Below are 230,686 nucleotides of genomic sequence, written 5' to 3' on the forward strand. Positions count from 1 at the left end.
ATCCGGCCGTGGGTGATGAAGAGTTTGAAGACGTCAACCGATTTATTGTATGCGGTGTTGGCGGCGGATTTCTCGTTCGCACCATCGCTCACCTACTTTTTGCAGGTGACGGTAAAAAATGAAAATGGAAAACTGATGGCCTATCCCGACGCGGGTGGTGGCTCGGGTGATTTTGCCAACTTGAAAAACGTTACCGGTTTCCTGGAATTGCCGGCCACAGCATCCGTTTTTAAGGCGGGCGAAACTTTTCCGTATATTCCCTTCCGGCAATAAACACCAACCCTCTCTTTACCCGCGCCGGCTATGATGACGATTCTTTTCGCGCCCGATAAATTCAAAGGCTCACTCCATGCCGCGCAGGTTTGCCAGGCCATGGAAGAGGGCATGCGCGAAGGCGGTTTCAATTTCCACGCGCTCCATTTGCCCATGGCCGATGGCGGCGAGGGAACCTGCGACATGCTCACCCATTTCAGCCACGGGCAAAAAATAAGCGTACCCGTCTCCGGCCCGCGCCTCCAACCCATGCCCGCAACGTATGGCATATCCGGCGACGGCACCACAGCCTTCATCGAGATGGCCGCCGCTTCGGGTTTGCAATGGCTCAAGCCGGGAGAACGAAATCCGCTGGAGACCTCGACACGTGGTACAGGGCAATTGATCCATCATGCGATCGGCGAGGGCATCACAAAGGTGATCCTCGGCATTGGCGGCAGTGCCACCAACGATGCGGGCATGGGCATGCTGGATGCCCTGGGGATTATCTTTCTCAATGCACAGGGTGAGCGGTTGTTGCCCGTGGGAAAAAATCTGATTCATGTACACCGCATCGATGCTTCACACATCGACCCGACCCTAAAGAAAATTACCTTCACCGCCCTCTGTGACGTGAACAATCCCTTGTATGGCCCGGAAGGAGCCGCACAGATCTTTGGTCCCCAAAAAGGTGCCGACGCAACGGCGGTCGCTTGCCTGGACGACGGCCTGCGCAATTTTGCGGCCGTGGTAGAGCGCCAGCTTGGGGTGGACATTAACTTTCCCGGCGCCGGGGCGGGCGGCGGGATTGGGGCGGGAGCGAGGGCTTTTTTGAATATCAACTTTCAGCCGGGCATCGATTTTTTGAAATCCTTTGTGAAACTGGAAGAGAAGGTGGCCCAAAGCCACATCATTTTTACGGGCGAAGGAAAAGTGGACCACCAGACGCTGTATGGCAAGGTGGTGAAAGGCGTCTCGGAACTGGCCGTAAAACACAGCAAGCCCTTGTTCATCCTGGCCGGAACGTCCGACCTGACCCCGGCCGAACTGCTGGAACTGGGCGCCGTGAAAGTGGTGGACCTGGTCAATCAAACTACTTCCGAAAAGGAGGCCATGCACCATGCCTTTTCGCTGATCCGGCAGCGGATCAAAGAAGAAATTATTCCGCTTTTTCTTTAGCCCTCAGCGCCTTAACTTTGGCCCCTTATCCCACTGGGAGGGAACGGAAAACCCCGTTTTTAAGCATCCTGAATTCATTTTTAAAAAATAATACGACGATCCATGTTCGATAATTTAAGTCTTAAGCTGGATAAAGCCTTTCAGAGCCTGAAAGGACAGGGAAGGATCAGTGAAATTAACGTGGCCACCACGATCAAGGAAATCCGCAAGGCGCTCATCGACGCCGACGTGAACTATAAGGTCGCCAAGGAAGTCACCGACGAGATCCGCGACAAGGCCATGGGCCAGGACGTGCTCACGGCCATTTCGCCCGGCCAGTTGCTGGTGAAGATCACCAACGACGAGCTGACGGCCCTCATGGGCGGTCAAAGCGAGGACATTAAAATTGAAGGAAGCCCGGCCGTCATTCTCATTGCCGGTTTGCAAGGTTCGGGTAAAACCACATTCTCCGGAAAGCTGGCCAACTATCTCAAAAAGCAAGGCCGCTCCGTCATGCTCACCGCCTGCGATATCTATCGTCCCGCCGCCATCGACCAGTTGAAAGTATTGGGCGAACAAGTGGGCGTGGAAGTTTATGCCGAGCCTGAAAACAAAGACGCCGTAAAGATCGCCAAGGCGGCCATTGAGCACGCCAAGAAAAATAACCATCGCATCGTGATCGTCGATACCGCCGGCCGTTTGGCGGTGGATGAAGAAATGATGGATGAGATCGCCCGTTTGAAGGCCGCCCTCAATCCTTCCGAAACTTTGTTTGTGGTCGACTCCATGACCGGTCAGGATGCTGTGAACACGGCCAAGGCCTTTAACGACCGCCTCAATTTCGATGGCGTGGTGCTCACCAAATTGGATGGTGATACCCGCGGGGGTGCTGCGCTTTCCATCCGCCGCGTGGTGGACAAGCCCATCAAGTTTATGAGCCTCGGCGAAAAGATGGAAGCCATCGACCGCTTCTATCCCGAACGTATGGCCAGCCGGATCCTGGGCATGGGCGACGTGGTGTCGCTGGTGGAAAAAGCACAGGAAGTATTCGACCAGGAAGAAGCGGCCCGCCTCAACAAAAAGATCCGTAAAAATCAGTTCGACTTCAACGACTTCCTGTCGCAATTGGAACAGGTGAAGAAGATGGGAAATATGAAAGACCTGTTGGGCATGATCCCCGGCATGGGCAAAGCCATCAAAGACGTCGACATCGATGACAACTCTTTCAAACCCATCGAGGCCATCATCCGCTCCATGACGTTGCAGGAGCGCGAGAATCCGGACATCCTCAACAGCAGTCGCAAGAACCGTATTGCCGCGGGCAGTGGCACGACGGTGCAGCAGGTCAATCAACTGTTAAAACAGTTTGGCGACATGCGCAAACTGATGAAGACCATGAATAAAATGGGCGGCGGCAAGCGCGCACTTTCAGCGTTGAATCCGTTCGGTCGATAACCGCAAATTTTCCAAAACGATCATCCCAAACCAAAGGCTTTGGTTCAGCTTTTTGTTGTGCAACGCCATAGGCTTTCCAGACGAATAGCGGTGAAATTACTGCCGTTCAATACGTTAGAAAGAATCCGGATAACGGCCGGGTTGCGGTGTTAATTTTTCTGAAAAATTTACCCGAAGGATACAAACCAAACCGGCAATATCACCGTTCTTACAGTAGTTTACAGGTTGTTATATAAATTAGAGAAAATGCCCCGACTACTCGGGGCATTTTTACGTATACACAACATCGTAAAACACTTTAAACCAAACTTAAACAACGTATGAAAAGAATTACATTTCTGATGGTGGCCCTGGCAACCGTTTTCACCACTGCATTTGCCCAGGATAAACCCGCCAGCCCCCAGGCCACTGTGGAAGGCAAAGTCGGAGCCGCCAATGTAAAGATCGTTTATTGTCAACCCTCAGCCCGCGGCCGCAAGATCATGGGCGGCCTTGTTCCCTTCGGTGAAGTGTGGAGAACCGGTGCTAACGACGCGACGACCATTGAATTCGACAAGCCTGTAAAACTCGAAGGCAAAGACCTGCCTGCCGGCAAATATGCCCTCTTCACCATCCCTGGTGAAAATGAGTGGACCATCATCATCAACAAAGACGCAAAACAATGGGGCGCTTACAGCTACAAGGATAAAGACGATGTGCTGCGCGTGACGGTGAAACCCACCAAAACTTCGGCTGCCGTTGAAACGTTCAACATCGCCCTCGGCAAAGACGAAGTGCAATTGAAATGGGAGAATACCGCTGTTGCCTTCAAAGTGAAAGGTTAACATCTTCTTATAAATATTAAAAAAGCCCTGCACTGGCAGGGCTTTTTTATTTTCCGCATATTGGCATCCCTTACCATGCCGCCATGTATATTCTAGGACGTTACGACCGGGTTGACTTACCCTTGCTGGGGCTGAAAAATATTCACGCGAAGGTGGATACCGGGGCCTTCACTTCCAGCCTCCATTGTCACCGGGCCGAAGTGATCGACGGCGTACTTGAATTTATTCTATTGGATGAAGAGCATCCGGAATTTACGGGAATGAAGTTTACCTTCCGCGAATTCGAGGAGCGCATGATCAAAAATTCCTTTGGTGAAGTCGAGCGCCGGTTTGTGATCCACACCACGCTCAAAATTTTTAACGAAGAGATAACGACCGAGTTCTCGCTCAGCAACCGGGGTTCTCTTAAATTTCCGATCCTGATCGGGCGGAAGATCCTGCGAAACCGCTTTCTCATCGACGTGACCAAAAAGAACCTTTCCTACCAGGAAAAACGCCGGCAGCGCCGGGCGCAAAAGAGTAAAAATCGATAACGCGTAAAGCAAACCAGTCTCTCATGAACATCGCCATATTGTCGAGAAACGCCAAGCTGTATTCTACCCGCCGTCTCAAGGCGGCCGGGGAGGCGCGTGGCCATAAGGTTGAGATCATCGACCACATGAAGTGCGTTCTTTTTATCGAAAAGAGAAACCCCGTAGTGCTTTACCAGGGACGACGCCTCGACTACTTCGACGCCATCATCCCACGCATCGGCGCGTCGGTCACTTTCTACGGTGCCGCGGTGGTGCGGCAGTTTGAAATGATGAAGGTGTTCACGGCCGTAGAGTCGCAGGCCCTCATCCGCTCGCGCGACAAGCTGCGCAGCCTGCAGATCCTTTCGCGCGCAGGGTTGGGGTTGCCCAAGACGATCTTCATGGACTACTCCCGTGAAACGGAAGGCATTATCGAAGCCGTGGGCGGTGCACCGGTGGTGATCAAACTGCTGGAAGGCACACAAGGTTTGGGTGTAGTGCTGGCCGAAAACAAAAAGGCCGCCAAGTCGGTGATCGAGGCTTTTCACGGGCTGCATGCCCGCATCATCGTACAGGAATTTATCAAAGAGGCCAAAGGTGCCGACATCCGCGCGTTCGTCGTGAACGGCGAAGTGGTGGGTGCCATGCGCCGGCAGGCCAAGGAAGGGGAGTTCCGTTCCAACCTGCACCGCGGCGGCACCGCCAAGGTGGTGAAGCTGGGCCGCGCCGAAAAAGTGGCGGCCATCACTGCCGCTAAAAAAATGGGTCTTGACGTGGCCGGTGTGGATATGCTACCTTCGGCTCGCGGGCCACTCATCCTGGAGGTGAACTCATCCCCCGGACTGGAGGGCATCGAAGGCGCCACCAAGGTGGACATCGCTGGGAAGATTTTTCAGTATATTGAGAAAAATGCGGGGAAGAAGAAGATACAGAAGGATAAAATTAACGCATGATTTCACATACCCTTATCACCATTGCGTAAGATCGTCATAGCCGGGCAAGAGATCCTGCCCGGGGAATTCAAGGAAATAGACATCAACATTGCAAGGCTTCCTTCGCATACCGTGATCGACACGCCCATCTACGTGTCGCGGGGCGTGGAAGAAGGCCCGGTGCTGGCCCTCACGGCCGGTATGCACGGCGACGAGATCAACGGCATGGAGATCGTGCGCCGCATGCTCGACAGCGGCCTGCACAAACCCAAGCGTGGCGTCACCATCTGCATGCCCATCGTGAACATGTACGGCTTCCTCAACTACTCGCGCGACGTGCCCGATGGCAAGGACATCAACCGGTCGTTCCCCGGAAACAAATCGGGGTCGCTGGCCAGCCGTGTGGCCTATCACCTCATGCACGACGTTATCCCCCTTATCGACATCGGCATCGACTTTCATACCGGAGGCGCCATGCGCGCCAACTACCCCCAGGTGCGGGCCGTGTTGCGACACGAAACCAACCTGAAACTCGCCGAAGCTTTTCATGCCCCGTTCACCATCGATGCCCCGTACCGCCCCAACTCCCTGCGCAAAGAAGCCGCGCGCCGAGGCAAATACATCATCGTGTACGAAGGTGGCGAGTCGCTGCGCTTTGATCAGCAGGCGATCGAAATCGGTATTGCCGGCACACTGCGCGTCATGAAACACCTGAACATGATCGACGTGGCGCCCGAGGCAACGGACGAGAACCGGATCGTCTGGAACACGAGTTGGATCCGCGCGCACCACGCGGGCCTGTTTCAACCCAACGTGAAGTGCGGGCAACTGGTGCACAAAGGCGAGTGGGTGGGAACCATTACCGACCCTTTCGGGGAATTCAAAGAAGAAGTGATGGCACCGGAGACAGCGTTTGTCATCGGCCTCAACAACATACCCGTCATCAATGCGGGAGATGCCCTCATGCACCTGGGCATGGACAATTTTTGTAAACTCGACCAGCCCGCCGACGACTAGGTAACTTTCGTTACACGGCGGTGTTAGGGAAGTGAAGTAAATGAAACAGCGTGGAAAACTTTCTGGATCAATACGGGTACATTGCTTTAATCATCGGAACCTTCTTTGAGGGCGAGACCGCTATCCTCGTGGCTTCGTCGCTCATTCACCAAGGCTTGTTCGAAGCGCCTTACACGATCCTCTTCGGGTTTGCCGGTTCGTTTGTGAGCGACTGGCTCTATTACACCATCGGCCGGTTGAATGGGAAATACTTTGTTGAGAAACGCCCGGCGTTAAAAGAAAAGCTGACACCTGTTCGACAATTCTTCGATACTCACAAAATACAAATATTGTTTTCGTACCGGTTCCTCTATGGCTTCCGGGTCATCATTCCCATCGTGATCGGTATGAGCAACATCCGTCCCGCGCAATATTTGTTCTACAGTTTGTTGAGTGGGCTCATCTGGTCGTCGACCGTGAATGCCGTGGGCTATTCCATCGGCCGGTTCCTGGATATCAAGACGTCTGTGTTTGAAGACAACCTGCTCTTCATCGTGCTGGGCTTTGCATGCTTTGGATTGATGATCGGGTTTGCTGTAAAGCATTTCGCCGAGCGCAAAATGCACGTTAGCGGAAAGTAAAAACGATCCAAGGGTTCACACCGGAAGCGTGACGATTACCGGTCGAAGAAGGACGATTAAGGATTTGCTACGGCAGGCTTCTGGATGCGGATGAGGAATGCCTTCGGCCAATTCTTTCCCGTCACCAGGAATGCTTTGGAATTAACATCGTAGGCGATGCCATTCAAATAATCAATGTTGGGATACATCCGCCGCACTTCTTCGGTGAGCGGCGAAAGGTCCACTCTCCCCACAACTTTTCCGGAAGCGGCGTCGATCTTCACGATCCAGGAGGTTTCATAGACGTTGGCATAGATATACCCGTCCACATACTCCAGCTCGTTCACGTTCTTCAGCTTCTGGCCTTCGTTGGTGACGGTCAACGTGCGCACTACACTCAGGTTGGCGGTGTCGAGGTAGGTCAGTTTTTCTGTGCCGTCGCTCATGATCAGGTTTTTGTTGTCATGCGTCATGCCCCAGCCTTCGGCGTTGCTGAACTTGAACTCACCGATTTGTTTATAGGTCGTGGCGTTGTAGATGAACCCGACCCCAGTGCGATAAGTAAGCTGATACAATTTATTGTTGATGACCGAAATGCCTTCGCCAAAGTACTGCCCGTCGAGCACGATCTTTTTGGTGTGGACGCCCGTTCCCGGGTCCACCTCGGCCACCCACGATTTTCCGTTCAGGCCGGTGCTTTCCAGCACTTTTCCCTTATCGATCAGCAACCCCTCCGTATAGGCTTCCTGGTCGTGGGGCAGCGTTTTCAGGACGCTGTAGGACAAAGCCAGGGTGTCCACGGGTGCTTCGGAGTCGGCGTTCGAGTTTTTTGTGCAGGAAGCAGCGAGCAGGAAAAGGAGGGCGGCGGACAGAAAAAGGGAATATTTCATGAAAACACAGCTAATTAAGGTTCGAAAAAACTAAAATTATCACACATCCCCAAAACGCCTTTTCCGGCCTTTTCGTTGGCCGGGCTTATCCTGCGGACCATACGCCGGAAATTCCTTCCAGATCGTTCTTTCGCGGTTTCCACAGTTTGAAAAGCTGGCTATATTTGATTTTACTGCAGGAAGAACAAGAAGGCCGGGAGAGTGTTGTCAGCAAGGTGGGATGGCCGATAAATGCTCCCCGAAGGTGCAAAAGCGTTAAGTAAAATTTTAAAAAGACCCCCTAAATCCCTCACCATGCGAAAATCAAAGTTGGTTGTGCTGATCGTTTCGATCGTGACATCCTTTCTTCTCTTTGGCCCTGCCCATGGGCAGACCCAACCGGTCGTCTATTTCTACCTCACACCCTCGGTCTCAGTCGAGTCCATGGAGAAGAGCGGCAACTTCATCAAAGACTTCCTGGAAAAGGAAACCGGCATGACCATCAAGCTGGGCGTGCCACCCACCTACGACGAGTTGGTTGATAAGTTCGGGCAAAAAGAGCCCTGCTTCTCCATCATGAGCAGCCAAAGCTATGTGCTGGCCCACGAAAAATTCGGCGCCCAGGTAAAACTCCGGTCGTTGCGCTATGGCCAGTCGGTATACTATGGCCAGATCATTTGCCGTGCCGGCTCAGGCATCAAAAGCATTAAAGACCTTCAAGGCAAAAGCATCGCCTACACCGACGAGCTCTCCACGTCGGGCTATCTCTATCCGAAACAGATCCTGGACAAAAACAACATCAAGCCCGCCAAGGTAGTGTTTGCCAAAAAACACGATGAAGTCGTGCGCATGGTATACGAAGGCAAAGTAGACGCCGGCGCCGCCTTCTACTCCCCACCCGGCCCCGACGGCGAAATGCACGACGCCCGCGCCCGCGTCAAAGACAAATACCCCGATGTGGAAAAGAAAGTGATCACCCTTGTGAAGACCGAAGCCATTCCCAACGACCCCATCGTCTTCTCCAAAGCCTTTGACCCCGAAGCCGCGCGAAAGCTCTATGTCGCTTTGGTGAAACTCACTACGGAACAAAAGGGAAAAGAAATCCTCCGCGAACTCTATGGTTCCGAGGGATTCGTAAAGGCATCGGATGCGGATTATAATTCGTTGCGGCAAGTGATGGCGGGGGTGAAATAAGGAGCCAGAAGCCAGGAGCCAGGAGCCAGAATTGGGGAGCGGAATTCAGTAGCCAGTAGCCCTGGCTTGTGGTCGGCCATCAGCCATTAGTTACGTATCACTCATCACTAGTCAGTGGTTCCCAGCCAATACCCAATCAGACGCCGGTAAAACAAAATAGCCAGTGCTCATTGCTCTTAAAGCGATAAACACTGGCTACTGACTACTGAAGATCGACTCCTGGCTCCTGGCTCCTGATTCTAGATCTCCGAATACCCCACCGGCCGCAGGAAATAAATATTGATCTTCGACACGTTGTGCTGATACTCGCTCATGCCCGACAGCGTTTTCCACTCGGGGTCCGAGGTGAATGCTTTCCAATGCTCGTCGCGGGAAGCTTGGTTGGTGAAGGTTGTCATGTACATGAGGTTGGGCATGCGGCTGCCGGAGATCACCTCGGCGTAGAACACGGCGTTAAAACCCAGTCGCTTGAAGAGGGCCACTTCGTTGCCGTCGTTGAACATCTTTACCTTGTTGCGATAGATTTTTTCGGTATACCCTTCGTAGCTGCGCAACTCATAGACACGCTCCGTAACGGGTGTGGAGAGTTTGGGAACTTCCAGTTGGGTCATGCCGGTGAAGGCCTGGAGCAGGATGGTCTCGATGCGGGCATAGGGTGGATTGTCGTATGGGGCATTCAGATAATCCGTGCCCGACGACTCGTATTGTTTGTCCTTTAACAAGGTCTCCGGAAGTTTAACAAACTGGTCCATCGAGGCAAAAGGGGTAAGCACATAGATACGTTTACCAAACGTGGTGTCGGTTTCAACTGGTTTGAAAACACCCACCTTGGCAATCCCCGCCCGGTGCAACGCGGGCAGATAGGCCTCTTTCAAAAACTTCTCCACTCGTTGTTCCTGGGTGCTGTTGGCGACGTGGTAGATCTTGATCTCGTAGAATTCACGCTTGGGTGCAGCGCTTAGGGCGGTTGACAAGCATAGCGTGAAAAGGATAAAATAGAATGGTCGTTTCATAGTGGGAAGAGTCATGGTAATAAGGAATACGAAAGGTAAAGGAAGAATTCCGATTTAAACAATGACAATCCAGGGCTGCTGTCGCCGTTGATGTAAAAACCAGATAGACGGCGAGGGGAGGCTACCGCAGCCTGTGGCAAATCCAGGGATAAATCCGGTTAATTTTCAGGACGAGTCTGTCGCTATCTACCTTGCTTTCTTGCAGGCATGAGCGCCTGGATGTCCTCGTCGCCGTCAAGGAAATTCATCTGCTGGATAACCCAGGGGTAGCGTTTGGCGATGTATTTTGACACGGGCTTTACCGTATATTTCTTCGGATTAGGAAGCGAGGCCGCAATCATGGCCGCCTCTGTGCGGGTGAGCTTTTTGGCCGGCTTATTGAAGAATTTCCGGGATGCAGCTTCTATGCCGAATACGCCCTTGCCCATCTCCGCCACGTTGAGATACATCTCCAAAATGCGTTTCTTTCCCCACACCGCCTCGATCATGAAGGTGAAGTAAACCTCGAGGCCTTTGCGCAGCCAACTGCGGCCTTGCCACAGAAAAACGTTCTTTGCCACCTGCTGGCTAATGGTGGAGGCGCCGCGCAGGCGGTTTGGTTTTTTCTTGTTGATCTCCATGGCCTTCTTGATGCTTTTCACATCGAAGCCGTTGTGGTCGGGGAAGAGCTGGTCTTCGGAGGCCATGACGGCCAGGCAGGCGTTGGGCGACATGTCGTTCAGGTGGATGTAGTCGCGCTTCAGGCCGTCGCCCTTTACCCAACTGATGAGTTGGGTGGCGGTGACGGGCGGGTCCACCCATTTCAGGATGATGATGTAGATGAGTTGGGCGGCAAACAGGAATAGGAAAACATTTTTGATTTTATTTCCTACGGAGAGAAGCCATGCCTTCATGTCGTGCGCGTTTTTCGTTTGCCTCTTTAAAGGACGGGCGAAAATACGAAAATGCTTTTTTTGTCAAGCGCTATGGCGGAGGGGAAATAAGATAAATTGTTTGTCTTGCAGGAATCCTACTATATTTAAGGACCTACATACGATTGTAAATAAAGTACGTGGGATAGGAGAGCAATTTTCCTAACCCCGTCAAAGCCACCAATAAAAATGGAAAGCGTACTATGAAACGTTTTTGCTTCGCCCTGGACTTGCAAGATGACCCTGCGCTGATCTCTGAATACGAATTCTGGCACCGCAATGTGTGGCCCGAGATCCGGAAAAGCATTTTGGATGCCGGGATCACCAACATGGAGATCTACCGCATCCTGAACCGGCTCTTCATGATCATGGAAACCACCGACAGCTTCGATCCGCAGGCGAAAGCCCAGCAAGATGCCGCCAACCCGAAGGTGCAGCAATGGGAAGAGCTGATGTGGAACTATCAGAAACCGCTTCCCCACGCCAAGCCCGGCGAGAAGTGGATGCCCATGGAAAAGATCTTTCAACTCTAACACCCCGGCATGCGCATCGACGCCCACCAACATTTCTGGAAGTTCGATCCCGTTCGCGACAGTTGGATCGACGCCACCATGTCCACCATTCAACGTGACTTTTTTCCGGCCGACCTGAAACCCTTGTTGGATGCACAGGGTATCGAGGGGTGTGTGATCGTGCAGTCCGACCAGTCGGAGGCGGAGAATGTTTTTCAGTTGAAAAATTCCGAAGGTCACGATTTTGTAAAAGGCGTGGTCGGCTGGGTGGATCTGCAAGCGGACGATGTGGAGGATCAATTGGTGCACTACAAGGCGTTCCCCAAAATGAAAGGCTTCCGCCATGTGCTCCAAGGCGAACCGCAGCGCGACTACATGTTGAACGCAGCGTTTATGCGGGGCGTTGGGGAATTGAAAAAATTCGGGTACACCTACGACATACTCATCTACCAGGATCAACTGGCTTACGCCGAGAAATTTGTAAAGGCGTTTCCCGATCAACCCTTTGTGCTGGATCATATGGCCAAGCCCTCCATTCGCACAGGCGACCTATCGCAATGGAAGAAAGGCATACAAGCCTTAGCGGCACACGACAACGTGTGGTGTAAAGTCTCGGGCATGGTGACCGAAGCCGATTGGAAACGCTGGAAGCCCGGCGACTTTGTTCCCTACCTCGACACCGTAACCGAAGCCTTTGGAACACACCGGCTCATGTTTGGCAGCGACTGGCCGGTTTGCCTGGTGGCTGCCGCTTACGCTGAAGTGTATGACCTGGTACGAAACTATTTTTCATCCTTCAGTGCAAAAGAGCAAGACGCTATCTTTGGAATCAACGCAACGAAATTCTATAACCTATAAAAATATTTACATATGGACTTACTCCTGAAAGATAAAGTGATCATCGTCACAGGCGGTGCCAAAGGGATCGGCGAAGGCATCGTGAAAGTGCTGGCCGGCGAAGGCGCTATTCCTGTGATCGTTGGCCGCAGCGAAGAAGACAACGTAAAGATCGTCAACGAAGTGATTGCATCCGGTGGCAAAGCTTTCCAGATTGTGGCAGAGTTGACAGACCCCGAAGCGTCGGAACGTGCCGTGAAGGCGACCTTGCAAAAATATGGCAAGATCCACGGCCTTGTGAACAACGCCGGTGTGAACGATGGTGTGGGTTTGGAGAAGGGCTCTTACGAAAAATTTGTAGCGTCGCTCCATAAGAACCTCATCCACTACTATCTCATGGCGCACTACGCACTCCCCGCATTGAAAGAAACCCGCGGTGCCATCGTAAACATCGGTTCAAAGACTGCCGAGACCGGTCAGGGTGGAACCTCTGCCTACGCAGCCTCCAACGGTGGCCGCAATGCGCTCACGCGCGAGTGGGCTGTCGAGTTGTTGAAATACAACATCCGGGTGAATGCCCTCATCGTCGCGGAATGCTATACGCCGCTCTATGAAAAATGGATCCAAACGTTGCCCAACCCCAAAGAAAAATTAGCCGAGATCGAATCCAAGATCCCCCTGGGCCAACGCATGACCACGGCCGAGGAAATCGCCAACGCCGTTGCCTTCCTGCTCTCGGAACGCTCCAGCCACACCACGGGACAGCTGGTCTATGTGGACGGCGGATATGTTCACCTCGACAGGGGATTGGCCAATGCATAAGGGATCGCACCACGACGATCCCTCACGCCATCGGCCCTTAAACAATGTTTATGCTCAGAACTTCGGATCGAAATTGAAAAAGATCGGGTTCGACAGCGCGATCATGTTCTCACTCAGTGCCATCGATTCAGGCACCTGCGGGTAGGGTGTGGGCGTGCCCTCGATCATCACGCGGTAGTATGTTCTGCCCAGGTTTGCAGGGGTGTCCGTAAACTCGACATAAGGCGTCTTGGCGTTCACTTGCAACGTGTCGAACGGATTGCCATTCTTTATCACGCGTACCGTGTATTCCCCGGCGACGCTATTGCCGCTGAGTTGGACGCGGAACTTGACGGGTTTTCCGGTAGGCTTCATGTTGTCACCCATCATCATGTCCATCTTGCCGTCCTGGTCGAGATCGGCGAAGAATTCAACGCGGGGTGCATAAGGATTTGCGCTAACGGAAACGCGCCCGTTGGTAAGGGCGTCCACCACCGCTTGCGAAGTCCGCGCCGTGGCAAATACCCAGGTGGTGGGCGTTCCGATGTTGTTGGCTTTTACTTGCACGGTATTCTTCGTGGCCTTGTCGGGCGTGTCAGGTGCACCATGATGTACGTCGCTTCCTCCGCGGCCTGTCAGCTTGCGACCCGATGAAAGCATGTCGTCCCAGATCATGATCGCATTGGCGTTCTTGGGCCAAACGGCCGAGTTCCAGACTTCGATGGATTCGAGCATATCATAAGAGTATCCAAAATGATCTTTCCCGCTCGGGTGGTTGGCCGAAAGGTGAATGCCGAGCTCCTTCTTCACCGCCCCAACGTTCACATCCCGCTGATCGCGCACGTCATATAATCGCTGATGCTCATAAGGTTTGGCCGAGAAGACATTGCCATGTCCACGCGTCGTTGTCCATTCGGCGCCGTATAGAAGCAACACCGACTCTGACTTAAACTCCGGATCGGCCCAGGTGTGATGTGCCACATCGCCGTCGACATGGTTGTCGTGATCGGTGATGCAGACATAATCGATGCCAGCGGCTTTCGAAAAGTCTATAATTTTTGAGATGGGATGGTTCGACGACTCTTTGCTGTGACGCGAGTGCACATGCAAATCACCCTTCAGCCACACGCCGCCCGTAAGGCTGGCCACTGGCGGCAACGTGCCCACATCCTTGAGCGCCCAAGGATTGGTGTAGGTCGACTGTGCCAGCGAAACGCTGCTGATGCAGATCGCCATAATCAATCCCATGTAAATAACATTCATCTGCTTTTTTGTCCTTCTGTTTTTCACTTGCATATCGCACTCGTTAAATATTTAGTAGTTAGTATTAAGCGTAAATTATTTTTGAGTTAAGGGTATTCGCGTTTGCGCGGAGCATCTTTGTTCATCGCCGCTAAAGGTTAGGCGCGCTGAACGGCCGATCATATTAACTTTTATCAACGGGCGGTGTAGATGATTCCTGGTTTTACAACTACGCGATGTCACGATGTCCATCATCGGTTAAAAATTGTGGCGAGCAGGAAAGTTTACCACGGTATTTCAAATGCTGTGGATAGATTAAGAAATCTTTATGTAACACAAGAAGTGCAGGGATTCTCCCGCGCGTAGGTCCTCCTTTATCGCATTTAAAGGTTATTTATCTGATAATCAATAGAGTCCGCATTGGCCCGGTTAGTGCATTGGGATTAAGAGGTTTATGATCATTATCAGGTATATTATTATTTACTTTATTGTTGGAGGTTAGGTAAACTTTTATTTACTTTGTTGCAGAACGTTGGCAGCTATGGAAACCTATGAAATCAAGTGAATTGCTGCGCGCGCTTCAGCGTGCCGGGTGGTATGTGGACAGGCAAAACGGATCGCATGTGATCATGAAGCATCCGGAAAAAGAGAAGGCCTTCATCTCCGTGCCCAACCATGGTAGTGCAGAAGTTGGTAAAGGGCTTCTTAGAAACATTCAGAAAAAAGCGGGCCTTTAACAGGAAGAATTTTTAGTGACTCTCAAACAAACATCATGAAGAAACTGGTTGTAAAAATTGAAAAAACAAGCACAGGCTTTTCCGCCTATTGTGAAAAGTATCCTGCCTTCACCACCGGAAAGACCTTGACGGAGCTCTCCTCGAACATGGTCGAATCGCTGAACCTCTATTTTGACGAAGAAGGAAAAGGAAGGAAGGTCACCGCGCGTGATCTCAACTTCCAACTCGATCTGGGCAATCTTTTTGAGATCTTTCCCATCAACGTAAAGGCTTTCTCGAACCGGTTGGGAATGAACTACACGCTTTTGATCCAATATGTCAAAGGCGTGAAAAAGCCTTCGGCAAAACAGACGGAGAAGATCTTAGAGGGCATGCAGGAAATAGGGAAGGAGTTGTGTGAGATACGGCTGGTGTAACCTCACGGGAGCTACAAGGCCTCACCAGCCTCGGCATCGACCATCACCACGCCGTGTTCCAGCTGTTGAAAAATGCTGGCCGGGAGCGCTTCGGAAGCGGGAAGCTTAAGGGCCTTTTTCAAAATGGCGTTCTTCGTATAGCCGTTGGCAATGAGGATAGGCAGTCTCGCTTCGCGGACATGTCTTAGCCCCAGGGTAAGGCCCTTGTCAAGACGGGTGGATTGGGAAAAGTATTTTTGTCCGACGGTCTTTGTTTCTTCAGCCAGCGTGCTCACATGGGCTGCGGCATCGAAGGGTGTTCCCGGCTCGTTCATGGCGATGTGCCCGTTTGTGCCGACACCCACCAGCATAACATCCAAACCATGATGCCTATTGATCAATGCATTGATGCGGTCCGCTTCGTGTTGCAGATTGGTCGCCAGTCCGTCGAAGAAATGAATTTGCTCGGGCAGGATGCTGGCGGGAATAAAAAAAGAATCGTTCATCATGGTGCGACACGAGCCATCGTCTTGCGGGCCCAAGCCCACCCATTCGTCGAGACCCACAAAGGTGCACTGGCTCACATCCAATCTTTTGTCCAAAATATCGGTCACCATGCATTCGAACACGCCCATCGGCGTATGGCCCGAGGCGAGGCAGACCAGCGACTTGGGTTTTTTGGAAATATACAAACCGACGACATCCGCCACGGCGCGACTGAGGCTTTTATAGTCGGGGTAAATATGGAGCTTCATAATTCCTGAAATGTAGTTCAAAAATTTCACTTCCGGGTTATTTCAGGAGGACGTGTTGTTGCGTAACTTTCATGAGCATGCGGAACGCCATTTGCCCGACAGCCCAGGATAGCCATCCCTGTGATACCCGATATTTTTGAAAAGCATCTTCTCCCTAAACCAGCACGATCTTGAAAACGCTCATTTCTTTTTTGCTTGCCTTTCTCCTCGTCTCCGCTTCTTTTGCACAGCGCACGTCGCTCCTCCAACCGGCTCACCTCACCTGCGAATACCAAAATAATCCGCTGGGCATCGATACGGGCACGCCACGGTTGGGGTGGAATTTTCAAACGGCGGCGAGAGATCAGTACCAAACGGCCTATGAGATCATGGTTCGCCAGGAAGGCGGACAATCCACAGTTTGGTCTACCGGAAAGGTGATGCAAAATGGAAACACCCAGATCGACTATGAAGGCGAACCCTTGCTCCCCTTCACCCGCTATTACTGGAAAGTGCGCACCTATGATGCGCACGATCAACCCTCCGGCTGGAGTGATGAAGCCTGGTTTGAAACCGCCATGTTGAAAACATCCGACTGGCAGGCCAGGTGGATCGACAACGGCAGCACCCTACCCGCGCGCGATGAGGATTTCTACAAGGACGATCCCATGCCGCTGTTTAGAAAAACACTGAATGTCCAAAAGAAACTCGCCTCCGCCCGCCTCTACATTTCCGGGTTGGGCTATTACGAAGCCTATCTAAACGAAAAGAAGATCAGCGACCACGTGCTGGACCCGGGGTGGACGACCTATAAAAAAGAAGCGCTTTATGTCACGCACGACATCACCGTCATGCTAAAGCCCGGCCAGAACGCCATCGGTGTCATGTTGGGCAATGGTTGGTGGGACCCGCTGCCCCTGAGACTTTTTGGCCGCTTCAACCTGCGCACGGTTCAGCAGACGGGCCGGCCTTGCGTGAAGGCAGAGATCCATTTGAACTATGCCGATGGCACCCGCGAAGTGATCGGCACCGATGCTTCGTGGCAAACGACCAACGGCCCCATCGTGCGCAACAATGTTTACCTGGGCGAGCACTACGACGCGCGCCTGGAAGTGAAGGGTTGGAGTGGGCTGAAGGCACCGGGCAACACATGGAAAAATGCAACCTTAGCCGAAGGCCCGGCCGGCACGCTGCACGCTCAATTGCAGCCCCCGATCCGCATCACCCGCACGCTAAAGCCCACCCGGATCCTTGAAATAAAACCCGGTGTCTACATTGCCGACATGGGTCAGAATTTTGCCGGTGTGGCCCGCGTCACCGTGAAAGGAAAGAAGGGAACCAAGATCAGCCTGCGCTACGGCGAGGCCTTGCTCCCCGATGGCACATTGAATTATCTCACCACCGTAGCCGGCCAGTTGAAAGCCCTCTGGAACATGAACGGCGGCCCGGGCGCACCGGCCACGGCCTGGCAGGAAGACAGCTACACGCTGAAGGGCGAAGGCACCGAGACCTGGTCGCCCCGCTTCACCTTCCATGGCTTTCGTTATGTGGAGATCACCGGGTGGCCCGGCAAACCAACGCCCGACAACATCGAGGGCCTGCGTATGAATGCCGACCTGACCCGCAACGGCGAGTTCACCTGTTCCAACGACATGTTCAACAAAATACACGAAGCCATCCAATGGACTTTTCTGAGCAACGTGTTTAGCGTGCAATCCGATTGTCCCGGCCGTGAAAAGATGGGCTATGGTGCCGACATGGTGGTGACAGCAAACGCCTTTATGTACAACTTCGACATGAGTAACTTCTACACCAAGGCCGTGCACGATTTCGCCAACGAGCAGCGACCCGAAGGCGGCATCACCGAAACGGCCCCCTACACCGGCATCGCCGACAAAGGCCTGGGCGATGAGTCGGGCCCGCTGGGATGGCAGCTCGGTTTTCCTTACCTGCAGGAACAACTCTATGAATTTTATGGCGACGAGCGCATCATCGCCACGCAATACGACAACGTGGTCCGGCAAATGACCTTCCTCCAAGCCAAAGCCATCGACGGCCTCTTTCATTGGGACATCAGCGATCATGTGGCCATCGATCCGAAACCGGAAGCCTTCAGTGCCTCGGCGTTCTATTATCATCACGCATTGCTGGCGGCGAAGTTTGCGGGCATCTTGAAAAAAGCTGATGATTCTGTGAAGTATGCCAAGCTGGCCGGACAGATCAAGCAACGCATCGTGGAGAAATACCTGGTGCCACATACGGGCCGGTTCGACAACAGCACACAGTCGGCACAGCTGTTTGCCTTGTGGTATGACTTGTCGCCGGAGAAGGAGAAAACATGGGAAGTGTTGATGAGCGAGTTTGCGCGTCATCAGGATCACGTGGCGTCGGGCATCTTTGGTGTCAAAATGATGTTTGATGTGCTGCGGCAAAGCGGGCAGAATGAAGTGGCGTATCGCATTGCCAATCAAAAAGATTATCCCGGGTGGGGATTTATGTTGAAGGAAGGTGCTACTACCTTGTGGGAGTCGTGGGAATATCCCGACAACGCGCCCTCGCAAAACCATCCCATGTTCGGCTCCATCGACGAGTGGTTCTATCGCTCGCTGCTGGGCATCAACCCGCTGGCACCCGGGTTCCGCAAAATACAGATCAAGCCGCAGCCGGCGGGCGACCTCACGTGGGCAAAGGGAAGTTACACCTCCGTCCAGGGAAAGATTGTGAGTGAATGGAAAAAAGAGGAAAACCGTTTTCAGCTCACGGTGTCTATACCCGCCAACACCCGTGGCGAAGTGTGGATCCCGTTCGCGCCCGGCAGTGACCTGAAAGAGAACGGCACCATCATCGGTAAGGAAGGCATGTCGAAGCACGTGCGTTATGTGAACGGCTATGGTGTGGTAGAGATCACCAGCGGCGACTACGTCTTTGAAGCGACAACCCATAATTAAGATCCATCCCAAAACAAAGAACGCATGAAATACATACTCCCCATCCTGCTGCTGGCCACTTCGATACTTCAGGCTCAAACGCCCCCGCGACTCATCGTGCGCGGGGATGACATGGGCTTTTCGCACGCGGGCAACGAGGCTTTGATAAAGAGTTATAAGGAAGGCATCGAAACCTCCATTGAAGTGATCGTGCCTTCGCCCTGGTTCCCGGAAGCGGTGAAACTGCTGCGCGACAACCCGGCCGTTGACGTGGGCATTCACATTGCCCTGACCAGCGAATGGGAAAACATAAAATACCGCCCCGTGTCGGCGTGCCCTAGCCTGACGGATGCCGACGGCTATTTCTATCCCATGATCTGGCCCAACAAGAATTACCCGGGACAATCGCTCACAGAAAACAAATGGACGCTGGCCGACATCGAAAAAGAGTTGCGTGCACAGATCGGGTTGGCCTTGAAAAAGATCCCGCGCATAAGCCACATCAGCGCCCACATGGGGTGCTATGACATGGACCCCGAAGTGAAGAAGCTGGCCAAACGGTTAGCCGTGGAATATAAGATAGATATCGACCCTGCAGAACGAGGGGTGAAGGGGATAGGCTACAAGGGCCCGCATCAAACCTTCGAAGAGAAGGTGAGCAGTTTCCTGGCGATGCTGGAAACGCTAAAGCCCGGGGAAACCTACTTGTTCGTGGACCATCCAGGTCTGAACACCCCCGAGCTACAGGCCATCTTCCATATTGGCTATGAGAATGTGGCAACGGACCGGCAGGGGGTAACGGATTTGTTTATGGACAAACGTATACGGGAGGCTATACGCCGTAGCGGCGTCCAGTTGATCAGTTATGCCGACCTGAGGAAATAACCACCCTAACCCTACTGGACTCCCTGTTTTAAGGGTCAAGTCAGCCCGAATTCTTGAAAAAGGGACGGAATTATTACGTGGCAACGCGAATGCAGCATAATATCTTAATATTTGTCCGTGAAGAAATATGGGTAAGTCCCCGTATCTTTCGAACGTTTACCTAAAACCTTATCTATGAGAAAAATCATTTTATCTGCATCCCTCATTCTTAGTTTGATTTTGACCGGCTTTAGCCAGGACAAAAAAGTAGCCCTCGTTACATTTTTCGGCGACAAAAAAATCGGTGGTACCGGCATGAGCACCATCGGCGAATCGTTGATGAAGGACCCCAACTTCAATCTTGCGCCGCTCGTCGACAAAGCCTACGAACGTTTTGTGAACGATTTTGCAAAAGACTTTCCTTTCAAGTTGATCGACCAAAACGAGATCAGCAGCAATCCCGATTATCAGAACTTCAAGTCGTCTATGTTGGCCGACACGGCCAGCGGCTTCAACAAGTCCATGGGCATCCAGTATGCCGTGGTGAAGGGCTTTGTCTGGGCCTATGGCGATATCCAGGGCTTACTGAAAGAAGAAAAACGTGACCCTTGTAACCTGGCCAAGATCTTCCCCCAGGCCGATGGCATTTTGTTTGTAACGATGGACTACGAATTTCAACCCCGTGCCATGGGCTTTGCCGCCGGTGCTGTGGCCTATTTGAACATGTTCATGTATGACAAGAAGTGCGACAAGGTCTTCCGCATCCGCGAGCAAGGCGTTTCGAAAGGAAAAGTACCTGCGGTAGGCGGTATTCCGATCATGGACGTAAACAAGATCCAACCCCTTTGCCAGGATGCAACCGAAGTGTTGTTTGAAGAGCTGAAAGGCAAGCTGGGCAAGATCGTGAAGAAATCGGCTAAATTCTAAGCTGTCAACATAGAAGCTTGCGGCTTCGTGATACTTTGAAATAAAAAAAACGTCCTGGATAACAGGACGTTTTTTTTTATTTTCAGTCGATTGTCAACTAAGGTTGTTCTTGTTCTTTGTCGGCTTTGGCCAGGTCGCGGGTGTTCTTTTGTACGGCGATGGCGGCAAACATGCTCAGCAAAAAGGACATGGCATAAAACCCTTTTTCACTCAGCGTCAGGGTTGCATTCCAGAGGCCGACCACGAGCAGCAAGATGGCGAGAATGGTGGAGAACCAGCTGAGGCCATAATAGATGTTGGTGACAGGAATACCTTCCAGTTGGTCGCGCACACTTTTCTGAAGCGACACGGCCGAGAACAATCCGTACATGAGCACGGTGAAGTAATACCCTTTTTCGTTCAGCATCATTTCGGCATTCCAGAGGCCGATGTTGAAGGAGACCATGCCCGCCAGGAGCGCGATCCACGACGCGGCGATGAAGGCATTGGAGGGTTTCTGTGTTTGTGTCATAGCGATATGGTTTAATGAAGGTTGGAGATTCGTCAGGCAAGACGAGGGTGACCTTGCTTATGTTTTTTGATTTAGAGTCCTATATGAAATTAATCCTTAAAAGATTTTGTATCCCAAAATGAACGAGAACTTTTGAAAGTTAAGAAAGCTGTCCTGGTCAGAGGTCAACAGTCTCCGCGTGCTGTATGGGCGCGCTTCAATGCTAAATTTTCTATACTGGAAGCCTGCGCCACCCGCGAAACTCAGCGTAAATCCTTTGGACGCCGTGAAGTCGCGAGCCTCATAGGTGAGCGCAAGATCGGCGATCATGCCGGCATTGATAAAAATGGACGTTTTTTTGCCGAGGAAAAAATAGTACCGTGCGGCGAGCATTGGCTCGATCGACTGATAGGTGGCCGCATACCGCCCGCTAGTTTTGAACGAATGAAATGCAGGCTCAAACAGAAGAGACCATTTGTTTCGATTGAAGGGCAGAACAAATTCCAGTTCGGCGCCCAACCGGTAGTCGGTTGCTTTCCCGTAGTCACGATACGTATAGTCGCCTCCATCGGTCCGGGTCAGAGAACCCGTGCCAATGCCGGGCGCGATCTTGAGGTGGACTTTTTGTTGAGAATGCTTTTCGCGATCCACAGCCACGATACCATGACAGGCGTTGTATTCGGTGAAATATTTTGCGAGGGGTTTCCGCTCGTATTTAACCTGCTTTACTTTTTCGGTAGAAAACGAGGCACAATACACAAACGTCTGAAGCTGATTGATGTATTCGCGGTTCTGTCCAAAGTTGGTACTGGAGTGGTAGTACACATTGTTTCTGACCTCGTCTGCCGTGAACAAGTACAGTTTGTACACCAATTGTTTTATGTCGCCACCGTCGACGGAAAAGAAGAAGTAGTCAAAACCTTGTAAGCGGTGATGGTACAGGTTGGCTTTGCCCTCGACCAGGACGCGTAGGAAAAGGGTTTGTTCCTTCCACTCCGGTGTTTTGGTGATCGTGAGCTTCCGGATATCCCGCGTGGCGAGTTCCGCCGGTAAAGTTTTTCGGATAAACCTGGCATCGCCGATGCCCAGTTCTTTGATCTCGGATACGTTCATGGAAACGGCTTCGGAACTTTCCGAATTCTTATACCGGATCTTGTCGGGACTGCCAAACCAATCGCTGTTCTTAATAAAGCAGTCGCTTCGAACGCCATCGTTGTTGATAAAATAACCTTTCTCGTATTCAATTTGGCCAAAAACGTGCAAAAAGGAACAAGACAAAACAAGTACAAGCAAAATTCTCATAGCAAAAACACCCTGGGGGTTGAGGGTTAACAAAACAAACCTGGGGGCAAGGTAATGATGTTTATGTGAAATAAAAACGATTGCGGAAGCGTGACAAACTTGCGGCACCGTGATCGAAAGTCCGGTGAACCAAGAACAGACGATGAAAGGGTGTTTGAAAAGACGTTTAAAAAGAGGCGAGCCTGCCAGAAATAAAAAAGTATGCCCGATACACACTATCGCACGCGTTACTGGTGTTGTTTTTTGTTTTGCGTAGATATCTCCATAGGCGAATCAAGGCAGCGCAGCATGGGGAAGGCCATGTGACCATGCAGACTTTGGCTGAGCACAGGAATCACCGGGTGGTAAAATGGTCGTGTTCGCGTCTGCCAAGAACATGAACGGCCATCCGTAAAAGATAAGGCAGAAGACTGCCGGCCGACGATAAATTTATAGCGATAAAACCCGTAATTTGACGTACGTAAAAACCCTACTGCATGAAACGTAAACTGGAAGGACAAACCGCCATTGTCACGGGCGCCAGCTCCGGCATTGGCGCGGGAGTGGCCAAGGCCCTGGCTGCGGAAGGCGCCGCCGTAGTGATCAATCATTCTTCCAGTGCCGACAAGGCTGCAGCCGTGCTGGACGAGATCAAAAAGGCCGGTGGCAAAGGCATCGTGGTCAAGGCCGATGTGAGCAACGAAGCCGACGTGCAAGCCATGTTCAAAGAGACCTACAAACAATTTGGCACGGTCGACATCCTGGTGAACAACGCCGGGTTGCAGAAGGATGCTAAATTTCACGACATGACGCTGGACGAATGGAACCGCGTCATCGCCATCAACCTCACGGGCCAGTTCCTTTGTGCGCGTGAAGCCATCAAAGAATTCCTGCGCCGCGGTGTGGTGCCCGAACGGTCAAAGGCCGCGGGCAAGATCATCTGCATGAGCTCGGTGCACGAGGTCATTCCCTGGGCAGGACACGCCAACTATGCAGCCTCGAAGGGCGGCATCATGATGCTGATGAAAACGATCGCCCAGGAATATGCACCGCAGAAGATCCGCGTCAACAGCATCGGCCCCGGCGCCATCCGCACCCCCATCAATCACGCGGCCTGGCAAACGCCGGAGTCGTACAACCAGTTGTTAAAACTCATCCCCCAAAAACGCATCGGCGAAGCAGAAGACATCGGCGGCGCGGCCGTGTGGCTGGCTTCCGACGACTCGGACTATGTGAACGGCATCACGCTGTTTGTCGATGGTGGCATGTTGCTCTATCCCGGTTTTGAAGATAATGGCTAAGGGAGATTTCTGACGGCAGAAGCTTCCTCTGTAAAAATTGTTCCCCCCAAAGAAATACCCAGTGTAAACTATACAAGCACGACAACAACCATGACGCCAACTGCCGAAGAACAACGCCTGCTGGACGACCGCGACAAGAAAGCAAACTGGCGCTTTCTGGGACCCTATCTCACCGAGCGTCAATGGGGCACTGTCCGAGAAGACTATAGTCCCGGGGGAACCGCCTGGGAATATGTGTCGCACGATGCGGCGCGCAGCAAGGCCTACCGCTGGGGCGAAGAAGGTATTGGCGGAATAAGTGACGATAAGCAACGCATGTGTTTTTCCGTTGCCCTGTGGAACACCCAAGACCCTATTCTGAAAGAGCGACTCTTCGGCCTCACCGGGCACGAAGGAAACCACGGCGAAGACGTTAAAGAGATCTACTACTATCTCGACAGCACGCCGACGCACTCGTACATGAAGATGCTGTACAAATATCCGCAGCAAGCATACCCCTACAGCCAGCTGGTAGATGAAAACCGCCGTCGCGGCAAGCTCGACCCCGAATACGAGTTGATCGACACGGGCATCTTCAACGAAGATCGCTACTTCGATGTGTTCATGGAATACGCCAAAGCCGATACGGATGATTTGCTGATTCGCATCACCGTGCACAACCGCGGACCAAAAAAAGCATCACTCCGCGTGTTGCCGCAGATCTGGTTTAGAAATACCTGGGCGTGGGGCTACGACAACTATAAGCCCGAAATGTTTCGCGACGAAGAGGGGGTGATCGAGATCAATCACCGCGACCTGGGCAACTACTACCTGGTGGGCGCCGGCAAACCTGAAGCCGTGTTCTGCGAAAACGAAACCAATCTCAAGCGCCTTTACAACGTCGAGGGTACTGGTCCTTTTAAAGATGGCATAAACGATTATGTAGTGAACGGCAACCGCGAGGCCATCAGCAGCCATCACCGGGGAACAAAGGGTGCCTTCGACTACAACCTGTCGATCGCTGCCGGAAAGTCGAGCACCATTACCTTGCGTCTGACGCCAAAATATTTAGTCAACCCCTTCCAGGATTTCGATGCCCTGTTTGAGCAACGCCTGCAGGAAGCCAATGCTTTCTACGATAATATGCAGGCCGGCATTGACGACGCCGACAAGGAGAACATCCAACGCCAGGCCATCGCCGGTATGTTGTGGAGCAAACAATTCTATTTCTACGACGTATCGGAATGGCTCAAGGGCGACCCGGCTCAGCCCCCGCCACCCGAACAACGCGAGCATGGCCGCAACCACGACTGGCCGCACTTGAAAAATTGCGACATCATCTCGATGCCCGACAAATGGGAGTACCCCTGGTATGCCGCCTGGGACCTGGCCTTTCACTGCCTGCCCATCGCCATGGTGGACCCGGAGTTTGCCAAACATCAATTGGTGCTGCTCACCAAAGAATGGTATATGCACCCCAACGGACAGCTGCCGGCCTACGAGTGGGCGCTGGGCGACGTGAACCCGCCCGTACACGCCTGGGCTACGTGGCGCATCTATAAAATTGACGAGAAGCTGCAGGGCGGCAAAGGCGACCGGAAATTCCTCGAAGAAGTGTTTCACAAGCTGCTGCTCAATTTTACGTGGTGGGTGAACCGCAAGGATTATAATGGCAACAATATCTTTCAGGGAGGCTTCCTGGGGATGGACAACATTGGCGTGTTCGACCGCAGCGCGCAGCTTCCTACGGGCGGATACATCGAGCAATCGGACGGCACCAGTTGGATGGCGATGTTCACGTTGAACATGTTGCGCATGTCGCTGGAGTTGGCAAAAGAAAACCCCACCTATCAAAGCCTGGCCACCAAATTCTTTGAGCACTTCCTCTACATTGCCGGGGCCATGGCCAACGAAAAGATCGATTTGTGGGACGAGGAGGATGAATTTTTTTATGACGTGTTGCGCACCCCCGATAACCAGCGCACCATTATGAAGATCCATTCCATGGTGGGCCTGATCCCGATGTTTGCCGTGGAGGTGCTGGACCAGGAGCTCTACGATGCCATGCCTGCCTTCTACGAGCGCGCCGAATGGTTTCTGCGCCACCGGCCAGACCTCGCCAACCTCATTTCGCGATGGACCGTGAAAGGCAAGGGTGCGCGGCACCTCTTGTCGCTGTTGCGCGGCCACCGCATGAAACGGCTGTTGAAGCGCATGCTGGACGAAAGCGAATTCCTGTCGGGCTATGGCATCCGCGCCTTGTCGCGTTATCACCTCGATCATCCCTATGTGTTGCACGCCAACGGCGTCGAGTTTAAAGTGAAGTACACCCCCGCCGAGGGCGACACCTCGCTGTTTGGTGGAAACTCCAATTGGCGTGGTCCCATTTGGTTCCCCGTAAATTTTTTGTTGATCGAGTCACTGCAACGCTTCCACCACTACTATGGCGACGACTTCAAAGTAGAGCACCCCACCGGCTCCGGCAACATGCGAACGCTGAAACAGATCGCCGACGATTTGTCGGAGCGTATGATCAGCATTTTTCGCAGGGATTCCAACGGCAAGCGCGCGGTGTTCGGACCGTACGAGAAATTTCAGAACGACCCCCACTTCAGGGATTACATTCCCTTCTACGAATATTTTCACGGCGACACAGGACGGGGTGCAGGTGCGATGCATCAAACGGGCTGGACTGGCCTCGTTGCCAAATTGATACAGCCGCGGAGAAAGAAATAGGAACTATTTCACGCCGTTTCTTTTTTAGTGAGGAAGCTAACGTTACAAAAGGATGAGGCCATGAAGTTTGACAAGAAAACACTTTCAGATTTTGATCAGTCCCTGCGTTTGGAGTGGCTGGAGACAAACGGTATAGGAGGGTACGCCAGTGGAACGGTTTCCGGCGCAAATTCGCGTAAGTATCATGGCTTGCTGGTGTCGGCACAACATCCGCCGGTGGGGCGTATGGTGGCGTTGTCGAAGTTGGAGGAAACACTGGTGGTGAGAGGGCCGGGCAACACAGAAGAACGTTTTGAGCTGGGCGCCAACCAATATCCCGGTGCCGTACACCCCAAAGGATTCCAATATCTGAAAAGTTTCGAACGGCAACTTTTTCCCGTGTTTACCTATGAGGCCGGCGGCGTCGAGATCCGAAAGACCATTGCCGCCGTGCACGGCGAAAACACAACGCTGGTGATATACGACGTGGTCCGCGCCCGGCGACCGTTCACGTTAGAGTTGCTGCCGTTGAGTTCATGCCGCGACTTTCACAGCCTCACCTTTGCCAACGATGCGATTGGCACCCAGTATATTTTTGACGATGGTGTTTTTCGTACACTGAATTATCAGACCTGCCCGGAGATCTTTATCGCCGTGCCCGGTTCGCGCTTCACTGAAAATCAAACCTGGTATCGGAATTTTGAATATGCCGTGGAGCAGGAGCGAGGGCTGGACTATCGCGAGGATCTTTATACACTGGGCAATTTTTCTATCACCTTGAAGAAGGGCGATACCTTGGGCGTAATCATTTCCACGGACGACCCCACCGGAAAAGACGCGGCCAAACTGTTTGCCCGGGAGACAAAAAGAAGGGAAGGTCTGATCAGTAAATTTTCCGGCAACGAAAACCTGAAGCGTCTCGCGCTCGCTGCCGATCAGTTCATTGTGAAGCGAGGAGAGCTCAGCACCGTCCTCGCGGGCTATCCTTGGTTTGCCGATTGGGGCCGCGACACCATGATCGCGTTGCCCGGGCTGTGCCTGGTCACCGGCCGATTTGATGAGGCCAAGAAAATCCTGCTTCAGTTTGCGAGCGTCGTCAGCGAAGGCATGCTCCCCAACCGTTTCTCCGACCGCGAAGAACCACCCGAATATAACACGATCGACGCCACCCTTTGGTTTTTCCAGGCCATCTATCACTACTACAACGGCACGAAAGACAAGTCCTTCTTAAAAAAGATCCTTCCCGTCCTGGAAGAGATCATGACCTGGCACGAGAAGGGCACACGCTACAACATCAAGGTCGACGAGGCCGATGGCTTGCTGTCGGGAGGCCAGGAGGGCGTGCAACTCACCTGGATGGATGCCAAGGTGCAAGACTGGGTGGTGACGCCCCGTCGCGGCAAGGCCGTTGAGATCAACGTGCTTTGGTACAACGCCCTCTGCATCATGAATTTTCTCCTGACCGAAAATGGCAAAGCCGACATGGGGAAACCCTATGCCGTCAAAGCGGAAAAGGTAAAAGAACAATTCAACATTCAGTTCTGGAACGAAGCGCAGCAAGCGCTGTTTGATTACATCACGGCTACGGAAAAAAACAGTGCCCTGCGCCCCAACCAGGTCTTCGCCATAAGTCTGCCGTTTCCCTTGCTTACCAAAGAGCGCGCGAAAAAAGTCCTGGCGACGGTCACCGATCATTTGCTGACACCAAAGGGACTGCGCAGCTTGTCGCCAGACGACGCTGAATATAAGCCCGTTTACTTAGGCAATCTCTGGTATCGCGACGGCGCCTATCACCAAGGCACGGTGTGGAGCTTCCTGCTGGGGCCGTATATCGATGCCGTGATGTATGTGAAAGAAGACAAGGGTAAAGCGGAAGCTGCGCGTCTTCTCCTAAAATTCTTCAACCACCTCGACGAAGCCTGCATCGGATCGGTTTCTGAAGTTTTCGACGGCGAGACGCCACATGCCCCGAGAGGCTGTGTGGCACAGGCCTGGGGAGTGGCAGAAGCATTGCGTGTAGCGGTCAGATATGACTTGACTTGATGCTCTAAAACAGACCCAACTGGAGTTTGTTATAAATGCATATCTTTGGCATTAGCCTAATTCGTTGTCACCTATGAAATTGTTTTTCGCGCTCGTGCTGAGCTTCATTTCCCTGGGGCTGTATGCCCAGGATTTTAAAAAAGGATTTATTGTAACGCTGGAAAATGATACTGTCCCTGGACTGTTAAGCTACCGGGAGGGTTCTAAAGCCCATCGGGTTTGCAGTTTCAAGGCATCGCCCGAGCAGGAGGTTGTGAAATACGAACCCACGCAACTCGTTGGATATGGCTTTGTGAACGACACCTATTTTTCGTCAAAGTTCGCGGAAACAAAAGACAGCACGTCGCAGCAGGTCTTTCTGGAGTTGCTGGTCAAGGGTCGGGTGTCGCTCTATAAATATGACTATTTCTTTTTCATGGAGAAAGAAGGCGATGACCACCTTCACAAAATCATCCGCCGCGACATGGCCTTCGAACGTAATGGCCTCGTGTATAAACAGAAGTCGACAACGTATATCGGTGTGGTGAAGACATTATTGAACGATTGCCAGGAACTCAAGGGGGAAATGGAAAATATAGGATTCAATGAACAATCGCTTGCCCGCCTGGTGGAAAAATATAATCGCTGCATGGGCGCATCGCTGGCGGTGCCCAAAGCGCAAAAACGTTGGTTTAAGGGAGGCATCGGTCTAGTGGCGGGTGTTGTTCAGTCACGGCTGCACATGACGTCGGAGTTTGGATGGAACGAATATTTGGCGGGCACGTATCCGGTCTCAACGGCACCGGTGGTAGGAGCTACATTCTCGATGTCGTCACCGCGTATAAACGAACGGCTCGCGGTGTTGGTGGAGGCGCGATTTTTGAAATCTTCCTACGTCTTGCATAAGGAGACTGTATCGGTCGTGACCACGCAACGCGGCAACTCCTCGATCGATATTTCTCAGCTTCACATCCCCGTGGGGATTCGTTACACATTTACCAGTCAAAAGGTCGCTCCGTTTTTCGATGTCGGTTTTTCAACCGGTTTTTTTCTGAACAAGAAGGCGACAACACAGCGTGAGCTGCAGTATCCAAACACGAGCCCACAGGTATTTCCGGAAGAAGACTTGCCCCTCAAAAGCCGTCAGTCGGGTCTGTGGGGCGGCATTGGGATGGTTTTTTCTATCCATCCACACTGGAACAGTTTTGTAGAACTCCGCTACGAGAAGGCCGGCGCCATCGTAGATCCAGATGTCAGAGATAAGGACAGGATAGGATCACACGTGAACAGCTTGCAGTTGACGATTGGTTTGAGAACAAAATAAAAGAATCGACACTTCTTATCGATAGAATCAGGTTGATGCTAATCCCGCACAGCCAACGAATCACGTCTTTGCTCAAAAAGCCAATTCCACAAACCGGACGTGTTGTTGACCCGGTCCCAGATGTCGTGGCCGGCATCCGGAAATTCCGTGTAGCGCGGATGACCACCGGCTTGTTTTATTGCGGCGACCATGTCCCGCGATTGTTGCACGAGCACGTTCCGGTCTTTCTCGCCGTGAAAAGCCCACACCGATACGTCAACGGCGTTGGCGGCAAGGTTCGGGTCTTCGCCACCACAAACGGGTATGGCAGCCGCAAAGAGGTCGGGACGGGTGCAGATAAAATGCCACGATCCATAGCCACCTCGTGATACGCCGGTCACATAGCGCCGGTTTTCATCGATCGTTTTAAACTCATCTTCCAGCGCGTGGAGAGCATCAAAAACCAAAGTGTCCACCGTGGGATAGCGGGGCACGCCACCCCATCCTGATCCGGGCCGGCAGTAGGGGACAAACAAGAAGGCTGGATATTTTTTTCTGTAGGGATCCGTCAGTAGCACCTGCGCCGGTGGACAACCTTCCACACCGCCGCCATAAGGAAGACAGACGACGAGGGGATATTTCTTTTGCGGATCAACGTCCAAGGGCTTCAACAATTGGTAATGCAATGTGTCACCGCGCTGATCAACAAAGGTGCGCGATTCAAACAGGATGGCCCATTCTTTTGCTTTTAGGGCAAGTTGTTTTTCCCATGCCAGTTTCCCCTGCGTTTCATTGGCCAGCACAAATCCAAACACACAGGTGAATATAAAGGCAAATGTGCCCGCGATGGCCCATACGCCATCCGATGTTTTTTCCGGTTGCCAGTCGGAATTTTCGGGAGGCAGCGTCCGAAGTTCACTCCGGAAATTCAGGATGTAGAGTAGCGGGATCAAATCATAAGCAAAGGATATCCACAGGCCAACCTTCTGCAACGTCGCCCTCAACGGAACGTCCTGTGAAGAATTGTACCAAAGAATGGTTGCTCCGATCATAACCACGAGGATGAGCATGAGCCATCCGGCGGACAGGAGCCATGGATTTTTGCGGGTAGCCGAAAACACCAGGCTCGCAGCAGAAACGATCGATGTCAGAAAGACAAGAAAGAACGCGGGTGCACCATATGACACGAACTGGGCAGGCGACACGATAATAGCATAGTTCACGATCAGATAACCCAGCGCTGCGATCGCAGCAAGTGTTGCCGTGACGAACGCAACCGTGTAGTGCTTGGCATGATAATACTTTAAAATAAAAAACGAACCGATGGCGGCGTTCACACCGAAGATCAGAAGCCATGGAATGAATGACTCCAGCCGCGTAATTTGATCCCCCAACTGAAACCGAAGAACATCCTGCAAGAGGATCGCAGCGATCAACAAGGCGGTAAAAAAGATGCCCCGGTAATAAAAATTTCGTTTCATGGATAACAGGTGAGCCTGATAAAGATAACGAAAACACTCAAGAAACGAATGCGAAGGTCCCCCTCGTGAAAACGAGATTCGATGACCCGCAACAAGCATTACGCGAATGCGGGCCAGGATTTTGAGCTATTCTTTAAAAAAATGCAGGCGTGCACCCAGGCAAAGAAATTCGTTGAGGGCGGCGCCCGTGTGCCAGTCGTATTGGTGACGGAAATAAGAATAGAATGTCCATCGATGGCTGATCTCATGATCGAACGCCAACTGAACAAAAGGGCTGTCGAGCGCATAAGGATTGAACACATCATAAGACCCCGTGGTGGCCTCCAGGAACCCCTTATCCAGACGATAACGGAGACCCACTTTATAAGTTAGATAAGGATCGCCTGCGCCCTTCATGTCAGGCAGCCCATCCGTTGTGTTGTCGCGGTGCGTGGACCAAACCGTACCTAAAGCGCCCAGCACGGTAAAGGCATGTGAAACAGGATGCTTTCCTTCGGCGATCAACAGGTAGTTGCTTTCGGCATACGAAGGCGTGGGATAGTCGCTGATCTTGTCCGACATGCGCGCCACAAACCGTACGATCTTGAAAAACGATTTGGTTTGCAGTTCCACCTTGTATCCATCGTAGGCCATAAATTTCCCGGAGCGCTCACCATGCCGCAAGCCCAACTCCAGCCTCAACCAAGGATTGAGTTTAAAGTTCGAGACTAGGCTTTGATCCAAGCGGAACTGGCCATCCGCGCTTCGGATCATGCGTGTATAGAACAGGAGGTTCAACTTTTCTTCCGGGGCATGAACAGATTCCAGTGTTGCTGCGGGTTTGTCCTGCGCCCAGGTTGGGAAGATGGGCAGCGCCAGGGCGATTGCGCCCCACATCCTGATCCATGATCTTATTTTCAACGACATAACAAAGCCTTCTCGATTAAATACGCCGGCATTTTCAGGCATTCGAAGGAGGCCAAAAAGCACAACACCTGCACCTGATTTTCCGTGGATGGTGTTTTTTTGGAGAGTGGGCGGGTTAGCCTATGGCGGTTACCGTTTTTGGCTATCAAAAAAGGCCGATGTTACCATTATGCTGCACTACAACAAAAGCCTGTTGGATTACGACGATGATCTCAGCACCGGGCAACGCAACAACGTGATCCTGCTACCGGCAACATGGGGCATTTTCCGTTAACGTGTGCAGGCACTCCGGTCAGTGGTGGTATTGCCCAGACGGTTTGGTTTTGGTTGGACGTTTGATTGCGCCAACCGGGAAATAACCTGGAACACACTTCGCCGGGATGCCCGATTCCGAACCCCCGGATTTCAAAAGCGGATACAACGTATGCGGCATGGGCGCAAAATGACGTAAAAAAGAGCCTTTCGAGCCTGATGAAAGATGGAATGAATTTGGCAACGCCAAACAAAACTTTTAGCGTATGATCCGGAATTATCTGGTCGTGGCCTGGCGCAACCTTGTGAGGAACCGGGTGTTTTCGACCATCAACATCGCAGGACTCGCCATCGGGCTGTCCATTTGCGGTCTGATCTATCAATACATTCAGTTCGAGCGGAGCTACGACCGGTTCAATGTCAACGCCGATCGACTGTATCGCGTCACCCTGGGCAACATCGACCCCGACCATTCCCAACACACTTCGGCCACCAACCATCCCGCGGTGGCCCCCGCCATGAAGGCTGATTTTCCCGAGGTAGAGGCGTTTTCGCGGTTGGCGCGCACCAACTTCTTTGTCAGCTCGGTCACGCTCTCCACGCAGGATAAAAAAGGAAATGCCGTCGCGTTCAATGAAGAAAAAATGTTTCTCGCCGACGGCCCGTTCCTCACCATGTTTTCCTACCCCTTGCTACAGGGCAATCCGGCTACCGCATTGAAGGAGCCGAATTCCATCGTCATCTCCGAGGCCATCAGCAAAAAATTCTTTGGCGATGAGCCGGCACTGGGAAAACAATTGAGCCTGAACCGCGAAGTTAACCTCACGGTCACCGGCGTGTTAAAAGATGTTCCCCAAAACTCGCACCTGTCGTTCAACGTGCTCGTCTCCTTCTCCTCCCTCAGCGAGAAGTGGGGATATGACCAATGGCGCTGGCCGGAGTTCTACAACTATATCTTACTCAAACCGGGAACAAACGCAGCTGCCTTACAAAGCAAACTTCCAGCGTTTATCGACAAATACCTGGGCGATGTGAAGCGCGAATACAAATGGGATATCCACATGTTCCTGCAACCGGTGCCCTCCATTCACCTCACCTCCAACCTGGCCCTGGAACAAGACACCAACGGCAGCGAACGCGTGGTCTACTTCCTCGGCTTGCTGGGCATCTTTATCCTGGTCGTGGCCTGGATCAACTACATCAACCTGTCTACGGCCAAGTCGTTGGAGCGCAGCAAGGAAGTGGGACTCCGCAAGGTGGTAGGCGCCAGCAAGCGTCAACTGGTGATCCAATTCTTTTTCGATGCTTTCCTCGTGAATTTTATGGCGATGGTGGTCTCCGCCGGTGTGCTGGTGGTGGCGATGCCGTTCTTCGAGCGGATGGTCGAAAAGAACATCAGCGGTGTGTTGTATGAACACGGCTTGTGGGCCAACCCCGGCATTTTAATTCTGGCAGTTGTCATTCTTTTTACCGGTACGCTTTTGGTGGGTGCCTATCCCGCCCTGCTCTTGTCGTCGTTCAATCCGGCGCAGGTGTTGAAAGGAAAATTCTATAAGTCGGCGTCGGGTCAGTGGCTGCGGCAAGGGCTTGTCTCCTTTCAATATATGTTGTCGATTTTCCTGATCGCCGGCACGATCGCCATGTACCGTCAATTGTCGTTCATGCAGAAACAAGATCTGGGCTATGCGAAAGACCAGGTGTTGGTGCTGAAGACGCCGGCCGTGTTCGACTCCACGATCATGACCCACGTCTCCTGGTTCAAAGATGCCGTGGGTCGATTGGCGTCCGTAAAAAATGCCACCGTCTCCAATGGTGTTCCGGGCAAAGTGCTGCTGGCCCGCAACGGCGCTCGCCGGATCAACCAGGCTCCCGACGCAGATTTTGCCTGCTACCAAAAATCGATCGATGAAAATTTTCTTTCCACGTTCGGCATCACCCTGCTGGCCGGCCACGACCTGACAAAGAAAGACGTGTTTGTCTATGACCAGGAAGCGCCGATCCTCATCAATGAGATCATGAGTCAGAAGCTGGGCTTTGCCAAACCGGAAGATGCCCTGCACGAAAAGATAACGTTTGGCATGGGACCAAGAGCGCAACACGGCGAGATTGTAGGCGTCGTCAAAAACTATCACCAGGTCTCGCTGCACGAGAACTATACGCCGATGATGTTTATCAATCCCGAATTCTTTTCCTTTAATTACATCTCCATTCACCTGGGCAACGGCAACATGACGGCATCGATCGACGCTGTCAAAAAAATCTACGACGAGGCTTTCCCCAATAATGCCTTTGAATACTTTTTCCTCGACGAATACTTCAACCGTCAATACAACGCCGACATCCGGCTGGGCAGCGTCTTTGGCGTCTTCACCGTCCTGGCCATCATCATTGCCTGTATGGGCTTGCTGGGACTTTCCATTTTCGCCGTGGTCCACCGCACAAAAGAAGTAGGCATCCGCAAAGTGCTGGGCGCGTCTGTAACGACCATCCTGGCCTTGTTCTCCCGCGACTTCATAAAGCTCCTGTTGGTGGCCTATTTCATCGCCACGCCCCTCGTGTATTTTGCCGTGAACCGCTGGCTGTCAAGCTTTGCCTTTCATATTTCCCCGGGTTGGGATATCTATGTCGTGCCACTGATCATTTTATTGATCATCTCTATTTCAACCGTGGGTTTTATTTGTTTCCGGGCCGCCACCGCCAACCCGACAAATTCGTTGCGGCAGGAATAAGGAAGCACAGCAGATCTTTCGACAACGTGCGTCGTTCCGCAAGCACAAACGTGCATCTGGCTTCACACGTGTTCAAGGAACCCCGTGGATAGCACAATGAAATCTGTGTGGTGATGCATTAATTGGGAGGAACACAGTCGGTGTGCAACGGGTCTTGCTATCGCTGATGCAAGCTGTCAAATTCAGTGCCGGAATTCAGGATGCCCCTGAGCTTGTATTTGATCTTGCGTCGCACAGGTTCAAAGGAATTTCGTAGATAACAGATCGGGTTCCGGTGTGTGATGCATTTCTAATAGAGCGCGGCATCATCGGTATTTGCCGGTTTCGTTTTATTTCTTGTGCAGTGCTTCCAAATTCATTGCTCTCGAAATTCGGGCTGTCTTGAACCACTGGCGTGCGTCTTTAATCCGTTTGTGCCGGCGACATGACGTGGTCCTTCCATCACTTCAGTAAACCGGCTGGTATTTTATGAATGGCCTGAATCTCGACGTTCCGATAATAAACCTCGGCACCTTCGCTTTGCAATTGGATCTTCCCTTCCTGCAACGGCGTCGACTTGCCGTCGTCGAGCTGACTGGACTGTTGCAACACCATGACCACTTTTCCATTCATTATGTGCACAGCGGTGCTCCCGTAGCAATAGAGCTCCACAACATTCCATTCTCCGGACGGTTTTTCTGCATCGGGATTTTTTATACAGTGTCTTCCTTGAGGGGATTTCTCATTGAACAACAGCAGCTTTCCCTTGGGATTGTAAACGTAGTCAGCAGAATCTTTCATCGCGGCTACTTCAAATGAGCCACCGGCGACACCCCAATAGTCGCCACAGTCGCCTTCCTGAAGTTGAAATTCCTGTGAGCGCATCCAAAAACCGAAGTCCGCCCCATGAGCGCCAACGGCGTGATATAACAAGCCGCTGTCGCGCTTGCTGTTTTTCTTGGGATGCGATTTTGTTTCGCCCCATTTGAACTCTAACCTCAGGTGATAGTTCTTGAATGCCTGTTGTGTAGAAATGCCTCCGAAACGTTGGCCGGATACTCTCAGTGCCGCATGCCCATCGATGGTCACGATGGAAAAGACCTTTAAGGGATCGGCGTTCAACCCAAGCGGCGTGTGATCCCAGGTATTTTGAACCGTGTCGTAAGAGGGACCTAAATAGGTGTCCCAGCCGGTCAGATCTTTTTCATTCAATAATTTTGTCCAGGAAGCCTTTTGGGAAAAGCCTTTTGTTGAAGCCAGGACTATAAACAAAAGTAAGATCGATAAGCGCATGATGATTTTTGATAATGATTATTCACCGATGATGATAAGGTACGAATAATTCCTATTGAAACATCATCTGCCCCAGCCGCGTGTCCATGTTATAGACGTCGTTGCGCAGATTTAATTTGCCATCGCGGCCGACAAATGCCGTGAGGTAGGCGATCAGAACGGGGACCGTTTTTTTGAGCGTCACATATTTTTCCTGACCCGAATTCATGGACGCGTCGATTTTCGCAGACGTCCATTCGGGATCGTTTCGTAAAAGATATTGGGCCAATTTTTTTGGTTCCGCCAACCGGACGCAGCCATGGCTAAAGGCCCGGTTGTCTTTGCTGAACAGGCTTTTGGACGGTGTGTCGTGAAAATAGATGCTGTAGCTGTTGGGAAAGAGAAACTTGACCAGGCCGAGCGAATTTCGCGGACCCGGCTTTTGCCGTACCATATTGCCGACCCGTTCCATGTTATGTTTCTCCAGGTAATCCGGATCACTTTGAATGCCCGGCATGATCTCGTTTTGTAGGATGCTCGTGGGCACGTTCCAATAGGGACTGAACACAATGTACTTCAGATCGCCGGTAAAGATCACGGTTTGATGAAGGACTTGACCCGCCACGATGTTCATATCCCAAACCAGCGAATCGGACTGATACACATAAAGCTTAAAGGAAGGAATATTGACCACCATATAATCTCCATCCATGCGCTCAGGCACCCAACGGCATCGCTCCATATTGACGACGATCTTTTCGACGATATCTCCCACGGGTATATTCATTTCACGGATCATGCCCGTTCCCACAATGCCATCGTCGTTGGCGCCACGACTTTCCTGGAAACTCTTGACGGCGGCCTCAAGATCTTCGGTGAAAAGCAAGGATGTCGTGTCCCCTCCGTATTCTCCGGAGACAAATAACCGCTTGCGAATCTGACGAACGGCTATCGACGAATCGCCCTTGTGATAGGATTTCTTTTCCGGTGAAATGGGTTTCCAGCCACCGGCCGATTCGATGTCCCGGTATTTTTTTAGATATGATTTCAACAAGGCGTATTGACGGTAAACGGGTTCACGCGCCACAAAGGGATGCCCTGACGAATGGAGGAGAAGCGAGTCCATCAGCGTTTTGAGATCGAGTTTTTTGCGGGGCAGATACCACTCCAGTTTGCGCGTCTCATCCTCGCCAATGCCTTGCCAGACGTGACGGGCAAAACTAAAGTATTGCGAGGTGAGCATCAATTCCGCCTCGGCGTTCATCGGCTCGCGTTGCAGCAGCGTGTCCCGGTCGTCCATCAGCGCCTGGAACATGCGGATGTAGGGCAGGCTCTTGGTGAGGCCATCGTCGTTGAGATTTTGAATCCGGTTGAATAAACCCGTGGCCTGTTCGATCAGTCCGCGGCGGTCATACCAGGCATAGGAATAGCCACGGGCGCGATAGAATTTCTCAAGATCCCCGGCGTAGGAAGCAAAGTCGGGGTACTTTTTGACAAACGAAAGCAAGGCACTGCTGTCAAAATGAAAGGATGTTTGGTCGCTGAAATTGCCGGCCACGAGTTCGGCGTCTTGCATTTTCTGCTGTCGTAAGGAATCGGCGCCGGCTTGGTCCGTGAGATGGGAGGTTTCTTTGCAGCCGCCAAAACAGACCGCAAGGAAGACCAACAGGGGGAGCTTTTTCATGCAGAAAAATTACGTAGAAATAGCGATGAAACAGCGAAATAAAGCCAAAGAACGTTTAGAAGCCATCCCTTCGGGCCAAGCCGTTGTGCTTTGTCTTACAGCTTACAGAAGATTCGGAGACCCAGGCATTCCTTTTTTTTAGAGCGTGCGAATTTTAATTTTTGAAACCTGTTATCTATATTTACGTAACTGGTTACGTAATTGATTCACGATAAAGTCAATGGCTATGGATTTCTACAACAAAACAGGCAAAATGGCGATCGGCAGCCGGTTGAGGCTGCTCACCGACAAGGTCACCACCGACGCGGCACAGATCTATAAACTGTATGATGTGGAGTTGCTGCCCAAATGGTTTCCGGTGTTCTACTGCTTGTGCAGCGAAGATTCCACCATCACCGAGATCGCGCAACAGATCGGCCACTCTCATCCGTCTGTGAGCAAGATCGTGAGCGAAATGCTGCGGAAGGGGATCGTGTCCGAGAAAAAGGACAAGGCCGACAAACGCCGGAACGTGATCAGTCTCTCCAAAAAGGGAAAGATCATGGCGGCGAAAATTCAGGATCAGTATAAAGATGTGAACGAGGCCATCGAAGAAATGCTGACCCAAACAACCAACGATCTCTGGAAGGCCATCGAGGAATGGGAAATTCTTTTGGACCAGAAGAACCTGTTGCGCCGCGTGCAGGAAAAAAAGAAGATCCGCGAAAGTAAAAAAGTTAAGATCGTTGACTATACACCGGCTTACGCGAAGGCTTTTCAGGCGCTAAACAAGGAGTGGATCTCAACCTATTTCAAGATGGAAGCCGCTGATTTCAAATCGCTCGAAAATCCGAAAGGCTACATTCTCGATAAAGGAGGCGCCATTTTAGTGGCGCTGTACGAGGGTGAACCCGTTGGTGTTTGTGCCCTCATCAAAATGAACCATCCGGAATATAGCTACGAACTGGCCAAGATGGCGGTTTCTCCAAAAGCACAGGGAAAGAACATCGGCCTCCTGCTGGGCAAAGCCATCCTGAAAAAAGCAAAGGCGTTGGGCGGATCGTCTGTATATTTGGAAAGCAATACCATCCTCAAGCCGGCCATCAGCTTATACTATAAACTCGGCTTTCAGAAAACATTTGGAGAGCCAAGCCCTTATGAACGCTGCAATATTCAAATGGCTGTGAAATTGAAATAGCGCGACATCGCGCAGGTGTTGCTTTTGAGGTTAGGATTTCCATCCTTTCTTCCGGCCTTTAAAACTTCTATTTGGCTACCCGCCACAACATTGTTTGACAGGGTGGTGTGTTTTAGCAGATTAGCTTGTGAACTTCTTTTGTCCGCTCGACCTGATCAGCCCCCGCATGAAAAACTTCTCCAGCTTTAAGAACTCTTGTTTTCTGATCGTTTGTCTCCTCGTTTGGCAAGGTTGTTCGCAAACCAAACGCACAGAATCAACCGCTGAGCAGCTGTCGGAATTTTATGAGCTGAACGATTTTGCAACGATCGAAAAATTCGACACCCACATTCACCTGAACACTGACGCTCCTGCATTTATACACCAGTCGGCCAAAGACAATTTTCGTTTCCTGGACATCGTCGACGACCGGCCTTTTGGTTTGCCGATGGAAGACCAGGAACAGATTGCGCAGAAACAAGTGAAAGCGTTCCCTGACCGGGTTGCCTACGCCACCACCTTCCCGGTGAAGCACTGGAACAGCGAGCGTTGGGAGCAAGAGACGATCGACCATCTGAAGGATGCGTTTTCGCACGGGGCGGTTGCCGTCAAAGTGTGGAAGAATGTGGGCATGAGTTTGCGCGATAAGGATGGAAAGTTTGTCATGATCGATCATCCCCGGTTTGATTCCCTGTTGAACTACCTGGCCAAAAATAAGATCACCCTCATCGGTCACCTGGGCGAACCCAAAGACTGCTGGTTGCCCCTCGACAAAATGACGATGAAAGGAAACCGCGCCTATTACACCGAGCATCCCGACTATCATATGTATTTACATCCGGAGTATCCTTCTTATGAGGACCAGATCGCCGCTAGAGATCACATACTCGAGAAGCATCCCGACCTGATTTTCATCGGCGCGCATCTGGGCAGTTTGGAATGGAGCCTGGACGAACTGGCCAAACGCCTCGACCGGTTTCCTAACTTCGCAGTGGACCTGGCGCGCATGCCCAACCTGCAACATCACGCCATGACCAACTGGCAAAAGACGCATGATTTTTTTGTGAAGTACCAGGATCGCCTTCTGTATGCAACCGACAGGGCCGTGAATCCAGACAAAGACTCCCTGGAAATGAAAACACTCGTACACGAAGCCAGGCTGCGCGATTGGGAATTTTTTACAACCGATACTAAAATGACATCGACCGGCTTTGAGGGCGAATTCAAAGGTCTGAAATTGCCGCGTGAAGTAGTTGACAAGCTATATTTCAAAAATGCCGCAAAGTGGTTGCCGGCGATGGGATTGAAGGGAATCTGAGGGCATCATCTCCCTGCGTTGGTATGGGCATAAATAAATAATCCCCTGGAGAACCAGGGGATTATTATTTGATAACTATTTGTGATGTTCTTAAAGTGCTTTCTTGAACGTTACTTTATTGCGCTCCTCCAACTCTTGTGAAGCCAGGAATTTTTTCAACTCTTCCTGCGATTGGCCATAGGGCAACAAGTCCACCTTTTCGGCAAACAGGTCGGAGAAGAACCAGATGGAGCCCGCGAGCATGCTGCTGGCAATCACCGTAGCCAGCATTTCGGGTATCGGCAATTTCCAGGTTCCATAGTAGAGGATGTTGGTAGCAAAAGAAGCCACGGCATAGATCTTGGATGGAAGACGTTTTCCGTTGAGGATGAACATGAGGATCGCGGCCTCGATGGAGACGGCAAAGATGAACGCGTGCGCCCAGTTGAACGCGGTGATTCTTAGACCACCATAGTTGAAACTCATGTCGGCCACACGGATGCGATCGAAGATATACATCGTGTGAATGATCTGGGCGATGAGCACAAAAATGAGCGTAAGAAATACAAGCGTTTCTGATTTCAGGAAGTCAATGATCTTTTTCATTGCGTATAGAATTTGGTAAAGGTTCTCAGGTGTAACGTGGATTATGGAGTTGTGAAACAATGTATTCGATTTGATCAAAGGGCTCTTTCACGTCGGCGTCGACGATCTTGCGATCCTCTACATGAAACGCCACGCCCAGGTCGTCCAGCTCGTTCAGGATGGGATCGTAGATCTCTTTTTTTGTCGGCGTGTGAAGGCCCTTCACTTTGATGTTGCCCACCAGGTAAGCTTTTGCCGCCGCCCCGGTGGTGAGACCAATGGCTTTGGCTGTGGCGGAATTCAACAGGTCTTCGCCTTGCGTGATGAGAGTAGAGGTGAACTTGTGCCGGAAGTTCTGGTAGTCATACTCCAGCTCGTGCCGCATGATGACACAATCTTTGTCATTCGGGCGCATGTTGAATTTCTTCTCCAGCAAATGTTGTAGAATGACGGCCGGTGTAATCTCCCTGTGGCCTTCGAGCCATTCATCTTCAAACAGACCAAGCCATCGCAGCGCTTCTATTTCGCTCCAGGTGGCGCGCAAATGCTTTTGCAACAGGCTTTCGATCGAGTCCGAGGTTGAGTAGGGGAGGAGTGAGCGCAGGAAGTAGCGAATGGATTTATTTTCAAAGAGCTCGATCCGGGTGGTGTTGTCGGTCAATCCCAGTTGTGTGATCAGACTCCAAAGGCGTTCGAATCCTTTTCGTACTAATTTTCCCTTCGTGACGGTGTGCGCTTCCGTGAGCTCGTATAATTTGCGGTAATACAGTGCATCGCCTTCGGGAATGGCGACGATCTCCGGCAGCCCTTGGATAGTGATGGGCTCACTTCTTTCCAACAATTGATGATAAGGAATATGCTGAAGCTGGCCGTTGAGCAAGTAGCGGTTGTTGCCTTTGCCCAGGTTGATGAGTTCGCGCGACGGTTCCGTCAATTTAAACTCCCACGGGTTGTCGATACATTGTTCGGCAATCTGGCTTCCGCTGTAGGTCTTCAGAGAGGCGATCATACCTCCCCGGATGTGAATGTTGTCGATGGCTTTTTTTAGCGTGATGTGATCCAGGCCGGGAGAGAACCCGCATTCGAACAGCAGCAAGACATCGCTTTTTTCGGCTTGCGATTTTTTGGCCATCAACTGGCGCGTCAGGCGGGAAGGCGTGATAAGATCTTTGCTGTGAGCGATGCAACTGTCGGCCACCTGCAATAACATAACATCCGGAATCATACCGATGACCAGGTCCACCTTGCGGATGGCGTGATCGCATTGGCGGTAGTCGGTAACGTTTATAAAGAGGATGTCGTTGCTGAATTTTTCCTCCCGCATGCGCCGTACGGCACCTTCCCCAAACATGCTTCCCACACAGATCTTCCACCCGTAGCGTTTCCCTTCCAACGCGAGATAGCGGACCAATGGCACAGAAAACTGATCGGTACTCAACAGCACAAGCACGGTTTTCATTTTGCGGCCAAATAGTTTAGACGCCGAAAATTCAATGCATTTCAAGCAGCAAACTTGTGAAATCGTGTCCTTTTCTTACACCCGCAAGAACTGTGTAGTGGTGGGGCTTATTTCATCAAAAGATCATAAACGCAGCTCGTTGCTCAAAAGTGACTTTAAACAGAACAAATGTTCATCTTCAGCGACTGCGAATTGGTAACTAAAGTATTTATGAACACACAAAAAGACAGCAAATTCCGTTCACATTAACCCCCGGCACATATTGATTTAGGTTGGTCAGTTAACGTCGAAAGGGAAGATACCCCGCCCGTTAGGCGGATCCATTCCGGTTTGTGCGGGCTGTTCAAATGCGTTACGCCCCAGCGCACCATTTCGTCGATTAGCTGGCGCAGCGAAATGCCGGTGGATGTGAGGCTATATTCAATGATCTGCGGCGGATGGGCTAAAACAATGCGGCGTGCAATGAGTTGATCCTCTTCCAATTCGCGCAATTGTTCGGTGAGCACCTTTTTGCTGATCCGCGGCATGCTTCTTTTCAACGACCCGAACCGGTTGATGTCGTGTTGGATCAGATATAAAATGATCGGCTTCCACTTTCCGCCGATCATTTCGAAGATGCGGGTCATCATGCAAAGGGAGGCGTCGTATGTGGTGATTGGCATAAAACAATTCGTTTGATAGTCAGTCGGTTAATTCAGTATGCCCGTGGTTCCCATCCGGTAACTACTTGACCTGCGGTGACCCTGTTCATAACCTTGCAACGTTATGATGAAACAAGAAGTTACCACCGTCAGCCGCCTTAGCGTAGCGTTAATGGTCCTGACATCGATCCACCATGCCTATGGTGCGATCATCTACAACACGCCCTGGCGCCTGCACATCTTAATGATCAGCGTCCCTGTGATCATCTTCACCGGCGTTTTTTATTACCGGGTTCTAAAAAAGGGGATCCGCACCCGGAGTGTATTCTTTGGAGTATACCTCGTGTTGACCTTGGTGGCTTCCGTTGCGTTGATCGGACTCTTTGAAGGGGTCTACAATCATCTTCTAAAAAACGCACTGTTCTATACGGGTGCCAGTCACCAAATACTCATCGCTTTATTTCCTCCGCCGACGTATGAAATGCCCAACGATTTTTGGTTTGAATTTACCGGCGTCCTGCAAGGCATCGTGGCCATTCCGTTGACGTTGTCCTTTGTCCGGTTGATCAGAGGTCTGTGGGTAGGGGATAGGAAGGATTGAGCGTATCCGATCAGTTCATCCTTTTGTCAATTGCGCGAGCGAGAACCAATTGCCTGAATCGTCTTTGAAAAGGGCTTCGATGCCATAGAATTCTTTCTTGGGCGGTTTTGTAAACTCAACACCTTTGGCCTTCAGTTCTTCATAGGTGGCATAGACGTCGTCGCAGGTGAGGACGCCGCAACCGAACGTTCCTTTTTTCACGAGGTCTCTCAACGTTTCGGCCGTTTCTTTGGAATACCACATACCTTCCGTGATCGGCGTCAGGTTGATCTCAAAGTCGGGATGGTCGGGCGGTGCAACCGTGAGCCAACGATGGCCATTGGCCGGCACAAGCGGCACGTCCATGACGACTTTAAAACCAAGTTTGTTAATGTAGAAATCATAGGCGCTGGCCTGGTCGAGCACGTAGATGCTTACGTGTGTTAATCTTGTGATCATGGGTTGAGCTAGGGTTTAACTATTAAATTGACGGAGATGATGGTCACTATGTTTATAGACCAGGTGCCCGGTCTGTTCTTTGGTTAGCTTTCCAAAGAAAGGATGGACAAGATCCGGCGCCCAGGTGTTCGCATGTTCTTGGATGAGCGCGATCCATTTCGATTTCTCGATCGAAACATCGCCATCATCTTTTATGATGAGCGCCGGGAGCGTGGGAGAATTTCTTCCCAGCGGGGCTTCATTTTTCAGTACGGTGTTCAGAGCCAGTTTGCCGAATATACGCCCTATGAATGCGCGATCGTATTTTGTCTTACCCAACATCATTTCCTCCCAAAGCCGGCAGTGTTTCACCATCTGGTAAACTTTCATTTTGCCCCACTGTGCGCTACTGTTTTCATCCAGGGTGTTTATCCGTCGGATCAATTCGTCACGGGTGGCTTTGTCGTATACGGTTTTCATCTTTTGTTTTTTTAAGACAAAGAACGACGCTGGCGAAGGTTTTGATTTCTCTAAAATTGCTGTTTTTCAGATCCAACCGCTTTTGTGCGCAAAGCAACCCGGTATGAAGCGAAGGGGCGATTCCTTTATTTGTGCCTTTATATATTGTTGCTGCTGTGAATACGCCAAAGGTGTGATGCCATACAATCGCTTGAACAATCCGCTGAAGGAACTCAGGCTTTCAAATCCTACGGCATAACATACTTTAGAAACGGGAAGACCATCTCTCAATAATGCCTTTGCCTTTTCCATCCTCACCGAGATCAGATACTGGTGTGGCGTCCGGCGATAGATGCTCTTAAACTGCCGGATAAAATGGAACTTGGATGAGTAGGCCTCATCGGCGATGTTATCGAGATCGATGGGCTTTGCGTAGTGGGTATCGATGAAAAGCTTGGCCTGCACAAGGCGCCGGTAGAGGAAGATCTTGGGATAAGCGTCTGTTTTCATGATGGCATCCTTTCTTTCGTGCTGCTATGGAAATATAGTGAAAGATGGTGTCAGCCGTAGGGTTTACATCATCAATTGTTCTAACCTATGATCGTTCGTCCCGCAAGCATGGTGAATAAATGCTCGGCAAGGCAAGGCTCTGGAAGTGGTTCCGGGCAGAACAATAACGTTTCGCGGTCTTCAATCTTGGTTTTCCTTTCATGCGTTTGCAAACGTTATATGTCATTTCGCTTGAGGTGCTCTTGTCGAAAAAAAAGGTAACCACTAAAAAAATATTAAATGAGATAAAAGAACCGGACAACAATGTTCGAAGAGTCGGTCATAAGGCAGGAGGCGGGAATGACAATGCTTTTTTGTAACAGAGTTGCGTTGATCAGAATTTTATATGGATTGGCACGGCCTGGGCAAATGTTGTCCATCGGCCATGTACGCACGCTGGGCGACCGTTTGCTCAACGGCGGTTTTTTTAGCGGGCGAATCTGGCTATCTTGCTCGCTGTTAACGTTTAATGAATGCTTTTCAGCAAAGGCCTACGGCTCATGTGCGTTCTCGGATTCCTGGGTGCGGAAGCCATTTGTCAGACGAAAGTTATTGACAGCCTTGAACAAAAACTAAAAAACGCTCGCGATCGCGAGCGCGTTGACGTCCTCAATCAGCTTACGTATGAGTTCATATCCGTCAACACGGATAAGGTCATTCAATACGGCGACGAAGCGCTTCGCCTTTCGCGGAAGATCGCCTACACAAAAGGAGAGGGCATTGCCTATACTTACCGGGGTGTGCACGAATATCTTTCCGGACAACTTCAGCAAGCCCACAAAGATCTGCATCACGGTCTCGCCTTGTCGGCGCAGGTGGGTGATAGAATAAACCAAGGATATACGTTGCTTCAATTGGGCAATTGCAGCCTCGAGGAAGTGGAGAACGATTCCGCTTTGCTTTTCCTTCAAGGGTCGTACGAATTTTTTAAAGACAGCACCCAGCCCGCATCGCTTTCCAAAGTCTATCGCAATATGAGCGCAGTATATGGCCAGCGCTATCAATACGAAAAACAAGCAGTGTATCTCGATCGCGCGATTGCCATCCGCCGGTTGCTGCCTGACAAAACCCTGCTCACGGACGCCTTGACCCTAAAGGCCACCAACAAATGGATGACGGGCGATGTGCCTGCAGCAGAAGCCTTGCTTGACGAAGCACTGACGGTTGCCGTCGAACACCCCGAAGACGAAGAAAATCTCCAGGACATACATCACTTAAAGTCGATGGTCCTTTTTCAACAGGGCCGGTTTGATGAAGCGGTGGTGCTGTTTGATTCGGCCCGCAATTATTTTTTGCGAACACTGTTGTACAGGAAGTACGTTACGATGCTCATCGACATTGGAGAAGTGTTCTCCGATCGGGGCGAGTACGAATTGGCGCTTGATAATTTATATGTCGCCCTGGAGCTGAGCAAACTGAGAGGCTACGAAGTCGAAACCCATGTGATCCGTACACGGATCGGCTGGATAAATTTTCGCCTCGGCGATCTAAAGCAGGCCTTTCGACTGGCAAACGAAGCGTTGAATTATACCACCAAGCGACAGCCGCAGGCAGACATTGCGAATGCGCTCAACCTTAGAGGCGTGGTCCTCACAGATCTCAACGAGTTCGCGCCCGCCAAGGTATCTCTGGATTCTGTGATCCAAATCTATAAACAGTTGGGCGACAATCGCGGGATCAGTGAAGGACTGATGAACCTTGGTTTTTTAGAAGAGAAGCAAAAGCGATATTCCCAAGCCCTTGCGTTTTACAAAGAGAGCATTCGACTCGCCGAGGCATCCAACTATGCCTATGGCCTGGCGTGGTCAAACTGGGGAATGGGTGACATTTATTTCAAGCAAGGCGACTACAAAACTGCCGCCCGGTATCTGGATCAATCGGAAGCCTATTGTCGTCTGATCCATGCCCATGAGATCCTGATCATCAACTACAATACCCGGAGGGATCTGTTGGCCGCTCAGAATCGCTTTAAAGAATCTTTAGGGTTTTCTGTTTTAGCCAGTCAGTTGAAAGATTCCATACACCGCACGGACCTCGCACGACGGTTTGTGACCCTGGAGAAAATGCAGGAAATCGAACAGCGCGACCGCGACATCAAGGCATTGCAAAATGACAAACAACTGGCGGAGAATAAAATAAACTTGCAGCAAGCCCAAATACGACAGCAATTTATTTTGTTGATCGGAGGCGTCATCAGCTTGGCCTTGTTGGGTGCCCTGGCCTTAGTGTACTATCGCTTTTATAAACGGATCAAAACGCTCCACGCCGCCATCACCGACAAGAACAAACGCATCCAGACCCAAGCCGATAAACTACATGAAGTGAATGCCGAGCTAAAGCACTTGTATCACGAGGTTTCGGAGCAGAACGAAGAGATACAGGCGCAGGCGAGCAAACTCGCCGCCAGCAACAAGAGCATCAGCGATCTCAACCGCGGCCTGGAACAGATCGTGGCACAGAAAACATTGGAACTTCGCACCACCAACGAAGAGTTGGCCAAGCACAACAATGAATTGCTCCAATTCTCCTATACGGTGTCGCACAACCTGCGTGGCCCGGTAGCGAGATTGCTGGGGCTTTCTGACATCGTGATCGCTGAACAGGATTTTGCCGAAGCCCAGAAATGGATTGCCCTGATCGGCAAGACGGCGGCGGACCTGGACTTGATCATAAAAGACCTAAACAAGATCCTGGACCTGCGCAACGAACCCCATCAATACCGGGAAACGGTGGAGCTCGAAAAAGAATGGAAGCAGAGCATCAGTCTTTTACAAGATAGCCTCAATGGTCACGAGGAGATCACGGCGAACTTCGAAGCGTTGCCGCAGATCGCGACGGTGCGGGCCATGGTGCAAAGTACTTTCTACAACTTGTTGAGCAACGCCATGAAGTTCCGTTCACCCAATCGCGATCTGAAAGTGACCGCCACCAGCAGCTATGTCGATGGGAAAGCCCGGCTGGAGGTACGCGACAACGGCATGGGATTCGACACTGGGGTGCACAAGGAAAAACTTTTCAAACTCTACAAGCGCTTTCACAACCACGTGGAAGGTCGTGGCATTGGCCTCTATTTGGTGAAATCACAGATCGAGATCCTGCATGGAACGATCGAGGTAGAATCGGTACCCGGCCAAGGTTCACGCTTTACGATCACGTTGCCGTTAGACGAGGAGCTGCCGCACGTTTTGCTCGATTAGCATTTAACTCAAAGCATCAACACCATTTTAACATCGGCTGTTTCGAAGGGGGAATCCTCCAAGGGAATGTGTTGAAAACCATAACGTTCATAAAGCCTTAGTGCAGGCTGGAGCTTGCTGCTGGAGAACAGCTCGATCTTTTCAGCCTTTAGCGCCTTTGCTTTTTCAATACACGTTTCAATGAGCGGCTTGCTGAGCCCTTTGCCGCGGTGATGCACGCCCACCGCCATCTTGGCGAGTTCATAGACGCCGTGGTGTTCCTTCATCAAGGCTGCCGAACCGATCACCTCTTCACCCTCCATGGCGAGATAAATAAAACCTCCTTGCTCCAGGATGTATTTTTTGGGATCGTTCAACACATCGAGGTCGCGTTGTTCGGTGAGGTGGTGCAGATCGAGCCATTCCAGGTTCAAGGCTTTGAACTGGGGCTGGTAACGATCTTCATAGGGAATGATGGTCACGGGCTTCATTGGCGTAAGGGGTCGACATCGTGCTGACGATTTCAAAGACCGGGCGACATGTTAAATATAGTAAACTTCCTTGCTGGCCGGCAAAGAGAGTTAAACGGAAGGGGTTCCATTTTGTTTGATCCCGGACGCGAAACGCTCGGAAGATGATTGTGAAAGAATTGGCTAACTTGCATCGGGTAGGAAGTCCTTTGGTCTGGGTTGGAACGTGACACCGGGACGATGGGCGAGCCTGTATCATTTTAACATATACATTATGTACTCCAGCTGTTGGGAAGTTATAAAAGACGATTCGAAAAGAACATTTGAAGTTTGTGGAAAAGCTGCCAACAATAACTTTTTCACCAACAGCATTCACGGCATGCAAAGAGCGGGAATGAACGTTAGCGGCATAACCCCTCCCGTGGGAGTTACGAACTCAAATAAAGAAGGCATAAAGGTGCCGGGCTACACAAAAGAAAAAGGGTTGCATGAAAGGCTTTTGAGTGAATACAGGGCCATACAGCGGCAATCCATGGATTTCGAAGATTGACGTTACCCTTGGCATTAGTCCGCGATTGCTAGGGAGGGCTATCCGAAACCAGTTTGTACATCAATGCACCGGTATGGCTATCTAAAGAAATGGAAGAACCCTCAAAGCAGGCCAATATTCAAGGTCGAGGATTGCGGATTATACAAATGCAGGTCTTTTCTTACATAGCGGTCAGGGGTTTGGTTGCAATTCCTATTTTTGGAATGTCATATAAGTTGGCTTTCTATGAAAAATCTAATCGGCACAGGACTCCTTGTGCTTACCGCCGTTGCTGGCTATTGTCAGGACCTCGTCATTACCAATGTCAGTGGATCAAAGACCTTTGACCGGTATATGCCCTTCACAGTTTCCGCTACCCTCACAAATCAAGGTATCGTAGACATTGCCAAGGCGACATATATTTATGCATACCTCTCGACTGATGCTGTCATCGACGGGGCCGATGTTCAGATGGGCTCGTTTTATGTAACGTCGATAAAGGCGGGGCAATCCCTGGTGCCTGCGTTCAGTGCATACTACGACGTGGTGTCGCCTCCCGGAACATATTATCTTATTTTGAAAGCCGATGCTCAGGATGCTCAGGTTGAAACGGATGAGTCGAATAATATCTCGGTTGTTTCGGGCTATGTGGTCAACACCCCCAACATCGACTTCACGTTCCAGTCGTTTAGCTTGAACAAATCGTCAGCGGCTATCGATGATGTGGTGGTTCCAGTCTATACCGTGAAGAACGGAGGCACTACGCCTTTTGCCGGAAGCATTTACACTAGCTTTTATTTGAGCACCGACAATGTGTATGACGCCAGTGATGTAAAACTGAATGACTATTACAATAAATTCTCTTCCGGGCAAGCGACGAGTCAAACCTGGTATCAGTTGATGATGCCACACAAACCTACGGGGCAATATTACATTATTGGCATAACCGACCGGAACTATAATGATCAATCGGAGGTCGCCGAAACCAATGAAGGCAACAATACCGTTTCGGCGCCGCTGACCCTGGTGAACAACAATATTGATTTGGATTTGACAAGCGGAAATGCGCCCTCCGCAAGCTATATCGAGGCCGGTATGAGCCAAATCCACGTAGATTTTAACTTAAAAAACAAAGGTACGACGGGCGTGTTGGGGTATTCCATCAATGCCTATCTTTCTCCCGACCCTGTGTTGGATATCGGTGATTATCTCATCAATGTGCCCTGGCCCTTGACACACGACTCCTATTATGTTCCCGCCGGCGGTCAAATTTTCAATTCCCTCTCGGTCGATCTCAATAATTTGGTAGATCCCAGAGTGTGGGGTACGAATTATGTGATCATAAAAGTGAATGCAGACGGAGCCGTTGCAGAAACAAACACCGGTAATAATACGGCGACGTCGATGGGAACCATCACCATCAACCCACCGGTGGCGAATGTGGGGATTTCGAATGCAAACTTTTCAGGTGCCTACAATAACCTGGATAATCAGCTGGAAGTGGATGGTGCACTGATCAACCGCGGATCATTCTACAGTGGAGGCGTGACCAGCACCGTTTCCATCCGGAACGCTTCCAATGTCCAGGTCTATTCTACCATGAAATATGAATACGTTTACCTGTACCCCGGGATGACCAGTGCATTTCATTGGGAGTTGCCTTTAAGCAGCGCCCTGGCGCCAGGTCAATACACACTGACGATTCAATCTGCGAACGACCCGAATCCTTACAGCATTCCCCTCACCATCCAGGAAGCGAAGTTCAACTTCTACGGAACGGTAAAAGGTGAGGATGGTGTGTTCCTCACCAAGGGAAATGTTTTTCTATACCGGAAGGAAAACAACACGATAAAATTCGTCGACCAAAAACAACTGGCAACCCCCGATAGCACCTTTAGCTTCCAGGTAGATACGCGCCAGTACACTTTGTATTTTATTCCCGACAAGACGGCGTTCCCCGGCTATGTTCCGACCATCCTGGGAAAAACCGTCATGTTGAACGACCAGTCTTTTTTGTCGCTGACAGAAGACAAGGGCGTGCGACTCGAGATCCTAAAAGTGAACCCGCTCCCTTCAGGTTCCAAGATCATCAGCGGTACCGTCAGTCAAACCGAAAATCCTGTCGGGCGAGGTTCGGTTGAAGGCTTGTCCGTCATTCTTTTGTCAACATCAGGCGATGTAGTGGGGCTGACCCAAACGGACGATACCGGTTTTTACCAGTTCACGAATCTGCCCGAAGGCCAGTATCAGGTGCTTATTTCTTTTCCACTGGATGAACCACAAATGGAAGAGCCCATCACCGCCGACGTCACCCTTCGCAATGCACAAGTCGATATCTCTGTTTCGCCCGAGGGAACGCAAGGTCATGTCACTGAAATTCTTTTGAAACAGCACATCACCTTTGGAAAGATGTCTGGAAAAAGATATGCGGATGGGCCTTTTGCCTTGGAGGCCAGCACCGATGCATCGCTGCCGCTTTCCTACACGAGCTCACGCCCCGACGTGGCAAAGATCGAAGCGGGCAAGGTGGTCATTGTCGGCGTGGGCACAACCACGATCACGGCGCTCCAACCGGGCGACGATATTTATCAGCCCGCCACTCCGGTAGAACAAACCCTCGTGATAGCCAAAGCCCTGCAACAGATCAGCTTCAGTGAAATCGGGTTGGTGGAAAGCGCGGAAGACATTTCGCTGGATGCCGCAGCAAGTTCCACGTTGCCGGTTTCCTACGTATCGGAACATCCTGAGGTGGCCACGGTGGAAGGCCAGGTGTTGAAAATTCACGGATCGGGTGAAACGCTTATTTCAGCGCTTCAGCCGGGCAATGACAACTATGAACCCGCCGAGAACGTCTCCAGAAAATTAACGGTCCAGTTGATCACGGGTATAGAAGATCCGTTGGCGAATGTGACAGTCCATCCGAATCCTACTGCAGATTTCCTGATCTTCTCATCGTCATCGCCGATCCAGCAAGTGGCCATCACCGACGTGACCGGCCGTTCGCAGGCATTGAAGGTTGCGGATCACGTAGCCGACCTGCGGAGATTTGAAGCCGGGGTGTATGTGGTGAAAGTGCAATACAGCAATGGGGTGAAGGTATTTAAAGTGATGAAGGAGTAACCCGGAGCGTGAATCAATAACTGGGCAATACTGCTGGTCTACCCGCGGTAGAGGCGTTCAAGGGAAATGTCGATCTTGTTTTTTATCTTTAGATATGAAGAAGAAAGAGTGTCCCTCATGTGCCATGAAGATCGATGCGAAGAGCAAGGTCTGCGAAGTATGCAACTATGAGTTCCCGGGCCAGAACAAGGGATTAAAATGGGCGGCCATTCTCCTGGCCGTGTTTCTGCTGCTGCTCTATTTGTGGTGGTAAGCGCTCAGATCGATAGAAGCTATTCGAGCTACCTAGGACGCCTTCAGCTTAATTTCTGCGGCGCTTATGATCCTTAGATTCTTTGCGTTTTGAAGATACAGAATGATGCTGCCCTTGTTTTCGCCGAGGCCGCGCGGCCACACCAGGGTGATCTCATCCTTTTCTTTTGCTTCGTGTTGTTTCATGGAGCGCACCACATGGTAGTGCTTCAACACCTTGTCTTTATTTTCACCCCGTAACACCGCGTGTTCGACATGCTCCTCGATGACGGCAACGTTCAGCACGCTGTTCTTTGGAAGTTTGCTGAGCGAATATTGTACGGTGACCACACTATCGCTTTTCGTCGCCAGGGCCTCGAGCGGGCGGGCCGGCACAGAATCAAGCGCCGCCAGCACGAAGTAGCGGAACGAGACGGGATCGGACCCAACAAATTCATACTTGCCGTTCACGACTGCTTGTGGCGTATAGAGATTTGGCCGTTTCAGCGTTTTTTGGTAGACCTTTTGCCGGTCGGTATAGGCTTCTTCGCTATACGGATCTTTCCAACCGAGATGATTCCAATACGTGACGTGATAGGCAAGGCTGATCACGTGTTTCCCTTCCTTTTGCAGGATGACCGACATCTCGTCCAGCAACTCATCCGCCGCCGGACAGCTCGAACACCCCTCGGCCGTGAACAATTCCACCACGGCCACCGGCTCGGAGACAAATACCGTCTTTGGCGCGAAACAGAAATTTATCGCGGCAAGAAAAAGAACAACGACCCCATATTTCATAGACAATCAATTTTAGTCAGTACCATCACACAAGGCAACCGCGTAGGCTGGCCTTGTTATGGCGTCTAAGTTCGGAAATTGGATCGTGTGATAAAATCCCCCGGGAATTAACCCAGAGGGCAGGTATTCGGTCCGGGGCAAGCCCAAATCGTTGATTTTGGGTGAGCGCAATCACCCACCGCCCTTGTTGGTGTTCTTCACCAACAAGTTTCTGGCCATACACTTCATCATCCCCTCCCCACAAAAAACGCATCCACCACATGTTGATCCTGCGGAAAATTATAAACCCGCTTGATCTTACCCTCCTCAATCTCCCACAACAAACAAGACATGTTGCGCAAGTTGTCGTCGCCGGGAAGGTTGCTCCAGTTCAAATGACAATCAATGACATACCGGTCATTGACTCCCATAACGATGGGCTGTGCCTGAAAAGCAAACGTGCTGAGTTGTTTGAAGTACGTCAACACCTCGCCGATCCCTTGCTTAACACCGCTGAAAGGATGACGGCCCGGGATGACCCACTGGATGTCGGGTGATAAAATTTGTCCGATCGCGTCCAGGTCGTTGGAGGCATAGGCACGGAAGAAATCGTGGATGAGTTGGAGGTTGGGATGAGATGATTCCATAAAAGATGTATGAGATGTAAAGCTTGAAAAATCAAAAGTAGCGCGCGCTGCATTTGCAGGCGTGTTGGAATGCGTCAAACTTTTGTTAATATCGGCCATGACAAAACACCAGGTCACCTGTTCGCTCGTTACGGCCTCCAATACAAAACAGTCGTTTGTTTGGCACGACCATCTGGGCGCCTTTGAATCGGAATGGCACCAACATCCCAAAGGCCAGCTGATGTATGCTGAGAAGGGGTGTATCCATGTCGACATTGAAGGAAGGAAGTTGCTGCTACCGGGTTGGTATTGTGCCTGGGTGCCGGCCGCAACACATCATAAAGTATGGTCTAATCATACCGATGTCTATATCCGCACGCTATATTTTGGAAATGAGCTGACTGCTCACAAAGTATTTGAAGAACCCTGCGTATTTCCAGCCTCACCCTTGTTGAAAGAAATGATTGCCTACACGGCGAAATGGCACAAGCTGCTGACGCACGATGATGAGGAGCACAATTTTCTCCGGGCCCTGCAAAGTATTCTTCCCGCCGAGATGGCAAAGTCAGCACCGGTGTGCCTCCCCACCACGGCCGATGACAAGCTGGCGCCGGTGTTGGATCATATCCAGCAAAACCTGCACGAACGGCTCGGGTTGGAAGACATGACCCGGCAGTTTGGCTACTCATCCCGAACGCTCACCCGTGCATTCCAACATCACCTGGGCATGCCGTTTTCGACGTATACAAAAATTGCCCGCGCCATGAAGGCCATGGAATGCATCGAGCAGGGCGCCCGGAATGTGTCGGAGCTTGCGCATAGCGTGGGCTATGAAAGTGTGTCTACGTTTAGTAATAATTTTCTGGAGATCTGCGGAAAGCGGCCGTTGGAGTTCATCAGCATGCGGCGTGCGTTGCAGTCAAACTAACTTCGCTGTTCCGAAGGCCAGGGAATTTATTCCGCCTTGTCTTTTTTCAAAAAATAGAACACGAACCCTGCAACGGTGCGGATGCCCATGTTTGTCGTGCCACTATGGGCCCACGTGCAAAAAGGAGCGGCCTCAAAAAACAAACCAGCGTGTTGAAAGGGAAACGGAAAAGCCTCCACACCCAAAGGTGTCACAAACCCATATCGATGCGATTGACCTTCGGCAAAATTCCAATCGACGCGTCCACCCACACCCAGGTGAAACCGGATCTTTTCGTAATAGGCCACTCGGTATAGGAGGGAAGCCTCGTTCACAAACGACCCCGAATTTGGTTTGGTGAACACATTGGCCCGGGTGGCCCGCACATCGATAACCCAACGATTGTCACGCGAGGAGCGAAATCCAAAACCGGTCTCCGTTCCCGTAGGGTAAATTCCAAGACCAACCCCCGTCTTGGGCGCCTGGGCAAAGGATAAGTCTGCCAGAGAAAGTATTCCCAGCAGCAACACGACATTCTTTCTCAACTTCTTATTGTTTTTCTTTCAAAGTTGAAGGGTTAAAAAATGCTATGAAACAGCCGGTAAACGAACAGCGCTAGAAATGTAATAAGACTGAAAAAAAATGTAACAACCTCGCGCCTACGCGCGACCTGCCCGGGAGGGTGATGCCAAAATTGGTTCCTACGCTTTGAGCCCCGTTAGAACATCTTCGCCAACAAAAACGCCGTGGCGCCCAGTATGACAAAGCCCGCGATGATGAGAAACGCCGACCACCTTTTATAGAACGTGGCCTTCACTTCTTCGGACGGGAATTTGGGGGCGAGTACCTTGAAACCGAGCAGCAACATCAGGGTTCCTAAGACGAGGTTGATCAAAATGGGGAGGAATTTTATCATAGTCACAAATTTGCAGCCTGTTTTATACCGGTTAAATCTACACAATTTAAGCAAGCCGGACCGGTGTGGCAATCGAGTATTATTTCGTAATGGGCACCGTGGACTGCAGGGAAAATCTGGAGACTATGGACAAAGCATGAGTCTTTGGATAATTTAAGGAATGAACTAACTTGGAAACGCCAGGAGAATGATAATCTGGAATTTTTTATGAGAATGACCGTCGCGTTGCTGTTGACAGCGATTTTCTTGATTTCTTGTACAAAGAAGAAGACGCTCATTGTTCATAATTGCTCCAAGTTTTGGGAAGGAACCTTTAACAATGAGCACAAAGGCGAGGTTGATCTGAGGATCACGCGTAAGGGGAATTATCAAATTGAAGTAGGCAAAGGTGGTTCCGCGGCCAAATTTAAAGTCGATTGGTTGGATAGTTGTCGGTATAGATTAACCTATGTGTCGAGCGATAAACCCGTAAAGGACTACAAGCCTGTTATTGTACAGATCATCGAAGTCAAAGAGAGCTCATATGTCATAGAAGGCTGGCTGGAGGGGCAGAGCATGGCCACCTATAGAAGCGAGCTATTTAAAGTGGAGTAGTTAGACGTAGCTCGCAGTAGACCCCGTGAAAAATGAAAAAGAATTTTGAAATAGAATTTGCCGAAGAAAAGACTCAAAAAGGGAAGACCAAATTCGGCGGCCAACCCGATTGGCTTACAAAAAATGAATGGCCGCTAAGCTTGGAAACCGGCGAACCGATGCGATTCATTTGCCAAATCGATTTGGCGGAAATAGGGTATGATAACCATGTGGCCAAGATTGCCTATTTGTTTATGACCGACGGAGAAGAATTTGTGGACGGAACGTGGGAACCGGACGGCGGTGAAAATGCCATCATTCTGCAACCCGGCCACAACACCGTGAAAACGCGCGAGGTTCACGATGGCCCCACGTTATATGTGATGGTAGAACAACCGGATCGGGAAACGTTGGCGCCCCAGCCGTTTGAAGGTAGTGTTAACTTGATACCATCCGTCGACAAGGAGACTGATGGGGACTTGGAAATTGTGAATAAATTTAGGGGCGAGCCGGTCTTCCTACAAGGCGATGAATATCCATCCGATGATGAAACGTGGGAGCTCTTAATTCAATTGGATTCCACTAACGTTCCGTTCTATGTTAATTTCGGTGATGCGGGTGTGGGCTATGGCTTTATAAGCCGGGATGGGAGAAAAGCAAAGTTCTTGTGGCAGTGTACGTAATTTATCGAACCCCCTGAAGAGTTGCTGCAAATACTGGATAGGTAAGAATGAGCGCCGAATCTGAGATGGTTCGAAAAAATGTAACACCCGGAAAGAAGTCAGAACAGATCATACCTGTCAAGCGGAGTTATTAATTGCCCGTTCAATAGTTTCAGATTGCTTTTGTTGACGATGCTTTCGAAGGGATGATCCTTGGTTTCGGGAAGATGTTTTTTATAAATGAGATCGTGAATTTCTTCGTAGTGCTGTAGAGTAACGAAAGTTGTTATGCTATCCGGGGCGCTCAAGTCGAGATACATGACGTGCAAGTGAGACCCTATGCCTCCGTGTTCATAGATGACCACCCATTTTGTGTCGATGTTGGCGGCATATAAGAATCGTCTATCGGGAAGTTTAGTATCAAGGATCACGTCGGTCGCATTCCAGGCCTCGTTGGTGCCGGCGAGAAACTTCTTCCAATCGGTTTTTCCCTTTTCCCTGTAAAACACATACGAAAGTGAATCGTGTGTTCTGGTCATGCGCCGCAATATCTTTTCCGGAACAGCTTTCAGTTCGAATATATAATGAGAGGTAGTGGAAGAGGCAATTTTGTTTGTTTGACTAACAATTTCCCGCTCCGCGTTGTCGTCTTGTTGAGAACATACGGTTGCGATCAAAATCAGCATGGGAACAAGTGGCATAAGAACGATGTTGTCGAAACTTTTAGAGTTGATTGTAATACTCAAATAGTTTCACCAGATCCTGTTCCTTTTTTGAGATCTTTTCCTTTTCTATGAAGGCCTTAACTTCATCTTTGTGATCGGTAAGCGCTTCCAGCATTTTCTTAGTGGATACAATTTCGGTAATGGGACCTCCATTAAGTTTGTAGAAAAATTCATCCTTTAGTTTTTCATATCGCGCACGTTTACCTTCCGTCTCAATAGGCTTAGGCGGTTGTGCAGGATGCAGGACTACTTTTTTCTTCATCAATAAAGTCAACTTGCCGCTGTCTAATAAAACGAAATACCCATTGATCGATTTGCCTTTAACGGTATAATTGTCGACCACCAGTTGGCTAGCAGGAAGACTCACTTTCTGCACCGATGGGGAAGGATCAAGAATGTAGGTCACGTCTTTTTTCTTGAATTCTACATAATCCTCCGCTACATTATAGCGCATGGGGATGGAATCAAATACGCCTTTTGTCGTGATGACCTTTCCCGTTTGAAAATCGTCTTCCATGTACGGAGTTCCGTCGATGATCTCTGGCTCTTCCGGTTTGTTTAATTTTTTCGCTGCCGCGATCAGAAGATGATCGGTAATATTCATTCCAGAACCTGCCCCCGGACCGTTTGCTGAAAGCGCCTGTGCACCCAGATAGGTAACGGTGATGTTGAGTGACAAGAATAGGATTATTTTAAACATAACGTTGTTTAGTTGGAGCATCTAAATTACGATTGAAATGGAATGGATACAATAGGATCCCTGGAAAGTCTTTATGCTTTACTAAAGATGCATGATAAGGTTGTAGCATAAGTCTCCCGTTGCGGACAATGAGTCCGGAAATGAACGTTTTTTTTTGAATTCTGTCGTCAGTCCACAACGTGAAGAGAGCCTTTTAGCGCTGACACACATTCGCCTTGCAGTGTATAGAAATACACACCGGTGGCGAAGTTACCCTGTGGCCAGTCGTTTTGGTAGGCGCTGGTTTGATACACCGTTTCGCCCCACCGGTTATAGATCCTCAAACCACTGTCGTGTAGGGCATCGGGAAGAACGAAGTATTCGTTTTTGTTGTCGCCGTTGGGTGTGATGACGTTGGGAAGCGTCATGCCTTCTAGGCTCACGAGTTGTATGCTCACAGCGTCTGAGGAAGTTCCACAAGTATTGGAGACTTCCAGCGTGTACGTTCCAGACTGCGACACACTGATCGAAGGCAACGTGCTGCCGTTGGACCATTGTAGCGTTTCATCGGCCTGCGGCTCGTACGCCAGCGTTCCGTTCTCCCCGCAAATCTTTCGATCGTCTCCAAGGCTCACCACTGGCAACGGTCGAAGGGCTATCGTCGTGGAAGTCGAAATCGTTTCGCATACATTGGTGACCTTCACGGAATACGTGCCGGGCTCCTTGACAGTCTTGGACGGCGACGTATCGCCATCGTTCCACGCAAATATGGCACCCTCCGTTGGTGTGAGACTCCAGGACACGGCGTCGCCGGGGCAAATCGTTTGGTCGTTGCCAAGGGTTACGTTGAGCGGTGCGATGTAGGAGATCAATACGGATGCCGAAACGGTTTCGCACACATTGGTGAGTTCAACGGAATATGTCCCGGGTGCTGCGGCGGTCTTGGAAGGTGACGTATCGCCGTCGTTCCAGGTGTAGGTGGCATCATCTATGGGGGTGAGATTCCACGACGCCGTCTTGCCGGCGCACAGCTTCTGGTTGGCGCCGAGCGTTACACGGAGAGGCGCGATGCCGGAGATCACGATAGACGCCGAAACAGTTTCACAGGCATTGCTGAGTTCAACGGAATAGGTTCCGGGTGTGGTAACCGTCTTGGAAGGTGATGTGTCGCCGTCGCTCCAGGTGTATGTGGCATCGGCTATGAGCGGGAGATTCCACGACACCGCGTTGCCGGCGCACAGCTTCTGATCGTCGCCAAGCGTTACGTCGAGCGGTGCAATGTTGGAGATCAATACCGAGTCCCGTTTGGTTTGGCCTTGCCAGGTAACGTCCACCCAAACCCAGCCTGCGGCAATCTGGTCTGTGCTACTCTGGGTGCTCCCGTTGCTCCACTGATATTGGGCATTCATGTGCGGCGGTGCGGGAGTAAGGGTAACGGTTTGTTGACGGCACTTTAAAATATCGGGTCCCAGCGACACCACCAGGTCCGGTGGTATGAGCGGCGCCGTTGGCCACACCAACAGATCGGGGTCGTGACCTATTCGGGCACCGATGAAGGAGATGTTGGCATCATCGAGGGTGTACCGGCTGTCGAAGTTGTTGTCGTGGAAGTAATCGAATATTTCAAAGTCGATGCCGAGCCAGATGTTGTTGGAGGGATCGATGCTCATGTCGAAAGTGGTAGCACCATTGCGGCCGGTAACGAAATGGGCACAGGCTGGGGTGAGATCTTCGGTATATTCTATCACAAAGATGTCGCTGCCGAAATCGAAGGGCAATGTCTTCGACGTATGGAACGGTCCGGCCACGAAAGTATTGCTATACTCAAAGCCCGACACCACCACGTGGCCATCGCTGGCAACATCTACTTGCGTTCCCCAATCATAGTTTTCGCCGCCCAATTGTTGAACCGCCAGGACGTTCCCGGACGGATCCATTTCACACACATAGTTGTCTAAACCGCCGGCCGAGATCACGGTTTGTGAACCTACGGTAGTCCTTCCCCCGAAGCGCGCCAGTTGGTAGATCTGGTCGTGTAGGCCGACCGCCACGTCCGTGCCCCAAAGGGTCCCGGTATCGTCGCCGTCGCCGGCTTGAGCCCAAAGCACTGTGCCGGCAGGATTCAATTTTACGAGGAAAGAGTTGTCGGTTCCGCTAACGCTTAGATTTAAAGTAGTGCTGCCGAACCTTATTTGGGTCGACGCAAAAGTACCCGTCATGACGATGTTGTTTTGACTGTCGGTATCGACGCCCCAGATGTGATCCGGGTTCAAACCGGGTGTTCCGCCATACCCATTTGCCCAGCTCACTACACCGTTGGGTGTGATGGAGGCAACAAAAGAATCCTCGCCCCCAAACGATGCGAGGGCCTTGCCACCGATCTTAACGCCACTTCCGGTATAGGTGCCGCTGACGATGATGTTTTGGTTGGCGGAGATAACCATGTCGGTCGGATATTCCTGGCCGCTGCCCGTGGACCGGATGGCCCACAAGGGCACAGCGTCCGGCGAAAACTTCACGACAAAAAGATCTTGCCCGGTCGAGAAACTCAGCCGGATGCTGCCAAATAAGATGATCCCCTCATAGAAACCGCTTACAATGATGTTATTGCTCTGATCGATCTCCATTTCAATCGAAGCCCCCCCGTTGCTGTCTGCAACACGACGGCCCCAGACCAGGTTGCGGTCCTTGTCGAATTTGAGCAATACGTAGTTGTCGGCGTAGGGTTCGTATAGAAAGGAATAAGCGCCCAGCACAAAGCCCGACCCGGTGACATATCCTAACATGTAGACGTTGTCGTTTGCGTCGGCCTTAATTTGCCTCGGGATAAGGCCTTTGGAGATAAACAACTGATCCCAATCCGAGCAATCGCCAAAGGCTGGCGCCGCCCACAATACGAAAAAGAAAATAAAAAGACGACCAACGAAACGAGCTCCCATAACAGGTAAATGCGAAAGGCTAAATGACGTCAAAGGTAGGTATATTTTTAGACATTCACGGGTGCCGGGAAACGCATCCGCCACATGCAGGGCCTCCGTTGGAATTCCACGATTACCTTACATCGCCTATCGCTATTGAAAATTTTACGTTACGTTTACGCGGCTTTAATCTATTGTTGGTCAAATGTCTTTTAAAAGTTTAGTGCTCGCTTGTTGCGTTTATGGCCTGTCCATTTCCACGGCTTTTTCGCAGGTTGAACTATTTGGTGTTACCTCCGGCGGGGGTAGTTCGGGCAAGGGTGTAATCTTTAGTTATAAAACCTCCTATAAGGTACTCTACAATTTTAGCGTGGTCAATCGGGGCGCATTGCCCAGGACAAAGCTGCTGGAAGCGGCCAACGGAAAACTTTATGGCGTAACCAGCGCTGGCGGGATCAACGATGGCGGTGTTCTTTTTGAATATGACCCCACGACGAAAATCTATACCGTCCTGTATGATTTTGGGAGCATGGGAGGCACACAGCCCTGGTACCCGAATCGGGAATTGATGCAAGCCGCCAGTGGCAAACTGTACGGCACGTCATGGGGTGGACCCAAAGGCGACCTCCTTTTTGAATTTGACATTGCTCAAAAAAAACTTACAGACGTTTTTGATTTTGCCTTCGAAAATGGATCGCCCACTGGCGCCCTCTGCGAAACCCCCAGCCACACGCTACTGTTTGTGACCAATCGTGTCGCTACGAAAAGGAATGCAACGCTGTCGGAGTTCGACCCCGTCACGAAAACCTTGACGGTGAGGTATGATTTCGGGGCAAATAACATGGTCACCGCTTCCGGACTCATTCCTACAGCCGATGGAAAGTTCATGGGCACCGTCTTCCGGGGGTCCAACAGCGAGACAACCGCCGTATATGAATACGATCCAGCCAGTAATGGGCTGACGATAAAATACGCCAGCGAGAATGGTAATTGGGAATTTAAAAATATCGACAATCTGACGGCTCATCCCAATGGAAAGTTCTACGGAACGTCAACCAAGGGGGGCGCCTTGGCGATGGGTAACATATACGAATTCGACCCGGCTACGAACGCGGTTAAAATAAAGGTATCGGATTTTTACGTGCCGAATTCGCCGCTTTTGTTGGCCACGAATGGAAAAATGTATGGCCTTGGTGTCGGCTCACCCTATCAATTTGGCTCACTCTATGAATTTGATCCCCTGGCAGGCCAGGTTACAAAATCGGTTGCGGTGAGTTCAGTTTCAGCCGGCCTGATACAGGCTTCGAACGGGCGGCTCTACGGTGCCAACTATGAAGCTGGCGCCGCGTATAAAGGCACGGTCTATAGCTACGAATTGGGGGCTTCGGCCGCTCAAACCGAATTTAGCTTTGAAAAGTCATTGGACGGAAACTATCCGGTTGGCCACCTTACCCAAGCGTATAACGGAAAATTCTATGGCGTCACGATCGCGGGTGGCGGCCCTCCCGCAGGCTACACGGGAGTTGATGTAAAAAACGGCGGTGTTATTTATGAGTTTGATCCCGCCACAAAAAAGTACACCAAAAAGTTCGACTTTAAGGCACATAACTATCCATCCGCCGAAGATTATCCAGTGGGAGGATTTACACTCCACCCGAACGGAAAACTCTACCTCATGGCCGAGGACGGCCCGGATGACGGTTACATTTTGGAATTTGATCCGGTTACGGGCACCATAACCAACGAAGCATCATTGGGTGCCTTTTATGATAATACTACGGGAGGCTTGGGCAAAACGCCGGTTGGCTCACTGGCGCTGGCGCCGAATGGAAAGATGTACGGACTTGTAGGCGCAGGTGGCATCCATCAGCTTGGAACGCTGATTGAATACGACCCCACCACGCATAAGATGGTAAAGAAATTCGACTTCAGTCAGACCACCGGTGGTAATCCTACGGGCGGTCTGACCTTGCATCCCAACGGGAAGTTCTACGGGGTTTTGCTTGACTGGGGAGTGAATAACAATGGGACTTTGTTCGAATACGACTATGTGAACAATGTCGTCACCAAAAAAGTCGATGGCGGCCGCCAAAACTTTTCCAATCCCACAGGCACCCTGGTTGTGGGGAGAAATGGGAATCTTTTTGGGACCTCCAAGTATGGCCCATACCCTGGCACCCTCGGATATGTGTTTGAGTACGTGATGGCAACGGGGAAGCTTGTAATCTACAATGGCCTCGAGGGCAATCCTGTAAACGACCTCCTCGCCATGCCCAATGGCACGCTCTACGGCCTTACCCAAACTGGTGGCACAAATCCGCCGATGGGAACTTTGTTTAAATGGGACGCCCCGCAAGAGGCCACTGTCCTTTCGGTGATTCATTCGTTCGCAACCGCCACAGGCGTCCGTCCGTTCTATACCGGGCTTACTGTTGTAAAGAAAACGCAGAACGTGTCTCTAACTACCGCATCCATCACCAAGGCTTATGGCGATGGTCCGTTGTCGTTGACCGCCTCCGCCACCTCCTCGCTTCCGCTCTACTACCGGAGTACAAATCCCGAGATCGCAGAGGTTGTGAATGGAAACTTAACCTTTAAAGGTGTCGGTACGGCCACGATCATCGTTGGGCAATTGGGCAATGTGGAATATCTCCCGGCAGCAGAGAAACAAATAGCCGTAACCGTTTCGAAGGCGAACCTCACGGTAAAAGCGCCGGTGGTAAGCAAGAAGTACGGAGAAGCTTTGCCGGAAATCACATTGACCTATGTTGGTTTTGTCGGCACGGAAACAGCGGCCAGCATCGACGTTCCACCGAGCTATACACTGACGGCCGGACCCCTTAGCCCCGTAGGCGACTATCCGATTACTCTAAAGGGTGGGGCGGACAACAACTACAATTTTCTTCTGGAGAACGGTACACTGTCAGTTTCAAAAGCAAATCTGACGATAGCTGCGGCCAACCAGACCCGGAAGTACAAGCAACCAAACCCGACACTCACACTCGAATATGTTGGCTTCGTGGGCAACGACGACGCCACGGTGCTGGAAACGATCCCCACCTTAAATTGCGCAGCAACCATCGATAGTCATCCCGGAACATTTCCTATTGTTGTATCTGGAGGGGCAGACGATAACTACGATCTTGTGCTGAACAATGGCCAACTCACGGTTCAAAAAGCCTTGCTAAAGGTTAAGGCCAACAGCTTCAGCCGTCCCTACAAACAACCCAACCCGACGTTTACATTATCCTACGACGGATTCGCAGGCACCGATCAAAGCAGCAATCTGGCAGAGACGCCTTCCTTAACCTGCCTGGCCACCCAAGACAGCGATGCAGATGCATACCCCATCGTTTTATCGGGCGGGTCGGATGATGACTACGAGCTCGTGTTTGAGAACGGAACATTAACCGTTACGTCGATCGATCAAACCATCACCTTCGGATCCCTTAACAAAGTGTACGTGGGAGATTCTCCGTTCGACCTCGCAGCTACCAGTACCTCCGGCCTTCCCGTCTTGTTTAAGAGTGACCACACGGCCATTGCGACCATCGCAGGCAATCGCGTTACGATAGTAAGCCCAGGCGAGGCGAACATCATTGCTTATCAGCCTGGAAATAAAAATTATACTGCGGCGCCCGAAGTTATCCAGCCGCTGCAGGTGGGAACGATCACAGGCGTGGAAGATCCTGCACAATCGAAGTTAAGGATTTACCCCACCCCCACGTCGGGATTGTTGTATGTGGAAGGAGGCGTGAACCAGGGTGCTGTCCGCATCACCAATCTATTGGGTGAAGTGGTGGCTGAACCACAGCGGAACATGGAAGGTCAAATTGATATTTCTGCATTGCCTCCGGGATATTATTTCCTGCAGTATGCATCTGCCTTTTATCGCATCCAGAAATTATAAGAAAGAGAATGCGTTAGCCACCTATGCAGGTCGCTATCGTATTTCAAAGATACACGAGGAAGAAGAGGAGGGGTTATTCTAGGATATATTGTTCTGTGCTCCTTGACCCACCGCTGGCGACTCTTTTTGTTAGCTCGAGTTTTTGAACAAGGTCGCCCATTATCTTGTACCGATACGTCAAGGTGGATTCTATCGAAGGTGTACCATTGTCCGGTTTGTTTATTTTTTGATATGTGTCGGTTACGGCACCTTCTACGGTCTTGGTTAGTTTATCGGAGTCAATTTGTTGTTGCATAACCAGGTCATAGACGGCAACCCCATCGGGTGCACCGGTCTGTTCTTTCTTTAATGCCGTCGTTAAGGTTCCCGGCAGGGGTTCGCCATTTATGGGGTTGGGCATTTCAATGTCCTGTGTTTGTTTGCCCGGCACCCATTTGACGCCGTAGACCTGATGAAGGGCTTGGACTTCCATTAAAAATGAATAGAGAATAAAATCATCCGAAAGAAATGCGGGAGCAAATTGTTTCAGAACGCCTTTAAAATCGGAAGAGATCTTTGGGTCTTGTTGATACGCATTCAGGGCGCTTGAAATATATTCCTTCAACGCTGCTCCATTTTTTAGTCTTTTAAATGCGCCGGTCTCGTCTATGGTATAAACTATTTTTAATGATTTGAAGGCATACAGTTGGCGTGCAAAGCTGGCCACGGCATTGCCAACGATGTCTTTGGCGCGTGACTTTTTGAATTCCTGATAATCTTTCGCGTTGGCAGAATATGTTAGCTCAATCAGGCTTTCCTTTGGCGTTACTTGTTTTACCTGTAACGTCACGTCGTAAACAAACGTAGTCGTTGCATAAAGCGTATCTCGTGTGTAGTCCGACTTTGACCGGGAGGACTTGAAATTGAGCTGCTCTCCTGATTTCCAAGGATGCAAAAACTGTATGGAATCTTGCGCCGTGGCCGCGTAGGACAGAGAGAGTAACAAGGCAACGAGGACGGGGCCTTTCAATTTCAAGGTAAGGAGCATGCTGAACAGGATAGAACTCGGGTAAAGTTAGAATAACCGCCCCGTTTCCCAAAACCGTTATAATGGATGCTCGGCATAGGTCAACGGCTTGCACCTTGATTTGCCGATGACATTCAATACCTGGTTGATGGTGTCAAATTCACCATCGATCACGGATAGTACTCTTAAAAAACTCTCTGGAGGGCCTTGGACAAGAATGGGATAAATGATGGCGGGCCCGTTCCAACTCCTGCTGTTGAGGTAGACGGCAAATTCCCGGGGAGATTCATCCGCTTTTTCGAACTTGATGTAAGTATTGTCTCCAGATTGAAAATCTGCGACCCGGAGCTGTTCACTCGATGGCGTGGCGACCATGAAGATCAAAAATGCTTGTTCGTCGCCTTTGGTTTCATTGAATGAAACCGTCAGTTTCATGTGAACCCGGTCCCTGCCTCTCTCTACGTCATCAATCGAGATGTCTCCACCTTTCGATTGGGCCAAGGCCGCCGACAGTGGGAAGAAGATAATCAAGATCATGGATCTCATCTTAATTGGATTTAAGTGAAGCATAGTTGGTTTCATTTTCAGATATGACAATTTTAAGATTGGAATTTTTTTCCTGTAACTTTTTCATGCTTTCGGTTTGCTCTTTTAGCTTGTCTTCCAGCGTTTCGATTTTGACTTGATAGCTGTCAAGTTTGGATTGCACAAGTCTTTCGGCAATGGCATACATTGGCCAGGAGAGCACAATGATCAAGGCGACGGAGACCGGCCATTGTTTTTTGATCGTTTCGACGAGTTCATCCCAGCTCATTGTCTTTCTTTAATTAAATAATCTACATCAATTTTATCGGCGACCTCAGAGCATTTGGCTTTTACATCATCCAGCGTGGATGACTTTAAGAGGCTTGTCAGGTATTCGAATCGCTCCGGGCTTCCGTCTATGGCCTTTGTCAAAACGACAAATACGGCTAGCTGGCTGATGACGTCGTCGTCTGTGACGGCAACGATGTTTGCGATAAGGACATACTTCGGGTTGACGGTAACAATCTTGACTTTGGCTTTTGTCAGCAATTCGTTTTGCAAATTGCTCTGAACCTTGTTCTTTAGATCTTGGTCGGCACACTCGACTTTAATTTTGATCGGGATGTCCTGGCTGAACAAATTTATGAACAGGGTTAACAGCATGACGGTTAAGAGTAGGTGTGAGCGCTTCATATAGTTAGGTTTCTTTTTTTGTCTTGTTGCGCGTGACTGCAAATTCTTTGTATCAATCCAGACTAGCCGACCTCGACCGCCCGATTTCTGCACCCAACAGGGTCGATCGCAATTGTGAAAGTTGAGACTCCATGATGGTCTTTCTTTTTACTTCGCCATTCATACTATCGGTCCATGAGATCTCGATGGGGATGAGCACGGTGCCGTACATCACGTTTGAACCCGAAACGCTTGCCAAAACAACCTGTGCTTTCTCGCCCTCAGCATCTTTTCCATCCTGACCAACCAAGTCGGCCAATGTAACGGTGACGGTGTCCCACTTAACTTTTTTTGAGGGGATCTCATAATATGGAATAACGACCGACTTTGAGTTGTCTGTGAATTCTTGCCATCCCACCAGGGGATCGCGATGCGGCGACCGCTTTTGTAATGCTTTCAATTTGATGTTGCTGGCTTCGGAATAGCCGATATTTCGAATGATCAACGTAACCACCTGACGTGCCTTTAGCCCTTCGGCCGTGCGGGCGTCCCCGGTCATTAAATGGCTTCTGCTTTTCCATTGGGGGATGGTCTTTTCAAATTCTTGTACGAGTTCGGTGGTCGGGATCAAAATTGGAATTTTTGAGGTGACACCATTTTCGGAATACAATTGCGCAAAGGCTCGCGCCATGGGCAACTGAAATTCCAACATCAGGCGCGACGAGAGATCGTATGCCTTCTTGGAAACGTCCATTTGCTTGTCGACCGCGTCCAGGTTTTTGAGGTTGGCTTCCAGGGCCTGTATTTTCCGTCCGCCTACATACACGGCGATGGAAATCATGATGCCGACGATTGTCGAAACCAGTCCGACAATTTTTGTGGTGGTATCCAGTTTCATATAACCAATTTTTAGAAGTGACATTGACAACGACGCCCCATTTCAGCCGATAGGATTTCATCTTCGGCCCGTCTCAGCAAAACGCACACACGCGCTTTCCCTTAATGATAGGCCTCACGCTTTTCAGGGATCAGCACGAAACAGGTAAGGCCGTCTACACAAGACCTTCTTCAGCACATTGAAGATTTACAGCGGAATTCCAGGTGGGCTCTTTAACACGTGAAAATTCTGACAACTCAAGGAATCCATAGTTAAGATAGTGTTAAGCAGACAAAACTTCCAGTAGAACACAAAATTTTGTGCCCACCTTTTTTCAGGCGTTGCAACATTCATTTTAAAGCCAGAAGCCGGCCATGTATCTGCCCGCGAAGGGTTAATAACACGTGTAGTTCGTGTTGGCGAATTGTTTAAAAACCGGGTCGTAATAAAAAAAGGTATGGGACTGGCTGATCAGGGTATCCGGCGTATAACCCATGTAATACTCAATGAGCACGGGCAAAGGGTAGATGTCTTCGGATGGTGGGTAGTAGTGGAACTGGCTGACGTTGTTCAAACTGGGCTCTGTTTCGAGGAGATAGATCTCCACGATCGTGAGTTCGGGCGAATACGCAAAGAATCTTTTTATCCGGTCGAACAAAAGATATTCGAAAACGATCCTTTCGCGTGCATCGCCGGTCTTTTGATAGACCTTGTGAACGTTGTTGTCGTCACTGTATTCGTAGCGCGTGCGGCGTTGGAAGACGCCGTTCGATCTGAAATCCATCTGCACCAACCGGCCGTCCGCGTCGTGCGTATAAATGGCCGAATCGCCGGTGGCTACGCCGTTTACCCGGCGCAGGCGCGTGACGGGTTTGCCAAGACTGCCATAAATAAAGGAAAAGCTTTCCTGTTCGACATTGTCCAGCAAGCGCGTGCATTGGCTAAGCTGGCCGCCCGCATACCCCATCACGTATTCCTGGTGCACAACGTCGTCGCTCCAGTATTGTAAAGCGGTTGGCCGGTGGTCGGCATCGTAGGTAAACACCAGGGAGTCGAAGAACTGGATCATGCTCGTGGGCAAGCAGTTTTTTTTGAAGGGCGCCTCGTCGCCGTGTTGGCAGCAAGCCAACGCCAGCACAATGGCCACGCCGGCGAAAGGGAACGCAGCGCGAACCACAAAACATTTGGCGATCAACGGACGGTCAGGCATATGCAGTGAAACGGAAATCGCGCGACGGGTATTGCATGAACCATGGGTGAAAGTGATCCCCCATTCCTGAGAAATTTTTATCAAGATCCGTGAATACCTCGGGTGACGGTAAGAATTATCACAGTTTGCATACAATCAACCCACCTTAAACTCAAAACAACGCACAAAACAAAAGCGCGCCACAGGAAAACTTCATCGAGCCTCGAACGATTTGGCGCGCAATAGGTGCGCTGTATCCAGGCGCAGCGCGGTGTGCGCCATGACGGCGATGGGCTTCGATCTTCGTGGGCACGTGGCGCAGATGCTACACGTTTTTCGGATACACCGGGTTGCACCCGGTGTTATGCCGGGGAACCCGCTGGCGCGGGTTAGTGAGACTACGAGATCGCTCAGGCCATGGTTAGCAATTGGGTTGAGCACACTTGGGCAAGCGGTATAAAGCAACCGATCAATGCGTCGGGAGAATTTTCTTGAAACGCATCCCCTGCCTCAGAAATTAGGTTGATATGAATAGGTTTCGACGTCGTCAGAATTTTCCGGCGCGCCGGGCATCAGGCGTAATTTTCCCTGCAGTACCTTGGTGAAGCCGATGCTGATTTTTCCAAATTTGCTCTCGTCAAGCTTGGGATATTTCGCGGCGATTTCGTCGGGAATGTTCAATTTGGTGAGGGTGGTGCCGGCAGGGGCCGACACGCTCCACCACGTATATTCCAGCCCATCGCTGTAGCTCCAGGTGACACCATAGGTGGTGTAGTCTTGCGAAAAATCGAAGGCATAGTCGAGGAAATCCTTTTTGCTAATGGAAAAATTAAACGTCGGAATAGTGGGCGAAAGATTGAACGGGCCCGATTTGTAATACGATACCGTTCCATTGGGTTTTGTATTATCGATGTACATTTGATAGGACGCAAACCCATCGATAAAACCGATCACCGGCGTGGCACCCGTTGAAAAATAGCTGTCGCTCATGAAGTATGATTTCCCGGCAGCGTTACGCGCCTTTACATAGCCTGAGCTAGTGCCCCCAAAATCGAGGAACAACTGATGGGGGTAGGGCATAAAGTCAGTTTGAAAATCCCGCGAAACAACATCACCGTCTTTCAGGCCTTTCACCCAATTGTAGACCGGAATGCCGGAACGATAGCCGGTCATCAACATATCCGACGGTGCACCGTAAAATGACAGATCCACCAACTCGCCGACGCCATTTGTAAAATCGGTCTCAGAACGTTCGCTTAAACTGGAGCCGTTTGTGAAATTAACCTGGGTGCCATTCGTATTGGCGATCGTGAAATGTGCGGTTGCCTTAGGTCCGTTGTCAACGGTCGTGCTTCCAAAGTGCAAGGCCGTACCAACCGGGATATCGGCATAGGTATTGAGGTTGGTATATTTATACGTCGAGGTAATGATCACGTCCTCGTAATACCGAAAGAGTGTGACATTCATTTTGTCTACGGCCTTCTCGCTGGTAAGGGTCACGGCTTCCCCGGCCGAATACGGCTTCACATCCAGCACCTCACCCGTTGCGTCAGTGGCAAAGATCCAGTGATCGCCCGTTTCAGTATAGTTTGCGTCTACTTGCAGGGATAAAATGGCTTTCGGACCGGTTACCTCGTCTTTTTGGCATCCGGAAAGAAAAATGCAAACGAGCAACACAAAAAGAGGGGCAGTGCTTTTTAAATAACGCATATCTGTCAGTAAATAGTGAGCAAAGATAGCGGCCTAATACAATGCCGCAAAGCCGATGTACGATTTGGCCGCATTAGCCACAAAAAAGAAACCCCAAGACCGGCACGCGTTCCGGCCCAGGGGCTCCTATCGGGAAATACAGTAAGCCTACGCCACAAACCGCAGCACCACATCCGAATGCACCACCTCCGGATCCGACCCCGCCACCGCCACGCGGAAAGCATATTGCTTACCCAGTTCAAGGTTGTCGATCGTTTTCGTGCGGGTGGTGCTGTTGATCGTTTTCCATTGGCTTTCTTCCGTTACCGGGCTGGGTGCGTATTGGAACATGTAGAGCGTGGCGCTGGCCACTTTGCCGATGCTCATTTTCACCGAACCCGGCAGGGTGGTGGGCGTCACCTGGAGGCCATCCGGTTTCTCCAGGCGTCCGGTCCTCGTCGGCTCCTTGCGGGCGTCGAAGCCGGTGCTGAGCAGCACGCTGAGGTCGTTGTTGCTTTTTGCATCTACTACATTGCCCAGATTGCGATAGGCCACGGCAAGCGCTGCGCGCAGTTCATTTTTGCGGGCTGTGTCTTCTTTCGAGCCCGTGCGCTGGGCGACCAACGCAGCCTGGAAGGCTTTGAAGGCAACGTCCAGCGCCTGAACCTCGGGGATGGGCGCAGGGAAGTTTACATTGTTGGCCATGTTTCTCAGGATGGACTGAATTTTTACTTCCAGCACCTCGTCATTCATCAGGCGCATGTTGAGCGCTACACGAACAATCTTTTTCATAAACAGTTTGGTTTAAAGATTTTGAAATGTTTATGCCAACGCCTTTGTCAATCGCCATGCCAGACGGTGCCAAAGCATGCCAAACCCTGTTTTAAAGCGAAAGCGCTTTCGATCACACGGCGTAAGATTTTAAAATGAAATTCACGGAGCCAACAACAGACTGCAAGGTCATTTCAGTGCTGCAAATGGAGGGCAGTTGCGAAAATCTAAAAAAACGATGGAGCCCTTTGATGCTGCCATCTGTGCCGTTGCCACATCTTTGTGTGCAGAGAAGAACGGACTTTGCTCAATTTGAAAAAACGAACGACCATAAAGCATTTCTCAATAGACAATAGGAGAAAGAATAATGCTGATGGCAGGCATGACTGAAGTCATAGCAGGAACGATGTGTGCTGTTGCACATTCCCGAAAGTCAACAACCGCGAACAGGAAGACGATTGCAGGATGAAGGATTGTGAGCGCAAGGGGAAACAAAATAAGAGCATGCGCGAATGGGGCCACGTTCTTTGGGGATTTTGCTGTCGGTAGAATGATTTCTACAAGAGGTTTCTGAAATGTTGCAATAGGTTTCAGGGATACTGCAACAGGTTTCGAGGGCATTGCAATATGTTTTGGGCGCCATGCAATAGTAGAAATGAATTATGCAATTCGTTTGGAGCATCCTGCAATGTGTTTCAGGTTGGTGGCAATATGAGAACGCGAAAGACGAATGTGAATGAGAGGAATTGAAATTGCAGAAATGAAAATGCGGATCGTCTTCTTCTTAAAGGCGACATGAAAAGTAGAAACTGTAACCGTTTTGTTGGCCGCAGCAACAAACAAAAGCAGGAGAGCAACGAGTATTAAACGCGCTGCAAGGTGAAACGGGATCAATACAATGGTAAAGCCGTTAAAGACAATTGTGAAAATATTTTTTCTCGCTGCAAAAATGTGGCAACGGCATGCAAACAAGCGGACGCTAGTCGGAGGAAGGAAGATGAAGGCAAGCAAAGCGTCGCGCTGCGCTGATAAAAATAATACGACTCGTTGCCTCTGTCCTCGCCGAATGTACTTCAAGATCATCGCGTGATGTAAGGATTAGACCGCATCCTTACCCGGGCATAGCAAAAACAGCTATCGTAGAAAATATTTCAAAGCCCAACAACTTTCTTCCATGCCAAACGTTCCGCCCGTTTTGCCAACGATATTTCGTCGGTTCGTCGGCAAACGACGAAATATCGTTGGCACCACTGCAAGAATTTTGCAGCCGTGGGGCTCGGTAGGAAAGGATGAGACTATGTGGTCCTTGGAATTTGACTTGCGATCGATTGGACTGCAAATTTTTGCAGTGGTGAATACTATCTTTCTGTCGGGTCACTACAGAGGGTGCTTGAAAATTGGCCCGAAACATGTTGCCTGAAAATTTAGATCGTTGGTTATGGAATCGCATTTGTGTGAACTACAATGCCCTTTTAATGAGGTCACTTGGAAACATAAGTTTTAACAAGACTAACCATGAAAACAAAGATCATATATTGGAAAGTACCGATCGATCCCGCGCGCGAGAGGATCCGTCTCAACGAGGTAGCCTGGTACTGTGAAGAAGACAGTGGCGAAGAGGAAGCGATGGAAGTTGCCGTGACGCGGCTAAGGAACCTTGATCGAGCCAAGTTCCGGGCTATGATAAAAACCATTACTTTTCGCGAAGTCCCCGCCGACTTCACGCGCAAGAGAATCTACTTGAACGAAGTAGCCTGGTACTATGAGGACGACCCGCGCGGAAAAGAAGAGCTGGAAGCGATGCTCGCGATTTTAAAGAACATTGATTTCTCCAAGCTCGAGGAAAAAAATAAGAAGGCGTCATAAAGCCATTTGTCTGTCTTCTTCGTTGAAGGTGGACCACAAACGAACACCCACCTCCATAACCCGCGTCAGCGGGTTCCCCATCATATGACAGGGGACCCGCTGACGCGGATTTGAGGAACTACACCAGCCAGAGACTTTTGAACTGCACCAGTTCGGTGTAGAGCAGGGCGGCTTCGCGCACGATTGATTGGCGGTCGGACGTGAGGGCCTGCGTGTGTTTATCGAGCAATTGCACGTAGAGATCGATGACGGGGTCGCTCAGGTCATAGCCCAGGTAGGTGAGGATGAGCGGGCTTAGTTCGAGCTGGTAGTGCGAGTTGTTTTCCAACCCCAGGGCGTGCAGATCGGTGAAGAAGCGGTTCATTTTTAGTTCTTCTTTGAGGAGGTAGAGGAGGAGTTCGGTGTCGGTGGGGGGTGTTATTGGGGAAGTGTTCATAGGTTAGCGTTTAGTGGCCAACAATTATTAATGATGATATTCGAATTGCATTTCATTACATTAATGAATAATGTTGAGTAATTATAATTATATTTAAATATAAAACAATTACATTAAATGTAAAATATATTACAAAATAACTTTTTCGATATTGGATTTGAATTGAAATAATTGAGAATCCTGTGGCGAAACTGAAATTGAACAGAATTAAGATCATTCTTTTGGAACGTGATAAGACCAGTCGCGACCTGGCGAATCATCTGGACGTTACGGAGACGACTGTTTCGCGCTGGTGTACCAATGATGTCCAGCCTTCGATTGAGACGTTGTATGAGATTTCGAAGTATTTGAAGGTGGATTTGAGGGAGCTTTTGGTTTCGACAGTTTGATTGTCGTAGTTCAGAGCACTTCTCATTAGTGCCTTTGCGTTACATTAACAATAACATATATGACAATATGCCGTTATTAATTTAGCTTATCTTTTTTCATTATTTTAGTATAAATGTTTTCCCATGGACAGACACGAGATAAAATGCATAAATAAGTCGAATAGGCAAAGTGTATATGATCGAATAGAGAACGTTGGTGGTTTAAATGGCGATGGTAGCAGATGGAGAATTTCTCAAGCTCGAGCGATTGATGGAATTGAGTCAGGAAAATGGAGTTTCTATGTTAAATATGCTAGTATAACAATTGACGTCGTAATTTCTACGCACAATGGTAACAAATACTTAAAGACAGCAAATGACGGACTGGAACCAAATAATCTTTTAAGTCTACCTGAATGTCCTTATTGAGTTAGTTGTAATGAAGCACTTTCTTAGTCTTTCAATCTAAATAATTGTCATTTGAAACTTGACGATAATCTTGGCTTTACGAAGAATCCATTTTCGAAGAGGTCATCCGAACAAGAGTTGGACTTTTTGGAAAACATTTTTTATGAGCCTAACTACTATAAAACGTTATTGAGCGATCTTTCAGGCGGTGACAGCCGTTTTATAATTGGCCAACGCGGACACGGGAAATCCTCTGTAATCAATAAACTTGTCGAAGATCTTGAGAGGGAACCGAGGTCTTTTGTAATTAAGATTGATAGATTCGAAACGATTCCTGCAAAAAAAAATGAGACAGCTTTTCTGATCTTAATACTTAAAACTTTAATTACGAAGCTTTCAATTTTTCTTGACAAGAATAGACATTTGGTTAAAGGACTTACGCAAGTTGAGAAGGAAAAATTGACATTTTTCATTCGACTGTTTTTCAAAACTACCAGCCAAGAAGAATACAGAGCAGTTTACAATAGCATACATAAAGTTAGAATCAAAAATTTCATAATTCGTATTTTTAATAAGTGGGGTCTGATTCCAGCTAACACGATAGCCTCTGCTGCAGTTTCAATCACATCAAATCTTATCAGGCAAGCCTTGGGGCTTGATAATTTACAGGCAAAAAATGTTTATACTGAATATTTTGGAGCCATGACAGAGGTGAACTTTGACTCCCTTGACATCGACAAACAAGATTGTTCAAAGGATAGTTTAAAGCAAATGTTGGATGAGGTTCTCTCCATTTTTAGGAGCCTGGGCTTTAATACAACAATAGTTTTATTTGATAAGATTGATGAATATCAGGAATTGAATCAAGACATAGTGAGAATTGGGGCTTTTACAAGCGAGATTCTGTCGGACACAGAATTGTTACTTAATGCCAAGTTAGCCATAGGTTTTAGCCTTTGGTCTGAGCTTAAGGCTGAACTAGCCGGGACTGTCAGATTTGACAAGTTCCAGATTGTTGATGTACGTTGGAAGTTCACTGATTTGGAGCCGTTGATAAATAAAAGGATAAAATACTTTTCGAATGACAAAAAGACATTGAGTGATTTGGTTCCCAATGAGAATGAGAGGAAGCAGTTGTTAGGTGTCGCAAATAAATCCCCCAGGGACTTGATTTCGCTCCTTTCGCATATTTATTTAGAACAATCAAACAATGATCAAAATGTGACTTTCTTCGATGGACGGTCCATTTCCAATGGGTTGACATCCTTTTGCGCAAATTATGATTATGATTCAATGTACCCTTCAAAGGCGGGCAGAAATAAAGAAATAAAGGCTATGATAAATAGGATTTTGGCTGTGCGCCAAATCAGATTTACAATTAAGCAACTGAATACTGCATTTAATCAAAATACTGCTCAGTCCGAAGGGCAAATTAAGCTGATGATAAATTATAAACTCATTCGGGAAGATGATATTTTGGGTCAGAACAATGCGAAGTATTATGAGGTTGTTGACCCTAAAGTTGAGCATTTAATAAAGAGGAATGTGACAAAAATTGAATGAGCCGACTATCTTTTTACAGAGATGGAGGCGCCCATTAGATAGAGGGCATTTCAATGCCGCAGACATTTCTATATAATTCTAGGGCGTAAAGATCAGTCATCCCAGACATTACATCAAGAATTGACATAACTTTTTGATATGGGGTGCATGTCTCATCAAATTTATATTGATTTGGGAGAATTCGAAGAATCTTGCGGTGTCTCGTTTGTCTTTTTTTCTCGTCGATTAATGCTGCCTCAACAAGGCCCTCAATCAGCGTTGACATTATCTTGAACCCAGCCAATTCAATTTTAACAACACTAGAATGGTTGTATATTTTTTCAATAGATGTCGCTTCAATTCGTTTTAAAATGGATTCAGCCTCTTTCACATCTTTCAATAAGGAGGAATCGAATTCACCCTTGAGTATTTCGTCTTGATTTCTTCTGAAGGCGTCTGCAGTTGCCCCAACAAGGTAATTAATTGCTTTTGCCCTTAAATATGCGATTTTCTCATTCGGATCAACTCCCAATTCATCGCAAGTTTTTTCGATATGGCTCATGTCGTCTTGTTTACTTAATTTAATTAATTCCTTGAATTCGAACTCTACGTCGTTTGTTGGGAGAATTCCGAGCCTGTGGGCATCCTCAAAGTCTATTATACTATAACAGAGATCATCAGCCGCTTCAACTAGGTAGACAAATGGATGTCTTTTATAGGATAATGGATTGTCATTTTCTTTTATCATTCCAACTTTCGCGACGATATCTAAGAACGTCGCTCTGTCATCTTGAAAAAAGCCAAACTTTGCTAGATGTTTAGGCCCTGTTTTGCCTTTACTCGCCAATGATTCACAGGGATATTTCAATAATGAGCACAAGGTGGAGTATGTTAGCCTGAATCCCCCGGGCAGCCTACCTTTGAAATTCTTAGTAACAATTCTTAAGGCATTGGCATTTCCTTCAAACGTTGTGAGATCTTTCCACTCTTCTGAGGTGAACTGCTTTTTGAATTTGGTATCCTTCTCCTTGTCGTTAAAAAACTTTGAAATTGCTTCCTCTCCGGAATGTCCAAAAGCCGGGTTACCTAGATCGTGAGCAAGGCAAGCTGACGCGATCACATTCTTTAAATGATTTCGATAAAAAGCGCGAGCCTTGTCATTCTTTTGGATTTCTGCTTTTTCACTTAGTTGTTTTCCGATAATTTTGCCAAGGGATCTTCCCACACTGGCGACTTCTAGGGAATGAGTCAATCTGTTGTGAACAAATACGTGTTCTGGTAGCGGGAAAACTTGTGTTTTATTTTGAAGCCTTCTGAATGATGAGGAGAAAATTATTCTATCGTAATCACGTTCGTACTCACTCCTCTCGCTTTGATATGCTTCACCTAGTCCAAAGCGTTGTTCACTAAAGCAATTTAACCAATTCATATTTCTTTGGTTTATTATATTAAAGCAGCCAAGCAAGTGGGATTAAAGCATTGTCCTTTGTCCACCGGTGTCCTTCGACAAAATGGATGTTCTCTATGTTGCCCCAGATATCATTGCCCGCATGCTCTAGAACGATAACCTGACACTTAGCTTTATTGTCACTGGTAAATTTTGAGAATGATTGAAATATTGCTCTAACCCGGGGTAAATCATCTGATGCGACCGTGGGTGTCTTGCCGATCTTTCTAACCATTTCTGGAAAATATGCTTGACTAGGTTGATCAAAAACGGTAAACGAGGGTACGTAATTATTTTCATCCTTAAGCTTTAGAAAATGGTCGTGTAGTGCAAGTATTGTTGAAACGTGGTAACCCATCCAATTGGAGCCGCTGCCGATCTCCCATAGATAGTCTTCGCGACCGCTTTTGGATGAAATCTTTAGTGTAAGCTCCTTTATGTTTAGTTCAGTGGGGTTGCTGTAGTTTTCAACTCTCAGTATTTCTTTATATGTATTAATTGTAATTGAAATTCGTTTTAGAGCGTCTTGAAGTCTTTTGTTAATAGCAAAATTGCCAATCTTTCCGTTAAGATTGGCAATGTCTTGGACGAGCTTATTAATCTGTTGACTCAACTGTCCATCGCCTTCTGTTTCTTTTAGGTTTTTTAAATTTTGCTCAATTCGCCCTTGATATCTATAAACATTCTCTTGGTTTTTATTTCCGCGATCTAGTTGGTCATTTTTTGAGCTTAGTTCGCGCAATTGCTTTCGAATTCTATTGAGTTGATCTTCCAAGCCATCGACTTGCCCAAGAAGTTCTGTTATCTCTTTGTCCAAAATATCCTTAGACTTGTCGATAACACTAGCTTTGAGTTTTATTTTTGTGGAAATGCTAATTAATGTTCTTATTTCTTTTGTAGCACTTTTGGTTTCGGTTCCACATAAGGGACAGCTATGTGAATCGCGAATTTTTGATTGAAGCCAGCCATTATTTATTGGCTCCAACTTTTTCAGCTGAGTTGTTAGAGCTTCCTCATATAAAGATGACGTGGAGTTGAACGTTCTTATTTGCTCTAACTTCGTTCGACGATTGTAAAGATCTTCAATTATTTCAGTTTCCTTATTTTTTAATGTGTTTATGTAGTCGAGGACTTTTTTAGTGGCGCCAATATCAACCTGAGGCGCCTTCGATGTTCTAATGTTTTCCGGGATGGTCTTTAGGAATACCAAATAGTCTTGAAGAACCCATGTTTCATCAGGCATTGGGGCTTCATTTAGCAGCCCAAATTCAATTGCGGTGATATAGTTACTTTTAATTTCGACTTCCCACGCCTTTAGGATCTTTTGACGGTCATCAAGCTCCCGTCGCTTCATTCGTAGTTCCTCTTCCAGAGCTTTTAGCCGTTTTTTTAACTCTAGAGTGGAGTTATTGATGACGCCTAACGCTAGTGGAAAAATTGTCTCCAATTTAAAACGATGTTCAATTGTGTCAGCTTTGTAAAAGAGGGTATACGGATTTGCAATAATGTGCTGTGGCTGAAAGCAAAAAGCCAAGAAGTCTTTAAAACTCGGTCTTTCTTCATAAGGTTTGATATTAGACTCGTCATCAGCGAAGTCAAGGCTTGGAAGTTTGGCTATTTGATTAAGGCGATTTACAACCTCCTTATTAGTTCGATTCTTTATGGAAATTGACTCGGGTATTTTGACCCGTTTTCCTTCATCTAGAAACATGTCGCTGGTTTGCGCTTGCTCGCCTGGTTCCCTTCGAGCAAGAAACAATTCAATTGGCCCAGTTTGTATTAATAGGGCAAACCATTCGCAATAATCTCTGATAGGACCAACCGGAATAGCGCACTTACTACTACCAAGGCAATAATCAATGATTGGGATTATTGCTGATTTTCCGGTCTGACTATCTCCCACAATCACATTGACTCTCTTTAAGTCAAAATTAACTTCTCGCTTAAGCAAAGTTTTGTTTTTTGGATAGAGAATTATTTTCTTTATTTTGAAGTTCATTAAAACTGAATATTTAGTGAAATACAGATTTCTTCGAGAGTTAGTTTTGAGAACCAGAAACCTAACAGGCTTGAAGTTTGAATTATCGAGTGATTTTCCGCGATTGTCAAATCAGGTAAGGTTAGGCGTGGACGTGGTGTAATTTCAGCGGATGCGTTATTGTAAATTAACATTCCAGTAGCAAATCCAATATTCAGTGAATTCATTGTGTTTGAGTACATATGCTCCATTCTTTTTTGAAGTCCAACTGGAATAGTTCTACAATCTGCTAATGTCTTGTAATATGACGTTAGGCGCTTTTGATTTCTGCTCAAGGCCAAATTGGATTCTTCGTTGAAAACTATTGGAAGGATGGGCATAAGAAGTGGGATCGTCGGTCCTTCAAGTTTGTCTTTAGAGTAATGGTATTCTTTTACGAAGGAAAATAGGGCGAGCGAACCTAATGCGCTATTCTGAATAATAGAGAATTCATTCATTGGATAACTGCTTTTTTAAGGACATTATTTTTGCTCTATACTCTGGATGCCATCCTACGGCAAGCTCATCCGCTAGAGCGTGATACATGCCATTGGTCAAGAAGTAGTTTGATGTTTTAAATGTTCCTATAGTGGCATTGTGGTCCATTGTCCTATAAAGTATCATTTTGCCTAATTCTTCAGAAGGGAGCGGGTTTCTCTTATTGTTAACCTTTTCAGAGTTGAAGATTATTTTCCACCTTCTAATAAGGCCTTGACCAGTATTGTGAAAATCTTGAGAGGTTAAATACCCTTTTTGGGAGATCTCTGTTTTTTTAATGGCACTACTGAGATAGTCTCTTATTGCTTCAATAATTTCCTCTTGTTCGCAATTGATAATCTTGAGTTGCTCTACATAGTGACTGTCGAGTTCGTTGTTTTGGTCATGTGCAGTTATTCTAGAGACCTCAATAGCATTACTATTAAATATTTTTTCTATTCGATTCTTAATGCAATTATTTTTCTTCCTTATGAAGGAATCTCTTTCAATAATAGCCGGTTTTTTAGCCCGCCATTGCTCAACTACTAGTTGAAATGTCCATCCATACAATTCAGCGATTATCGATTCCGGCTCATCGTCATGATTCAATTGCAAATCAGATATAAGCTTAGCTTGAAGTTCGATTCCGAACACGGAATTGCCGTCCTTATATCTAATTCGGCTTATTAATTTTTTTAATAAATCGTCGGAATTGCTTAGGACGTTATTTACTTTTTCTTTGATTGTCTCCGAAGGATTTTTTCCCGCGTTCTTTAGGGCTGCTAGACTTTTATTAATATCGTCCTCATCAATGGCCAAACCAATTTGTTCAGCTAGAGATCCAGGCTTGCTTTTATTCGTTACTAGGTAAAGAGTCGTTTTATTTAGGTCAAGTTCGTCGGCTTTGCTTGCCTCTAGCCAAATGTCCAATGTCTTCCAGAGATCAATTTTTGAAGGGTTAAATGGATATGAATCAATTGAGCTTTTGTCTTGCTCAAAAATTTTATCACCATTATTCAATGACACAACAATATCATCCTCGGTTTCAATGCCAACGTTGGCTCCTGCTTCCGCCATTGCAAGCCAGGATAGAGCCCTCTCCAATTGAAAATAGTATCCTAAGGCTTGACCTGGTGCTGTATGCGTCGACAGAACACTCATATACAATGGCTATTTTACAACTTGCAATCCTGTGGTCAAAAAAATAATCTCCTGCCAAACTGACCAATAAACGGATTAAATTAAAGATACTAATTTTCTGATTATTAGGGAACTACAATTTCTCAAGTTGATTCTCTCATCTTTTGCGTTCACTCGAGTCCAGAGCAGAATTCCCATATAAACTGCAACCACGAACAATATCCCACGTATATCTACTACAATCACGAACAATATCACCCAAAACCCATGAAAATCACCAAACTGGGCGAATTTGAAGAACTCGTACTCCTCACCGTGGCCGCCCTCCAGCAGGAAGCCTATGGCGTAGAAATCAAACGCGAGTTAGAGTCCCGCCTGGGAGAAAAGCTCAGCGTAGGCTCCATTCAATCCGCCTTAAAGCGCATGGAAGAAAAGGGTTTCCTCACCTCCGAGTTCGGCGAAGCCACAGCAAAAAGAGGAGGCAAGCGCAAACGCATTTACGCCACCACAAGCTATGCCCGCAAGGTCCTAGCCGAAATGCGCGAAGTCCGCGCCGGGCTTTGGGAAGCCATACCACAGCTGTCGCACGATCTGAAAACGATCTGAAAAGCAGACAGATTGAAGCTTGAATAGGAGAGTCCACTGACGACACCACCGCTTCCGCGGAACATAAAAACGAAATGATAACCCAGCCCAACGATATCCAGCCGCCGGAGTGGCCCCTTCGACTCTTGCGCTTTTTCCTCAGAAAGCAATACCTCGAAGAAATCGAAGGCGACATGGAAGAATGCTTCCGCGACAACCTCGAGCAGTTCTCCCCGGCAAAGGCCCGGCGTTTATATGCCTGGGAAGCCGTGAAGTTGTTGCGTCCCGCACTGCTACAGAATTTTGAGTTCTTAAGAAATCTAAACCAAGCCGCTATGTTCAAAAACTACTTTAAAATTTCCACGCGCAACATGATGAAGAGTCCTTTGAGTGCTTTCATCAATGTGTTCGGGTTGGCGGCGGCCATTGGCATTTGTGTGTTTGGGTTTGCGTTTGCGCGGTGGACGTACAGTACCGACCAGTTTCATGAACATAAGCACGAAGTGTTCCTCGCCACCTTCTTTGCCGACCGCGACGGCAGTGTGCAACAATTCGGCCGCACGCCGCGCCCGCTGGGGGAGATGCTGCGCCACGACTTTGCCCACATCAAAAAAGTGTGTCGTCTCGACGACCGCAACGTGGTGGTGAAACACGACGACAACGTCTTCCACGAACGCGTGCGCTTTGTGGACCCCGAGTTCCTCGACATGTTCACCTTCCCGCTCAAGTGGGGCACACCCGGCTCGCTGGCCGATGTGAACAGCATCGTGCTGAGCGAAGAGGCGGCCATCAAATATTTTGGCGAGACCAACCCCATCGGCCAGAACATGGTGGTGATCTTTGGCAAGAATGTGAGCAAGGCTTTTAAAGTGACCGGCGTGGCCGCCAAGTTTCCCGTGTCGCGTTCCTTCGGCTTCGACTTCCTGGTGAACTTCGAAAATTTAAAGACGGCCGAGCCGGGCTATGACCTGCAGGATTGGAAGGCGTTTGTCAACGCCACGTTCGTCCAGCTCGACAACCCGGCCGATGCGGCGCTGTTGCGCCAGGGCATGGAGAAATATCGCCACGTCCAAAATGAGGCGGTGCAAAAAGAATGGGCCATCACCGCGTTTGGCCTCGAGCCGCTGGCCACGCTGCACGAAACTTCCGAAGACATTCGCGATGATATTGCGCACAGTTCCGAAAGCAACTATGCCTCCATCGTCTACATGGCCGTTGTGGCACTGGCCATGTTGTTGCTGGCGTGTTTCAACTACATCAACATCGCCATTGTGTCGGCGGCCAAGCGGTTGAAAGAGATCGGCATCCGCAAATCCATCGGCGCCGCCCGCAGCCGGGTGATCGTTCAGTTCCTGACGGAGAACATCTTCATCACCGCCTTTGCGTTGGTGGTGGGGGTGGCGTTGGGCACGTTCCTGTTCATTCCCTGGTTTGAAGGGCTGTTCGATTTCAGCATGGGCTTCAAGCTGAACGATCCCCAGCTGTGGATCTACCTGCCGGCGATCTTGTTGTTCACGGGCATCCTGTCGGGGCTTTATCCTGCTTTTTATATTTCGAAATTTCAAGTAGTGAGCATCCTGAAGGGATCGGTAAAGTTCGGGCAGAGCAACCCGCTCACGAAGGGGCTGTTGGTGTTCCAATTGATCCTGGCCTGCGTGCTGGTCACCGGCGGCATCACCTTCACGCGCAACTCCGACTTCCTGGCCAAGCGCAGCTGGGGCTACGAGCCGGCCCGCGTCGTCTACGCTGAAGTGCCCGACGGTGCAGCGTTCGAGCAACTGAATGCGGCCCTGTTGCAAAATCCAAATGTGGTGTTGATCGCTGGGTCAACGCACCAGTTGGGCAAGCGCCACACCACTACGGTGCTGCACCTGACCGATCGCGAGTATGAAGTAGAGCACTATGCGGTGGACGCCAACTATTTTGAAACGATGGGCCTGCCGTTCGAAGCCGGCCGTGGGTTTCATCACGAAGAGGGAAGCGATAAACACGCTGTGGTGGTGAACGAACTTATGGTGAAGAACATGGCCTGGGGCAATCCGATAGGGGAGACGTTCAAGATCGACACGGTGGAGTATGCGGTGGTGGGTGTGTTGAAGGATTTTCATAGCTACAGTTTCTCGCGCCCGTTGCGACCGACGATCTTTAGTGTGGCGCCAAAAGCGGAGTTCCATTATATGTCGATAAAGGCGCAACAAGGTTCAGAGCTGCAAACGCTCAAGGCGCTGCAAGGGCAATGGGCGAAGCTCTTTCCGGAAACGCCGTTTCAGGGTGGTCACCAGGAAGATGTGTGGGGATTTTATTTTCAGGAGATCGGCATCCATGGGAAAGTGTGGCGGGCGTTTGCTACCATCGCGGTGCTGTTGGCCAGCTTGGGGTTGTATGGGTTGATCACGCTCAACGTGGCGGGCCGTGCGAAGGAGTTTAGCATCCGGAAAGTGTTGGGTGCCGGGGCGAAGAACATTACGGTGAAGATCGCGGATCAGTATGTGGTTTTGTTTGTGGTGGCGTTGGTTTTGGGTGCTCCTGTGAGTTATGTGTTGATGAAGATGGTGATGAATATGGCTTATGCGGTGCATATGCCGATTGATTATTCGAGTGTGATGATCTCGGTGGTTATTTTGATTTTTGTTTTGGCGGCGACGGTGTCTACGCAGATCCGGAAGGTGGTGAAGACTAGTCCGGTGCAGGGGTTGAAGACGGAGTAGGGGAGGAAAATTCATTTTGAACCGCCCCGCTTTCGCTAAAGCTTCAGCGGGCACAGAAAGGCGAAAAAGAGGGCAAAATCAACGCAAAGAAATTATCGGTATTGGCTTTGTGTCAGGTTTGCTTGCTTGCCCGCCGAAGCTTCAGCGAAGGAGGGCGGTTAAACCCTTGACAGCCCGACGCCGCAAAATGGAAACTATTTATAAAATGGATCAGGAAACCGCACGATATATCGTCACTTACTTCTCCAAATTGTTAACCGACCTGGAGCGCCAGGCCATCCGGCACACGCGTTCCAATATAAAGCTCGAGGATATAGACCTTGATGATCCTTTGATGCGCGCCTATAAAAGGAACGGTTGGCTCTACGATGACCCGGGGGTGTTGGATTTGCTGAAGCATGGCTATGATGCATTTGAGATAACCGCTGCCAACAGAATTTTATCGGAGCAACGCGACAAGGTATTTTTCAATAACTGTCCGAAATGTGGGAAGCTAGCCAGAACGCCGCAAGCAAAACAGTGCCGGCATTGTGGGTGGTCGTGGCATGGGTAGAGGAAAATGACGGATTATGAAAAAAGAGAAAACGTTTGGATTCAAAGTAAGCATTACACGTTTTGCAATTGACTGGAATCCTGGATTTGTCGAATGTAGATTCACGGATGCGTGGGGCAAGGAATTTATATTTGTAGAGAAAGTGCCAGTAGTCACGCTCGAGTATTTAACTGCGCAGAGCGATTACCCAAAAGACGGCGTTATTGCTTGCGAGGTGATCGATGCATGGACGGACCCGCAGGGAAGAAAGCTATTGACCGTAGACACTGAAAAGCCATGGTATATTGAGACTGTCGACGGTCTGCAACAATTCGACATAGAAGAGAAGGATTTAATCGAAATCTAGACTAGAGAAAATATTTTTCGTCCCGTAAAGAGGTGCCGGCATGCTCCAATCCGAGAGATGGATTGGTTGAAGATGGAATAGGGGATCTAGGGATTTGCATGTAACTTACTCCTAAACCCCCTCAAAAGATGAAGCACCTCATTTTACTCCCGCTATTTTCTCTACTGGCGCAGTTATCAAATGCACAGTGCGATTTTGCCGACACATTCAAAGCCCAACTGATCGAAGACTGGAAGCAAGCCAAGGTGCTTACCGTTGAGTACCTGCAGATCATGCCGGCTGACAAATATAGTTTCAAGGCGGAGAGTAGCATACGCAGCTTTGCTCAGCAGATGTTGCACCTGGCGCAGGTCAATGTCGCGATGGCGTCCCTCGGTACAGGTGCCCCGCGACCCTTCCCAAGATCGAGACGTTTGGAGAAAAGCCCGGGAGCCCAGGCAAAGGATTCGGTTTTGTATTTTGTAAACGTCAGTTATGACTATGTCATCCATGCCCTAGAAACGATGGATGCGTCGAAACTGGAAGAGAAAGTAAAAGAGCGCGACAAGGAAGAAACAAGGTTTGCCTGGTTGTTGAAAGCTTTCACGCACCAAACGCATCACCGCGGACAGACGGCGATTTATATTCGCCTTGCCGGAATAAAACCACCCAACTGGGTTGAATAGCATTGTCAAGCAGGCCGGGATGGCCAGGGGATAGGCAAAAGCGGTATGCTTTTTGTTTTGGTAGAAGGGATTTTGCAAGTGGCCTCACTTGCGAACGTTGTTTTAAAACTAACCTAACCCCTATACCTCCCATGAAAGCCATTCTGTTTTGTACTGCCCTCACCACGATGTTCTTTCAACACGGCTACGCACAGCTTAAGCGCGGAAGTTTTGTGACCGGTGCGACAGTCTATCCCCTTGTACGCCATTGGACCGACGGCACCGTAGAAGTAAAAAGCTACCAGGTCAACGTTACTCCCGGTGTTTCTTATTTTGTGAAGGACAAACTGGCCGTGGGTCTGGTGGCGCCGTGGACGTATGTGCACCATAAACATCCGGATCGTTCCATGTCGATGGAAACATACGCGGTCGGGCCGGCCGTGCGCTACTATTTTCCTTTTGGCCATTGGGCTGTTTTTCCCATGGCCAGTCATACCTATGGCCGGCAGACGCGGAAATATATCGATACATTCAGTACGACCAGCACCTTGAAAGGAAACATCAGAACCTTCGCGGCGGGCTTGGGCATCACCTATTTCATAACCCGGCATGTGGGCGTGGAAGCTATGTTGGGCTATGAGAAGATGAAGGTGACCTGGAAAGATGGAGCAGACGTTCCATACGATAAATCGAACATTACATTGAACGCTGGGGTGCAGGTGTATTTTTCTAAGAAGTAAGTCAGGTTTTTTGTGGTATAATGCAGGAAGGGTTGAAATAAAGAGCGCCTCGGTAGGAGTTAGCGATTTTTATGTTTTCTTTGTAAAGGAGCCGTTGAATGTGATTTTGGTTGGCGTGTATTTGCCCGGTTGGCTTCCTGACTACTGACCCTTACTCTCCCTATGAAGACGCGCAAGCTTTCCCCGATCATCGTGATCTTAGTAGCCGCCTGGCTGCAGATGTGTTTTACAACGACTGTCAACGGCCAGGTTTGGAAACAGTACGACGGCGTGTTTGCAGGCGGTATCGCTAATTTTGCCCGTTATGGCGATGTACAGTTTGCCAGCTCCCACAACAACGGCGTCTATAAATCCACCGACGGCGGCGCAACGTGGTCTGTTGCATTTCCCGACATTCAAAACGCCGCCCTGTATGTCACCGACACGGCGTTGCTCATTGGAGGGAGTGCGGTATACAGCTACAACGATGTCCGGAAAACACTTGTACAAGTGGGCCAGTCGTTGCCGGGTGCTGTGAAGGATTTTGACCAGGTGCATGGAAAGTTGTTTGCGGTATCAAGCGCGGGTGTGTATCAATACGATGCGGCGTTAAAAGTATGGGTTGCAAAAAATAACGGCATTACCGACTACGACACCTATTTTACAAACGATCTGGCCAGCGTCGACGGCGCGTTATTCTGTAGTATGCAGACCTATGGCATGTATAAAAGTATCGATGACGGCGAAAGCTGGACGGCGATCTATCCGGGGTCGGGCTTCTTTCAATTGCTCTGTGTGAAGGAACATAACGGCTCCTTGTTTTGCGCGGGGATGTATAACCTGTTTATCTCCCCCGACAAAGGCGTGTCGTGGACGGACGCCATTCATGACCTGGTGGGCGCCAGTGCGATCATATCGAAGATCGAGTTCATTGACAACACCCTATTTGTTGCCTCCACGGCGGGTACTTATAAACTGAACGACGGCGAGACCTCATGGACCAAGATCGATGATCACGTCTACGAAGCCTTTCACTATGACGGAACGAACCTCTTTGCTTCCGACGACCGTGGCCTCTACCGGTGGAACGACGGCGGGAAAACTTTTGTGCTCTCCAACCACGGCGTTACTACGGCGACCGTGAACGACGTTATACTCTTTAACAACAAACTATATGCTGCTGCGGATGGAGGGCTATACTTCCGCGCGCCAGGCCAAAGTGAGTGGACACTTGCACCGGAGTTGGACGGGAAGATTGTGATGACGTTCGAAAAGAAAGGCGACCGCCTGTTTGCCGGCACATCGCGGGGCCTGTATTTTACATCTGCCGGTGCCGCGTATTGGACCCTGGCCGACCAGGGAATTAATCCTTCCTATCGCATTTGGAAGCTCGACGCCAACGCCGACGCTGTCTTCGCTGCGACCGATGGCGGCGTCTTTGCCACATACGACAACGGCGATCATTGGAAGTGGCTGGACAATTCTGATGTGAACGATTACCAGATGCGCAACCTGGCCGCTAACGACACGATGTTGGTCGCCGTCAATATCAGAGGGCTATATAAGATTCGTTCCGATTCCACGGACTGGGAACGTGTGGATTTTCTTTATGGAAAAGACATTTCCTCGGTCAGCATCGTGGAGGGCGAAATATATGCCACGGTGAAGGACGTGGCGGTTTACCGGTCTTCGGATTATGGCGCGACCTGGACGCCGCTGGCCATGGATGCCACCACCGGAATGGATCTGCTGAAGCGGGGCGATCACCTGTACAGGGTCGCCAACACAACGGCCTTCTATTCACCAGATGGACGCGACGTGTGGGATGGCGCCTCCGAGAAGAATATTCCCGAGGCCACCGTCCTGAACTGTATCCGCGAAGGGGACGACGGTTTCTATGTGGGCACTACGGGCAAAAGCATTTGGTTCCGGCCGTATTTGTCCAACACCGACATCACTTCGCCGGTGTATGAGATCGGCGACAGTCTGATTTACGACGTCCCCGCGAACACCACCCTTCAGCATTTTAAGTCGAACATAACGCTGGGCTACGGCACGTCTTTTCAATTTTTGAAAGCAGGCCATCCGGCAGGAGGGATCACGGAGACGACCCTGGTCGAGGAGAACGACAAGATCAAAGTCATAGCCGAGGATGCCCTGCATGTGAGAACACTACGCATCGCCGAAAAACCGGTGACGGCAACCGAAAACGCGGAGCACACCTTCGTGGAAATTTATCCTGTTCCCACCAAAGGCATTTTGTTTGTGAAGAGTCCCCAGCCTATCCGTTCATGCCACGTATCAAACACGGTTGGAGAAAATGTTCTGACTCCCACGCTCCAAAACAACACCCTCGACGTCTCGACCTTATCCGGGGGACTTTATTTTTTAACCATAGTTGATCAAACGAATAGAAAACAGATGTTGAGATTTGTGAAGGATTGACAGAATTTTAGCGAAGATGATGCGGTAGGAGTTTCGCGTCGGTGACTTTGAACATCGGATAATTTAGTGTATGAATAAAAAGGTAATCATATATGGGATAAATAGTATTTGGGTGATTTTTGGTGTGAAGCTTGTGTATTTATCGAGCACTTTTTTTATAGGATCCGGGGAGACTTTTGACGGGATCATGCGGGAAAGTCCATACGGATTTGTGTTCGGAAGAATTTTAGCGAACGCGCTGGTGATGCTATTCCTTATTTCAATTTCTTGTTTAATTACCCTGGTGTTGTCCAAGCTGATGCGCATGGAGGTTGAGCTTTCATTCTATAAGAAATTGGTGACAAGTTCTTTGCTCCTATATGTAGTGGTTTCAATCTTATGTATCGGATTTTGGATGACGTGAGTCGAGCCATACGAAAGAAGTTGATTTTAAAAAGATGTGTATATTTGTGATGCTGTCAGAACCAGCTTTAACAAACCGTCTATGCGTTACCCCCGAATCGCTACCCTGCTTTTCATTGTCTCTATTTTTATTTCTCTATCCGCCTGCCACCAAGCGTCCGACGAGCCTTCGGAACCAGAGATCATTTTAACCGTACACGTAGACGCCGATTATAAGGGAATTTGGGACAGTTGGATAATTGTCTCCGACCTCAACGGCGAGCTTTTGGATGCGAAGCTGTATACCGCTGGCCAGACCGTTACATTCTCTACAGCGAAGGCAGTGGACAAGATGAACGTAACCTTTCTAGGATACGATCCTAACCAGGAGGTAAGTGCTTCTTTTGATACGTATACGGGCATTGCAAAAGGAACCACCTTGCATTTTGCGGCATCGCCAGCAGAGCCGATGACGGAAAGCAAGGCCACGTTTATGATTCGGAACTATACCCACACAGGCCTCGTTTTTTCGAACGGCTCCAGCAATTACATCTCCCAGAGTTCTTTCAATGGCGTTGAATTGGATGTAGACTTTACATTTTTCGGCTCGCCGTCCGATATTCTGATGTCCCATTATCGCGAGGGCGTGCCCGTATACAACATGATCAAAGGCGTTGTGGACGGTGACGTTTTTGAACTTGATTTTGCCACTGATTTTGTTCCCGTTCCCCATCAATTTCAATTGGATTTTGACGGAAAGAATATGGGCTGGATCATGGGGACGGACGCTACCCGGAAGCGCTACTGGGAGATCATCAATACTGCCCGGCTCGCCGGCACGGGCTACAGCACCGACCATCCCATACTCGGCTACATCGACGGATTTGATGCGTACCTCATGTCGGTGAGCAATAGCGGCGCCAATGGATCGGTGTACTACAGTAAGCAGGGGACGATCAATTCGTCACCGGCCATCCCTTCCTTTATTTTTTCATTGGCGAATGGGGATATGCAAGCATTGTCATTCAATTTTTCCGAGGACTATACGTACTATCGTGCATCCTGGTCGGACGGCCTCCATGCAAGCTGGGTTATTCATGCGCCGAAGGGTGTCGCCGTGCAGAGTTTGACGGCTCTTCCGGCGGAACTTGCGGCGAAATTTCCCAATCTCGATCTGAAAAAACTGTCTTTCAAAGGTATAAGTTTCACAAAGGTCGTTGAGGGAAAGACGTATTTGGAAACCGTACCAGGCTTATCTCCCGGCGATCCTCCTACATTTGAGCACTATATCTATACACCAAATTAAGGGAAATGCGATTGATCAGGAATGCGACGTTTGCACTCTGGGAGATCGAGCGGATACCTGAATTTTACTTTTGAATTTTCTCGATTTAGACTACTTTAGTTAGTTGAACCGGTGTGTGTCTTTAATCTGATCGACTATGAACCAATCCCGAATCGCTACCCTGCTTTTCCTCTCCTGTGCCAGTGCTTTTCTTTCCGGCTGTAACCATGATGACGATCCTATCGAGCCCGAGCCACAAGCCATCCTAACCCTGCAGGTGGATCAAGCCTATGATATTACGGGCGACAAATGGATTTTTGCTTCCGATGAGAATGGGGAGATCCTGGATGTGCAGGCGTATACGGATGGGCAGACCGTTACGCTGAAGAGCGAAAAACACCCGGACAAGATCAATGTGACCTTATTCAAGTATTCCACACACGAAGATGGTAGCTCGCAGATTGCCTTCACCACCTGGGGCGACGTCGCCAGTGGGACGACGGTGCATTTTAAGGCGGTAACAGCAAACAACCCGGTCACTCCCGAACAGGGCAAGGCGACCATCAAAGTTTCAAATTACACGGGCTCGGCGATCATTGGGATTTCCAATGGCTATGGCTATAGCTATGGTGGCTCCCTGATCGCGGGCAACCTGGAAATCGATCTTTCATTTTACAGTGTGCCATCCGATATTTTACTATATGGCTGGCGGTCGGGGGTGCCGGTGTATTACGTGGCGGAGGGTGTAAAGTCGAACGACATCGTCGAGCGTGATTATATGACCGACTTCACACCGTTCCCACACCAGGCTCCATTGAACTTCTCCGGACAAAACAACGCCGTCATCGAGGGGTATGATGCTAAGAAGTCGGTCTACATTACCTTGATGAACACCTATATCCTTCCTCAGGGTGACCACCCTGTGATCGGCTATCTCGACGGCTATGATGCTTATGACATGACGGTGACCAACGTTCACGCCAACGGGTCCACAACCTATCATCAAATCGGTGCGATCGACTTGTCCTTCGACATGCCCGCGTTCACCGCTTCGCTGACCAACACCGACATTCAGAATTTCTCGTTCAATTTTTCGCGTGACTACACCTATCATCGCGCCATCTGGACAAACGTCACCGGGAAGGAGTATACCTGGTGGATGGTACATGCACCTTCGGGCTATGCGGTGAAAGGGTTGTCCATCCCTCCGGCAATCCTGACGAAGTATCCTCAGCTTGACATGAGCAAGCTTAAATACGGAAGCCTGAGCTTTACCGAGGTTGTTAAGGGTCTGTCCTATGAGGAGTCTGTGCAGGACGGGTTCAACGCAAATGCCGACGCTGCGACCGAGAGTTATGTCTACGCAGTGAAGTGATCTTTTCTGCAACTTGGAGGGATTCAAATGGGATTTCATATCTTCGCGACCGATAAAATAGTCTTGCGCGAAACCGTTTATGAAAAACCGATATTTTAGAATTGCTACGCTTCTTATTATTTCGTGTACTGTTCTATGCAGCTGTCATGATGATGACAATAGTGACGAACTTAGCGAGCCACGAACCATTTTCGTTATGTCGGCGGATGCGGGCTATGATCTGGAAGGCGACAACTGGGTTTTCGCGACCGCTCCGGATGGCGAATTATTAGGCGTCGCGTCGTATACCCCCGAAGTGGTCGTTCACTTTACAAGCAAGCGGAAGTTGGAAACGATCAATATCACATTCTTTAAACATTGGGGAAGCCTCGTAGGCGCTACAAATGAAACATACACATCTTTTACTACCTATGCCGGCATTCCAGTAGGAACGGGCCTGACGTTGAAGGCGTCCCCAAGAATACCGGGTGGTGTTGCCTATGCCAATTTTGCGATTGTAAACTTTAACGACGGCGCCATACAATTTGCGAACGGCTATCCATGCGGTGCCAGCGGATCCGAACTCAATGGAGTGTTTGAGGGAAAGGTTTCCTTTTATGGTGGCGCTCCTTCCGACTTCCTCTTGTCGGGATATCGATCTAAAGTCCCTGTATACAACTGGGCTAAGGGCGTCAAGGCGGGCGACCAGATCTATCGCAATTTCGCAACGGATTTTATTCCTTTCCCGCACCAGGTCGCATTGAATTTTGAAGGGAGGAACCATGCAATCATTGAGGGCGTCGACACGGACAACAATAAGGTCATTACGTTACTAGACACGGATGTACCGGGAAGCCTCGGTCGCCCGGGTGATCACCCCGTGATCGGATACCTTGATGGGTTCGATTCTTACGAAATGACGGTCACCAACACAAAGGCGAACGGAATGGTCATTTACAACAGAGGCGGGACTTTTAATCCTTCCTTTTCGATCCCAACGTTCACGTTTTCCATTGACAAAAGCGACATGCAGGACTACGCTTTCAACTTTTCGGAGAACTATTCCTACTATAATGCTATATGGGAATATGACGAAGTACCAGAATACACATGGTGGAGCGTTAACGCCCCCTCGGGCACGACCGTAAAAGGATTGACTGTGCCCGATGAAATCGCAGTCCGATATCCAAAAATCAAAATGAGCAACTTTAAATATTCCCTCGTCAGATTCACCAAGGCCGTCAGCGGACGACCTTATTTGGAAACTGTGCCTGGCATGACCGGAGACAAATCTCAAACCTGGGAAAGTTATACTTACCAACCCTATTGATACGCAGGTTAAGGGAATAGATTTTCAGAAGGCATTGAAATGAGATTGTGTTAAGGCTGCCCGACAGGATAACGCAATGTTTTCTGATTCAGGTCATGCGCTCATGGTTTTGCCGGGGCATAATTATCCACCCGTTTCCACGTATCCCGCTCAAACGCCAACACCTGGCTCACCTTTCCGGAAGCATCTTTGCTGAACTTTAATGGAAACGGACGCTGCCGGTTAAAAAACTCCAATTCCGATTCTGCATCGAACGTCACTTCGCGTCCATCCCAAAGCTGCTTCAGAATGAGTTGATTGTTTTTTGAGGTGAACTGCAGATGCAGTTCTTTGTTGCCTTCCAATTCGTAATAACCTTCCAGTGCTTTCAATTGTGCGGGCTGGAGCGTGACGATCTTTTTGACCTGGCCACCATAATTGCCTTGCCACGCATATACACTGGCCACGCTGTTGACGATCTCTTGCAGGATGTCGCCGTTATCGGAGTTCACCATGATGGCCACGCCGTTGCCGCTCTCCACGCCGCCCATGTACACACAACGAAAGCCGACATTGGAGCCGCCGTGTTCAAAGAAAAGATCGGTGCCCCTATTGCTCACGAAGACCCCCAGACCGGCAGCGTCCAGCACGGGGGTGAGCCTGAGTTTGGTGTTGGCAGACGAAAGGACCTTGGCGGATTTTCCTTTCCAGGAGAGTTGTGTTTCGATAATGTACTTGGCCAGGTCGGTCGGGTTGGTCCACAGGCCGGCGGCGGCTTGCTCGGGGTGGATGCGGAATTTGTTTTGTAGTTCCTGTCCATCGCGCGTGTAGCCGGTGGCCAGCGATGCTTTGCGCGAGGAGGGTGGAGGTTGTGTATAGAAACTGTAGGTCATGCCCAGCGGTTGCAACACATTCAGCCACATGTATTGGTCATAGGGAAGATGGGTGACATCGCTGACGATGCACTGTGAAATGGTGGTGCCGCCACCCGAATACTCCACGCGCAGACCGGGCTCGAACATCGAGCGGACAGCCTCCGAGTTGGCGGGCTTTTTTCCATCGAGAATTTCCGGAATGGTCGGCAGCGGGTCACCGGGCATATAGCCGCCAAAGCCGTGGACCGTTAGCCCAGCCGTGTGCGACAAAAGATTGGTGACGGTGATCCGTTTTCCTTTCGACATCGAATCATAGGGAAATTTCCAACGGGTCAGGTAGGTGTTGATGTCGGCGTTGAGATCGATCTTCCCCTCTTGAGCGAGTTTCAATACACCCACGCCATTCAACGACTTGCTGATGGACGCGGCCTGGAACACGGTTTCGTTGGTGGCCTTCCGGTGTTCCGCCTCATCGGCCCAGCCATAGGCTTTTGCCCAGTCCAATGTATAGTCTTTGACCACGGCAATGCTCAGGCCTTTGATGTTGTAGAACTTCATGCGTTCTTCGATCGTCCATTTTTTCTCGCCTTCCAGCAACACGGCCCCGGCCAGGCTTTCTTCTACTTGCTCTATGCGGGTTTGTACGTCCGGTGGTATCCGGGTGGTTTGCGCGCAGGAAGATGTGACGATGGCCAAAAGGCATGCGGCGAGAAAGAGGGGTTTCATAGGATTGCTTGTTGTAGTTGAAAGGGCTCTATCAACTATTCAGCCAGATTTGCAGTGTTAATTTTTCGCTAATAACGTGTGGTTTCAAGTTGTGTGAATCCTTTACCGAACATCTTCATCCGTGAGCGGACAGTTCAAACCGGATGAGAAGGTCGGAGAAGGGATAACCTGAACGCAACATGGAGCCTTCTAAAAGCGCGGGGGCTGCGGGTAGATGATTCCGTCTTCTTTGTAGACAAACCCATCCACATAAGTGGAATTGAACGGAACCTTTTTTACCAATTTTCCGGAATGATCAAGAAAGATCATGTTGGAGTGGGCCGGATCGTGTGCGTTATATTGATCGTTAATGGGAAAGACGAGGTACTTATCCGTGAGAATAGGCGGCTCACCGGTGAAATAACTATTGGCAAACCGCTTCTTCCATTTTTGCGACATGCCCGTCATGTCATAGGAGAAGATGTCGAGACTGTCGATGTCGTTGAAACTCGCAAGATAGAGATTGTCGTCGTCATAAGAACAGCCCAGTGGAGCAATCATCTGGGTTTGCGGAGCATACGTGGTGGGAATGGTAAGGTCCTTCGTGCTGATGATGGCGCCGTTGCTTTTCTGGATTTGCAAGATCTTATAGTTGGTGTTGTTCAACACCTTTACGGCGATCAGCTTGTCGGCGTCGAAAAAATTATAGGTCCATGCGGCAACGGGTGTATTCATATCGGTTTCCCAAAGCAACTTGCCGTTAGAGGCATCAAAGCAAAGGGCCTCCGGACCATAGGCGGAATAGATCCGGTCATCCACGAGCCAAAATTTGGATGCTGTTCCATCGCCGACCGGGGTTGACCACAGCCATGCGCCATTCCGGATCGAAAAGGCGGTGAGGTGTTTCTCGTTATTTTGATTGCGGGTCAGGGTGATCACTTTATCACCATTCACCAAGGGGATGCCATTGAAGTTGATGTCCACATCGCCGGAGTCGATCGGCACTTGCCATTTGGGAGCTCCGGTTTTTTTGTTTTTGCAATAGAGGGAGCCGTGATCCCACACACTGGTGGGCGATGAGAAGAATATGAGGCTGTCATTAAAAGCGGGATCCTGGTACGAGATCGCATCACTGAACGCAGGCCAGGAGACCGACCATGCCGGTAAACCCGAGACTGCGCTGTAGCAGGTCATGCTCGTATAGTTGCCATGATAGAAATAGTCGGAATTGAAGGTCATCGGGTTGCGATAGGAACCAAAAAGATAAAGGGTCTCGGCCCTCCAATAGACGGAATCGTTTGAAGCGTCAAGCTTCATGTACTGGCCGACGATGTTGACATATAACATTCCACTGGGGTTATCCTCGACAGGCGGAACAACGGGTTCAGGCGAACCGTCGTCGGTACACCCTAAGAAAATAATGAAAAAAAGCAGATAAAGGGGAAGCGCAAGTTTTAAAAAGTTCATAACGGCATGACGTGGCATTAGGAGTAGAGGTCTGTCTGTTTTGCGTTTTTTTGAAGCAACAGCCAAACGGTCATAATATACGCAATTTTCAGAAAACGATTAACCGGGCAGGTGTATACTGTTCCGGTAAAAGCTAGCCTGCATGCGCACTGGCGGGAGAGAAAAAAAATAATTATCTTGCCAAGCTGTAATCTTCAAGATCTCCCATGAGCATTTTCGGCATCCTCATTTTGATCGGTATCGGGGCATACCTCTACAAAATTTATTTCAGCAACAATTCCTACGAAACGAAAGACGAGCGCTACAATGCGGCGCGTAATAAGCGACAACAAGAATTGGATCGCTTGCTCGACAAAATTGCCAATCAAGGCATGGACAGCCTTAGCGAACAGGAGCGCCGTCGCCTGGACGAGCTTTCGGGGAACCGGTGATGTGATTTCGATGGCTGATTTTTATCCTTGAATTTTCGAAATCCGAAGTGCTTTTTATGTGCTTTTTGAATCAATAAAGAAGTAATTAAGGATTGAACGGTTCATACCTTTCGATCCGTTAAACCGTTTTCAAACTATTTAGGTTTTTTACATGAATCAATTCAAAACCCGTTCCTTACTTTTTGTTTTTTCCATAGCTGTTCTTCTTTTTGGATGTCACAAGGATAACGACACCACCAGCTCGGCGATCTTAACCTTACGGGTAGACGCATTTTACCAGGTAGACGCTGATAACTGGATTTTTGCCACGAACGATGCAGGAGAGATATTGGATGCCAAGCCCTACACGGCTGGAGCGACGGTCGAGCTGGTGAGCGACAAAGCAGGCGATAAAATCAACGTGACATTCTTCAATCGCAAGGCGTTAATCGGAGCATCGAACAGTTTCGTGACCTATGCCGATGTTCTTCGCGGCACGACATTGCATTTGGAAAACACGAATGCTCCGGCGCCAACGGGTCAGACGGGTCAGGCCACGTTTATGATTTCAAATTTTGACTCAAGCAACGGCTTGGCCATGGAATTTTCAAACGGACACTCGGTTAGCCTGAATAACTCTAAATCCTCCAGTGAAACGGATGTAGACGTCTTCTTCTACGGCGTACCGTCCGACTTTACGTTGACAGCATATCGCGACGGCGTGCCCATGTACAATTTGGTTCAGGGCGTAAAGGATGGCGATGTCATCAAACGCGACTTTGATGTCGACTTTCTTCCTTTTCCGCATCAACGTAAATTGGATTTTGAAGGTCAGACCAATGCCTATCTCTACGGCTTGGACGCAAAATCGAATTACGTGGCCGTGCTCGGCACCTCTCAACTTGCAGGAACACCCTACGAACAGCAGCCTGTCATTGGCTATCTGGATGGATTTGCTTCTTATGAAATGAAGATCTCCAATAAAAAGTCGAATGGTACGGTAGTCTATCAGACCAGCGGAGAGCCGGACCTTTCGTTTGCGATGCCTACGTTTACTTTTGCGCTGAACAGCAGCGGTATGCGTGATCTCTCGTTCACCTTCTCGGAAGACTACACGGGGTATTTTTCAACATGGTCCTACTATACTGATGAAATGGATTATGTTAGCTGGACTTTCAACGCGCCGGCCGGCACGCTGGTAAAGGGACTGGCGGTCCCCGATGAGATCGCAGCGAAATATCCCGAAATCGATTTGAGTAAATTCGAACATACGGGCATAAGCTTCACGAAGATCACAGAAGGCGGATCATACCTGGAGAGCGTACTGGGCGCGACGGTGGTGGGTGATCACAAAACCGTGAAAAAGTATACGTATACTCCAGATCTTTGATGATCCCTTGTGGATCCAGGAAGATCGATCGCCCAGGAATGTGCTTTTCGGAGCAAAGAAGAAGTGATTTGGATTTGAATGTTTATATATTGCGGCCCTTTTAACACAGTTTGCAAGTCATTGTTGCTTTTTACTATGAACTCACTGAGAAACCGTTCCTTACTTTTTGTTCTTTGTATTACTTTTCTTTTGTTCGGATGTCATAAGGACGACGACGTCACCGCCCCGCACACGATCCTGACCCTACAGGTAGATACAGCATACCCGGTTACTGCCGACAACTGGATCTTTGCCACCAACGATGGCGGCGAAGTGTTGGATGTGAAATCCTACACCGCGGGGGAGACCGTTACGCTGGTTAGCGATAAGGCGGGAGACAAGATCAATGTCACGTTTTTCAATCGTCGCGAGTCACCCTTCGAAACAAATTCCTTTGTGACCTACGCCGACGTTCCGGGCGGTACCGTGTTGCGCCTGGCAGCATCGGCGTCGTCTTCACAAGAGCTTGAACAGGGTGCCGTCAAGTTTAAGATTTCAAACTACTACTATGGCTCCTGTACGGTGGATTTTTCGAATACGGGTACGGGCACAGGGTCAGTCGGCAGTGGCATGCTGGATATGGATTTTTCTTTTTATGGGCCCTCCGATATTTTCATGTCAGGATATCGCAAAGGTGTGCCGGTATACAACTGGGCAAAGGCCGTGAAGAACGGCGACGTCGTCATGCGGGACTTTGATGCTGACTTTGTCGCTTTCCCGCACCAGCGCAAATTGGATTTTACAGGTACGAACCACGGTATCATATACGGTATCGATGCGGACGGGAACTATCTGACTATTTTGGACACGTATCAACTTTTGGGAACGACCTATAAAACTGACCAGCCGGTCATTGGCTATATCGATGGTTTTGTTTCCTATGATATGACGGTATCCAGTGATAAGTCCAATGGACAGATCTCCTACCAAAGCATCGGAGCGCTTGATCTTTCTTTTACCATGCCAACCGCTTTCAATTTCTCGCTCCAGAGCAACGGTATGCGGGATCTCTCGTTTAGCTTTTCGGAAGACTACACGTATTATATGTCAGCCTGGGCTTACACACAAGACTCAGAAAATATCCGCTGGTATTTTGAGGCGCCGCCGGGTGTTTCGGTAAAAGGAATGTCACTGCCCAGCGAGATCGCGGCGAAATATCCTCAGATCGATGTGAGTAAATTCAAGCATACGAGTATAGGCTTCACGAAGATCATAGAAGGCGGGTCCTACCTGGAGAACATACTGGGTGCGACGGCGGTGAGTGATCCCAAAACCCTGAAAAAGTATACGTATAGTCCAAAACTTTGATTTCATTGAATCTGAGAAGACCGGTCACCCGCAGGAATGTGCTTTTTGGCGTAAAAATGAAGTGATCCGGATTTGAACTTTATATATTACGGCCTTCTAAACAGCCTGCAGGCCATTTTATGAACCCACTCAGAAACCGTTCGCTGCTTTTTGTTCTTGGCATTACTTTTCTTTTCGGGTGTCATAAGGACGACGACGTCACCGGACCTCACACGATCTTAACACTCCAGGTGGACGCAGGATACACGTTGGATACCGAAGACAATTGGATCTTTGCAACCGACGACAACGGAGAAGTGCTGGATGTGAAACCCTATGCGGGTGGGGAGACGGTTACGCTGGTCAGCGATAAGGCGGGAGACAAGATCAACGTCACATTTTTCGTTCATCACGAGGCAGCGTCAAAGTCAAGCACTTTTTCCACCTATGCCCATATTTCCAGCGGCACCGTGTTGCATTTCATAAAGCCGAAGGCCGCTAGCCATGAGTCCCTGCCCGGTACGGCTACTTTTATGATCTCAAACTTCAATTACTTGCTTTCGTCAGTGGAATTTTCGAACGGCGATTCTTATGGTGCCTCCACCACAATAACTTCAAGTGAGATGGATTCGGAAGTTTCCTATTATGGCATTCCCTCCGATTTTCTTTTGTCGGGGTATCGCGCAGGAGTGCCGGTGTTCAATTGGGCAAAAGGCGTGAAGGATGGCGATGTGATCAAACGAGATTTTCAAGCTGACTTCGTCGCTTTTCCGCACCAACGCAAATTGGATTTTGAAGGCACGAACAGCGCCACCTTATTTGGTGCAACGGCGAACGCGAACTTTCTTGTTCTGAACACGTATCAACTTGCGGGAACGGCCTATGCCACCGACCAACCGGTCATTGGCTATATCGATGATTTTGTTTCTTACGATTTGATCGTAACCAATACCAAGGCGAATGGATCGGTAATGTACCTGAACAACGGAGCCATCGATCTCTCATTTACAATGCCCACGTTCGCCTTTTCACTCAATAACAATAGCCTACAGAACCTCTCGTTCAATTTGTCGGAAGACTACACCTATTACTATTCAGGCTGGGCTTACACGCAAGACTCAGAGAATATCCGGTGGAATGTCACGGCACCCACGGGTGTGACGCTAAAGGGATTGTCAATTCCCCAAGAGATTGCCACGAAGTATTCCCAAATCGACGTGAGCAAGTTCAAGCATTCGAGCATCAACTTTACAAAGATTGTGGAAGGCGCGTCATACCCGGCGGGCATGCCGGGTGTGACGACGACAAGTGACGATAAAACTCAAAAACTGTACACCTATTCTCCGAAACTGTGATGACGGTTTTGAAGAACATGGGGACATGAAGCAGGACCGGCCTATTCCAAATTTCCGCTACGAGAGAATATGTGGTCCATCTTTTGTGCGCGTTAAATAACTGACATAATGATCGTGTGATCACTACATCACGGCAGCATTGTCAATTCTCAAAAAGCATGCCCTACTAAAATGAGAATTGTGTTTGCTGTTCCGATCTAATTCTCCAATTTCGAACCCCAGAGCCCATCTGACTGCATCCCCGCAGCGAGATGGGCTCTTTGCGTTTAAATCTTTGTGTTCGGAGTAATCACTTAAATTCAAAACAACATGAAAGTACACTTGAGCAGTCAGAAGGAGCACCAGAGTTCTGAGAACGCTTTTGCTTTCAGAATTGAAATGAGTCCTGATGAATTCAGGATCAAGGAGACGCCCTTTGGCGTTCGGTTTGAATTCAGCAAGGAGTTTAAGAGTCTGAACGAACCCGGCACGCCAGCCTTGCCTTCCAAGCTGGTGAACGTGGCCCTGCCCGCCAACGCCAGCAGTCTGAAGTTGGAGACCACCGTAGAGTCGACCAAGAAACTTTTCAAGAAGCCGGTGTTCATCGCGCCTGTGCAAGATCTGCAAGTTGCCTCGGCGCGGGAGACCTTTCGTGTTGAAAAGCAACGGATGGAATCTATCAACCGCGCAGTCGATCAAATGGAACTGGAGCCGCGGGCCATTCCATTTTCCAATGGCCCCATGCCTGACCCGAAAGTGTACAATGAATTTTTAAGCAAGCCTGTTCCCGTTGCCGAACTGCTGCACACCACGCTGGCGGGCAACAACCTCATCGCCGCCATCCGCATCAACCCCATTACGATCAATTCCGACTTTATCCCGGTATTGAACGAAGTGATCGACCTGCAAATCACCTATAAGATCCAGCGTTCGGAAAAGATCGACCGCAAAACCACGATGCGCTCGCTGTCGCCCAACAAGACCATTCAGCAGAGCCTGGTCGATCAACTCAAAGAAACCGTGATCAATCCCCGCGAAGTGATCGACATCACACACATTCCCTGGTTTGTGTTTGGTCAATACGACTACCTGGTCATCACCGACAACAAGCGGTGGAACAGCGAGACCATCGAGCCGACGACAGCGGTGGGCGACATGGTGACGGCGTTTGGAAAGCTGATCAACTGGAAACGCGAAAAAGGTCTGAAGGCCCGCGTGGTCACCATCACCGACATTGTGAACGGCGTCTATGGCAATTTCAAGACCGGCGCTGTCGATCTACAGGAAGTGATCCGTAACTTCTTAAAATTTGCACACTCCGCCTGGGGCGTCACCTGGTGTCTGCTCGGTGGCGACATCGAGATCGTGCCCGTACGTCTGGCAGCAGGCGAATGCCGCGGCGATGTGAACGAACAAACGGCCAACAATCCTCCCCACGACAACGAAGCCTTCTGGACGGGCACCTTCACAAAGATCAAAGCCGTTTCGCTGGGGGAATGGTTTAGCGTGAACGACAGCTTCCTGAAACTCACCAACAAGAGCACGGGCAGACTGATCCCCAAAAAAGCTCCGCTAAATCACCTCACAATACACGCTCTCGAAAATGTGCGCATCAACGGTCTCATTCATTTGCCGATCGATTTCTTTGAAACCACCGCCCAATTCCAACACCGGCTCGGCTGGTATTTCTGTACCGACGAAACCTACACCACCTACTCCGCCACGCCGACCAACTTCGTGCGGGTAGATGGCGACGCGTCGATTATCCATGCGCCGCTGCGCTTCCACTACACCTGGAACACCATACCCACCGACTTTTACTACGCCAGTCTTTTCGGCCCGAACTACGGCATCGCCGGCAAACACGACTGGGATGCAAACAACAACCGGCTGTATGGACAACATGAGTGGACCAGCGACTTTGACCCCGTGAACTGGCACGCCGACGTCATGGTGGGCCGCGCTCCGGCTTCGACGCCTTCGGAAGCGGAAGTTTTTGTCGACAAGGTTCTGGCCTATGAAAAGTTCAGAATGGAAGACGGCACATCGCTCGATCGAAACTACCTCGACAAGATGTTGCTGGTGTCCACCAATTGGGGTGGCCGCATCGGCTATTCCTCTACCACCATGAACCCGCCACCCGCCGGACAATTCTACACCGACGCCGCACACAGCCGCGCCATCCTTCAAACGAACGCCGACTTTACCAGAGACTGGGAATGGGAACTGATCTCCTGGATCAACGAAACCGATGTGTGGTTGATCCCTTATGATCGAAATGCCGCACCGGGTGTTCGTGGTTGGTACTATGCCTTTAGTCCAACCGATCTCCGTCCCGCCATCATCGAGTTCAATCTGCCGTGGGGCATACACTTCGAGTTCCCGTTGATCACCAACACGATCGTGATCTATGGAAACGCATCGGACATTGCACCGCAGTATTTTATCCTCGACCGCACCGAAGCCGACGGCTCTATGATGGACTCCGAAGCGTTGCGCGAACAGATCGATGCCGAGTTGCCGCTCTTCCGGCGGTTCAATCGTCTCTATGAAGACATCGACAGTTTACCGGTGGCCAACCGGAACGCTGCCCCCGTGCAACGGTTCACCAACACAGCCCTCGAAACGGCCTTGAACGACGGTCACCATTTCCTCAGCTTGTCGGGACACGGATCGATGGGCGGTTGCTGTGGTGTCGACAGTTGGACGGCCGGCAACGCCACCAACGGCAACAAATATTTTATCGCGTTTGCCGACTCCTGTCTCACCAACGACTATGAATATGCCGACTCAATGTCGGAGAGCCTGGTCAACAATCCACACGGCGGTGCTGTGGCGTATGTGGGTCACACGCGGTTTTCCTGGATTGGGTTGGGCGATGACTTTGAGCGCGCGTTCTTCCATGAGTTGGTGAACACACGGCACATCGGCTTGATGCACAACAGCCGGTTGAATGTGCTGTTGACGAGCAGCCGCGGTCCGCTGGATCACTATAACAAATGGTCCGTGCTGGCCCTGAACTTACTGGGTGATCCGGAAATGGAAGTGCGGAAGACGAAGCCCGCCATCATTATACCGCATGTTTACTTTGATCTTGAACGTTTGTATATCAAAGTATTTGAAGGCGGATTTGTGCGCAAGCAGATCACGGATTTCAAGGTGCGCATCACCACGCAAGAACTGTCGCAAGCCCTGGTGCCGGATGAAGACGGTAAGATCCCGTTTGAGAAGGAGTGGCTGCTGCAGGAAAAATTGCTGGTGTCCATCACGGTCGACAATGGCATTCCGTATACGATGACAGGTGAGGAGATCCAAGCTCGGATGATCATGTCGAAGCAAGAGGAAGCAGCGGTTGAAATGCCGGAAGCGGAAATCAGTGCTAAGCAGGAGGCCACCAAAGCTACTAGCAAGGTGGTGTCTGCTGAAAGTGAGTTATTGCTGCATTGATTTTTTTTGAGGATTAAGTTGTGAGAAGGGGAAGCCCGGGCGTGAGCTTGGGCTTCTTTTTACCACCTCGCTTTCGCTAAAGCTTCGGCGGGCCCTCCTTCGCTGAAGCTTCGGCGGGCAGGCAGGCAAGCAAAGAAGACGAAAAGAGGCTTGTGCTGCGGCAGGCTCCCATCAGATCAGCTTCTTTCATATACCCTCAAGGAATGTTGGTTTAAGGTCTTGAAATGGAAAGGAATGAACAGTCTGTTGCGTGATAGTATTATATTCTCATTAAACATTTCGCCAGGAGGATCGGTAACAACAGGGAAGCTGTCAGCGATTCCAAGTGTTCTCTTGTTAACGGCAACGATGTGAGGTGCTGACCGTAAACAGAAATAAAGATGCTGTTCGTCCTGAACGAGATTGCTTTTGTAAAGGTCTTCCATCAAGTTCTGATACTGTGTTGACTTGATTTTGTGATTGTTTTTAAGAATAAGATCATTTTGCATTATTACATTTCCCGAAGTTGCATTTATGCTATAGAGATGCGTAAGGTTTTCGAGGAGGAATAGATTTTCATCTGCTGCACAGCACATATATCTTGCTCCCGTTCCGTTTTCCCAAATCAACTTTCCGGTGGCAATATCAAAGGCAGCGGCATGAGAAGTGAAAACGGTAACAAGAACATGCTTTACAACCGTCATGAAGATAGGAACGTCGACTTTGGCATCTGCCGAATACTTCAGATCGGTAGTATTTATACCCCATTTCTTTTCTCCGTCTTCAATATTGTAGCACTCGATCGTCGTACGATTCGCCGCGATCAGGTAGGAATCATGACTAAACTTGAAAAGCACACTATCCGGCAGAGGAGTTTTTATGACGTTGCCTTCCGGTGATATCAATTTCCAATCGACCGATCCTCCACTTTCCGATCGGATTAAGCATCCGTTGGGTGTCATCAGGGAATTTGATAAATATAAACCTCCCTGCAGTTCCTTTACAATTTCTCCCTTTTCCTTTGACACCATAAAAACTGCCCCTCCGTTCACTTCCTGAACAAGGACGAACTTGGCGTCAAAACCCCTTGCCTGGTTCAATGAATTGAATTGCCTTTCCCAAATACAATTGAAATCATGATCCAGATACGTTAAACTTTTAAACTGCCAAACGAGCTGACCTTGAGGGAGATCGTCTACCCAGGCCACCCGATGACCGTTGTCAAGTTGTTTTATAAGCTTCCACATACTTTTAAATCTTGCTTAAATATACGTCTAGCCAGTCATTCTTCTGTTCAGGAAGACCTCGAATCGTTTCTTCAACGATGCGGCAGTTCAGATCTTCAACTCATCCGAAGTCAGACCTAATGGCTTCGCCATTAGATTGTAGTAATTCTCCGTGGCGTTTAGCCAGGTTATTTCTACCACTTCTTTTTCGGAGAAATATTTTCGCAAATTCTGGAAGGTTTGCTCGGTCGCGGTTTTTGTGAAGTTCACTTCTTCCAGGTAGGCTAATAGGGCTTTTTCTTTTTCAGAGAATTTGTCGCTGTTTCTGAAATTCATAAACTCCTTCCATTGTTGAAGCGCGACTTTATCTTTCTGCGCCATAAACTCGGCGCTGTTCGAGCAGAAGGGGCAATCGTTCAGGTGAGAGGTGTAATATCGGATGAATATTTTTGTTTCCTTGGTAAGGCTTAGTTTGTTTTCGGATTTGTAGATCTTCATAGACGTCATCAACGCGGGAATGCTCCGCGAATAAATGTAGCGCAGGGGGGCGATCACTTTCCCAAACTGTTTCCGACTCATATAATATGCTATTTTAAGCAGTAAAGATGTAGGCTTTTCAATCGGTGTAAGCCTTGTGGATGTCAGGGTTGTTGTTTCCATACTTTTTTGTTTTTGATGAATCAAAAGTATGGTGCCCTGTTTCGACGTCCTTTGACATTTATCAAAAAGTCAGATCTGCGAGCGGATGCGGCTCAATGTTTCCTGGGTGATGCCGAGGTAGGAAGCGATCATGCCCAGGGGAACTCTTTGAATGAGGGATGGATTTTCTTTCATTAACGTTTGGTAGCGTTGCAGGGCCGTGGCAAAATGAAGATCGTCGAACCGTTGCTGGAGTTGGATGAGGCCGGAGCTGACGAGGAGCCGGATCATGTGTTCGATGTCATGATGCTTGGCGCAAAGCTGTTCGGCTTCATAATATTGAAGCGACCATAGCACCGAGGGTTCCAGCAGCTCGATCTGCCGGCGGTCGGGTTTGCGCGAGATGTAGCTGACAATGGAGCAGGCGAATGTATTCTCAGGGCTGATCCAATCGGTGACGTCTTTGCCGTCGTTGTAGTAATAGGTCCGGGTGAGGCCGCTTTCAACGAAGTACAAATAGTTGCAAACGGAATTTTGATGCACCAGGATGTGGCCCTTTTTCAGGTCGTGTTTTTTGAGTATGCCGGAGAGTGCCGACCGGCTTTCGACCGAAAGGGTGCTGAGTTGGGAGACGACTTCAAAGAATTTTTCCATGATGTCAGGGTTTTGTTCACGGCTGCTCGCCAGACCGGATGTCCCGCCGAAGCGATGGCACGTCGGTGGTTGCCGGCGATAGAATTTTAAAGATAAATAACTTATCTTAATGTGTCGAATTACCCCCGTAGCCCCTATATGTTTACAAAGATTCTTACCAGTGATCCAGTTTCCCCACAAAAAGGTCTCGCCGTTATCCGCATCATCACCGGCCTCCTGATGGCGTATCACGGCCTGGAGGTCTTCAACCCGGAACTCATGGCGGGCTACACGACCTGGGACGTGATCAAAAAACTCCCGGCACCTACGTTCATGGTGTACCTGGGCAAGGGACTAGAACTGGCGACAGGCATCTGCTTTTGTCTGGGAATTTTTATGCGCGTGGCCACTTTGTTCCTGATGACGGACATGTTGTTCATTTGTTTTTTTGTGGGCAACGGAAAATTCTATTACGAAGATCAGCACCCCTTCCTCTTTGCCCTCATCGCGTTGCTGTTCTTTTTCACAGGCCCGGGCAGCTGGAGTCTGCAGTCATGGCTTTCACGCAAAGACGCCTGACGCGGTCCTATATACATGAGGGCATACCTTTTCCTTTTTCTTCTCTTGGCCGGTTGTGCAAATACCCATCCCAAACCAGGCGGCAGCTACCTGGGGTTGCTGGCGATGACCGGCATCACCTATCATCTCTTTCTCGACAACCAGGGGCCTGCTCCTGTATTGTACGGTGTGACATTCAAGGCCGATCCTCTTCCGCTGGATACGATCTACTTTAAGGGTGACTCGCTTCATTTCCGGATGAAAGAATATTATTCTGAATACAAAGGTCGCTTCGATGCTGGGGCAAATCGCATCGAAGGAATTTGGATCGGTGAGGATTCCCTGGCCCACCCGTTGGTCTTCCAAGCGGTGATGCCCGATACGGTTTCCGGTTTGCATCCCCGGTCATCGCCGGGCTATACTTATCAAAAACCGGCGCTGATGGGAGATGGCATAAAGACTGACACCCGCGAAGCTCAAAAGTTGTCGCCCGCCGTGATGGATAGCGTGATCAAACACCTGGTGAATGGGAAGTATAAGGATGTGCATAGCCTGTTGGTGGCGAGGAATAATGAATTGGTTGTCGAAGAATATTTCTATCGATTTAATCGCGACAAAGTCTATAACATCCAGTCGGCAACAAAAAATGTGGTGTCCGCGCTCACGGGCATAGCATTGGAAAAGAAGGAGCTCAAGAGCACGCAGCAAACTTTGTGCACGTCGTTGCCCGGCTATGAAAAATGGGCGTGCGATGAAAAACATAAAAACATTACGCTCCACCAATTGCTCACCATGAGCACCGGCATCGCCTGGGACGAACAGACCTATGACTATGGCGACGAACGCAACACCCTCGTAAAGGCGGCGAGCGACAGCGACCAATTTGTGCACTTGTTTTTGCTTCCCCGCGAGATTAAGGCGACACCGGTCTTTGCCTATAACTCCCTTAACCATATCCTGATGAATGCCGTGCTCCGTCATGCTACGCACATGGAAAACAAAGACGAACTCACGACACGCCTTTTACAGCCGCTGGGTATTGAAAAATGCTACATCGACGAACCGACGCCGATGGGTGCGATCGGAGATATCGGCCTGCGACCGAGGGATATGCTCAAGTTTGGGTTGCTCTATGCCAACCAGGGACAATGGAACGGCCAACAGGTGGTGCCGGCCCATTGGGTGGCGGAATCCATACGACCAAAAATTCAACCTCGGCCGGGGCTCGGCTATGGGTATTTCTGGTGGACGAAGGATTTTGAGTTCAAAGGAAAAACGGTTTCCTCATTTTTTGCCTGGGGCTATGGCGGGCAGTATATTTTTGTAGTGCCGGCGTTGCAATTGGTGGTGGTCATGTCGGGAAGCCATTGGGGAACGGATCCTGTGGATCAGGGCATTCCGATCATGGAGGAAATATTGAAGGCCGTGGAAGAATAAAAAAAAGAAGATAAGCCCGCCAAAAGCAGCAGGCCTATCTGTCTTCATTCTAAACCAACCGTATGGTTTCCTGATACACCTTCCCAAAACGGTCGGTGGCTTTTACCTGGATCTCCTTCGCGTGGGCGGAAGGGACCGCGGCAAAAAAATGATCACTCATCACGTGCATGTTCTTCGGATAGGATTCTACCACCACGGGATCCTGGCAGCGAATCTGTTCCATAGCACCTTTGGGCATGCCGTCTTCCGCCCATTCCACCTTCCATTGACCATCCCAGTTCCAGATGTTGGCCACCACGGCTTCGGGTTTGGTGGTAGAGCGTCCGGGTTTGTATAGGGTCATCTGGTGCTCGGCGGATTTACCGGTGGATTTATAATACCAGGTAACATCGTTTCCGTTGATCTCATACACCGCATAGCCATTGGGTGTTCCATCGGCCGCAACGGCTTGTTCACGCCACCAGGCGCCGCACACGGTTCCGTGATTGTGTTCCATGATGTTGTCTTTCTCCCATTTCTCGTTCCAATGCGTGTGGCCCGACATGATGTGCACCTTGAACGGTTTCAGGAGGCTGTACAGGTGTTCACGGTTGCTCACCGTTCCGCCCGGATTTTCAGGTTTCTGTTCACGGTCGGCTGCGTTGGTGTTGGTCGGTATGTGCAGGCTCACGATCACCGTGCTTCCGGCAGCCACGTGCTTCAGATCTTGCTCGAGCCACTGGAGCTGGTTCTCGGTGATGTAGCCGATGTAGTTGTGGCCTTTGCCGAGGAAGAAGACATCGTCCAATACGACATAATGGATTTTGCCGCGGTTGAAAGAATAGTAGGAGGGGCCAAACAAGGACTTGTATTTGCTTTGCGACTGATCGTCCGTCCGCGCCGTATAGTCCATGTCGTGGTTGCCGATGGCCTGGAAGAACGGGATGCCGGTCACTTCCACGGCGCGCGCATAGTCGTCGAACAGATCGAAGCGATCGTGCACGAGGTCGCCAACGGTGATGCCGTGCGTGGGGATGTTGCCCAGGCTTTGGATGAGCGCGGCCGTGTCGGGAGCGGAGACCTTGACGAGCGTTTCGGCATCCTGATCTTTCACCATCTGCGTGTCGGCCCAAATGATCAGGGCGTGCCTGGTGTCGTCCAGCGGATTTTTTTGCAAGTTGAAATCTGCCGTCTGTGCTTGTCCTTTTTTCAGGGGTTGATAAAAGCGGGCGAGGCCTTTTTCACTTGGGATGGCATGCCCTGCAGGGATGGAAATAAAAACAAACTCCGCGTCGGAGTGCAAGGGAAGACTGTAGTTCCCTTTTTTATCGGTAACAGCGACGGTGTAGCCGTCACTCACAACGACACCGGCCACGCCGCTTCCCGACGATTGCACTTTTCCTTTCACCTGGCCCACACCGTCTGCCGGAGTGGCCGCCAGTGCCGGCGAGATCAGCGTGGTGGCTGCTCCCAGTCCTGCGAGGTTTCTTAAAAATATTCTTCTCTTCATGATGATCGTTGAATTTTAATTTTTCAGAAAGTTTACTGAGGATACCCGTCATTTTGCGAGAGGTCGCGATTCAGATCCCGCTCGGCTTGCGGAATGGGGAACACCAACCGGTTTTCATTCACCTGGTAAGTATCGGGTCCCAGATAACTATAGATCTGTTTGAGCTTGATGCCATGGGCGTTCATCACATCGATGGCGCTTCCGGTTCTCACCAGGTCATGCCACCGGTGATTCTCAAAGGCGAGTTCCACCCGGCGTTCATGTGCAAGAATTTCCCGCAGCGCAGTTTGATCGGTGGTGACGATGGGAGAGACACCGGCACCAAAGGCACGGTCGCGCACGGCATTCGCATACTCCAATGCTTCGGTGGATTTTCCTTGTTCGTTCAGCGCTTCCGCCAGCAGCAACAATGCATCGGCATAGCGATAGATCGGCCAATTGTCGTCGGTGTTGTTGGCAATGGTGTGGGGGTTAAGGTATTTCTTGATGTAGGGCACGCCGACCTTTCCGGCTGCGGGGGTGTAGTTCAGCACGCTTTTGTTGGCCGAAATCGTGAAGATGTTGCTGGCGTCATACGTTCCCTCGGCGATGCCGATGGAAGCGTCCTTGCGCTTGTCGCCGGCTTCGTAGGCGTCGATCATGTCTTGTGTGGGCGTGTTCCATCCCCCGGTCGTGGTGTTGTTCGTGGCCACACCGGTGACGAGCATGGTGCTCTTGGTGCGCGGCAGGAAGAGGTAAATGAAATTGCTTTGCTGACCTCCTTGCGCGCCCTGCATGTACTGCACTTCAAAGAGGGACTCTTTGCTATTCTTGTTGGCTGTCGAAAAGACGGCGGCATAGTCGGGCAGCAGTTGGTAGCCCATAGCCGGCAATGTTTTGAGCAGTGTTTCCGCTTCCGGATATTTTTTCTGTGTCATGTACACGTCGGCTAACAGCATCGTGGCCGAACCCTTGGTGGCTTTCCCGGTTTGTGGAAATGCGGCGGGCGGATCAAGTCCGGCAATGGCAGCTTGGGCATCGGCGATGATCTGGTTGTATACTTCATCGACTGAAGCACGGGGTAAGAAGGCTTCAGACGCGTTGGTCACTTCGTCGAGATACAACGGTACGGCTCCGAAGTAGCGCACCAGCTTGAAGTAATTGAAGGCGCGCAGGAATTTCGCTTCGCCCGCAATGTTATTTTTTACATTGTCGGCGAGGTCTGCCGTGGCGATCCGGTTGATCACAATGTTTGCCCTGGAGATACCCGTGTAGCAATGAAAATAGACAGCGTTCGAATAAGCATCGGTGGGATCATCCACAAAGTCGGCGATGGTCTCGCGTTGTTTGTTGGCGGTGCCGCGATCGATGGCGTAATATTCATAATGCGTGTTATCCGACCGCATCTCGGCGGTGAAGTAGTCGTTGACCATAAGGTTTCGCAGCGGCGGATAAGCCGCCGTGACGGCTTGCCTGAATTGCGTCTCCGTTTTGAAAAACGTTTCGCTCGATTGCTGGTCCTGCGGCGTCAATTCGATAAACGAATCGCTGCAGGACGAGGCCGTCCACACGAGCAGGAAGAGAAGTAGCGTTCTATAGTTCATGATGTTTTGCATTTGCTTTTCAGTATGAGGAATCTGAGAATTCTTATTTGAAGGTGGTGTTGATGCCAATGGAAAATGTTCGGGGAACAGGATACGCGTTCTCATCCACGCCCACACCTTGTGTGGGGTCCATGCCACTCACGTTCACTTCTGGATTCATGCCCGAATAACCGGTAAGGATAAAGGCCTGCTGCACGGACGCGTAGACGCGAAGGTTCTTCAGCGACAAGTTGTTTTTCATCGGCACATTGTAACCCAGGGAAATATTTTTCACCGTCAGGTAGGTGCCGCTTTCGATCCACTGGGTGTTCACCTGGCGGCCCAACGCTGTAGTGCCGGTCTTGGTACGCGGATAGACGCCCGACCCCGGTTCTTCTTCCGACCGCCAGCGATCCTTCACATCGGCCAGCAACATGCGTGCGCCGTCGAGGTTGGCCAGGTAAGCCCACTTGGAGGGATTCATGATCTTGCCACCCACGGCGCCCGCCATGGAGATGCTGAGGTCGAAAGCCCCGTATTCAAATTGGTTGGTAAAACCAAAAATGAATTTTGGTGTCGGGTTGCCAATGAACGTCCGGTCATCGTTGGTAATAAAACCATCGCCGTTCACGTCGCGCATCTTGATGGTCCCTACATCGGACGTCAGACCCGAGATCTGAAGTTTGGGCGAGTTGGCAAGATCCGCTTGGTCTTTATATAGGCCGTCGAAGATAAATCCATAGAACTCACCCAGCGAGTGCCCTACCTGCTGACGGTAGTAGTCCGAAGAGGTGGTGTTGTTCCGGCGGATGAAACCGGGATTCACCAGGTAGTCGATCCGGTTGCGATCTACGGACACGTTGAGGTTGGAGGTCCATTTCAATTTGCCCGTGGTGTTGATGGTGTTCAGGGTGAACTCGTGCCCCCAGAACTTGAATACGCCGACGTTGTATTTTATGGTAGCAAACCCGGAAGCCCGGGGAATGGGCATGTCCTGGATGAGGCCGTCGGATAATTTGTGATAGTAGTCGTAGGTGAACGACACGCGGCCGTTGAGTATCGTCATGTCGAGACCGATATCGAATTGTTTGTTGCGTTCCCAAGCCAATTCCGAGTTGCCCAGGCTGTTCACGGTAATGCCTGAGGTGAGCGTTTTGTTGAACACGTAGTTGTCGTTCACCATGCCGGGGATGAAAGGATAGTTGCCCGCATTGTTGTTGGCAAAACTGTTGTTTCCGGTGATGCCATAGCTGGCCCGGATCTTCAACAGGTCGAAGGTCTTCAGGGATTGCATAAAATTCTCGTCGCTCAGGATCCAACCCGCCGACACGGAAGGGAAGTAGCCGTACTTCCGGTCGGGCCCAAAGCGGGAGGAACCGTCGCGACGCATGGAGCCCGACAAGAGATATTTTCCTTTGTAGTTATAATTCAAACGGGCAATTTCCGAGAGCAACGAGAATTGTGTTGTGTTGCTGGAACCACTGCTAATGGCCGTTGCGGCACTCACCCAAGGCACATCGTCGCTGGCGAAATTGGTACCCGTGAGGGTGTTGGTTTCCTGACTAAACTTTTGGGCCGAGTAGCCCACCAGCGCTTCAATGTTGTGGTGTTCAAAAAACGTCTTGGTGTATTGCAGGTTGGTCTCGGCAGTCCACGAAAAGTTGTCGGTCGAACTGCTGGTGCCGGTAGCGATGCCGGTGGTCACGATGGTGGACGGGACGAATAAATTGCGCGTCTCTCCGCCTTTGTCGACGGCCAGGTTGGTCTTGAAGGTGAGGCCGTCCAGGAATTCGTAGTTCAAATATACATTTCCCAGGATGCGGGTGGTCTTGTAGTCGTCTTTCGTCCGGGTGAATTGCGCATAGGGATTCAGGTTGTTCACCATGCCCGGGGAGTTCACATACAGGGGCATCGTGCCGTCGGGGTTCACCGGCGCGATGAGCGGGCTGGCTTCCACGATTTTTTCGATTAGTCCGTTCAGACCGTCGGTGGTGAGGCGGTTGTTGTGATCCATGCGATAGCTGGGCGCCAGGTTGAAGCCGATGCGCACCTTGTCGTTGTTCAGCCGCAAGTCTTGGTTGAGGCGCAACGAAAACAGCTGCGTGCCGGTGTTGATGACCACACCTTGCTGGTTTAGGTAGGACCCCATGACGGTAGACGATGATTTCTCGTGCGCCGACGAAACGATCAGGTCGTACTTCTGGATAGGCGCCACGCGCGTGAGCGCTTTGAACCAATCGGTGCCACGGCCGTAGCGCTCGGGACGGAGGTAGGTCGTATCGATCGGGGCGCTGTAGCCTTCGTACTTCACCCGATCGTTGTAATATTCATTTTGAAAATCGACGAATTCGCGGGCCGTCATCATCTTGGGCACTTTGTTTTGGGGGATCTGTTGCACGCCGTAAAATGCGTTGAATTCAATTTTCGGATCACCCACTTTGGCGTGCCGCGTGGTAATGAGAATAACGCCATTGGCTGCGCGCGAGCCATAGAGGGAAGTCGACGACGCATCTTTCAACACGGTGAACGTTTCGATCTCGGAAGGGTTGATGTTGTTGATGCTCCCCGTGATGGGAATGCCATCGATCACAACCAGCGGTTGATTTTCAGCAAACAACGATGCCGCTCCCCGGATGCGAAAGCCAATGCCACGGCCGGGCTGGCCGCTGTATTGCGCGATCTGAACACCCGCGAACTTTCCCTGCAACTGTTGGGCAAACTGTCCGACAGGTTGGTCCTGCACTTCAGAAGCCTCGAGCTGTGCAATGGCGCCCGTGACTTCACGTTGTTTCTGCGTGCCATACGTCACGACCACTTCGTCGAGCATAGTGTTGGTGCCCAGCTGAACATTCAGGGTATAGTCCTGGCCTTCCACGATGGTAACATTTTTGAATTCGGATGTCGTGAAGCCCACGAAGCTCACCATGATGCCGTAGACACCCTCTTCCAGCGTCAGCGAAAAGTTTCCGCTTTCATCGGCGGTAGTGCCCGTTGTGGTTCCGGCCACCAGGATAGAAGCTCCCGGCAACGGCTCACCGTTGGCGTCGGTGACCTTACCTACTATTTTTCCCGTGGCTTTCTTGGTGACCGTCTTCGTGAGCAGCACATTGCCGGACTGTTCAGCAAAACGGATATCCGTGTTGATCAATAAGGCAGAGAGAATACCGCGCAGGCTCTCATTGGTGAATTTTGCGGCCCGGACGTTCCGTTGCTTCAATTGGAGAAAGGTTTCGTCGTAGGCGAATACAATTCCGGTTTGTTGCTCCAATTTGTTGATGGCGGAATAAAGACTTTGCGTTTCAAATTCGATGCTGATGCGCGTGTCCAGAATTTGAGCGGTCGTGGTGGCACCAATGGCCCACATTCCCGGGCCCGCCACGATGCAAAGCGACAGCCACGTGAGGCGTAATGATTTCTTAATATGGTGTAAATAATTTTTCATACTTTTGAAGACAGTGTAATTGTTACAGATTACTAGCAGATAAAGTATTGGGATGGCCGTCCCGGTCACTTTACCATTCAAAGGCGGGTCCTGATGTTTCAGCGGCCCGTTTTTTATTTTAGTACAGGATCACATCGTTGCCCTCCTTTCTGTAATGTGTGTTGTGAATGGACTGGACTAATTGAAGCGTTTCTTCTACGGGCACGTTCCCGTGTAAACGCAGCGTGAATTGATATTTTTGAATGACCGGATCTTTTGTTTTCAGCGAAACCCCATAGGTGTTTTTCAGCACCAGGGCCAGCTCGTCGAAAGTGGCTTGTCGCAAATAGGTGTCGCCGTCTTTCCAGGCTTGTTCGTTCCCGGAATTCACGGTGTTTACGGAATAGGTTCCCGTGTTTTTTTCATAACTAAATTGCTGGTCGGGCGAAAGCGTAGCGAGCCGTTCGACTTTCCGGTTCACCGCTACGCTGCCGGTGGACACGGTCACTTTCACATCGGCGGAAGCCGCATATGATTTGACGTTAAAAGATGTTCCCAGCACCTGCACCTCCAGGGCCACCGTGTGCACCTTGAACGGCTTGTGCTCGTTTCGTTTCACTTCAAAGAAAGCCTCGCCCTCATCGAGGAAGACTTCACGCGTGGCACCGTCGAATGTTTTCGGCACGCGAATTTTGCTGGAGGCATTGAGCCATGCCACCGAACCGTCGGGCAACACGACCTTCTCTATTTTTCCGGTAGCCGTAGCGATAAAGGAATAAGCGTCGCTGGGGCGCTTCCAGAATACTGTATAATAGAATACACCAACGACGGCAAGCAATAACAGACTAGCCGCTACCCGGTACAATATCAGACGCCGTACGCTGCCAGAAGGTTTGATGCCGGGCAATTCGGCAAGACGATTTTGTATCGAAAGCCGGATCTGTTCTTTTTGGAGATCATCCAACGAGACCCCAGACTCTTCCGCTTGGTATGATTTATACCAGGCATCGACCAGTGCCTTTTCCGTTTCATTGGCCTCTCCTTTATGATAACGATTCAGGAGTTTATTAAACTTTTGTAAATCCATGGATGATGTCTTCTCATGACTATAGCCGTAGAGAAGGCATAGGAGTACCGGGATTTTACATCAAGTAATTGTTACCTATTTGTTAAGCAGCGTGATCAGCAGCGCCAGGTAGGTGAGATGTTTTTCTGGATATTTTTCCTGGAGGGCGATGCGCAGTCGACGCAATACCTCGGAGATGTAGTTCTTTACGGTTTGATCGGCTAATCCCAGTTTGGAAGCAATCTCCTTCACCGACATGTTCTCGCTGCGCATGAGGTAGATGCTCTTCAGCATGGCCGGCATTTCATTGACGATCGCTTCCAACGTTTGCTCCAGCTCAAGATAATCGGCCACGTCGTGGATGGAGCTCTCGAGCAGGTTGATCCGGTCCAGGGCTTCCTGGAGTTGGCGCTCGCGCACTTTCCGCGAACGGAAATGATCGATCACCTGAAGGCGTACGGCGCCCATCAAATACATTTCGAGCGATGTCTTGATCTCTGTTTTCTCGCGATTGTTCCAGAAGCGAACCAGCACTTCCTGCACCACGTCCTGCGCGTCGTCGGTGTCTTTGAGACGGGCATAGGCGATCCGGTAGAGCTTCTCCCAATACCGGTTGAACAGCATATCGAACGCTGCAGCATTTCCCTCCCGAATCTTGAGAAACAATTTTTCGTCTGAAAGATCAGTCAGGTTCATGGGCATGCTTGAATCGGAAAAGATCACACTTAGCTCGGGCAAATGTAAGCATCGAATGTTATGCTAATTTTAAATGTGATATTCCCTTCGGTTTCCCGGGAAGTATCGGTTTTCGCATAGCCTATTAAACCCTTCAGCATGAAGACGCTAGCCGTTAAAAATATATCCGGAAGAGCGTAACATCTATCGCGCGGGAGCTTATCTTGAGCGAGAATTTGGACGGAAAAATGGAATGGAAGCCTTCCAGCGGCCAAGCTTACTATACTTCTGAAATGGACGGAAAAAAAAGGATCCCGGGTACTCAACTCCTCCCTATCGCCCTGCTGGTTTGCCTGGGGCTAGCCCAATGTTCGCCAGACCAAGCGCCACCCCTCATGACGCTGCTTTCACCCGAAGAGACCGGGATCGATTTCAGCAACACACTCTACGAAGACGAGAACCTCAACATCCTCACCTTTGAATATTTCTACAATGGAGGGGGGGTCGGCACAGGCGATATCAACAACGATGGGCTGCCCGACATTTTCTTTGCCGCCAACATGACCGGCAACCGCCTGTACCTGAACAAAGGCCATTTGAAATTTGAGGACATTACCGAGGCCGCCGGATTCAATTCGTCCGGAAAATGGGCTACGGGCGTTTCCATGGTCGACATCAACCAGGATGGCCGCCTCGACATTTATGTTTGTTATTCCGGCCCCCTGGCCGACCCGGCCCGGCGTGCCAACGAGCTCTACATCAACAACGGAAACAACACGTTCACCGAAAGTGCCAAAGCCTATGGCCTGGCCGACACCGGCCACTCCGTGCAAGCCGCTTTCTTTGACTACGACGGCGACGGCGACCTCGATGTCTACATGCTTACCAACATCATGGACCAAACCGGCCCCAATGTGATCCGCCCCAAGCGCGTGCACGGCGAGATGATCAACACCGACCGGCTCTACAGGAACAACGGCAACCAAACCTTTACCAACGTTTCGACGGAGGCCGGCATCACCATCGAAGGCTATGGACTGGGTGTGGCCATCCAGGACCTCAACCACGACGGCTGGCCCGACATCTATGTTTCGAACGACTACCTGTCGAACGACCTGCTCTACATCAACAATCACGACGGAACATTCACCGACCGGCTGGCACAATACTTCAAACACACCAGCTACTCGGCCATGGGCAACGACGTTTCGGACTTTAACAACGACGGACGCCTGGACGTGATGGCGGTGGACATGTTGCCTCCCGACAACAAACGTCAGAAGCTCATGTTCGGCTCCACGAACTACGATCGCTACCGTTCCGAAGTACAGTACGGCTACACGCCCCAGTTCATGCGCAACACCCTGCAGCTGAATGATGGCGACAATTCCAATGGCGAACCACTCTTTAGCGAGATCGGTCAACTGGCCGGAGTGGAAGCCACGGATTGGAGTTGGAGCCCGCTGTTTGCCGACCTCGACAACGATGGCCGCAAAGATTTGCTGATCACCAACGGCTACCCCCGCGACATCACAAACCGCGACTTTGTGAGCTACCGGATGCAGGAGTTCATACAACAGGAGAACGAGCAATCGAAAAAGAAAAAAATGCAGGAGGCGCTCAGCAGCATCGAGGGCGCGCACCTTCCCGTGTTTGCTTTCCGGAACCAGGGCAACCTCACGTTCTCGGATGCGTCTGCGGCTTGGGGATTCACCACGCCAGCCTATTCCAGCGGTGCGGCGTATGCCGACCTCGATGGCGACGGCGATCTGGACTACGTCACCAACAACATCAACGGTCCGGCATTTGTGTTCGAGAATCATGCCGAGCAGCTCACCGGGAAGAATCATTTCCTTCGACTCAGTTTGAAAGGCCCGGTTGGGAACCTGGATGGTCATGGGGTGAAGGTTACGCTCTATCACGGCGACAGCATACAATACCAGGAGGTTTCACCTTACCGCGGCTATCAGTCCACCGTGGAACCGGGGCTTCATTTTGGTATTGGGAAAATGGATGGAGTGGATTCGATCTTCGTGCGTTGGCCGGATGGTAAACAACAAACGGTGCGCGCCGTGAAGGCGAACCAGGTGTTGGCCCTGCGCTATATCGATGCACAACCGGTCGCTTCGAGAAACCAACCCCAGCCGGCGCCGCTCTTTTTGCGCGCTGATAAAAATCGCCAGATCGTATACCGTCACCAGGAAACAGAATATGCGGATTTCAAGATCCAGCCGCTGCTGCCACATAAGTATTCCGAGAGCGGGCCCGGCATTGCAGTAGGGGATGTGAACGGCGATGGCCTCGAAGACTTCTTTGTGGGCGGAGCGTTCAAACAATCCGGACAATTTTTTTTGCAGCGAGCAGATGGGACTTTTTCGAAAAAGCCATTAACGGTAAAAACGAAGTACGAAGAAGATGCCGGCGTACTGCTCTTTGATGCCGATGGCGACGGTGACAATGACCTCTATGTCGTGAGCGGCGGCAATGAATTCGAGGAGGGTTCACCCTACTACCAGGACCGGTTCTACCGAAACGATGGCAAAGGAAATTTCACCTACGATGCGGAAGCGCTCCCCAAAGAAACCGCTTCCGGCTCGTGTGTGACCGCCGCGGATTATGATGGCGACGGCGACCTCGATCTTTTTGTCGGGGGAAGGGCAACACCACACCGCTATCCGCAACCCGGGCAAAGTTTCATCCTGCAAAACCAACAGGGACGTTTCACCGACGTGACCGACGCCATAGCGCCCGGCGTTCAACACGCGGGAATGGTGACTGCCGCACTATGGACCGACGTTGACAACGACAACTCGCTCGACCTGATGATCACCGGCGAATGGATGGGCATCATGATCTTTAAAAACAACGGCGGTAAATTCAAACCTGCCGAAGGCGTGCTGGCCGTCCCCAAATCCACCGGTTGGTGGAACAGCCTGCAAGCCGTTGACGCCGACGAGGACGGCGACACCGACTACATCGCCGGCAACCTGGGCCTGAACACCAAATACAAAACCACGCCCGACCAACCCGTGCGCGCCTACGTCGACGACTTCAATCACGACGGCACCAAGGAGGCGATATTGGCCTACTACATCCAACACGTGAACCGCCCCGCTCATCCCCGCGACGACCTGTTGCAACAGATCGTGCAGTTCAAAAAGAAATACCAATCGTATAAGGCTTACGCGGACGCCACGATCGAGACGGTCATCGCCGGAACCGACACAAAACCCACTATACTCCAAAGCGAAACGTTTCAAACCAGCTATCTCGAAAACAAAGGAAAAGCCGGCTGGTCCCTCAAGCCATTGCCCACCCAAGCCCAATTTGCCCCCGTCTGCGGCATCACCACCGGCGACTACGATCACGACGGCCACGCCGATATCTTACTCAGCGGCAACGCCTACGACACCGACGTCCTGACCGGCCGTTACGACGCCCTCAAAGGTCTCTTGCTAAAAGGCGACGGCAAAGGAAACTTCCGCCCGCTCCCCCCAAACCAAACTGGAATCCTGTTGGATGGCAACGCAAAAGCCCTTGCTGAGCTGATCGATCGCAATGGGAAGACACTTGTGGTGGGTACACAAAACAACGATACGCTGAAAGTATGGGAGAGTGCATCACCTATGCCCACCGCTGGGTCCGTCTCCGCCGTTGTTGGTGTTCTTCACCCACAACAGATCGTGTCGATAAACCCTGACGACATCCACGCCATCCTAACCCATGCTGACGGCAAGCAATCCAAACAAGAGTTTTATTATGGTGGTGGCTATTTATCCCAATCGTCGCGAAAACTTCGGATTGCAGAGGATGTTACGAAGGTTATGATTTACAATAGCCATGGGCAATCCAGGACGGTGGATATCGCGTCGCACTGACCGTTGGAATGTGCGCTGGAAGCTGGTTGTTGGTGAAGAACACCAACAACGGCGAGGGATCCAGGACGGTGGATATATAGCGTTGCGCTGACCATCGCAATGTGCACTGGAAGGAAAGAGGATGTTACGAAGGTTATGATTTACAATAGCCATGGGCAATCCAGGACGGTGGATATCGCGTCGCACTGACCGTTGGAATGTGCGCTGGAAGGAGGTTGTTGGTGAAGAACACCAACAACGGCGAGATGGCGTTAGGTGAAGTTTGGATTGAATAAATTACAGCATTGGATTTTTAACTGGAGGAACGATAATTTAACAAGTCTTTCGAGTTGGGAACGAAAACATATACACCTCAATCAAGAAGGAAGTATTTGGACTTTATCTTGATAAAACTATTTCTAATTAACGCTATCGTTCTGGGCGGGTTATGGTGGTATGTGGGGCCATTAAGCGGAGTTGTGTTTGCGAAAATCATCATGGGTACATGGATATATTGCGCTATAGTATTTGTAACGCCCCTCTTAATTCTTTTTTTCAATCATAAAACCAAGGCTAAGGGCATGGCGATATTTCTTGAGAAGGTCGTTAACGTCCTCATCTTTGATTTGAAAGGAATCAAGTCTACAGTAGCTATTGATGATATCAAGGAGATCACGATTTGCATGTCTCCTCCTGTTTTTGACAAAAGAATTGATTGGATGATGTGGGGGATTTATTCCTATTCCAAATTTGAATTGAAAGATGGTAACATAGTCGTTGTGTCGTGTTTGGTATGGGATAACGTGGAGGAGGTCTTGCCCCCAAGCTTGATTCGCAGAAAGAAGGTATGGTTCCCAATGATGTAGGATCTCCGCCGTTGCGTCCGCCGTTGTTAGTGTTCTCCGCCGTTGTTGGTGTTCTTCACCAACAACAAGTCGTGGCGATACATCCTGACGACACCCACGCCATCCTAACCACAACGACGGCAAACCATCCAGGCCGGAATTTGTTATCGTAGGACATACTTATCTCAAATCGTCGCGCAAACTTCGGATTGTGGGGGATATTGTAAAGGTGATGATCTACAATAACCGGTGGGAGGATGGTGTATGTTGCTTCCCACCAGAACAATAAAAAAGAGAACCCTAAAAAAGACTAACATGAAGAATTCAATGAGCCTGATCCTTCTGGTATTTTCTTGTCTTACGTTGCATCACGTGGATACCCATGCACAGGACCGGATGGCTAAAGAAAGACTGGATAGTATTAGTTTGTCTCTTGTGAATTTTTTTAAGGAACGGGGATATTTTGAAAAGGACAAAAGTGTAGAAAAGTGCCTCAAGACCATATATGGTAATGATATGCTTTCAACCAAGTTGCTAGGCGATGACCCAATCGGCATTTACACCGTGGGTGTTTTGATTGGTCGCGCACGTCGCTTCGTTCTTATCGTCGACTCCAACGGCTGGAAAATTGAGAACAATGGAGCCTTATCAGAGCTTGAGGACATGACCGCGTTTTTCAAGCGACATCATGTAAAGAATAGCGATATCGATAAATACCTGAGGGCGGTGTTGCTGATCCATGAGTATAATGAGCAGTGATCATTCGCATAGCAGTGCCGTCCAACCTACTCTTTAATTCTCGAAAAATACTTCAACTCATACCGCACCTGCCCCTTCCCCGGAAATACCGGCTGCATCTCCTTTCGCAACACCATATGCTCCTGATCAAGCTTTACGACCTGATATTTTGACAACATCTTTTTATCCAAACTACGGTGTACCAGCGTATCGGAGGCAGGCATCTCATAAAAGAAGAAACGAAATTCAGCTTCCCGCGTCATCCGAAGCCTGCCATCGGGTTGGTAATGCTGAAGGGGTTCTTCTTCGGTGTCGGTTCGCGTATAACCGAAGCCATTGTAAAAACTATAAACAGAATCTATTTTCCATGACCCCTGAAGCAGTTCACGTTTATCGGGAGCACAACAAGCCAGGAGCACAACAAAGACGAGAGGGACAATTTTTACATTCATAGCAATAACTTTAAAAAGGCGCATAAGACAGGCGCCGGTAAGATACGGAATAAATATCCCGCAGAGCTCACCAGCGCCTGCCTTATGACTGTTTCACACGCCTTGCCTTTTCACTAATCCCTTTGCGGGCTCCATTTTCAATTTGCCCGAGCGTGACGGACAAATGAAATCATGCGTTTATCAGTAATTAGAATTTTGTGTTAATGTACCTGCGCTCAAATCGACTTCACGTTGCGGCAGGGGGTAATAGTAATGTTTAGGACGCACAAATGTCCGGCCCGGTTTGTAGGGACCACGGTCTTGCGCATAGAGTGTTACGATGTCGACGAGTCCTGCTTTGTCCCAGCGCATCAAATCCTGGTGACGGTCGTTTTCGCCGGCCAATTCCACACGGCGTTCGTGCATGATGTCGGCCATAACAGCTCCGCTTTTTGGCGAAAGGCCTACACGTTCACGTACGGCGTTCAATTCGGCATCGCCGTTTTGACCCGAGCGGATCTTGGCTTCGGCCACCAGCAAATATACGTCAGCCGAACGCAGCCAGGGCGCATTCAAGCTTTGGCTCATGTCGCCGGCGGCGGTGAAGTTGGTGTATTTGCGGAAGGCGTATCCCGTGAGACGGGTATCGCCGACTTCAAATGGATGGATGCTGTCTTTGGTGATCTGGACCTGATCGCCAGGGCTGAAGATGGAATAACCCAAACGCGGATCGTTTGGCTCAAATTCGTCTACGAGGTCCTGGATAGGTTCGTGGAAGCCCCAGCCACCCAAGCCACCAGGCGTGTGATAGAACGCGGGAGAATCATCGGTTGTCCATCCGCCTTCGTATTGCAAGCCGTAGAGTACTTCGGGATTGTTTTCGGTGGCGAGTTGGAAGTTGTCCGAAAAGTTGTCGGCCAATTTATACGTCGCGCTGTTGGTGATGTTGGTTCCGGCGGCAATGGCTTTGGCCCATTGCTCTTCGTAAACATACAGCTTGGTGAGAAAACCATAAGCCGATCCTTTGGTCACACGGCCCAGGTCTTCGCCCGAATAGGAAGCGGGGAGCATGTTCGCAGCATTCTGAAAGTCCGCTTCGGCTTGTGCCCGCACGGCGTCCAGCGCCGACTTGTCTTTGTTGAAATTGTTGGCCACCACATCGGCTTCGAGTATGATGGGCACTTCACCCCAGATGACGGACAATCGCCAGTAAGCAAAGCCTCTCAGAAAATAGGCCTCACCCATGCAGCGCGTACGCAGCGCTTCGTCCATGGTCACTTTCGGTGCGTTCATCAGCACGGCGTTGGCGCGTTGGATCACCTCGTATTTGGTCGACCACGTGTTGAGGATGTGCGTGTTGGACGCGTTGAAAGTAAAGAGCTCCAACTGTGCTTCGGCATCACCGTGGTCACCGGCGCGGACCATGTCGTCCGAGCTGTTGTCGAAGGTGTACTCGGTATGTGCAAAACCGTCTTCATCCAGCAAAGGCGTGTAGATGGCGTTGGTAGCCGCTAATACGTCGTCGCCGTTGCGCCAGAACTGATTGGAAGTGATCTGGCCATAGGGCGTGGAGTCGAGCAAGTTTTCCTGGCATGCGCTCAGGAGTACGAAACAGCACAATCCTGTAGCGCCTATTATTTTCGTTATGGATACGTTGTTCTTTTTCATAGGATTAAAAAGTCAGGGTTGCACCGATGGTAAACGTTCTTGACAAAGGATATTGCGCATAGTCAACATTCACTTGCGTGTATTGGCCGGACGAACGGCTTCCTTCGGCATAGCCCAATTCCGGGTTAAGACCTTTGTATTTCGTGATGGTGAACACATTTTGTCCGGATACATAGAAGCGGGCCGACGAGAGACGGAGGGTTTCTGTTAGCGTCCGGGGAAGCGTGTAGCCCAGCGTGATGTTTTTCAAGCGGAAAAACGCACCGCTTTCCACAAACAGGTTCGATGTGCGGAAGTTCAGGTTGGGGTCCGTGGCAGTCATGCGCGGAATGTTGTTGCTGGTTCCATCGCCGTGCCAGCGGCCGGTGGCTTCCTGATACATGTTGAACGAATAGGCAGCATTGAGGCCCTGCATCCGGTCTGCATTGTAGAGGTCAACACCCGCTACGCCCAGGAAGAACAGGTTCAAATCAAATCCCTTGTAGCCCAAGCCGGCATTGATACCATAGGTCATCTTCGGGTTGGGGTTGCCCAGGATCACGCGGTCTTTGTCATCGATCACACCGTCGCCATTCTGATCTACGAAACGGACATCACCGGGGTGAATGAGACCATCAGTCCGGCGGCTGTCTTTGGCAATGTTGGGATCACTGTCGATCTGCGATTGATTTTGGTAGAGGCCATCAGCACGCCAGCCGTAGAACGTTCCATAGGGATTGCCCACATATGTGCGGGTGATCTCCTGATCGGTGCGGCCATACGTTTGCGACGCCAGGAAGCTGCCCGGCGTGAGCAATTGGGTTACGGTGTTCTTGATGAAGGTGGCGTTACCGCTGAGGGTATACGTCAGGTCGCCGGTTGTTTTCCGGTACGATACTTCCACTTCGAGACCTTTGTTGCGCATCTGGCCAACGTTTTGGTCCGGGATGGACGCTTTGCCCAGGGTTCCCAGCGAAGGCGGCGACAGCAACATTTTCTTTGTGTCTTTGATGAAGTAAGCCAAAGTAAAGAGCAGGCGGTTTTCGAGCACGCCGGCATCAAGTCCGATGTTGGTCATCTCGGCGGTTTCCCATCCCATGTAAGGGTTGGGAATGCGCGCTTGCGCGGAACCTTTGATCTGGCTTTGCGGATCAGAACCCAACGCATAGTTGTTATACGTTCCGCCGTTGCGGATCAGGGCAAGGTATTGCAACGAGGCAACATTCTGATTACCCAATTGTCCCCAGCCTCCGGTCAGCTTCAGGTTGCTGACGAATGGCAATGCATTTTTGATGAAGGTTTCTTCCGACAAACGCCAGCCCAAAGAGAAGGCGGGGAAATAACCCCAGCGGTATCCACTGGCGAATCGCGACGAACCATCGGCGCGGAATGTTGCGGTAAGCAGGTAACGATCTTTGAACGCGTAGTTCACGCGACCGAACGCCGATTGTAATGCATCGTAAGTACGGCCACCGTTGTCAGCCCCGAGGTTGACAATCGTTCCGGCTTGTGACATATAGCGCAGGCTCGGCTCTTCACTGGGAAATTCGCGTCCGACTTCCCTCGAATAAATGTCTTTAAAGGTCTGTGAGGTATAACCCGCCACGGCGCCGATCTGGTGTTCGCCAAACTCCTTGTTATAAGACAGGAAATACTCTTGCAAAAATGCCCAATACTTTTCGTTGGTCAACGTCAACTGGTTGTAGTTGGTTTGCCGGTATTGGTCGTCTACCTTCACTTCAAAGTTGTGCGAATCCAGGAATGACGCATCCATCGCCAGGTTGGCTTTCGCCTTCAGGCCTTTCATGATTTCATATTCACCTGTAACGCTACCTAAAATACGATTGCGTGTGTAGTTCACGTCCTGCACATCGATGGTGTACAACGGGTTGTTGATGTCACCAAAACCGGGAATACTCGAGCTGTACTTGCCATCGGGATTTTTTACGGGTAAGCCAGGATGAAAGCGAATGGCGCTCCACAACAGACCGGTTTGTGCCGACGGCGCGTTGGGCGCGTTGGCGCTGATGTCGCTGTTGCTGTTGGTGTTGGTGAACTGCAGGCTTTGACCGATTTTCAGTTTTTCGCCGATCTTATGATCGCTGTTGATGCGGAAGGTGTATCGCTTGTAGTACGATTTTCCAATAATGCCCGTTTCGTCATATTTTCCGCCGGAGATGGCGAACGAAGAATATTTGCCCCCGCCGCGGATAGAGAGATCAATGTTGCTGGTGTTTCCTTGCCTGAAAACTTCGTCTTGCCAATTGGTCTTCTGGGTTTGATACTGCGGATCTTTCCAGATGGCCGGGATGGTGGAACCATCGGGCGTATCGTTGGTGTAGGCCTCTTGCTTCAATTGTGTGTAGGTGGGCGCATCCAATACGTCGATTGTTTTGATGCGGCGGGAACCGTCACCCAGGTGAATCCCCCTGCCGTCGAGTGCCCCAATGCCCGTGTACGCATTGAGCGTAAACTTTAACTTGTCGTCAAACTTGCCGCGCTTGGTCGTGATGAGCACCACGCCGTTTGCCGCGCGGGTACCATAGATGGCGGAAGCGGAAGCATCTTTCAGTACGTCCATCGATTCGATGTCGTTAGGATTCACATCGTTCATCGATCCGGCAGGCACACCGTCGATGACGATCAAAGGATCGGCATTGTTCACCGTTCCGAGACCCCGGATGCGGATAGATCCCGCATTGCCCGGCGCACCACCGTTGCGCACCACGTTAACACCTGCGGCACGTCCCTGGAGCGCTTGCTGCGCACCACCGGAAGGCAGGTTCTCGAAATCAGAGCCCTTCACAACAGACACGGATCCCGTAACATCTTTCTTCTCTTGTGTGCCATAACCCACCACGACGACTTCCGACAATGTCTTGGCATCGGGTTCCATCTGAATACTCAAAGTAGTCTGATTGTTGAGGACAACTTCCTGCGAGAGGTACCCGATAAACGTGAACACCAACACAGCGTTGTCGTTGGGCACGGACAACGAAAAATTACCATCGGCATCGGTCACTGCACCGATGGTGGTGCCTTTCACCACCACGTTCACACCGGGAAGAGAATTTCCGAATTCATCTTTCACCGTGCCGGTAACCACCGTGGCCATCATGCTAGGCTGCTCAAACACAAACAACGGTTGATTGGCCACCCAAGCGACACCCGTCGGGCGTGTTTTTGCAGAGGCGGTGAGCACACCCGCGGGTTTCTCGTGCGGTGTGGCGGCCGTCAGCGTGATCTGTTTCTTTTTGATGCGATAGGTCACGTTCGTGCCGGTGAGCAGTATGCTCAACACTTCTTCGATATTTTGCGACCGGATATAGATGGTCACTTCTTTTTGAATATCCTGGAGTTGGCTGTCGTTCACCACGAAATGATAGTTGGTCTGGCGTTCGATCTCTTTCAGGGCCTTCTTCAGCGGCGTGTTTTTCAGATTCAGTTCAATCACGGCCGCGGTAGGGGCGCCGCCGTTGGGATTTGCCTGAACCTCTCTCACCAGGAAGGTCATGAGCAAGGCCATGCCCAGCAGCACGCCACGCCTGAATCCGTTCCCCGGTTTCCTGTTCTCTCGGTAGTTAATCTCCATAGGGTAAATAGTTAGTGTTGTTAGGTTGCGTTAGTTGTTCGTCAGGATGATGTTCTTTCCGTCTCTTCTGGCCCGGATGGTGGAAACATCCTGGATGAGGCCAAGCACCTCTTCCAGCGTTTCGTTCTCGATGGTGATCGACATGCGTTCATCCAGGGCTACCGTTGAGTCGGCCACGATGTTCACTTTATAGCGGTTCTCCAGTTGGAGTATGATATCACGTAGGGGAGTGCTATCAAACGCGAGTTGTTCTTCTTTCCAGGCCGAGAAATCGGCGGGGTTCACCTTTCTGCGGGAGACTTTGTTGGCCTCGGTGTCGAGCGTGATCTGATCGCCCGGTCGCATCACAAAATGAGAGGCCATGCCGCTCACATACAATTCGATCTTGCCTTCCTCGAGCGTTGTCTTTATAGAGGGTTCGGCTGTGTAGGCTTGCACGTTGAACTTTGTTCCGCGCACGAGCACCTGGATGTTTTCGGCTTTGACAATGAAAGGCTGTTTCTTGTTTTTTCGCACATCAAAAAAAGCCTCGCCTTTCAAGTGCACTTCGCGGTTGGTGGTTCCGAAAGACGGAGCATACTCCAGGGTGCTATGCCGGTTGAGCCAAACAAAAGAGCTGTCGGGCAAAAGAATGCGCATGTTGTTTTCGCCGGCATTATAAACCAGCGTGCTTTGCTTGGCTGCGAATTCTGTGGACAACAGATACAATATATAGAGGAAGGTGCCGGCCACGGCCAGCAAGGTGACGGACGCGGCGATCTTTAAAAAGAATGATGATTTGGGATGAGGTTTTAGCGCTGGGTGCTCCACCGTCCGGCCGGAAGCTTGAATGTCCTGTGCCAATTGCTCCCACGCGGCGTTGATCTTGGGTTGATTATACCGGGCCAACGTGACCGAGGCCTGGTAGGTGTTGTTCATTTCATGGAAATAATTGCGATGGGCTTCGCTTTCCTGTAGCCAGGCGTACAATATTTCAACATCTTCTTCGGAGGCATGGCCTTCCAAAAATCGTGTAATAACCTCCTGGATCGGTTGTGGGGCTTCTTCGTTCATAGGCTTCGGTGGCTAATACAATAAACTTAGCCCTTACCCCGACAACCCCCGAAAATTTTTTTATTTGAAAAAGGCCAGCAGCAAGACCAGGGCGATGTGCTCGCGGAGCTGAAGACGCAGTTTGGCCAGCGCCCGGGACATTTGGGTCTCCACCGTCTTTATTGAAATGTTAAGTTTTAGAGCGATTTCCTGGTATTTAAGTCCTTCCTGGCGGCTCAATTCAAAGATTTTCCGGCATTCGGTGGGGAGATCTTCCATGGCCGTATGGAAATCTTTTTCCAGGTCTTTGGCCAGCAGGGCATGATAGGAGTGGGCGGCCTCGCCGGAAACTTCCTGCACGTAGAGAAAGCGCATCAGGTCGGCGTGCTTTGTTTTCCGTTTCTGTAAGATGAGGAAATTGAGACAGCGATTCTTTACGGACGTGAACAAATAGGAGGAAAGGGACTGCTGTTCGTCAAGTTTGTGGCGGTCTTCCCAAAGGGTGGAAAACAGATCCTGTACGATCTCTTCGGCTTCGACGGCATCGTTCAAAAACTTGCGGGCATAGGCGCACAGGTTGGGGTAAAGCCTCCGGAACAAGAGCTCCAGACTTTTGGCATCACCTTTTTTGATACGGGCGATCAGGTCGGTATCGATAGGTTCGGACACCTCTTTCATGGCATTCACGACGTTTAAGAATCCATCCTCCTGGCCGCAATGGTTATTTTCAGGGCAGCCATGATTTTTCCGGGGGGCTCAACGGGAGATTGATTAAAAAGGTAACCTGTCACATTTTTGTAGACACCGGGCATGTCCCAGGGTGACGTCCAGGACGGCCGATCCGTTGTTCTGCCAGATACCGATCATGAACGATTCACACAAAAATAGGGAGTTTTTTGTATTGGCGAAATCCGGGACCGGAACCGTAACAAAAACTTAGCACGGCTTGGGGACATCCTGGATATGGTGGGGCAGCACATTTTTTACGATTTCATTTTTTATATTTAAACGGGAATAGGTTCACCCGCGGCCTAAACGTTCGCGGTGGCTGAACATAAGGAGCAATGATGGCCATTATTTAACCTATTCAAAAAAACAATCCCCAGGCGAAAGCCGTTATGCTAAGAATTGGTTTCAAAGATCCCGGTATGGTTGAAGTATTATTAATTGAAGACAACCTGGACGACGCCCGGCTGGCGATACGCGCATTGAAAAAGATCAACATCGTCGATGGGATCCACCATTGTGGCGATGGCGCGGAAGCGATCGATTTCATCTACAAAAACAAAGCATACAACGACCTGAAGCTGATCCTCCTGGATAACAAAATGCCCAAAGTAGGCGGGCTGGAATTATTGAAAATAATAAAACGCGACGAATTGATGCGCCACATCCCCGTGGTGGTCCTCACCTCTTCGAGCGAAGGCGACCACATTGTGGAATCCGCGCGGCTAGGCGCCAACGCCTACCTGGTCAAATCCGTCGAGCTTCCCGATTTCGAGGAACAACTGTCGAAGGTCGTTTTATATTGGATGAATATGAACAACAGTCAGAATCCATCGGCCGTCTCGGAAAAGTAGAGCGACGAAGCAGCTTTCCAGTATCATCGTGGGGAAAGATTTGCTGCATTTGCGTTATGAAATATTAAGCCGGACCCAATCCTTAAATTATTTTACCAGGACAATCCGTTTACTTCAGGCACTGCCAACAGCCAAAGGGTTGTGGAAGAATAAAAAAAGCCAGGAGGATGCTCCTGGCTTTGTATTAAGTTTTTTTAAGACGATTAAAGATCCGTATCAATTCTAGGAACTTCTTTCTTCACGCTATCGACTTCTTTCTTCACGTCACCGATCGCGTCCTTGAATTCGCGAACACCTTTGCCGAGGCCCTTCATAAAATCAGGAATTTTTTTACCTCCGAAGAAGACCAGAACGAACACTCCGATGAGTAAGATCTCCTGGGCACCTATTCCGCTTAGCATAATTTTAAATGGTTAAAAGTTTAAAGTTTTATGTGTGCAATAATTAAAAGATCGATCCTTTTCCGTCTCCCGCAGGCAAGATCCTTTGCCGGGGCAAGCCCCTCGGGACTTTCATCCGGGCAAAACAACCAGAAAAACAAAGATTTTAGCCGGCCGGGGGGATTTTGGACACGGTGAAGTTATAGTACAAAAGTGCGCAATTCGGCCCGTCTTTAGAAGGAATAGGGGTGGTTTTTTTGCGGCTTTTTTTGTTGAATCTTTGCGTTTTTACACGCCACGAATGAGTTTCACCGCCGAGCAACAAGAACGCGAATACCTGGAAGAGATCAAGGAAAAACTGATGTTTGCCATCCAACGGGTGGACGACCGTATAAAGCAGTTTTCGACCGAACTCAGACAAAATAAAGAGTACATCCACGAACACCAATCCGGCCTGGACGAGGCCGACATGGTGGCCGCCGGCCAATCCATCGACCGCATGGCCTTCACCGGCGAGTCGGCCGTGGCCCGTAAACGGAAGCTGATGAAGCTTCGCGAGTCGCCCTATTTCGGTCGCATCGATTTTGAGGCGTATGGGGGAAGCGAGAAAACCGAAGTATACATTGGCATCTATACCTTTTTTGATGAAACGGCGCGGACCAACCTCATCTACGATTGGCGTGCACCTATTTCCGCCATGTTCTATGATTTTGAATTGGGCGATGCCACCTACACGACGCCGGCGAGAACCGTGAAAGGCGAGATCGTTTTGAAACGGCAATACAAGATCGCACAAGGCCGCATGGAGTTCATGATCGAAAACGCCGTCAACATCCACGACGACATTCTGCAGAAAGAGCTCAGCAAGTCCAGCGACGACAAGATGAAGAACATCGTCGCCACCATCCAGCGCGATCAAAATGCCGTCATCCGCAATGAGACCGCGCCGGTCATGATCATCCAGGGTGTGGCGGGTTCGGGCAAGACTTCCATCGCCCTGCACCGCATCGCGTTTCTGCTCTATCGGTTTCGCGAGAGCATCGCATCGAAAGACATTCTCATCCTCTCGCCCAACAAAGTTTTTGCCGACTTCATCTCCAACGTATTGCCCGAATTGGGCGAAGAGCAGATCCCCGAGATGGAGATGGAAGAATTGGCCATGGAGGTGTTGGAAAACAAATACAGTTTCCAGAATTTTTTCCAGCAAGTCGCCGCACTCCTCGAGCACCACGACGAAGCGTTCATCGCGCGCGTGCGGTCAAAATCGTCGTTCGAATTTTTGAGACGCCTCAACCAGTACCTCATTCATGTGGAGAACAATTATTTTGATCCCACCGAATTGCACCTCGCCGGAGTGGTGGTGCCCTTCCCGTTTATCCTGGAGCGGTTCAAAGCCTATCATCGCATTCCCCTGTTGAAACGCTTCCCGGAAGTGATCCAGGATATCCAGCAGTACATCCGCAATCAGACCAAGCGCAAATTATCCGGACAAGAAAAAGCGCGGCTTTGGGAGGCGATTCCGCGCATGCTGAAATTCAACAACGTGCTCGATCTCTACAAGGACTTCTACACCTGGTCGGGCCAACCCGAGCTGTTCAAAAGAACTTCCCACGGCGACCTGGAATATGCAGACGTTTTCCCCCTCATCTATTTCAAGATCAGGTTGGAGGGCGCGCAGACCTACGACCATGTGAAGCACCTGCTGGTGGATGAGATGCAGGACTACACGCCGGTGCAATACGCCGTGCTGTCGCGATTGTTCAAGTGCAAGAAGACGATCTTGGGTGATGTGAGTCAGCAGGTCAATCCGTATAGCGCTTCCGATGCGGAGGGTATCGAACAAGTGTTCCCCCAGGCCGACACCGTAAAACTTTTCAGAAGCTACCGGTCCACCTTCGAGATCACGGCCTTTGCCCAGCGCTTGTTCTTCAATCCCAACCTCATTGCCATGGAGCGTCACGGCGCGCCACCGGCTGTGACGGGTTTTGGCAGCAATGCCGAGGAAATAGAAGCCATCAAAAAGATGGTGAAGCAGTTCGAGCAATCCGGCTTCAAATCGTTGGGCGTGATTTGTAAGACGCGCCAGCAAGCCGAGTTTGTCTACCGCGAAGTGAAGGCGCATGGTATACACCTGCTCACACCCGATAGCACCTCCTTCAAGGAAGGCATCATCATCACCACAGCTCACCTCGCCAAAGGTCTGGAATTCGATGAAGTGATCGTGCCCTTTGCTTCGGCGCGCAACTATCAAACCGAAGTTGACAAGCGCATGCTTTACATTGCCTGCACCCGGGCGATGCATCAATTGACGCTTACGTATGCTGCGGAGCCATCGGCATTCATAAAGTAGAAGATAAATTTTATGGCAAAGCGTTAGCGATTCGTACCGAGAATCCTGACCGCTGAAGGTTCTTCGCTCCGAAATATTTCAAAGTAGTAAGGGAGGAGGAGCTTATGTTCTCCACCTCCGTTCAAGGGTAAGAAACGACATGTTGAGCTTTGCTGACCCCGTTGTTTAGATTTTGTCAATTGGACCGATAGACCATAGCAAACTCATTTGCGAATTCCTGCAGGGAAGTTTGACCCGCCACGTGTGCTTTATGCTTTCGAAGATCTTCCGTAAAGCTTCCATCCCGCAGCGCGATGCCGATCTCGACCATGTATACGGTCGCCATTTGTTCTGAGAATCCGTTTTGTATCAAAGCATTCAATAGCTGTTCATCTGAAAACGCAACCCAGCGCACGTCCGTCTTCCCAACGGCGTTGCCCAATTGTTTGGCTACGTCCGCTCCATTCTTTTCATCGCCGACAATGTATCGAAACTGCTTTCCGGAAAACGACAATGTATCAAGAGCCTGGAAGGCTACTTCGGCGATGTCGCGCGGGTGGGAGAGGGGGAAGGTGACCGAAGCGTCAAAATTGTTGCCCAGCATGCTTTGATGTTTCACCATGCCGATCACACCCAGGAAATTGGTGAGGAACATGCCCGGTCGGAGGTGCAGCACATGGACATCAGTGAGCGCATTGAGTTTTTGTTCAACAAAATAATTAGGCCCCGTCGGCCCCAGGCCGTCCGGATCATGTGCGCCAATGCTACTCAAATTCACGACATACTTGATTCCATTGGCGTGAATAGCCTTTGCATATTGTACTCCCACGGTGCGGATGTACTGCTTTAGATCGGTTGACCGGAAGTTTGGCGGGATCATCAGGTATACGGCATCTGCGCCTTCAAAGGCTTTGGACACAAAGGCATAATCTTCAACGGAACCGATGAGAGGAATGGCGTGAAGCGCTCTGATGTCATCCGCACGCTCGGCATTCGAGCTCACCACTTTTACTTCGTGCCCGCGGGCGACTAATTTTTCTACCAATACGCGACTGATGTTCCCCAGGGAACCCGTTACTGTAATTTTCATATTCGTTTTTGTTTTTGTTGTATGGGCAAAACTATCTTTGTACTTACTTTTGTACAAGTACTTACCCTATAGTATGTATGACCACCATTAAAGCAACTTCCACCATCCAGGAAAACAAGAGCAGAGCTTTTGTCGCCTGCCCGGTCACTTTTGTTATGGAAAAGATCGGCGGCTACTGGAAGCCGATCATCCTGTTCAACTTGCTGGGAGGAACCAAGCGCTACAGCGAATTGAAACGGTCGGTCCCCACCATCACGGAGAAAGTTTTGATCCAGCAACTGAAGCAGTTGGAAAGCGAGGGATTGATCACGCGAAAAGCAAAGGATACCGTGCCGCCGCACGTTACCTATGAATTGTCAAAATCCGGAAAGGCGCTGCGGCCTGTGCTTTATGCTATGGCCGAATGGGCAGTACACAACAGTGGGAAACTGTCAAAAACGTTTTCCCGGCAAATGGCTGATTTTCCTATGGAATAATCAGCGACCGTTTTAATAAAAAAATGAGCACATAAAAAAGGATCTCTTGACTTGTTCATATGTTCATACATATATATCTTTAGCGATCAGTTATTTTTCCGGATTGCGTCAGGTAAAAAACTGTACCACTGATCTACATCCTAAAAAATCATTTCGATGAGACATCTCCTGTCAAAAGGTATATTTCTTCTGTCGTTGAGCAGCCTTTCCATACCGCTCCTGGCCGGTCCCGGAAACATTGCGTCACAGGCTACCATCACGGCGTCCACCGAACTTAATGCCGATTTCAATGCCCGGAACATTGCCGATGGCATGATCCGCATTCCGGGCAAAGGCGAATGGGCTTGTGTGGGCGACACGACCGATTGGGGATATATTCGTTTTCCGTGGATCCAACTGGAATGGAAGTCGGAGCAGAAGATCAACAAGGTTGTGTTGTATGACCGGCCGTCCCTGCGCGAGAACATCGCGGGCGGCAAACTCCTGTTTAGCGACGGCAGCATCATCTGGGTGAACCAGCTTCCCAATGATGGAACCGGGAAAGCGATTGCGTTTGATACCAAGACCGTCCGCTGGGTAAAGTTCATCACCACCGACGGAACGGGTAGAAACCTCGGGTTCTCGGAAATCGAAGTCTTTTCCTCGCCGGAGCAGTTCACGGACTATGTGTCGATGGTCGACCCGTATATAGAGACCAACCGCGGCCGGTATTTTTTCTTTGTCACCGGCAGCAGGCCTTTCGGCATGGTGAGCGCTGCACCCCACACGCGCAACAAGAATCAAAATGGCGGTGGCTACAATTATAATGAGCAACACATCCTGGGCTTCGGACAAATTCATTGCTGGATGCTCTCGGGCATCGAGGTGATGCCGGCGCAGGTTTCGGTTGATCCCACAAAGGGAGAACCCGCCTGGAAATCAAAATTTACGCACGACGAGGAAATCGTGCAGCCGGGCTATCACCGCGTCTATCTTCAGGACGCAGACACGTGGACGGAACTCACCACAACCGAGCGCGTCAGCTTCTATCGTTTTCGCTTCACGCGCGATATGAACACGCAAATTCTCGCGAACCTGGGCGGCTACCTGTCCAACAGCACCATGGCCAATGCCGAAGTGAAGAAGACTTCCCCTTCCGAATTTGAAGGTTCGCTCAGCTCGGTGAAGCGTTATTGGGGTGGTCCCAAAGATGTAAAAATATATTTCGTCATCCGTTTTGATAAACCCTTTCAAACCCTCAACGGATGGAAAGGCGCGCGACGGTTGAAAGACCTCACCACCTTGTCGGGCGACAGCCTCGGTGTCTCTGCAGGCTACGACGTGAAAGCGGGCGAACAACTTCAAATGAAAATTGGCATCTCCTATACCAGCATCGATAACGCGCGAAAGAACCTGGAGACGGAATGCACGACTTGGGATTTTGACGCGGTGAAGAACGAATCACAAAAGATCTGGAACGATTGGCTGGGAAAAATTAAAGTAGAGGGCGGCCGCGTCGATCAGCGCGTGAAATTTTATACCGACCTCTGGCACGTGCTGCTGGGCCGTCATAAGATCAACGATGTTTCGGGCGATTATCCCGATCGCACCACCGGCAAACGCGATGGCAACTTCACCGACGCCGTATTCAAAGTGAAAACGCTGCCACGTGATGCCAACGGAAACCTGAAATACAACATGTATAATTCAGACGCGTTTTGGCTCACGCAATGGAATCTCAACGTGCTCTGGGGGCTGGCATGGCCGTCGGTTCAAGATGAGATGTCGGCTTCCATGATCCAGTATGCCGACAACGGCTACCTGCTTCCCCGCGGGCCGAGCGGCGGTGGCTACTCCTATATTATGACCAGCAGCCCCACCACGATGCTCATCGCCAGCACCTACATGAAGAACATGCTCACCAAGGTTGATCCCGCCCATGCGTTCGAGGTTGTGAAACGCAACCACTTGCCCGGTGGCATGTTGGGAAGCACCGCCGACATTGAATTTTATACAAAACACGGCTGGTGGAAAGACAATGCGGGCATCACTGTCGAAGCGGCTTTTCAAGACTGGGCCATCGCCCAAATGGCGCAAAAACTGGGACGAAAAAAAGACTACACATTTTTTATGGACCGGTCTGCGGGATGGAAAAAATGCTTTAATCCAAAATGGAATCTCCTGTTTCCAAAAGATGCAAAGGGAAATTTTCTACACGACGATCCGCTCAGCGGCAGGGGATGGGTGGAAGCCAATGCGTGGCAAGCCACTTGGGCGGTGTCGCACGACCTGCCCGGGCTGGCCAAACTCATGGGCGGAAAAGATTCGCTGGCCGCAAAATTGAATTATGCTTTTGAGAAGGCGGAGCCCAGCAACTTTGTGTTCGCCTATACCGATGGTTATGTGAGCTACGCCAATCAACCCGGCTGTTCGAATGCGCACGTTTTCAACTATGCCGGCAAGCCATGGCTCACGCAATACTGGGTTCGCCAGGTAAAAGAAAAAGCCTTTGGCGGCACAACGCCCGACCTAGGCTATGGCGGGCACGATGAGGATCAGGGGCAAATGGGTGGAACGAGTGCCTTGATGGCCATCGGTTTGTTCAGCGTGCAAGGCAATGCTGCCGTCGATCCGGTGTATGAGCTCACCAGTCCTGTTTTTGATACGATCACCATTTCACTCGATCCGAAATATTATAAGGGCAAGCAGTTTGTGATCACCACGCACGGCAACAGCGACGAGAATGTCTATATTCAAAAGGCCACACTCAACGGAAAATCCCACCCGCAATTTTGGATCCGCCATGCCGACTATGCACAAGGCGGTCAATTGGAATTGTGGCTGGGAAAGGAGCCCAACCAGAATTGGGGAACGATTTCCGGCAACTGACGCGGGTGTGGCGCCCATCCTAATCCAGCAAGAAAGCGATCGAATGGCCTGATTGACGGTCAATACCAAGGATCGCGCAACCGCATTGCCCCTTTTCGGACAAAAGGATTCCCTTCGATGCAAACGTTTTAAAAAAAAGTAAAAATTCTTTTTTCGTAATCGTTTTTTGTTCAATTTTGATTTGTTCATATGTTCATACATATAAAGACCGCACGCGAGAATCATGCTTTAATGCCCAACTAAATTCTTTTTTATGAGTAAAAAATTTTACCGCGACATAGGACTATTCCTCCTGACGGTAGCCTGCTTTCTGGCCGCAACCCCGGCCGGTTTTTCATCGCCGGCTATTTTTTTAGTACAACAAACCAAGATCTCCGGTAAAGTATCCTCTGCCGACGGCGAGGTTTTGCCGGGGGTAAACGTGATCATCAAAGGAACCAATGAAGGAACGGTGACGGATGCCGATGGACTTTATACGATCAACGTTCCCGGTCCGGATGCTACCCTGGTGTTTTCATTTATCGGCTTCTCGCCGGAAGAGATCACCGTCGGCAATCAGACCCGTCTCGACGTGACCATGACCCCCGCATTGGAAGCGCTTTCGGAAATTGTGGTGATCGGTTATGGTGAAGTGAAGAAGTCGGACCTCACGGGTTCGGTTTCGTCGGTGAAGGCCGAGGAGTTGAAAGCCATTCCCACCACATCGTTCGACCAGGCCCTGCAGGGAAGAGCTGCCGGCGTACAAGTGCAACAAACTTCGGGTCAGCCGGGTGCGGAAGCCTCCATACGCATTCGGGGAACCAGTTCGATCACGGCGGCCAACGAGCCACTCTATGTTATAGACGGTATGTTGGTGAACAGCAGCACCGCTGATGTTACGGCCGGTGGTTTTAATGGCCCGCGCATTGGGCCGCTTTCCGCGATCAACCCCAGCGACATTGAATCGATCGAAATATTAAAGGATGCCTCCGCGACGGCGATCTACGGATCGCGCGGCGCCAACGGCGTGATCCTCATCACTACGAAACGTGGTAAGAAGGGAACCAGCGCCCTGAATTTCGAAAGCTATTATGGCGTTCAGCAAGTTTCGAAGCAACTCGACCTGCTCAATGCGAGCCAGTTCGGCAGCCTGGTGAACGAGGCCCGGTCAAACGCCGGTTTGCCGCTGATCTATACGGATCCTCAAAACCTCGGCACAGGCACCGATTGGCAGAAGGAGATCTACCGCACAGCACCCATACAAAACTACCAGTTGTCATTTACCGGCGGCACCGAGAAAACACAATATGCCATCTCCGGTGGATTGTTCGATCAGGACGGCGTCGTGATCGGCAGCGACTTTCGCCGGTATTCCTTTCGCACCAACATCAACACCGAGATCAGTAAAAAGCTTAGCGTAGGAACCAACTTATCGCTTTCCAGCACGCGCGGCAATGTGTTGAATACGGGTCTTCAATTTATTGCGCCGGGTGTGATCGGCGAAGCATTGACCATGAACCCGATCTTGCCGGTGTATGATGCCACACAAAAAGGAGGGTACACGTATGAGAACACCATCGGCCCGGCGCAGGCAGCACAAACCGGAACTGTGGCCGGCAACCCTGTGGCTGAGGCAAGAAGCGCGCAAGCCCTGAGCACCAGCACCCGGATCTTGGGAAATGTAGAAGCGAAATATAAGATCATCGACGGCCTGGTATTCAAGACCAGCTTTGGCATAGACGGTGTGTTTTCAAAGGACAGAATGTTTCAGCCCTCGTGGCTCCGCGCTGCGCAGGCTGCGAAGGGCGCCGCCGGTCAAGCGACCTTGCAAGGTGTGACCTGGCTGAATGAGAACACGCTGACCTACGACAAGCAGCTTCGTGGAAAAGACAACCTGAACGTGGTGGTGGGCTACACCCTGCAGGAATTTCAAAACGAATCGTTCGGCACCAATGTTTTTGGGACCGACGACCAGTTGGGATATCACCACTTGGGTAGCGCCTCGAACCCGCAGGCTCCCTACAACAGCGAAAGCAAATGGAGCATGGTGTCGTACCTGGGACGCGCGCAGTATTCTCTGAATCACAAATACCTGTTCACCGTCACCGGACGGGTGGATGGCTCGTCAAAGTTTGGGGCCGCGAATAAATATGCCTTCTTCCCCTCCGGCGCATTTGCGTGGCGGATGTCGGATGAGTCTTTTATGCAGGGAATTGAATTCCTGTCCGACTTAAAACTGAAGGCTTCTCTCGGTACGATCGGTAACCAGGCGATCAATCCGTATCAATCGCTTCCTACTGTCGCCTCCTATGGTCAAGGGGTTTTCAACAACGGCACCACCGTGTTGCCCTACAACAGCAGCCAGCCGCAGATCTACAACAACCCGAACCTGAAATGGGAGACCACCCGGCAATTCAACGCAGGCTTTGACGCCGGTTTTTTTGACGGACGCATACAGATGACGGCCGAGTATTATCGAAAATATACCTACGACTTGTTGCTGAACACCCCGATCTCCAGCACCACCGGATTTGAGACCACCTATCTGAACGTGGGCAATGTTGAAAACAAAGGTTTTGACCTGGAGATCACTACGGTGAACACCAGTCCCTCCAGTGCGCTGAAGTGGAACACCTCGCTCAACGTTTCGATGAACCAGAACGAGGTGACCAAGCTGGCCACCGATAGCGACGTGCAGTTGGGCAACGGCTTGATCTTGCGGGAAGGACAACCCATCGGCACGTTCTATGGCTATGTGTTCGACGGCATTTTTCAAACCGATGAAGAAGCCAGTAAGAGCGCCGTGTTTGCCAACCAAAAAAGCGGAGCAAGCCAGGCCAAAGCCGGCGACCGGAAATACAAGGACATCGTGCCTGACGGTGTGATCGACGACAAGGACCGCACTATCATCGGACATGCGCTGCCGAAGTATACCTGGGGCTTGAACAACACCCTCTCTTTCAAAAACTTCACGCTGAACTTTTTCTTCCAGGCCTCGCAAGGCAACAACATGAACAACCTGAACCGGATGTTCCTGGAGGACATGAACGGCGAGCACAACGTGTTGGCCGATGCAGCCTTGAATCGCTGGACACCGACAAACCCCAGCAACGAATATCCCCGCGCGTTGGCAAAACGCACGGCCGATGTGGGCACCATTTCTTCGAAGTTCATCGAAGATGCATCCTACATCCGGTTGAAGAATGTGAACCTCGCCTACAACGTTCCTTCGATGATGTTGGATCGCTTTGGTATGAGAAGTCTCCGGATCTATGTGAGCGCCACCAACCTGTTCACCAGCACTAACTACCGTGGCTATGATCCGGAAGGCAGCAGCTATGGAACCGCCACCGCTTATCCCGGTATCGACCAGGGCCGCTATCCGCTGACAAAAACTTACCTGGTGGGTCTTAACCTTGGTTTTTAAAATTTAACGATCACAACCATGAAATCATTGACTATACATATGAAGACGGCCGGTGCCATCCTCCTGTTGTCGCTGTTGTCAGTTTCTTGTAAGGACTTCCTGGAAGAGAATCCGAAGGACCGTCAGACGACGACGAATTTTTATACGACCGAGGAAAATGCCCTGTCGGCCGTGAACGCGATCTATGCGCATTTGAATTCTCAGAGCGGCGACACGTTTGGTGGGGTTTATTTTGGAGGCTTCTGGGTAACGGAAGGATTGTCTTCCGACGAGATGATCAACCTCCAGTCGGGATCGCCCGACCAGGATCAGCTCGCCACCTTTACACAAGACCCCAACAATGCGACGCTTTATGAAATTTGGAAACAACACTATAAAGCGATCTCCCTCGCCAACGTGGCCATCGCCAAGATCCCAGGCATCCAAATGGACGAAACGCTGAAAGCACGCTACATCAACGAAGCGAAATTTCTCCGGGGATTGTTGTACTTCAACCTGGTGCGCATGTTCGGCAGAATCCCGCTGCTGACGAGCGACATAACCTCAACGACCCCGCCAGCAGCAGAAGTCGATGCGATCTACACGCAGATCCTCGCCGATTTCAACGATGCTACGAATCTTCCCGCCGACCAGGCCGATGGAAGAGGACGCGCCACAGCCGGTGCTGCACATGCCCTGTTAGCAAAAGTATACCTCACGCGTAAAGACTATGACAACGCCATCGCAGAATGCGAGAAAGTGATCAACTCCGGTAAATATGAATTGTGGGATAATTTTGCAGACATCTTCAAAATTGCAAACCGCGGAATGAAAGAAGCCATCTTCTCGGTTGGCTTTGGAACCGCTGGAAGCGCACTCAGCTTCTGGGAAGTGGCGCAAGTGCATGTGCGTTTGTTGCCTCCTGAGCTGGCTTCGGCTGGGATCACCTCCAACACGCTGGGATGGACAGCGCCCACGCAAGCCCTGGTGGACAGCTACGATGCCACCGACGAACGCCGCGATGTGACCGTGTTCAATCGCTTCAGCGAAACGGTGGGGGGAACTGCTTACAACGTGCCGTTCAGCCGCTATTATTTTAGAAAGTATTGGGACGTTACGGTGCCGACTGAATTCAACACCTCCGAAGCCAACATCGATTTCCCGGTGATCCGTTATGCGGATGTGCTGTTGATGTATGCCGAAGCCTTGAACGAAAAAGACCGGTCGCAAGAAGCACACGACGCTGTGAACCTGGTGCGCCACCGGGCGAACTTGGCGGATCTGTCGGGGTTGAGCAAGGATGCCTTCCGCGACGCCGTGCTGGTCGAGAGAAGACATGAGCTGGCAGCCGAAGGCCATCGTTGGTTTGACCTGGTGCGCACGGGCAAGCTGGAGCAACTCGTGCCGCTGGCAAAACCCGGCGTGATCCCACAGGCGAAGCATTACCTGTTCCCCATTCCGCAGCGCGAACGCGATCTCGATCCCAACTTACCTCAAAATGACTATTGATCATGAACAGGGAAAATACATCCGCATCACCCGTAAAATCTACTACCATGAATGTGTATCGTCAATATATCGCATACGGCGTCATACTGTTGGCCACGGTTTTGAGCCTCGGTTCCTGTGAAGATGACTATCAGTCGGACGCTGCCGATCCGGGCCTTCCGCTCACGGCCGGCGGCGTGTCCATAAAAGCGCCTGGTCATGGCCAATATCTGCTTTCGCGCAAACTCGTGGACGGTCAGGCGGTGATCACCGCAGACCTGTCGACGATGGGAACCGTGAAGTCGTTCACCGTTACCAAAACCGTGGCGGCACAAAAGGACGGCACCTTTGGACAAAACGGGGTGATCACCGTTGATCCTTCGGGGCTTCAGGCCAAATACGACTTTACGTACAACCTTCAGGACACAGACGTTGACCAACTGATTGGGCTCACCTTCGAAGCGCAGGATGATGCCGGGAAGGTGCTGACCAGCGATCTCACGCTCGTGGTCACGTTAACACCCCGCGAAAATATCCCCCGCAAAAAGTGGGCATGGACGTCCAGGCTTTGGGTGGACAACGATAATTCACAAGACCTGAAAGATTGCGAGAAGGACAACTACTACCTGTTCAACGCCGACAGCACGGTCACCGTAAACTACGGCGCCGACACCGGGGCAGGCGACTGTGTGTTTGACGGCTTCACCATCTATGACAAATGGTATCTCACCGCCGATGAAAAATACTTTATCCTCAAAAGCCACGGCCTGTTCGATCCTACTGTGAAAGTGGATTCGTTCCAGATGCAGACCCTCACCGTAGACAAACTGGAGATGTCGATCGACATCGATCTCTCGATCTTCGGACTGGGAACGGATGAAACATTCCTCTACCAATACACGGCGGAGCCTAAGTAAACGAACTTGTTTTGCGATGAAAAGAATTCCGGCTGCTACAGCGGCCGGAATTTTTTTATTTAAAGTGTTTCATCGAGACACCTTCGACTGCGTCCCCACTAAGGTTTTTTGTTTGATTATAGCGAGCAGAAAGGCGAAGGCGCATTTCTCCGGCTGTGATACAAAAAAAGAGCCCGTGCAAAAAATGACACGAGCCCCATATTCAACCCAAACTAGATTATTTCTCTTTTGTTGCGTTTATTTTGCCACCAGCGCTGATGAGTGTATAGTAGTCACCGTGGAAGAGCACGTGCCGTAACGTGCCTCTGAAAGGGATGGTACCCGGTTCCTTGATCATTCTTCCTTGCAGGTCGGGATTGAACCCGAAGAAACATTTCAGCATCACCTGCGACATGCCGATGCCGGCCATGGCGTCGCGGGCATGCCACCCGCGTTCGGCGATGCGTACCTTGGCCTTTGAGTCTTCCTTGTCATCGCCCCACAGTTCGTGCGACTGCGCCCAGGAGCCTTCGTACGTTACCGGCTCGATTGCGTGATAGAATTGAAGGGCTTTCTCCGAATATCCCATTTGCACAAATGCGTCCATCGTTCCGGCAGGCCAACCGTCGTAAGCGCCGAGGGGACCATGATCGGGACGATCGGAATTCTTTGCGGCGACGTCCAACAGGGATTGAGCTCGCATCCAGTGATCGGTCATCAATTCCTGGTCTACGAATTTGATCATTTCGGTTTTCATGGTGTCGCTGAGATCCTGCGCCATGAAGCGGCCCATAAACATGAAGTCGAGACAGTGGCGTACTTCAATGGTCTTGTTGTCGGGATAGAGGCAATTCCACACGCCGTTGCCGGCGTAAAGTTTCATAAGGTATCCTTTCAGCTCGGTGGCCTGGTTGCGCAGTTGCCCGGCCTTGGCCTGATCACCGGCTGTGGCATAGAGGTCGGCCGTTTCGCGCAGCATCCAGATATAGCCTGCGTTAAACGAAGGGACAATTTGTTTGTAGGTGGGCACGCACTCGAGCAGGTTCCACTCGTCGCTGCCAAAATCGGCGAGCTTGTATAGTGGATCGGTATAGCCCGGTTTTCCAAAGAGCGCCATGCGTTGCCCGTTGGTGGCGTAGTGCTCCAGCGTTTCCAGGATCGTTTTTCCTTCGACTTTTTCTTTTAGAAAGGCATAGTCGCCAGTGACCGCTAAGTAGGAGCGGACCAACTGAAACAAGGCCCAATAGTTTGCTGAGTAAGGATTGCCAACGCCCTTGCCGCCGAAATTATCCACGCCATAAAATTTGCTGGGATCGACCTTCATCCATGCGACGATGTTTTCTTTTAACTGCACGGGATCTGTCACCGCTTGCACCGTCGACCATTCGGTGTTGTCCCAGAAGAAGGAAATGGTGGCGCCCCATTTTGGGCCGCCGGTGAGGATCACTTTTTTGTGCTGGGGTAAATTAGTGTTCAACAAGTACAGCATCGTGAGTGGACCGGTGTAATACACACGGGAGGCCACGGTGTCTTCTGTTTCCAGCACGGGAAAACATCCGGAGAACAAGGTGTTGTGGGGTTGAAACATGGATTGCCACCGCTGTTCCCAAACCGATTTGACCTGGGTAAATTTTTCGTCAAACGTCGTGGTCCAGGTGTTTAACTGTTGGGTGATCGCACGGTCGCTGTTGCCATAGTGCATGAGGTATTCGATCACTTTTGTCTCTCCGGATTTTAGCGGCAATTTCCATTGAGCCGTTGCGCCGCTGTGGAAAATTATTAATGTGTCCGGCGTGGTTTTGAATGCGAAGCCCGTGATGGCCGGGGTTTCGGTGTCGTGGATCAGCAAGGTATTTTTTCCGGAAGCGGTGGTGTTGTATTTCGTGGCGTTTAAGATCTGATGATCATCGGGTGCGCGCAGGGTCATTTTCTTCCCGGTGGGTTTTCCATCCACGAGTTCATCTACCTGCGCTTCAGCCAGGGTTGCGCTGCCGATGCTTTTGCGGACCATCTCTACTTCCTCGTCCCTTTTGGTGACCATGCCTTTCATTTTTGGATATGGATACCACCATTGCCAATCGCCACCATACTGACTGATAAAGCCAATGGCATCCACAGAAATGTTCGCCGTGTCGGGGTGGTCATTTTGATTGGTGATTTCGATTCGCCACAACACGCCGTCCTCTTCCGGGAGCATGCGTGTGGTGGACAACAAAGCGAACTTCTTATAACTTGCTTTGCGCAGGGTTTGGTAGGGCTGCCACCGGAACATGTCCACGAGCGGCACCTGGCCATCGATCTTGAAAACACCGGTATGGTAGCCACCACTATACGGAGCCGAAGCAAACCAACTGATGGACGTGAGATCGCGGTTGGCCACCGCCTGGCCGCGGAAATTTCGCAACGACGGTTCCATGGCAACGGTGTCGGCTTTTACCCACTTTCCGGAAATCTGATCCAGCGAGGGAATGTAGTTTTTCTCCGTTTGCGGAGGCGTTGAGCATCCCACCATAAAAAGGAATGCGAGAATGGAAAATAAGCCGATATAGCAAGGGGAGCGCTTCATAAACAGGCAGAATTTTGAAGTTGTCTGTAAATTAAAAGTATCAATTTTATTTGTTCATATGTTCATACATATCAAATTTAATTTTAGCTTTGTATACACAACCCAAAATGCCGTCGCATGAAAACCATCCTGAACGTTGCTGTTTTAGTTTTTTGTCTTGCCGCATTTTCCTGTAAGGAAAACAAGTCTTCGCAGACCGAACAACCCGAGAGGCCGATCACCTTTAGCGTGGGGCCTGCCCCGGAATGGACCGCGTTGCTGAAGCGCGACCACGGATGGTTTGGCGCCGATGGTATTTTCGCCATTCCCTTTTCCGGCGTTGACCAAAGCAGCGGAGCCAACGACAGCATCATGTTCCTGTTCAGTGACACCATGGTGGGCGACATCGACAAGGGTACGTTGAAACCCGGCTACGTCATGGTGAACAACTCGGTGATGATGCTGCACGGAAAAGAACCGTCAGCTTCCGCCGCTCATTTTCTCATCAACAAAGGAGCCGACCAGAAGCCGGCCTCCTTATTTGTGCCTTCCTCACCCGAAACCAAAAAGGACGACTACTATTGGCTGGGCGATGGCTTTGTGAACAACGACATGGACGGCAGCCTCTGCATTTTTGCTTATCGCATCCGAAACACCAACGATGGAACGGCTTTCCCCTTTCGCGAAGTGGGCAACAACCTGATCGTGATCCCAAAGGGAACGCCCTATCCATTCAAGGAGCAGAAACAATATGACATGCCGTTTTCCGCTTCGAAAGATTCCTTAACCACTTCTTTTGGTGTGGGCGTCCTTTCGAACACGCAGTCGGCCGGTGCCCCGGATGCCGATGGGTTTGTCTATGTGTATGGCGTGAAAGGCCGCGCGAAAGAACTGGTGGTGGCCCGGATCAAACCCGCACAACTAACGGAATTTTCTTCGTGGGAATTTTATAACGGCACGGCCTGGAGTTCCAAACCCGAAGACGCGCAACCCCTGGTCGACAGCGTTTCAAACGAATTGAGCGTGACACCGCTGGGCAACGGCAAATATGCATTGATCTATCAATACGCCGGGCTGATGCCCACCATCTATCTGCAGATCGGAACATCGCCGGTAGGACCATTCGGTCCCCGCCAAATAGTATGGAACACCACCACCGACGTCAATGAACAAGGGCTCTTCACCTACAACGCGAAAGCACACCCCGCCATTTCAAAACCCGGCGAATTGCTGGTGAGCTTTAATGTGAACAGCTTTGATTTCTTCAAGCAGATCCAGACCCTTCCCGACCTGTATCGTCCCCGGTTTGTTCGCATCCTTTTCAACACACCTACGGCAGGCAAATAGTTTAACCCGCATTTCATGGAGACGCTACACGCAACCCAGACACTACCCGCAAACACTTCCGGATTCGTTTTCAAAGTTTCCGTCGTGGCTGCATTGGGTGGATTGCTTTTCGGATACGACACCGCCGTGATCGCCGGGGCCATCGGCTTCCTGGAAATAAAATTCGGCCTGACACCAGTCATGGTGGGATGGGCCGCCAGCAGCGCCATATGGGGTTGCGTTCTCGGCGCCATGATGGCAGGCTATCTGAGCGACCGCTTTGGACGGAAAAAAGTATTGATCATTACGGCAGTCCTGTTTTTTGTTTCGTCACTGGGCGCGGCGATTCCACAAAGCTTCACCCAGTTTGTACTGGCCCGGTTTGTAGGAGGGCTGGGTATCGGTGCGGCATCGATGCTTTCGCCCTTGTACATTTCGGAGATTGCCCCTGCAAAAATTCGCGGACAGTTGGTGAGCCTCTATCAACTCGCGATTGTGTTGGGGATAAACCTGATCTACTTTGTCAACTTCAAGATCGCGGCACAAGGTGACTCGGCGTGGAATGTAGAATGGGGTTGGCGCTATATGCTGGGTTCGGGTACCCTGCCGGCCTTTTTGTTCTTCGTCCTGTTGTTCCTGGTTCCCGAAAGTCCGCGCTGGCTCATCAAACGGAGACGCTATGACGAAGCCTTGCAAACCCTCGAGAAGGTGAACGGGAAAGAGAAGGCGCGCGAAATCGCTGATGAGATCCAGTCTGCACTTTCACAAGAGAACGGGACCGTCGCTGAATTGTTCAGCCCCGGTTTGCGCATGGCCCTCGTCGCCGGGATTGTTCTCGCTTTGTTTTCGCAGATCACCGGCATCAACGCAATCATCTATTATGCGCCCGAGATATTCAAGAGCATCGGTTTCGGACCGGAGTCGGCGTTTCTTCAGACGGTTTTGATCGGTGTGATCAATACCGTGTTCACCTTCGTGGCGATCTGGCTCATCGACCGTGCGGGAAGGAAAACGCTTCTGATGTGGGGAGTAGGGGGTATGATCGTTTGTCTGTTGGGCATCGCGTTGTGTTTTCAATACAACATCACCCAAGGGCCGTGGCTCCTGCTTTTTATATTGGCATACATCGCGTGCTTTGCGTCATCGCTGGGCCCGATTCCATGGGTGCTCATCTCGGAGATCTATCCCACAAAAACCCGGGGCCTGGCCATGTCGTTTTGCACGCTGGTACTTTGGATTGGGGTGGTCTTTATCACCCAGTTCACGCCGGTGTTGTTGAAGGGGGAGATGGGGGGCGCCGGCACGTTTGGGATCTTCCTGATCAATGCCGTGATCCTGCTCATTTTTGTCTGGCGCAAAATTCCGGAAACAAAACAGCGCACCCTCGAAGAGATCGAGCAAAGCTGGAAGCAATAATTTTTTGGATCGGTAACAGCGACAATTGTCCTTGGCTATGACTACAAAAAATGTAAAATCAATGGAGGTTGGAATCGGGATCGACATGGGCGGCACGCGCATAAAGATCGGCCTGGTACACGAGGGTGTGTTGGTGGTGGCAAGAAAAATTCCGGCCGCGGCACACGTCACCCTGGAGCAGCGCCTGGCCGAGATCGCCGTGGAGACGGACCGGATGCTGGCTGAAAACAACTGTACACCTACGGGTGTGGGCATTGCGTTTCCCGGCATCGTCGATTCAGACAACAATAAAATATTGTCAAAGTATGTCAAGTACCCCGACGCCAGAAGAGTCGATCTCTCGGGATGGGCGATGAAACAGTGGGGCATTCCGTTGGCGCTGGAGAACGACGCGCGGGCAGCCCTGGTGGGGGAGTGGCAATATGGCGCCGGGAAAAATTGTGACAATCTGGTGTTGATCACGCTGGGCACGGGCGTGGGATCGGCCGCGCTGATCCACGGAAAATTGTTAAAAGGCAAACACTATCATGCCGGCAATTTGGGCGGTCACATCGCGATCAATTTGCACGGCGAGGAATGCAATTGCGGAAGCGTGGGTTGCGTGGAGTCGGAAGCGTCCACATGGGCCCTCGAAAAACAGGTGACCCGGTCGCCACTCTATAAGACCAGCGCCCTTGCTTTGGAAAAAGAGATCAATTTCAATACCGTCTTTAAAAGCGCGGCGGATGGCGACACACTGGCCATCCAAATCCAGGAGAATTGTTTGAAGGCCTGGGCGACGGGCATACTCAACCTCATCCTTTCCTATGATCCCGAGCGCGTAGTGATCGGGGGCGGCATCATGACGGGAAAGAATCTGCTCATCCCGTATGTGCGCCGCATGATTGAAAGAGACTCGTGGATAAACGACAATCCCATCGAGCTGGTCGTGGCCGAACAAGTGGAGTACGCAGGAATTTTAGGCATGTATTATTTATTATCCCTTTTGCAGAAGGATTACAAACCGGTATTATGAAGTCAAATTTTGATAAATGCCCATCCATTGAAGTCAGTTCGGAAAGCCGTGATTGCATCACCGGTTGGGAAAGCATCTGTAAACGTCTCCAGGAATTTATCGCCACCCGTGGAAAGACCCGCGTCGTGGTGGCCATTGATTGTTATCATGGCGTGTTGCATCAGGAAACGGAAGCCGCGCTGAGAAAAGGTTTACAGCCTCATCCATTCTTCAACAGCGCATCCGCATTCCTCTCGGAAATGGAAGTCTCCCGCATGGTCTATCCTGACGTCACCGACGACCGGATCTTCGGTTTCATGACCCGCCTGACGCTGGAGAAATTCTTTGACGAGAAGAAACTACAAGCCCTGCGAAAAGATATCGACGCAATCACCAGTGGGGTGATCATCGTCTATGGCGAAGGCGCTGCCTATGTGGCTCAAAATGCTGATGTGCTCGTGTACCTCGACATGGCACGCTGGGAGATCCAGTTGCGTATGCGGCGCAACGAGGTAGGTAACCTGGGCGTGAGCAATACCGACGCCGAGTTTTCTTTAAAGTATAAGCAAGCCTATTTCGTGGATTGGCGCGTGCTCGACAAACACAAGGTAGCGCTGATGGATCGTTGGGACTTTGTGATCGATAGCAACAAACCGGACCATCCCAAGATGATCACCGGTGCAGCCGTGTTGAAGGGGCTTGAGAAAGCGACCCATACACCGTTTCGGGTGGTCCCGTTTTTTGACCCCGGGCCCTGGGGTGGTCAGTGGTTGAAGGAAGTGGCTGACCTTGACCGGTCGGCCGTGAACTTTGCCTGGGGATTCGATTGCGTTCCCGAAGAGAACAGCTTGCTCTTAAAATTTGGGAATGAGACCGTGGAGGTCCCTTCCATCAACCTGGTCTTTCGTCAACCGGAAGCGTTGCTGGGAAAACGCGTCTATGAAAAGTTTGGTGCGGAATTTCCGATCCGCTTCGACTTCCTCGACACGATGGACGGCGGCAATCTCAGCCTGCAAGTGCACCCCACCACGCAATACATCCGGGAACATTTTGGAATGGACTACACCCAGGACGAGAGCTACTACATGCTCGACACCCGCGAAGGCGCGTTCGTTTACCTCGGGCTGAACGAGAATGCCGATCCGAAGCAAATGATCAGCGAGCTCAAGGAGGCACAAAATGAAGGCAGCACCTTTGACGCAGAAAAATATGTCCAGAGGTGGCCCATCAAAAAGCATGACCACGTGCTGATTCCCGCGGGCACGGTGCATTGTTCGGGTAAGGATAGCGTTGTGCTGGAGATCAGCGCCACGCCCTATATTTTCACGTTCAAACTTTGGGATTGGGGCAGACTTGGGCTGGACGGCAAGCCGCGACCCATCAACATCGAGCATGGCGAAAAAGTGATCCAATGGGATCGCCGGGAAACCTGGACGCGCAAAAACCTGTTGAACCGCGTGGAGAAAGTTGCCGCCGGCGACGGATGGGTTGAAGAACGCACCGGCCTGCATGAGTTTCAGTTTATTGAAACGCGCCGGCATTGGTTTACAAAAAAAGTGCTTCACCATACCCACGGTGGTGTCAACGTCATCAACCTCGTGGAGGGCAGAGAAGTTATCATAGAAAGTCCAAAGGGTCTTTTCAGACCCTATGTGATCCACTATGCCGAGACGTTCATTGTGCCGGCAGCCGTAGGCGAATACACCATCACCCCTCATGGTGAATCCGCAGGGAAGGAATGTGCCACGCTAAAAGCATTCGTGCGCACGGAAGAGATTATCAACGGCTATCATAGTTTGGTGTGATTTCGATCCGAGCCTGCGGCATCCCTCGCCGCGGGCCGATCGAATAGCATGACCCGTCCATACAAAAAAATAAATGAAACCCGGAAGGTTAATGAGACTTCATACGTATCGCTTGGCGATCCTGCTTTTAGTGTTGTTTTTGGCGGCACCTCTGTGTAGGGCAGAGGTGCGCCTGCCAAAAATCTTCGGTAGCAACATGGTGTTGCAGCGCGACCTTCCCTTGCACTTTTGGGGATGGGCTTCGCCGGGTGAAGAGGTGAAAGTGGTGATGGGCGTAAGAACCGTCAGCGTGAAAAGCAATGCACAGGGCAAATGGTCCTGCGTGCTTCCTGCGCTGCAAGCCGGAGGACCCTATGAGGTGGTAGTCAGCGGAACGAACCGGATCGAACTAAAAAACATTCTCATCGGTGATGTGTGGGTCTGCGGCGGACAGTCGAACATGCAATGGCGCCTGGATCAGACTCCCTATGAAGAAATGGATTCCGTCTTGTTGAAACACGCGAACATCCGCTTGTTCACGGTGCCGTTCGACATGGACTATCAACCCCGCGAGGACGTGAAAGGAAACGGTTGGCAGACGTTGAGTCTTCAGACCATTCATGAATTTTCGGCGGTTGGCTATCACTTTGGAAAATATCTGTACGAGCATCTCGATATTCCCATCGGCCTGGTGAGCGACAACCTGGGAGCGACGGCAGCAGAGGCCTGGATGAGCAACGAGGCGTTGTTGCAATTCCCTGAATTTGCAAGCCTCATTCAGCCGGTGGTAAAACACGGTAAAAGCTTCGACGCTTTAACGGCTGACTTCGAGAAGAACAAGGCTGCGTGGTTCAAAAAATATTATTTCAAAAGCGTTGGTGTAAAAGAAGCCTGGCTCAAACCGGAAACAGATGTTGCGGATTGGAAACTGATCAATGCGTCGGGCAACACCTGGGAAAATGAACCCGATCTCAAAGACCACGACGGCGAAGTGTGGTTCCGCACCACGTTCGATCTCCCTGAAAATTATCATGACGAAAATTTCAACATCGCCCTGTCGCAGATCGACGACTATGACATGGCTTGGGTGAATGGCGTGAAGATAGGAGAGACCTATGGCAAACATAACCACCGAAACTACAGCGTCCCCACCCGTTCCCTGAAACCGGAAGGCAATGTGTTGGTAGTGCGTGTATTCGATGTAGGCGGCATCGGGGGCTTCACGACGAGTCCGTTTTGGGGAAGCAAGATCCTGTTGGGCAGCTGGCTGTATAAAAAAGGCGAGGCAATTGATCCGGCAAAATTTCCAAAAGTGGAGATGCCGAACGCGACGCCCTTTTCGTCTCCGGGTGTTTTATACAATGGCAGCATTGCCCCACTCACGTCGTTTCCCATCAAGGGAGTGATTTGGTACCAGGGCGAGTCCAACGTCGACCGCGCATATGAATACCGCGAGTTGTTTCCTGCGCTGATCCGTGATTGGAGAAAACACTGGAACCAGGGTGACTTTCCCTTTTTGTTTGTGCAGCTGGCAAACTACATGGACGAATCAAAGGAACCCGGCGAGAGCCATTGGGCAGAACTCCGCGAAGCCCAGACCCTGACGCTTTCATTACCCAACACCGGCATGGCTTCGGCCATCGACATCGGCGAAGCACAAGACATTCATCCCCTGAACAAACTGGAGGTCGGCAAACGCCTGGGTCTCGTCGCCATGAAGGTGGCCTATGGAAAGAACGTGGTGGCCTCCGGTCCGTCGTTCAAAAGTATGCGCGTAGACGGCGTGCGCCTGATCATTTCCTATGACAATGTTGGAGGCGGCCTGGTGTCGAAAGACAAGTATGGCTACCTGCGTGGATTTCAAGTGGCGGGCGCCGACAAAAAGTTTTACTGGGCCCAGGCCCGGATGGTCGACGGCAAAGTGGAAGTGGTCTGCGACAAGGTGAAGCAACCCATCGCCGTGCGCTATGCCTGGGACAACAACCCCGGACCGCTCGACCTTTACAATGCCGAAGGACTACCCGCCGTTCCCTTTCGCACCGACACCTTCAAGGGCAGCACCGAAGGACAGGTATTTGTGGAGGGTCCGCGTTTCTAAGGAATCGGATTCACGCGTGTGCGGACGAATGGGTTCTTTTATATGTAGGGACATTAGGACATAAATTTGTGCTTTCCCTGAGAACCCGTAAATTTAACTATTACTTCTTATTCGTATGGCCGTAAAAGCAAAACCGTCAAAAGAGACGGTAGAGTTCAAGATAGATCACGACAGTCCCATTCCACTGCACGTGCAGGTGGAGACCTTGATGCGACAGCTGATCGGCAGCCCGCAGTATCAGAACGGCAAAATGCTTCCCAAGGAAATTGAACTGGCAAAGCGGCTCGGCATCTCGCGCAACACCATACGACAGGCCACCAACAAACTCGAGCACGAAAACCTGTTGGTTCGTAAAAAAGGTGTGGGGACACGGGCGGTCAAAAACGCCGTGAGCACGCGGCTCAACAACTGGCTTAGCTTTAGCGAGGAGATGCACAGCAAAGGCGTGGAGTTTGTCAACTTCGACATCAAGGTCAGCTGGGTCAATGCCGATGCTGACGTGGCCAACACATTGCAAATCGATGAAGGCAAGAAGGTGTTAAAGCTGGAGCGCTTGCGCGGCGTGGCGAAAGGCCCGTTTGTATATTTCATCTCCTATTTTCATCCGCGCGTCGGCCTCACCGGCAAAGAAGATTTCACCCGCCACCTCTATGAGATCATGGAGCAGGAGCACGCTACGATTGCATCCATATCCAAAGAAAAAATAAATGCCATCGGTGCTCCGACCGATGTGGCAAAAAAGCTAAGCATAAAAAAAGGCGACCCTGTATTGTTCCGCAAACGGATTGTCTGCGACCCTGGCGATCGCCCCGTAGAATACAACCTGGGCTATTATCGCGGCGACAGCTTTACCTACGAGATCGACATCAAACGCTAAGCTAACGTCTCTCCAAAAAAACACCGGGCACGCAGGCCCGGGTTAATGAGGGGGTCTTCTGTCAGGGTCCTTATGGACCATGTCCCGTAGCCACTATTTTTTTGAACCTGCCTGACTTGTCTTACTCTTGAAAAGCGGGGATTCGCGAAAGTACGGATTGCCTTCAAAGCGGATTACGTAGTCGGATTTGAAATGTGTGCTCTTCTGATAATAATCGGTCGTGATGATCTGTGCGCCCGACTGTTGTGCTGCTTCAAAGCTGCTTTTGTCATTGGCGCGCGCTTCGTCTGTATCGGAGTCGGCCCGTGTGCGAACGATATAGCCTTTTTTTACGAGGTCTTTGATCGCCTCCTGGTCACGCTTCGCACTGTTCATGATGAGAATGGCGGCTTCGGGCGTTCCCACAGTGGCGTTGGCAAAAAGCATTCTGCCCTTTAACGACGGATGGCCGGCAACATAGAGGTCGACCTTCGGCCCTTTTTCGTCCAGGATGAAAATGAATTTCCCCTGGGCTTCTTTCAGAGTAGGCCAATGGTTGGCGAGTACGGCACTTTCCAGCGTTTTATATTTGCCCCTCACTTGGTCTGGCGTGATGACATAATTTTTTCCCAGGTAGTCGACGATCTCTTTGTCCAGCGCATCGTAGGTGGCTGCCGTAAATTTTTCGACGGTCGTAAAGCCTGGCTTTGTGATGCTTTCGTCTTTGGCATTCATCGTGATAAAAACGGGATTGTGCGTAGGGTGCGCATCGGACCATTTTTTCAGGTCTTGCAGACACTGTTGAAACGTGAGGCAGTGGCTTCTGAAGTCTATGTCGGTAATGTGAAAAACCTTGAATCCAGGATTCTTCATCACCCCTTCCGGATCGAACGGTGGTTGACCAGGAGCCCAATCCAACCCGTTTGGATGAGCATAACGTCCGCCCTGTGTATCGGCATATACATCGATCTCCAGGTTCAAAAGCCCGAGATTCAACTGGTCGGTTATGCTGATGTGGCTATAGTCAATTTTACTCATCGCCACCGAATCGCGAGCTTTCAGCATCTTGAACAACGCCGGATCGATGGCTTTCTTATAACTGTTGTGTGAACCGATCACCTGGATGTGATTGATTGGTAGATTGTCCGTTTGACCGCTTGCGTTTAAAATAGAGATCGACGCGAGGAGAGCAATACTAAGATATTTTTTCATGCATGGTTTGAGTTTAAAAAGCAGCAAAAACACCTAAAAGTAAGCGGCGAAATTTAGAAATGCATGCTTGCCGACATTAACTAAACTTTAACCTTTTTCATAAAAAGAAATATTCAGACGCAGGTGTGACTCCTAAATATATATATTCTATGGCGGTAGCAAACTCGTGCATGTATGACTGAAAACGGATACATCAAGCGTTACAAAAACACCCGGCCGGTCAACGCACGCCGGAAGAAGAACAGCCTGGGCGTTTTGTGCAGTGATTTTGAGTTCGTTAGTATCGAACAGGGACTAATGAAGACTATACTCCCATTAGAAGGTAATTAAAAGGACATTATAGCATCATTCGAGCAACCGGGGGATAGGAGGCGACACAAAAAAAGAGTTATCGGGTTATCGATAACTCTTTTTTATTAAAGATCAAGCGTGCTTTTTATTCCTTCAACGTAGCAATAAAACTCAATACATCTCGGATCTCTTTCTTCGTCAGCAACAACCGCATCGGTGGCATGCTTGAGGCGGCATCCGTCCGCTTCGCGATGGCTTGCTTTTGTACGAGCGTATCAGGCCGGTTGCCGATCTTTAGCTTTAGATAATCCGGCTTTTCTTCCTGCAAGATGCCGCTTAATGTCTTTCCGTCTTTTGTCTCAACGGTCACCATGCCATAACCCGGTGCAAGCCTCGCGCTAGGATTAATAAGGGCTTCCAACAATTGTTCGCGCGTCAGGCGTGCCGCCACGCCGTTAAGTCGCGGCCCGGCCGTGCCGCCCATGTCGCCATAGGAGTGGCAACGGATACATTGTGCCGTCTGGTGGCCATAAAAGATCTGTGCCCCGCGATGGGGATTTCCTCCGAGCAATGCTCCTGCATAAGCAGCCTTCAACGTATCGGTAGACATCGATGCACTGATCTTTTTGAAACGTGCATCAAGGTCTTTGTTATGTGTGTTACCAATAGCTTCGGCAAGCTCCAGGTTGACTTCAACCGGAAGTTTTTTCTGTTCGAGCTGTGTCAGGAGTTTGTCAAAGACGGGTTGTGTGTTTTCGAACGGAAGTGTGCCGAGGGTTGTCAGCGCCGCTTGTTTTTCCTCTACCGTACGCGTATTGATCACATCGGTGAGCAATGTCACCATCAGTGGCTTGTCGACATTCATCTTGGGCAATAGATCCAGCGCGGTCACGCGGACTTCTTTTTCTTTATCCGCTAAGGCCGTCTTTATGGCATCACCAATTTTGGGATCGGCAATAGAGGCCAGTGCTTTCAGTGATTCTTCGCGCACGGGAGTGCTGGGATCGCTTTTCAAACGCGCAAATAATTGAGGTGACGCGGAAGCGATCTTCAGTTTGTCAATGGCTTTCACGGCAGCCAACCGGACACCGGCATATTTGTTGCTGGTCAACGTAGTCAATACCGCGGCCGATTTTTCTTTTACAACTTTGTCATCGCGCGTGATCTTGCCGCGGAAACGTCCGTCGACACGATCCAGCACCGACGGTTTCGCCCACGTGCTCAGTGCAGCCAAGGCTTCCGAACGCATCGCCACCGGAGCTTTTTCGTTGGCGGCGTAGTCGATCAGGTTTTGCATCGACGCGTCGGTACCCACGCGAAGATTGGCGTTGATGGCGCGACGCAGCAAGGCTTCGGCTGTGAACTTTGTGTCTTTCAATACGTCACCCAATGCGGGCAGTGCACCTTCAATGGAGAGATCGTCGTTGATGCCGCGTGCCGCTTCGGTCACAACAAATTCATCACTGTCTTTTAAAAAGGCGGCAATGCCGGGATCGCTCAGACGGCGAAGGGCAAGCACCGCACCGATGCGCACGGCGCGCGAAGGATTGTTCGCCAGGGCAACCAGCGGCTCGGCTTTTCCAATGCGGGCCAAGGCCAGGCTCGCGCCGTGACGGATATAAGCATCTTCGTCGTTGTTGGCTTTTAACAATTCAACGAGGCCGCCAATGGCAGGCTCATACGCCGTGCGTCCCAAAGCTTCCGCGGCGAAGAAACGCGCGCGGCTGTAGTCGTCTTTCAGCAGGGGGATCAGTGCTGCGCCTGCTTCTTTATAGCGCACGTCGCCAATCCACTTGGCCGCTTGCGCGCGAATTTCAGGATCGGCATCCTGGAGCAAGGGCACGAGCACGGCGGCATTCTTCAGATCTTTCCGCGCCAATTGGCTGATGCCCCAAATGGCATTTACGCGCGCGAGCTGATGATCTTTTTGTGCGATGCTTCTTTTGAAGACTTCCATGCCTTTGTCGCCGCGGGCAGCCAATTCAAATTGTGCCTTCTGGCGTACGCGCATGTCGGCGTGTGCCAGCAATGGCTCCAGCTTGGCGTCATCGAACGTTGTGAAATCAGCGCGGATAAGCGTCTCGGTATCTTTTCGCTCGGCAGCGTCGGCATTGGCTACATCGAGTTTCCAAACGCGGCCATGATCTTTGGTGCCCCAGCCGTCGATCCAGTCGGCCACATACATGGCGCCGTCAGGACCAAAGTCAATGCCCGTGGCCAAGACACCGCCGAGGACCTTCTTGTTTTCGCCTAGCTCGAACGTTGCACCTTTGGGGTTCAGCTTAAAGGCATGGATACCCGATTGCGAAGGGTTGCCCACGAACTCGGCAATGAAAAAAGTCTTCTGCCATTCTTTGCCCAGCGCGGTGCCGGGGTTGTACAACATCCCTGTGGGACCGTTCACATAGTTGGCGATGGCGGGTGTGATGTAGGCCGGTTGACCTTCCCAACGCGGCGTATACATTTTTTCGTCCATCCAAACTTTATAGGTATTGTTTTCAGGATCGCGGTATTTTCCAAATTGCCAATTGGTACGCCAGCCGATGTCGGCGCCGTTCACCACATAGACGATGCGTTCGCTTTCGCCGGGGTGGTCGCCGTCGTTGTCTTCGCTGATGAGGTTGCCGTATTCGTCGAACACAAACTCATGGGTGTTGCGATTGCCATACGAAAATACTTCGAAGTCGCTGCCGTCGGGATTGGAGCGCACGATCACACCGCTGTTGGGATGTTCCCACGCTTTGCCGGTTTGATCCTTGCCGCTAAAACCGATATCACCGATCTGCCAATAGATCTTTCCCTCCGGACCGATCTCGACGCCCGACATCCCGTGACCACTAAAGCCAACGTGGATGCCATAGCCGTGCGACAGCGAAACCTTATCGTCCATCACGCCGTCGCCATTGGTATCGTTCAAACGCCACAGGTCGGGACCGATGGCAACGAAAAGGTCTTTGCCATGCTTGAGCACGCCACCCGAAGCGTCGGTCACTTCGTCGTGGAAATCTTCGATCACCACTTGTGATTTGTCGGCTACGCCGTCACCGGAAACGTCCTCGACACTATAAACCTGTTCTTTTTCAACAGTCATGTCGCGCCAGTCGTGCGAGCCGTCGTGGTTCAGGTCTTCCAGCCATTTGTTTTTTTCGCTGTTTTCGGGCGAGAGCGTGCGGTGCAGAAAGTCGCGTTTCTCTTCAATATTTTTCAGGGAAATGGATTCGATCTCCCAGTCCTGGTGTCCACGGATGTCGAATTCCGAATGTTTTTGGCGGATGGTGCGGGTGTAGTACAGCTTCCCATCGTCGTCTACATCGATCGACACGGGGTCGGCGATCAGCGAATCGACACCCCACAGCTTGAGCGTGAGGCCTTCGGCGAGCTGGGGCGTGACAACCCCTTCAATTGCGTGGGCCATTTCGGCCGATTGTTTGGGGTCAAGCTGCTTGATCTTGAGATCCACAGCTTTTTCCTTTTCCTTCTGCTGACAGGACGCCAAAAGCCCAATGGCTAACGCGACCGTTGCAAGGCATTTTAGGGAGTATCGGTTTGAAAAAGATTCGGTGTTCATGAATAGCTTGGCTAGATTAAATGTGTTTGTAAGATATAATGTGTGGGTTCTTTAATGCCCGTCGGGTTGCAGCTGCGACGAACGAAAATCCATAGGAATTCAGTATTGGAAATCAGGGGGTCAATGTAGCAAAAAAGGGCATGCTGAGGGAGAAAGGGTGTCGCTCCGAGAACGTTATTTTGATGAATGGCAGGTCTTTTGGGATAACGGAGAGCATTGGAGGCGCGCATAACCTGTTGCGCTAAATAGATATCTTAGCAAACGAACAATAGGAAGATGCCATGAGCTTAACGAACCACGGGATACTGATTGCCATTTTTGTCTTTCTTTCAGCTTGTCATACCCGGAAGCCTGCGGAGACCAAGATGCTTGATCTTGGGCAATTCACCATTACAGTACCCGCCACCTGGAGTCCCGTTAAGGTACGCGGTATTGATTCCTACGTAGGTCTTATCGCGCTGGACTACGGGGATACGATAAACTTTGATCTGGGATGGTATTCCAATTCGTTGGAGGAAGACCAAAAATTTGAGATTCTGAATGGCGACTTCTACGTGTTGGACAGCGCATCGTCGGATAGTGTTAGAAACTTTACATTTTACGGGAAAGCGGATACGGTTGATGTCGAAAGGTTCATGGAAAATAAAATTACCTGGACAACCGTGGATGGCAGAAAAGCAAAGATCGTGTCCCCGAAACGCACAGGCCAGGGAATGACCGGCATCTATATCGACAGTATCTGGATGGCCGGTTCTGCTCGCGACAGGTTTCAAATGAATGGTAGAAGCCTGAATGCAGAGAATGAGCGTCGGTTACTAAATGCTTTTAAGACGTTGCGATTTAACAAGTGAAAAGCGATCTCCAGGGGAGATCGCCGTCATTGTGAGCAAGCGGGTCTGCTTACTTCGCCATCAACACCTTATCAATCACCTCGATCACCCCGTTGCTCTGATAAACATCCTTCACCGTGACCCACGCAGCATTGTTTTTCTCATCCCAGATCTTAAGCTTGTTGCCTTCCATGCCGGCCCAAAGTTTTCCGCCCGCCACAGTAGTCAGCTCGGCTTTGCCGTTGCCGGCCTTGATTCGCTTCATGAGCTCCCGGCTGTCTACTTTGCCGGCGACGACGTGGTAGGTGAGCACATCGCTCAGCATCGCCTTGTTCTCCGGTTTCAGCAACGTCTCGACGGTTCCGGCAGGCAGCGCATCAAAGGCTGCATTGGTGGGAGCAAAGACGGTAAAGGGGCCTTTGCCTTGCAGGGTTTCCACGAGGCCGGCGGCTTTCACAGCGGCCACCAGCGTGGTGTGGTCCTTCGAGTTCATGGCGTTCTCGATGATGTTCTTCGAAGGATACATCTGCGCGCCACCGACCATCACGGTTTTTTCTTGTGCTGTCGCCAGGGTCAAGGCGAACGCAAACATGCATGCGGTTAGTACAACCGAATTCACTCTTTTCGATTTCATAGGGTTTGTTTTTTAGTTGTACCCCGACTACTGGATTTCAGACTTGCATCTTTTTTATGTTTATCGGACGAAGAGCATCCGCGCGCGGGCAGTCAGCAGGCGATACAAGAGGATCGAATCTTTAATAAGAAAACAGGAAAACTCTGGTTCTCCGGGAAAAAAATGTGAACTTAATAGGGCGGAACGAGGGAGTATGACGGTTTATGTATTCTTCAAGTAAACTCACCTACCTATGAAAAACCAAGCTGTGTTCCAAGTACCACGCTTTCTAGTCATTGTTGCAGGCTTCGTAGCGCCGACGGTCTTGTTTGGGCAACACACCGAGCATACCGAACATGCCGCTCACACCGTCCCAACGACTTCGACGGTCGAGCCACAACCCTTGCTTGCCCAGGCACTTCGCCTACAGGAGGCGTTGTCGTTTCTGGGTAGCGCGTTGTCGGCAGACGATACCAAACGGTTGAAGGCCTTGCAGGACAAAGCGCTTACGCAAGAAACCGTCACACAAATTCAGGCGATCCTCGACCCTTACTGTCTCGCTGCCGTCAGCATCAACCCCGAGGCGCGTGTGAAAGTCGCCCGGGGATCGGCGAAACCGGTTTTGATCCAAGGCGGCTGGACGAGTTTTCTTGTCAAAGTGCAAAACGATGCGGGTGTCACGGCGCAGTTGAATATTGAAAGTCCAAATGCCGTCCGTCCGCTGCACGCGCCAAGCCAAAATCCAAAGGTCAAGGACGAAGACATTATTTCGCCGGGTCAGGCGGGTAATCGTTTCCTCGAGATGCAAGTATATCGAAACCGTCCATTGACGACACACCTCTCGGGGCTTCGCCTGGAGTATGTAGTGGCCCAGATCTATAGCAAAGATGCAGGACAACGCGAGGCAGAGATCGGGTTCAACATCGGCCAAGGCACACAGGACATTGGCTTTCGAAATACGATCAACCTATTGTTCGACGTCAAGCCTTCGGTGAAGGTCACTTTCGAAGTCAAGGACGACGACGGTTCCCCCACCATGGCGTCGTTCCTCATCACCGATGGGATCGAACGCCTGCTCGACAGCACGGAGAACCGGCAAAACCAACCCTTCCACTTATGGGCAGCGCAACAAGAATTTCACTATGACGACTACAAGCTCCCCGGAAGGCTGAGGGGCATCTACCCGCTCCCGTCACGAAGGGTGGCAGCGTTCGACGAGTATCCCGATTTCTTTTTTCAACCCCAGGTTTACCGCACGCACGGCGAGCACGTGCAGCTTCCTCCCGGCAAATATTCCGTTACCTTCACCCGCGGCCCGGAATACATCTCACAAACCCGCGAGCTGGTTGTTCCGCCAAACGTGTCGACCTTTAGCACGTCGTTTCAGCTTCGGCGTTGGATAGATTTGGCTAAACTGGGATGGTACAGCGCCGATCATCATGTGCACGGCGGAGGATGCAGTCACTACGACAGCCCGGAAGAGGGCGTGCCACCCGCAGACATGTGGCGCCAGGAATTGGGCGAAGACCTGAACGTGTCGGCCGTGTTGGCGTGGGGCCCGAGTTGGTATCACCAGAAGACATTCTTCACAGGCAAGGACGACCCGCTCTCGACATCTAAAAACATCATGCGAAACGATGTGGAAGTCTCCGGCTTCCCCTCGTCGCACGCCGGCCACATCGTGTTGCTGCGGTTGAAGGAAGACGACTATCCCGGCACCAAAACCATCGAAGACTGGCCCAGTTGGACGTTGCCCGTGTTGACGTGGGCCAAATCTCAAAACGCCGTGGTGGGCTATGCGCACTCGGGATGGGGACTGGAGCCACTTGAACCCACAAAAGATCTCCCAAACTATGTCATACCCAAAATGGATGGGATAGGTGCGATGGAATATATCGTCACCATCACACACGGCGCCGTTGATTTTTATAGCCTGGGCGATACGCCCGCGCCGTGGGAATTGAATATGTGGTACAACACCCTCAACGCCGGATTCAGAACAAGGCTCAGCGGAGAAACCGACTTCCCCTGCATCTACGACGAACGCGTGGGATTGGGAAGAAGCTATTTCAAACCCGATGGCCCGTTGAGCTACGACAACTATGTAGAGGCGATAAAGAAGGGACGGTCATACGTCACCGAAGGAGGCTCCCACATTCTCGACTTCTCGGTCAACGGAACGGAGCCGGGCACAAAGAACAGCGAAGTACAAGTGAAGGGCAAACAAACATTGAAGGTGACCGCACGGGTCACGGCCAATTTACCCGCGCAGCAAAATGACGAAGGCAAATCCATCGCAAAGCGAGCCGTAGATGGCCAGCCCTACTGGCACATCGAAAGGGCTCGCGTGGGAAGCACGCGCAATGTCAAAGTGGAACTACTTGTCAATGGCGAACCCGTGGAGTCGACTGAGGTATTGGCCGATGGCACGTTCAAGAACATCAACTTCTCGTATCCCATCAGTAAATCGAGCTGGTTGGCGCTGAGAATTTATCCCAGCTCACACACCAACCCGGTGTTTGTTATCGTAGATGGCAAACCGATTCGGGAATTGCGCAGCGCAGACTGGTGTCGCAAGACCGTTGACCAATGTTGGAAAATGAAAGAGGGGCAGATCCGCGCCAGTGAACGCGCAGCAGCCGCTACCGCGTATGATCATGCCCGCAGCGTCTATGATAAAATCATTCAGGAGGCTTCGCAGAAATGATCCGGGGTCTGCATCTTACGAAGAAAGAAATGATTGATCGTTTGACGCCCAAATTTGCGGTATTCGTCTCCGAATAAAAAATAATTCATGAAGAAATTCCTGTTGCTTTTTGTTTTCCCGTTTTTTTCAAACTGCATGGCTCAAAAAAATCTCTCGAACCATGTTAGTGTAGATAGCCTTGTCACCGCCATCGATAGAGATCACTCATTAAAAAACTTGGCGATAGAAGTTCCAGGTATGACAACCGAGGGTAGTGCATTCGTTGGCTATTATGATGATAAATCAAACGACATTAGGAAATTGGTTGTCAGGCACTTTGGGGAAATGGGAAATACGGCAACAACATATTACATCGAGGAGAATCAATTAATTTATCAAAAAAGGCTTTCGAATAACTACGATAAGCCATTCTATATGAAGGAGCATACCGTTAAGAGCGACTCTGTAGCTATCAATTGTTTGAGTAAAAAATCGGGTTGTGATCAATCTTCCTTTGCCAACGACCTTTCCGTCTTTAGGAAAGAATTTGAAAAGAGGATAGCGCATTAAACATGCTATCTACCCTTTTTCTTTTTTCTTGATGTATAAATAATAGCCGGCAACCGTGAAGATCAGGAAATAGCCAAGTGCCATCCCATGTATGTTCACCGGCGGAACGGCCGCTTTGGTCTCGACACCGGCTTTTAAATAATTGAACATGCAATAGGTGTAAGGAAGCAAAAATCCATATTTCCACGACAAGGTCCCCAACGCCCCGATCCAAAAGATAAAACCACACCCGATGCTGACCAGGAAGTTCCGGTAATGCAGGCTAAGCAAATACTGCAAAGCAATGATGGGTAAACAGTCGATAAAATAAAATAGATCTTCGCGCAGAAAATAATCATACGGTATCGCCCCAGGCCATGACACCCCCGGAATGATTAGTTGAGGAACAACCCCCGCCAGCCAAATGCCGACGTTGAACAAAATAAGAAACTGCATCATCATCACGGCGATCACAGTGAGCTTCGAGAGGAAAATGATCGTGAGGGAGAGCGGCGTGGTGTGGAGTTGTTTCCAGGTGTTGTTCTTGTATTCCAGCTGGGCGATGAGGCTGGTGGCCAGTATGACGCCGAGCGGCAATAGAAAAATGGCCATCGATTCCCATGCATTTTTCCACAACAACATCCAGAAACCATCCGATGCGTACAGCCCCGGCAAACGCTCGTAGTAAACGAGCCGGGCAATGATGATGATGGTCGGGGTGAAGAACGCTCCAATCACCACCATCCATGAAGCCAGGCTTCCTTTTTTCTTCAGCCATTCGCTTTGAAGGCTGGCAACATAAGCATATGCCATGATCAGGAATTTACAAGGTCTATAAAAATGGATTCGAGATCGTTCTTCACCGGGCGGATGGCGTACACCTCGATCCCAGCCGAAACCAGCTTTCTGTTCATCGCGGCGATCTCCGTTTTGGTCATTGCAGGAAGACGGATATGGCCATCGGTGTAGAGGGCTTCCATATGATCATCCAACAGCAGGCGCATCGCCGCACGGGGGTCGCCGGCCTCCAGCACAATGTGGAGGGTCTGTTGTTGCTTGCTCTTCAGGGCGTTCAGCGTTCCCTGAAAGATCAGCTCGCCTTGGTGGATGATGCCCAGGTGGGTTACCAGTTTTTCGATCTCGGCCAACAAGTGGCTGGAGACCAGGAGGGTGGTGCCGTGTTCTCGATTCAACCGCTTTAGTAATTCACGCATTTCAATAATGCCATTGGGATCAAGCCCGTTTGTGGGCTCATCCAAAATGAGCAGCTCCGGGGCTGGCAGTAACGCCAGCGCAATGCTGAGCCGCTGCTTCATACCCAATGAAAACTGTGACGCTCTTTTTCGTCCCGTGTCGCCGAGCCCAACCAAGTCCAACACGTGCGGGATATGGGCCGTCGGGCATTGATATACTTTTTGGAACACGGCAAGATTCTCTTTCGCGCTAAGGTGTCCATATACCGACGGACTCTCGATCAACGACCCGACCCGGCGTAAAATGTCGATGCGATTTTTATCGAATGCTTTTCCAAAGAGGGTGATCGATCCTTCCTGTCGTTTCAATAGTCCCAGGATCAACCGTAGTGTGGTGGTCTTGCCGGCTCCGTTGGGGCCTAAAAATCCATAGATCGCTCCCTGTTCCACCGTGAGATTGATGTTGCGAAGAACATCTTGTCCGCTGCTGAAGCGATGGCTGAGGTTGTGAGTTTCCAGGGAAAGCATGCTTTAAGTTTTGTAGCGAGACGCATGCCGGGGTAGTTTGTTACAGGAGGGTGTTCCTTTTTTGGCATTGAAGCGTTACAAGGATTGATTTGGTCATAATGAAAAAAGCCTGAAGTTTTCTTCAGGCTTTTTAGTTCTTAAGACAAAGCCAAACCGATGAAGCAAAAACGATTTCACTTCGTCAGCTGCCGCACAAAGTTTTCATGATCCCAATCGATCTTCAGATCCGTGATCTTGCCATCGGGGTTAAATCGGAAAATGAAAATATGCTCACTGTCGAAACCATTGCCCTTCGGAGCGAGCCCGGCAAATTCTTTCTCCTGTTTGCCAAAGATCACTACCTGGCACGTTACCGCATCGGCAGCCTCGTCGTATTGCTGACTTTTTACGGTGTTATCCAGGTCGGGGAAGGCATCCATCAAGGCTGACCAGACGGCCTTGCCGATTTCATGGAGCTTGCCGGCATAGTCGGCTCCGAGCGGGACAAACGAAACGGTTCCATTGGGCGCACACAGACCGAGCATACGGTCCACATCCATATCCTGGTAGGCGGAAAAGAATTCAATACAAGTTCCTTTTTTGGCGAGCACGTCCACGCGCTCCTGTTGGTGAATTGTGGGATTCATGGTGAAAGGGTTTTGGGTGATGACGTTGATTTATATTTAGTAATGAAAGAGATACGTTTACTTTTTCTTCGGATAGTTAGGATGCTGCTTCACTTTCCTGATCTGCCGCAAGTGCCTGTCCATATGCCCGAAGATGGTGATGTAGCGTTGATGAATATTGCTGCCACCGCCGCGCATAAAATAAACCCGTAAGTCCTCGGTGGCACTGGTGACGTAACTAATGGACTCGTTTCTCATTTTCAACAGCCATGCCATATTGTTTTTCAGGTCGTTCAATCCCATGGGTACGGTATAGGTGAACGGTTTGGTATACTCGGTGGTGATATGCTGTTTCTCTTCCATAATAAAAGCGAAGTAGGTGCTGTCCGCATTCGCCTTGACAGCCATCTCCAATTGCGGGCCGTTGGAAAGCATGCGGCTCACGTCGTGGGTCATCAGCAATTCCCAGGTGGCAATGTGCTCGACCACCTGGTTGATCGACCAGCGATCGGGCGATTCCTTAAAGCTCCATTGTTCTTTGGTGAGGTCTTTCGTTTCGCGGATCAATTCGTCGCGCGAGCGGATCAGGTTGTCCAGGAGGTACTTGCGGTCGGCTTCCGTCCACAGTTTGGTTTCCTGGCTACGGCCAGCGAACCCAAGGAAGAGGAGAAACAGGAGGGTAACTGTCTTTTTCATGAGGGGTTGTTTTGATGATGGTGTAAAGCTCGCATGCGGGAGTTCCCCACCCTTGTAAAAATGCGAACGGCGCGGGTTATTGTTTTACAAAACGGGTCAGCTCCTGGTGGACCAAATGATAACGGGTGGGGTTCATGCGGTTGAACTCCATAAACTCTTTCACGAGGTGGGACTGGTCGTGAAAGCCATACTCTTCCACAATTTCCTGCCAGTCGATCTTTTCATGATGGGCGATCTTGTTCGACAAGTTGCCGAATCGTTTTATGCGGCTATAGAATTTTGGTGACACGCCCACCTTTTCCAGGAATTTCTTTTCCAGATAGCGCCGGCTGATCTTCAGTTGAGCGGCCACAGCCTCAACCGAAACACATCCTTTGCAGGCGTCGATGTAGTCGATCGCTTCGTCGATGATGGTGAGATTGCTTTTTGCAGCGGTGGCATAGGAAAGCATCAATTCTTCCAACACCTTAATACGACCTTCGTCGGATGGCTGGTTCTTCACGGCCGTCCAAAGGATCTCTTCCGGCAAACCCGGCAGGAAAGAGAGCGACACGCGGGCATTGACCAGTTGTGACATGCGAACGCCAAAGAAATTATAGAGCGCTGAAGGCCGCAACACAATGCCCGCTATCCCGATCTTGCCGTGGAGCAACAACGTGTAGTTGGATGTGAACTGCCCCGACACAAATGCGCGGGGCACCACCACCGGTTCATTTTTGTGCTGCGATGCCTTGTACAGGTCCGCATAGTTGAACACGATGGAAGAATAGCTGTTGGGAGGGCTTTGCACCTGCATGCCGTCGGCGGCCTCACCTTCCCAGATGAAATAGCACTCCACAAAGGGGAGGAGGGCTTTGGCAGGATGGAATTTTTGGTAGCGCATACAGGCACAGGCTTATGAAAGATAAGAAAAAGGCCAGTGAGGTGTATGCTGGAAAATGCCCCCGAAGAGATTTTCCCGGAATCAGCCGGCTATTCTATCCTGGACAGGCTTGAGTTTATAGGCCTTGTGGAAAAAGCGATCGGCCTCGTGTTGGTCGGCAGCAAAGTTGACCACTTCCTTGATCTTTCCATCTTCGATTTTCCAGAGCAGGCACCAGAGCATGTCCAGGTTGTTGCCATCTGCCCGGTTGCTCCACCCGCGGTGGCAATCGATAACATAATTGTCGTTGACGCCCAGCACAATGGGATCGGCTTTGAAATCGGACTTGGCCAGTTGAGAAAAGAAGGCCACTACTTCCTCTATTCCAACCTTGGTGCCGCTCAACGGATGGTGACCGGGAATCGTCCAGCGAACATCTTCCGCCACCACGGAACGCATCAAGGCAACGTCGTGGTTTCCATAAGCCGTAAAAAATGTGTTGATAATTTTAAGATTGGGATGCTCTGTTGTCATGGGTTATACGCTATTATTTATCCCGCAAAGATGAAAGCTTTGCCCTAACAACGACTTGACAAAAATCAAGAAAACGCCGGTTCAAAGCAGCCTTTTCAATGCAATGACCAAAAGGCAGGAAGCGATGTTGCTTCTTCCCGGCCGCGCCTGTCGAAGCTTTAGCGAAGGAGGTTGCCCCATTCGCCCTTCAAATAAGTTGATCCACCGGCGAAATCGACACAAAAATCGGTTGCGTGCTTTTTAGGCCATACATGCACTTTTCGGGGTCCCTCGACGGGCTATTTTTGGTTCTAAAAATTAACCCTCTGTTTTAGCATGTACTTCCTCTTTGCCTGCCTTTTGGCGCTTCACACCCCCTTTCTAACACCCCGCCAACCCGGAAAATCCGTTTCCGAATCCCAAGCCATCCCTCCAGACAGCACGATCCATATCCTTTTTGCGAACGAAGAACCGGAAGCAGCGCGTCTGCAATTTGAGGACTCGTTGATGCATCTTTATAACGCGATGGATTTGTCGCACTATGGCCTGGCCTTCGATGCGTTTCGCTATGGCATGATCGGCTATGGCACGTTGCAACAACAAGGCCGGCTCAGCGATAAAAAAATGATCACTATCATCGACTTCACAAAACCCAGCACAGAGAAAAGATTTTATACGCTCGACTTATCTGCGCTGCGGGTGGTGTATCACACGTATGTGAGTCATGGAAAAAATTCAGGTGAAAACAAAGCCACGAGCTTTTCAAACATAGTGCACTCCAACCAAAGCAGCATGGGCTTTTTTGCCACGGCCGAAACTTACGTCGGCGGCAAAGGCTTTAGTCTGAAACTCGACGGTCTCGAAAAAGGCTATAACGACAACGCCCGCGAACGCGCGGTGGTGATCCACGAAGCGGAGTATGTGAGCGAAATCTGGATCAAGAAATACGGCCGGCTAGGAAGAAGTCAGGGATGCCCGGCGTTGCCGAAGGGACTTTCTAAGGAGATCATTCAAACGATAAAGAATAACACACTCATCTTCGCCTACTACAACGATACGGCCTATCTGCAAAGCTCGGCGTATCTCAATCCCGCTCCATTGATCTCAAGTCTCAGCGCTTCGGCCCCTGCCAGCGCCGAGTAACCTGGATTGCCTTTGGGAGCTATCATGTTTTGTAGGTAATAATTCTTTAGAGTCCGGCGACATCACCGCCCATTTTAGCTTTCTCTTTTTCTTTCGGGAACAGCAACTGCAGTTGGCGTCTGTCATGACCATAGATGTCTTCCCGGAAGTTTACAGAATCATTTTCGTCTACCCAGACCGTGATGTAGTCGATGTAGACATCATATCTCTTTTTTAAACGGACGGTAGCGGGAATCGAATCGTTCATGGCTTTCTTGATCCGCTCCAGGTCCCAGCCGGTTTGGTCGCGCATCAAATAGGCAGCGAAGCGCGCGGGCTCGTCCAGGCGAACACAACCGTGGCTCAGAGCGCGATAGTCTTTGGTGAACAACCGGTGATTCGGCGTGTCGTGCAGGTAGACACTCATGGTGTTGGTCAGCAGGAATTTGACCCGTCCCAGGGAGTTATCGGGTCCGGGTTGTTGCACGATGCGATATTTGTAAGGGTTGGCCGAATCGTCCCAGGTTTCGGTGGTGGGATCGATAGCAATTTCGTCCTTATAAAAGGCGTAGTTCTTATTCACATAATAAGAAGAATCGCTCTTCAACCGCGGAATGATCTCTTCGCGGATGATGCTGGTGGGAACCGTCCACGTGGGGCTGAACACAATGTGGCCCATGGCGTCGTTGAAGATCGGTGTCGGTTTGTCTACGGCGCCCACGATCACTCGCATGTCCATGGCCGGTTTGTGGTTTTCATACACCGTGAGGGTATAGGCCGGAACATTTACCTGGATATAGTTGTCGCCATACTTTTCGCGCGACCAGCGCAGGCGCTCCATGTTCAGGGCAATGAGGTCTGCTTTCTCTTTGAACGATTGATTTAAGAATCGTAACGTCCGCTCGCCAAGGATGCCATCGGCTTCCAAGCCATGCTTGCTTTGAAACGCTTTCACCGCTTCGACCAGGCCTGCATCATAACGTGTCGAATCGAAGGCACACGAGGCACTGTCGAAGGCGACGGGATATACCTTCATGTCGGTGAGCGATAATTTCTTGCGGACAGCTGTAATCAGGTTATGGTGGTCATCCGGTTTGATCTTCACACCCTTTGTGATCTCCAGGGGAGAGGAGGGGGTGTTCTTTTCCAATGCCCGGTAATAGGCCAGCGCCCGCTGCAGTTTGCCATATTGCTCCTGCGTCGGCTGAAGTTGTTGGATGGCCGCCAGGAGTCCATCAGGGGTTTGTGCTTTGCCGATCAATTCAAGATCCAGGTTGCGATCTAAACGCGGACTGGGTTTCCAAATGCTGCGACCGCCGCTCGCTTCTGTGATCTTGCCCACGCTGAGGTGGGTCGTATAGTTGAAAAGCATTTCGGTGATGTGCCGGTCCAGGGCAATCAACGTCTGTGGTTTGACGGCCTTATCGCCATAGAGCAATTTTACGCTCTCCTGTATGCCTTCCAGATCGTAGTCGGCGGGGTTCAATCCAAACTTGCCGGCATCGCTCAGTGCAGCTACTACAGTTGCGTAAAGTGGCGAGGGTTGATTGTCTAACAGCCACTGGCTTTGGAAGGAATGTTGCCTGTAAAATTGTTGTGCCTTGGCTTGTTCTTTGTTGAGCGATTTTCCGAAAACGACTGAATCCAACAAAACAGGTTTCCCGGGGGCCAGCGTTGCCACTGCCGTCGTATCCGCTTTCGCAGGAACAGGGACGGAAACCTGGGCGACATGCTGGCTGCAGGAGTAAAAAATGGCAGACAGCAATGTCAACGTCAATAAACGGTGTGCGTTGAGCTTTTTAAAGCTCCTGATCGATGAGTACATGTAGATTAAGCCCTCCAAGCGCATTAGTGCAAAAACAATTCCAGTTAAAACAACTCCGGATTCCGACCAAAGTGTAGAATCTATAACCCACAACGAGAGGGAATTGTGGAATTTAAAGGCATTATCGAGCGCATAGTGCTCTCTCTAACGAAAGAGATAACACAAGGTTGAGGCCAAACTTTAAAAGTGGAAAAATCGGTTCAAACAAGCATCAAACATTGATACGCTTGCTCTGGGTTTTAAGAAATGTCCAATAAAGGGAACTTATTTCCAACGCAAATCGGCCGCTTCACTGCCGGTAGAGATGAACGGCGAATTTTGAGACATGAAAGTCTTTAACCAGCGCCCGCGTTGTGTCCATTTTTTCTTGAATTTTTCACAGGTAAGGTTGACCTGAGTACAGCGTGCCATACAGAAGCATTAAAGCTGACGCAAAACGAAACATCACCCGCGAAAATGGCGGCGATTCGAGACTGAATCGCGAGATAAAATTCGATGGTTATTTGTTTCCCAATGCCGCCTTCACCACTTCGCCATCCTGCGCCGACGTCATCCCCGAAACACCGATGGCACCAATGATCTTTCCGTCAGCGGAGTAGATCGGTTCGCCGCCTTCGACCGGAACCACATTCAAGCCGAGCACTTTCAAGCCAGCGCCGCCGCCGGCCACGACATCTTCAAACGCTTTGGTGGGGCGCTTGAAATTGTTGGCTGTTTTTGCTTTTCCCATGGCCACCTCGATAGACCCTAGCTGTGTGTTGTCCATCTTGGTGAGCATCACCAGGTTGCCTCCCGTATCAACGATCGCTACGACCACCGTGTATTGTTTGCTCACGGCGAAAGCCTCGGCCGCGGCCACGATTTTCTTGGCAGCCTCCAAGGTAATGGAAGGCCCATAGGCAACAAGCTTGGTTTGGGTTTGTGCATTCACCGAAATCGTGATGGCAAAGAGGGCGAGGATCAAGATGGTTTTCATAAAGCAGTTGGTTTGGGTTGGATAGCGATTCGTTACGAAAGATAATACCTCCGGGGCATAGGTTAATCATCCGGTTTGCGGGCGGAAAGGGAACCGGTTGGGCGGTTCTACCCTGTATTTTCTTTTTCTGAATGATCCTTGGGGCAGTATATGAGGCAGGGTTCGTTTGTCACGGGCAAACGAACTGGAGATCAATGGGCTTTTTTATTTATCCGATCCAGATACCAATAGTTTTTCCAGCTCTTCCTTATCCTTCATGGTCACACCCTCCGACCCCGCCACGGGCTCGACAACCCTTGTGCCGGGGAGCGTGGTGGAGGGTGCTGCCACGGTGATGTAACGATACCTGTACCGGTAAATAATTTTACGACGATACACCGTATCGGGAACCGTGGCCAGGTACACGGTGTCACGTACCATGCGCACGGCGACGGGAGGGGGCGTAGGAACGGGTTTTAGCCACCACGTGGCCACCATGATAAACAGGCAAACGCCGGCCATGACATAGGCGGGTACCTGCGCCTGGAAAAAACTGGTCCATCGGGAAGGCCGTTGCCGGATCTTTACCTGGTCTTGTAAGGAGGCCAGGATCCATGGATCGGGAGAAAGACCGGTCTTGAGTTTTACCAAAGCCTGACCGATTTTTCTCGCGAGTCTGTATTGCTCTTCCGATCCAAATTCTTGGAGCACCACTTCTTTTTCTTCGTGAGTGAGTTGGTCGAAGCTTTTTTCGTCCAACAGTCGCTCGAGTTTTTGTTCTTTTTCCGATGGTGTCATGTCATTGCGTTTTCAGGGTGATAGGCGCCCAGGTAGCCGGCCAGTTTTTTCTTCAAATAGAATAATCTCGACTTCACGGTTCCTTCCGGGCATTCCAGGATGGCGGCTATTTCTTCGAGATTCAACTCTGCTTCATAGCGGAGGGTGAACAGGTGCTTGTCGGCTTCTTCCAGTTTTTCGAGGGCGCTGTCGAGGGCATTCTTGAACTGCTGATCTTGTAGAGCGGCATAGCCCAGGTTCTCCACACTTTCGTCGGGAGGCGCGGGGCCGTGGGCTTTGCGGAAGGCATGTTTGCGATATTCGTTCTTACACATGTTGTGGGCGATGGAATACAGCCAGGTTGAAAATTTTCTTTCGGGTTGAAAGCGCGTGGCGTTTTCGATCACCTTCACGAACAGATCGTGGAGAAAGTCTTGGGCGCGTTCGCGGTCTTTCCACAGCATACGATAGAAGTAGCGCAGCAGTCGTGTGCCGTAGCGCTCATACAGGGCCGTCAAGGCGCGATCGTCGCCGCGTTGCACCTGTTGCATTAATTCTTCGTCGGTTTTTTTACCGATGCGGTCAAAAAACATGCGCGGTTATTTTGTCAACACTTCCATGAACACCCGGAAGCCAATATCGTCGCCGGGGCCTTGGTAGGCATTGATGCTTTTGATGGTCGATTCTTCGGGCGGATGATTCCAGCTGCCGCCACAGGCTTTGCCCTCTTCGTTGGTCATCTCGGCCACGTTGCCCACGACGTCGTATAGGCCGATGTCGTTGGGGAAATACGACTTCACGGGTCCCATCAGCCAGAAGCCATCGGCGGTCGTTGCCTTTGTTCCCGGGCAGGGCTTGAGGTGGTCGGGATATCTGAAATTGCCCAGGGAGCATCCACGGGAATTCAACGGGCTGTTGCGCATGTTGTAGTACCGGAACCACGGATACAGAATATCTTTATCAGCCATAGACACCACCTTGGTTTCATATTTCTTGGAGATGTCGTGTCCCGGTTCAAATATTTTCACCTCGACCATATTTTCATCCAACACCCACGACTTGGCGTTGCGCAGGCTGGCAGCGGCCACCTGCCATTCGTTCACAGACGGCAACCGGAACTTCACTTTTTGATATTTGCGGCCCGGGGCATTGTTGTATTGTTCCGTAAGCCAATCGCAATATGCCTGTGCCCCCTGGTAAGAAATGTTGATCGCCGGGTGGTTTGTAAAATATTTTTTCTTCTTTGACGGCGTCGATCGCACGATATAACTTTTCATGAACGACAGCGCCGGTTCCCCGTATTGCGAAAGATCGAACCGGGCCTTTTCATAGGTCTCCGTGCGTTTGTTATCCTGAAGATAGCCTAAAAAATTGTTGTATTCGGCATTGGTCACTTCGGCGTCACAGGCATAGACGTTATCCTTTACAAGTTTGAAATCGTCCTCGATTTTTTTCAGGTTCAGCGGGAAGGGAACGAAGGGTGTGGTCTCGTAGGTTTTGCCGGCGAGAAAGTTGTTGACCAGGGCTTCCTTTCCGCTTTCGGCCGCCAGTTTCACTACGAGTCCTTCCCAATACTGGGCATGTTTCAGGTCGCCTGTTTTTTGATAGTGCTCGTGCAACAGCAGCATGGGCACGAGGTAGTTGGTCTGCAAAACTTTGCCGGCGGCCGACTCGCCCTCGCCGTCAAAATTCACGGTGAGGTAGTCCATCAGGAAGCGATTTTCCAAATTCTCTTTGATGATGGCGAGGTTGTCGAGCCGTTCGGTGCTGAGCTGCGAGGCCAGCCCGACAACATAGAGTTGGTTTTTGATCGCGGCGATATTTTCCTGCCCCAGGGTGAGGGTGTAATAGAATTTCACGGCTTGGTTTTGGCTGGGCAATGTGCCGCAAAGACGTTTCTTTTGTTCGACCGGGGTCAACGCCTCGACGGCCGTGTCGTCCCATTGCAGGGCCAATGCGCCGAACTTTCGGTTCCGGTAGACCGGTTCCAGCAACAAGTCGAGGCTCAGTACCTTTACGTCGGGCCGCACCTTGAGCACATCCTGGAGAACCACGATGGGCAGCGTGATGTGATCGGCCTCCGTGAAAAGAACGGCATCTTTCTCCACCGACATCAACACGTTATAACTATAGTGTAAAAGCGATTGTGAAAGCTGGCCGCTGCTAAAAAGTTTCTCACTAAACGCTTTTCGGTTTTCTTCCTGGCCAAAGAATTCATTCTCCAGGAATAGCGAGGCATAGGTGGCGGCGTTGTCGGGCTGCAAGGCATAGGCTTTGTCAAGCAGCTGGCGGGCCTTTGTGCGATCGGTTTCCTGCCAGGCCTGCACACAGAGCAATTCGAACGATCCCGGCACGGCGGCACGCATGTCTTCGGCAATGTGCGAGAGCCTTTCTTCCGGCCGTTGGGCATAGCGACTGGCCATGTAGTAGTTCATCCACGACGCAGGACTGTTTTTTTGATTGACCATTTCCTGCTCCCACGCGCGGGCCTGCTCTTCATACCAGGCAACGGGTTTGATCACTTTGGTCTTCGCGGCGATGGGTTGGGGCGAGGCGGCCTGAAGCACGGACGAGAATAGCATCAACGCGAGCACGAAATTCAATTTCAGCATAGAAGATAAACGTTAGGTTTCAACAATGCTGTACACGCGAACCAGTGCGTGGTTCAAAGAATTTCTTTAGTCCTGAGTAGTTAGTCCTTTGGCTAGGCAACTGATGGGAAATGGGGTGTCGGCATTACTCCTCACTCCGGCTAAATTTCAGGACGCTTACCAGTACAATGACAAAAAACAAGGTCAACTGAAGAATGTAAAAGCGATTGAGCTGTGTACGCAAGGGTGCGGTTTGTTGAATAAAATCAGTACTGTTGTTTGTTATCACCTCTCTGAATTTTGTTCCGAGCTTGTTTCCAAAGAGCACACCATTTAAAACCACCATCACCACCAGGGCCATCTTGATCTTGAACCAGGACTGTTCCCACCAGACGCCTTTCACCAGGAGGAGCATCGCCAGTCCCGTGGCAATAATGATGACACCCCCTATTCTGACAAATTCACCGTAGCGCGACATAAGCGGAAGCAAGCCCAATGACCGGTTATCGCCGTGGTCGGCAAACCTCCAAAAAAGTTTAAACGTGAAGTAATCAATAAACGAAGTGCCTGCCATGATCACGATGCCGGTGATGTGCAGGGTAAGAAGGATGCGCAGAAAGATCTGTGTTCTCATGATGCGATGGCTTTGTTGTTATACGTTGTTTCCTCGTGTTTTTTTATGCTGGCAAAACTACCTTTTGGTTGTATTTATACGTGAAACAAAACCTTTTGGTAGTAAAAAACAACGCATTTCCACAGTTTTTTATAGATTTATTTCCAAAAGGAAGGAATTACATGAACAAGACAGTGGAGCTCGTCCGGCTTTGGGGGGAGTATGAACAGCGCCATCCGGAGGCGACCATAGAAGACTTCTGCCGGCACCAGGCATCTGCCACGCTTCGGCAGGAGAAAACGGTGGTGCCGGAAGGACAAATGCAACCAGACCTGAACGGCGCATTGGTCAGGCTGATCGGCCGGATCGCGAAGTTCCACGGCGTGTATACCAGCAAAGCCTTTCAGGGCACGGCGCTGGACCAGATCGAAGAATTTGGGATGCTGGTCACGATCTTTAATCAGAAGGAGCCGATAAAGTCGGAGGTGATCTTTGGCAATATTTTGGAGCTCTCCAGCGGCACGAACATGCTCATCCGGCTCATGAAGCGCGGGCTGATCAGCGAGTATGCCGACAAAGAAGACAAACGCGTGAAGCGGCTCCGGTTGACCGCGAAGGGTGAAAAAACGCTGAAGCGCGCTAAACAACTTCTGCTCAAAGCGGTGGCCATGCTGGTCCAGGATCTAACCGACGACGACAAGCAGTTGTGTCTGCAATTGCTGCGTCCTATCGACGCGCGATTCAGCGCCATCGTTCAAAAGCAAAAGAATAAAACGTTTGAGGAAATCTATGCGGAAAACATGCCGTGAAAGTTTGGGCATGTTTACGATGGAGCGCAATCGTTTGTTTTGTTGATTGGATATAAGAAAAAGCAATTGAGATAATAATAGAGGTCTCAATTTGAGCGTGCATAGATCACGTATGCCCTATCGGGTGACATTTTTTTCTTTAACAAAGCCAACATGTTCACCGCCGCGGCGTATATTTAGATTAGCTTTTTTTGATTCCATCATGTCGAGATTTCTAACCTATCTTCTCGTGGCATTGGCGACCGTACTGGCGTATGGCTGCTGCATGCAGGAGACAGGGATCGTCGACAGCCCTTCCCAACAAAAAGCCTTCCATGCGATGGGTCACACCACCGTTGCCAATCAAGTACCCGACATGATCGAGGAGGTGGATGTCGAAGAGACGGTCAAGCCCGCCATCAACATCCTCCCGGTGATCATCGCATCGATCGCACCCTATACGCCCACCTGCTTTCCAGTAACCATCGAACGTATCGATGGGTGTCATTGTCCCGTCTTTATCTTTCAGCATAAGCTATTGATCTGAGCTTTTGTCAACACGATCAAACCACGGAGAATCTCCGGGGCGATCGTGTGTTCTTTTGGCGACACGCCAACAAATTTTTCTAGCTCTTTTTCCAATACTACTTTTTAAGCCTATGTATAAACTCATCAATAGCCTCACTGTAAATAGCCGGTTGAGAGTAATTTCCATTTTGATCGTCATTTTTTCGCTGGCCTGTGTCTTACTGCTTTGGAATACTTCGCACTCGTATGACCGGGATGTAAAGGAGATCAACTACCTGACCGATCTGGAATTCCGTATTTGGCAAATCCGGAACAACTATAACTCTATGCGCGGCGACATTATGCAGGTATTTATTGCCGATCCCATTACGCAGCAGGAGTATGTGAAAGGCGCCTCCGTGCTCTTGCAGGAACGGATCGATCAGATCAAAGAATCCGCTGCCGGAATCCAAAAAGAGCGCCTGGACCCCGAGACGTTGATCATCTATCGTGATTTCGATGCCGCCCTGCAGTCGTACATCGCTTTCACCCTCGATAATTTGCCCGCGATCCAAGTTGTTCAGTTGGACGACTCCGTTGAATTCAATCGCATCCGAAATCTGTTGGTGGTCGATCTCAACCGTCACTTTCTGGTGCTGAGAGACCAAGCCATCAAGCTCATCGATGCGCTTCAAAACCATAAAGAAAATGTGATCCTGGCCATGGACCAAAACCGGAGAAGTAACCTATGGTTCACGATTTTGCTTTCCGGGTCGCTCCTCATGATCACCCTGCTCATCATTTTAGCCATCAGTAAATCCATCATTGCTCCCATACAAGAGACCGAGCAAATATTGCAACGCCTTTCTTCGGGCGAGCTTCCGGAAATAAAGGACTACGCCGGGAAGGATGAATTTTCCCGGATGCTCAGGTCCCTTAAGCTTTTTAATACGCACATCCATTACCTCATGGACTTTGTGAAGAATGTGGCCCAAAACAATTTTGCCGTGCAGGCTCAGATGTTCGAAGGTCAGGGGCCCATCGCCGCGTCGTTGGTGAGCATGCGTAACAACTTGCAAGTGGCTTATGCGGCAGAGGCGCAGCGCACGTGGGCGTCGCAGGGAATGGCCGAATTGGGCGAGCTGCTGAGAAGGCAACAGGACTCCAGCATGTTATACGACAGCGTGCTGAGCTTCATCGTGAAATATCTTTCCGCCAATCAGGGGGTCTTATATATCAGCGACGAGCAGCAAGGCGCACTCGATCTGGTGGCCGCCTATGCCTATGGCCGGAAGAAACACATGAAATCGACGGTCAATGCCGGCGAGGGATTGGCGGGCCAGGTCTTACTGGAGAAAAACCTGATGCTGCTGAAAGAAATTCCAAATGACTACATCAAGATTACCTCCGGCCTCGGTGAGGCATTGCCTCGCGTGCTGGTCATTTCGCCCCTTGTGACAAACGATGAAGTGTATGGCGTTTTGGAGATTGCCAGCTTTAAAGACTTCGATCAACACCAGGTGGAGTTTATAACGAAGATCAGCGAAGAGTTGGCCGTCATTGTCAAGACTACCCGGGTAAATGTGCGTACACAGGAATTGCTCCGGGAGTCGCAGCAACAAGCCGAAGAGATGAAAGCGCAAGAGGAAGAGATGCGTCAGAATGTGGAGGAACTGCAGGCCACGCAAGAGGGGATGGGGCGCATGCTGAAGGAGGTTCAACAAAAAGAGAAGGTATTCATGGAAACGCTGGATGCCATCCAGGCGCCGGTCATGGTCTTTGACAGGCACTATAAAGTGCTCCAAATCAACAAGGGTATGAAAAGATCTTACGCGGCCCTGGGCCTGAATGTGGAAGTGGGCGCCGACCTTTCAACTTTGCCATTGAAAAATGGGATGATCATGAGACAGTACTATGACCGGGCGCTGCAGGGCGAGGTATTTCACCAACGGCATCTTTTGGCAGGAAGTGATGACACCGGCAACACGATGATCGACCATTATGCTGCCATTCGCAATGGTGAGGGTGTCGTCACCTCAGGTGTTGTGATCGCCCATGAAACGGATGCATCAAAATATGGAACGATGCGCGTGGAGGGCGGCCGGTCATACAACGCCGTCGTATAGGATTAGGCTGGTCAACGCATTATCGGTATTGTGGAGAATGTTCCCCGGAACTGGTAATGTTTTGGGCATTTCTTCAGCAATGATCTGAATCGCTTTTTGACGGAACCGCAGCATGGGGGAGATTTCGTTGGTTTGTTGTCATTGGTGAGACCATGCGTCGGCAGGACATCATTTTATTTTAGGTATAGAAATTGGGACCCGCGAGTAGACAACGGTCGTATGACGAACGTTGATACGGACGTGCGCTCATGCTGTCTATAACGAAAAAATGAAATGATAAAAATATTGGCCCTGATTCTTGTGGTACTGGGTATTGCAGGTCTCACTCTTGGCATTCTGGGTGTGTTTGGCCCAAACGTGGTGGCGCTAAGTCCCTGGGCGTTGGCTATTCTCGGGTTTATCTTTTTTGTTTCCGGTATCGGCCTGCTGAAAAGCAGGAGGGATACGGATGAAATTTAGAGGCGCTAACCCTCGCGTCCCCGCCGTGTATCCTTTTCCGAAACATTGGGGCTGGACCGGTCTGGCGATATGCGTTTGTGCTTTCCCCAATCACCGTCCGACCCAAACTTACCGGCCTGACCGTGACCCTCGTCGCTGCTCACTTTCTCCTTTGATTTGTCCGTTTGACGCTTTTTTGTTTTCATGACTTTTGTAAATGATGGTCATTTAATGCCCTGCAAAAAAGGTACCCAACGGACTTACCTTAATCCATCTTCAGCCTGAATCCAAAAACAGGGAGTTCGCCCTGTTTAAAATCCAGGTCTTCGGATCGCTTGAAGCCCATGGTCTCATACATCTTCCAGGCGGTGAGCATCGCCCGGGTGGTGTGGATGATCAGTTGGTGTAGATTTTTGTCGCGGGTTTTCCGGATGCCGGCGTTCACGAGAAGCTTGCCAATGCCTTGGTTGCGTATGGAGGGATCGACGGCAAGCAATCGGAATCCGGAGCTGTGAAGTTCTCGGGTGGCTGTGCCACCCGAGCCATAGTATTTCATGTCGCCGAAATAAACCACGGCCCCGGCGATATGGCCGCTCTCGGAGACCGCCACGAGGAGTTCGGTTTCAGGCTTGGCCGTCAATGTTCCCACCGAAGCCAGCATCTGATAATATTGAGGTTGCTCCGACTCCTTTGGAAATCCCTCCAATTGGGAGTAGACGTTGACCATTAGTTTTCCAATAGCTTCGAATTCGTTGGGGGTTGCGTTTCTTACGGTGTGGGGCGTGTTCATCATTCGCTGGTTCTGGTTAACAAAGCGCTATTTAGCACGAAGTTAATGGAAGGATTTAAATCTGCTAAAGGGACTTGGTCTTGAAGGGATCACTTTATTTCGAGTTAAAAGTTTTTTGCCACTGAAGATTTTTTGCAGCGGCTTGCACTAATCTTGTCTAGCGCAGTATCATCCTATTGCAGGCCAGTCATGACGTTGTGTTTTAGGTTTTGCCGTTTTTATGAATTCAGAGCACTATCCACTCAGGGCAAGTGATGACTATCTGTCCTACTCATTTCTGAGCCTCGGGCATAGAGGACCGATTCTTAAGGTAATAACCTTCGATCCAATAGAGGCCGAACCTCATCAGGTATTTAACTTGTCGTTGGCGGATACAGTCAACGCGACAAAACAAATTAGAGATGACGTGATTTCGGATAATGGTGACAAGAACAAGATCATCGAGACGGTTGCTGAATCGATAAATATCTTTAGCGGACATTATTTCAAAGCCTACATTCTTATTCGGGGAAACTCGTCATCCAGAAATAGAATGTACCAAAATGGCCATTGCGAGTCGGTTGGAAAAGATTCGATTGCGGTATGAGATCTATGGATTGACCAAAATGGGTTGGCAGGCTTTTCTTAAAAATCAAAATTATGAGGGCTTTTTGCTGAGGAGAAATGATTAACTTTAGATAACGATTAATATGAGTGGCACTAAAGTGAAAAAGAGAAGAGGGGATGCTCCGGAAGGAGATGTTCCTAAAATAAATGTCCCCCAATGGGTTTGGGATCGGAACAATGATCCTAACGCCAAGAAGAGGATGGAAACTGCAAAAAAGATAATTGCTGTTCATGGGTTGCCAAAGGGCCGTGATGGCAAAGCCAGTTAGCTTCAACGAGAATGTTTGAGCGCTCTCCTGGCCTCGGCATGTGATGGGTTTCTCAATTCAAGTACTTTCTAAAAATATTCATTACCTCCGAAGGCGTTACATTCATCGATCCCCTGGCAATAACGTGATCTATAATCTCGCCCACAGCGTTTGGGTGAAGTCCCATTTTTATACCCAATGTAAAACAGTAATGTTTCTCACGCTCGTCAATCGCATCGTCGATCATGATGATGATGGCAAGCCGGTGAAACAGCGCGTAAATTTTATACTCCCTGTCCGGTAGTTCCAGCGTTGGTTCCATTTTAGGATCAAAATTCATCAGCTCCCCGGGACTTACGCCAAGCCGCTCGGCCACATTCTTTATATAGATCCCTTCAACCTTTGACAAAACACCGTCGGCCGCGGCAAGATGGTAAAGTGCTTTGAGGTGGGAGATTTTTTGCTGGTGATTGTCCACTATCGATTGTCTATTCTGGTTGGTGATCTCCTATAAATCCATCACTTCAGGCCTTCCGCCTGTTGAAGGGCTTCATAGGCGTTGACGATGCCTCCACTTTTTGAAAGTGTGTTGAACTTCACTTTTTTCGGTTTCGCTCCGGATTTGTTAGGCTGCAAGACTTTGTGATTGATTTTATAAGATGACTCCAGTAAAACCTGGATCAATTGCTTGCTCGTCAGGTCAGGATAATAGGACAAGACAAGCGCTGCAACGCCTGCTACTACCGGTGCCGAGAGGCTGGTGCCGTCGTTCATGCTGTAGTGGCTACTGGTGTCGGTTGAGATGATGTGTACGCCCGGGGCAAACAGGTCGACGTGTTTTTTTCCGTAGTTGCTAAAATCGGCCGCGGTGGCTTCCCCGTCGGCGGACGATGAGGCACCGATGTTTATCCAGGTGGTGGCCTCGACGCCGTTCAGATAGCGATCGCTGGGATAGCTTTCCACGTTGTCGATGTTGTTGCCATCATTTCCCGCACCGTGTATGAGCAGGACATCTTTTTCCTCGGCCAGTTTCACGGCGTCGTCAACAAATTTCTTTTGAGGAGAGAGGGGCTTTCCAAAACTCATGTTTATGATGTCGGCACCGTTGTTTACGGCATACCGTATGGCCAACGCAACATCCTTGTCGCGTTCGTCTCCTTCGGGCGTTGAACGGAGGCACATGATCCTGACCTCTGTGGCAATGCCATCGATACCCAGGTTGTTGTTGCGAACGGCAGCGATGATGCCCGCGACAGATGTACCGTGATCAGCGCGCGGACCTTTCACGTCGGGGTTTCCATAAGCCACGTCGTTTATATCGGTGGGATCGTCGCCCACCAGCGCACGCGCGTTCAGGTCTGGATTCAGATATTTTTCGAGCACACTTTTGTTGTATCTTTTGTAATCCTCGAGACCCTTTTCACTAAAGCCCTGCTCATAGCGCGGCAATAGAAAGCGTTTGGCTCTCATCACAGGCTCGCCGTATTCGGGCATTACCCTGTCCAGATCTTTTAGGGAATTGACCTCAATGCCTGTTTTGGTTTTTATCGTGGCCTTGGCCTCGAAGTAGAGTGTTTCAAACCTGGCAATACTCTCTTTTTCTTTTGTATGTTTGACTATGGCCTCTTCCTGTAATTTTTTTGCGCGCTCATAGAAGGGGCCGCTTCCCGTCTTGAAAATGCGTGTGAATTCGTAGTTCTCGTAATGCACATTCTCTCCGTTTTTATTACCAATGAAGTTCCAGCCGTGAACGTCGTCAATGTAACCGTTGTTGTCATCGTCGATGTTGTTGCCGGGGATCTCGTCTTCATTCACCCAGATCTTTCCCTGCAGGTCTTCGTGGTCAATGTCGACGCCGCCGTCGATCACGGCAACCACCACTACTTTTTTGGGCGTCTTGTTCGCGAGCAGTTCGCGGTAGGCTTTGTTAACGCTGGCGCCCAACTCCCTGTCCGTTGCCGGGTCATGATTTTGCCAATTCAAGTATTTGGCGTCAAGTTTATCGACCGATCGTTCCTGCGAAAAACCGGGAATGAGACAACAAACAAGACTGGAAGCCAGGAGGGATTTTTTTAGATGGGGAAACAACATACAACTAGTGGTAAAAACATATGAGGCAATGATATAGACTTCAGTCCAGACTTGCAAATCTTGATGGGCTTATGAATTTGTTGATGAAGAGCATCAATGAGGCGTGAGATTGGCATTCGCCCGGTGATCTTCTATCATTTCCTTGACCTTCAGATAGAGTTTTTTGCGGTAGGGGAATTTAACGTGCTCCGCAGGTCTGAAGGATCGCATGTCGAATACCTCGCTTTTAGTTATATAGATTTTGTGGCTCGCCAAGTCGTTGTCGCTATTTTCTTCGAGAGTTTTTTGAGGGGTGATCTGTGCCCATCTGTTCTGGCCCGCGAAAAAGACACCGAATTTTTTTACATCCTTTATGTAGATTCTTTTTTTTCGAAATAGCGTCGCGGTCTCAATATAGTCGGGGCCAAATCTGACCTTAGTTGCCTGAAAGTTCCATAGAACAATAGCAGGTGATAGTACAAGAACCAGAAATATCAATGTAACCCAGCCGTTTGGGACAAGTAGGATCATCCAGATCGACATAGCAGACGTCATAAGAAGTAACATCAAAGCGCAAATCAACAGCCATCCTTTCAAATAAGGGGTTCTGAATTCTGTATAGGGAGTCGTCATTTGTCGGGCGCGGACCGGAGCGGCGTACCTAAATGTAAAGATAAATTTGGGGCCGGGAAAGCCTTTTGATTGAAGTTGAGAAATTCAGCAGAACGGGATTGGCCGCCGTAGCATAGATCGCATAGTCCCCGAGGCGGGAGACTATGCTCCTGCGATGGGGGGATTATAAGTTCACCTTGACGGAGAGATTAAATACTCGTCCATCCAACGGCCCCCACACCGGTTTGAACGTTGGCAGCGTCGACGATCCTTCCACCAGCTTTTCGAATTTCGCCTGGCGGGCGTCGAACATATTTTCTACGTTCAAAATAATGCTGCCAAAGGGAAGTTTGCGTTCGATCATCGCGGCCCAGAACCAGAAGTTGGGAACGCGCGTGCTGGGATAGATAGTCTGGCTATTGTAATAATATTGGCTGGTGTAGACGTATTGGTTGGCCATGTAGCTGCCCTCGATACCCGTGCGCCATTTACCTTCGACGGCGTAAGCCAGCGTGGTTGAGAATTTGTCTTTTGGGTTGAAGGGCATGGGGTTGGTGCCGGTGTTGTAGTCTTGCAGGGCTTCCGTGTGATTGTAGCCTAAATAGAGTTCCCAATTTTTGTACGTGGCTTGCACATAACTGTCGGTGCCCAACGTGGTGACGGTGTAATTTTGATTTTCCATGAAGCTGGTGCGGTTCAATGTGTCGGTGATCACGCGCAAGGGATTGTTGATCCGTCCATAGTAGAACGCTTGATTTAGGCTCACCTCCACTTCATCGAACCAGGTGGTGTTATAGTTGATGTCGGCGTTGATGCCCACGGAGTGTTCGGACTTCACGTTGGCGCCGTTGTTGATCAGGGTGGGGGCGGGATCCACCAACGACAATACGTTCGGCGCTTTGTAGCCCGCGCCGGAAGCCAGGCGGAGGGATAGTTTTTCGGAGGGCTTGTAAAACAGCGCAATGCGGGGAAGGGGGAAATAGCCGTTGATATTGTGGTGATCGAGGCGCAGGCCGGTTTCGATGGTGAATTTTTCGGTCACTTGCCAGTCGTCCTGGACGAACACGCCCAGGGTCACGTAGTCGTAGTTGCTAAAGGGTATGCTGTCGGAAGCGGTCTTGCGGAACGATTCGGTGATGAGGTTCACACCGGTCACCAGCGTGTGTTTGCCCAGTTGGCGGCGGTCGCTGGCTTCGGAATAGGATGAGTATTGTGTGCCTTTGAAACGAAACCCGGGTACAAACCTGACAGGTACGGCGAGCTCGCGTTGGAAGGCACTGATGGCGGTTTTGAAAGAGAACACATGCTTCTCCGAAAAGGTGTGGTTGTATTGCGCATCCAGCCCGTTGCGAAATGTTTTTTCGGTGCGTAAGTACGGATGTTGTGCGTTGGTGCCTTCTTTCACCGCGGTCATGTCGCCGGTCTTCCGGTTGTCGATGGTGGACGTGATGCCGATGTTGAGCTTGGTCTTGTCGCTGAGGTCGAAAAAGAAACGCGGGTGGACGGTATAGTTTTGGTGTTCGGGCACTTCGCTATAGCCATCGTGGTTCACGTCGACAGCCGACTTGGCGTTGACACCCGCAAATAAGGTGTACCCGGTCTTGGCGTTGATCTTGCCGCTGAAAAAGGTATTCAGGTTTTTTTCCTTTAATGTTGAATAGTTGAATAATAAGGTGCGTTGTGGTTTTGCCGTGGGCTCCTTGGAAAGAATGTTGATCATGCCGGCAATGGCGCCACCACCATAGAGTGTAGACACCGAGCCTTTGATGATCTCTACCTGCTTAAGATCCAGGGGTGGGATGGACAATACACCCAGGCTTCCCGAAAAACCGCCGTATAACGGAAGTCCGTCGCGTGCCACCAGCGTATATTGTGGATCCAAACCCTGCATGCGGATGGCGTCGTTGCCGTTGATGGGGTTGGTCCGTTGAATCGTGATCACGGCCAGGTCACCCAGGATACTGGCCACGTTGCCCGGCACCAGCGTGCTCTCCTCATCCATCTCCTCCAATCCCAACACCTCCACTTTCAACGGAAGATCCTCGATATGCTGGTTGGTGCGCGTGGAGGAGACGATGATCTCTTCCAATTCTTCTTCCAACGCCGAAAGCCCGATCGTTAAATTTTGCATCGCCGGCACATTCACCGTCACCACGGTATCGCGATACCCCACAAACGAAGCCTTCAGCGCGAAACTTCCATTCGCCAAGTCCTTCAGGATAACATTTCCCGCCTTATCGGCCGCACCCCCACGATCGGAACCTTCCACCTGCACGCTGGCGCCCGGAAGGGCGTCGCCCGTGGCCCCATCCCGCACCGTCACCGTAAGCGTATGTTGAGCATAAGCATAAACCGAAAAGAAAATCAGGACGAAAGAGAATGTTAATTTCATAATGAAACAATCCTAATAAATTATGCCCGGAAAACTAAAAGCCAATTCTGTAGACTTTCGGTATTTCAAACCACTCCCAAAAGAATCTTTGAAAACCGGAAATCCCAAAGGACCAACGGCATAAAACAATCGACCCGCATAGCCACCATCTGCGAAGATTCTCTAAATTTACTCAGCCCGATGACAGGCTCCTGGCCCCGACTTATGAAAATTCTCATCATCGAAGACGAAACGGCCCTTCAAAACAGCATGCTCCAATTCCTGCGGCAGGAAAGCTACATATGCGAAGTGGCCGGTTCGGAAGAGGAAGCCGATGAGAAGATCATGCTCTACGACTACGACTGTATTCTGCTGGACATCAATCTTCCGGATGGAAGCGGACTAAATCTTTTGAAACGGCTCAAGGAGGCAAATAAACCCGAAGGCATTATCATCATCACCGCCCGCGACTCGCTCGACGACCGGGTGGAAGGTCTGAACCTGGGGGCCGACGATTATCTGACCAAGCCTTTTCATTTGTCGGAGTTGAATGCGCGGGTTTCGGCCGTGATCCGCAGAAAACAGTTTGGAGGAAACAACAGACTTAAATTTCACGAGATCACCGTCGACCTTCCGGGGAAAGCCGTGACGGTGAACGACCGCGCGGTGGAGTTGACGCGAAAGGAATACGATCTGTTGATCTTCCTGTTGGCCAACAAGAACCGCGTGGTATCCAAGAATGCCATCGCCGAACATTTGTCGGGCGATCATGCGGAAATGCTGGACAAGTTCGACTTCCTGTATTCGCACATGAAAAACTTGAAACGAAAACTGGCCGAGGCCGGGAGTGAAGATTATATAAAGACTATTTACGGCTTGGGTTACAAGTTTTCCGCATGAGACTATTACAGGTTAGTTTACGAAGCTCATTGCTGTATTCGCTCGTCATTGTGCTCATCAGCATCCCGGTGTCGCTGCTTTCGCTTCATAAGATCCTGAACGATGAAGTGGATGAATTGCTGGCGGCGCACACGGCCGAATTTCTGAAGCACATTAAAACCTTCGACTACCTGGACGACCTCGAAACCGATCTCGAAGTATTTGACCAGTTGGCCTATGACATCGACATCGGACCATCGGACGGCCGCGACACAGGGACCAGCCGCTACGAAACGGTTTCGTCATATGACAGTGTCGCGCATGAGCGGCGGCCGTTTCGCGAACTGTCTTCGCAGGTGGTCATAAAAGGAAAACCTTACTTGCTCACGCTGCGCATGTCGTTGGTGGATAACGACGAGCTCATCTACGCGATTGGCCTGGTTCAGTTTGCTTTGATCGTGTTGCTGGCCGGCGGATTGTTGCTGTTGAACCGTTCGCTTTCTAAAAGACTGTGGGAACCATTTTACAAAACCTTGAATCAGCTCAAAGCCTACCAGGTGGACAAAAGCGGAACGATTGCCGTGGTGAAAACCAACATCATCGAGTTTAACGATTTGAATCAGACCGTGAGTCACCTGGCCGACCGCAATCGGAAAGTATTCTTGCATCAAAAAGAGTTTATCGAAAACGCCTCGCACGAATTGCAAACCCCGCTAGCCATCTTCCAGGCCAAACTGGACCTGCTCATGCAGAAGCCGGGCATGTCCGAAGCCGAAGCGGCGCTCATCACCGACCTGGAGGCCACCGCCCAACGAATGGCGCGTCTCAACAAAAACCTGCTACTGCTCAGCAAGATCGACAACGAACAATTCACGGGCAAAGAAGAAGTGGAAGTGTCAAAACTCGCCGACGATCTGCTCTCCAATGTCACGTTCACAGCCGATGCCGAAAATGTTTCCATCACCCGCGCGCTCGAGCCGTTGCGGATCAAAACCAATAAGGCCCTGATCGAGATCTTATTGACCAACCTATTCCACAACGCCGTCCGCCATACGCCGGAAGGCAGTGTGCGGGTGCAGCTCCATGAACGGACGCTCACGGTGACCAATAACGGCAAACCGCTGACGATGGACGCTGAAAGAATGTTCGACCGCTTCACCAAGGAAAGTCCAAAGACTTCCAGTACTGGGCTTGGGCTGGCGATTGTGAAGCGCATTTGCGATACGTATGGATACGGGTTATCATACCGGTATGAAAATGGATGTCATGTTTTTTCGGTGACTTTTAATGGCGTCGTGTAGCCGGCGATGAGCTATTGTAAAAATGCCTCAACGGCATGCTGTCCGTTGGCGATGAGCATGTTCTTCTCTTCCGCTGACAACTTCCTGATCTTTGGTCCAATCGTCCCGCAGCTGATCGATACCGTTCTCTCCCAATCTGCCGTCGTGAGAGAAGATCGGTTCAGGTTTTCGATGGTGAACGTATAAAAGGCGCCGAGATAGTCCTTCAAGCGCAGGATGTCGATGGGAGCGAGGCCGCGATGTGCCTTGTCATAATCAATCTGTTCCGGCGAATCGATGCGAAAGCCCAGCGTGTGTGGATTAAATATTCGAACGGTCTCCGCCGTTGTGGTGACGGTCGAGTCGAACAGGGCGATCGGAAAGTTTCCGATGAACCCTCCATCGGCCATAATATCATAATAGCCGGTTGCTTTCTTCCGGTTTATGATCTCGCCCTTCTCGTTGATGCACACCGAAACAAAATACAGAGGAATGGACATGCTGATGCATACCGCATCTTTCACTTTCATGTCGGGATAGGTTTCGTGCGAAAAGATCACAAGCTTTTGATGGTTTAGGCTGGTGCCCGTGATGTACAGATCGCGGAATTTTTGGGCGTGAAGCTCCCGGAAGGTGATGTTGCCATTTCCGGTTTTCGCCCGGATAATGTTGTCCAGCCATTGTAAAAAATCCTGGTGACGGTACCATCCAAAATTCTCTTTCATGCGTTTGGCGCCGCCGATCACGGAGAAATTCCCATCCTTGAAGTGCTGCACTTTGGTATCGTAAATGATCGATTCAATTTCAGCGCTGTTATAGCCTAAAGCCACCGTCAACGCCGCGATGGCGCCGGCCGAAGTGCCGCCCACTCTCTCTACCGGAGACAAGAGTTGCCTATTCTCCAATTCTCGTACGGCACCAGCGAAAGCAATGCCTCTGACCCCGGCACCTTCAAAAATGAGATTTTTGTAAGTTTGCGCATTTGCCGTAAGTGCACAGAACACCAGGGCATAAGTAATTTTCAAACACAAATTTTTTTCGTGGCTTAGCCGTATTGATTTTATCATGGCGATCATCGCTTTTTGAGGAAAGACCACGGGTATCGGGAGAGGTTGCTTTTATCCGAATCGCGGCGGATCGGAATATTTCTATTTTTTTGCGTGGATCCATTCGGCGCCATTGATGTTGGACGCCGAAAAAATGCTTGATCGTTCCACCAAGGAAAGCCCGAAGACGTCTAGCACCGGGCTTGGGCTGATTTTTAAACTGAGCCTGCCGGCGCAAACTTGTAAGTTGTCGCCAAAGATTTGCGGAGATTTCTTGAAATTAGAAGTCATGATCAACTCCATCTCAGTAACCCTGTTAGATCCCGGGATCATTCCTTCACAAAATGGAGGGTCGCATTCAATTTTGGGTGGCGCACGTTAAGGAAATATACCCCTGCAGGTGCACCGGTTATATCCAGGAGATAACGATCGCTATCGATTTTCTGGCTGCGATAAAGAACGGGCCTGCCCATGGCGTCATACACTGTTACGTATTGATTTTCCGTCGTTATGTTATCGGGAAGGGTAAGATTGTAAATCCCATTGCCGGGATTTGAATAGAGGGTCACGCCGTTTGTTTTGGAAGACTCGCTTGCGGTAATGTATGCAACGGTAATAGTCTGCTGCGTCTTCGCCGGGCGATAGAAGAGGTTTCCTTTCTGGGAGGCTTCGATCGTGATCTCCCCGTCCTTTAATACCTTAAGGCTATATCCTTCTCCGGTATCGTCCACGACGGTGGCCACGTCGGGATTTGAAGAGGTTAACGTTATCGGCAACCCCGAGGTGGAGGAGGCATGTATAGCAGGAGAGCCTCCTTCAGGGATCCGGACCATGTCGAGGTTGATCTCCTGCTCCTTGTTAATTTCTGCTGACAATATTCCGCTCTCCAGGGCGCCCACATAAAGCACATCATTTTGGATGGCCAGGGTGGTGAAGAAGTAAAAAGGAAGATCTGTTGTAGAAAGCCAGGTCTTACCCCGGTCGTCTGAAACATAGATCTGACTGATGGCCGGAGCATAAAGCCTGTCCTTATAAGCGACAATTTTACCGTCGGCAGAGACATTCTCCACGCTTCGCCAGGTTTTCCCGTAATCACCCGAACGATAGAAGCCGTAGGAGGTGCTGACCAAAAAGATCGAATCCTGGACAAAAATGAATTTTGCATCCGGATTGTTGGCGTCGATGTTTATCTTTTTCCAATTATTTTCGGTGATGTCCGTCGTCCATAATCCATCATCATTACCGGCATAAAGCGTATTGTCGACCAATACCAGGTCGTTCATGGAAGTTGATGTCAAGTTATTGCTGTAGTCTTTCCATGTTCCATCATAATGATAGACGCCATCCTGGAGCGTGCTTAAAAAAAGTCCCTGGGGCGTTGTGACGAGGACATCGGCAAAATTGATCCATTTGGAATCCGTGTGCAACGAGATCTCCTCTCCCTTTGCCCCGGTGATTGCATCGTAATAAGCGATCGAATAATTTCCAACCATTGGAACTTTGTTGTTGGCAATTGGGCCCCTTCCAATATATCCACCTCCTGTTTTTTGAAAGGCTTGAAATAACTCGCTGCCAGGTTCTTTTTTATAGATGCCGGTATGTGTGGCAAAAGCAAACAGCGACCCGTCGTCGGACGCCTGGATCGAGGTATAGCCAAAGGCGCCTGTGATCCCCGTCAGCGCCTCGGTCCACTGTTGGCCCCCGTCGCTGCTTTTCATTACGCCATGCCACCGACCCAGTATAATTTGATCACCTTGAGCCCAGATGGTTTGAGCGGTGGAGTAATTAGCTTCCGAATAGATCTGATTCCAGTTATTTCCATCGTTGGCCGACGTAAAGGCTTTGTTGTTGCTAGCCACATACATCGTATTGTCGTCAATGAAAATATCGTAGATATTCGGATTTGAGAAACCGGTGTTCCGGGTTTCCCAGTGGTCACCCCAGTCTTCGGTGTAGTAAATGCCGTCGAACAGGGCTCCCACAAATAGTTTGTTCCCGGAAACCGACAAGCAAGTGATTTGCTTACTGGGAGGGAAGCTCGTAGCTTTATCTTGCCAGGTTTTTCCGTTGTCTTCTGAAATGAACACGCCACCCGCTTGGGTTCCCGCAATCACCCGTTTGCCGGTCACGCTGATGGCCGTTATGGTTTGGTCCTGCAGTGCAACTACTTCGGTGACTGGACTGAAAAAGTCAAGACTTGTCGTGTAGTATAGCCCTTTTTCTGTGCCAATGAAAACGGTGTCGCCAGAGACACCCAACGCGGAAAACTTGGGAGCATTCGTTAAATCCGGAATCATGAAACTCCAGGTTTCACCATTGTCCTTTGAATAATAAATGTTGTTGAACGTCCAGGTAAACAAATTCCCATCCCGGTCCTTCGTCATGGAAGCTTCGTAATAAATACTGTTGAAGTCACCTTTCGTTTTTGTCCACGACGCTCCCTGGTTGTCGGAATAATAGGAGCCCCCGGACGTGGATAAAAAAACTCTGCCGTTTTTCCCTTGAACGAGGTCGACGGCGTAGTAAATATCCCAGGGGCCAATTGATTTTAGCGATTGACCGGTGACGAAGGACGAAATGAAAAGAAGGAATACAAGGATTGGTAACGATTTTCTCATACTAAACGGGATGAAGAAACAAGTATACAAATTTTTCTGTAAAAGTGCATCCCGTAGTGGCTACCGGCCACCACTTCACCCACGCAGTCTGCCGGTTTAATACTGGGTGTGCACCCAATCCGCAATGGCCCGCTGTGAACGTATAGCCGAATCATTGCCGGGCATTCTTAGCTCAACATTTTTTCCTTCGCCGTCGATGAGTGCGCCCTGGCAATTGTCGGCGAGTTGGAGGCGTAAAATTTCCAGGAGCTCCGCTTTCAGGTTGGCATTGGTGATGGGGAAGCAGACTTCGATACGGCGGTAGATGTTGCGGATCATCCAATCGGATGAGCCCATAAAGATCTCGGACTGGCCATTGTTTTCGAACAGAAAAATGCGGCCGTGTTCGAGATAGCGGTCGATGATGCGTTTTACGGTGATGGTCTCGCTGATGCCTTTCACACCCGGGATCAAACAACAAATGCCCCGCACGATGAGCCGGATCTTTACTCCCGCCTGCGAGGCTTCATAGAGCTTGGCAATGAGTACGCGCTCCTCCAGGTTGTTGAGTTTGATGGTGATGCCGCAAGTTTTTCCCTCCCTGGCGTGTTGAATTTCGCGATCGATCAAAGCGAGGAAACGCTCTTGCAGGTTGAAGTGCCCCACCAACAAATGCTCGAAGGAGAGATCCGTTTTGCGCGACCGCTTTTTCCGTTTTTTCAGGAAATCAAAAAGCCATTGAATTTCCGTAAGCATGGGTTGGTGAGCGGTGAGCAGCACGTGGTCGGTATAGAACCGCGCCGTGCTTTCATTAAAGTTACCGGTAGCGAGCAAGCCGAGCAAAGAGGTCTTTTTGTGGTGCTTGCGTTTCACGAGGGCCAGCTTGGCATGCACCTTGAGACCGGGAATGCTCTCGATGATGCGCACACCTGCCGCCTTCATCTGCTTTGACCATTTAATGTTGTTGGCCTCATCGAACCGCGCTTTCAATTCAACAAACACGACGACGTGCTTTCCGTTTTTTGCGGCGCTGATCAGCGCATTGGCGATACGCGATTCGGCGGCCACGCGATAGAGGGTCACATAAATGGCCTTCACCGTCGGGTCGAGCGCGGCTTCCGAGAAAAAACGCAGCACGGTGTCGTAGCTGTGATAGGGTGGGTGAAGCAGCATGTCTTTTTTTCGGATCTCCTGGAAGAGCGACGATTGCCGGGGAATGGGCAGGCGCGTGATGGGCCAGGGCTCGTAACAGAACTTGCTGTCCTTCAACGGCAGGGTGGCCAGGTCTTTGAGGTTGTGATAGGCGCCTCCGACAATAAAGTTGGCGGTGCCCAGGTGTAGTTTCTTCTTTAGGATGGCCAGTGTGTGCGGGGTGAGGCCGGGTTCGTATAGGAACCGGGTGGCAAAACCCAAGTCGCGGGTGCCGATGCGTTGCTCGATCTTTTCGGCAAGGTTGCCGCTGAACTCGTCTTCCAGGTTCAGGTCCGAGTCGCGGGTGATCTTTATGCTTTGATGGGTAAAAATCTTCTGGTGAACGATCTTACCCAGGTTAAGTTTGATAATATCCTCCAGGAACAAGATGTACTGAATGCCGTTGTATTCCACGCGATAGAACCGCGGCAACTCCTCCGACGGTACGTTGACAATGTAAACTTCCTTGCCCTTTCCCGTCGAACGCGTGGTGACCACCAGGTATAATTTGTTGTTCTCCGGGAAGAATTCAGTATGCTTCGCGATCTTGACCGGCTGCAGGAAGGTGGCGACGGTGTAGGTGAAGTAGTCGTTCACCGCGTCGTGGATAAAATCGGGAATGGGTTCGTTGTAGATCAGGTGTATGGCGTTGGATCGCAGCGCCTGCAGGATGTCTGATTCGATCACGCTGCCAAAGCGCTTCTGTTGACTCACCACGGTTTCGTGTATGACCGGCAAAGTCTGTTTCAGCTCTTTTTCTTCGTTCTTGTTCACCACGGCACTCAACGCCGTGCGGGCGGGCATGCGCACGCGATAAAATTCATCGAGGTTCGAGGAATAGATGGCGAGAAAGCGGATGCGTTCCATCAAGGGCACCGCGTCGCGCTGGGCTTCCAGGAGCACGCGTTCGTTGAAGGAAAGCCAGCTCAGATCGCGATCAAAGAAGGGGTAGGGAACAGGGGCGGGGTCGGTTTTGTGGGCCATGCGCGGTAGGGTCGGAAGAACAGTCCTTGCCAAAATAATCAAATTAAAGACTGCACAGACAACGGACGCGATGCTTATTTTATTGCCGGTAGCCGGCCCTATTGGCCATGGTCCGGGTGTCTTGTTTTGGGTGGCGGAGGTCTCGATTATTTAACAATAACTTAAACCCGGCGGCGCACGCGGTTGACCGTGAATCACTATCTTTTTGGATGTTCACTTCCTTCCGGCAACGGCTGCTCTTTTGTTTTTCGCTCATCCTCGGCGCAAGCTTTCTGATCGTGATCCTCACGCACTATCATCAATTGGCCCGGGAAAAGATATCGCGTTCCACGGCCCTCATCGAATCGGCCTATGTGTTGATGTTGAAAGACATCAACATCAAGAGCGACCTGTTCAACCAGGATGTTCACCAACCCGCTTTTTTTGAAACCCGGACCAGCCCAAACTTGCGGGATCATCAGCGGATGAAAGACTCCATCGAACTGACCCTGGACGCCGCCATCGCTTCATTCCAGCATTTGCCCTACACGATGGATTCGGGATTGTATGTTGTGGAGCGACAACTCAAAGGATCGGAAGCACTCTTCGACACCCTGACCGCGCTCCTGCTGGATCGCGGCTACAAAGACTACAATCTCGAAGGCGCCATGCGCCGTCACATTCATTGGTTGGAAAACCACCACGCCATTCCCGCCGATAAGATGTTGAGCCTGCGCCGGCACGAAAAAGATTATATTATCCGGCAGGAACCCGAATATGTTATGAAGCTCAACGCGATGGTGACCGACCTCATGAAGCGTTACCCGTCCTCTTCCGACTCAGCCGCGGTTCACCTGGCCGGCTACCGCGACCGGTTCAATGAAATGGTAGCCCTCGAGACAAGGATGGGCCTGCGCAACAACTCCGGTTTGAAACGGCAGATGGACGACAAGCTCAAAGCGATCGGTCATTCCCTGAACCAGGTGGTGATCGAGGCGCAGGCACGCGAGAAGGAAAGTTTAACACAACTCAATCGCCTGTTTCTATTTCTCTCGTTGCTTCTGGTGATGCTGAGTGTCGTGGCCAGCTTTATCATCGCCCGGCGGATCACGCGACCGCTCACGGAGCTTACGGAATTCATCACCCGTTTCATCGACAGTCAATTCACCGTGGAGGAAAAAGCGCCGACCGTGCGCACAAAGGATGAGATCGGCAAGCTGGCCGCGAACTTTACGTTGCTGAAAGATGAGGTGATCAGTCACCTGAAATTTTTCAAACAAAAAGTAGATGAGCGAACCGCAGAATTAAACCACGCCAATCAACGGCTCCTGGCTATCAACGAAGCGAACGCGCGCTTTGTGCCGACGCCGTTCCTGAAGTTCCTGGGAAAAAATTCGATCGAGGAAGTAGGTCCCGGCGACCAGGTGCATGGCGAGATGACCGTGCTGTTCACCGACATCCGGGCGTTCACCAATTTATCGGAAACGTTAAGCCCGCAGGAGAACTTCGATTTTGTCAATACCTACCTGCGCGAGATGGTTCCCGTCATTGAGCGCCACAAGGGCTTTATCGATAAATTTATTGGCGACACCATCATGGCTATTTTCCCCGACTCGCCCGACGGCGCCGTCGATGCTGCGCTGGATTTTTCGAAGGCCATCGCCCGCTTCAACGAGCATTTGCGGGCGAAGAACATCGCGCCTATCGCGATTGGCACGGGCATTCACACCGGCAAGTTGGTGTTGGGCACCATCGGCAACGCGAACCGGCTGGAGACGACGGTCATCTCCGATGCCGTGAACATCGCTTCCCGCCTGGAAGGCCTCTGCAAGCATTATCATGCGTCCATCATTGTTTCGGACGACACGCTCGTCAAGGCCAACGCGCTCAGCAAACGCAATTTCCGCTACCTGGACGATGTGCGCGTGAAGGGAAAGCTGAAATCGATCCGCGTTTTTGAAGTGTTGGACCCTGAAAAAGACAGTCTCAAAATTTCATACCTCACGCACTATGAGAGCGGCATCGCCCGCATGAAGGCCGGCGATCATGAAGAGGCCCGCCAGATCTTCGCGGCCCTTCATCAAAAAAATCCCGCCGACGGCCTGCTCTCCCTTCTTCTGCAGCGCTGTGAGAAGCGAGCCGAGCACGGGCCTTCGCTGCCCTGGGATGGTGTCGAGATCATGCACGTGAAATGACCAACGCCTACGACCTTGTGGTGATCGGATCGGGGCCGGCCGGCGAGAAGGCGGCGGTGAAGGCTGCCTACTTCAATCACCGCGTGGCCCTCATAGAGCGAGAGAAAGTTTTTGGAGGTGCAGGCATTCAAACCGGCACGCTGCCTTCGAAGACCTTGAAGGAAACAGCGCTTTACTTATCGGGTGTTTACAATAAAGGCATCTTTAGCATCAACCGCGAACTGGCCGGGAATGCGGGCATACAGGATTTTATGTACCGGAAGAACCTGGTCACGCACCGGGCAGCCAACGAAGTCGAACGCAATCTGAAACGTCATGATGTGACCGTGTATCACGGGCAGGCTGAATTTGTGGATGCCCATACATTGTCGGTCACCAGCGAATCGGGTGTGAAAATTGTTTACGCGCATCACATCCTGGTGGCAACCGGTTCTTACCCGTTTCATCCGCCGGCTATTCCTTTTGATGGTGTGCGGGTTCATGATTCCGATACCATTCTCAATATCGATCGTTTTCCGAAATCACTTTGTGTGCTGGGCGCGGGCGTGATCGGCTGCGAATACGCTACGCTTTTTGCCGCGATGGGCATCACGACCTACGTGGTGAACAACAGCGATAAAATACTCGGCTTCCTCGACCACGAGATCGCCGACGGCCTGGTGGAACGCATGAAGAATGCCGGCATTTCCATTTTGTTCAATAACGGTGTCGGTCCTTTTGAAGTGCCCGCTGATCACGACAAGCCCCTAACCATTCCGTTGCAAAATGGAGAAGTACTTCACGTGGACATGTTTCTCTTTGCCGCCGGGCGAAGTGGCAATATCCGTGGGTTGCATTGCGAAAGGGCAGGCATTGCGATAGGTCAGCGCGAGACCATCGTAGTGAATGCCCATTATCAAACCAACGTACCGCATATCTACGCCGTGGGTGATGTGATCGGGTTTCCAGCGCTGGCCAGCATCAGCATGGAGCAAGGACGCGTTGCCGTGTCACATATGTTCCAAACGCACGACTTGGAAAACCTTTCACAGATTTTTCCTTATGGAATTTACACGGTGCCGGAAGTGTCAATGGTGGGTCTCACCGAAGAGCAGGCAAAGCGTGAGGGCATTTCCTATGGCACGGGCTATTGCTACTACCGCGACACCTTGCGCGGCGAGATCCTGGGAGACCAGGACAACGGTTTTTTAAAACTCGTCTTCGAGACGTCGACACATGTTATTCTGGGGGTTCACATTATGGGATATATGGCCACCGAGATCATCCACTTCGGCTTGTGTGCGGTGAAAGATAAACGAACCCTCAACGAGATCATCGCCACGGTGTTCAACTATCCAACGTTGCACGACCTGTACAAATATGCCTGCTATGATGGGTTGGGAAGCCTGGCCGGGAAGAAGATAAAGAAGGCGGGAGAAATCAAGCGTTGATCCGGTCGTAGGGATGGCTTTTGCTGGAAAAGTCAGTACATAGAAAAGGCTGCGTTTTACGGCAGCCTCTTCAAATCTGAACCAATAATCTAATGACCTCTTTAACGGCGGTTGCTTAAAGTTTGTTTCGGTCAAACGCATTTTCAAGGGCAGTCACGATCAGGTCGCATTCATCTTTCGTGATGGTTAACGCCGGGCGAAGGGTAAGTATGTTTCCCTCGATCACTTTGAAGGCCACGCCTTGCTCCAAACAATCATACATGATTTGTTCTGCGTACGCTGTTGCACGTGCTTTGTTCTGTGGATCACGGACCAGGTCGATCCCGAGATGCAATCCTTTTCCCGCCACATTACCCACAACGGGAAAGCGTGTTTTTAATGCTGTCAGTTTTTCAAACAAATAGTCTCCGAGTAGTGCTGCGTTGGCCACCAGTTTATTTTCCTGGATGTACTCAATCGCGGCAAGCCCCGCAGCCGAACACAATGGATTTTTTTCGTGGGTGAAATGGCCGATCGAGCGGTGTTGCAGGACGTTGAACTTCTCTTTGGTGACAATGCCCGCGAAGGGGAGAAGACCACCGCCAAGAGACTTTCCAAGCACCAGGACATCGGGTGTGACGTAGTGCTCGCAGGCGAACCACTTGCCCGTCCGGCCAAAGCCTTCAATGATTTCGTCGAAGATCAACAGGATGTTGTGACGGTCGCAAATTTCCCGGATCTGTCGCCAGTAATATTCCGACGGCACCACCGGCGTGGAGGAGATCGGTTCAGCGATGATCGCCGCGATGTCGGGATGACGTTGCAAGATAACTTTTAGCTGACGCAGGTATGCTTCATCAATCGCCTGCTGATCGGTCAGCGCCCAGGGGTTGCGATAGTAGTTGGGGAACTCGATGTGAAATGCGCCGGGGATCATGGGGCCTTGGCCGGTAGAGAAATGTTCTTCACCACCAAGGCTCGATGCCTGGAAGCCGTTGCCATGGTAGGAATCCCAGAAGGAAATGGTTTTCCATTTTCCCGTAACATGTTTGGCCAAGGCCACGGCCATTTCGATGGCTTCCGACCCCCCTGGACAAAACAGAACGCGCGTCAATTCGGGCGGCGTCACTTCCACCAACTTTTTAGCAAGCTTAACCGCGGGAATGTTGGTGTAGCGCCGGGGTGTGAAGGCAAGGTGTTCGCGCAGCTGTTTAATGACTGCTTCGATGACATCCGGATTGGAGAAGCCTGCGTTATGCACGCCGTTGCCATGGAGATCGAGATAGCGTTTGCCACGGAGATCTTCGATGTAGGCGCCTTCGGTTTTTGTCAACACGTTCATGACCGGCGTAGACAAAGCCTGGTGCAAAAAATACTGGGCATCCTGGTCAAGCCAGTACCGGGTGTGTTCGTCGAGGGTGGCAATGTAGGCCGCGCGAAGATCGCCGGTGTTGATGTCGCCTTGTTCTCTTGAAATTTCAGCGTCCATGGAGAATGCTTTGAAGATTAATTTAGATAGAGTACGTCGGCCGGAATTATTTGCTTGGTGATGCCGGGCCCCTTGTAGAAGACATCGATCCAGCTTCCGCCGCCTTCGTTGAAATAGGTTACCGTGATCGGGTGCAGGCCGACGGGCAACGTCACTTTGCCGCTTCTTTCCAGGGTGCCGTGGCCGCCGTCGTTGTCCACTACTTCCTGGTGGTTGATGTAGAGTTTGCTGCCGTCGTCGGATGCGGTGTAGAACGTATATTCTCCAGGTGTATTAATTTTCAGGTGACTCTCGAATTTGACCGCAAACTGAGTATCGCGGTGGCGAATGGAATCGACTCTGAATTCGTAGAGCTTTCCGCTCGACAGGGCGTGGATCTTTTCGAAGGCGGGCAACTTGTGCCAGTCGCTGCCCTCGTAGTAACTGTAGCGCGTGCCTTGAGGACGGTGGCTGTCGACCAACCTAAAGTAGCCTTTTGCGATCGCGCTTTCTTTGGCTTGTGAAAAACTTTTTGCTTTTAAGACAGCACTGTGTTCCAAAGAGAAGGGTCCGTTGTAAAGGGATGATGTGCGGCTTGGATCGCTTCCATCGAGGGTGTACCGGATGGTGTCGTCGGGTTGGCCGGGTTGAATTTCTACTACCGGTTTCTTATCGATGAATAAACCGCCTGCGGGATTATTGAGTTTCGCTGCGGGCAGAATGATGGGCGCGCGCAGTTCTTCTTGTTTTACTTTTGCCACTTCGTCGGGGAAACCTTCGAACGCGCTTTTCACCGGTTTGCCAATCCAGAAGTGCGGCGGTTCAACATGTAATGCGAACGCTACGGTGGCGGCGTTGTCGTATTGAAATACGGGATATTTGATCTCGTGATTTTTCTTTACGGACTTGCCATAGAGGATGAAGGGAATTTCAATTTCAGCAAGCGTCTCGCCTCCGTGTCCCTTCCCAATGCCGCCGTGATCGGCCGTGACGATAAACAAGGTTTGGGCATACGTTCCGGCAAGCTTGGAGGCATCAATGATTTTTCCCAACAGGGAGTCGGCACGGCTGACGGCTTTGTAGTATTGTGGCGTTCCATGACCGTAGGTGTGACCCGCGTGGTCAACGTGATCCATATGCACAAACGTAAGCACCGGTTTTTTTGCTTTGATGTAGGCCACGGCTTTGTTGGCGGCATCCTCTTCGCCATCAGCGTCAATTGCATAATTGACGGCGCTGTGTTCGAACAGCCGGCCAAAACCATCCCAGTCATAGATCACGGCAATTTCCGCATCGGGCTTTGCCTTGCGAACGACGCTGAAGATGGTGGGCGAGATGCCCTCTTCTCCGGCCACGACCGTGGGCAGCGTAAAGTCATCCCGTTCCCACTCGTTGGAGGTGATGCCATGTTGCTCGGGGCCAACGCCCATGATCATCGTGGCCCAATTGGTGCTGCTGGTCGTGGGCAATACCGCACGGGCGTGCATCGTGTGGGATCCATGCTCCATAAAGTAGTGCATGTTCGGACTCTCTGCGTGCAGCACACCGTCGGGACTCATGCCATCGACACCGATGATGATAATGTGTTCAATGCCCGCTACCGACGGATTACTCTCCGGCGATGATGTACACGCCGAGGCGATCGCCAGGAGCATAAACCAGCAAATGTTTTTGGGTGCGTATGCTTTTGATCGACTTCTTGTTTTTTGTAGTGTAATGTTCATGTTTTTTTTAACTTTTGTTCATCATCCTTCAATGGAGAGAGGCCGGTATTTCGACCGGCCTCTGAACCAACTCAATCTAACTTCTCAATCTAAATCGCACACATCGTTAACTTCTATGGCGCTATTTTGGTCAAGGTCACACCGTAGTCGCCTACGGTTTTTGGCCGCCCACCCGAGGGGCCGCTGTAGGTGAATGACAACCGGATGGCATAACCTTCTTTCATGATATCGATGCGGGTAACGGGCTCGATATTGTTCAGGACAATGGCCGTGTGGGTGTCATCGGTCCATGACCAGGAGCCGTTATCGCCTTCGAAGAAATAAAGGGCGCCGTCGGCAGCGAATTGGCTGGGGTTGTAGTCATCATCGATCCGGAAGGTGAGCACCAGGTCATCTAACACACCGGGTGTCGTTCCGAAAGGAAGCGTGGCGTCTGAAGCCTGCGCCCATTGACCCCGCATGGACACCGAAGCTTTCTGCGTATCACTGAGCTGTATATCGGCTTGCGGATCGCCATGCTCATCGCATCCGGCCAGCAGCAGGATGATCGGGAACACGATGCTTAAATAGGATATTCTTTTCATAGCTGTAAATTGAAAGCGTTTTACTTGACGATAATGATTTTTATGATCTTCCGGATGTTCGCAGACTCTACCTGCAGCAGATAGAGTCCTGGTTCATAGGCTGTGTCTACCGTTACCAAACCTTCGGTCTCGCTTTTCTTTTGCGTCCACGATTTCAGGAGCATACCCTGGCTGTTCAGCAAGCTGAGTTGCAGATCGGCCGCACGGGGCAAGCGATAGGCGAGGGTTACGTTGCCGCCGTTGGTTGGATTGGGATACGCCACAAAGGAAGGCGCATGGTTTTCCGCCTCGGGCACACCGACAATGATCTCTCCATCGCCACCGGCACCATTGCCTTTGTCTTCGTTGTAGATCTTGCTTACTTCTTGCGGGGTGACTACGCGGTTCCAAATCCGGATGTTATCCAGCAAGGAAGAGAAGTCGGCCGAATAAGCACCGGTTCCGTCTTGCATGATCGTGAGCGGCAATCCCGAAGTGAGGCTGCCGGGAATGAGCGACATATCGTAGGAGTCTTGCGCTGGATCGGTTTGTTTCAATGCGCCATCGAAGTACACATTCATTTTTGCATCGCGATCATAAGCGACCAACACAAAATGCCAGCTGCCGTCTTTGAGGTTGCCGGTTTGGTTGTCGTCAGCATCCCAATCCAACCGGCCACCATTGCCATCGGAGGTGCTCACGGTCCAGTGGTGTGCATCGCTCACATCGGCGTCGTCGAGGCCGACGATGAAACCGCGATTGCCGCCGCTGTCCCAATTTTTGTTGCCGATGATCACCGGGTCGCTGGGAACAGGAATCAGCGGATTGATCTTCACCCAAAAACCCACGCTGAAATCGTTCGTTCCAAAATCCAACTCCGGCGCCAGGGGAAACTGGGCATGCGCCCGGGCAGGGAACAGCGCCACATCGCCGCGATCGGGATCTTTGATAAACTGCGCGGGTTCGGCGCCCGCGTCAGCCGCGTTGATGCCATGGCCACTGAAGTCGGCGAGGTTGCTGTTCAAGGGAAGGAATACCGTGGCCTCATAAGGCTTGTCGGCAGGGTTGTACATCGCCGCCACTTCGGCGGCGGTCAGCACTTTGTCTTTCCAGAGGCGCAAGTCGTCGAGACGGGCGGCGAAGTCAGCCGGGTAGGCGCCCGTGCCGTCCTGCATGATCGTCAACGGATGGGCTGGGGTGAGTGAGCCTGGGATGAGTGTCATGTCGTAGGAGTCCGGTGCGGGGTCCGACTGATGGAGCAAGCCGTCGAGATACACGTTGAGCTTGGCGTCGCGGTCGAAGGCTACGGCCACAAAGTGCCATTTGCCGTCTTTGAGGTTGGCCGTCTGGTTGTCGTCCGCATCCCAATCCAGCCGGCTACCGTCGCCGTCGGATACGCTCACGGTCCAGTGATGGGCATCCGGCGAATCGGCATCGTCAAGACCGATGATGAAGCCGCGGTTGCCGCCGCTGTCCCAATCCTTGTTGCCGAAGATCACCGGATCGCTGGGCACCGGTGTGGCGGCATCGATCTTCACCCAGAAGGCCACGCTGAAGTTGCCTGTGCCGATGTCCAGCTTTGGATCGAGCGGGAACTGTGCATACGCCTCTGCTGGAAAGTTGGCGACCTTGCCGCGCTCTGCATCGTCGATAAAGGTTGTGGCTACAGTGCCTTTGTCCGTGGCATCGAGGCCGTGACCGGTGGCATCTTTCAAATCACTATCAAAAGGCAAATAGGCATCGGCACCATACGAAAGGTCGTCTTCGGGTTTCGCAGGAACAAATGCATACACCGCAGCAATTTCTCCGGCGCTCAATGCCTTGCCTTTCCAGATGCGCACATCGTCCAGCCAGGCGGCGAAGTCTTGACCATAATGTCCGGTGCCGTCCTGCATAATGGTAAGCGGCAGACCGGCGTCCATGTTGCCCGTGATCAGCGTAAGGTCTTTGGAGTTTGCCGCGGCATCCGTTTGTTTCAATGCGCCGTCGACGTAGACATTCATCGTGGCCTGACGATCGAAAGCAACGGCCACAAAGTGCCAGGTGCCGTCCACCAGGTTGGGAGCGTCGTTCTTGCTGGCGGCCCAATCCAGGCGAGTGCCGGCACCGGCGGCGGTGTTCACCTTCCATAAGTCGGACGTCGGGTCATCTGCGTTGTTGAGCGAAACCACAAAGCCGGCGTTGCCACCGCTATCCCAATCCTTGTTGCTGATGATCGACGGGTCGCTGCCGGGGATGGTGGTATCATCTATCTTGATCCAAAAGGCAACCGTAAAATCTTCCGTGCTCAAATCGAGCGCTGGATCCAGCGGAAGCGTTGCGTGTGCCGCCGCCGGGAAGTTGGCCACCATGCCGCGGTCGGCGTCATTGTCGAAGGATGTATGGGCGGTGCCGGCGTCCGTGGCATTCAAACCGTTGCCGCTGGCGTCGTTCAGGTCACCATCGAAGGGCAGGTACACCGTAGCACCCAACGCTGGGTCTATGTGATAGCCGTTGTCGTTGAGGTCGGTAACTTCAGCGGCCGTGAGCACGCGGCTGTAGATCAGGATGTCGTCCAGGAAGGCTTCGAAGTCGGAGCCATAGTGACCGGTAGCATCCTGCATGATGGTGAAGGGCAACGCGTCGGGAGCAAGATCGCCCGGGATCAGCGTCATGTCTTTCGAGCTGGGCGATGCATCGGTTTGTTTTAAAACGCCATCCATATAAACGTTCATGGTGCCATCGCGATCGAACGTGACGGCCACAAAGTGCCAGGTGGCATCGACTAAGGTGGCCGCGCCGTTCTGATCTGCCTCCCAATCCAACCGTTGGCCATTGTGATCGGAGGCGTTTACTTTCCAGCGGTGACCAGCGGCATCATCGGCGTCGTGAAGCGACACCACGAATCCTGTGTTTCCACCACTATCCCAATCTTTGTTCCCGAGAATGGCCGGGTCGCTGGTGGGAATGGTGGTGTTGTCGATCCTGATCCAGAAGGCAACCGAAAAATCGTTGGTACCAAAATCCAGTTTCGGATCGAGGGGCAGTGTAGCGTGCGCCCCGATGGGGAAGCGCGCTACCGGGCCGCGTTGAGCATCCGCCTCGAACTTCGTGGATTCCGTGCCGGCATCCGTGGCGTGTAAATTATTGCCACTGGCGTCCTGCAAGTCTGCATCCAGCGGGAGGTAGACGGTTGGCGCTTGCGCCCGGATAAAGCCGCAGGGAAGGAGCAGGCATATACCGATCGTCAGTAGAATGTTCTTCATATTGGAAATATTTTTCATGTGGTAATGTTCTGATCGTTAAGCTTAGTTCTTATCCCACCACACACGGGTCTGTGTATTGTCGGGACCTTGAACCGCTACAGCGGCATCATAATTTTCACGGTTCGTGTTCTGCTCCGAGAGCGGATAGATCATGCGAACCGGCACAAAACCCAGCGAGGCGGGACCGGGTGTGATCGTGGGCACGCCCGTTCTTCTCCATTCCGCCCAGCCTTCAAAGCCGCAGTTGTAAAGGCTGATCCACTTTTGCAAATGGATCTTGGCGAGTTTCTCTGCTTGCGTGCCGGTGTACGCTACGGTGGCCTGTGTATAATAGGCAGCATCCGGCTGCACGTCTGCCGCCGTCGGGAAGGTATAGTTTGAAGGAATACGGCTGGCGTAATAATCAAAGTTTGCCTGCATACCCTCCTGATAATACTGCGCTGCGTTGCCTGTGATGAAACCGCGCTCGGCGGCTTCGGCCAACGTGAGTTGCTGTTCCGCGTAAGTCAAGATCAGTGTCTGAACGGCCGTCTTCGATGCCAGCGCAGGGTTTGCTTTAAGGGGTGCCCACAACAAACCGGGCAACGACTGGTTGGTAGGACCACCGTTGTAATTGGCTTCGTCTGCAATGCCATTGGGTACGCCGGCATACTGAGGATTTGCACCACCTCCGGTAGCAGGCGTAGGTTGCGCGAAAACGTATAAACGCGGATCGTTTAAAGCTGTCAATTGATCGACAAGCGTTTTCGATGCGGTGCAACCATATCCAAAATCGTTATAGTTGGGAAACTCGTTATTGACCTGGTCGAGGTATTGAAGCGCAGCCTGGTCGCTGTTGCTGGTAAGGAGCGGATAGCTTGTGGGATTGCTCACGATCTCCGACATCTCCGCGCTGGGATCGACGCGGTCGGAGATGCGCAACAAGCATCTGAGGCGAAGCGCGTTGGCAAACATTTTCCACCGCATCACATTGCCATTGAAAAGGATATCACCGGTGACCACTTCATTGCTGGTGCTGAGCAGGTCGTTTGCTTGCTTAAGATCTGCAAGAATTCCCTGGTAGATCGTTTCCTGTGCATCATACTTCGGGAAGTTGATGCCGTCGGTTTTTGCCTTTACCCCTTCGGTATAAGGAATATCACCGTAGATGTCGGTCATCGAGTGGAACAGGAACGACTTCCATACCAGCGCAATACCCTGATAGTTCTTCAGGTTGCCTGTTACGGAGAGGTTATACATATTCATCACGTCCCTGAGGCGATCATAGTAGCTCCAGAGGAAATACCCTTCGGCATCCCCGGCCGACCAATCGAATTGACTGACGAACTGATCGGTGGTGTAATCGGCAACGATGTTACCGCGGTTCCATGATCCATTGAATGAATCGCTCATCGACGAACGGATGATCCCGGGTAGCAACAACGCGGGGTTGGTCAGACTCTCGGGTTGATTCGGGTTCTTATTGATCTTCTCGAAATCGTTGGTACAACGTGTAGCGCTGAGGTTGAATGCGATCAGCGCTAAAATGAGTTTTATATAGTTTGCTTTCATGATCCTTGCAGATTAAAGTTTGAAGCTCAGGTTAAAGCCGTAGCTCTTGGTGGAAGGGAGACTCATGTTCTCGAATCCAGGTGCAAGGCCGCCGCCGGTGGTCGCCATGGTTCCTTCCGGATCGAAGTCTTTGTTCGAGCTCGGCGTCCAGAGTTTTAGGTTCCGTCCAACCGCCTGTATTCTGACTTCCCTGAATGGGAGCTTGCCCAGCCATCGTTGCGGAATGGTGTAGCCAAGGGCAACTTCCCTGAGTTTTACAAACGATGCATCGAATACCTGGGCTTCCGAGTTGTGATCGTAATATTGTTTGTAGTAAGCGCGTGCGCTTGTGCCATAGATGCCTTCGCTGGCCGTATTGTCCGTGCTGATGCGGTTTTGCTGATAGGTGCCGTCGGGCATTTGCGCGGCGCCTTCGTGATAATACGGTACTGCGGGATCGTATTCCGTACCCGGTGCGCGCGCCGCTCTTTCAATGGCGGACGCGGCAAGAATACCGGCGCCCATGCCTTTGTTGTAGAACCTCGAGACGAATATTCCGCCCTGGCGCATGTCGAACAAGGTGCGCAACGAAATTCCCTTCCATGAAAAGGTGTTGTTGATGTTGGCGGTCCAATCGGGATTGAAGTTTCCGAGGTAGATCGGGTTTGTGGTCTTGATCGGCACACCGGTGGAATTAATGATGATCTCGCCTTTCATTGGGCCGTCGTCGGCCACGCGCTCAAAGCCCGGTCCGTAGATGGCGCCCATGCGCTCACCGACTCGGGCTTCGATCGTCGCCTCTTCACCGGGCGCCGTCTGCACGTAGGCTGGAATGCCGGGAGCAAGCTCGATCACTTTATTGCGGTTACGTGCGAAGTTGAAAGCAAGGTCCCATCGGAATCCATTGTCGAGCATCACGGGCGTTGTTTTCAGCATGATCTCGATGCCCTTGTTCTGAATCTCACCGGCATTGATCTTGCGGCTGTCGTAACCGCTGGATCCTGCGAGCGTAAGGGGAAGGATCTGGTTCTTCGAACGCGTATCGTACCGCGTTACATCGAGATCGATCCTGCCTTTGAACAACACGACGTTGATGCCGAGTTCATGAGTATTAACAGATTCAGGCTTCAATTGCGGGTTTAGCAGCGCGCCGGATTCACCAAGCGACGGTGTATTTCCCCACGTAACGCCCGAGCCATACACTGTATTCAAAGAATAGGGATCGGTATCCCTCCCAACGTCCGCCCAACCGGCGCGGACTTTGATCTGGTTGATCATTTCCGGAGCATCAAAGAACTCGTTGATCAATGCGCTGGCGGAAACCGAAGGATAGAAGTAGGAATTGTTTCCCGTGGGTAACGTGCTCGACCAGTCGTTGCGTGCGCTTACATCGAGGAATATTTTGTTGTCGTAGTCGAATTGCGCGAACGCGTACAAACTGTTCACGCGTCTCTTCGAATTGTATTCATTTCGGTCCAGGGCCGCGGCGTTGTTGGTGAGGTTGTAGATACCCGGCACCGTGAGCCGCGGAGCCTTTACATCGAGGTAGCGGCTGTCATCGTCGCGGCGGTTGCCGCCAAAAGAGATCGAAGCACCAAACCGTCCTTCTTTTTTCAGGTCATAGCGAAGCAGGAAGTCTGTATTCATTTCACGCGTATAGATATCGTTTACACGATAAGAACCCAACGGATTGTCAACCGTGCTCCAGGCTTCGCGGAATGTTCGGTGATCGATCGACCAGTCGGTCGCGGTGCGGATCATGAGACTCAGGTTGTCGGTAAAGTTATAGGTGAGCGCAACGTTGCCGAACACCCTGTCTTTATCTTGTGTACTGGTATTCTGATATTGATAGAAGAACGGGTTGTTGTGATTTTCACCGTAGTTATACTGGAACTGCTGAATGCCTTCCAGGCCGGGTTGCCAGTAGTTCCGCAGGCTGTTCATGTTTACCTGGCGCGTCATCCACAGCATGAAATACATCGGCGTATTGCGGCCGTAGCCTTGGTCCGGGCGGTTGCTGCTTTCCGATTTTACGTAGTTTAACCGTACATCGGCCTTTAATCGCTTGGATACCTGCATCGATGCATTGAGCGCGAGGGTGTTGCGGGTGAGATCGTTGTTGGGCACAATACCTTGTTGCTTGTTGTTGGTATAGGAAAGCCGGAAGGTTGATTTCTCGTCACCACCGGTAACCGCCACGTTGTTGAAAACGGTGTGACCGGTCTGGAAGAAATCTTTTACGTTGTTGGGTTGCGACACCCATGGCGTAGGGATGATGTCTCCACGATTGGGAAGATTGACGTCGCCGCCGCGAAAACCGTTGGTTGTAGGAGAATCGAACTGTGCCCGCTTGGGGCCATAGTTCAAACGAGGTCCCCAGCTTTCGTCGAATCCGTCCTGGACGCCGTTGGGCATCGCGGTGAGGTCACCCTGGTAGCCGAAGTTCGATCCTTCGAACTGGCCCGAGTTGCCGCCGCCGAACGCATTCTGAAAACGGGGAAGACGAAGGACGTCTTCGAACGTAGCACCGGTGTTTACCTGGATGCCTATACCTTGTCCGAGCTTACCTCTTTTCGTTGTGATCATGATCACACCGTTGCCGGCGCGCGAACCATAAAGGGCTGATGCAGCGGGACCTTTTAATACGTTTACACTTTCGATGTCGGCGGGGTTTATCTCGGCAGCGCCGTTGCCAAAGTCGGCGCCGGAGGTGTTGTTGATGTCGTTGTTGATCTGAATACCGTCGATGACGAACAACGGCTGGTTTTTGTTGAAGTCAAGCGACGATTCACCGCGAAGGATCACGCGGGTTGAACTTCCCACGCCGGCGTTCGAACGAACGTCGAGACCGGCCACTTTGCCCGAAAGCAGGTTGGTGAAGTTGCCGTCTCTGGCTTCGATGAGTTGGCTGCCGGCGACTTCTTGCGTGGCATAGCCCAACGATTGCTTTTCTCTTTCGATACCCAACGCTGTCACCACCACCTCATCGATCTGCGTGGCGTCCTGCTGTAGGGTTACATCGATGCGGGTGCGGCCGTTCACGACGATTTCCTGCGGGGTGTAGCCCACGAAGGTGAACACCAGCGTGCTGGTCGCTTCAGCTACTTCAATGCGGAACGAACCGTCGGCATTGGTCACCGTGCCCACTTGCGTACCTTTTACGACGATGTTGGCACCGGGAATGCTTTCGCCTGTGGCAGCGTCGTTCACTTTGCCTTCCACCGTCAACGCGGTTTGCGCATAGACGGATGGCGCATGCCATAGCCCGAAGCTGATCATGGCCAGCATCAGGCCGATGTGGATCTTTTGTGCGTGTAAAAATCTTTTCATTGTATAAGGATGTAAAATTGGTCCGGATCGGTTGCGGGTTTGCTCCACTAAACCCTGATTCAATAGTTGTAAACATTGTTTACTTATACTGAACATGTACCAAATATTGGAAAATATCTCCGGCGCGGCGTTACGTGAACGTTAACAATCCATTACGCTATACAGAATCGGACCCCGGGAGCATGGGGTGGGCACAATAAAAGAATGGCGTCACCGCAGACGGGCGATGCGCTAAAAAGTTAAGAAAGAATCGACGCCCAACGAGGCATCTATACGGTTAGCGGACGCCGCTGCTCGCGACGTCCAGAGCATTTTCAAGAATGGTCAGCGCTTCCGACAATTGCGCGCGCGTGATGATCAGCGGCGGCGAAAGCTGGAGCACGTTGCCCTGCGAAACCTTAAAACTCAACCCGTGGTGAAGGCATTCGTACATCACCGTCTCCGCTTCCTGCACCGCCTTCTCTTTTGTCTCACGGTCTTTCACGAGTTCGACACCCCACAACAATCCGATGCCGCGCACATCACCGATCAACGGGAACTTTTGTTGCAAGCGCGCCAACTGTTCGCGCATGTAATGGGCGTCGTCGCGCACTTTCTCGAGGAGATGGTTTTCTTCAATGTATTCCAGCATGGCCAAGGCTGCCACGCTTCCCAGGGGACTTTTTTCAAACGTGAAATGCCCCAGTGAAATTTCCGCGGCAATGTTGTAGGACTCGCGGGCCACAATGCCCGCCATAGGGATGACGCCCGCGCCGAGGCCTTTGCCCAGGCAAACGATATCCGGTTCGATATCGTAATGTTCGAACGCAAACATTTCTCCCGTGCGCCCGAAGGCAATGGGAATTTCGTCCAGGATCAGGAGCACGTTGTGGCGTGTGCAGATCTCACGCACTTTTTTCCAGTACGTCTTCGACGGGATTTGCACGTCGGTGTTGCGTATCGTCTCTATTAAGAAGGCACCGATGTCGCCTTCTTTTTCGATCACATATTCGAGATACTCGGCATAGGCCACGTCGTCGTTGCCATTCGCGCTGAAGGGGCCGCGATAAGTGGTGGGAGGAGGGATGCGTTCAACACCCGGCGCGAGTGGACCCATGCCTTTGCGGAAATCGCGCTCACCCCCGGCGGCGATGGCATCGAGGGAGGCGCCATGAAAAGAATCCCAAAGCGAAATGATCTTATGCTTGCCGGTCACCAGGCGCGCCAGCTTCAGGGCCATGCTGATGGCAGCACTACCCCCAGGGGCAAAGAGCACGCGCTTTAAATCGCCGGGAAACAATGATCCTAATTTTTTAGCCAGCGCAATCGCGGGAAGGTTCGTATAGCGGCGGGGTGAGAATGCCAGTTGGTCCATTTGGGCTTTCACGCGGTCGAGCACGAAGGCGTTGCCATAGCCCAACTGGTGGACGTTGTTGCCATGAAAGTCCATATATTCTTTTCCGCGGATGTCGGTCAGATAAATATCGTGACAGGAGGCCAGCACATCCAGACACGGCGTGGAGAGGGATTGATGCAGGAAATAGCGCGCATCCTCATCCAGGTAGTGTCGCGTTTCGGGGTGTTCGATCACCGCATACCAGGAAGTTCGGGACGCCGATAAGTTGATATCGCCTTCGGTGCGCTGGGGAGAGCCGCTCATAACTACTAAATAAGTTTTATAAAGACTAAACAAATATCCCTGATTTTCCCGATCCTTTCCGCCTTTGCCGGGGATTATGTTTTTGTTAAAGGAAACCCGCCGGGCAGCTTTCGGAGTTTCGCCACCGAAAGATCCGGCAACGCCTGGGCGGCCCAAAAAACAAGATTTTTTAACACGAACATGAACCCTAAGGTGTGGAAGATTGTATTTTGTATTCGCTTAATCCCGCACTTTAACTTATCATTGCGTCTGTATGCAAGAGGACATATTAATACAGATCAGCAATAAAATAAAGCAAGCCCGGAAATCGAAAAACGCCACCGTACAAGAACTGGCCGATTTGGCCAAGGTGAGCAAGGGGCTGATTTCACAAGTCGAAAATAGCCGCACGATTCCCTCGCTGCCGGTGCTGTTCTCCATCATCCGCGCCCTGAACCTGGACCTGAACGACTTTTTTAAAGACGTTACCCTCATGGCGGATGTTCCCAAGGTGATCACCAAAAAGCCGAAGGACTATCAAAAATTCGAAAAGGAAACCACCAAGGGATTTACCTACAAAAGGATCCTCACCAAAGAAATTGGCAATCTTCCCATCGACATCGTGCTGTTGGAACTGAAACCCGGCGCCAAACGCAAGGCCTATGTGAAAACGGAAGCCTATGAATATAAGTACATCATCAAAGGCTCGATCCGCTACACGATCGGCGAAAAAGAATATGTATTGAAGTCCGGCGATTCACTGTTCTTCGACGGCCGCGAGGAGCACACGTTGGCTAACATCGGAAAATCGACAGCGGAGATGTTGGTGGTGTATTTCTTTATACCCAGCTAGAAAATTCCGTTTAAAAGAAACAGCATGACCTGCACGAGGTCATGCTGTGTGGTTTCTATTTGAACAAAACATCTTTCATCGATGTGTCTTTCTTGATTTTTTCTTGTTTGGTCTTTTTTACCTCCGCCCGGGAGAAGAAACTAAATAAGGGAACGTCGACGCTGAGGAAGATCCTCGCGGAGAACATGGATTCGGATATTTCGGCGTTTGTGGCCGTGATCTTCCTGAGCTGGGGTCCGTATTGCAAACCGCCACCGATCGATAGCGGAGAATTCTTGATACCGTAGATATAAAACACCCCCGGCGCCAATATATTTTCCCAGGTAAACTCCGGTAGCTTTTCGGTGTCGTCGTCATTGATCCGGAAGGCAGTCACTGCACCAATGTCGATCACGGAGATGAATAAGGAATGAGACGAACCGGTGACGACGCGTGAACGTTTTTGGCCGCCCTTCGTGTACGTCATGTATTCATTCCGGTCGGCAGTTTTGCGATTACTGGCCCTTAGCGTATCCTTTCGATTGCCCCAGTTAAATCCCAGGCCGATGGGTGCAGTGAATGCGATCACGCCTGTAGTGGGGGAGACATTTGTATTGGCAGTTGGAGTGTCTTGCCGGAATTCCATACCCAGTGCCAGACCAGGATAGGCATTGAGACTTATCTCCGAAAGGGTATTTCGTTTGATCTTATAGCTACCAACGGGCAACGCAGCAATGTCTAGTGCTTCTTTCACATCCTGGCCGCTCTTGGCCTGGGCAACGTTCGCGATGAAGGTGCCATATTTGTTCAGGATGTCATATAGGTTAGGGTTTTTCGTTTTCAGCCCGGTCGCTTCCACTGTTTTTAGGAGTTCCACAACAACAAGCCCATACTTCTCTTCTTTAGCAAGGAGGTATATGTTGACGAGGTGATCTCCTAAACCCAATGCCGTCTGGATCTTTGCTTGCGTGGCTGAATCAAGGAAAGGTTTTAGCTGAACAGATAGCGTTGCGATACTGGGGCGTAAGCGCTTTACGAGGGCGGCGATATCCTTTTTCTCTGGATTATTATTGAATTCCTTAACGGCAGCAACAATATCTGTAAAGGGTTTGACCAGCCCAAGAAGATCGGAGGCTGTCTTGTTATTTAAAACATCATAGGCAGAAGTGGATGAGGTAACCGCGGATGCGGCCAACGAAGCGTGGTTCTTTTCTAAAAATAATCCCCAGAAAGCTTGTGCATAAAGAGGATCCTGGAATTTTTTAAAAAAGCCGCTCACGTCAGATGAATTTATAAATGTGCCATCTGTATTTCTCAATGCATTTGCAAAAGTCGAAACGATCTTGAAATAACCCTGAGGCGATTGGTTGCCAATGCTGTCGTAATATGGATTCGACACTATTTCTGCCAAGGCGCTCAAAGGATTTTCAGCCTGTGGTATCTTATTGGTAATTTCATCATAGATCAAAAAAAGGCTGTTGAGCTCTGGTGTATTCTTTCCTAGATTTTTCTCAACGAAGGGGATCACATTTTGCGAAGCATTGTCCAGGTCGTCTTTGAAAGCCTCCTTTAATGCGGTCAACAAGGCCTTGTAGTCAAATACGTTGGCATAGGTCTGTAATACATCGTAGGTCTTGGGGAATAGCTGGCTGAAATGATAAGTCGATTCCTCCTCCGTTAATTTACGCCTGAAACTTTCAAGATAACGCATGGTTAATTCCTCCTTGAAACGCTCGGCAATAAAAATTCCAAGACCGTCGGCAACGGTTTGTGCAGGAAAAAGGGACGAAAGACCGCCTTGGGGCAGGGCCGCTGGCGGTCCTGCTACGCCGTTGACCCCTATTTTTTCAAGCGGTTTCTTTTCTGTGATTTCCTTTTTTATTAGCTCCCACATGTCGTTGGTTTTTAAAAGCTGACTCAGAAATTTATTGCCTTCAATGCGCTTGATGAATGCCGGGACATCTTCCACGATCGGCAAGGTCTCGCCGCTCACATAATAGCGAAGAATGACCAGGCAATCGTTTACGTTTTTGTCATCCACCGCTTTTTTTAATTTTGCGGCATCGACGCCTATAACTCCCGTTGCGACGAGTTGAGCGTGGCAGTACGTCATCGTGAAGAGTAATGCCAAAAGGGTTAGTGTCTTTTTCATACTCAAATGATTTGTTGGTTAACTTTATTCAATATGGTACCCATCGGGATGGCATACGTAAATTCATCGGTCGATGCCAGGACAATACCCAACGCGCGATTTTGTTCATCGAAGAGCAATGAGCCCGAGTCGCCACCAGCGGCAATACTGGTGTCTATTCCGAAGTCCGTGTGGGCGAGCTTCAACAAGCCACGCATGTTCACGGTCGTGTCGTTTTCAAAAAGTACGGGACAGGTTTCGTCTACTGCTTTGAGAAATCCAAAGCCATTGTCGGTGACGGCCCCCTGGAAATGTACAAGGTCGCCAAGGTCGTCGTGCGACGGCGTGTGGGCGGTTAGCCCGGAAGGTGCTACTTGTTCTCTTGGTTTGATCAGGGCGATGTCAAGGGTGTCATCCTGGTAACCATAGAACCAAGATGCGTGTTTTTTTTCATGCCGGAGGGTAAGGTTTACATTTTCGTCAAGGTTTTTGTCGTTTATTTTATCCGGCTCAAAGTTTCCGCTCAACAACACGTGCGCACAGGTAAGTACAGATTCGGTCCCATTCTCATCGCGCAGGCCACACGCTATGCTACCGATGTAGTTGGCCTCATTAACATGGCTGACTTTGCCCACCTTTACCCGGGCAACGGGTTTGTTCTCTGATATCTTAACCGGAATACCTTCTTTTTGAAAAATGGTTTCCAACTGCCGCTTTATTTCGTCGGTCACTTCCTTGTTGAAGTGTAGATTGATTAGAATTTTTTTTCCCGCAGAGGTCAGTTCCGCCTCCACGTTTGCGCTTTCAAAACCGGGATACTTTTTCAGGATGTCGAACTTTGTTGTGAGGAAGGCTTTGATCTGGGTGGGCGTCAGGTTGCCCGGGGTGGTCGAGGTCTGTGGCTGTGTTATCTCCGTCAGGTTTCTGCGCAGGTTCTTTACTTGCAGTAAATTGTCCAGCAGATCGTGAAAGAATTTCGATCCGAACGAAAGAAAAAAAGCCGTTAGCGCGAAGCCGATGCCGGTAATAAAACGAAAGCTGAAGTACGCTTCATTGATGGTGATCTCACCGTTCGTAAAGAAAAAAGGTTCGATCGGCTTGGCTTTGCCGATCTGGGTAGGATCTGCGATCAGGCTTAAAAAGTCTGCGTTGAAAACATACGCCACAACAAAACCAACCAGGAAGCTCAACAACGTAACTTCCCGTTCCTGCAGGTAAGGATCGGCCGATACAATGCCTTTGGTTTTTTGAACGTTCTGCAGGATGCGGAATTTTCGTGTGACGGCATATTTTCTTGTGGAAGAAAGATTGGCCACCGTGAGGGCTATGATCGCCGTGTTGATGGCCAGCAAGGCGATGAACACGACGATGCTCAGGGGCCCGCTTTGAAAGGAATCCACAATCGGAATGTAGAAGAACAAACCCACCGCGATCAGGATCAGCCGGAACGTGTGAGGATACATGCGAATGACCTGCGTGAGCTTTTCGGTGATGACGCTGAGGATAAAAAGAATGCCCAGCGTGTAGATCAGGAGATCCAACAGATCGTTTCCCGCCGGGATTTGTAACAAAGGAGGAATGTGTGATGTGAGTTTTTCGATCATGATGTTTTTGCTGATTTTTTCTTCAGGTTGGTTAAAAATATAGACTCATAAAATTTATCCCATTGCTATGAAAGATCCGCTGCACGATCTCCGAAGAAGAGATCTGGTTTCCGATCTGTAAGTTTTTGCCGAATTCACTCATGTAGTTGAACGCATAGCGCTCCACATAGGCCTCGAGGTGAACCAGCGCCTCGGCCGTAAGATATCCATTGAGGGGATTGATGATGCCCTCGAAATCGGAACCGATAGCGAGACAATCCCAGGCGGGCAAATGGTTCCGGTCCAGCAACTCGCCCACGTGTTGGATCTGGTTCCACAACAGCTCGGCGCGGTAGTGCCGGATCTTGCTCATGTGAATGGAGTGCTTCACGGCCTGCAAGGTTTGTTTATTGGCCACCCGGCGTTCGTCCAACTGCAACCCGAAGATACCTTTCGAGCGCGCCACTTGCACGATCTCGTCGTCGTAAAAATTGATGTCTTCTTGCAACAATTTGCTGGCGGTATGTTGTGCCAGGGGATCCATGGTTTTGTCGTTCATCGACTTCAGGCCATTGGCGGCGCCGTGGCTTACCATGATGGGAATATCCTGCCCGGCATAGGGAGGCGCGGAGAGGATGTTGAAATACTGAGCCCTTGCCTTGGCGCTCATGTGTTTGATGTCGATATAGATACGCTTTCCATTGTCGCGGCTCAACACGGCGTCCAACACCGCGAGGCCTTCGGTGCTGAATCCTTCGCCCAGTCCGTCGCTTTGATCGGTCGCCTCGCCTACGATGCCGGTGAGACTTTTCGCCTGACCGCACAGGAAGTTGTTGAAGTGGTGTGCAAACGTGACAAAGAGCGGCGGGTATTTCCACTGCTTGATCTTCCTTACGTTTTCAACCAGCGACGGCAGATTCAGGGGTGCGGTGTGATCGGTGTTCAAGGTGTGAAGGCCCTCGATGCTCATGACGACAAACACGATCTGGTCGCGCATCGGATCGTTTTGAAGGATGCCTTGCATTTCTGCAAAGTTCCGGATGAGTTTATATTTAAAGGTGCCCGACACGGTCTTCACCGGCTTGTCATCCAGCGACTCATAAAATTTGTATTCGCGTTCCAGGTCTTCAAAATAATTCCGGTTGTTTTGAATGAAATCGACCCGTTCTTTTCCAACGCCGGTAATGAAATCGTTCACCAGGTCGCTGAGAATGCCTTCACCCAATTTGTTTTTGAAAAATCCCTGTTCAATGGGATAGAGCGAAGCACAAACGAGGCGCACATCGCCAAAGGAGAGCGTAGAGAAATCGGCTTGTGAAAATTTAGAGATCCCACTGATCATCTGAAGGCCACGCTCGAACAAATTTGGTGAATCATAGAACCAGGCGCTTGTTTGCTTGGAGGCATTGGGGTTGTTGATGCCGATGGTGCCCGCGGTGAAACCTTTTCCATAGGGTTTCATGGAAGGATGGCAGTGGAAGTCGATGTAGAAGGGTGTCATTTTATTTTATCGATTTTGATTAGACTTCATGCATAGCAAAAACTGTTTTCAGGTACCCCGGGACCAGGGATACACGGAAGGGAAATATCAACTCGTGTTTAAACGCGAAAACGCAAAGCCCATCTTTTCCGAACTTGGTTTAGGAGTCGGAACAAGATGGGCTCTGAAATCGAAGCTAGGGAATGAATTACATTTCCACAATACCTGACTTCAGTTTAATTCAAGATGCGTCTTCCTGTGAAAGTGCCTCACCGGACATCAATGTACCATCGCATTGGGTTCGAACGTCAGCGCTTGCAGCAAGGTCATGAAGGGTCGGGTGCAAGTGGTGCACAACAAGTCCTCCATTTTACCTTTCCGAAATTCAAGATCATTGAAGTGGTGTATAACCGGGGGATTCATCAGGTCGGGAATATCAATGCCCGTCAGGAATGCGGAAAGGCCGGAACTTACCCCCACGTGTAGAAAGCTTGTGCCGGTTTCGAAGCGGTGGCAACCGGTACAGGTGTTCAACGAAAAATGATGACGGGTTTCCAGTGCAACACCCGGTGCCGTCCATCTGTTGTTTTCGCTGCGGGCCTTGGCGCCCAGGAACGGCACCGGGAGGTGGGTCACCTGGTCTTCGACTGTCAGCGGCACGCGATGCTTGTCGGCGAGCACATCAGCTTCGTTCGCATTGATCCACGCTACGAGGTTGTTCACATCCGGCGGGGTGTCGACGGCGGAGGCTTCGTTATATTTTTCGATAGGCTCTTGTGCCGTGGTGGAAAGTATAAATTTATGGGTGAGCGAATCCAGTTTGAACTCTCGCATTTCCCACTTGTCGTCCGTGTTGCCGCTAAACACGATGTCGTTGGTCCGCATTTGGTTCAGCGCGCTGCCGTTGGTGCGGGTAGGGGCGGCGTTAGCGGTGGCGAATACGTCGGTAATGGCTTTTAGCGCGGTTTTGTAGGCCGGCGATCCGAGGGTTTGGGTTTTGAGGTCGTACCATTTTTGACCAAAGGCTTTTACCTGGGCGCAGGTGTGCAACGGTATCCCATATTCGAGAATGATGGTGGTGCCGGGCAGGATTGGGTCGAGGGTTTCTGGATTCAATGCGATAAATATGAAGCGTCCTTCACCACTGTTGGTCATTCCATAGCCCATGTTGCCTCGCAGGTCGAGCCGGTTCACAATGGCGCTGAGTTGCATGGGAAAATGGCTGGGATCAAGCGGCTTGGTCTGCCAGTTGGTGGCGTCGAAGCTGCCTTCCGGGCTGCCACTGGCGATCACGGCAAACTTGATCAACTGATAGATGTCGGGCCGTGCGTGCGCTACGTCGGTGTTGGCGGTCGCGTCGTGCTGCATGGCCAGGAGCCAGCTTTTCAAAAGGTCTTCGCCCGTCACACCGGTCACCGGCGTATTGGCAATGGCGGTTATCAATGTGCCAAACGACCAGACCGAGTTGGCTTCGGCACTGTGGATCACATTGCTGTGAACTACCATCAAGGAGTGTTCGGAAGACACGTCCAGCAGGAGATGGCACAGGGAGATCGTTGGAACAGGTATTCGTTTGCCGTCTCTAAAGCCATCGGGATCGAAGTCCTTTAGAAAGGAAATATCTCGCGCAACGATTTCCCGCCCCTTGAACCCCGTGGACAATTCTTTCTCCAGCTTGCCCCGGTTTTTATTCAATTCGTCAAGTTCCCGCTGCAACGCGTCCAGGTCCTCGTGGAGGGCGATGGAGAATTTTCCATCGTCAGCAACTTCATCCACGCCACGGCCATCGTCGCGTAGCGTGACGTTGCCGGTGGAGAGTTGGATCGCGTGATACTTCGATCGGATCGCACCTTTGTTAAACTCAGCCACAATTAGCAAGTTGTTTTCTTTATCCTTCAGTTTTTGAATGCTCACGGCTTTCGCCAGTGGCGGATTCATTTCAAGGGACGGATCGACCTTGATGTCTTGAGGTAACTCGGATCCACGAATGACCGGCACGTCACCGTGCCGTAGTTTGTCGTTCTGACAGGCAAACGGTAAAACGGTCAGCAACAGCAACACGAAAGCAAGCACACAGGATTTTCGAAAGCGTCTGGACGCAAAAGGAGGGGTTTTCATAACGAGAGAGGGTTAAGGGGTTTTATTAAGTTTAAACACAAAAGCCCATCTCCTGCAATGCAGGAAAGATGATCTCGATATTCGAAGGTAGGCGAAAAAAATGAAGGGACTTGGCTGCCGATGGCGTTGCGCGAGGGGATGAACGATTTGTACAAGAAGTTGAAACAAAAATCGCAGATGTGACTGACTCCGTGGGGTCTCGGAAGTAAAGGCCATCCCCGGAAAATGGTGAACGCTGAGGGCCATCGCCGTCGGCAGACTTGTGTATTAATTATTGAGTACATAGTCGCCATGTCGATACGGCAACTGGCGCCGATATACGAGCAAGCCTTTGGTCTTAATCTTTCATTCCTAAACGCAGCCGTAACAATGGAGTGAACTTCAGTTAACACTAGAGGGGTATACTTACGGGGACAATCAAACCCTCATACCCCCTAACCATGAAAAGAACCTTTACTCTCTTCTCTTCCAAGCGTATGTGCAACGGCCGGCCGTTGCCACCCCTGCAGGCCTCGCGGCTCGGGCAAATGCTCCTCATCATCCTATTCCTGTTCACGACGGTTTGCGTGCAAGCCCAGATCACGTTGCTACAGGATTATCAAAACAATCATTCCGCCGCCATTGGAACCTTCCAGGGCATCAACTTTCGCGAAGCCGGCTTCTCCGGACTCTATGCCATTCCCGGCACCAATGGAAAAGAATTCTGGACGCTCTCCGACAGAGGCGTCAACGTAGATGCGGCCAACGCCAACCCTGCCGCGTGTCGTCCCACCTATGACAAGATCTATGGTTTCCCCTCGTATGCACCCAAGATCCATCGCATCCGGGTCAACGGCGACTCGGTGCAGATCCTACAGACCATCACCATGAAACGTCCCGACGGCACCAATGCTACCGGTATCATCAACCCGACGGGCTTTGGCAGCACGGCCCAGGAAATGGCTTCGACTGACACGGTGTTGAACTGTGCCAACTTCAATCTGAAGATCGCTCCCAAAGATGTGTGGGGCATCGACTCCGAAGGTATCGTGCGCGATGGCGACGGTAACTTCTGGGTGTGCGAAGAGGGTGGACCCACCGTGTGGAAGATCAGTCCCAACGGTGTGGTGTTGAAACGCTTCACGCCCTATGCCAACATGGCCGGCGCCCAACCGCAGGACGTGCAGATCGATACCGTATTCAAGTATCGCAAAAACAACCGCGGCTTCGAAGGCATCTCGATCACGCCCAGCGGAAAGATCTATGCCATCATCCAAAGCCCCGTACTCTACCCGAATAAAAGCGTAGGCGAAGGCACGCGCATCCATCGCATCCTCGAAATAAATCCTGTCAACAACGCGACGCGCATGTTTGCCTATGTGAACGACGGCATCATCGGCACCGGTGGCAACCAGATCCGCCTCCGCGATTGGAAGATCGGCGACATGGCGGCCATCAATGACCATTCCTTCCTCGTGCTGGAAGCAGCCTTGCGCGGCACGACGGACATCAAAAGAATATACCGCATCGAACTGAGCGGTGCCACGCCCGTGACCTCTGCACTCTACAATGGCCTCACCCTCGAAGCGCTCGTCGACACCACGGGCCTTAGTGCACAAGGCATCAAGCCCGTGAAGAAGACGCTGGTCATGGACCTGCTGGCCAACGGATGGCCGTCGGTGTTGGACAAGGCCGAAGGACTCGCCATTCTCAACGACAGCACGATCGCCATCACGAACGACAATGATTATGGCCAGTCGTCGCCATTGGAAAATGGTATCGCTACCGCCACCACCAACAAGAGCCATGTGTTTGTCTATCGCTTGTCGGGTGCCAACAAGCTGGAAGGTTACCAGGCCAGTTGTCAATTGTCGGCTGAAGAAATTTCGGGGCCTGCTAATGCCTGCGCCTTCATGGGCAACTTGGGCGAAGTGGCCACCTATAGCGTAGTGGCCACGAACGGCGCTGACTTTGCGTGGACGTTACCGAAGCAGGCCACGCTGGTGTCCGGTCAGGGTACCAACACCATTCGCGTTAAATTCCTCCGCGGCTTTGTTGGCGGAACCATTGGCGTGAAGATCACCAGTACCTGCGGCACCGATGTGGTCACCCGTTCACTGAACATAACGAAGTCATTGCCGGCCACACCGGAGACGATCAATGGCCCCTCCAGTGTATGCGACTTTGTCGGCACCTCCACGCAAGCGACTTATTTTATCGAGACCACGGAGGACGTCGTTGAATATCGTTGGACCGTCCCCGCGCAGGTTGCCCTGGTCGGCGGGCAAGGCACAGATTCCATACAAGTCATCTTTACTTCCCGGTTCAAAACGAGCGACATTAAAGTGAAGGCCATATCCGGTTGTGGCACGAGTGCTTTCCGCACGCTGGCATTGTCTTCCACACCTCCGGCAAAACCCGGTGCTATTGCAGGTCAAAGCTATGCCATCTGCAGTCCGAACAATATAGTGACCTACAGCGTCGCCCCGGTTCCCCAGGCAACATCCTACCAATGGACGACCACCGTACCCGGCGCGATCATCTCCGCCACAGGCAACGAAGCCACGATCACTTTCCCGCCCTTTGTTAGCGGCCTCGTGACGGTGGCAGCGGTCAACGACTGCGGCACCAGTGCAGCCCGTACGTTGACGGTCCACTCCAAAGCAGCCACCCCCGGCAGCATTCATGGTCCATCCGAAGTTTGTCAAGGAACGCTTCAAACCTTTAGCATCGATACGCTGGCCGGCGTGTTGTACTACGACTGGTCGGTACCCAAAGGCAGCGTGATCCAATCCGGTGTGGGCACAGCCTCCATCACCGTACAGATCGGCTCCGAAAGCGGTGCTGTAAAAGTACGTGCCGTCACCGGCTGCGACGTGGGTACCAACGCCAAGCTCGACCTGGAAGTGAAACGCTGCCACGGCGGCCCTACACGTTGTGACCTCGTCCTCTATCCCATCCCGACCAAAGGACAACTCTACTTCCGCTTCGACACCGACGAGAAAGTGACCTTCCAGGTAGCCATCACCCACGCGATCACGGGCACCACCGTCTTCCGCACCACGGGCACGGTTGACCCTGATGACAATACTTACGCCGCTGATCTCTCCCAACTTCCGAACGGTTACTACATCGTCCACGTAACCTCCGGTTCGTTCAGCCGCCATCAACGCATAGAGATTAAACGTTAGCGATTTGGATTTACGGTTTAGAAAAAGAAGCAGCCCCCGGGCTGCTTCTTTGTTTTTGTTCACGTGGTAAAAAAACAAATCAGACCACCTGGACAATTCACTCCGATTCAAATGCCCGCAAAGAACCGATCCGCCACACTTGGACCCATCATAAAGTAAGTCTTCAGACTTACTTCAATATCACAACTATATCACTAATATTACCTTTTAAGATGATATACTAACCCGTTGCGTATACGCCATGAGAAAAGGTATTACTGTATTATATCTATTTGTGCTTTTGGCGGGCTTTTCGCTTAAAGCACAAACGGATCATTCAGGGATTGCTGTCACTGACAAGTTTATATGGGTCAGCACCGGAAGACTTCACAAGTTTGATAAGACCACGGGGGAGCGCCTGGAAAAGAATAGCGGTAGCTCCGTCACCTATTTTCTTATGACAAAGGATCACAAGGGAAATCTGGTAGTTGCCGGCAGCGACCATAACATCTGGAGACACATCGATCAAACGAATACGAGGGAGGTTTTGGCTAGATTTAATGGAAGACCCTATGGGATGGTGCTTGACAGTCGCGACAATATCTATTTCATCACCGACAAGGGAATAGAGGAGGAGCAAACCGGCGAGGTCTACTTCTCCAACGTCTCGTTGAACAACCAGATTCGCATCCGAGACAATTGGGGCAATCCGTATTGTTATTATATCGATAAGCAGGACCGGATCTGGCTGGGTTTTGGTTATGGTGAATGGGGTGGGAATTTGTTCATTTTTGATACGGTCAGCAAAACATTTTTAACCCCCGACCTCAACGATTTTAGAATTGCCCTCTGGCCGATCAAATCCTTCTTTGAAGATAACGACGCGGTCTATGCATCCGCGGGGCTGCAGCACATGATGACCAGCGGCATCATCGTCAGATTCGACAACCTGAAGGCGTCGGTGTTATTGGAAAGCCGCGAAAAAATGAAAGACGGGAACATGGCGCCAGGAGAATACATTGGACCGGCTACATTTAGTCCGGCTGACAGCTCCATTTGGTTTTACTCCCAGCACGGAGTTTTCAAAGGAAATAAAAACAAGGATCTTTCGAAGCTGGAGAATTGGCAACTCATTTTTAAACCGAAACTCAGTTGGCAATATGGACAACCCTATGCCGTAGGTTCTCCCATGAACGTCACCCGCTTGATCGCTATCGATAAAACAAGGTTTGTCCTGCTCTCTGTCAACGACGGCGCTTTTTATTATGATGGAACGCAGTTCAAGAAATTGGATTAATACAACCTACGACCGAATCGACTTTGATTTTTTACCAAGGGTTCCATTGAGCGCGCACTCATGAAGTTTTTAACGCACCCGCATTTGCATAAACGTCTGGATGAAATAAAAAATACAGGGCGTATGCTGAGGATACTTCTGATTCCGAAGGTGGTGTTGATTAAGTTCGCGAAGCCTGCACGTGGTTGATGGAACATGCAAGTGACAATTATCGGTAACGTTCTCGTTCCGCGCTCGTCCAACTTTGTGATCAGCTTCAAAAAGATTTCAGCCCGCCCGTTGCAATGCGCTGGATATGAATGCTTTGCCAAAGAATAAAATCTCTGGTCAACGGCCTTTCCAGCCCTCAAACGTTGCCAAATTTTGAACAAACGATTGCATTTATTAAACGTTATGCATACACTTGTTTGAAAATTCCAGGTTTAGGCTGGGCACTTATAACCGCAGAACGGATGCAGGAAGACTACGAATGGAGCGAGCAGGATCTGATAGTGGCATTGCAAAATAGCGATGCCCGGGCGTATAATGTCATCTTCAAACAATATTGGAAAACGTTATATCACCAGGCCTACACCAAACTGCAGTCGCATGAGATTGCCGAAGAGATCGTGCAAGATCTGTTCCTCACGCTGTGGGAAAAACGCAGCACCTTGTTGATCTCCAATTTGCAGCACTACCTGAAAGCCTCCCTGCGCAACAAATGCATCGACCACATCCGCGCCCGGATGGTGAAAGACAAATACTGGACCTACTACAAAACGTTCATCCCACGCCAAACCAACAACACCCAGGAGATGGTGACCTACAACAACCTGGTGGAAGCCTTGGAGAGTGGCATGGCCCGTCTCCCCGAAAAAACAAAAGCCATCTTCTCCCTGAGCCGCTTCGAAGGCCGCTCCGTCGCCGACGTCGCCAAAGACCTCCAACTCTCCGAAAAAGCCGTAGAATATCACCTCACCAAATCCCTCAAAGTCCTCAAAGTCTACCTAAAAGACTTCGTCTTCCTCTTCCTCCTCTTTCTCCTCTGATCCCCAGTCCGCTAAAATACCCGACGCCTGCCCGCTGCCCAGCTCCAGGCCCCTTCGCTATTTGCCTCCTGGCTACTGACTACTGGCTACTGAATGCCGAGAAAAAGATCCTGACTCCCGACTCCTGATTTCTGACCCCTAATTTTTTTCCGAAATCGATTTAGGGATTCCCCCGGCTTCCTCGTCTTCTACTGATATATGCGCGAAAACCCCATCCCCCGAAAGGAATTTGACAAAATCCTCGTCAAGTATCAAAAAGGCACCTGCACTCCCGAAGAGCAGGCCCTGGTGCAGCAATGGTATGATTCGATTGGAAAGGACGTAAACTTTTCCATGGATGAAGACCGGCAGCAGCAACTGGAGGAGAGCCTGTGGCAGAAATTGTCGTTCCGCATGCACGACCAGAAAGAGAAAGAGTCGCTGGGCGGTTACTGGAAGATCGCCGGTGTGGCCGCAGCCCTTTTCATCTGTGTGGGCGTGGGGTTCTATCTCGGCAAGCGCAAGATGGGAGAAGGCAACTTTGAAATAGCCTCCGGAACAGAAACGGTCATCACCAACGATGAAAACGAACCCAAGGTGGTGACACTGGAGGACGGCAGCGTCGTCACCCTCCAACCATCGAGCACCATTCGGTTGGCCAAGCCCTTCAAAAAAGAGCGGCGTGAACTGCAGTTGACCGGGATGGCCTTTTTCGAGGTGGCCCACGATCAACAGCGACCGTTCCTCGTCTACACCAAGAACGTGATCACCAAAGTGCTCGGCACCAGCTTTTCGGTGCAGGCTGCGAAAGACGATCAGGCCATCGTGGTGGCCGTTCGGACCGGACGCGTTTCGGTGTCGCGCCAGGTGGAAAAGAATTTTGGTTTAACCAAATCGGTAAAGGAAGAGGCGATCCTGGTGCCCAATCAAAGAGCCATTTTCAACCTGAAGGAGGAAAAGGTGACCACCACGTTGGTGGAGGATCCCCAGCCCGTGGCCAAGACCGAAAAAGCGCAGGTGTTGAAGTTTGACGAGAAGCCCGTGGTGGCCATTCTGAAAACACTGGAGAAAATGTATGCCGTGGAAATCTTGTATGACGAAAAGACGCTGCAATCCTGCGAACTCACGACGGTGTTTTCGGAAGAGGGACTCTATGAGCGGTTGAGAATTATTTGCAAAGCCATCGATGGGACCTTCGAAGTGCAGGGCACCCGCATCGTTTTACAAAGCCATGGCTGCGCGAACTAAAAGGGACAATATCAAAATGACATACTACCCAACTTTAACCAAGACCCTATGAGATAATTCTATCTGACCAAAAAAAGCAGGCCGATAATGTTGCAGCATTACCGGCCTCATACCGGGTTTTTCCAAGGGATGAACTCGGCGTTCGTTTTTGAATTGTTACACTCAAAACCTATTAAAGGTATGAATAAACCTATTCCTAAAAAAATTATTGCTCTTATGAGATTAACGTTGATACAAGCAGTAATGGCTGGCATTTTCAGCGTATGGGCCTATGGGTTCGAATCGAAGGGTCAGGAAATATTGGACCGGAAGATCTCCGTGCACGTTGAAAAGAAAAGTATCAAGTCTGTTCTTCAGTTCATCGAACAGGAAGCACAGGTAAAGTTTACCTATCAGTCACAACTCATCCGTTCGATCGGGCCTGTATCCATGGCGATCTCGGACGTAAAGGTGAGCGACGCCCTGGCCGAACTGCTTGGCCCCAGCATTTCTTACGAAGTGGATGGCAACCAAATCATTCTGAAACCCGCTCCCGCCGTTGAGGAGCCCGCCAGCAGCTACGAACAAGCCGTGCGCATGCAAAGCGTGGTTACCGTAACCGGCCGGGTGACCGACACCGATGGTCAACCTTTGCCCGGCTCGAACGTGGTGGTGAAAGGCTCGAACTCCGGGGTGACCTGCGACGCCGATGGCAAGTTCACCCTCGCGGTTCCCAACGAAGAATCCGTATTGGTCATTTCCTTTATCGGTTATGCATCCCAGGAGATCGTGGTTGGTTCGCAAACCGTTATCAACGTGACCATGGTTCCCGAATTGCAATCGCTCAGCGAAGTGGTGGTAGTTGGTTATGGTACACAGCGCAAGCAGGACGTTACCGGATCGATCTCTTCCATCAAGGGAGATGATTTGAAAACACAAGGTTCCAACACCATCCAAAAATCATTACAAGGCCGTGCGGCCGGCGTGCAGGTTGAATCTGCCGGTGGCGAGCCTGGTTCGGGTGTGAAAATTTTGATCCGTGGTACCGGCTCGTTGAACAGCAACAACCCGCTCTACATTGTGGACGGTGTTCAGGTGGACAACATCAATAACCTCAACCCTTCGGATGTTCAGTCGATGGACATTCTCAAAGACGCATCGGCGGCGGCCATCTACGGTTCGCGTGCTTCGAACGGCGTGGTGCTGATCACTACGAAATCGGGAGCGGAAGGCGACATCAAGATCGATTTCAATTCCTATGTCGGGGTTGCGAACGTAACGAAAAAGATGGACGTTTTGAACGCGACTGACTGGGCTGCTGTGAGCAACGCCGCCCACGACAACGCAGGCCTCGCGCGTCTGGATGCAGCCAACAACCCTGCACCCACAACGGCCGGCACCGACTGGCAGAAGCAGATCTATCACACGGCACCCGTGCAGAACTATACACTCTCCGCCGGTGGTGGTGGAAAGAACTACAACTTCAATGTGTCGGGCGGATACCTCAACCAGGATGGTATCGTGAAGAACAGCAACTATGAGCGCATCAACCTGCGCATGAAATCGGAATTCACCAAAGGCATTTTCAAATTTGGACAAAGCTTTATCCTGAGCCGCGAGAATGCCAGACCGCAGCCTCCGGGCTTGGGTGGACAAGGTGGAAACCCGGTTGAAGCCGCGACGAAGATGATCCCCGTATTCAACGTATACGACCCCACTGCCATTGGAGGTTATAGCGGTGCCTACGGTCCCGTAGTAGACGTGGCCAACCCGGTGGCGTCGTTGAATCTTCAAAAGATCCGGAACAACACCAACACCGCCATCCTGAATTTGTTTGCCGAGGTATCGCTTATGAAAGACCTCAAATACAAATACAATTTGGGATACACCAACACCTCGGTGAATAACTTCAACTACATTGCGCCCTATCAGGTAGGAGCCTTGTTTGTGAACCAGCTTTCCAAGCTCACCGAATTCAAAAGCCAGAACAACTACTTCCTCCAGGAGCATACCCTGAACTACAACAAAACATTTGGCAAACACAGCCTCCAGGTTTTGGGTGGTTTCACTTACCAGAACACGCAATACCGCACACTCACCGGCTATAAGACCGGTATGCCCACGGGCATCGAAGTGCTGGATGCCGGCACGGCCAATGCGTCGGTGGGAAGCAACGCCAAAGAGTACGCTTTGCTTTCTTACCTCGGACGCCTCGTGTATTCGTACGACAACCGCTACGTGATCACCGGTACGTTCCGTCGCGACGGCTCGTCACGGTTTGGTAACGGCTACAAGTATGGTACATTCCCTTCCATCGCCCTGGCATGGAACGCATCCAACGAAGACTTCTTCAGCGTGCTGGAACCGGTGGTATCGAACTTGAAAGTAAGAGCGAGCTATGGTGTGCTCGGTAACCAGGAAATCCCTGACTACCTGTATTCGCCCACCATCAACGCGAACATCAACTATGTGGTAGGACAGGATCAACACCTCTGGAACGGATCCACACAAACTGCATTTGCCACACCGAACATCAAGTGGGAAAGCTCGAAAACGTTCGACGTGGGAACCGACTGGGGTTTCTTTGGTAACAAACTGAACCTGACTGCCGACTATTTCATTCGCAAGAACACCGACATCCTGTTGCAGGTACCCCTGCCGTTGTCGTCGGGTGCCAGTGGCAGCAACCCGTATGTGAA

The 230,686-nt window shown here is 50.7% G+C and carries 182 protein-coding genes (2 of these 182 only partly in view); 90 read left to right on the forward strand and 92 right to left on the reverse strand.

All coding sequences use genetic code 11. The annotated features are described in order from the left end of the window. From D4L85_RS18500 to D4L85_RS18535, 8 genes are all read left to right on the forward strand, one after another. Positions 1–273, forward strand: the 3' portion of a protein-coding gene (locus tag D4L85_RS18500; protein ID WP_119755693.1) for a molybdopterin molybdotransferase MoeA. Its footprint begins 921 nt before the window's first position; the window shows 273 of its 1,194 coding nt (coding positions 922–1,194); the start codon falls outside the window, past its left edge; the stop codon is at positions 271–273. Positions 274–303: 30 nt separating this feature from the next. Beyond that, positions 304–1,431: a glycerate kinase gene (locus tag D4L85_RS18505; protein WP_119755694.1), complete on the forward strand. Its 1,128-nt coding sequence runs from the start codon at positions 304–306 to the stop codon at positions 1,429–1,431. 102 nt (positions 1,432–1,533) lie between these two features. Beyond that, positions 1,534–2,865 (forward strand): signal recognition particle protein, encoded by a 1,332-nt coding sequence (gene ffh / locus D4L85_RS18510; protein WP_119755695.1) that lies wholly within the window; start codon positions 1,534–1,536, stop codon positions 2,863–2,865. Positions 2,866–3,185: 320 nt separating this feature from the next. After that, positions 3,186–3,689 (forward strand): DUF2911 domain-containing protein, encoded by a 504-nt coding sequence (locus D4L85_RS18515; RefSeq protein WP_119755696.1) that lies wholly within the window; start codon positions 3,186–3,188, stop codon positions 3,687–3,689. Between the two features lie 83 nt (positions 3,690–3,772). Further along, positions 3,773–4,222, forward strand: a complete 450-nt coding sequence (locus D4L85_RS18520; RefSeq protein WP_119755697.1) for an ATP-dependent zinc protease family protein — start codon at positions 3,773–3,775, stop codon at positions 4,220–4,222. A 23-nt stretch (positions 4,223–4,245) separates the two neighbouring features. Further along, a complete protein-coding gene (gene rimK / locus D4L85_RS18525; RefSeq protein ID WP_119755698.1) occupies positions 4,246–5,154 on the forward strand; it encodes a 30S ribosomal protein S6--L-glutamate ligase in 909 nt (302 codons plus the stop codon). Positions 5,155–5,175: 21 nt separating this feature from the next. Beyond that, entirely contained in the window at positions 5,176–6,150 is a 975-nt protein-coding gene (locus D4L85_RS18530; protein ID WP_119755699.1) for a succinylglutamate desuccinylase/aspartoacylase family protein, read from the forward strand. 50 nt (positions 6,151–6,200) lie between these two features. Next, entirely contained in the window at positions 6,201–6,770 is a 570-nt protein-coding gene (locus D4L85_RS18535) for a DedA family protein (protein ID WP_119755700.1), read from the forward strand. 56 nt (positions 6,771–6,826) lie between these two features. On the opposite strand, the gene D4L85_RS18540 is transcribed toward D4L85_RS18535, so the two are convergent. After that, entirely contained in the window at positions 6,827–7,639 is an 813-nt protein-coding gene (locus D4L85_RS18540) for a glutaminyl-peptide cyclotransferase (RefSeq protein ID WP_119755701.1), read from the reverse strand. A gap of 294 nt (positions 7,640–7,933) precedes the next feature. Between D4L85_RS18540 and D4L85_RS18545 the strand changes: the two genes are divergently transcribed. Then, positions 7,934–8,812: a phosphate/phosphite/phosphonate ABC transporter substrate-binding protein gene (locus tag D4L85_RS18545; protein WP_160143823.1), complete on the forward strand. Its 879-nt coding sequence runs from the start codon at positions 7,934–7,936 to the stop codon at positions 8,810–8,812. Between the two features lie 239 nt (positions 8,813–9,051). Here the strand turns inward: D4L85_RS18545 and D4L85_RS18550 are convergent, their stop codons facing one another. Together D4L85_RS18550 and mtgA are read right to left on the reverse strand one after the other, a co-directional pair. Further along, positions 9,052–9,825 carry an NIPSNAP family protein gene (locus D4L85_RS18550; RefSeq protein ID WP_119755703.1) on the reverse strand — a complete coding sequence of 258 codons (774 nt, stop codon included), beginning with the start codon at positions 9,823–9,825 and terminating at the stop codon, positions 9,052–9,054. Between the two features lie 182 nt (positions 9,826–10,007). Continuing rightward, entirely contained in the window at positions 10,008–10,718 is a 711-nt protein-coding gene (gene mtgA / locus D4L85_RS18555) for a monofunctional biosynthetic peptidoglycan transglycosylase (RefSeq protein ID WP_119755704.1), read from the reverse strand. A gap of 221 nt (positions 10,719–10,939) precedes the next feature. Between mtgA and D4L85_RS18560 the strand changes: the two genes are divergently transcribed. The 3 genes from D4L85_RS18560 to D4L85_RS18570 are packed head-to-tail and all read left to right on the forward strand — an operon-like array spanning position 10,940 to position 12,907. Further along, complete coding sequence (locus tag D4L85_RS18560; protein WP_119755705.1) at positions 10,940–11,269, forward strand: L-rhamnose mutarotase; 330 nt, start codon at positions 10,940–10,942, stop codon at positions 11,267–11,269. A gap of 9 nt (positions 11,270–11,278) precedes the next feature. Beyond that, on the forward strand, positions 11,279–12,106 hold the full coding sequence (locus D4L85_RS18565) for an amidohydrolase family protein (RefSeq protein ID WP_119755706.1): 828 nt from the start codon (positions 11,279–11,281) through the stop codon (positions 12,104–12,106). Positions 12,107–12,118: 12 nt separating this feature from the next. After that, positions 12,119–12,907 carry an L-fucose dehydrogenase gene (locus D4L85_RS18570; protein WP_119755707.1) on the forward strand — a complete coding sequence of 263 codons (789 nt, stop codon included), beginning with the start codon at positions 12,119–12,121 and terminating at the stop codon, positions 12,905–12,907. A gap of 54 nt (positions 12,908–12,961) precedes the next feature. Here D4L85_RS18570 and D4L85_RS18575 read toward each other — a convergent pair whose 3' ends face one another. Further along, a complete protein-coding gene (locus D4L85_RS18575) occupies positions 12,962–14,149 on the reverse strand; it encodes a CehA/McbA family metallohydrolase (RefSeq protein WP_119758851.1) in 1,188 nt (395 codons plus the stop codon). A gap of 530 nt (positions 14,150–14,679) precedes the next feature. Between D4L85_RS18575 and D4L85_RS18580 the strand changes: the two genes are divergently transcribed. Further along, positions 14,680–14,865, forward strand: coding sequence for a type II toxin-antitoxin system HicA family toxin (locus tag D4L85_RS18580; protein ID WP_119755708.1), 186 nt, complete (start codon positions 14,680–14,682; stop codon positions 14,863–14,865). A 35-nt stretch (positions 14,866–14,900) separates the two neighbouring features. Beyond that, positions 14,901–15,281 carry an XRE family transcriptional regulator gene (locus D4L85_RS18585; RefSeq protein WP_119755709.1) on the forward strand — a complete coding sequence of 127 codons (381 nt, stop codon included), beginning with the start codon at positions 14,901–14,903 and terminating at the stop codon, positions 15,279–15,281. An 11-nt stretch (positions 15,282–15,292) separates the two neighbouring features. Here D4L85_RS18585 and D4L85_RS18590 read toward each other — a convergent pair whose 3' ends face one another. After that, positions 15,293–16,015, reverse strand: a complete 723-nt coding sequence (locus D4L85_RS18590) for a 6-phosphogluconolactonase (protein ID WP_119755710.1) — start codon at positions 16,013–16,015, stop codon at positions 15,293–15,295. A gap of 170 nt (positions 16,016–16,185) precedes the next feature. On the opposite strand from D4L85_RS18590, the gene D4L85_RS18595 reads away from it, so the two are divergent. The 3 genes from D4L85_RS18595 to D4L85_RS18605 all read left to right on the forward strand — a co-directional run bounded on the left by D4L85_RS18595 (position 16,186) and on the right by D4L85_RS18605 (position 20,712). After that, positions 16,186–18,942: a family 78 glycoside hydrolase catalytic domain gene (locus tag D4L85_RS18595; protein ID WP_228450527.1), complete on the forward strand. Its 2,757-nt coding sequence runs from the start codon at positions 16,186–16,188 to the stop codon at positions 18,940–18,942. 24 nt (positions 18,943–18,966) lie between these two features. After that, positions 18,967–19,806, forward strand: a complete 840-nt coding sequence (locus D4L85_RS18600; RefSeq protein WP_119755711.1) for a polysaccharide deacetylase family protein — start codon at positions 18,967–18,969, stop codon at positions 19,804–19,806. Positions 19,807–19,980: 174 nt separating this feature from the next. Continuing rightward, the gene (locus D4L85_RS18605; protein ID WP_160143824.1) at positions 19,981–20,712 is read left to right on the forward strand and encodes a hypothetical protein; all 732 of its coding nucleotides are present in this window, start codon (positions 19,981–19,983) and stop codon (positions 20,710–20,712) included. 97 nt (positions 20,713–20,809) lie between these two features. Here the strand turns inward: D4L85_RS18605 and yiaA are convergent, their stop codons facing one another. Together yiaA and D4L85_RS18615 are read right to left on the reverse strand one after the other, a co-directional pair. Then, positions 20,810–21,223: an inner membrane protein YiaA gene (gene yiaA, locus D4L85_RS18610; RefSeq protein ID WP_119755713.1), complete on the reverse strand. Its 414-nt coding sequence runs from the start codon at positions 21,221–21,223 to the stop codon at positions 20,810–20,812. Between the two features lie 96 nt (positions 21,224–21,319). Then, positions 21,320–22,465 carry a hypothetical protein gene (locus D4L85_RS18615; protein ID WP_119755714.1) on the reverse strand — a complete coding sequence of 382 codons (1,146 nt, stop codon included), beginning with the start codon at positions 22,463–22,465 and terminating at the stop codon, positions 21,320–21,322. A 515-nt stretch (positions 22,466–22,980) separates the two neighbouring features. Here D4L85_RS18615 and D4L85_RS18620 point away from each other — a divergent pair. From D4L85_RS18620 to D4L85_RS18635, 4 genes are all read left to right on the forward strand, one after another. After that, the gene (locus tag D4L85_RS18620) at positions 22,981–23,784 is read left to right on the forward strand and encodes an SDR family oxidoreductase (protein ID WP_119755715.1); all 804 of its coding nucleotides are present in this window, start codon (positions 22,981–22,983) and stop codon (positions 23,782–23,784) included. A gap of 90 nt (positions 23,785–23,874) precedes the next feature. Then, the gene (locus D4L85_RS18625) at positions 23,875–26,499 is read left to right on the forward strand and encodes an MGH1-like glycoside hydrolase domain-containing protein (RefSeq protein ID WP_119755716.1); all 2,625 of its coding nucleotides are present in this window, start codon (positions 23,875–23,877) and stop codon (positions 26,497–26,499) included. A gap of 60 nt (positions 26,500–26,559) precedes the next feature. Continuing rightward, positions 26,560–28,521: an amylo-alpha-1,6-glucosidase gene (locus tag D4L85_RS18630; protein ID WP_119755717.1), complete on the forward strand. Its 1,962-nt coding sequence runs from the start codon at positions 26,560–26,562 to the stop codon at positions 28,519–28,521. 73 nt (positions 28,522–28,594) lie between these two features. Further along, positions 28,595–29,824 (forward strand): outer membrane beta-barrel protein, encoded by a 1,230-nt coding sequence (locus tag D4L85_RS18635; RefSeq protein WP_119755718.1) that lies wholly within the window; start codon positions 28,595–28,597, stop codon positions 29,822–29,824. Positions 29,825–29,862: 38 nt separating this feature from the next. Here the strand turns inward: D4L85_RS18635 and D4L85_RS18640 are convergent, their stop codons facing one another. Continuing rightward, entirely contained in the window at positions 29,863–31,284 is a 1,422-nt protein-coding gene (locus tag D4L85_RS18640) for a carboxylesterase family protein (protein ID WP_160143825.1), read from the reverse strand. Positions 31,285–31,410: 126 nt separating this feature from the next. Then, the gene (locus D4L85_RS18645; RefSeq protein ID WP_160143826.1) at positions 31,411–32,190 is read right to left on the reverse strand and encodes a hypothetical protein; all 780 of its coding nucleotides are present in this window, start codon (positions 32,188–32,190) and stop codon (positions 31,411–31,413) included. 518 nt (positions 32,191–32,708) lie between these two features. Between D4L85_RS18645 and D4L85_RS18655 the strand changes: the two genes are divergently transcribed. Next, positions 32,709–35,171: an ABC transporter permease gene (locus tag D4L85_RS18655; protein ID WP_119755722.1), complete on the forward strand. Its 2,463-nt coding sequence runs from the start codon at positions 32,709–32,711 to the stop codon at positions 35,169–35,171. Between the two features lie 441 nt (positions 35,172–35,612). Here D4L85_RS18655 and D4L85_RS18660 read toward each other — a convergent pair whose 3' ends face one another. Continuing rightward, entirely contained in the window at positions 35,613–36,443 is an 831-nt protein-coding gene (locus D4L85_RS18660; RefSeq protein WP_119755723.1) for a 3-keto-disaccharide hydrolase, read from the reverse strand. Positions 36,444–36,495: 52 nt separating this feature from the next. After that, positions 36,496–38,106: a L,D-transpeptidase family protein gene (locus D4L85_RS18665; RefSeq protein ID WP_119755724.1), complete on the reverse strand. Its 1,611-nt coding sequence runs from the start codon at positions 38,104–38,106 to the stop codon at positions 36,496–36,498. A 226-nt stretch (positions 38,107–38,332) separates the two neighbouring features. Here D4L85_RS18665 and D4L85_RS18670 point away from each other — a divergent pair, with 226 nt between their 5' ends. Together D4L85_RS18670 and D4L85_RS18675 are read left to right on the forward strand one after the other, a co-directional pair. Next, positions 38,333–39,283, forward strand: a complete 951-nt coding sequence (locus D4L85_RS18670; RefSeq protein WP_119755725.1) for a bifunctional helix-turn-helix transcriptional regulator/GNAT family N-acetyltransferase — start codon at positions 38,333–38,335, stop codon at positions 39,281–39,283. A 166-nt stretch (positions 39,284–39,449) separates the two neighbouring features. After that, positions 39,450–40,580, forward strand: coding sequence for an amidohydrolase family protein (locus tag D4L85_RS18675; protein WP_119758853.1), 1,131 nt, complete (start codon positions 39,450–39,452; stop codon positions 40,578–40,580). 90 nt (positions 40,581–40,670) lie between these two features. On the opposite strand, the gene D4L85_RS18680 is transcribed toward D4L85_RS18675, so the two are convergent. The 3 genes from D4L85_RS18680 to D4L85_RS18690 form a co-directional block, all read right to left on the reverse strand. Continuing rightward, positions 40,671–41,165, reverse strand: coding sequence for a hypothetical protein (locus tag D4L85_RS18680; protein ID WP_119755726.1), 495 nt, complete (start codon positions 41,163–41,165; stop codon positions 40,671–40,673). A gap of 25 nt (positions 41,166–41,190) precedes the next feature. Continuing rightward, complete coding sequence (locus tag D4L85_RS18685) at positions 41,191–42,603, reverse strand: saccharopine dehydrogenase C-terminal domain-containing protein (protein WP_119755727.1); 1,413 nt, start codon at positions 42,601–42,603, stop codon at positions 41,191–41,193. 245 nt (positions 42,604–42,848) lie between these two features. Next, positions 42,849–43,265, reverse strand: a complete 417-nt coding sequence (locus D4L85_RS18690) for a winged helix-turn-helix transcriptional regulator (RefSeq protein WP_228450528.1) — start codon at positions 43,263–43,265, stop codon at positions 42,849–42,851. Between the two features lie 103 nt (positions 43,266–43,368). Here D4L85_RS18690 and D4L85_RS18695 point away from each other — a divergent pair, with 103 nt between their 5' ends. Then, positions 43,369–43,845, forward strand: coding sequence for a hypothetical protein (locus D4L85_RS18695; protein WP_119755729.1), 477 nt, complete (start codon positions 43,369–43,371; stop codon positions 43,843–43,845). Between the two features lie 15 nt (positions 43,846–43,860). Here the strand turns inward: D4L85_RS18695 and D4L85_RS18700 are convergent, their stop codons facing one another. From D4L85_RS18700 to D4L85_RS18710, 3 genes are all read right to left on the reverse strand, one after another. Continuing rightward, complete coding sequence (locus D4L85_RS18700; RefSeq protein ID WP_119755730.1) at positions 43,861–44,283, reverse strand: VOC family protein; 423 nt, start codon at positions 44,281–44,283, stop codon at positions 43,861–43,863. Between the two features lie 15 nt (positions 44,284–44,298). After that, the gene (locus tag D4L85_RS18705) at positions 44,299–44,742 is read right to left on the reverse strand and encodes a DUF1569 domain-containing protein (RefSeq protein WP_119755731.1); all 444 of its coding nucleotides are present in this window, start codon (positions 44,740–44,742) and stop codon (positions 44,299–44,301) included. Positions 44,743–44,808: 66 nt separating this feature from the next. Next, the gene (locus D4L85_RS18710; protein WP_119755732.1) at positions 44,809–45,231 is read right to left on the reverse strand and encodes a helix-turn-helix domain-containing protein; all 423 of its coding nucleotides are present in this window, start codon (positions 45,229–45,231) and stop codon (positions 44,809–44,811) included. 539 nt (positions 45,232–45,770) lie between these two features. Between D4L85_RS18710 and D4L85_RS18715 the strand changes: the two genes are divergently transcribed. Then, positions 45,771–48,467 carry a tetratricopeptide repeat protein gene (locus D4L85_RS18715; RefSeq protein WP_160143827.1) on the forward strand — a complete coding sequence of 899 codons (2,697 nt, stop codon included), beginning with the start codon at positions 45,771–45,773 and terminating at the stop codon, positions 48,465–48,467. Positions 48,468–48,475: 8 nt separating this feature from the next. Here D4L85_RS18715 and D4L85_RS18720 read toward each other — a convergent pair whose 3' ends face one another. Then, positions 48,476–48,937, reverse strand: a complete 462-nt coding sequence (locus D4L85_RS18720; RefSeq protein WP_119755734.1) for a GNAT family N-acetyltransferase — start codon at positions 48,935–48,937, stop codon at positions 48,476–48,478. Between the two features lie 253 nt (positions 48,938–49,190). Here D4L85_RS18720 and D4L85_RS18725 point away from each other — a divergent pair, with 253 nt between their 5' ends. The 3 genes from D4L85_RS18725 (at position 49,191) to D4L85_RS18735 (ending at position 52,818) form a co-directional block, all read left to right on the forward strand. Continuing rightward, a complete protein-coding gene (locus D4L85_RS18725; protein WP_119755735.1) occupies positions 49,191–49,466 on the forward strand; it encodes a hypothetical protein in 276 nt (91 codons plus the stop codon). A 225-nt stretch (positions 49,467–49,691) separates the two neighbouring features. After that, on the forward strand, positions 49,692–52,565 hold the full coding sequence (locus D4L85_RS18730) for a CARDB domain-containing protein (RefSeq protein ID WP_119755736.1): 2,874 nt from the start codon (positions 49,692–49,694) through the stop codon (positions 52,563–52,565). Between the two features lie 94 nt (positions 52,566–52,659). Then, positions 52,660–52,818, forward strand: coding sequence for a DUF2116 family Zn-ribbon domain-containing protein (locus tag D4L85_RS18735; RefSeq protein WP_119755737.1), 159 nt, complete (start codon positions 52,660–52,662; stop codon positions 52,816–52,818). Between the two features lie 32 nt (positions 52,819–52,850). Here the strand turns inward: D4L85_RS18735 and D4L85_RS18740 are convergent, their stop codons facing one another. Together D4L85_RS18740 and D4L85_RS18745 are read right to left on the reverse strand one after the other, a co-directional pair. Next, positions 52,851–53,594, reverse strand: a complete 744-nt coding sequence (locus tag D4L85_RS18740) for a DUF1223 domain-containing protein (protein WP_119755738.1) — start codon at positions 53,592–53,594, stop codon at positions 52,851–52,853. Between the two features lie 227 nt (positions 53,595–53,821). Then, a complete protein-coding gene (locus tag D4L85_RS18745; RefSeq protein ID WP_119755739.1) occupies positions 53,822–54,220 on the reverse strand; it encodes a nuclear transport factor 2 family protein in 399 nt (132 codons plus the stop codon). Positions 54,221–54,317: 97 nt separating this feature from the next. On the opposite strand from D4L85_RS18745, the gene D4L85_RS18750 reads away from it, so the two are divergent. Then, positions 54,318–55,127 (forward strand): AraC family transcriptional regulator, encoded by an 810-nt coding sequence (locus tag D4L85_RS18750; protein WP_119755740.1) that lies wholly within the window; start codon positions 54,318–54,320, stop codon positions 55,125–55,127. Between the two features lie 26 nt (positions 55,128–55,153). On the opposite strand, the gene D4L85_RS18755 is transcribed toward D4L85_RS18750, so the two are convergent. Both D4L85_RS18755 and D4L85_RS18760 read right to left on the reverse strand, forming a co-directional pair. Then, the gene (locus tag D4L85_RS18755; protein WP_119755741.1) at positions 55,154–55,651 is read right to left on the reverse strand and encodes a hypothetical protein; all 498 of its coding nucleotides are present in this window, start codon (positions 55,649–55,651) and stop codon (positions 55,154–55,156) included. A gap of 173 nt (positions 55,652–55,824) precedes the next feature. Further along, positions 55,825–56,022, reverse strand: a complete 198-nt coding sequence (locus D4L85_RS18760) for a hypothetical protein (protein ID WP_119755742.1) — start codon at positions 56,020–56,022, stop codon at positions 55,825–55,827. Positions 56,023–56,229: 207 nt separating this feature from the next. Here D4L85_RS18760 and D4L85_RS18765 point away from each other — a divergent pair, with 207 nt between their 5' ends. Then, a complete protein-coding gene (locus D4L85_RS18765) occupies positions 56,230–56,616 on the forward strand; it encodes a hypothetical protein (RefSeq protein WP_119755743.1) in 387 nt (128 codons plus the stop codon). Positions 56,617–56,648: 32 nt separating this feature from the next. After that, the gene (locus tag D4L85_RS18770) at positions 56,649–57,278 is read left to right on the forward strand and encodes a DUF1963 domain-containing protein (protein WP_119755744.1); all 630 of its coding nucleotides are present in this window, start codon (positions 56,649–56,651) and stop codon (positions 57,276–57,278) included. A 98-nt stretch (positions 57,279–57,376) separates the two neighbouring features. On the opposite strand, the gene D4L85_RS18775 is transcribed toward D4L85_RS18770, so the two are convergent. The 3 genes from D4L85_RS18775 to D4L85_RS18785 all read right to left on the reverse strand — a co-directional run bounded on the left by D4L85_RS18775 (position 57,377) and on the right by D4L85_RS18785 (position 61,600). Next, positions 57,377–57,796, reverse strand: a complete 420-nt coding sequence (locus D4L85_RS18775) for a hypothetical protein (protein ID WP_160143828.1) — start codon at positions 57,794–57,796, stop codon at positions 57,377–57,379. 184 nt (positions 57,797–57,980) lie between these two features. Then, a complete protein-coding gene (locus D4L85_RS18780; protein WP_160143829.1) occupies positions 57,981–58,661 on the reverse strand; it encodes a hypothetical protein in 681 nt (226 codons plus the stop codon). Positions 58,662–58,849: 188 nt separating this feature from the next. Then, on the reverse strand, positions 58,850–61,600 hold the full coding sequence (locus D4L85_RS18785) for a T9SS type B sorting domain-containing protein (RefSeq protein WP_119755747.1): 2,751 nt from the start codon (positions 61,598–61,600) through the stop codon (positions 58,850–58,852). 184 nt (positions 61,601–61,784) lie between these two features. On the opposite strand from D4L85_RS18785, the gene D4L85_RS18790 reads away from it, so the two are divergent. Then, entirely contained in the window at positions 61,785–65,489 is a 3,705-nt protein-coding gene (locus D4L85_RS18790; protein ID WP_119755748.1) for a choice-of-anchor tandem repeat GloVer-containing protein, read from the forward strand. Between the two features lie 73 nt (positions 65,490–65,562). Here D4L85_RS18790 and D4L85_RS18795 read toward each other — a convergent pair whose 3' ends face one another. From D4L85_RS18795 to D4L85_RS18840, 9 genes are all read right to left on the reverse strand, one after another. Further along, positions 65,563–66,516, reverse strand: coding sequence for a hypothetical protein (locus D4L85_RS18795; RefSeq protein ID WP_119755749.1), 954 nt, complete (start codon positions 66,514–66,516; stop codon positions 65,563–65,565). A 57-nt stretch (positions 66,517–66,573) separates the two neighbouring features. Further along, on the reverse strand, positions 66,574–67,032 hold the full coding sequence (locus D4L85_RS18800) for a hypothetical protein (RefSeq protein WP_160143830.1): 459 nt from the start codon (positions 67,030–67,032) through the stop codon (positions 66,574–66,576). Between the two features lie 10 nt (positions 67,033–67,042). Beyond that, entirely contained in the window at positions 67,043–67,309 is a 267-nt protein-coding gene (locus tag D4L85_RS18805; RefSeq protein WP_119755751.1) for a hypothetical protein, read from the reverse strand. Then, positions 67,306–67,713 carry a hypothetical protein gene (locus D4L85_RS18810; RefSeq protein WP_160143831.1) on the reverse strand — a complete coding sequence of 136 codons (408 nt, stop codon included), beginning with the start codon at positions 67,711–67,713 and terminating at the stop codon, positions 67,306–67,308. Before D4L85_RS18810 ends, D4L85_RS18805 begins: the two co-directional genes overlap by 4 nt. Positions 67,714–67,765: 52 nt before the next feature. Next, positions 67,766–68,590 carry a hypothetical protein gene (locus D4L85_RS18815; protein WP_119755753.1) on the reverse strand — a complete coding sequence of 275 codons (825 nt, stop codon included), beginning with the start codon at positions 68,588–68,590 and terminating at the stop codon, positions 67,766–67,768. Between the two features lie 373 nt (positions 68,591–68,963). After that, the gene (locus D4L85_RS18820) at positions 68,964–69,779 is read right to left on the reverse strand and encodes a hypothetical protein (protein WP_119755754.1); all 816 of its coding nucleotides are present in this window, start codon (positions 69,777–69,779) and stop codon (positions 68,964–68,966) included. 489 nt (positions 69,780–70,268) lie between these two features. Beyond that, the gene (locus D4L85_RS18825) at positions 70,269–71,468 is read right to left on the reverse strand and encodes a hypothetical protein (protein WP_119755755.1); all 1,200 of its coding nucleotides are present in this window, start codon (positions 71,466–71,468) and stop codon (positions 70,269–70,271) included. A 147-nt stretch (positions 71,469–71,615) separates the two neighbouring features. Continuing rightward, on the reverse strand, positions 71,616–72,239 hold the full coding sequence (locus D4L85_RS18830; protein WP_119755756.1) for a fibronectin type III domain-containing protein: 624 nt from the start codon (positions 72,237–72,239) through the stop codon (positions 71,616–71,618). A 639-nt stretch (positions 72,240–72,878) separates the two neighbouring features. Next, the gene (locus D4L85_RS18840) at positions 72,879–73,301 is read right to left on the reverse strand and encodes a hypothetical protein (protein WP_119755758.1); all 423 of its coding nucleotides are present in this window, start codon (positions 73,299–73,301) and stop codon (positions 72,879–72,881) included. A gap of 432 nt (positions 73,302–73,733) precedes the next feature. On the opposite strand from D4L85_RS18840, the gene D4L85_RS18845 reads away from it, so the two are divergent. Then, positions 73,734–74,084: a hypothetical protein gene (locus D4L85_RS18845; protein WP_119755759.1), complete on the forward strand. Its 351-nt coding sequence runs from the start codon at positions 73,734–73,736 to the stop codon at positions 74,082–74,084. Positions 74,085–74,202: 118 nt separating this feature from the next. On the opposite strand, the gene D4L85_RS18850 is transcribed toward D4L85_RS18845, so the two are convergent. Beyond that, complete coding sequence (locus D4L85_RS18850; protein WP_119755760.1) at positions 74,203–74,520, reverse strand: hypothetical protein; 318 nt, start codon at positions 74,518–74,520, stop codon at positions 74,203–74,205. 182 nt (positions 74,521–74,702) lie between these two features. Between D4L85_RS18850 and D4L85_RS18855 the strand changes: the two genes are divergently transcribed. The 3 genes from D4L85_RS18855 (at position 74,703) to D4L85_RS18865 (ending at position 76,859) form a co-directional block, all read left to right on the forward strand. Beyond that, entirely contained in the window at positions 74,703–74,909 is a 207-nt protein-coding gene (locus D4L85_RS18855) for a helix-turn-helix transcriptional regulator (RefSeq protein WP_119755761.1), read from the forward strand. A gap of 123 nt (positions 74,910–75,032) precedes the next feature. Then, positions 75,033–75,317, forward strand: a complete 285-nt coding sequence (locus tag D4L85_RS35140) for a DUF3892 domain-containing protein (RefSeq protein ID WP_119755762.1) — start codon at positions 75,033–75,035, stop codon at positions 75,315–75,317. Between the two features lie 51 nt (positions 75,318–75,368). After that, complete coding sequence (locus D4L85_RS18865; RefSeq protein ID WP_119755763.1) at positions 75,369–76,859, forward strand: hypothetical protein; 1,491 nt, start codon at positions 75,369–75,371, stop codon at positions 76,857–76,859. 34 nt (positions 76,860–76,893) lie between these two features. Here D4L85_RS18865 and dgt read toward each other — a convergent pair whose 3' ends face one another. From dgt to D4L85_RS18885, 4 genes are read right to left on the reverse strand one after another with little or no spacing between them, the layout of a single operon-like run. Continuing rightward, positions 76,894–78,267 carry a dGTP triphosphohydrolase gene (dgt, locus tag D4L85_RS18870; protein ID WP_119755764.1) on the reverse strand — a complete coding sequence of 458 codons (1,374 nt, stop codon included), beginning with the start codon at positions 78,265–78,267 and terminating at the stop codon, positions 76,894–76,896. 19 nt (positions 78,268–78,286) lie between these two features. Then, positions 78,287–80,284: a DUF3732 domain-containing protein gene (locus tag D4L85_RS18875; RefSeq protein WP_119755765.1), complete on the reverse strand. Its 1,998-nt coding sequence runs from the start codon at positions 80,282–80,284 to the stop codon at positions 78,287–78,289. Then, on the reverse strand, positions 80,284–80,760 hold the full coding sequence (locus tag D4L85_RS18880; RefSeq protein ID WP_119755766.1) for a three component ABC system middle component: 477 nt from the start codon (positions 80,758–80,760) through the stop codon (positions 80,284–80,286). Before D4L85_RS18880 ends, D4L85_RS18875 begins: the two co-directional genes overlap by 1 nt. Continuing rightward, on the reverse strand, positions 80,753–81,940 hold the full coding sequence (locus D4L85_RS18885) for an ABC-three component system protein (protein WP_160143832.1): 1,188 nt from the start codon (positions 81,938–81,940) through the stop codon (positions 80,753–80,755). The genes D4L85_RS18880 and D4L85_RS18885 overlap by 8 nt, the downstream gene beginning before the upstream one ends. 246 nt (positions 81,941–82,186) lie before the next feature. On the opposite strand from D4L85_RS18885, the gene D4L85_RS18890 reads away from it, so the two are divergent. From D4L85_RS18890 to D4L85_RS18940, 10 genes are all read left to right on the forward strand, one after another. Then, on the forward strand, positions 82,187–82,525 hold the full coding sequence (locus tag D4L85_RS18890) for a PadR family transcriptional regulator (protein WP_119755768.1): 339 nt from the start codon (positions 82,187–82,189) through the stop codon (positions 82,523–82,525). A 74-nt stretch (positions 82,526–82,599) separates the two neighbouring features. Continuing rightward, positions 82,600–85,212, forward strand: a complete 2,613-nt coding sequence (locus tag D4L85_RS18895; protein WP_119755769.1) for an ABC transporter permease — start codon at positions 82,600–82,602, stop codon at positions 85,210–85,212. A 16-nt stretch (positions 85,213–85,228) separates the two neighbouring features. Continuing rightward, a complete protein-coding gene (locus tag D4L85_RS34810; RefSeq protein ID WP_228450529.1) occupies positions 85,229–85,765 on the forward strand; it encodes a hypothetical protein in 537 nt (178 codons plus the stop codon). Between the two features lie 16 nt (positions 85,766–85,781). Then, positions 85,782–86,111, forward strand: coding sequence for a hypothetical protein (locus tag D4L85_RS18905; RefSeq protein WP_119755770.1), 330 nt, complete (start codon positions 85,782–85,784; stop codon positions 86,109–86,111). A gap of 128 nt (positions 86,112–86,239) precedes the next feature. Beyond that, positions 86,240–86,776 (forward strand): DinB family protein, encoded by a 537-nt coding sequence (locus tag D4L85_RS18910; protein WP_119755771.1) that lies wholly within the window; start codon positions 86,240–86,242, stop codon positions 86,774–86,776. A gap of 131 nt (positions 86,777–86,907) precedes the next feature. Beyond that, positions 86,908–87,495 (forward strand): outer membrane beta-barrel protein, encoded by a 588-nt coding sequence (locus D4L85_RS18915; protein ID WP_119755772.1) that lies wholly within the window; start codon positions 86,908–86,910, stop codon positions 87,493–87,495. Between the two features lie 162 nt (positions 87,496–87,657). Then, the gene (locus D4L85_RS18920) at positions 87,658–89,919 is read left to right on the forward strand and encodes a T9SS type A sorting domain-containing protein (RefSeq protein WP_119755773.1); all 2,262 of its coding nucleotides are present in this window, start codon (positions 87,658–87,660) and stop codon (positions 89,917–89,919) included. 484 nt (positions 89,920–90,403) lie between these two features. Next, positions 90,404–91,606, forward strand: a complete 1,203-nt coding sequence (locus D4L85_RS18930; protein ID WP_119755775.1) for a hypothetical protein — start codon at positions 90,404–90,406, stop codon at positions 91,604–91,606. 136 nt (positions 91,607–91,742) lie between these two features. After that, positions 91,743–92,960 (forward strand): hypothetical protein, encoded by a 1,218-nt coding sequence (locus tag D4L85_RS18935; protein WP_119755776.1) that lies wholly within the window; start codon positions 91,743–91,745, stop codon positions 92,958–92,960. 196 nt (positions 92,961–93,156) lie between these two features. Continuing rightward, complete coding sequence (locus D4L85_RS18940) at positions 93,157–94,269, forward strand: hypothetical protein (RefSeq protein ID WP_119755777.1); 1,113 nt, start codon at positions 93,157–93,159, stop codon at positions 94,267–94,269. A gap of 101 nt (positions 94,270–94,370) precedes the next feature. On the opposite strand, the gene D4L85_RS18945 is transcribed toward D4L85_RS18940, so the two are convergent. Then, on the reverse strand, positions 94,371–95,849 hold the full coding sequence (locus tag D4L85_RS18945; RefSeq protein WP_119755778.1) for a serine hydrolase domain-containing protein: 1,479 nt from the start codon (positions 95,847–95,849) through the stop codon (positions 94,371–94,373). Between the two features lie 189 nt (positions 95,850–96,038). Next, positions 96,039–97,175: an outer membrane protein assembly factor BamB family protein gene (locus D4L85_RS18950; RefSeq protein WP_160143833.1), complete on the reverse strand. Its 1,137-nt coding sequence runs from the start codon at positions 97,173–97,175 to the stop codon at positions 96,039–96,041. 326 nt (positions 97,176–97,501) lie between these two features. On the opposite strand from D4L85_RS18950, the gene D4L85_RS18955 reads away from it, so the two are divergent. The 5 genes from D4L85_RS18955 (at position 97,502) to D4L85_RS18975 (ending at position 105,202) form a co-directional block, all read left to right on the forward strand. Beyond that, positions 97,502–97,726, forward strand: a complete 225-nt coding sequence (locus D4L85_RS18955) for a DUF6576 domain-containing protein (protein ID WP_119755780.1) — start codon at positions 97,502–97,504, stop codon at positions 97,724–97,726. Positions 97,727–97,877: 151 nt separating this feature from the next. After that, positions 97,878–99,095: a hypothetical protein gene (locus tag D4L85_RS18960; RefSeq protein WP_119755781.1), complete on the forward strand. Its 1,218-nt coding sequence runs from the start codon at positions 97,878–97,880 to the stop codon at positions 99,093–99,095. Between the two features lie 135 nt (positions 99,096–99,230). Continuing rightward, positions 99,231–100,442: a hypothetical protein gene (locus D4L85_RS18965; RefSeq protein ID WP_160143834.1), complete on the forward strand. Its 1,212-nt coding sequence runs from the start codon at positions 99,231–99,233 to the stop codon at positions 100,440–100,442. A gap of 119 nt (positions 100,443–100,561) precedes the next feature. Next, positions 100,562–101,776, forward strand: coding sequence for a hypothetical protein (locus D4L85_RS18970; RefSeq protein WP_119755783.1), 1,215 nt, complete (start codon positions 100,562–100,564; stop codon positions 101,774–101,776). A 309-nt stretch (positions 101,777–102,085) separates the two neighbouring features. After that, a complete protein-coding gene (locus tag D4L85_RS18975; protein WP_119755784.1) occupies positions 102,086–105,202 on the forward strand; it encodes a C25 family cysteine peptidase in 3,117 nt (1,038 codons plus the stop codon). A 176-nt stretch (positions 105,203–105,378) separates the two neighbouring features. Here D4L85_RS18975 and D4L85_RS18980 read toward each other — a convergent pair whose 3' ends face one another. The 3 genes from D4L85_RS18980 to D4L85_RS18990 form a co-directional block, all read right to left on the reverse strand. Further along, positions 105,379–106,428, reverse strand: coding sequence for an outer membrane protein assembly factor BamB family protein (locus tag D4L85_RS18980; RefSeq protein WP_119755785.1), 1,050 nt, complete (start codon positions 106,426–106,428; stop codon positions 105,379–105,381). Positions 106,429–106,515: 87 nt separating this feature from the next. Then, positions 106,516–106,986, reverse strand: coding sequence for a carboxymuconolactone decarboxylase family protein (locus tag D4L85_RS18985; RefSeq protein WP_119755786.1), 471 nt, complete (start codon positions 106,984–106,986; stop codon positions 106,516–106,518). Positions 106,987–107,136: 150 nt separating this feature from the next. Continuing rightward, positions 107,137–107,700 carry a Crp/Fnr family transcriptional regulator gene (locus tag D4L85_RS18990; RefSeq protein WP_119755787.1) on the reverse strand — a complete coding sequence of 188 codons (564 nt, stop codon included), beginning with the start codon at positions 107,698–107,700 and terminating at the stop codon, positions 107,137–107,139. Between the two features lie 138 nt (positions 107,701–107,838). On the opposite strand from D4L85_RS18990, the gene D4L85_RS18995 reads away from it, so the two are divergent. Next, positions 107,839–108,258, forward strand: a complete 420-nt coding sequence (locus tag D4L85_RS18995; RefSeq protein WP_119755788.1) for a DoxX family protein — start codon at positions 107,839–107,841, stop codon at positions 108,256–108,258. Positions 108,259–108,273: 15 nt separating this feature from the next. Then, a complete protein-coding gene (locus D4L85_RS19000; RefSeq protein WP_119755789.1) occupies positions 108,274–109,674 on the forward strand; it encodes a serine hydrolase domain-containing protein in 1,401 nt (466 codons plus the stop codon). Positions 109,675–109,723: 49 nt separating this feature from the next. Here the strand turns inward: D4L85_RS19000 and D4L85_RS19005 are convergent, their stop codons facing one another. From D4L85_RS19005 to D4L85_RS19025, 5 genes are all read right to left on the reverse strand, one after another. Then, positions 109,724–111,163: a calcineurin-like phosphoesterase C-terminal domain-containing protein gene (locus D4L85_RS19005; protein WP_119755790.1), complete on the reverse strand. Its 1,440-nt coding sequence runs from the start codon at positions 111,161–111,163 to the stop codon at positions 109,724–109,726. Positions 111,164–111,195: 32 nt separating this feature from the next. Beyond that, on the reverse strand, positions 111,196–112,746 hold the full coding sequence (locus D4L85_RS19010) for a RagB/SusD family nutrient uptake outer membrane protein (RefSeq protein ID WP_119758855.1): 1,551 nt from the start codon (positions 112,744–112,746) through the stop codon (positions 111,196–111,198). A 43-nt stretch (positions 112,747–112,789) separates the two neighbouring features. Then, entirely contained in the window at positions 112,790–116,167 is a 3,378-nt protein-coding gene (locus tag D4L85_RS19015) for a SusC/RagA family TonB-linked outer membrane protein (protein ID WP_228450531.1), read from the reverse strand. Positions 116,168–116,285: 118 nt separating this feature from the next. Then, positions 116,286–117,233 carry a FecR family protein gene (locus D4L85_RS19020; RefSeq protein WP_119755792.1) on the reverse strand — a complete coding sequence of 316 codons (948 nt, stop codon included), beginning with the start codon at positions 117,231–117,233 and terminating at the stop codon, positions 116,286–116,288. A gap of 75 nt (positions 117,234–117,308) precedes the next feature. Then, complete coding sequence (locus tag D4L85_RS19025) at positions 117,309–117,908, reverse strand: RNA polymerase sigma factor (protein WP_160143835.1); 600 nt, start codon at positions 117,906–117,908, stop codon at positions 117,309–117,311. A gap of 203 nt (positions 117,909–118,111) precedes the next feature. Here D4L85_RS19025 and D4L85_RS19030 point away from each other — a divergent pair, with 203 nt between their 5' ends. The 3 genes from D4L85_RS19030 (at position 118,112) to D4L85_RS19040 (ending at position 123,348) form a co-directional block, all read left to right on the forward strand. After that, positions 118,112–121,765 carry a VCBS repeat-containing protein gene (locus tag D4L85_RS19030; protein WP_228450532.1) on the forward strand — a complete coding sequence of 1,218 codons (3,654 nt, stop codon included), beginning with the start codon at positions 118,112–118,114 and terminating at the stop codon, positions 121,763–121,765. Between the two features lie 329 nt (positions 121,766–122,094). Next, on the forward strand, positions 122,095–122,610 hold the full coding sequence (locus tag D4L85_RS19035) for a PH domain-containing protein (protein WP_119755794.1): 516 nt from the start codon (positions 122,095–122,097) through the stop codon (positions 122,608–122,610). Between the two features lie 294 nt (positions 122,611–122,904). Next, positions 122,905–123,348, forward strand: a complete 444-nt coding sequence (locus D4L85_RS19040) for a hypothetical protein (RefSeq protein WP_160143836.1) — start codon at positions 122,905–122,907, stop codon at positions 123,346–123,348. 26 nt (positions 123,349–123,374) lie between these two features. On the opposite strand, the gene D4L85_RS19045 is transcribed toward D4L85_RS19040, so the two are convergent. From D4L85_RS19045 to D4L85_RS19065, 5 genes are all read right to left on the reverse strand, one after another. Beyond that, entirely contained in the window at positions 123,375–123,779 is a 405-nt protein-coding gene (locus D4L85_RS19045; RefSeq protein WP_160143837.1) for a hypothetical protein, read from the reverse strand. Between the two features lie 180 nt (positions 123,780–123,959). Beyond that, entirely contained in the window at positions 123,960–125,426 is a 1,467-nt protein-coding gene (locus D4L85_RS19050; protein ID WP_119755797.1) for a RagB/SusD family nutrient uptake outer membrane protein, read from the reverse strand. 4 nt (positions 125,427–125,430) lie between these two features. Continuing rightward, a complete protein-coding gene (locus tag D4L85_RS19055; RefSeq protein WP_228450533.1) occupies positions 125,431–128,997 on the reverse strand; it encodes a SusC/RagA family TonB-linked outer membrane protein in 3,567 nt (1,188 codons plus the stop codon). A gap of 30 nt (positions 128,998–129,027) precedes the next feature. Then, the gene (locus D4L85_RS19060) at positions 129,028–130,050 is read right to left on the reverse strand and encodes a FecR family protein (RefSeq protein ID WP_119755798.1); all 1,023 of its coding nucleotides are present in this window, start codon (positions 130,048–130,050) and stop codon (positions 129,028–129,030) included. Between the two features lie 60 nt (positions 130,051–130,110). Beyond that, the gene (locus tag D4L85_RS19065) at positions 130,111–130,707 is read right to left on the reverse strand and encodes an RNA polymerase sigma-70 factor (protein ID WP_160143838.1); all 597 of its coding nucleotides are present in this window, start codon (positions 130,705–130,707) and stop codon (positions 130,111–130,113) included. Between the two features lie 440 nt (positions 130,708–131,147). Between D4L85_RS19065 and D4L85_RS19070 the strand changes: the two genes are divergently transcribed. After that, on the forward strand, positions 131,148–131,609 hold the full coding sequence (locus tag D4L85_RS19070) for a response regulator (RefSeq protein ID WP_228450534.1): 462 nt from the start codon (positions 131,148–131,150) through the stop codon (positions 131,607–131,609). A 203-nt stretch (positions 131,610–131,812) separates the two neighbouring features. On the opposite strand, the gene D4L85_RS19075 is transcribed toward D4L85_RS19070, so the two are convergent. Further along, positions 131,813–132,010 (reverse strand): Sec-independent protein translocase subunit TatA/TatB, encoded by a 198-nt coding sequence (locus D4L85_RS19075; RefSeq protein WP_073139200.1) that lies wholly within the window; start codon positions 132,008–132,010, stop codon positions 131,813–131,815. Between the two features lie 280 nt (positions 132,011–132,290). Here D4L85_RS19075 and D4L85_RS19080 point away from each other — a divergent pair, with 280 nt between their 5' ends. After that, positions 132,291–134,339: a HelD family protein gene (locus D4L85_RS19080; protein WP_119755801.1), complete on the forward strand. Its 2,049-nt coding sequence runs from the start codon at positions 132,291–132,293 to the stop codon at positions 134,337–134,339. A 175-nt stretch (positions 134,340–134,514) separates the two neighbouring features. Here the strand turns inward: D4L85_RS19080 and D4L85_RS19085 are convergent, their stop codons facing one another. Continuing rightward, positions 134,515–135,408 (reverse strand): NAD(P)H-binding protein, encoded by an 894-nt coding sequence (locus D4L85_RS19085; RefSeq protein WP_119755802.1) that lies wholly within the window; start codon positions 135,406–135,408, stop codon positions 134,515–134,517. Between the two features lie 77 nt (positions 135,409–135,485). Between D4L85_RS19085 and D4L85_RS19090 the strand changes: the two genes are divergently transcribed. The 5 genes from D4L85_RS19090 to D4L85_RS19110 all read left to right on the forward strand — a co-directional run bounded on the left by D4L85_RS19090 (position 135,486) and on the right by D4L85_RS19110 (position 144,542). Further along, positions 135,486–135,884, forward strand: coding sequence for a winged helix-turn-helix transcriptional regulator (locus tag D4L85_RS19090; RefSeq protein ID WP_119755803.1), 399 nt, complete (start codon positions 135,486–135,488; stop codon positions 135,882–135,884). Between the two features lie 156 nt (positions 135,885–136,040). Beyond that, positions 136,041–138,752 (forward strand): GH92 family glycosyl hydrolase, encoded by a 2,712-nt coding sequence (locus D4L85_RS19095; protein ID WP_119755804.1) that lies wholly within the window; start codon positions 136,041–136,043, stop codon positions 138,750–138,752. A 253-nt stretch (positions 138,753–139,005) separates the two neighbouring features. Further along, complete coding sequence (locus tag D4L85_RS19100) at positions 139,006–142,158, forward strand: SusC/RagA family TonB-linked outer membrane protein (protein WP_119755805.1); 3,153 nt, start codon at positions 139,006–139,008, stop codon at positions 142,156–142,158. An 18-nt stretch (positions 142,159–142,176) separates the two neighbouring features. Beyond that, the gene (locus tag D4L85_RS19105; RefSeq protein WP_119755806.1) at positions 142,177–143,646 is read left to right on the forward strand and encodes a RagB/SusD family nutrient uptake outer membrane protein; all 1,470 of its coding nucleotides are present in this window, start codon (positions 142,177–142,179) and stop codon (positions 143,644–143,646) included. 2 nt (positions 143,647–143,648) lie between these two features. Beyond that, positions 143,649–144,542, forward strand: a complete 894-nt coding sequence (locus D4L85_RS19110; RefSeq protein WP_119755807.1) for a hypothetical protein — start codon at positions 143,649–143,651, stop codon at positions 144,540–144,542. A gap of 217 nt (positions 144,543–144,759) precedes the next feature. On the opposite strand, the gene D4L85_RS19115 is transcribed toward D4L85_RS19110, so the two are convergent. Next, positions 144,760–147,087, reverse strand: coding sequence for a hypothetical protein (locus D4L85_RS19115; protein ID WP_119755808.1), 2,328 nt, complete (start codon positions 147,085–147,087; stop codon positions 144,760–144,762). Between the two features lie 117 nt (positions 147,088–147,204). Between D4L85_RS19115 and D4L85_RS19120 the strand changes: the two genes are divergently transcribed. From D4L85_RS19120 to D4L85_RS19145, 6 genes are all read left to right on the forward strand, one after another. Then, the gene (locus D4L85_RS19120; RefSeq protein WP_119755809.1) at positions 147,205–148,413 is read left to right on the forward strand and encodes a DUF4185 domain-containing protein; all 1,209 of its coding nucleotides are present in this window, start codon (positions 147,205–147,207) and stop codon (positions 148,411–148,413) included. A gap of 15 nt (positions 148,414–148,428) precedes the next feature. Next, entirely contained in the window at positions 148,429–149,808 is a 1,380-nt protein-coding gene (locus tag D4L85_RS19125; RefSeq protein WP_119755810.1) for a sugar porter family MFS transporter, read from the forward strand. A 61-nt stretch (positions 149,809–149,869) separates the two neighbouring features. Next, positions 149,870–150,823 carry an ROK family protein gene (locus D4L85_RS19130; protein ID WP_160143839.1) on the forward strand — a complete coding sequence of 318 codons (954 nt, stop codon included), beginning with the start codon at positions 149,870–149,872 and terminating at the stop codon, positions 150,821–150,823. Further along, positions 150,820–152,607: a class I mannose-6-phosphate isomerase gene (locus tag D4L85_RS19135; protein WP_119755812.1), complete on the forward strand. Its 1,788-nt coding sequence runs from the start codon at positions 150,820–150,822 to the stop codon at positions 152,605–152,607. The genes D4L85_RS19130 and D4L85_RS19135 overlap by 4 nt, the downstream gene beginning before the upstream one ends. Positions 152,608–152,698: 91 nt before the next feature. Continuing rightward, a complete protein-coding gene (locus tag D4L85_RS19140) occupies positions 152,699–154,684 on the forward strand; it encodes a sialate O-acetylesterase (RefSeq protein WP_160143840.1) in 1,986 nt (661 codons plus the stop codon). Between the two features lie 115 nt (positions 154,685–154,799). Next, positions 154,800–155,561 carry a GntR family transcriptional regulator gene (locus D4L85_RS19145; protein ID WP_119755814.1) on the forward strand — a complete coding sequence of 254 codons (762 nt, stop codon included), beginning with the start codon at positions 154,800–154,802 and terminating at the stop codon, positions 155,559–155,561. 93 nt (positions 155,562–155,654) lie between these two features. Here the strand turns inward: D4L85_RS19145 and D4L85_RS19150 are convergent, their stop codons facing one another. Continuing rightward, on the reverse strand, positions 155,655–156,752 hold the full coding sequence (locus D4L85_RS19150; RefSeq protein ID WP_119755815.1) for a phosphatidylinositol-specific phospholipase C1-like protein: 1,098 nt from the start codon (positions 156,750–156,752) through the stop codon (positions 155,655–155,657). A 436-nt stretch (positions 156,753–157,188) separates the two neighbouring features. After that, entirely contained in the window at positions 157,189–160,611 is a 3,423-nt protein-coding gene (locus D4L85_RS19155) for a DUF7133 domain-containing protein (protein ID WP_119755816.1), read from the reverse strand. Between the two features lie 281 nt (positions 160,612–160,892). Here D4L85_RS19155 and D4L85_RS19160 point away from each other — a divergent pair, with 281 nt between their 5' ends. Then, positions 160,893–161,462, forward strand: a complete 570-nt coding sequence (locus tag D4L85_RS19160; protein WP_119755817.1) for a hypothetical protein — start codon at positions 160,893–160,895, stop codon at positions 161,460–161,462. Between the two features lie 49 nt (positions 161,463–161,511). Here the strand turns inward: D4L85_RS19160 and D4L85_RS19165 are convergent, their stop codons facing one another. Next, positions 161,512–162,075: a fasciclin domain-containing protein gene (locus tag D4L85_RS19165; protein WP_119755818.1), complete on the reverse strand. Its 564-nt coding sequence runs from the start codon at positions 162,073–162,075 to the stop codon at positions 161,512–161,514. 232 nt (positions 162,076–162,307) lie between these two features. Between D4L85_RS19165 and D4L85_RS19170 the strand changes: the two genes are divergently transcribed. Continuing rightward, positions 162,308–164,761, forward strand: coding sequence for a CehA/McbA family metallohydrolase (locus D4L85_RS19170; protein WP_162500956.1), 2,454 nt, complete (start codon positions 162,308–162,310; stop codon positions 164,759–164,761). An 87-nt stretch (positions 164,762–164,848) separates the two neighbouring features. Continuing rightward, positions 164,849–165,310, forward strand: a complete 462-nt coding sequence (locus D4L85_RS19175; RefSeq protein WP_160143841.1) for a hypothetical protein — start codon at positions 164,849–164,851, stop codon at positions 165,308–165,310. A gap of 9 nt (positions 165,311–165,319) precedes the next feature. Here the strand turns inward: D4L85_RS19175 and D4L85_RS19180 are convergent, their stop codons facing one another. From D4L85_RS19180 to D4L85_RS19205, 6 genes are all read right to left on the reverse strand, one after another. After that, positions 165,320–166,102 carry an ABC transporter permease gene (locus tag D4L85_RS19180; RefSeq protein ID WP_119755820.1) on the reverse strand — a complete coding sequence of 261 codons (783 nt, stop codon included), beginning with the start codon at positions 166,100–166,102 and terminating at the stop codon, positions 165,320–165,322. Positions 166,103–166,104: 2 nt separating this feature from the next. Further along, positions 166,105–167,010 (reverse strand): ABC transporter ATP-binding protein, encoded by a 906-nt coding sequence (locus D4L85_RS19185; RefSeq protein ID WP_119755821.1) that lies wholly within the window; start codon positions 167,008–167,010, stop codon positions 166,105–166,107. Positions 167,011–167,183: 173 nt separating this feature from the next. Beyond that, positions 167,184–167,636 (reverse strand): ester cyclase, encoded by a 453-nt coding sequence (locus D4L85_RS19190; RefSeq protein ID WP_119755822.1) that lies wholly within the window; start codon positions 167,634–167,636, stop codon positions 167,184–167,186. A 57-nt stretch (positions 167,637–167,693) separates the two neighbouring features. Next, positions 167,694–168,311 carry a DinB family protein gene (locus tag D4L85_RS19195; protein WP_119755823.1) on the reverse strand — a complete coding sequence of 206 codons (618 nt, stop codon included), beginning with the start codon at positions 168,309–168,311 and terminating at the stop codon, positions 167,694–167,696. 76 nt (positions 168,312–168,387) lie between these two features. After that, on the reverse strand, positions 168,388–169,194 hold the full coding sequence (locus D4L85_RS19200) for a helix-turn-helix domain-containing protein (protein WP_119755824.1): 807 nt from the start codon (positions 169,192–169,194) through the stop codon (positions 168,388–168,390). 81 nt (positions 169,195–169,275) lie between these two features. Continuing rightward, positions 169,276–169,707, reverse strand: a complete 432-nt coding sequence (locus tag D4L85_RS19205) for a nuclear transport factor 2 family protein (protein ID WP_119755825.1) — start codon at positions 169,705–169,707, stop codon at positions 169,276–169,278. Positions 169,708–170,022: 315 nt separating this feature from the next. Between D4L85_RS19205 and D4L85_RS19210 the strand changes: the two genes are divergently transcribed. Next, complete coding sequence (locus tag D4L85_RS19210; protein WP_228450535.1) at positions 170,023–170,829, forward strand: murein L,D-transpeptidase catalytic domain family protein; 807 nt, start codon at positions 170,023–170,025, stop codon at positions 170,827–170,829. 46 nt (positions 170,830–170,875) lie between these two features. On the opposite strand, the gene D4L85_RS19215 is transcribed toward D4L85_RS19210, so the two are convergent. The 6 genes from D4L85_RS19215 to D4L85_RS19240 all read right to left on the reverse strand — a co-directional run bounded on the left by D4L85_RS19215 (position 170,876) and on the right by D4L85_RS19240 (position 177,590). Then, complete coding sequence (locus D4L85_RS19215) at positions 170,876–172,633, reverse strand: L,D-transpeptidase family protein (protein ID WP_160143842.1); 1,758 nt, start codon at positions 172,631–172,633, stop codon at positions 170,876–170,878. A 499-nt stretch (positions 172,634–173,132) separates the two neighbouring features. Continuing rightward, positions 173,133–173,609 carry a GlcG/HbpS family heme-binding protein gene (locus D4L85_RS19220; protein WP_119755827.1) on the reverse strand — a complete coding sequence of 159 codons (477 nt, stop codon included), beginning with the start codon at positions 173,607–173,609 and terminating at the stop codon, positions 173,133–173,135. A 204-nt stretch (positions 173,610–173,813) separates the two neighbouring features. Beyond that, on the reverse strand, positions 173,814–174,386 hold the full coding sequence (locus tag D4L85_RS19225) for a hypothetical protein (RefSeq protein WP_119755828.1): 573 nt from the start codon (positions 174,384–174,386) through the stop codon (positions 173,814–173,816). After that, a complete protein-coding gene (locus D4L85_RS19230) occupies positions 174,383–174,958 on the reverse strand; it encodes an RNA polymerase sigma factor (RefSeq protein ID WP_119755829.1) in 576 nt (191 codons plus the stop codon). The genes D4L85_RS19225 and D4L85_RS19230 overlap by 4 nt, the downstream gene beginning before the upstream one ends. Before the next feature lie 6 nt (positions 174,959–174,964). Next, complete coding sequence (locus D4L85_RS34470) at positions 174,965–176,977, reverse strand: formylglycine-generating enzyme family protein (RefSeq protein WP_160143843.1); 2,013 nt, start codon at positions 176,975–176,977, stop codon at positions 174,965–174,967. Positions 176,978–177,101: 124 nt separating this feature from the next. Further along, entirely contained in the window at positions 177,102–177,590 is a 489-nt protein-coding gene (locus D4L85_RS19240) for a DUF2214 family protein (RefSeq protein ID WP_119755830.1), read from the reverse strand. A 161-nt stretch (positions 177,591–177,751) separates the two neighbouring features. Here D4L85_RS19240 and D4L85_RS19245 point away from each other — a divergent pair, with 161 nt between their 5' ends. The 4 genes from D4L85_RS19245 (at position 177,752) to D4L85_RS19260 (ending at position 181,449) form a co-directional block, all read left to right on the forward strand. After that, positions 177,752–178,378 carry a MarR family winged helix-turn-helix transcriptional regulator gene (locus D4L85_RS19245; RefSeq protein ID WP_160143844.1) on the forward strand — a complete coding sequence of 209 codons (627 nt, stop codon included), beginning with the start codon at positions 177,752–177,754 and terminating at the stop codon, positions 178,376–178,378. A gap of 202 nt (positions 178,379–178,580) precedes the next feature. Next, positions 178,581–178,904, forward strand: a complete 324-nt coding sequence (locus D4L85_RS19250) for a hypothetical protein (RefSeq protein ID WP_119755832.1) — start codon at positions 178,581–178,583, stop codon at positions 178,902–178,904. Between the two features lie 112 nt (positions 178,905–179,016). Further along, positions 179,017–180,990 (forward strand): GAF domain-containing protein, encoded by a 1,974-nt coding sequence (locus tag D4L85_RS19255; RefSeq protein ID WP_119755833.1) that lies wholly within the window; start codon positions 179,017–179,019, stop codon positions 180,988–180,990. 273 nt (positions 180,991–181,263) lie between these two features. After that, positions 181,264–181,449, forward strand: a complete 186-nt coding sequence (locus tag D4L85_RS19260; protein WP_119755834.1) for a hypothetical protein — start codon at positions 181,264–181,266, stop codon at positions 181,447–181,449. A 5-nt stretch (positions 181,450–181,454) separates the two neighbouring features. On the opposite strand, the gene D4L85_RS19265 is transcribed toward D4L85_RS19260, so the two are convergent. Both D4L85_RS19265 and D4L85_RS19270 read right to left on the reverse strand, forming a co-directional pair. Next, positions 181,455–181,634, reverse strand: a complete 180-nt coding sequence (locus D4L85_RS19265; protein WP_119755835.1) for a hypothetical protein — start codon at positions 181,632–181,634, stop codon at positions 181,455–181,457. A gap of 59 nt (positions 181,635–181,693) precedes the next feature. Continuing rightward, positions 181,694–182,221 (reverse strand): GNAT family N-acetyltransferase, encoded by a 528-nt coding sequence (locus D4L85_RS19270; RefSeq protein WP_119755836.1) that lies wholly within the window; start codon positions 182,219–182,221, stop codon positions 181,694–181,696. Between the two features lie 217 nt (positions 182,222–182,438). On the opposite strand from D4L85_RS19270, the gene D4L85_RS35145 reads away from it, so the two are divergent. Together D4L85_RS35145 and D4L85_RS35150 are read left to right on the forward strand one after the other, a co-directional pair. Then, on the forward strand, positions 182,439–182,804 hold the full coding sequence (locus tag D4L85_RS35145) for a DUF6934 family protein (protein ID WP_119755837.1): 366 nt from the start codon (positions 182,439–182,441) through the stop codon (positions 182,802–182,804). After that, positions 182,761–182,889: a DUF6934 family protein gene (locus D4L85_RS35150; RefSeq protein WP_418219832.1), complete on the forward strand. Its 129-nt coding sequence runs from the start codon at positions 182,761–182,763 to the stop codon at positions 182,887–182,889. Before D4L85_RS35145 ends, D4L85_RS35150 begins: the two co-directional genes overlap by 44 nt. A 256-nt stretch (positions 182,890–183,145) precedes the next feature. Here the strand turns inward: D4L85_RS35150 and D4L85_RS19285 are convergent, their stop codons facing one another. From D4L85_RS19285 to D4L85_RS19300, 4 genes are all read right to left on the reverse strand, one after another. Continuing rightward, a complete protein-coding gene (locus D4L85_RS19285) occupies positions 183,146–183,550 on the reverse strand; it encodes a TerB family tellurite resistance protein (RefSeq protein ID WP_160143845.1) in 405 nt (134 codons plus the stop codon). A gap of 41 nt (positions 183,551–183,591) precedes the next feature. Further along, complete coding sequence (locus D4L85_RS19290; RefSeq protein ID WP_119755840.1) at positions 183,592–185,163, reverse strand: S8 family peptidase; 1,572 nt, start codon at positions 185,161–185,163, stop codon at positions 183,592–183,594. A gap of 93 nt (positions 185,164–185,256) precedes the next feature. Further along, on the reverse strand, positions 185,257–185,685 hold the full coding sequence (locus D4L85_RS19295) for a hypothetical protein (protein ID WP_160143846.1): 429 nt from the start codon (positions 185,683–185,685) through the stop codon (positions 185,257–185,259). Between the two features lie 253 nt (positions 185,686–185,938). Next, positions 185,939–188,146, reverse strand: a complete 2,208-nt coding sequence (locus D4L85_RS19300; protein WP_119755842.1) for a TonB-dependent receptor — start codon at positions 188,144–188,146, stop codon at positions 185,939–185,941. A gap of 204 nt (positions 188,147–188,350) precedes the next feature. On the opposite strand from D4L85_RS19300, the gene D4L85_RS19305 reads away from it, so the two are divergent. Further along, positions 188,351–189,025, forward strand: coding sequence for a response regulator transcription factor (locus D4L85_RS19305; protein ID WP_119755843.1), 675 nt, complete (start codon positions 188,351–188,353; stop codon positions 189,023–189,025). Beyond that, entirely contained in the window at positions 189,022–190,305 is a 1,284-nt protein-coding gene (locus D4L85_RS19310) for a sensor histidine kinase (RefSeq protein WP_119755844.1), read from the forward strand. The genes D4L85_RS19305 and D4L85_RS19310 overlap by 4 nt, the downstream gene beginning before the upstream one ends. A gap of 11 nt (positions 190,306–190,316) precedes the next feature. On the opposite strand, the gene D4L85_RS19315 is transcribed toward D4L85_RS19310, so the two are convergent. From D4L85_RS19315 to ppk1, 3 genes are all read right to left on the reverse strand, one after another. Next, complete coding sequence (locus D4L85_RS19315) at positions 190,317–191,309, reverse strand: patatin-like phospholipase family protein (protein WP_160143847.1); 993 nt, start codon at positions 191,307–191,309, stop codon at positions 190,317–190,319. 350 nt (positions 191,310–191,659) lie between these two features. Continuing rightward, positions 191,660–193,948, reverse strand: a complete 2,289-nt coding sequence (locus tag D4L85_RS19325; RefSeq protein ID WP_119755847.1) for a T9SS type A sorting domain-containing protein — start codon at positions 193,946–193,948, stop codon at positions 191,660–191,662. A 96-nt stretch (positions 193,949–194,044) separates the two neighbouring features. Beyond that, positions 194,045–196,102 carry a polyphosphate kinase 1 gene (gene ppk1, locus D4L85_RS19330; protein ID WP_119755848.1) on the reverse strand — a complete coding sequence of 686 codons (2,058 nt, stop codon included), beginning with the start codon at positions 196,100–196,102 and terminating at the stop codon, positions 194,045–194,047. A gap of 209 nt (positions 196,103–196,311) precedes the next feature. Here ppk1 and D4L85_RS19335 point away from each other — a divergent pair, with 209 nt between their 5' ends. Both D4L85_RS19335 and sthA read left to right on the forward strand, forming a co-directional pair. After that, a complete protein-coding gene (locus D4L85_RS19335) occupies positions 196,312–198,276 on the forward strand; it encodes an adenylate/guanylate cyclase domain-containing protein (RefSeq protein WP_160143848.1) in 1,965 nt (654 codons plus the stop codon). Continuing rightward, positions 198,273–199,706, forward strand: coding sequence for a Si-specific NAD(P)(+) transhydrogenase (gene sthA / locus D4L85_RS19340; protein WP_119755850.1), 1,434 nt, complete (start codon positions 198,273–198,275; stop codon positions 199,704–199,706). Before D4L85_RS19335 ends, sthA begins: the two co-directional genes overlap by 4 nt. A gap of 115 nt (positions 199,707–199,821) precedes the next feature. On the opposite strand, the gene pbfA is transcribed toward sthA, so the two are convergent. The 7 genes from pbfA to D4L85_RS19375 form a co-directional block, all read right to left on the reverse strand. Further along, entirely contained in the window at positions 199,822–201,174 is a 1,353-nt protein-coding gene (gene pbfA, locus D4L85_RS19345; RefSeq protein ID WP_119755851.1) for a (R)-1-hydroxy-2-aminoethylphosphonate ammonia-lyase, read from the reverse strand. A gap of 17 nt (positions 201,175–201,191) precedes the next feature. After that, entirely contained in the window at positions 201,192–202,808 is a 1,617-nt protein-coding gene (locus D4L85_RS19350) for an alkaline phosphatase family protein (protein WP_160143849.1), read from the reverse strand. A gap of 182 nt (positions 202,809–202,990) precedes the next feature. After that, positions 202,991–203,461 carry a hypothetical protein gene (locus D4L85_RS19355; RefSeq protein WP_119755853.1) on the reverse strand — a complete coding sequence of 157 codons (471 nt, stop codon included), beginning with the start codon at positions 203,459–203,461 and terminating at the stop codon, positions 202,991–202,993. A gap of 20 nt (positions 203,462–203,481) precedes the next feature. Next, positions 203,482–206,685, reverse strand: coding sequence for a LamG-like jellyroll fold domain-containing protein (locus D4L85_RS19360; protein WP_160143850.1), 3,204 nt, complete (start codon positions 206,683–206,685; stop codon positions 203,482–203,484). Between the two features lie 42 nt (positions 206,686–206,727). After that, positions 206,728–208,236 (reverse strand): SusD/RagB family nutrient-binding outer membrane lipoprotein, encoded by a 1,509-nt coding sequence (locus D4L85_RS19365; protein WP_119755855.1) that lies wholly within the window; start codon positions 208,234–208,236, stop codon positions 206,728–206,730. A gap of 12 nt (positions 208,237–208,248) precedes the next feature. Beyond that, on the reverse strand, positions 208,249–211,545 hold the full coding sequence (locus D4L85_RS19370) for a SusC/RagA family TonB-linked outer membrane protein (protein ID WP_160143851.1): 3,297 nt from the start codon (positions 211,543–211,545) through the stop codon (positions 208,249–208,251). A 277-nt stretch (positions 211,546–211,822) separates the two neighbouring features. After that, positions 211,823–213,184 (reverse strand): aspartate aminotransferase family protein, encoded by a 1,362-nt coding sequence (locus tag D4L85_RS19375; protein WP_119758861.1) that lies wholly within the window; start codon positions 213,182–213,184, stop codon positions 211,823–211,825. Between the two features lie 253 nt (positions 213,185–213,437). On the opposite strand from D4L85_RS19375, the gene D4L85_RS19380 reads away from it, so the two are divergent. Then, positions 213,438–214,016: a helix-turn-helix domain-containing protein gene (locus D4L85_RS19380; protein WP_119755857.1), complete on the forward strand. Its 579-nt coding sequence runs from the start codon at positions 213,438–213,440 to the stop codon at positions 214,014–214,016. A 55-nt stretch (positions 214,017–214,071) separates the two neighbouring features. On the opposite strand, the gene D4L85_RS19385 is transcribed toward D4L85_RS19380, so the two are convergent. The 4 genes from D4L85_RS19385 to D4L85_RS19405 all read right to left on the reverse strand — a co-directional run bounded on the left by D4L85_RS19385 (position 214,072) and on the right by D4L85_RS19405 (position 221,307). Next, complete coding sequence (locus tag D4L85_RS19385; RefSeq protein WP_119755858.1) at positions 214,072–216,147, reverse strand: hypothetical protein; 2,076 nt, start codon at positions 216,145–216,147, stop codon at positions 214,072–214,074. A 2-nt stretch (positions 216,148–216,149) separates the two neighbouring features. Further along, positions 216,150–217,730 (reverse strand): serine protease family protein, encoded by a 1,581-nt coding sequence (locus tag D4L85_RS19390; protein WP_119755859.1) that lies wholly within the window; start codon positions 217,728–217,730, stop codon positions 216,150–216,152. Positions 217,731–217,761: 31 nt separating this feature from the next. Beyond that, on the reverse strand, positions 217,762–219,210 hold the full coding sequence (locus D4L85_RS19395) for an amidohydrolase family protein (protein ID WP_119755860.1): 1,449 nt from the start codon (positions 219,208–219,210) through the stop codon (positions 217,762–217,764). A 258-nt stretch (positions 219,211–219,468) separates the two neighbouring features. After that, on the reverse strand, positions 219,469–221,307 hold the full coding sequence (locus tag D4L85_RS19405) for a hypothetical protein (protein ID WP_160143852.1): 1,839 nt from the start codon (positions 221,305–221,307) through the stop codon (positions 219,469–219,471). A gap of 440 nt (positions 221,308–221,747) precedes the next feature. Here D4L85_RS19405 and D4L85_RS19410 point away from each other — a divergent pair, with 440 nt between their 5' ends. The 5 genes from D4L85_RS19410 to D4L85_RS19430 all read left to right on the forward strand — a co-directional run. Beyond that, positions 221,748–224,477, forward strand: a complete 2,730-nt coding sequence (locus tag D4L85_RS19410; protein WP_119755863.1) for an esterase-like activity of phytase family protein — start codon at positions 221,748–221,750, stop codon at positions 224,475–224,477. 241 nt (positions 224,478–224,718) lie between these two features. After that, on the forward strand, positions 224,719–225,753 hold the full coding sequence (locus D4L85_RS19415) for an NHL repeat-containing protein (protein ID WP_119755864.1): 1,035 nt from the start codon (positions 224,719–224,721) through the stop codon (positions 225,751–225,753). A gap of 452 nt (positions 225,754–226,205) precedes the next feature. Continuing rightward, a complete protein-coding gene (locus tag D4L85_RS19420) occupies positions 226,206–226,781 on the forward strand; it encodes an RNA polymerase sigma factor (protein ID WP_160143853.1) in 576 nt (191 codons plus the stop codon). A gap of 198 nt (positions 226,782–226,979) precedes the next feature. Continuing rightward, a complete protein-coding gene (locus D4L85_RS19425) occupies positions 226,980–228,008 on the forward strand; it encodes a FecR family protein (protein WP_119755866.1) in 1,029 nt (342 codons plus the stop codon). A 216-nt stretch (positions 228,009–228,224) separates the two neighbouring features. After that, positions 228,225–230,686, forward strand: the 5' portion of a protein-coding gene (locus tag D4L85_RS19430) for a SusC/RagA family TonB-linked outer membrane protein (protein ID WP_160143854.1). 904 nt of this gene lie beyond the right edge of the window; 2,462 of the gene's 3,366 nt are visible here — the first part of the coding sequence; the start codon lies at positions 228,225–228,227; its stop codon lies off the right edge, out of view.

Source organism: Chryseolinea soli, from assembly GCF_003589925.1.
In the GTDB taxonomy this organism is placed as follows: Bacteria; Bacteroidota; Bacteroidia; order Cytophagales; family Cyclobacteriaceae; genus Chryseolinea; species Chryseolinea soli.

Coding starts and splice junctions, on each gene's coding strand:
- D4L85_RS18505 (WP_119755694.1), top strand. CDS start 304: ATGATGACGATTCTTTTCGCGCCCGATAAATTCAAAGGCTCACTCCAT.
- ffh (WP_119755695.1), top strand. CDS start 1,534: ATGTTCGATAATTTAAGTCTTAAGCTGGATAAAGCCTTTCAGAGCCTG.
- D4L85_RS18515 (WP_119755696.1), top strand. CDS start 3,186: ATGAAAAGAATTACATTTCTGATGGTGGCCCTGGCAACCGTTTTCACC.
- D4L85_RS18520 (WP_119755697.1), top strand. CDS start 3,773: ATGTATATTCTAGGACGTTACGACCGGGTTGACTTACCCTTGCTGGGG.
- rimK (WP_119755698.1), top strand. CDS start 4,246: ATGAACATCGCCATATTGTCGAGAAACGCCAAGCTGTATTCTACCCGC.
- D4L85_RS18540 (WP_119755701.1), bottom strand. CDS start 7,639: ATGAAATATTCCCTTTTTCTGTCCGCCGCCCTCCTTTTCCTGCTCGCT.
- D4L85_RS18545 (WP_160143823.1), top strand. CDS start 7,934: ATGCGAAAATCAAAGTTGGTTGTGCTGATCGTTTCGATCGTGACATCC.
- D4L85_RS18550 (WP_119755703.1), bottom strand. CDS start 9,825: ATGAAACGACCATTCTATTTTATCCTTTTCACGCTATGCTTGTCAACC.
- mtgA (WP_119755704.1), bottom strand. CDS start 10,718: ATGAAGGCATGGCTTCTCTCCGTAGGAAATAAAATCAAAAATGTTTTC.
- D4L85_RS18560 (WP_119755705.1), top strand. CDS start 10,940: ATGAAACGTTTTTGCTTCGCCCTGGACTTGCAAGATGACCCTGCGCTG.
- D4L85_RS18565 (WP_119755706.1), top strand. CDS start 11,279: ATGCGCATCGACGCCCACCAACATTTCTGGAAGTTCGATCCCGTTCGC.
- D4L85_RS18570 (WP_119755707.1), top strand. CDS start 12,119: ATGGACTTACTCCTGAAAGATAAAGTGATCATCGTCACAGGCGGTGCC.
- D4L85_RS18575 (WP_119758851.1), bottom strand. CDS start 14,149: ATGAATGTTATTTACATGGGATTGATTATGGCGATCTGCATCAGCAGC.
- D4L85_RS18580 (WP_119755708.1), top strand. CDS start 14,680: ATGAAATCAAGTGAATTGCTGCGCGCGCTTCAGCGTGCCGGGTGGTAT.
- D4L85_RS18585 (WP_119755709.1), top strand. CDS start 14,901: ATGAAGAAACTGGTTGTAAAAATTGAAAAAACAAGCACAGGCTTTTCC.
- D4L85_RS18590 (WP_119755710.1), bottom strand. CDS start 16,015: ATGAAGCTCCATATTTACCCCGACTATAAAAGCCTCAGTCGCGCCGTG.
- D4L85_RS18600 (WP_119755711.1), top strand. CDS start 18,967: ATGAAATACATACTCCCCATCCTGCTGCTGGCCACTTCGATACTTCAG.
- D4L85_RS18605 (WP_160143824.1), top strand. CDS start 19,981: ATGAGAAAAATCATTTTATCTGCATCCCTCATTCTTAGTTTGATTTTG.
- yiaA (WP_119755713.1), bottom strand. CDS start 21,223: ATGACACAAACACAGAAACCCTCCAATGCCTTCATCGCCGCGTCGTGG.
- D4L85_RS18620 (WP_119755715.1), top strand. CDS start 22,981: ATGAAACGTAAACTGGAAGGACAAACCGCCATTGTCACGGGCGCCAGC.
- D4L85_RS18625 (WP_119755716.1), top strand. CDS start 23,875: ATGACGCCAACTGCCGAAGAACAACGCCTGCTGGACGACCGCGACAAG.
- D4L85_RS18630 (WP_119755717.1), top strand. CDS start 26,560: ATGAAGTTTGACAAGAAAACACTTTCAGATTTTGATCAGTCCCTGCGT.
- D4L85_RS18635 (WP_119755718.1), top strand. CDS start 28,595: ATGAAATTGTTTTTCGCGCTCGTGCTGAGCTTCATTTCCCTGGGGCTG.
- D4L85_RS18640 (WP_160143825.1), bottom strand. CDS start 31,284: ATGAAACGAAATTTTTATTACCGGGGCATCTTTTTTACCGCCTTGTTG.
- D4L85_RS18645 (WP_160143826.1), bottom strand. CDS start 32,190: ATGTCGTTGAAAATAAGATCATGGATCAGGATGTGGGGCGCAATCGCC.
- D4L85_RS18655 (WP_119755722.1), top strand. CDS start 32,709: ATGATCCGGAATTATCTGGTCGTGGCCTGGCGCAACCTTGTGAGGAAC.
- D4L85_RS18660 (WP_119755723.1), bottom strand. CDS start 36,443: ATGCGCTTATCGATCTTACTTTTGTTTATAGTCCTGGCTTCAACAAAA.
- D4L85_RS18665 (WP_119755724.1), bottom strand. CDS start 38,106: ATGAAAAAGCTCCCCCTGTTGGTCTTCCTTGCGGTCTGTTTTGGCGGC.
- D4L85_RS18670 (WP_119755725.1), top strand. CDS start 38,333: ATGGATTTCTACAACAAAACAGGCAAAATGGCGATCGGCAGCCGGTTG.
- D4L85_RS18675 (WP_119758853.1), top strand. CDS start 39,450: ATGAAAAACTTCTCCAGCTTTAAGAACTCTTGTTTTCTGATCGTTTGT.
- D4L85_RS18680 (WP_119755726.1), bottom strand. CDS start 41,165: ATGAAAAAGATCATTGACTTCCTGAAATCAGAAACGCTTGTATTTCTT.
- D4L85_RS18685 (WP_119755727.1), bottom strand. CDS start 42,603: ATGAAAACCGTGCTTGTGCTGTTGAGTACCGATCAGTTTTCTGTGCCA.
- D4L85_RS18690 (WP_228450528.1), bottom strand. CDS start 43,265: ATGCCAATCACCACATACGACGCCTCCCTTTGCATGATGACCCGCATC.
- D4L85_RS18695 (WP_119755729.1), top strand. CDS start 43,369: ATGATGAAACAAGAAGTTACCACCGTCAGCCGCCTTAGCGTAGCGTTA.
- D4L85_RS18700 (WP_119755730.1), bottom strand. CDS start 44,283: ATGATCACAAGATTAACACACGTAAGCATCTACGTGCTCGACCAGGCC.
- D4L85_RS18705 (WP_119755731.1), bottom strand. CDS start 44,742: ATGAAAACCGTATACGACAAAGCCACCCGTGACGAATTGATCCGACGG.
- D4L85_RS18710 (WP_119755732.1), bottom strand. CDS start 45,231: ATGAAAACAGACGCTTATCCCAAGATCTTCCTCTACCGGCGCCTTGTG.
- D4L85_RS18715 (WP_160143827.1), top strand. CDS start 45,771: ATGTGCGTTCTCGGATTCCTGGGTGCGGAAGCCATTTGTCAGACGAAA.
- D4L85_RS18720 (WP_119755734.1), bottom strand. CDS start 48,937: ATGAAGCCCGTGACCATCATTCCCTATGAAGATCGTTACCAGCCCCAG.
- D4L85_RS18725 (WP_119755735.1), top strand. CDS start 49,191: ATGTACTCCAGCTGTTGGGAAGTTATAAAAGACGATTCGAAAAGAACA.
- D4L85_RS18730 (WP_119755736.1), top strand. CDS start 49,692: ATGAAAAATCTAATCGGCACAGGACTCCTTGTGCTTACCGCCGTTGCT.
- D4L85_RS18735 (WP_119755737.1), top strand. CDS start 52,660: ATGAAGAAGAAAGAGTGTCCCTCATGTGCCATGAAGATCGATGCGAAG.
- D4L85_RS18740 (WP_119755738.1), bottom strand. CDS start 53,594: ATGAAATATGGGGTCGTTGTTCTTTTTCTTGCCGCGATAAATTTCTGT.
- D4L85_RS18745 (WP_119755739.1), bottom strand. CDS start 54,220: ATGGAATCATCTCATCCCAACCTCCAACTCATCCACGATTTCTTCCGT.
- D4L85_RS18750 (WP_119755740.1), top strand. CDS start 54,318: ATGACAAAACACCAGGTCACCTGTTCGCTCGTTACGGCCTCCAATACA.
- D4L85_RS18760 (WP_119755742.1), bottom strand. CDS start 56,022: ATGATAAAATTCCTCCCCATTTTGATCAACCTCGTCTTAGGAACCCTG.
- D4L85_RS18765 (WP_119755743.1), top strand. CDS start 56,230: ATGAGAATGACCGTCGCGTTGCTGTTGACAGCGATTTTCTTGATTTCT.
- D4L85_RS18770 (WP_119755744.1), top strand. CDS start 56,649: ATGAAAAAGAATTTTGAAATAGAATTTGCCGAAGAAAAGACTCAAAAA.
- D4L85_RS18775 (WP_160143828.1), bottom strand. CDS start 57,796: ATGACCAGAACACACGATTCACTTTCGTATGTGTTTTACAGGGAAAAG.
- D4L85_RS18785 (WP_119755747.1), bottom strand. CDS start 61,600: ATGGGAGCTCGTTTCGTTGGTCGTCTTTTTATTTTCTTTTTCGTATTG.
- D4L85_RS18790 (WP_119755748.1), top strand. CDS start 61,785: ATGTCTTTTAAAAGTTTAGTGCTCGCTTGTTGCGTTTATGGCCTGTCC.
- D4L85_RS18795 (WP_119755749.1), bottom strand. CDS start 66,516: ATGCTCCTTACCTTGAAATTGAAAGGCCCCGTCCTCGTTGCCTTGTTA.
- D4L85_RS18800 (WP_160143830.1), bottom strand. CDS start 67,032: ATGATCTTGATTATCTTCTTCCCACTGTCGGCGGCCTTGGCCCAATCG.
- D4L85_RS18805 (WP_119755751.1), bottom strand. CDS start 67,309: ATGAGCTGGGATGAACTCGTCGAAACGATCAAAAAACAATGGCCGGTC.
- D4L85_RS18810 (WP_160143831.1), bottom strand. CDS start 67,713: ATGAAGCGCTCACACCTACTCTTAACCGTCATGCTGTTAACCCTGTTC.
- D4L85_RS18815 (WP_119755753.1), bottom strand. CDS start 68,590: ATGAAACTGGATACCACCACAAAAATTGTCGGACTGGTTTCGACAATC.
- D4L85_RS18820 (WP_119755754.1), bottom strand. CDS start 69,779: ATGCCTGACCGTCCGTTGATCGCCAAATGTTTTGTGGTTCGCGCTGCG.
- D4L85_RS18825 (WP_119755755.1), bottom strand. CDS start 71,468: ATGCGTTATTTAAAAAGCACTGCCCCTCTTTTTGTGTTGCTCGTTTGC.
- D4L85_RS18830 (WP_119755756.1), bottom strand. CDS start 72,239: ATGAAAAAGATTGTTCGTGTAGCGCTCAACATGCGCCTGATGAATGAC.
- D4L85_RS18840 (WP_119755758.1), bottom strand. CDS start 73,301: ATGATCTTGAAGTACATTCGGCGAGGACAGAGGCAACGAGTCGTATTA.
- D4L85_RS18845 (WP_119755759.1), top strand. CDS start 73,734: ATGAAAACAAAGATCATATATTGGAAAGTACCGATCGATCCCGCGCGC.
- D4L85_RS18850 (WP_119755760.1), bottom strand. CDS start 74,520: ATGAACACTTCCCCAATAACACCCCCCACCGACACCGAACTCCTCCTC.
- D4L85_RS35140 (WP_119755762.1), top strand. CDS start 75,033: ATGGACAGACACGAGATAAAATGCATAAATAAGTCGAATAGGCAAAGT.
- dgt (WP_119755764.1), bottom strand. CDS start 78,267: ATGAATTGGTTAAATTGCTTTAGTGAACAACGCTTTGGACTAGGTGAA.
- D4L85_RS18875 (WP_119755765.1), bottom strand. CDS start 80,284: ATGAACTTCAAAATAAAGAAAATAATTCTCTATCCAAAAAACAAAACT.
- D4L85_RS18880 (WP_119755766.1), bottom strand. CDS start 80,760: ATGAATGAATTCTCTATTATTCAGAATAGCGCATTAGGTTCGCTCGCC.
- D4L85_RS18885 (WP_160143832.1), bottom strand. CDS start 81,940: ATGAGTGTTCTGTCGACGCATACAGCACCAGGTCAAGCCTTAGGATAC.
- D4L85_RS18890 (WP_119755768.1), top strand. CDS start 82,187: ATGAAAATCACCAAACTGGGCGAATTTGAAGAACTCGTACTCCTCACC.
- D4L85_RS18895 (WP_119755769.1), top strand. CDS start 82,600: ATGATAACCCAGCCCAACGATATCCAGCCGCCGGAGTGGCCCCTTCGA.
- D4L85_RS18905 (WP_119755770.1), top strand. CDS start 85,782: ATGAAAAAAGAGAAAACGTTTGGATTCAAAGTAAGCATTACACGTTTT.
- D4L85_RS18910 (WP_119755771.1), top strand. CDS start 86,240: ATGAAGCACCTCATTTTACTCCCGCTATTTTCTCTACTGGCGCAGTTA.
- D4L85_RS18915 (WP_119755772.1), top strand. CDS start 86,908: ATGAAAGCCATTCTGTTTTGTACTGCCCTCACCACGATGTTCTTTCAA.
- D4L85_RS18920 (WP_119755773.1), top strand. CDS start 87,658: ATGAAGACGCGCAAGCTTTCCCCGATCATCGTGATCTTAGTAGCCGCC.
- D4L85_RS18930 (WP_119755775.1), top strand. CDS start 90,404: ATGCGTTACCCCCGAATCGCTACCCTGCTTTTCATTGTCTCTATTTTT.
- D4L85_RS18935 (WP_119755776.1), top strand. CDS start 91,743: ATGAACCAATCCCGAATCGCTACCCTGCTTTTCCTCTCCTGTGCCAGT.
- D4L85_RS18940 (WP_119755777.1), top strand. CDS start 93,157: ATGTCGGCGGATGCGGGCTATGATCTGGAAGGCGACAACTGGGTTTTC.
- D4L85_RS18945 (WP_119755778.1), bottom strand. CDS start 95,849: ATGAAACCCCTCTTTCTCGCCGCATGCCTTTTGGCCATCGTCACATCT.
- D4L85_RS18950 (WP_160143833.1), bottom strand. CDS start 97,175: ATGTTATATGTCAACATCGTCGGCCAGTACATGAAGCTTGACGCTTCA.
- D4L85_RS18955 (WP_119755780.1), top strand. CDS start 97,502: ATGAGCATTTTCGGCATCCTCATTTTGATCGGTATCGGGGCATACCTC.
- D4L85_RS18960 (WP_119755781.1), top strand. CDS start 97,878: ATGAATCAATTCAAAACCCGTTCCTTACTTTTTGTTTTTTCCATAGCT.
- D4L85_RS18965 (WP_160143834.1), top strand. CDS start 99,231: ATGAACTCACTGAGAAACCGTTCCTTACTTTTTGTTCTTTGTATTACT.
- D4L85_RS18970 (WP_119755783.1), top strand. CDS start 100,562: ATGAACCCACTCAGAAACCGTTCGCTGCTTTTTGTTCTTGGCATTACT.
- D4L85_RS18975 (WP_119755784.1), top strand. CDS start 102,086: ATGAAAGTACACTTGAGCAGTCAGAAGGAGCACCAGAGTTCTGAGAAC.
- D4L85_RS18980 (WP_119755785.1), bottom strand. CDS start 106,428: ATGTGGAAGCTTATAAAACAACTTGACAACGGTCATCGGGTGGCCTGG.
- D4L85_RS18985 (WP_119755786.1), bottom strand. CDS start 106,986: ATGAGTCGGAAACAGTTTGGGAAAGTGATCGCCCCCCTGCGCTACATT.
- D4L85_RS18990 (WP_119755787.1), bottom strand. CDS start 107,700: ATGGAAAAATTCTTTGAAGTCGTCTCCCAACTCAGCACCCTTTCGGTC.
- D4L85_RS18995 (WP_119755788.1), top strand. CDS start 107,839: ATGTTTACAAAGATTCTTACCAGTGATCCAGTTTCCCCACAAAAAGGT.
- D4L85_RS19000 (WP_119755789.1), top strand. CDS start 108,274: ATGAGGGCATACCTTTTCCTTTTTCTTCTCTTGGCCGGTTGTGCAAAT.
- D4L85_RS19005 (WP_119755790.1), bottom strand. CDS start 111,163: ATGAAGAGAAGAATATTTTTAAGAAACCTCGCAGGACTGGGAGCAGCC.
- D4L85_RS19010 (WP_119758855.1), bottom strand. CDS start 112,746: ATGAACTATAGAACGCTACTTCTCTTCCTGCTCGTGTGGACGGCCTCG.
- D4L85_RS19015 (WP_228450531.1), bottom strand. CDS start 116,167: ATGAAAAATTATTTACACCATATTAAGAAATCATTACGCCTCACGTGG.
- D4L85_RS19020 (WP_119755792.1), bottom strand. CDS start 117,233: ATGGATTTACAAAAGTTTAATAAACTCCTGAATCGTTATCATAAAGGA.
- D4L85_RS19025 (WP_160143835.1), bottom strand. CDS start 117,908: ATGAACCTGACTGATCTTTCAGACGAAAAATTGTTTCTCAAGATTCGG.
- D4L85_RS19040 (WP_160143836.1), top strand. CDS start 122,905: ATGAAGAATTCAATGAGCCTGATCCTTCTGGTATTTTCTTGTCTTACG.
- D4L85_RS19045 (WP_160143837.1), bottom strand. CDS start 123,779: ATGAATGTAAAAATTGTCCCTCTCGTCTTTGTTGTGCTCCTGGCTTGT.
- D4L85_RS19050 (WP_119755797.1), bottom strand. CDS start 125,426: ATGAAAAAGAACAACGTATCCATAACGAAAATAATAGGCGCTACAGGA.
- D4L85_RS19055 (WP_228450533.1), bottom strand. CDS start 128,997: ATGGAGATTAACTACCGAGAGAACAGGAAACCGGGGAACGGATTCAGG.
- D4L85_RS19060 (WP_119755798.1), bottom strand. CDS start 130,050: ATGAACGAAGAAGCCCCACAACCGATCCAGGAGGTTATTACACGATTT.
- D4L85_RS19065 (WP_160143838.1), bottom strand. CDS start 130,707: ATGAAAGAGGTGTCCGAACCTATCGATACCGACCTGATCGCCCGTATC.
- D4L85_RS19070 (WP_228450534.1), top strand. CDS start 131,148: ATGCTAAGAATTGGTTTCAAAGATCCCGGTATGGTTGAAGTATTATTA.
- D4L85_RS19075 (WP_073139200.1), bottom strand. CDS start 132,010: ATGCTAAGCGGAATAGGTGCCCAGGAGATCTTACTCATCGGAGTGTTC.
- D4L85_RS19080 (WP_119755801.1), top strand. CDS start 132,291: ATGAGTTTCACCGCCGAGCAACAAGAACGCGAATACCTGGAAGAGATC.
- D4L85_RS19085 (WP_119755802.1), bottom strand. CDS start 135,408: ATGAAAATTACAGTAACGGGTTCCCTGGGGAACATCAGTCGCGTATTG.
- D4L85_RS19090 (WP_119755803.1), top strand. CDS start 135,486: ATGACCACCATTAAAGCAACTTCCACCATCCAGGAAAACAAGAGCAGA.
- D4L85_RS19095 (WP_119755804.1), top strand. CDS start 136,041: ATGAGACATCTCCTGTCAAAAGGTATATTTCTTCTGTCGTTGAGCAGC.
- D4L85_RS19100 (WP_119755805.1), top strand. CDS start 139,006: ATGAGTAAAAAATTTTACCGCGACATAGGACTATTCCTCCTGACGGTA.
- D4L85_RS19105 (WP_119755806.1), top strand. CDS start 142,177: ATGAAATCATTGACTATACATATGAAGACGGCCGGTGCCATCCTCCTG.
- D4L85_RS19110 (WP_119755807.1), top strand. CDS start 143,649: ATGAACAGGGAAAATACATCCGCATCACCCGTAAAATCTACTACCATG.
- D4L85_RS19115 (WP_119755808.1), bottom strand. CDS start 147,087: ATGAAGCGCTCCCCTTGCTATATCGGCTTATTTTCCATTCTCGCATTC.
- D4L85_RS19120 (WP_119755809.1), top strand. CDS start 147,205: ATGAAAACCATCCTGAACGTTGCTGTTTTAGTTTTTTGTCTTGCCGCA.
- D4L85_RS19125 (WP_119755810.1), top strand. CDS start 148,429: ATGGAGACGCTACACGCAACCCAGACACTACCCGCAAACACTTCCGGA.
- D4L85_RS19130 (WP_160143839.1), top strand. CDS start 149,870: ATGGAGGTTGGAATCGGGATCGACATGGGCGGCACGCGCATAAAGATC.
- D4L85_RS19135 (WP_119755812.1), top strand. CDS start 150,820: ATGAAGTCAAATTTTGATAAATGCCCATCCATTGAAGTCAGTTCGGAA.
- D4L85_RS19140 (WP_160143840.1), top strand. CDS start 152,699: ATGAGACTTCATACGTATCGCTTGGCGATCCTGCTTTTAGTGTTGTTT.
- D4L85_RS19145 (WP_119755814.1), top strand. CDS start 154,800: ATGGCCGTAAAAGCAAAACCGTCAAAAGAGACGGTAGAGTTCAAGATA.
- D4L85_RS19150 (WP_119755815.1), bottom strand. CDS start 156,752: ATGAAAAAATATCTTAGTATTGCTCTCCTCGCGTCGATCTCTATTTTA.
- D4L85_RS19155 (WP_119755816.1), bottom strand. CDS start 160,611: ATGAACACCGAATCTTTTTCAAACCGATACTCCCTAAAATGCCTTGCA.
- D4L85_RS19160 (WP_119755817.1), top strand. CDS start 160,893: ATGAGCTTAACGAACCACGGGATACTGATTGCCATTTTTGTCTTTCTT.
- D4L85_RS19165 (WP_119755818.1), bottom strand. CDS start 162,075: ATGAAATCGAAAAGAGTGAATTCGGTTGTACTAACCGCATGCATGTTT.
- D4L85_RS19170 (WP_162500956.1), top strand. CDS start 162,308: ATGAAAAACCAAGCTGTGTTCCAAGTACCACGCTTTCTAGTCATTGTT.
- D4L85_RS19175 (WP_160143841.1), top strand. CDS start 164,849: ATGAAGAAATTCCTGTTGCTTTTTGTTTTCCCGTTTTTTTCAAACTGC.
- D4L85_RS19180 (WP_119755820.1), bottom strand. CDS start 166,102: ATGGCATATGCTTATGTTGCCAGCCTTCAAAGCGAATGGCTGAAGAAA.
- D4L85_RS19185 (WP_119755821.1), bottom strand. CDS start 167,010: ATGCTTTCCCTGGAAACTCACAACCTCAGCCATCGCTTCAGCAGCGGA.
- D4L85_RS19190 (WP_119755822.1), bottom strand. CDS start 167,636: ATGAATCCCACAATTCACCAACAGGAGCGCGTGGACGTGCTCGCCAAA.
- D4L85_RS19195 (WP_119755823.1), bottom strand. CDS start 168,311: ATGAAAAAGACAGTTACCCTCCTGTTTCTCCTCTTCCTTGGGTTCGCT.
- D4L85_RS19200 (WP_119755824.1), bottom strand. CDS start 169,194: ATGCGCTACCAAAAATTCCATCCTGCCAAAGCCCTCCTCCCCTTTGTG.
- D4L85_RS19205 (WP_119755825.1), bottom strand. CDS start 169,707: ATGACAACAGAGCATCCCAATCTTAAAATTATCAACACATTTTTTACG.
- D4L85_RS19210 (WP_228450535.1), top strand. CDS start 170,023: ATGTACTTCCTCTTTGCCTGCCTTTTGGCGCTTCACACCCCCTTTCTA.
- D4L85_RS19215 (WP_160143842.1), bottom strand. CDS start 172,633: ATGTACTCATCGATCAGGAGCTTTAAAAAGCTCAACGCACACCGTTTA.
- D4L85_RS19220 (WP_119755827.1), bottom strand. CDS start 173,609: ATGAAAACCATCTTGATCCTCGCCCTCTTTGCCATCACGATTTCGGTG.
- D4L85_RS19225 (WP_119755828.1), bottom strand. CDS start 174,386: ATGACACCATCGGAAAAAGAACAAAAACTCGAGCGACTGTTGGACGAA.
- D4L85_RS19230 (WP_119755829.1), bottom strand. CDS start 174,958: ATGTTTTTTGACCGCATCGGTAAAAAAACCGACGAAGAATTAATGCAA.
- D4L85_RS34470 (WP_160143843.1), bottom strand. CDS start 176,977: ATGCTGAAATTGAATTTCGTGCTCGCGTTGATGCTATTCTCGTCCGTG.
- D4L85_RS19240 (WP_119755830.1), bottom strand. CDS start 177,590: ATGAGAACACAGATCTTTCTGCGCATCCTTCTTACCCTGCACATCACC.
- D4L85_RS19245 (WP_160143844.1), top strand. CDS start 177,752: ATGAACAAGACAGTGGAGCTCGTCCGGCTTTGGGGGGAGTATGAACAG.
- D4L85_RS19250 (WP_119755832.1), top strand. CDS start 178,581: ATGTCGAGATTTCTAACCTATCTTCTCGTGGCATTGGCGACCGTACTG.
- D4L85_RS19255 (WP_119755833.1), top strand. CDS start 179,017: ATGTATAAACTCATCAATAGCCTCACTGTAAATAGCCGGTTGAGAGTA.
- D4L85_RS19260 (WP_119755834.1), top strand. CDS start 181,264: ATGATAAAAATATTGGCCCTGATTCTTGTGGTACTGGGTATTGCAGGT.
- D4L85_RS19265 (WP_119755835.1), bottom strand. CDS start 181,634: ATGAAAACAAAAAAGCGTCAAACGGACAAATCAAAGGAGAAAGTGAGC.
- D4L85_RS19270 (WP_119755836.1), bottom strand. CDS start 182,221: ATGATGAACACGCCCCACACCGTAAGAAACGCAACCCCCAACGAATTC.
- D4L85_RS35145 (WP_119755837.1), top strand. CDS start 182,439: ATGAATTCAGAGCACTATCCACTCAGGGCAAGTGATGACTATCTGTCC.
- D4L85_RS35150 (WP_418219832.1), top strand. CDS start 182,761: ATGGCCATTGCGAGTCGGTTGGAAAAGATTCGATTGCGGTATGAGATC.
- D4L85_RS19290 (WP_119755840.1), bottom strand. CDS start 185,163: ATGTTGTTTCCCCATCTAAAAAAATCCCTCCTGGCTTCCAGTCTTGTT.
- D4L85_RS19295 (WP_160143846.1), bottom strand. CDS start 185,685: ATGTCGATCTGGATGATCCTACTTGTCCCAAACGGCTGGGTTACATTG.
- D4L85_RS19300 (WP_119755842.1), bottom strand. CDS start 188,146: ATGAAATTAACATTCTCTTTCGTCCTGATTTTCTTTTCGGTTTATGCT.
- D4L85_RS19305 (WP_119755843.1), top strand. CDS start 188,351: ATGAAAATTCTCATCATCGAAGACGAAACGGCCCTTCAAAACAGCATG.
- D4L85_RS19310 (WP_119755844.1), top strand. CDS start 189,022: ATGAGACTATTACAGGTTAGTTTACGAAGCTCATTGCTGTATTCGCTC.
- D4L85_RS19325 (WP_119755847.1), bottom strand. CDS start 193,948: ATGAGAAAATCGTTACCAATCCTTGTATTCCTTCTTTTCATTTCGTCC.
- ppk1 (WP_119755848.1), bottom strand. CDS start 196,102: ATGGCCCACAAAACCGACCCCGCCCCTGTTCCCTACCCCTTCTTTGAT.
- D4L85_RS19335 (WP_160143848.1), top strand. CDS start 196,312: ATGTTCACTTCCTTCCGGCAACGGCTGCTCTTTTGTTTTTCGCTCATC.
- sthA (WP_119755850.1), top strand. CDS start 198,273: ATGACCAACGCCTACGACCTTGTGGTGATCGGATCGGGGCCGGCCGGC.
- pbfA (WP_119755851.1), bottom strand. CDS start 201,174: ATGGACGCTGAAATTTCAAGAGAACAAGGCGACATCAACACCGGCGAT.
- D4L85_RS19350 (WP_160143849.1), bottom strand. CDS start 202,808: ATGCTCCTGGCGATCGCCTCGGCGTGTACATCATCGCCGGAGAGTAAT.
- D4L85_RS19355 (WP_119755853.1), bottom strand. CDS start 203,461: ATGAAAAGAATATCCTATTTAAGCATCGTGTTCCCGATCATCCTGCTG.
- D4L85_RS19360 (WP_160143850.1), bottom strand. CDS start 206,685: ATGAAGAACATTCTACTGACGATCGGTATATGCCTGCTCCTTCCCTGC.
- D4L85_RS19365 (WP_119755855.1), bottom strand. CDS start 208,236: ATGAAAGCAAACTATATAAAACTCATTTTAGCGCTGATCGCATTCAAC.
- D4L85_RS19370 (WP_160143851.1), bottom strand. CDS start 211,545: ATGAAAAGATTTTTACACGCACAAAAGATCCACATCGGCCTGATGCTG.
- D4L85_RS19375 (WP_119758861.1), bottom strand. CDS start 213,184: ATGAGCGGCTCTCCCCAGCGCACCGAAGGCGATATCAACTTATCGGCG.
- D4L85_RS19380 (WP_119755857.1), top strand. CDS start 213,438: ATGCAAGAGGACATATTAATACAGATCAGCAATAAAATAAAGCAAGCC.
- D4L85_RS19385 (WP_119755858.1), bottom strand. CDS start 216,147: ATGAAAAAGACACTAACCCTTTTGGCATTACTCTTCACGATGACGTAC.
- D4L85_RS19390 (WP_119755859.1), bottom strand. CDS start 217,730: ATGATCGAAAAACTCACATCACACATTCCTCCTTTGTTACAAATCCCG.
- D4L85_RS19395 (WP_119755860.1), bottom strand. CDS start 219,210: ATGACACCCTTCTACATCGACTTCCACTGCCATCCTTCCATGAAACCC.
- D4L85_RS19405 (WP_160143852.1), bottom strand. CDS start 221,307: ATGAAAACCCCTCCTTTTGCGTCCAGACGCTTTCGAAAATCCTGTGTG.
- D4L85_RS19410 (WP_119755863.1), top strand. CDS start 221,748: ATGAAAAGAACCTTTACTCTCTTCTCTTCCAAGCGTATGTGCAACGGC.
- D4L85_RS19415 (WP_119755864.1), top strand. CDS start 224,719: ATGAGAAAAGGTATTACTGTATTATATCTATTTGTGCTTTTGGCGGGC.
- D4L85_RS19420 (WP_160143853.1), top strand. CDS start 226,206: ATGCAGGAAGACTACGAATGGAGCGAGCAGGATCTGATAGTGGCATTG.
- D4L85_RS19425 (WP_119755866.1), top strand. CDS start 226,980: ATGCGCGAAAACCCCATCCCCCGAAAGGAATTTGACAAAATCCTCGTC.